Origin of the sequence: Ornithinibacillus massiliensis, assembly GCF_018310345.1 — a bacterium.
GTDB lineage: Bacteria > Bacillota > Bacilli > Bacillales > Amphibacillaceae > Ornithinibacillus > Ornithinibacillus massiliensis.
This window is the reverse complement of record NZ_JAGXBY010000003.1, coordinates 173,015-403,700: the sequence shown is the minus strand read 5'-3', so window position 1 is coordinate 403,700 and position 230,686 is coordinate 173,015. Positions and strand designations below refer to the sequence as shown.

Here is a 230,686-nt window from a genome sequence, read left to right as displayed (position 1 = left end):
GCTTTGTCTGCTTAGACCCGAACGAAGAAAAAATTCTGGCCTATTCCTTTCTACATGAAGCAGAGAGGGATGACATGGTGGAATTAGGTTGGTGTGGTGCATTCGATGAGCCAAGTGCTGCTATCATCCCATCGCTAGTTGTGAAGCAACTTGAGTATGCTATGAGAATCGGCTACCAGTATGTTGAGGGGGAATTCGACACAACTAGTATCTATGCAATGGAAGTACTTCACACACTTTCTTTACCAAAACACCCTGTATCAATTACCTATCAGAAAAGAGGAATATAGACGATGATTTTACATGCCGTTTCAACTGGAACAGGTGACGAGATTCTATTCATTTAACAAGGATTGGAAAAATATACAACAGCCTAAACTATATAATCTAATTGTAGAACAATTTTTAGAGAAGACAAGCCGATAAAGGAGTGGTTATATGGGATCTAGAATCATGCACTTCATCATTGCCAAAAGAATCGCAGAGGAAATTGGTATTAACAATCAGATGGCTTTTCTACTCGGAGGAGTTGCACCTGATGCGGTATATCCTAAAAATAAGTCGCATTTTTTTAAGGGCTCGGAGAAGGATTATTCTACTACGATTGAAATCGATACATTCTTGCAAAAATATCCCGAGCGAACAGACTATGTATTAGGATACTACACCCATTTAATAGCTGATGATGTCTGGATGAATGGTTTTTACTTTAGTTGGCTGAAAAATCGCATGGATCAAGATCAGACACTCCTTGAACAATATCATGGCGATTTTCGTCTGTTAAATGCAAAATTACTTCAACAATACAGTATAAGTGCTAGTATGTTAGATAACCTGACCCTTGAACATATTCATGATTTGGAGGAAGTAAAAGTAAGCGATGTCGAAAACTTCATCCCTTATTTGAAAGGCGATATGGATTATCCGCAAGAACATGTAGATGCCGAATTAAACGTCTTTACGTTTTTGCAGATGGTTGGATATGTTGAGACGTGTATCGAACGAGGGGTGATAAAACTACAGGAGTTGGAAAAATGTTAATAGAGATTCGGAATATCCTGTTTAATGAGCCGGAGATAAATAATATTGCCCGCCTTTATAGTAAAATTTGGGGAACAAGTGCGGAGGAGTTTCTAATCCGCTTTAAACGACATGCCACCTACCCAGGGTTTCGAGGAATTGTAGCAAGTGATGGTGAAGAAATTATCAGCTTAGCTTATGGATACACCTCCATGGAGGGGCAATATTATCATGACCTCCTAAAAAAATCTCTTTCTACTACAGAACAGAAACGATGGTTAGCGGATTGCTTTGAATTAGTTGAATTAGCAGTAGACCCGGCATTTAGAGGAAATAAAATTGGAGAAGCAATATTGTCAGAGATAACAGGGCAGGTCATGAATGAAACAGCTATCTTAACTACCCAAATGGATAACCTTCCTGCTCGAACACTGTATGAAAAATTAGGATGGATTAGCATTCGCGATAATTTTGTTCCAAATGAAAATGGCAAGTCGTATGTTATCATGGGAAAAGAACTTAAAGATTAAGGTAAGGAGAAGATAGCAATGCTTCATTATACTATCGGATTTATCCGGCGTGGTGACGAAATTCTATTATTAAACCGCGAGAAATCTTCCTGGATGGGTAGCTGGAATGGTGTTGGGGGAAAGCTAGATAAGGGCGAATCTCCAGAAGCATGTATTCTAAGGGAAACCTATGAAGAAACGGGAATCGTATTAGAGGAGATCCAGTTTAAAGGATTGGTAACATGGAATGTGGATAACTCCTATACCGGTGGAATGTATGCATTTGTAGGAGAGGTACCAGAGTCTTATCCATACCCTACACCAATAAAAACTGCTGAAGGAATCTTAGATTGGAAGAAAGTCGACTGGATTTTTCACCCAGAGAATACCGGTGTTGCTAATTTATCCTATTTCTTATCTGAAATGTTACAGAATGAGAACGTATATGAGCACCACTTTACCTATCAAAATAGTGACGTAATAAATTTTGAACGTAAAAAACTTTCATTACTAGAAGGAGTAAATTAAGGTACTTTTCACTTCTTATTTCATAAGCCCGAAAGTTAATAAATAATGAACCTATTGCTAAAGCTGAAGAAAAATATGATTTTTTAAATCGTTTTCCAAAAATTTGAAACCTTTTTGCCTGCTAATACGTCTATATATAAGAGCATTATTTGGAATTTTATTATGACATACTAATTTCCCCATATTTCGTATGGAATTGTGCTGGTTATATAGAAAAGTCTTGTATCAGGGAGGAGAAAATGAGAAAGTTATTAGCAATCTTGGTGTTCATCGTTGTGGTTTTAGTTGGGTGTTCATCTCAGACTCTTTATGATGCGATTAGTAAAAGTGAGTTTGGAAAATATGATAAACCGGAGATCTTATATCAGAATGATGATGTCGGGGTCGTTATATTTCTTTCCAAAGATAGTAATGGTGATTTTTATATTTACAGAACGACATATGAATTAACGAAATTTAATCGGTATGAGCTAGATAAGACAGAAATGTTTACCGTGGCTGTTGATATCGGTCGGAAATCGGAATTTGTCCATTTGGATACGATAGGTGAGAATACGGATGAACCAATAAATTTTGTTTGGGGCGGTATTTTTCATTATCCGAAGGCAGAGCATGTCACGTATAAAATCACAGATGGTGATGGTACATTACATGAAAATCAGGTAGAAATTAATAATAAGCATATTTTTGTTGATTTGTTACCAGAGGAGTTTGAAGATACATATTCGATTACATTTGATGTGATCGATCGAGATGGAAATGTCCTGTTTAGCTATAATTAAATACCCCTCCTTGCATATGCAAGTGAGGGGTCGCTTTATTCTTCTATTGGGTCCGGATTTGTTATTGGTACTCGTTTAATAAAGAAGGCTAATACTAGTGCAACGACTACAATTAGTGCAGATATAAAGAATGAGAAATTAATGCCATTTAACATGGCATGATTGGCTATTTGTGCGGCAGGGTCGATGGTTGATTCTGGATCCACTACCTCCATTGGGTCTTGGGTGAGTTCTGCTAGCCTTGCCTCACTTCGGTTATTCATGACAGTAACTAACAGTGCCGATCCAATTGCGCCTGCTACTTGGGATAATGTGTTATTTAACGCCGTACCATGTGGATAGTCCTTGGCCGGTAATTGGTTTAACCCGTTTGTAATGACTGGCATATTAACTAATGACATGGCAAATGCCCGAATACAGAAGATGATTAAAACAAAAAAGTACGATGTGGTCAGCGATAAGTTACTAAATACAAATGTCGTAATTAATAATAAGCTTAACCCAATAATCGACATTACTTTCGCACCATGTTTATCAAAAATTCTTCCTGATATAGGTGACATGATTCCCATTACTAAGGCTCCAGGGAGCATAAGTAATCCAGCCTCGGTAGGTGAAAAATCACGGACGGTTTGAATATACAGTGGAATCAGTATCATGCCGGAGAATAGTGCAAGGGACACCGTTACCGAAATAGCGTTAGATAATGCAAACATAGGGTACTTAAAGATACGGAACTCGAGTAAAGGCTCATCAAGTCTGAACTGACGTAGAACTAGTAACACAAGGGAGATACTACCGGCAGTGATAGTGCTGTATACCCATGGATTTCCCCATCCTATATCACCGGCTGAGCTAAATCCATATAATAGCCCACCAAATCCTATACTAGAAAGTAGAAGCGAAAGGACATCTAGTTTAATTTTATGCTGTGGTGTGAAATTCTTCAGACGGAATAGCGCATATAATAGCGAAATGATGGAGAACGGTAATACAATGTGGAATAACATTCTCCAGCTAAAGTGTTCTACAATATATCCAGATAAGGTTGGGCCTATTGCTGGTGCTACAATCATGACCAGGCCAAAGAAACCCATTACTTGTCCACGCTTTTCAATTGGAAATGCGACTAACATGACATTCATTAAAAGCGGCATCATGATGGCAGAACCCGATGCTTGAATCATTCTAGCAGCTAATAGAATTCCGAATGATGGTGACAGGCCTGCGAGTAGGGTACCTAATGTAAAGAGTCCCATTGCCACAAGGAATATATGTCTATTCGTAAACCGCTGGATGAAAAATGCACTGGCAGGAATTAGAATGCCATTAATTAACATATAACCAGTGGCTAACCACTGTACTGTAGCAGGGCTTACGCTAAATTCATCCATGATAGATGGTAATGCTACATTTAAAAAGGTTTCATTTAATATTGCTACAAAGGCACCAAGAAATAGAATGGCAATAATTCCATAAGGCGCTTTCTGCTCCTGGTTAATCGAATTTGTCATGAACTTTACCTACTTTCTATGCAGAATAAAAATACTTAAGTTTTTTATCCTGTTAGTAAATGGAGTGTAAAGAAAAGATTTCCACTTTTGCCGTTTATTGAAAAAAAGATAATCTTATAGTTAAATGAAACTATACTAACGTTTTAATTAGGTGATTAAATTGAATATAACGAAACGAAAGAAGAAGGTATTAGACACCGCGCATCGACTATTTATCGAAAAGGGGTATCAGGCAACTAGCATACAGGACATCATTGATGAAGCTGAAATCTCCAAAGGAACCTTCTACAATTATTTTGCCTCTAAAAAGGATTGCTTATTAGCAATTATCGAATTAATAGAGACGGAAGGGAATCAAAAGCGTATTGAACTTGCCATAGGAAAAGACAAACAGGATGAAGAGGTGTTCATCAAACAGGTTGCTGTTCGAATCCATATGACAAGAAAGTATCATATACATGCTTTAATCGATAGTGTGATGGAGGGAGATAATCTAGAGATTAGGAAATACTTGAACCAGCAATTTCGTTCAGAATTGCAGTGGTTGGCCACGCGCCTTCGTGAAGTGTATACCCCGGGCATTCCGGATTATGCTTTAGATCAGTCTGTCATGCTATCAGGGATGATCCATCATTTTCTTTATGTGTGGAACATGGGAGCGAACAAAGAACTGGAGGCGGAAAGGGTTATCCGGTTTATTATAAAACGCTTGAAGCCTGTTATTCTAGAACAAGTCGAATCAGGAGAGACATTCTTTGATTACAATTGGCTCTCAGTAGAACCAGATGACATTCCTCCGCATGATAGACTTGACATCCTACTACATGATATCGATCAACTTATCGTTAACGTAAATGGAGAAACCCTAGCCTATTTAACGTTTCTCAAGGAAGAGATAACCTCAAATAGCCCAAGGGAATTTTTAATTGAAAGTGTTCTGTTATCCTTAAAGCAAACATTTATAAAAACAGAGCGAAAACATGAAATTAACCGAATCGTGCAACTAGTGCATCGCTATTTACATGATATGGAGAAGGTGGAGGTATAAAGAGAATGGGATATGAGCAAGCATTAGAAGCATATATTGCTGCAACCAATACACACGATTTTCATCAAGTAAGCATACTGTTAGCAGATGACGCAGTATATTGGTTTTCTGATAAAACATGTCGGTCCAATGCAGAGATTCAAGCATATTTTGAACATGCGTGGGAGACGATTAAAGATGAAGTGTACCGTGCGACAGACATAGAATGGATTGTAGCTGAGGAAAACACAGCAACTTGCATTTATACATATCAATATGAGGGATATGCAAATGGGAAGTTTGTACAAGGTAGTGGGCGAGCTACAAATGTATTTATCAAAGATTCCAATGGGAACTGGAAGCTAGTGCATGAGCATTTGAGTAGCTTAGGTTAAGCTACTAAGAACGTCTTGCTTAAAATCCTGAAGTGCCGTAGGGAAATCCTGAAGCAAGCTCTTAAATCCTGAAAGATACCTTTCAAATACTGAAGCGCCCCTGCAAACCCTGAAGAATATATCTACAGTGGCGTCTTTATATTTCCAATACTAATTAATATCTATTAAAGGATTTTTGATATAAAACTAGAATTATAGAGTAGGAACATTATTTGGAGGGTTGTTCGTCATGATTCGATTACTAGAGCCTGCTGATGCTAAGTTATATGCCGAATTGCGCCTAGAGGCATTGCAAGAAAATCCAGAAGCTTTTTCAGCAAGTTTCGAGGAAGAGAAGGACAGACCAATTCAGCATTATGAGGAAAGATTTCAGCAGAAACACTATAATTTTGGTGCATTTGATGAAGGGAAATTAGTCGGAGTAGTGTCACTAGTTCCAGAAACCAAGCTCAAATTGAAGCATAAAGCAAATATTTTTGCGGTATATGTGACCCCTTCCCACCGAGGAAAGGGAGTTGGAAAAGCACTGCTGGAAGCGGCGATTAATCAAGCCAAGCAAATTGAGGGAATAACAAGGATAAACATTGCGGTGGTATCAGTTAACCATGAGGCAAAGGCACTTTATAAACGCTTAGGGTTTGAAACATTTGGAATAGAAGAGAAAGCATTAAAAGTAAAAAATGTTTATCTGGATGAAGAATATATGGTGCTAACCTTATAGAAGTGAGGGGACAACGTGGAGCTGACGACAAGTAAAATGACAGATCATTATGCAATTAAGATTTTGGAATGGAAATATGAGAAGCCGTATGATTTTTATAATAATGTGCTTTCAGGTGATGCGATCATCGAATTAACTAGTAGCTCCTATAAAGCGATCCTATCTAAGGATAGGGTGGTGGGCTTTTATTGTATGGGAAAAGATGCACAAGTATCTGCCGGGAATGAGGTAGGTGCGTATGAACGTGAATGTGAGGATATAGGGTTAGGAATGCATCCAGAATTAACGGGAAAGGGATTCGGGACACCGTTTTTCGCTTATATTTTGGAAGACATTTCTATGACTTCCCCATGCTTGCGACTTACCGTGGCAGATTTTAATAAGCGGGCGATACGACTTTATGAGAAATTTGGTTTTGTAAAAGATAGAGCGTTCCATCGTGATGAGATGAAATTCATTGTGATGATAAAGGAGACATAAGATGAAACTGGCTGGAATCAATCATGTGTTATTTTCTGTTTCTGATTTAGATCGGTCGATTACATTTTATGAACAAGTTTTTGGTGCCAAGCTGCTCGTTAAAGGCAGAACTACGGCTTATTTTGACCTAAATGGTTTATGGCTAGCATTAAACGAAGAAAAGGATATACCCCGTAACGAGATTTATCAGTCCTATACCCATATTGCCTTTTCCATTGATGAAAAGGACTTTGAGACCTATTATAAAAAGCTTTCAGATCTACATGTAACGATATTGCCAGGAAGAAAACGAGATATTCATGATAAGAAGTCGATTTATTTTACCGATCCTGACGGCCATAAATTTGAGTTTCATACGGGTACACTATCGGATAGGATTGCTTATTACAAGGAATCTAAGCCACATATGGAATTTTTTAAGTAACAATGTGATTCGACTATTATTAGCTGCTTTTATTGATTCGAAAAGTTTGCTTGTTGTAACTACTATCGCTACCGTAGAGGAGAAATATAATATGGATCACATGTATGAACAAAGAAATCCAAGTGATGCGATACACCATCATTTACGTGCCGATTGCGCGAATTGTTTCGGTTTATGCTGTGTAGCGTTACCTTATGCAAAATCAGCGGATTTTCCGTTTGATAAAGATGGAGGATCGCCTTGTCGACACTTACAGAATGATTTTCGTTGTCGTATTCATGCAAGCCTTCGAAATAAAGGCTTTCGAGGTTGTACGGTGTACGAATGCTTCGGCGCAGGTCAGAAGGTTTCTCAGATTACCTATAAGGGGGAGGACTGGAAGCATAATCGAGAGATTGCTGAGCAAATGTTTGTGGTTCTTCCGATCATGCAGCAACTCCATGAGATGCTCTATTACATACAGGAAGCACGTCAAAGAGATGCAGCCCAACACCTCAATCAAGCATTACAGCAGGCATTTGACAAAACGATGGAGTTAACCTATCTTAGCCCTACGAAACTATTAGAGCTTGATGTGCCACTGCATCGAGCAATAGTAAATGAATTACTAATACAAGTAAGTGATTTAGTACGAGACCCATTCCAATCGAACAGGCAACCTATTAAAAAAAGAGGAAGTAGCCTAATTGGTGCTAAATTAAAGGGGGTTGATTGGAGGGGAGTAAGTCTACGAGGCGAAGTGCTGATTGCAGCAGATCTTCGAGGAGCAGATTTACGAGCGGTTGACTTTATTGGTGCAGACTTACGGGATGCAGATTTAAGTGGTGCTAATTTAGTGGGGAGTATTTTTCTCACCCAAGCACAGATTAATTCTGCTAAAGGTGATACAAGAACGAAACTACCAGCTACACTACAGATACCTAAACATTGGTTATATCACTAAAGAAAGGAAACTTGGCTTATGGAGCAAGTTTCATTTTATAATATCCTCCAATCTTTAGGGCGCTATTCTGTCATATATTGAATCCATCGTTTCTCTATATTATTTATCAATGTGGTTGACGCTTTCAATTCTTTTCTGATACACTACATATAACTATTAGGTTATATGTTGGAGGTGAGGGATACGATGCCAGATGTTTATCGAGCTTTAAGTGATTCAACGAGACGGGAGATAATGAAGCTACTGAAAGATAAGAGCCTGACACAAAAGGAGATAGTCGAGGCATTTGATATCTCTCAGCCAGCTATTAAGAAGCATTTAACAATCCTGTTGGAGGAAGAAATCATTACCGTAACAGTACAAGGGAAATACCGACTGTATACGTTAAACCGTGACATGTTACAACAGGCATTTCGTGAAATGCTTCATTACATCGGAGATCTACTAGATGATCAGCTTGCTAGCTTGAAAAAATATGTAGAAAAGGGAGAAATGAAGGATGACTAAAGTACGAGATTCTGTAAAAAGAGAAATAATAGTAGATGCTCCGCTAGAAAAGGTTTGGGATGCTTTGACGAAGCCGGAACATCTTAACCGCTGGTATACGAAAGAAGCGAATATGGACTTCCGTGTCGGTGGGAAGGGATATATGAATCATGGATGGGGAGCAACCTCAGAAGGAATGTATACGGAAATCGAGGCAATGAATCGTTTTGTATTACAAAGCTTTGACGGAAATTTTGCTACAATTACGGAGCTAGAAAAAGTAGAAAACGGGATTAAAGTGAGTATCGAATACCGAGCACCATTTATTAACGAGATGGACGTAGCATCGAAAGAAAATATGTTATTTGGAACAGGGCAATTTTTAGCAAATTTGAAAGCGGTCTATGAATCAGGTCAGGATAATCGGCAACACTTTTGGCAAACATGGATTGGTGTTACGCATACATCTATGGTAGGTGGGGGGACTAAGATTGTTAGCGTAATAGAGGATTCTAATGCAGCCAAAGCGGGTTTGTTAGCAGGGGATATTGTAAACGAATTGGATGGGGAACCGGTTCTAGGCTATGAATCTTTTGAAAGACTCGTAAACAATAAAGCGATCAACCAAACTGTGCAGTTAAAGATTGTTAGAGACAAGGAAGAATTTGCTCTTACTTGTGAGGTAGCGGCTTATCCAGTAGCATACTAGTTAATACATTTAAAAGGGGGAGAAGAGGATGAAGAAAACATTTCAGCAATTTGAAGAAACGATAACGGAGGTACTAGCTTTAAAAGATCAGAAGGATTCTTTCTTAACCAATCCAATTAGTGAGGGCAAATGGTCAATAAGGGAAATTATCGGGCATTTATATTATTGGGATAAGTTTAATCTAGAAGAAATGGTCCCACACATGGCTCAAGCTGCAAAGCTACGGGAGTTTCCAGACCATGATACACATAATGAAGAAGCCATTTCCTATTTAACAGGCCAATCAGTAGAATCCATCATCGACCTCTTCGTTGCCACTCGCAAACAACTCACCAAAAGCATGTTAGACATTGGAGAAGAAGTGAAATTTACGATTGGAAAAGGAAAAAGACAATTTACTACAGAAAGTTTTACCAAGATATTTTTAAAGCATGATGTCCATCATTTGAAACAAATTAATGAGAAGCTACAAGAGATAGGGGCTTCCTGAATCATTCGGTAATAAAGTAGAAAGATTCAGTAGACCACGTTGGGAAAGTAGTCACCTTTGAAAAACTTAGTGCGTGTATCGCTGAAGTTATGTTCCTTTCCTTTGGTAGATAAGTGGTTGAACTGAAGAAGTTTACTTGCAAACTTCTTCGGTTCAAGAGGGAAGGTCTATGTTACGCTTGGATGTTTTATTGCTAGATTGTTATGACTCCAAACTTGACCCTATACCAACTTTCGAAATGGATGAAAATACAATCGAACAAATAGAGTCAAGATAATTGTTCCAGAAATAGCAAATAAAATCGGTATCGGTAGCCATTCTGCCCACAAACCAGAAATCGTTAAACCGAGCGGTAAGGTTAGCTTCATTAGCATGGACGATGTTCCAGCAACTCGACCTAATAAATGATTCGGAGTGAATTCCTGGCGTATCGTAAAGTATACAATATTAGAAATCGTTGTGGAAAACGTACGTATACCTAACGCAATACCGATGGTCCACCAGGAGGGTGCTATAATTAAGCTGAACATGCTGACAATATCAAATACTAAACAAAACGTGTAAATATTACCCCGTCCCCATTTTTTTCGAACCCAGCTAACAACGGATGCACCAAGTAACCCACCGATGGCAGAAATAGAGAACATAAGTCCGATCTGATCTTCAGTTGCACCTAACTGATCGGTTACATAAAAGACTAGCACCCCAATTACAAGGCTTGAGGCAAAATTGATAAACAAAACGGTAATCGTCGGTGTTAACAATATTTTATTCCGTATCAACTCATCAATGCCTTCCTTCATCTCCTTCCCAAAGCTTTTACTTTGTTCCGTTTTTTGCGGGTTAATCGGTATCTGCATGAAGCACATGCAAGCAAAAAGAATCAATAAACAGCAAGTATAGATGGCTAATGTGGAAGTAAAGGAAAATAAAACGAGTAATGCTCCTGCGATACCTGGACCAATAATACTTATTAAGGTACTAACAAACGTGAGCTTTGCATTCGCAGAAGTTAGCTGCTCCCTAGAGACGATTTGCGGGATCGTGGAATGATTCGCATTCCCAAATGTATACCCAGCACACGAAAGGACAAAACCAAATACATATAAATGCCATACCATAATCGTGTTTGTAAAAAGTAAGATAACAATAAAGGCCATTGCAATAACTTGAATGAGACTTGTCCACTGAAGCATTCTTTTTCGATTAAATCGGTCCACTAACACCCCAGCGATCATGCCGATAATAATATTAGGAAAGAACTCGATTGCTCGCATTGTACTCATAGCTAGTGCAGATTGTGTAAGCTGATAGATTAATAGTGGAATGGCTACCGAATACATTTGTGAACCGAAGTGAGAAATCGCATTGCCCCCCCAGATCAGTAAGAAATTTCTATTACGCCAAAGTGATGCTTGTTCTTTTGGTTGTTTTATTGCTTGTGCTTCCATTTACATACCCCTTTCATAAAAACAATCGTAACTTCTTAAAAGGTGAATAAAAAGTGAGAAAAAGAATAATGATAGTTCACCTTTTTCGGTTAGAATGCTATAGTTGTAGAAAAGTAAAGGATTTCTAGGAGGTACGGATGAAATATCGGGACCATTTAAAAGTGTTAATGAACTATTTTAGCCCAGCTACACCAGTGGAAACGACAATAGCGGATCTAAGCAACTTGTTAAATTGTAGCGAAAGACATACAAAAACGGTTATGAAGTCACTTCAGGAGCAAGGAGATATCAAGTGGGATGTCCATAAGGGGAGAGGTAAGAAGCCTCAGCTCACCATTCTCCTGTCCGAAGAGCAGTTATTATTTCAGGAGGCTAAAAAGCTCGCTGGTGATGGAAAGTATCGTGCAGCCTTTGAACTTGCGAGGTCATTACATACATATCAAGATTTATTTAGTCAATGGTTTGAAGCGGGTTTAGGAATCATCAAGAAAACAGAGGAAAAAGAAGAACTAGATGTATTACGCTATCCTTTTTACGAAACAAATCTATCATTAGATCCATTGAAAATTTTTTCCAGGCATGATAGCCATATGGTCCAACAAATATTTGAGAGATTGGTAGAATATGATGCACAATCAGAAACATTATTACCAAGAATTGCAAGGAATTGGGAGTCAGATGATGGGAAAAGGTGGACATTTTATCTAAATAAAGGTGTCCGTTTTCACCATGGTCGGGAGCTGACTAGCAAAGATGTAATGGATACGATTGGAAGATTGCCTCAGAAACATGTCATTATGAGGTTAATCAAGGAGATTCATACACCTAATCCGTATGTCGTTATTTTCCATTTAGATCAAGTAGACTATTTATTCCCTCGTTATTTATCGGGGATGAAGCTATCGATAGTTCCAATGGAATTGATTTTAGATGATGAATCCCATTTTCGTACGAACCCAATAGGCTCTGGTCCATACCGATTGACCGTTCACGACGAGAATTTGGTACGCCTCGATATATTTCCAGACTATTACCGTGAACGACCTTGGCTTGATCGAATTGAAATGATTAAAACAAATGATTTCCAACCTAAAGCACCTCATCCACTTCTTTTACGAGCACCGGATGAATCATGGCAGGGACACACTGAATTGGAAGAAGGAGCAGATTTTATTACGTTAAACTGTAACCGTGCATTGATGAAGGATATTCATGTTAGAAAACAGATTTGTCAGTTAATCAATCCAACTGAGTTTTGTCTCGGGAATGAAATGGTAGCACATAGCTTTCTATCTTATCGGAGCATGGCAAAAGACGAGGATGAAAGCCTACCTTGCTCCACTAATTTTAACGGGGAAATGACCCTTACCATTGCAGCCCAAGAAATCCGGGATGGGGTAAATCATGAAAGGGAAGCACTGATTTTTCAGGAACAATTGAAACGTGTAGGGATTGCTTCAACCATTGATATTCTGAATGTGACAGACCTATGCAAACCGGATGTTTTAATGAAATATGATGTTGTGGTAGGTGGCATTGCGCTATCTGAAGATAAATTGCTATCCTTAATCATTTTGATGCAATCGAATGAATTAGCGGTTTTCCCTTCTTTGGATGAGGAAACAAAGAGAATCGTACATTCGTATATTGAGAGGATTAGGATGCTTCCTGATGATCTCTCTCGCTGGGAAGTATATGTTGAGCTTGAAGAATATTTAAAAGAAGCCCACATTCTCTTTTTTCTAACACATCGCTCGCACACGATCTACCAGCCAAAGAATAGTGAATATGTCCATTTGGAGTTGGATCATCATGGTCGGGTAGATTATCGAAAAGTGTGGAAAAGGTATGGATGATAGACGGATGTTTAAATAAACTACCACATTCACTAGAGTGTTAGCGAATGTGGTAGTTTTTTCTTATGCCGGTGGAAAGATTTTATATTTTCCTATCTGTTAAGAAAGTGTTCCCAAGTCCCGCTCGAGATAATCACATGAATTCCAATCCCGATAAACACAAAGGGGATAACGATGCCACCGTATTTTTCAACGGCTTTTTTAATTATAGGTAGTGTTGCTAATCTGAAGCCAATATAACACCAAACCGCAATAAGGATACTGAAGATAACGACAATGACGAGTATTTGGGATAGAGAATACAGCGCAAAGAAAGGGATATATATACCAATATTGTCCCCACCATTTGCAATGGTAATGCTCGCTACTAGAAACGTATTATTTAAAAAAGAGTTCCTTGGGTGAAGCTTTAATACTGGTTTTTCTCCTTCAACTAGGCTTGATTTAGCATTTCGAAAGTTATTCAAGAACATATGAACTCCGATGAATATGGGAATAAGTCCTAATAGACCAATCCAGTGTTCGGGAAACAGTAAGAGACCAAAAGCAACGATGATACTAAAGCATGTTAACAGACCAATCCCTAAATATTGTCCGATAACGATATGATGTGTTTTAAAGCTACTATTTCTCATGGAATACAAAGACATCAAGACGATCATATCATCTAAGTTGGTTGATGCAAATGCGATGATTCCTGAGATGATCACGTCAACACTAGCCATATTACGATCTCCCCTTTTCTTATCAATAGTTAATGATGAATAAAGAAAAAGTGTGATAGTATAGGCTTTGCTAGCCATGTAAGCATTATTAGTGAAGTCATTTGTTAAAATCTGAATCTTTTTATTTTAAATTTACTATTGATTTTGTCGAAAATTGTTCGTATACTAATAAACAATTTCATATTATTTTCATATAATCGCGGGGATATGGCTCGCAAGTTTCTACCAGCTTACCGTAAATGAGCTGACTATGAAAAGTAGCCGAATGATATGCACTCAGGACATGAGTGGATATTTATTCTATTTTTCGACAAGCTTTTAGCTCGAAAACATTACTTTTTTCATAGTAATGTTTTCGAGCTTTTTTGATAGGAAAATACTTTTCATTAGCTTTAAACAGAAAGGAAAGAAGTCTATGAATCTACTGAAACAAGCCATTATAGAAAAAGGGGAGGCATTGTCCGATGAGGTATTAAAAGTAGATGCGTTCTTAAATCATCAAATTGACCCTGTCTTAATGGAGCAAATTGGTAAAGAATTTGCGGAGCGATTTCAACGAGAAGGGATTACGAAAATCCTAACCATTGAGTCATCAGGGATTGCACCTGCTGTAATGGCAGGCCTTCAGTTACATGTTCCTGTTGTGTTTGCACGAAAGCGAAAGTCATTAACATTAGTAGATAATTTACTAATCGCCAAAGTACATTCTTTCACCAAAGGGGAAACGAATGAAATTTCAGTTTCCAAGGATTATTTACTCGATGAGGATGTGGTATTGGTATTGGATGACTTTCTTGCGAATGGACAAGCAGCGCTAGGGTTAGTGGACATTGTAAAGCAAGCAGGAAGTACACTAGCAGGGGTTGGTAGTGTGATTGAAAAAGGGTTTCAGCCTGGTGGTGATATGCTAAGAGAACAGGGTATTCGTGTTGAATCGTTAGCTATCATTGATTCATTAGCAAATAAGCAAATTAGCTTTCGGGAGGAATAGTGGATGAAGACAGCAACACTAGGTATTCAACATGTATTAGCAATGTATGCGGGGGCAATTTTAGTTCCACTTATTGTCGGTTCATCACTTGGTCTAACACCAGAGCAGCTAACCTATTTAGTTGCGATTGATATTTTAATGTGCGGGGTAGCAACCTTATTTCAGGTCGTCTCTAACCGGTTCTTCGGGATTGGCTTACCGGTTGTACTGGGGTGTACGTTTACTGCAGTGGGACCAATGATTGCGATTGGGAGTCAGTATGGGATTAATGCGATGTATGGTGCTATTATCGCCTCAGGTTTGATTGTTGTATTAGTTAGTGGAATTTTTGGGAAGCTTGTCCGTTTATTCCCACCAATTGTAACAGGAACCGTTGTAACGATTATTGGGGTCACTTTAATTCCAGTTGCGATAAACAACCTTGGTGGTGGGCAGGATGCAGGAGATTTTGGCTCAATGCTTAACATTTCATTAGGATTTGGAACATTAGTTTTTATTATCCTCATGTATCGTTTTACAAAAGGCTATCTGCGCTCTATTTCTATTTTAATCGGCTTAGTCGGTGGAACGATAATCGCAGCTATGTTGGGGAAAGTAGATTTTACAGTGGTGAAAGAAGCGTCCTTTTATCATTTACCAGAGCTATTCTATTTCGGTACACCATCATTCGAATGGGCACCAATTCTAACCCTTACATTAGTGGCGTTAGTTTCGCTAGTGGAATCTACAGGAGTCTATTTTGCATTAAGTGATATTACAGAGAAAAAAATTACAGAAAAAGATCTATCTAAAGGGTATCGTGCGGAAGGATTAGCTATTTTCCTCGGTGGTTTATTTAATGCGCTACAGTATACGACATTTTCACAAAACGTAGGGCTTGTGCAAATTACTGGGGTTAAAACAAGAAAAGTTATTGTTGTAGCTGGCGTTATTTTGATTGCTTTAGGACTAGTACCGAAGATTGCAGCATTGGCTACTATTATTCCAAATGCTGTATTAGGTGGGGCAAGTATTGCGATGTTTGGAATGGTTATTTCTCAAGGAATTAAAATGATAAGTAAAGAAATCTCGAAATCAACTGGTAATTCTATGATCGTGGCTTGTTCCATAGGAATGGGGCTTGGTGTTACGGTAGTACCAGAATTATTTGCAAAATTACCAGAAAGTATCCAAATTATTACTAGTAATGGGATTGTAGCAGGAAGTATTACCGCAATCGTATTAAACATTCTTTTTAACATGCTACCATCAAAGAAACCAGTACCAGTCATGATGGAGAAAGAAGCTTAGAAGCGCTGGTAATTATAGAGGGATTAGTGAAGTAAAAGAATAAGAGATTGGGATAAGCGATATTGTCCCAATCTCTTTCGTTTTAGCCAAATAGAATGTGGCTTATTAATTATTCGCCTCAAACTTATGATACGCACCATGCATTACAGGGCCAACATACTCATTTAGTCTCCAGCCATGTTTAATTGCAGCAGAAACAAATTTCTTCGCATTTGTAACCGCATCTTTTACCGATTGACCATTTGCTAAATTAGCTGTAATCGCAGCTGCAAATGTACAACCCGCACCATGGTTATACGTCGTATCAATTTTTTCACTTTCAAGTAGTGTGAAATCTTTTCCGTCAAAGAATAGATCCACTGCATTTTCGTGTTGAATTGCACGTCCACCTTTAATGACAACATTCTTCGCACCAAGCTCATAAATCTTAGTCGCAGCTTCCTTCATATCATCGATTGTTTTAATCGGACCAGAAGTTTGTGCTAACTGCCAAGCTTCAAATAGGTTAGGTGTTGTCACTAAAGATACTGGAAGTAATACTTCACGCATTGCATCGGTATTTTCCGGAAGAAGAAGCTCATCTTCACCTTTACATACCATAACTGGGTCAAGTACATATTTATCAATTTGGTGCTCAGTAATTTTCTTCGCACCAAGCTCTATAATATCAACCGTACCGAGCATACCCGACTTCATGGCATCGATTCCGACTGATAGTACGGTTTCTAATTGTTTTTCCACCACATCTACATCAATTGTGGTTACATTATGATTCCATCCATTTGGTTCCATCGTTACGATCGATGTTAAAGCATTCATTCCATACACACCATGTTCTTGGAATGTTTTAAGATCTGCTTGAATTCCTGCTCCACCACTTGTATCAGAACCTGCTAGGGTTAATGCTTTATTTAATGTCATGATAAATCCCCCTTGAAATTAAACCTACACAACTACTAGGATATAATATTTTTAAAGTAAAATAAAGAATACATGCTTAGGATTCCCTTAATTAGTATAAATTACTTTAACAAAAGTATAAGCTCTTGTAAAATAGTCATAATAGATGATACTGCAACCAGAGAAAAGCCTCCATGTACACGTGTAATGACATGGGGGATTATTATTTTATGGGGGTTTGGATATGGCTACAATAGAAGATTTTATGAAGCTTGATTTACGAGTAGGAACTATTTTAAAGGCAGAGGACTTCCCAGAAGCAAGGAAACCAGCGATTAAGCTTGAAATTGATTTCGGTGAATTGGGAATTAAACAATCCTCCGCACAAATTACAAAGCGCTACAGTCCTGAAAAGCTTGTCGGGCGTCAGGTTGTTGCGGTAGTTAATTTTCCCCCGAGAAGGATTGCGGGATTTAAATCAGAAGTATTAGTGCTTGGTGGCGTCCCTACGGAGGATGATGTTATTCTACTTGCTCCTGATGAAACCGTCGCAAATGGAACGAAAATATCCTAAACTGCATTGCTTATTTTCTTTGCTATAAAGGAGATTGTATTATGCCAAGAAACTCAGATCGATTTATTACCTCATTTAATAGAATAGATAAGGCATTAGATAGTGAGCTAGATAGTCATAAAGGGATTGGATTTTCCAAGGCTGTCCGAATATTGACAAAGTATAATGCTGTCATCAGGCGATATAAAGATGATTTATTAGAGTTTGCGGAGCTAAGAAATGCGATTGTTCATAATCGAGTGGACACGGTCCAAGTGATAGCAGAGCCACATGATTCCATAGTGGAACAGATTGAGAAGATAGAAGGAGAGATTACGAAGCCAAAGCTTGTCATTCCTCAGTTTAAAAAAGAGGTACATACGTTTGATAAAGAAGATTCCTTATCCAGCTTATTACAGGCAGTTAAGGAGAAGGGGTATTCGAAATTTCCAATCTACGATGGGATAAATTTTATAGGCCTAGTTACAGAAAATGGTATAACGAAATGGTTAGCGGAGAATAACGAGACACCGATTACAGAAGTGGCAATCGAACAAATTATGCCTTATCAGAAGGATAATAATCATGAGTTTATTGCAAAGCATGCTACTATATATGAAGCCATTGAGTTATTTAAGGATAATATGGAAGAAGGAAATCGAGTGGATGCCCTGCTCATTACAGAGAATGGGGAGAGAAGTGAGGCGTTAATTGGTATTATAACGGCATGGGATATTATGGGAGTGCAGTAGGAATAGTAAAAGCTCGGGGTGAAGTCCTGGGCTTTTTAATTACTTTCCCTCTCTATCAAATTCAAATTGATTTTTACTAACGACTAAAGCCTGAAGAACTGCTCCACTAGCTTGTATCCAACCGCCAAGTGAATCAATCTTTTCACCATCTTTAGCATGAAGGGCTTGAAATCCGGCCCAGGCTTGCATGATGCTACCGATTGCTTGGAGAATAGAACCCAAATTTAGAAGCATTTCATCCTTATCGAATGCCTTGTCATCCCCTGTCAGATAAAAAGGTGGTAAAAGGCTTCCTAAAGCTTGAAGTAAATGCCCCTTAATCGTTAATTCTATCTCTGCCTTATCATCTAATTCGAATAAAATCGCGGCAACAACTGTTATGTTTCCCAGGGATTCAATAGCCCCGCCAATCTGTTCTATACTAAAGGCTTCCCCAGTATCAACAATCAAGCCATTTCCGGTTGCTTGCATGACATTTCCAATGATAATTAAATCGGATTGGGACCTTTCATTTAATTCATAGTAGGGAGTACTACTACTTGCATCAATTAATGTTCCAATCGCCTGTATCCACGAACCAAATAATTCCTGAGTGTTGTCATTCATTGGCTATACCTACCCGTTTTAAAGCCTTTAATGCATCTTATTCCGGAAATGAGCGTGATGTAACGAGAAAATGAAATTCTCTAGCTATTTATTTGAAATTGAACATGAACCTCATCTATAAATTCTCCTGCTTGAAATGTTCTTTCTGAAAAGGAAACCCGATTATCGTAATCAATTGTAAGTACAGTCGAACAACGCGTACCGTATCCTGGAATGTTAATAAACATAGGTGAAAGCTTCTTCTCTAATTCCAGCCCAATACCAGTATTAGGAAGCATAGATTCCTCTGCTTCTTCGGCATTAGCAAGAATCTGAAATAAGTCATTCGTCTGCACGACTTCAGTTTGTTTCAGATAATGATGTAATCGCTTCTTACCATTTTCTACTTTCGGCCAAGGCGTATTGAGAAAATGATTGCTTAAACCATGTACACCAGGTGAAAGTGACGTGATTTGATCTTCAATATTGTTATAATATGCTAGATGATCCCCATCTCCGACAAGCACATTAAAGCCAACAAAATCATCCTTTTTATGACGTAGTTTGTTGACATAGTCATGGGAGGATTCATCGCCTGTTAAATAATTGGATACGATATGTCCTCGGGATGTTTTTCCCGGATTCATATGCGCTGGGTCGCGATAATTAGTAAGGGCTGCAATTCGACCATTCCGAGAAATGCCGAGCCATGTTCCCATCTGTACTAAATCTCTACCGGCTAAAACATTTGGCTGGTCTTCCCAATAATGTGCGGGTAGCGTAGGACGCTCATAGGACTCATCCCGGTTTGCTGCTAGAACTAGCTTATAGGTTGGGTGTTCATGTAATTGGAAAAGGATTAGACACATCGTAAAATAAAGTCCCCTCGTTTTTTCTTTTATTATAATTGGAATCATCTCTGAATAAAATTAATTCGTAACCAGAAGTATTATTTGTTATAATGATGGCTACTAACATGTAGAAGGATATGGAAATAAATCTAACAAGAGAAGTGGACATAAAAATCCGTTCTTGTGGTATCAATAATAAGAGATTAGTGAGAAAGAAGGCTGCCAAATGGTTCATCATCACCATGAAGTGGATTCGGTAGAGAATATACGAAAGGGTCCACTACTAATTGTTTTATTAACAGGGGCATTTGTTGCTATTTTGAATCAGACCCTGTTAGTTACAGCGTTGCCTGTCATCAAAGAGGATTTAAATATTGATGATAATACTGTTCAGTGGTTACAATCCATTTTTTTATTGGTGAATGGAATTATGATTCCCATTACGGCGTTTTTAATTGCTCGGTTTTCAACGAGAACCTTATTTCTTTTAGCAATGGGTTCATTTGCTTTAGGTACGTTAATTTGTACGATTGCTCCAGAGTTCCTCACATTACTGGTCGGAAGGGTGCTTCAAGCAGCAGGGGCAGGTATTATGATGCCACTCATGCAAACCATCATGTTTCTCATTTTTCCTATTGAAAAAAGAGGTTCAGCAATGGGGCTGTTCGGGTTAATCATTTCCTTTGCTCCAGCAATTGGACCAACCTTGTCTGGATATTTAATAGAGCATTACCCTTGGCGAAGTTTATTTTATGTTGTACTTCCTATTGTGATTATCGATATTGTGTTAGCGTATTTTGTACTAGTGAATGTGACGAAGCAAACATTTCCTAAGGTCGACATATTATCAATCGTATTATCAACTTTAGGGTTTGGTGGTTTATTATACGGATTTAGTACTGCCGGTTCGAGTGGTTGGCATAGTGCTGAAGTATTGTTATCGATAGTTCTTGGCGCGGCTATACTGACTTGGTTTATTTTACGACAGCTTAAGCTAGACACGCCAATTTTAGAATTTCGGATTTTTAAAGAAAAAATCTTTACACTAACAACCGTGCTTGGGATGACCGTATTTCTAGCCATGATCGGTGGAGCCGTTATTCTACCATTATTAATGCAGGATATGTTAGGATTCTCCCCAATGCAATCTGGGTTGGCTATTTTACCAGGTGCCCTCATTATGGGGGTGATGAACCCTGTTACAGGACGGTTGTTTGACCGTTTTGGTGCAAAGTGGTTATCCTTAATCGGTCTCTTGTTCATTACGGTGACCACATTTATGCTAGCCGTATTAAATTCAGAAACAACTTTCACGTATATCGCATCCGTTCAAGCGATCCGTATGCTTGGTATAGCGATGGTGATGATGCCAGTTACGACAGCAGGATTAAACCAGCTTACTAGTGAAATGCTACCACATGGTACCGCAATGAATAATACACTTCGTCAAATGGCAGGTGCTATTGGTACCGCATTACTTGTTACGATTATGACAAGTAGCGCCATCCCAGAAGAGGGGATAAATGGCGTGATTCACGGGGTTAATGTGGCGTTTTCTGTAGCTGGAATTATAGCGGCAGTAGGATTAGTTCTAACTTTCTTTATCAAGTATCATCACCCAGGAAGAGCTAAAGCAGGTGAATAAGTCTACCCCAGGGGAATTCAATCCTCTGAGGTTTTTGTTTGTTTAGAAAGGAATATGGCTACTTCACGGCGAATAGTAGAGGGGAGGGAGGTGGAAGTATGGTCATAAAACCTAAAAAGCTACATAAAGGGGATAAAATTGCAACTGTGAGCTTATCCTGGGGTGGAGCCGGGGACCAAGATATAGCCTGGCGGTACGAGCAAGGTGCGAAAAGATTAGAGGAGATATTTGGTCTTGAGGTGGTACCGATGCCAAATAGTTTAAAGGGAAGTCAATATATTTATGAGAACCCAGAAGCACGGGCAGAAGATTTGATGACTGCATTTCAGGATAAAGAGATTAAAGGAATTATTTCGAATATTGGTGGAGATGATAGTATTCGGTTATTACCTTATATTGATTTTGAGCTAATCAACCAGAACCCGAAGATTTTCATGGGATTTTCTGATTCAACGGTTACTCATTTATTCTGTTATAAAGCGGGAATTTCCTCATTCTACGGACCAGCTATTTTAACAGATTTTGCAGAAAATGTAGAAATGCATCCTTATACGATAGAGATGGTGCAACGTACATTATTTTCTAGTGCGCCTATTGGTGAGATTTTACCTCCACCGGAATGGACGAGTGAGTTTGTTGCTTGGGAGGAAGGGAATAAGGAGAGGAAACGGAAGATGCATCCGAATTCCGGCTATGAGGTTATACAAGGAGAAGGGGTCGTTCAAGGCCGCTTAATAGGTGGATGTGTAGAAGTATTGGAATTTGCGAAAGGTACGAGCATTTGGCCAGGCTTAGATAATTTTGACAATAGTATTCTATTCTTAGAAACCTCAGAAGAAAAACCCCATCCGAACCTGTTACGTTACTGGCTTCGAAATTATGGAGCGCAAGGAATTTTAGCGAGTATAAATGGTATGATCATAGCGAAACCCAAGGATGAAAAATTCTATAAGGAATATCAGGAAGTAATCCAGACGGTCTTGAAGGAATATAATCGTGAGGATTTACCTGTGCTATATAATCTTAGCTTCGGTCACACAGAACCAAGGTTTATTTTACCATATGGTGCAATGGCAGAAATAGACTGTGAGCGTGCTAGATTTTCCATAGTTGAAAATGTAGTGGAATAGTTTACAAACTGTCCATCATAGTAATAAGTATGGAGATTTTAAAGTCCAAAAAGGAGATATGCCGATGAGGATTATAGTAGTTGGTGCCAGTGGAACAATTGGGAGTGAGATTTGTAAGGCGTTAGAGCATCATGATCTAATTCGTGCTGGACGAAATGGGTTAGATGTATCAGTGGATAATACATCGCCAGACAGTATTAAAGCTATGTATGAAAAAATCGGAAAAGTCGATGCAGTCGTGAATGCCGCTGGAGGCGCCAATTTCGCTTCTGTATCGGAGCTAACTCCTGAGCAGAATGAACGCGGGATAGAAAGTAAATTAAAAGGGCAAATTAATTTAGTTCTACTAGGTTTAGATTACGTAAATGATGGTGGAAGCTTCACATTAACAACAGGTGTGATGATGGATGACCCGATTCGCATGGGAGCATCCGCTGCCATGGCTAATGGCGGAGTAAAAGCCTTCGTAAAAGCAGCAGCGATTGAAATGCCAAGAGGAATTCGCATCAACAGTGTCAGTCCGACCATTGTAGAAGAATCATTTTCGAGACTAGAGAAATACTTTGTAGGCTTTACACCAGTACCAGCTAGTAAAGTTGCAACTTTTTACCGGAAAAGTGTAGAAGGCGCACAAACCGGGCAAAATTACGAGATTTATCATTAATAGATAACGTCAAGACAAGAAAGCCTGTCTTGGCGTTTTTTAGTAGGTGTAGCAGTACACGCTAGTATATGAAAAACTCATATTCGTTTAAAGACGGGCCAATTTTCTAAAGAGGAAAGTTGCGGAAGAAGGTGATGCCACGCCTCAATACCCAAAGAATGAGGGGAAAAGGTAACAGAGGAACTTGAATCAGTTCCCTAAATGCGGAAGAAGCAGCCAAAAAGGTAACAGAGAGCGCCTCTCAGTGCCCTAAATGCGGAAGAAGCAGCCAAAAAGGTAACAGAGAGCGCCTCTCAGTGCCCTAAATGCGGAAGAAGCAGCCAAAAAGGTAACAGAGAGCGCCTCTCAGTTCCCTAAATGCGGAAGAAGCAGCCAAAAAGGTAACAGAAGGAGCCCCTCAGTGACCTAAATGTGGAAGAAACAGTTAAAAAGGTAACAGAGAGCGCCTCTCAGTTCCCTAAATGCGGAAGAAGCAGCCAAAAAGGTAACAGAAGGAGCCCCTCAGTGACCTAAATGTGGAAGAAACAGTTAAAAAGGTAACAGAGAAGGCGAATCAGTTCCCTTAATTGAGAGAAACAGCGTAAGAAGGTAACCGACGCCACGCCTCAATGCCCTTATTAACAAAGGATGAGGAAAAAAGGTAACAGATCCCATAAACTCTCTTTATTCCCATTGTGTTAAACTTAAAAGAAAAGGAGTAGGTGTGCCAGTGGTAAAAGCGATTATTTTCGATTTGGATGATACGTTATTAGATGACAAAAGAAGTATTCAGGAAGCAATGCGCGCAACATGTGAACAAGCTGCTAAGAAATACGACATCGATCCGAAAGCATTGGAAGAGAAAGTACGTGACATTGCACGTGAGCGTTACATGGCATATGAGACATATGCCTTCGCGAAAAAAATAGGAATTAATCCGTTTGAGGGGCTCTGGGGAACATTTGATGATCCCGGTGAAGGGTTTCGAGTTTTACGTAATATTGCACCCGAATACCAGTTACGAGTGTGGAAAGAGGCTTTAGAGGGTCTTGGAATAAAGGATGCTGATTTAGCACAGGAATTAGCAAAGGCCTTCCCAGAGCACCGGAAGAATGTACCCTATGTTTATGCGGATACGTATACGGTCTTGGACGAGTTGAAGGATCACTATGCGTTGTACATGCTAACAAACGGCGCACCTTCCCTACAACGAACCAAGCTTGCGTTATCACCACGATTAGAGAAATACTTTACTCGTGTGTTTATCTCAGGAGACTTCGGTATTGGCAAGCCAGATCCGTCCATCTTTAAATATGTACTAGATAGTATTGGAATAACAAGTGATGATGCCATCATGGTTGGGGATAATTTGAACACGGATATACTAGGGGCAAATCGAGTAGGGATGAGGAATGTATGGATTAACCGGAACGGACTTGAGGAGGCCGATGTTCTACCAACCTATGAGATTAAGAATCTTACAGAGCTTATTCCACTTATGGACAGCATATCCAAAGGGCAAGCTTGTGCTGATGTATGATGAGAGGCAAGCATGCTGCCAGCTCTAAAAAAATTGCTCGGTATCTAGCAGAAATTAAACATGGGTGAGCCTCTGTAGAGGAAAAAGGAGGCTCACCCAGTTATCTATACACTATTTTAGCTTTTTACATCATTTAGTCTAAACCAAGCTTATATATCGCTATAAATCGATTATCCTAACTTGATGAATCTCCCGAAACAGTAGGAGCTCTTGCAATACCTGGTCATGGACATGTTTATCCACTGTTAGCATCATGATCGCATCGCCACCTATATTAGACCGATCCACCTGCATGGTAGCGATATTGACCTCATGCTTGGCTAATAGGCTACCCATTTTTCCAATGACACCAGGCTGGTCAGTATGGTGGATAACAATGATATGCCCTAAAGGGGTGACATCGACATGGTAATGATCGACTTTAACAATACGCGGCCCTAATCCACTAAGTACAGTTCCAGCGACACTGCGAGTTCCGTTTTTAGTTTTCATCTTTACCGTAATCAAGTTGGAAAATCCTTTTTTCGTATAGGTTTTACTTTCGTGAATTTCAATGCCTCTTTTCTTCGCGAGATAAAGGGCGTTAACTTCATTAACATGGGTTCCAAGATGGCGCTTCAGCATACCTTTTACGACTTTCCTGCTTAGTGGGGAGAGGTCATTCTTTATAAGGTCTCCGGTATAGGTAATAGTTATTTCCTCGACTACTTCATCGGTCAAATAAATAAGAAATTCCCCAAGCTTTTCACTGATTGGAAAGTATGGTTCCACCTTTTGCAGTAGCTCATTGTCAAGGGATGGCATGTTGACAGGATTTCTGACAGGGTCGCCATTAAAGAACCGTAAGATATCTTGACTAACATCGATGGCAACATTTTCTTGTGCTTCGATTGTACTTGCTCCAAGATGTGGTGTAGCAATAACCTCATTTAGCTTCAGTAATTTATGGTTCAAGAAGGGCTCTTCCTCCAGCACGTCTAAGGCAGCACCTGCTACTTTTTTGGAAACTATCGCATCATATAAGGCATCCTCATCAATAATCCCACCACGGGCACAATTAATAATTTGCACGCCAGGTTTCATTTTGTGAAAGGCTTCCTTATTTAGTAGATGCCTAGTCTCTTTTAATAATGGGGTATGAACAGTAATGAAATCCGCAATTCGTAGGACATCATCGAGGCTGCCATACTCAATCCCCATTTTCTCTGCTTTTTCTTTCGTTAGAAAAGGGTCATATGCGATAACATTCATTCGTTGTCCCCTTGCACGGTAAGCAACTTCTGCTCCAATGCGTCCTAGTCCAATAATGCCAAGTGTTTTATCTTTTAGCTCGACGCCAATATAGGATTTACGGTCCCACTTTTGTTGTTTTAAAGCAAGGTAGGCTTGGGGGATCTTTCGTGCTAGTGCCATTAACATAGCCATCGTATGCTCAGCGGCCGAATTCGTATTTCCATTTGGTGCATTGACAACTATAATGCCTTGTTCTGTGGCAGCTTCAATCGCAATATTATCTACACCGACACCTGCGCGACCGATAATTTTTAGATTGCTAGCACGCTCAATTAACTCCCTCGTTACTTGGGTTTGGCTTCGAACGATAAGGGCATCAAATGAGCCGATGTTTTCTAGCAATTGTTCTGTATTCCAGTTTAGATTCATCACCATATGGATATGGGAAGCTTCTTGGAGTGGTCTCATGCCATCTTCACTTAAAGGATCAGAGATTAATAGATTATATTTCTTCATGGGCTTCCTCCTCTAAGGTATGCATGTTGAGCAGCATTGACTCCAATTCCGACATTGTATAGGATACCAAGCTTAGCCAAGCCTAATTCGAAACAACTAATCGTCTGTAAAATATCTGCTGGTGTACAGTAGCCCATATGGCCAATGCGAAAAATCTTCCCTTTCAGCTGCTGTTGTCCGCCTGCTAGCACAAGTCCGAACTCCTTTTTGACCAATTGTCTTACGTTATCAGGATGAAAGTTAAATGGCTGAATTGCTGTTACGGTTGGGGAAGCATCTGTATCATTAGTCAACAATGGAATTCCGTGAGCTTCAAAAGCAGCTCGAGTCATCTGTTTCATGAGCTGGTGTCTTTTCCATACGTTAGCAAGTCCTTCTGAATCAAGTAATTGAAGTGATTGTTCTAGACCATATAATAAGGAAATCGCGGGTGTGAATGGTGTGGAGTCAAATTGCTGGTTATCTCGGTATTTTCTAAGGTCTAGATAAAAGCGTGGGTGTTGATTATGTTCGATCGTGTTCCAAGCATTCTTACTGGCAGCTATGAATACGAGTCCTGGTGGTAGCATCAGTGCTTTTTGTGAGCCTGTTACACATATATCGATTTGCCAATCGTCCATGTTAACTTCTACTCCGCCAACACTGGATACACCGTCTACAATGAATAGGGCATCTGTGACTTCCTTTATAGAAGCAGCGAGTTCTTGGATAGGATTTAAAACACCTGTAGACGTTTCACAGTGAGTGGCAAAAACAGCTTTAATAAACGGGTGGTGCAATAGATATTCTTGAATCTCTTCTGGGCGAAGCGCCACTCCCCAAGGGTAATCCAACCTATGTACGTGCAGGTTATAAGCTTCACAAATTTTGACAAATCGATCACCGAAAGCCCCAGTAACCAGGACAAGGACTTCATCACCAGGAGTTACTGTATTAACGACAGCAGCTTCCATACCTGCTGTACCAGAACCAGCAACGATAGCTACGTCTTCCTTAGTACCAAATAACTTCCTTAATTTCGGCTTGATTTGCTTCAGTAAATCTTTTGTCTCTTGGTCCCGATGGCCGATCATCGGTTTTGTCATAGCTCGTTGAACACTTGGTGGGATTGGGGTTGGACCGGGGATACGCAATAGTTGATAATCGTTTAACATAAACTACTCCTTTCTTATGCTTTCCTATTTGCTAAAAAAACATCAGGATTAACCTAATGCTTTCTTCTAAAACGTCGGCGGATTCTTGCTGTTACGTTCTCTTCTGGGTTATCATTTAATTGTTCCTTTGGTTGTTTAGTAAAGGCAAGGCGATTAGACAGAAAATATAAGCCCTCTTCAAGTACAATTAATAGAGCGATAATCAAAATAATCCAAAACCACATAGGGAGGCGCCTCCTGAAAAAATATACTAATTCATTTTCTTACATTTTACCAAAGTTATAGAAAATATTTTATAGTTTTTTATTTATTTCAACAAATCAAGGGGGATTACCATGAATAAATCAACAATCGTTACAGTAGTGGGAAGCATTAATATGGATCTAACGGTTACCACTGATCGAGTACCAGAAAAGGGAGAAACCGTAATGGGGAAAAACTTTGCCACCTACCCTGGTGGTAAGGGAGCCAATCAGGCAGTCGCAGCTGCAAGACTAGGTGCTACAGTGCAATTAATTGGAGCAGTGGGGGATGACACCTTTGGAAAAAGCTTACGAGAGAATCTGCAGAGAGAAGGAATTGATACAACAGGTGTTGAGATAAAAGAAGGGATTGCCACCGGTACAGCAACAATTATGTTAGCTGAACAAGATAATCGGATTATCGTGGCACCAGGAGCAAATTCACATGTAACAATAGATATGGTAGCGAAATATGAGAAACAAATTAAGAATAGTGATGTGGTACTGCTACAGTTAGAAATTCCAATGGAAACCATTTCCTATGTTACAAGCTTAGCACACCAATTCCAAGTTCCGATTATTGTCAATCCAGCTCCTTATCAACAGCTGCCAGAGGAAGTATATCAAGCGGCTACTTTTATTACACCAAATGAAGGGGAAGCAAAGGAGATGTTCTCCGAGGTTTCACCTAAAGGACTTCAGGACAAGCTCATCATAACGAAAGGTTCAGAGGGAACGCTATATTTTGATCATAAGAAAGAAAAACTAGTGCCGGCATATTCGGTCTCCGTACAGGATACAACAGGAGCAGGGGATACCTTTAATGGTGCACTTGCCGTCCAAATCGGCGGGGGAGCAACCCGAGAAGCAGCTATCCAATTTGCCAATGCGGCTGCCGGATTATCCGTTACGAAAATAGGAGCACAAGCTGGTATGCCGTCAAGTGAGCAAGTATTGGAGTTTATGCAGAAGAATAAATAGGGGGGGAGAGTCCCCCTATTTTATCCCCATACCTCTTTCGTAATATCCACAATAAATTTCAATTTCGCCCATTGCTGTTCTTCGGTTAACTTATTCCCATGATGTGTAGAAGAAAATCCACACTGTGGACTTAGTGCAAGCTGCTCTAGTGGAACATAACGACTGGCTTCTTGAATACGACGTTTTATCTCTTCTCTATCTTCTAATTCACCAAACTTTGAAGTAACAAGACCTAATACAACACATGCGCCACCTTCAGGGATGTAATCTAATGGCTTGAAATCACCAGAACGTTCATCATCATACTCTAGGAAAAATCCATTCACCTTTTCTTTTGCGAATAATGTTGGGGCAATCTGTGCATAGCTACCTTCAAATGCCCACCTAGATTCATAGTTTCCCCGACAGAGATGGGTGGTGACATATAAATCATCTGGTTTATCCTCTAATACACTGTTGACGACATGAAGGGATAGCTCAATTAATTCTTCGCGCGAGAGTTCAGGCTCATATGCTACTAGACTATCTGCATTCAGACCAGCAATGTAAACATCATCTAATTGTATATACCGGACACCGATATCGTAAAAGGCCTTTAACGCATCCCGGTAGGCTTGGATAACATCCTTCGTATATTCCTCGACAGTAGGATAAACCGCCGTGTTTCGTATACCACGATGGAATAATTGGTTAGGACTTGGAATCGTTTGCTTTGCAACGGCACGACCAGCTACTAGTTCATTAAATAATTTAAAGTCTTCAAGGAATGGATGATCCTCATTAAAGGAGATTTTGCCGATATTGCGAACATCATATGGTTCTGTTTCCACGCCTTGAAACGGAATTCCTCTTTCCGGCACATAGCCTTCAAATCCATTTAGATTTTCAAGAAAATCAATATGCCACCATGAGCGACGAAATTCTCCATCGGTTACTAGCTCAAGCCCGACTTCAATTTGTTTATCCACGATACGCTGTAGCTCCTTGTTTTCTACTTCTCTTAATTCTGCTTTGGAAATATTACCATTCTTATAGTTCTCTCTTGCTTTTAATAGATTTTCCGGGCGTAGTAAGCTCCCTACATGGTCAGCTCGAAATGGCGCTTGAAATGTTTTAGTAGTCATATTAATTCCTTCTTTCTTTTCGTTTATAGTGGGATTTACATCTAGTTTTATTTCTTTTAACAAAGCTGTTAGTTACTTTCTATGGTAATAACGCAAAAGACCGTACGGGGAATCCGGATGCTCCTTTTGCTTTTGGAACGATATTAAAGATTACGGCGCCCTTAGCAGGTACCTTATCTAGGTTAGTAAGCAGCTCTATTTGGTAAGTATCCTGGTCCAGCACGTAATATTCGCCTACTAGTGCTCCATTTTTTCGGTAATCTACCGCAGAATCTGTATCAAAAGTTTCATGGCCGATAGCCTTGATTTGACGTTCTTCAAATAGGAACTTCAGGGCATCTAGTCCCCAACCAGGTGCATGGGCGTTGCCATCTTCATCTTTATTTTCGAATAAGCCGTGATCAGGCCAACGTTTACTCCAATCGGTTCTTAGCGCGACAAAGCTTCCTGCCTCAATTAGACCATGCTCAGCTTCAAATGCTAGAATGTCACTTGTAGATAGCGTAAAGTCGTTATCCGTAGCAACTTCCTTTGATTTATCAATGACGACAAGAGGTAACACAAGTTCTTTTAAGTCTAAATCCTCTAGGTATCTTCTGTCCCGTACAAAATGGATTGGTGCATCCAGGTGTGTACCATATTGCCCTGGGAAGGTAAAGCTTTGCGCGAAGAAACCATCATCATGGGTAAATAAGGGTTTAAATTCAGCTGCTTCAAATGCAGAGAAATGTGGTGAATCGGGACCAAAGGCATGAGTTAGGTCCACCCACTCTTTTTCTTTTAATTGTTCAATAGCTCTTAAAACTTCATTTGTGTTGTTCCGGATTTCGTTTGTCATTTCCTCACCTCATTTATTTAGTAAACAATCAAAAAACCTCTTCTTATAAATAAGAAGAGGCTAAACAAATTTAGGTTAGGTGCTCTTCTTATCTTCTAGCAAATGCTACTGGAATTGGCACAGTACTCAAAATGAGTCCGCTGCCGAGGCTTCAAAGGGCCAGTCCCTCCACCTCTCTGGATAAGAATCGGTCATTTAATTGTTACTATTCACTCTACATCGCTCCAAAGAGCATGTCAAGCTATAATTTTCTATATATTAAAAAATTATAATGATTCCATTTGTTGTTATTGGTATGATGAGTATATCGAAATCAAAAGGTGGGTGTTCTATGACACAACTTAGTCCGGATGAAAAGAGAGAAATCGTTCGCGAGGAACTTCATCAATTAGTGAAGGCGCGATACATCAATATGAATGTCGCAGCCAAAATTGTTCATGCACATTCTAAATATTATCAAAATATATCACGAGTGAACCAAATCAGGCAGGAAACGGTAAAGCAGGAACAGTCAAAGAAAGAACCAGCAGTCACCATCACACCTCAACCTACAAGCTTAGCGCCGAAAAAAGAAGCTGTTCAAACGAAGCCGATTAGGAAGGAGAAGAAGACGTTATCAGATAAACAGGTGAGGGATCGCAATATTACCTGGGGCTTGAATCTCGGTGTGATCCTATTACTTTTAGGGGGATTAGTTCTTGCAACGAGTACATGGGATACACTTGGTGCTTGGGCTAAAACAGGACTAATCTCAACGGTTGCTATTTTGTTTTATGGATTGGCAGGCTTAACTAGTCGTATTCTCCGTATAACGAAAACAGCATTTGCATTTCTTGTGTTAGGTAGCTTGTTTTTACCAATTATCGTTGTATCCGTAGGCTACTTTGAGCTATTTGGAAGTTATTTCTCCTTTTATGGAGAGGGGAAATTTTTATTTGGGGCAATCGGCACCTTATTCATTTTCCCCATATATGCTTACTTTGCTTTGAAGCGATCATCCCGTCTTTTTGTCTGGTTTTCGTATATAGCAATCAGTGTGTTCACCGGTCTTTTGCTGGCAGCGCTAAACGTACCGGTAGATGTTTTTTATCTAGGAATCATGTTATACAATGCTGCTTTAATCATCGGTTATCGGTTGCTAAAGGAGAAGAAGCGATTAAAGCCTTTTATCATGGAATTCATTCCATTTATACAAGCAAATCTCATCCTATCTACCTTACTCATGCTCATGTTCTATGATCAAGCATGGATGTATAGCTTTAATTTATTATTAACTGCAGTCATCTACTTTTCGATGATATTTGTTACGAAGCATCAATCCTATCATTTCGTGTTTACTGCTATGGTCATTTATGGTGCCTACCAGCTAGTGGAAAACTCAATATTGGCAGGTGTTGGCGAAATAGCTTATGCATTGTTAGGGGTATTTTTCATCGTTTTACCAAAGCTGATGAAGGATGCAGGATCTTTACAGAAAGTATTTCAAGTTACTAGTGTGGTTGTTTCAGCTCTAGCATTTATATATATTACCTTTGAAGGGCTTATGATAAGTGCGGGCGAGGGCTCACTGGTTTTATTCATTGCCTATGTCATTATTGCGCTACATTTTGCTTACCTAGCTTCACTTATTACGAATAAGCTATTTCATTATTTAAGTCCTATTTTCTTAGTAAGTGCCTTGTATCAGCTTACTTTACTAGGTCAAGAGTGGATTGGTTATGAATCTATTATTCTTCCTGGATTTATATTAGCCTATCTTTTATATATGATGGGTGGTTGTCTCGTAAACGTATCACTTTGGCAGCCAATGAAGAATAGTACGCGTGATGTGAGTAGTATTGCGATGATTTTCTGTTTATTCGCTAGCTATGTTATGTTCGAGAGCCTCGAGCTAAGTATTATGCTATTCTTCATTGCTGTGTTGGCGGTTGTCATGAACAAGTATGAAAAACGTACGCATTTGGTACAGATGGCACCATGGTTGCATGGGGTAGCATTAGGATTAGCTGTTACCGTTTTGTATAGTTATGTTGCACAACAAGATGCACCGTACTTTGAGGATGCCTTTCTAACCATGGGAATCGTACTCGGTAGTATAGTCGTTTTAGCCGGTAGCTATAGTTGGAAAACGATAAATCAGAAGAAGTTCGCAGAGAGTAGTTTTTATCTTGCCCAAATCTTCTATGGAATTGGTATGCTAGGGAGCTTAACGCTGGAGCCTGTGACTAGTGCGTTGATTACATTGGGTGGAATAGCAATGGCTTATTTGTTATACCGGAAAACAAGCTGGACTGCTATCCCATATGTCCTTGCCAGCATTTCTCTATTGTTCTATTTCTATCTTCTTAATGTTATTCATGAGAGGATAGCCACGACACCGGAATTGTTCGAATGGTTTGAATTTTTATTAGGAACCTTATTGCTACTAGGTGTTGGGTTTATTATTGGCAAAAAGGATTCACTTTTGCAACGAGCTTTTCACTGGGTGGGGCAAATTTACTTGCCATTAGCGTTAATTCTTACGAGCATTTTTAATGGAGTGGATGCATTATGGGCATTTCTACTAGCAACGGCTATCTATGGGATTACCGTTAAATTGGTTAAGAAGGAATGGCAACGGAAAACATTTTTCTATGCAGGCTGGACGACGTTCTGGATTTCCCTTCAATTAGCCTTTTCCAAATGGGATTGGAATCTCGAATATGTTTACACATATTTCATCGTTAGTCTGTTGTTGTTTGTAGGTTGGATGATTGGGGATAGCGAATGGAAAAAACGAATCGCCTATTATTTTATCCCGTTCTCTAGTATTGGTATCTTCGGTTTTGTGATGAGCTATTCACATGATGCTATCTCGTTTGGAATTACCCTATTATATGGAGCGCTTGTCATGTACGTGTTACACGGTATGAGATGGGATATATTAACCATTCTCCCATTATTATTGCTATACGTAGGGACGATTAATTTCGGAAATACACCCGAGATGCTAGCATATAAGCCATACATCTATGCTTCATTTGCAGTGGTGGGATTGATAGTCGGCCGGATAATCTATCAAACCCTTTATCAATTAGAGACAAAACAATTTAAACTAGATTGGTATACGCTCATAGGATTCCTTGCATGCCTTAATGTATATCAATTTAGCATTTTCACTGATCAGTTAGCTTTCAAGCTTCTTCCAGGTGTCTTAATCGTCACTGGATTATTACTTAATCGAAACCGTGTGGCAGACATTTCTGCTACATGGATCACATTTGCTGCTTTTGTCTTTGCATTACAACCATATTATGCACTGTTAGGTCACATAGAAATCGCGCCATTATTCGAAAGAGAATTCTATGTACTACCTTGGATCTTAGTTGTTATTGTTCTAAGAAAATACGTCCTGAAGGAAAAGAAAGAATTAGCGAGCTATATTCAGTGGGCCGTACTAGTCATCGTAGCACTTTTACTAGTGCAGGATGGCTTAGCGAGCAACACAATATATGATGCATTAATCATCGGGGCACTATCCTTGGCATCACTTATTGCAGGCATGATCTATCAAATAAAGTCCTTCTTCTTTGTAGGTGCAGGTGTACTCTTATTCAACGTGCTAATGCAAACGAGACCATATTGGGGTAACCTACCATGGTGGGGTTATCTATTAATCGCTGGATCTATTTTAATTGCCATTGCTAGCTATAATGAATGGCAAAAGCAGAAGTCATCAGAAGGAAAAAAGACACTCGTAACAAAATTTAAGAAGCATGTGATAGAGCGGATGAAGAAGTGGGATTAATATTTTTAAAGTTTAGTGAGGGAGTGTTGGTTAGCTGTTAGGTAGGGTGCGGGATTTTACGAGGTGTTGGGTGTGGGAATCTCCGTAGTTCGCGCGGGAATGCCCGGAAGTCGCGCGAGAATGCCAAGGAATCGCGCGAGAATGCCAAGAAGCCGCGCGAGAACCCAGAGTCCGCGCGAAAATCTCAAAAAGTCGCGCGAAGATCCCGAGAGATCGCGCGAAAATCTCGAGAAGCCGCGCGGAAATCCCCGGAAGTCGCGCGAAAATCCCGAGAGGTCGCGTGGGAATCCCAGAAGTCGCGCGAGAATCTCAAGAAGTCGCGCGAGAATCCCAAGAAGTCGCGCGAAGATCCCGAGAAGTCGCTCGAAAACCCCAAGAAGTCGCGCGAGAACCCAGAGTCCGCGCGAAAATCCCAAGAAATCGCGCGGGAATCCCGGGAAGTCGCGCGAGAATGCCAAGAAGCCGCGCGAGAACCCAGAGTCCGCGCGAAAATCCTGAGAGGTCGCGCGAAAACCCCAAAAAGCCGCGCGAGAATCCCAAGAAGTCGAGCGAGAATGCCAAGAAGCCGCGCGAGAACCCAGAGTCCGCGCGGAAATCCCCGGAAGCTGCCCGAAAACCCCTGAAGTCACACGAAAACTCCCATCCCCCACACAAGATTACCAAACCCAAGCTAGGCTAACCCCTAGCTTCTTTATATTTGTTGACTTGTAAAGCCTTTCAATGGTTAGAATGAAGGTAGAATAAAAATTCACTTAAAAGGAGATCTATCACCATGTCCCAACAGAGTATTGTATTTTTTGATATAGACGGTACATTATTAGATCACGATAAGAAATTACCACGTTCGACGAAGGAAGCAATTCAGGAGTTACAAAGAAAAGGGCATATTGTCGCCATTGCAACGGGGCGTGGACCATTTATGTTTAAAAATCTACTGAACGAATTAGGGATCAACACGTATGTTAGCTATAACGGGCAATTTGTCGTGGTCGAAGGAGAGGAAGTCTACACCAACTCTTTACAGATGCCCACATTAAAGAACCTGACCGACCAAGCTTTAGCTAATGGGCATCCAGTTCTCTTTATGGATCCTGACGGTATGAATGCTAATGTTCCAGAACATCCACATATAGCGGAAAGTATTAGTGAATTAAAAATAGGCTTACCTAGTTATAATCCACATTACTATGAGGATAATGCTATTTTTCAATCACTTTTATTCTGTGTGGAAGAGGAAGAGCAGCAGTATATAGATGCTTTCCCAGAGTTTGACTTTGTCCGCTGGCATCGCCTCAGTACCGATGTATTGCCAAAAGGTGGATCGAAAGCATATGGAATTGAAAAAGTAATGGAGAAATTACATATTCCTGAGGAAAATAGATATGCATTTGGTGATGGGTTAAATGACGTAGAAATGCTTACCAAAATTCCTAATAGTGTAGCAATGGGAAATGGAGTGGAAGAAGCCAAGAACGCTGCAAAATATGTGACCAAGTCTGTTGATGAAGATGGAATTCTACATGGGTTGAAAATGGTGGGATTGTTATAAGTGAGAGTACTGTATTATTTTATATTACAGTAAGATGCTTACCATGTTATGATAGGTGTAACGTTATAAATAAAGGAATGTCTAAAATGAATTTTGTATCGATCGATTTTGAGACAGCGAATGAAAAGCGTCATAGTCCTTGTGCCGTCGGGATTGTGATTGCCGATGAGAAGGAAATACTAGATGAATATTATAGTTTAATCAATCCGGAAACTTATTTTAATCCATTTAATATACGTGTACACGGTATTGTAGAAGAAGATGTATTGGGTGCTAGGACGTTCTCTGAGATTTGGCCAACATTAGAAACCTACTTATCAGGTAATCTGGTTGTCGCACATAATGCAAGCTTTGATATGAGTGTTATTCGCCAATCATTGGATAGAGACAGCATGACATATCCGGAATTGGATTATCTTTGTACAGCAAACATTGCCAAGTACGTCTGGCCAGAGCTAGAAAATCATAAGTTAAACACACTGGCAGCTCATCATGGCTTCGCTTTAAATCACCATAATGCATTAGAGGATGCACGTGTAGCGGCAAAGGTGATGCAAAAAGCAATGGAATCCGTAGAATCCAATTCAATTGAAGCCTTTTTGAAGCAATGTCAGATTACAAAGGGTAGAATTTTTGAGAGAGGATATTACCCGCCGAAAGTGAAACGGACACAAAAGAAAAAACCTACAACCTTATATTTTTAGATAAACTACTAGGGGAGATACAGCTAAACAGTCGCTGTATCTTCTTTTTTATTATGCAAAATTTATGAAGTTTATTTTAACAGTATTCATTGCGCAATAATTAGATATCCAAACTCAAATAGTGTATTCTTTTGTTAAACATAATTTGGTAATAACAGGAGGTTTTTTCATGAATAAGAAACGCTGGTTTGCGCTACTTGTGGCAGTTGTATTATTTATCCTTTCCACAGGATTTCAGCTCGTAACAAGTGTTGCAAGTACAAATTTTGAACAGTTGTTTGCTTTTCCGGAGAGTAAATTTAAAGAAGAGGTAGTGGAAACAGGAACAAATGGAAAAATTGTAGTATTACAGCTAGATGGTGTGATTCAAGATACAACCCCAAGTACGCTTTTAAATACTACATCCTATAACCATCGTAAATTTTTAGAAATGATTGAAGAGGCTGGCAGTGACCCTAGTGTCGATGGTATCATTCTTCGTGTAAATACACCTGGTGGTGGAGTCGTAGAGAGCGCGGAAATACATGATAAAATCGTAGAGATCCAAGAAGAAACAGAAAAGCCTGTTTATGTATCAATGGGTAATACGGCTGCATCTGGTGGCTATTACATTTCAGCACCTGCAGATAAAATCTTTGCTCATCCAGCGACCTTGACTGGTTCAATTGGTGTCATCATGCAAGGGTATGATCTGTCTGGTTTAACAGATAAACTTGGCATTGAATTTAATACTATTAAAAGTGGTGAGTACAAGGATATCATGTCTACTTTCCGTGAAATGACGGATGATGAAAGAGAACTATTGCAGGCAATGATTGATGATATGTATGCCGACTTTGTTCAGGTGATTGTGGACGGTAGGGATATGTCAGAAAATCAAGTTCGGGAGCTTGGTGATGGTCGCGTGTACACTGGTAGCCAAGCAAAAGAAAATGGATTAGTTGATGAGCTTGGAACGCTAGAGGATACAATTGAAATTATGAAGGAAGATCTAGGGCTAACGAATGCAAAAGTGGTTCGATATAATAATGCTGTTGGTTTTGAGCAATTTTTAGGAATGTCTGTTCAAAGCTTATTTGGTAAAGATCAGGAATTGGTTAACATGCTACAGATAGTCCAGGAATCAAATACACCAAGAGCAATGTACCTATACTCAAATTAAGGAGGGCCAACGATGAGCGAAGCAAGTTTAAGTTATCAACATGCTGCATCAAGTTCGGAGCCACGTTTTGCCGGCTTTTGGATGCGGTTTTGGGCATATGTCTTAGATATAGTGGTTATCTCCAGTTTGAATGGTATTCTGCTGTCTCCTTTTAAATTTGTGAATGATGGAATTGCCATTAGTATTGGATTATGGACTGTAACAGGGTTAATAGCTTCGATTGTCTACTTTGCCTATTTTCTATTCATGACGAAATTTTTTGGGCAAACAATAGGAAAGATGATCTTAGGAATTAGAGTAATTCGTGAGGATGAACAATCTCTCAAATGGAGCGACGTCTTTTTCAGAGAGGTCATTGGACGATTTATATATCGTGTGTTTTCCATCCTAATGGTTCTCTATATTATTGTTGGTTTCACCGAAGAAAAACAAGGATTACATGATATGATTGCAAGTACGAGAGTGGTTTTCGATAGGTAATGAGAGACACGGGGTATAATCCCGTGTCTCTTTCCATTTTTAATAATCCATTTCTATTGCTTTTGTGGCGTTCACCATATCATTTTCTAAAAGCCTTTCGATGTCATATGAAGGGTAAAAACTATTTTCATACATGAAATAAAATACATCGGCGTGAGTTTTTATCGCGTTTTGTAGGTGTCTCGCTAATGTTTCTCGTACTGCTGGTGTTGCGGTTTCTGTAATGGCAATGGCATAGTTGCGAACTGAGGTTTTCGCGAATGCTAGAAGATCCCCAGCATAGAATCCCGTATCTAATTCGTGATGACTGCTTTGATCAGCTCGCGGTGCCAGAGCATAAAATTGCAGAAGTTCTCGAAGATTTCTTTCTAAGCCTTGAATCGTGTTCTGGTATAGCGTCCGAAGTCGTGGGTCTTCAACACTCCCAATTGCCTTTTTTAATTTCATTAATCCTACTGATTGAAAAGCTACTAATTCATGTATTTCCAGTGTTTCATGCCAAGCTAAGTGCTGAGGCTGTCTGTCCATAGGTGTTTCCATCGTATTTCCTCCTAGTAAGTAGTCATTTTAACTATATTCAGGTATAGAGGAGTAGGAAGCTTGTTAGGCCTAATATAGGCGAATATCATGATTAGTAATGGAAGGCTTCTCTATCAATTAGATCAGTCGGTAAGGCACTAATTTCTTCCATTGATTTCTCATATGTTTGAATTCGATTAAGCCAATAGGAATATCTAGGACATAGGAAACTAGTTGATCGGAAAGAGATGAGCCCAAACAAAAGGAACATGCGCCCGCCCGAAAGGAAGATGCGCCCTATAAATAGGAACATGCACCCAAAAAGGAGTAACATGCGCCCTTTAGCATACACTCAACCTAAATACATAACTCTATTTCACTATCCTGGAGTTTTTAAGATGCTGTCCCTTCATTCAACCACCTAAAATTATTGAACTACACAGTAACATAAATTGATACAACTCGTGAGTTTAATCGTAAAGTCGAATTAAGACGATTAGGGTAAAGTTTTGTAAAGTATATTGCTTCTAATAATTATCTGAATTAAAATAATTAATAGAATTTTATATACAGAAAAGTCATCAAACTATTTGGAGGAGTTGTCGGGATGAGCACTGATTCAAATGTACTTGATGGACTGAAACAATTATTAGAACGTGTACGGAGAAATACATTAGGAGATTTATTAGCGAGGACAAGGGAAAGGATGCCGGAAAAATTTGCACTTGCTTATCGGGATAAACGACTGAATTATCAAGAATTAGATAATATCGTAAATCAAACAGCACATGCTTTCCGGGAAAATGGTATGAAAAAGGGCGATATGATAACCGTTATGTCTAAGAATAGTTTAGACTTTGTGATTGTTAATTTTGCCCTTGCAAGAATTGGAGCCGTTATGATTCCAATTAATTATATGCTGACAAAGGATGATGTGGCGTTTATCATCAATCACGCTAATGTAACGGGATTAATTGCATCCGAAGAGTATGCCGCAATTTTGGATTATGCTTCGGTTGGTAAGGAGATCTCTTTTCGATACATTATGGATTTGGACGAAGGGGAAATAGTAGACGAAAGGTTTGAAGATTGGACATCGTTACGTGATATTCGTGAAGGAAAACCAACAGATTTTGTTGATGCGGATTTGTCTGATGATGATTTGGCGCATGTTTTATATACGAGTGGCACGGAGTCAAAGCCAAAAGGAGTTATGCTTACACATAAAAGTATCATTAGTGAATATGTGAGTTGCATTATAGATGGGAATATGGATGAGGGGGATGTATTGGTTCATGCTCTGCCAATGTATCATAGTGCCCAGTTACATGTTTTTTTAGGTCCAAGTATATACTTAGGTTCAAGCGGGATTATTTTAGATGGAGCAAGTCCAGAAATAATTTTACGAACAATTGAAAAGGAAGGAGCAACACAGCTTTTTTGCCCGCCTACAGTATGGATAGCCCTTTTAAGGCATCCGGAATTTGATACACGGGATTTGTCTACCTTGGAGAAGTGTTATTATGGCGCAGCGATTATGCCAAAGGAAGTGTTAAAGGAACTGTCAGAACGACTACCCAATGCCCGCTTCTGGAATTTCTATGGACAGACAGAAGTTGCCCCGCTGGCCACTGCATTACAACCGGAAGATCAATTACGTAAGCTTGGATCAGCTGGAAAACCTTCACTAAATATCCAAACAAGAATCGTGGATGACCATGATCAAGAGGTTCCGCGTGGTGAAATTGGTGAAATTGTTCATCGTACACCTCATGCGATGAAAGGCTACTTACATGATCCGGAAAAAACTGCAGAAGCATTCCGTGGTGGGTGGTTTCATAGTGGCGACCTTGGTGTGATGGATGAGGAAGGTTATATAACGATTATTGACCGAAAAAAAGATATGATTAATACAGGCGGTGTCAATGTTTCTAGCCGGGAAGTTGAAGAGATGATCTATCAACTTGAAGGTGTTTCCGAAGTTGCTGTTATTGGTATATCAGATAAATATTGGATAGAAGCAGTAACAGCCATTATTGTTCCAAAAGAAGGGGCAAGACTTACCGAGGAATCGGTTATTGAATTTTGCCGTTCTAAGCTATCCAAATTTAAAGTACCAAAATATGTTGCTTTTACAGAAGGATTACCAAAAAATCCAAGTGGAAAAGTATTGAAACGCGAATTACGGAAAGAGTATGAGGGACTAGGAGCAGAGTAATGGTTATTTCAAAGCATAGCTATAGTTAATGGCTGTGCTTTTTTTGTGGTGTCCATTAGTAAAATTGATTTGAAAGCAGATGCGCCCGGTTGGGAAGCAGATGAGCCCAAACCAGAGAAAGATGCACCCACCTCGGAAGCAGATGAGCCCAAACCAGAGAAGATGCGCCCGCCCGAGAAGCAGATGAACTCAAACTAAAGAGAGAAGCACCCACCCCTCCAAGCAGATACCCCACCCTAAAGCAACCTGCATCTCCCTACTTAATATCTCCACCCTCAAGTAGGATAAAACCCAACAATTTAGAAATACTACCTAGTGGAGGTGTCCTTTATGCCAGAAAAAAGTGATAGCTGGAGTAAAAAGCGTGTTACATCAAGTGTTAACCCACAAGGATTGACTGAGGAAACTGCCAATCACCGTCCTAAATCTGTATTGGAAGATCGGACAAAGAAGAAGAATACGAAGATTTAATAAAGCAGGTGATGACAATCGACCATACATTAAAGTACTTACTTGAATCAGTATCTAACTATGAAGAAAGCGAGCTAAGTCAGTCTATTTATCAAAAACTAAAGCATAATCAGTATCAAAACGAAAGAGCATTTGTTGATGATTTAGATGATAAGGAGATCCAGTATTTAGATCAAATACTGGAACGTGAAATTAATTATGCTGAAAATGTTCAAGATGATATTCGTGTGCAACAACTTCGCGAAGTATATGAATTAATCTTTTAAAATATGCTAGGAGTTTAAGCCTATTTTTGTTCAATTGGATGATATTGACATTGATTATTCATCGTGAACGTAGTAATATAATTACACAAGCTACGATGTACGTATTTTACTAAGTTTTAACCTCTAAATAGATAATAGGGAGTTTTACATTGAAGCTCTAATGTCGAGCCGCCATAGTGTAGCGGAAGACAGGAAGGTTTCTGCAAACACCCACTTAGTGAAGTGGTGGTTTAAAACTTTTTATTACAAATACGGCATTTGTGGCTGCTGAATATGCCAATTAACTGACCAGTTTCCGAGAGGAGGCTGGTCATTTTGCTTTTAAATAATGGTGACACGGGTTGGGTAAAATCTGCTTTGTAATCCAATCGTCAATTAAATGATTAAAGAATGTCGGGTCTGCTAAAGAGATGCCGTGGCCAATTTTAGGAATTACAATTCCGGTAGCATTTGGATTGGCATGGGTTAATTCACTTGCAGATTTGCGCATGATTTTCTTTTCCTTTTCACCAACCGTAACTAATATTTTTCCGCCAGCCTTATAAAAATCATTAGGGATACTAAAGGACATATTTTCTTGCATCACTTGAATAAAGGTATGAAGACTAGTTTCTGAACTATCTTGATAGTATAAATCCAATTGATTTTCTTTTATGTATAATACTTTTGCTTGGAGCTTAGCGAATGATTTCCACTTTACTAGAGGAAAGGATAGCTTAAAGAGAGGCATTGTTAGCTTAGCGCTATAGGGCATTGGCTTCGTTAAAGCACTGTTTATTATGGCATAGTTAATTAAGTGGGGTTGTATGCTAAGCATTCTGACAAGAACTTGTGCACCTAGTGAAAAGCCAATTACAATGATTGGTTTATCGTTCTTTTTTTCATTAATTAATTGTATGAGCCTCTGCGCACTATCATCTATAGAAAACGAATCGTGTTTGCTCTTGCCATGCCCTGGTAAGTCTGGAACTAAGCAATGGTACTTTGTAGTAAAATATTTCACTTGCTCGTCCCACATCCATCCACTTACTCCTCCACCATGAAGAAACATCATTAGTGGGGAATTCTCTACATAATATTCTTTATAATTCAAATGACTTCATCTCCTCACTGCGATACTAAGTAAATTTTAACATAATTCAAAAATAAGGGTATAAGTAAATGTTTTCAAAAAGTATTTGCTTTATGTATTTTTAATTATTCTTCATATTATTTATGATGAAAGTATGGAGGGGAGGGATTGGTATGGATTTTCACTATGAGCAGCTTGATCATGTGCAGTTAGCAGCTCCTAAAGGTGGAGAAGAGAAGGCTCGATTGTTTTATCGAGATTTACTAGGATTTTCAGAGGTAGAAAAGCCTGATAACTTAAAGGGCCGGGGTGGTGTTTGGTTCACCAATGGTATGATTCATCTTCATATTGGGATAGAAGAGCCGTTTTTGCCTGCACGAAAGGCACATCCCGCCATTCGTGTAAAGAATATTGAAGCGATGAAGCATTATCTCGATCAGAAAAATAGAGCATATATCGTGGATGACCATTTGCCAGGTGCAAACAGATTCTATTTAGATGACCCTTTTGGGAACCGATTAGAATTTCTTGAATGGATTTAAAAGTAAGGGGTTTCTCCTTTTAATAGGGAGAAACCCCTTCTTCATGGTAAAATTGTAAGAAAAATATCATTTCAGGGGGATTTCAATTGAAGAGAAAAATAAGTATTGCGTTGGGCAGTATTGTTGGGATTGTAGTGATTGGTTTACTAGTAGGTGGGAATTATTTCTATAGTGAAGGGATTAAACGAGGTACCGATATCGAATTACATAGTGAGCCTGAAAGTGTGAATGCAAGTGCAAGTGAAACAGCGTTGGCTATTTTAGAAGAAGCGGAGAAGTGGTATGCAGAGCAGGAACAAGAAGTCTTGCAAATCACATCCTATGATGAGTTGGTATTAAAAGCCGGTTACCTAGAAAACGATAGGAAAACTGGAAAAGCGGTCATTCTTGCTCATGGTTATCGTGGGAATCGAGATCATATGGATGATTTGGTCAAGTTTTATTATGATCAAGGCTTTGATGTATTATTGCCAGATGCGAGAGGTCACGGGGAAAGTGAAGGCGATTATGTGGGATATGGCTGGCATGACCGGTTAGATTATGTGCAGTGGATTAACTTATTAGTAGAACAGTATGGAGCAGAGCAAATCGTTTTACATGGTAATTCCATGGGGGCGTCCCTAGTTCTCATGACTAGTGGAGAAGAGCTTCCTGATGAAGTAAAAGGAATTGTTGCTGATAGTGGATATACGACAGTAAAAGAGGAGCTAAAGCATCAATTAAAGCACTTATATCATCTTCCAGCGTTTCCAATTTTAGATATTACAAGTATGATTACTAAGGTGAGAGCTGGTTATTTCTTTGGGGAAGCATCTGCGATTGACCAGGTGAAGAATAATACGAGAGACCTATTCATTATACATGGGGATGCTGATGAGCTAGTTCCGACCGAGATGGCATATGAATTGTTTGAAGCTGCTGGTGGGGATAAAGAGCTGTGGATTGTGCCTAATGCTGGACATACAAAGGCTTATAATGTTGCAACCGAGGAATTTCAAGATCGTTTACAACAATTTCTAGACAAGGCATTAGAAGAAAATACAAATCATGAGAACCATGAGTGATCGATGGGAGATTCCAAGTATGAAAAAAACTGCGGTACTCTTATATCCACAATTTAGTGAATATGAACTAAGTGTAGCATTATCGGTACTTATGCAAGGAAGTAAGCCAGTGCTAACCGTAGGGATGACGAATCAGCCAATAAGTGGAGAAGCAGGGTTAACTTGTATTCCCGATACAACTATTTATGATGTAACAATCGATGAAGTGGACAGCTTATTATTACCTGGCTGTCTGGATATTGGGGCATTAGCAGAGGAGCAAAGAGTAGTAGATTTTATTATGCGAATCGCGAAAGCTGATACAATAATCGCAAGTATATCTAGCTCACCATATTTATTAGCAAAAGCAGGTATTCTAAAAGGAAAGAAATATACGGTAGGACTACCCAAGGATAAATTAGGAGAGCTGGGTGTCTTTGAAACGGAAAATTACTCAGATAATGTAGTGGTTCAAGATGGAAATACGATTACGGCAAGAGGAAGGGGCTTTATAGAGTTTGGGATTTGTTTAGGAAAAGCTCTACATCTTGATTTCAATGAAAATTGGTATCGAAATACCTAGTACGTCCAGACAATTGAGAGATTTCAAGGAGCGATACGATGCTGAATAAACAAGTTAGATTAGCCACAGTAAAGGATGCGATAGCGCTTTCCCGGTTGAATCATAAGTTTAATGGTGGGGAAAAGATAGATCCTGAAATAATCAAGGAATGCCTGCATGCTGGTAATGAATTAGTCGTAGTCGCAGTAGTAAATGAGCAAGTAGTGGGCTTTGCATGTGCTCAGAGCTTTCAAACCTTTTGTTATCCAAGCAGTGTTGGAGAAATTACCGAAATGTATGTAGAAGAAACAGCACGGGGAATGGGATTAGCGAGTTCTATGATTTCATTATTGGAAAAAGAGCTTCTACACCGTGGTATCCAATCGATTAAAATAATTACGGGTAAAGATAATGACCGGGCTATTAAAACATATCAAAAAAGTCAATACCTCCTAGAGGATGTTGTTGTATTGGAAAAGGAATTATAATATAAAAAGAGAAGCAGTTATGATTAAGTAGTTCTGATAATGTGGAACTACTTAGGTTTTAATAGCTTCTCTTTTCCATTTTACATTAATTAATTCCATTACCGTATCCATCATTTCTTCTGATACAGTATAAATTGTATGTGTATCATCTGTATTCATCAAGCTGCTTTGTTGGCCTTCTTTGCCGATCCATAAATGAAAATGTTGCTTGTTATTACTTGTATCAATGACTTCTATATAATAGTTAGGGTTAGCCATATTTACGATAGCTTTTTCCTTTTTAGCACCTGAAATTATTTGCTTTAATTTCTCCAGCTTTTCAGCTTCTTCCAAAACAATTGGACTGGCATTTTTTGCTTTTGAAAAACTAATCGTTGCAATGTCAGAATTTAAAATTAAAGGACTAACATCCTTGTGTTGTATTACTGTATTAATTATTTCTGCTTGATTTGCGCTGTTATTTTCTGTTTGGCAACCAGATAGAATACTCGACAATACAGGAAAACCTAAGAGTAAAATTATTTTTTTCATCTACGCTCCATTCCTCTCAGTCAATGTTACTGATAAGACGGAGAAAACTTCTTTCATGTTTCATAAATATAGCATCCTTGTCCTCTTCGTTGTTACAACGATAGAGAACTAAACACCGTTTGGATGCTTAGCAAATGTATTAATCTTTACTACTCTTCTTGCACAGCGTTAATGTTAAATTTCCTCAATTCCCGTACGACTCTCGAAATGGGTAATCCTACCACGTTATAATAGTCGCCGTTTATTTTCTTCACTAAAGCAGCACCTTGACTTTGGATACCGTAAGCTCCTGCTTTATCATAGACATCCTTAGTTGCGATATAAGCATGGATCTCACCTTCTGTTAACGGCCAAAATTCTACCATTGTTTTTTCCACAAACGAAACTACTTTTTCCTGTGAGCGGATGGTTACGCCAGTATATACGTCATGTACATTCCCGCTTAAACGTGAAAGCATCTCATATGCTTCTTCGTGATGATTCGGTTTCCCATAAATGTTCCCTTCGAAGGCTACTACTGTGTCTGCTGTTAAAATTACCTCACTCGAATCAATAAATGGCACATGCTTCGCTTTATGTAAGGAAAGCTGTTCCGCTCTTAATGCCGGATTGTCCGTTTGAATGACAGATTCATCCACATCCTGTTTCCTTATAACAAATGGAATGTTTACTAGTTCTAGTAGCTCTTTTCTCCGAGGCGAAGTAGATGCTAATACTAATGAATGGTTCATTGACTTCCTCCGTATACATCTGACATAATTTATTATATAGAAAAGTATACTAGATTGGATGCTTATTGTGAAAGGAACGAGAATTTATACCTATACATATAGTAAGAACTTTGTTAATTTAAATTAGTAAACGGTTAAAATAAATTAGGAATAGGAGGGTCTAAATGGAGACACAACAAACAAACGGGAAAGCTGTTGCAGCATTAGTGCTAGGTATACTATCGATTGTAATCCCATATGTAGGACTAATACTTGGTATAATTGGAATTATTTTAGCTAATAGTAGTTATAAAGAAATTGCTGTTACCCATGAAGGTGGGCGTGGACTAGCAACTGCAGGATTAGTAACTAGCATTATCGGAGTTGCATTATACGGTCTTCTTTTTATTTTTATTATCTTTGGTATTGCTTTATTTTCTGTATCCTATTACTAAAAGCGAGAGATCACGTTATCGTAACGATGATCTCTTTTTTAGTTTATCGTGATATAGCCATCTAAGATAGGGGAACTAATTGTTTCGTAAATATGCTATAATTGCTATTTAAAATCCAGAATATTTACTTTATACTGGATTACATATAATAGGGGGAATGGGAATGACTCGAGTCTTGTTTTTTGCTTACCCGATGTATGCTGATTTTGAAATTGCTCATACGTTATTCTTTTTAAGAAAGCTTGGGAAAGCTTGCGTGGTCACAGCAACAATTGATGGGGAAACGGTTGAAAGTCTAGGAGGAATTGTAACCAATCCAGGGCTAGCCATTGCGGATGCAAACCCTAATGATTATGATTTAATCTTAATTTCTGGTGGGGATGGTGTATCCCAAGTGTTGGAAGACAATCGGATCCAGAACTTTCTCCGGGAAGCAAATAGTATTCAAAAACCGATAGCCGCCATTTGTGCGTCGGCAACCCTGCTCGGTAAAGCCGGTTTATTAAAAGGGAATATTTTCACTTGTACCCCGAATACATATGAAGTGTTTAAGGACGTATTTGCAGATGCGGAATATACGGGTGAAAGACTAGAAGTACGGGATAATCTTATTACTGCAAAGGGGACTGCATTTCCAGAGTTTACCTTAGCGGTGATGGATCAGCTACAATTATGGAGAAATGATGAACAACGGGAAAGTGCACGGTTATTTTGTAAGGGAGAAGTATAACAGTATGGCACAAAAAATTGTTGGATTACCACCGGTTATCAATCAAACATCTAGGGTGTTAATTGTAGGCTCCATGCCAAGTGTTTTATCACTGGAGAGCAAGGAATATTATGGGAACCCTCGTAATCATTTTTGGAAGATAATCTACGGTTTGTTTGATGAAAATCCAGATTCTAGCTATGCGGATAAACTGACCTTTCTTAGGGAGAAGCATATTGCGCTTTGGGATGCAATTGGTGCTTGTTATCGAGAAGGGAGCTTAGATTCATCGATTCATGGTGAGGAGCCTAATGATCTTCCAGGTCTCATTCAAGCATATCCTTCCTTACAGTTAATGGCATGTAATGGTACCAAGTCATTTAACACGTTAAAGAAGTACTTTTCTCCAGAGTCTTTATCGAATATCCCAGTAATCAAACTACCTTCTACTAGCCCGGTTCCTGGTCGTTATAATAAACAATTGCATGAAAAGATGGAAGAATGGAAGCAAATCATTGCCTATCTTGAGGAAAAAACGTAATTTTCAAAAAAGTGTTGTGCGTAGCATATCTCATTCTGTATAATTGACTTTGGGAGTGTCGTAGCTAAAGAGGGGAGAGTCGTAAGCGGCAACTTACGACTCAGACAATTGCGTAGGCTGCGGCGACTTCCTATCTTGGTGAAAAAGGTAATTATCCTGGTTCCTTACAAAGTGACAGGGTGATTACTTTTTTTCACGACTGTTCACAACTAACAATACTAGTGTTGAGAACATTAACATTAACTCAAGAGTTTTTTCAATTGGAATCACAAGCTTCAGCCCCTTTCCTGGGGAATTTTTTATGAAGCCGCCGTTAGTAACTCCAATATTCTGATCGTCTCACGCCTAGCGTATTGTCCCCCTCATTATACTACATCGGAAGGGCTCTCGTATCGCGATAATTACGAAATGGTAAAATATTCTTAGAATTTAGTTTGTTGTGGCAAAATACCTATGAATTGTCGATTATTTAGATAATGTTGTGAAAGGGACGAAGGAACGAGATATGATTGTTACTATAGGGAGGAGCTTGCTCGACACGAATATACTTGCAAGGCGTAGTGAATTGTAGAACCACGCCTTTTTTTGTTGTATTTGGGGAACAAATACTAAATTCACATTTACACGCATCAAATGAGTAGCCAGGTATTATCTCTCTAAATGCGAAATTTAGCAAAATATAGAACTATACTATGATAGAATATAATCAAAATTATATGCTAGGAAAGTAGGGTGTTATGAAATACTTCTGGGGTAGGTTTATTGTATTTGTCTTACTTTGGACCTATTTGATCATTCAATATAGTACCAATAGTTGGGTTAGCATTTTGTGTTTTGCTGGAGCGATGGCCAGTTTCTTCTTTCTATCATTAAAAAAAGTACCGATTTATGTGTACATCCTGTTGTCATTTATTATTTTCTTACATGGGCTACTTATAGCAGAAGAGAATCTAATAACAATCATCCTATTAGTTTATATTTCTATGATCGCATCTTTTCGGTTGCGCGAGAAAAAATTAAAGCTATATATCCTGATGAATTTGCTTATATCGATTTTACTTAGTTATTTTCAAATGAGTCATGTAGTAGCGATTATGGTGATGGTTGTATTTTTATATTTCCTTATTCTATCCATTAATCAATACGTCACGATGTTACAAGAACAGCGTAATCTTTATGAAGAATTACGTAGTGAATATCGTAAGCTAAAAAGAATGAATCTACTTGCAGAAGAAGCTGCGCGTGTTGAGGAAAGGAACCGAATTGCACGTGATATCCATGATTCAGTTGGACATCGACTAACAGCTTTAATTATGAAACTGGAGACATTAGCCATCCAGACGAAAAATGAAGATTATCGTGAGTTGAAAAAGATGGCAGAGGATAGCTTAGGAGAGACAAGACAGGCTGTGAAAACACTCCAGGCAGAAGAAAGCGAAGGAATTGCAACAGTCGTACATCTTATTCGTAAGCTTGAAGCGGAAAGTCAAATCGTTGTTCAGTTCACCATTAAGCAGGGTGTACTTACTGTTCCGTTATCAAATGATCATAGTGTTGTCTTATACCGGGTGCTCCAAGAAGCCCTCACCAATGCGATGAGACATGGTTATTCTAGAGAAATCCATGTCGTATTAGGTAAATCTGCAATTGGAGATGTCACCTTTGAAATATCGAATGCCGTTTATGAGGTAAAGCCATTTACATTCGGCTTCGGTCTAACCAATATGAAAAAGAGATTAGAACAGATTGGTGGACGACTCGATGTGTATCAGAAAGAAAATCAATTTTACGTATCCGGAATTATTCCATCGGAGTAGGAGGACAATCATATGTGGCGGGTATTATTAGTGGAAGATCAAGCAATTGTAAGACAGGGATTAAAGGTTATTCTAGAACAAGACGAGCATATTAAGGTGACACATGAAGCGGAAAATGGTGCGGAGGCAATAGCTATTCTTGAAAAATATGCGATTGATTTTATTATGATGGATGTTCGCATGCCAATTATGAATGGAATTGAAGCAACTAGAGTTATTAAACGTAAGTGGCCAAATATTAAAATATTGATTCTAACTACCTTTAATGATGATGAATATGTAGTAGAAGCATTGAAAGAGGGAGCAAATGGTTTCTTATTGAAAACAGCCGATTCAACAAAGCTATTAGAAGCAGTCCATAGCTGTATGAATGGTGGGTTAATGCTACATGATGAAGTCGCAGCTAAAGTAATGCCCCGTTTACTTCAAAAACGTACCAAAGAAACGGTAAAAGTTGATTTATCACCACGGGAATTAACGATTACTAGATTAGTCGGCGAAGGAAAAACAAATAAAGAAATTGCCGATGAACTCTTTCTTTCAATTGGTACTGTGAAAAATCATATTACCCAGATTTTGCAAAAGACAGATTTGAGAGACCGTACCCAGCTTGCGATTTTTGCGGTAAAGCATGAACTGTAGCAATCATTCATAAAGTTGTACTATCTTACACTAATGTCCAGCATTCCTATCCATTATAATGAGGGAAAGAACCTAAATAAGAGGTGTTCGACATGCTTTCCATCATGTTAGAGGAATTTCCGTTTGCGTCTCTTTGGAATACAGGAATATTTCTGTTTATTGCGTTTGCCGCTGTTATCTATCTATTTTTATTGCCACAGGAGAAGAAGCATTCCTGGTGGAAGAGTGTTTGCTTTTTCCTTGGATTAATGGTCCTATTTATCGCGACAGGGAGCCCAATTAATATTATTGGACGAATTCAGTTTAGCGTTCATATAATACAAGTCGTTCTACTTTGCGTGATTGTACCGCCTTTATTGTTACTTGGTATGAAACGTACTATACTAGACCGAGCACTACGGAATAAATGGGTTACTAAAATAGTGTCTTTCCTTGTGAAACCTTATGTAAGCATTAGTGTATTTTTCTTAACCTTATACATATATCACCATCCACCGATCTTTGATAAAGCTCGTGTGGACCTATATGGGAATTACTTTTACCTGTTAGCTCTATTTGCTACCGCTTTACTATTATGGATACCAATTATTCGAGGAAGCGATTGGACAAGGACACTTATTTATCATGTCGTATGTATAGGAATGATTGTTCCGCTTGCTGGGATTCTACTATTTTCAAAGGAAATCCTACATCAAGCATACACGGATTTGACAACTTTTACACAAGCATTGGAAGTATGCTTGCCGGCAGGGGCCGAATTATCTCCACAGTTAGTATTGCAACTATTACCGTTTGAGCCAGTTGCAGAGCAACAGCTAGGTGGGAGGATATTGTTCGCTTCTGTTCTAGTTGTATTTACCGTGTCATCTATTATTAAACGACAAGTTATAAAAAAAGTGTAAGAAAGTAGCTCTCGGTTTCGGAAGCTACTTTTTTGTAAGTGCCGAAATGTCTAAGTTGGTAAGATGGGATCACAATCATGTAAAGAACTCGCAATGAAATACATGTATCCAAATGGTAGTGTGAAAGCTAAAAGGCATATCAAAATGTCTACACCCCCCCATCGACCCAAAATTTCACGTTTCTCTCTTAAAAAAGTGACTCAAGTCATACCTCAATAATTTCTTTTCATGACTCCAGGTAGTATGTAAACTGGAGCTTTTCTCGTATTCTAAATTTAGGAGGGGAATCAAATGATCGAATTGGTGAACTTAACGAAACGATTTAAACAGATTGAAGCGGTAAAGAACTTAAATTTATTTATAGAAAAAGGTGAGATTATCGGACTTCTTGGTCCCAATGGTGCTGGTAAATCAACAGCAATCTCAATGCTGTCGACATTAGTAGAGCCTACCAGCGGGGATGTCCTTTTCGAGAACAAAAGTATTGTCAAGAATCCTAGCAGCTTCCGAAAGATAGTAGGCATTGTACCACAGGAGATTGCTCTATATGAAGATCTATCAGCGGAGGAGAATCTTTATTTCTTCGGAAGGATCTATCATTTGCGTGGTAAGAAATTAAAACAAAAGGTCGATGAAGTATTGGAGCAAATTGGACTAACCGATAGACGTAAAGACATTGTAAAGAAATTTTCAGGTGGAATGAAACGACGGTTAAATATCGGTGTAGCCATGCTTCATGACCCAGAAGTGATTATTATGGATGAACCGACTGTTGGGATTGATCCGCAATCCCGTAATTATATTTTAGAGACGGTTAAACGGCTAAATCAAGAAAGAAAAATGACCGTATTGTATACGAGTCATTATATGGAGGAAGTAGAGCTGTTATGTGACCGTATTTACATTATGGATAAAGGAAATCTAATTGCATCTGGTACAAAGGATGAAATTAAGAAAATCTTATCCAACGAGAATACGATATCCATTAAGGCGGATCGATTTAGTGAGGGATTTCTTACTGCGTTACGAGAACATCCATCTGTAACGAGTGTGACAGTAGGAGAAAAAGAAGTGCTCGTTATCGTACCAAGATCGGTTCGCATGTTTTCCGAGGTCATTCAAATAGCAGAGAAACACGGAATCGAACTACACTCTGTCGATAACAAAGCCCCTACTTTAGAGGATGTATTTTTACACCTTACTGGCAGGGCATTAAGAGATTAGAGGGGGGAATAGGATGCTGTGGAATATTATTAAAAAGCAAGGTCTCATTATCTTAAGAAACCCTCAAGAATTATTATTACTTCTTGCGCTTCCGGTATTACTTATTACGATTCTATCCACTGCGTTAGGTAATTGGATAAACGGGGAGAGTCAGCCAATATCACTTCAAGTGGCGTTTTTGGAACATGAAGCGGAAGAGGTGCAAGTTGAACGGTTTTTGCAGGATATGGAGAAGGTACTTCCACCTGATGTATTGGAACAGATTCGTACGAACATCGATCATATGGCACCGATTAATCTACTAAAGGAATCGGTCTTGGAAAATGAAACAGTCCAGGAGTTTATTAAAGTAGAGTATATTAATCCCTCTGAGCGTGAGCGAGTCTTAGCAGATGATTCGTATACTTCGTTAATTGAAGTGCCTGAGAATTTTACGTATGATACGCTATCCAATTTAATTGGAAATAAGGATGAACAACCTGCATTTCTCATTATACAAAATGAAGGGCATCAATCTGGTGTTTCGATTATCCATCGTATTTTGCAACAATTTCAAGAGCAAATGACGTTAGGGAAGTTTGTTGAGGATAATCAATTGGATATGGAAACATTGCAGTTAGATGAAGAAAGTATAAAAAGTGAGATCGTAACAATCAATGAAAAAGAACCTGTCACATCCCAGGCTTATTATACGTTAGGTATGGTATTAATGAACGTTTTGTTTATAGCAAGTGCTATCGGTTCTATTGCGTATAACGAAAAGAGAATGCATGTATTAGATAGAATTATTGTAGCTAATGTATCAAGATGGGTGTATTTTCTTGGTATATGGATTTCTGGAACGATGTTTGCGTTTATCCAGGCTATTATTATCTTTACGTTTTCGCGATTTGTATTTGGTGTGACATGGCCAGGATTAACGGGATTTTTACTAGTAACGTTGGCCTTTTCTCTTGCGGTAGGTGGTGTTGCAGTTCTATTAGTTTCTTTGAGCTTCCGAGGAAATTCAGAATCGATTATCCATATCTTCTCCGGTATTATAGTCACGGTATTCGCTGTTTTAGGTGGTAGCTTTGCACCTGTTGGTGAATTTTCTAAAACGATTCAGTTTATCGGAAATCTAACCCCAAATGGTGCTAGTATGACAGCATATTTGACTATATTACGGGGGGAAGAGCTTGGTGCAATAGGGAATCAGCTAATCTATTTAGTATGCTTTGGGTTAGCGGTCGTAGTAATTGCAATTTTATGTTTTCCGAAGAGGGGGGTATCTTCATGATTGGAATCTTAAACGCGAAGCTAAAGCAGTTTATCCGTGCTCCGTTTACATTTTTGATGTTTACTGGCATGTCGATCGTCTTTGCCCTTATCTTTGGTGGATCAACGGGCCCAGGCAATATAACGGTTCCGGTCTATGCAGAACATAATGTGGACGCTTCTATAATAGAATTTTTGGAATTGGAAGAATCGATGAAATTTATCTGGGTGACAGAGGATGAACTAAAAGAGATGGTTTCCGATGGGAAGAGTGAATTAGGTGTTGTTTTAAAGGAAGAGGACTTTCAAATTGTTGTCGGGGTAGATTCCTTTAATACAGGGCTAATTGAACGCACTATTCGCTCTGCTTATTTAGATAAACGTTTGCAAGAACAGCTTATCGAGCAGAGTGGTCTAACATCAAAAACGGAGCAAGAAGCATTCGTAGAAACGATGAAGCAGGAATTAAGTGAACCGATTTTTTCTATCGAATCAACAAGTTTTCGTGGGGAAGGCGCGTTTGTTTATAATAGTAACCTACATCACATATTTGGTTTTTCCTTATTCTTTGTTATTTATACGATTGCTTATAATGTAATCTCCATCTTATTGGAAAAAAGAGAGGGGATATGGGACCGAATGATTTTATCCCCGGTGAAAAAGTGGGAGATGTATGTTGCGAATTTAATTTATAGCTTTATTACCGGCTATATCCAAGTGGCTATCACATTTTCGGTATTCCGGTATATTGTCGGAGTTGACTTTAATGGACGATTTGTTGAAACATTATTACTGTTAATTCCTTATGTATTTGCCATTGTTGCACTCTCTCTTTTAATTACAGCTATTGTAAAGAACATGCAGCAATTTAATGCTATACTACCGATTATTTCAGTTAGTATGGCAATGATTGGTGGGGCATATTGGCCAATTGAGATTGTGGAGTCGAAGTTATTATTAACCCTGGCGAAAGCTGATCCGCTTTATTATGGGATGCAGGCTCTAGAAGGCATAGTGGTGTATGGCTATCCGCTGTCAGAGGTTTTAATACCAGTTAGTGTTTTAGTATTAATGGGTGTAGGGATGATGGGAATTGGCATCCATTTAATGGAAAGAAGACATATTTAAATCAAAATAAATGGAATCGATGATACGATAAGTCACTCGCTCCGGAAATATACATTGCTCTAACAGGCAGATGGTGAGCCTAGCTGTCCTTATTTCTATAAGGCATTTACCGATGTCGCTTTTGGAGTATAGGTATAGTTCCGGAGCTAATTTTATGTAGATAACTTCAATGTATGTTCTCTCCTATAGCCTTTTTTGAAAAATAATGTGTAATCCTGGTGTTGTTACAAATATCTACCAAAAAGAATTTTAAATTTTTTGTAAAAATTTCTAGTATAATAGTATGATAGACAACAAGAGTAAACTCTAGGGGGAAATATGGTGAAGAGAAAGATTATAAAGGGCTTAGCTGGACTATTTATTATTTTATTCATTATAGATGTTATCGCTAGTTTTTATTTTTATGATTTAGCGATAAGTCGAGGACCAAAGGATTTCTTAAGTGGGAATAAGGACCTTGAAGTGTCTGCTGAAACGATGGACGTGCTACTAGAAGGTGGCTGGCGTGATTGGGTAGCTGACCAGGAGTTTGAATATATGGAGATGACGTCACGGGATGGTTTATTACTTCAAGGCTATTTCCTTGAGGCTAAAAAACCGACGAATAAGCTTGTTATCGCTGCTCATGGGTATTTAGGCCGTGGAAGTGATATGGGCTTATATGGCCAGTACTATTATGAGGAATTAGGGTATAACTTCTTTACTGCTGATTCACGAGGTCATGGCAAAAGTGAAGGTAATTACTATGGATTTGGTTGGCCGGACCGATTAGATTATGTCGATTGGATTCAGTTATTGATTAATAAGTTAGGTCCGGATACGGAAATTATCCTTCATGGATTATCAATGGGAGCTGGCACGGTTCTAATGACAGCAGGGGAGGAGCTACCGGATAATGTGAAAGTAGTGATTGCTGATAGTCCGTATACAAGTGTACATGATTTGTTCTCCTACCAGATTGATAGAATGTTTAATCTTCCTGCTTTTCCCTTTATTCATTCTACAAGTCTCCTAACGAAAGCACGAGCTGGTTATTCATTTAAGGAAGCTTCTGCACTAGAACAAGTGAAAAAAGCAAAGGTGCCTATTTTATATATAACAGGGAATGGTGATACCTTTGTTCCGACAGAAATGACACATGAGCTCTATGAACATACGAAAAGTAAGGCTGAGCTAGTGACCTTTGACGGGGCGAACCATGGCGAGTCGTTTGTCATGGATGAGGCGAGGTATAAACAGGTATTGAATACGTTTCTTAAGGATAATTTAGATAATGAATAGGTAATGAATATGATAAAGAAGCGTAAAAAGGCGAGTGTCTCTAATTTTCTACGAAGACACTCACCATATTTCATTTCAACATGCTATTTTACAAATACTTGTCAAACCAGCGTAAAATATGATTTAAACGTTCAACACGCATTTCTGGTTTTCCACTACGACTTAGTTCATGGTTAGCACCTGGGAAGCGAACGAATTCTACTTCTTTTTTCAAATGTTTTAATGCTACAAAGAACTGCTCCCCTTGCTCAATTGGGCAACGGTAATCTAACTCACCATGCAAAATTAATAGTGGAGTTTCTACCTTATCTGCATATTTTAAAGGCGAGATATCCCATAATGCTTTAGGGTCGTCTAGTAAATCATAGCCGTGCTGCCATTTGTTGAAGAAGTAACCAATGTCACTTACTCCATAGAAGCTAAGCCAGTTACTAATAGAACGCTGTGTAACTGCAGCTTTGAATCGATTAGTGTGACCTACAATCCAGTTCGTCATGAAACCACCATAGCTTCCTCCTGTTACGCCTAGTCGTTCTTGGTCGATAAAATCATAAGTCTCTAGTGCATAATCCACGGCAGACATAACGTCACCGTAATCGCCACCACCATAGTCACCACGACAAGCATCAACGAATTTCTGACCATAACCATGGCTTCCGCGAGGATTCGTATACAAGACAACATAGCCTTGAGCTGCTAGTAACTGCATTTCGTGGAAGAAGGTTTGTCCATACATAGCATGTGGGCCACCATGAACCTCTAGTACTAATGGATATTTCTTTCCTTCCTCAAATCCATAAGGACGCAACACCCAACCATGAATATCCCAGCCGTCTTTCGCTTTAAATGTAATGCTTTCAGGAACGCTCGTTGCAACGTTGTCTAAAAATTCGCGGTTTGCATCTGTTAGCTGTTCTACAGTAGCTTTTGAATCTAGTAAATAGAAATTACATGGAACAGTAGGTGTGCTCACACCGATAACAAAGCTTTCATTTGTTGGATGATAGCTGAAACCAAATACATGGCTGTCTGCTTGATATAAGCTTTTTAATTCTCCAGTTAAGCTGACTTCATAAAGATTGACAGCACCATTATCTGATCCAATGAAAAATACTTTATTCTCATCACTTGACCATACTGGACCACCTTCTGAACCGCCTAGACGAGTGTCACCTACCATTAAATCGCCAAGCTGGAAGTCCCAGTCTTCACTTAGACATACTGTTTCTTTCGTTTGAACATCATAGACATATAGCTCTGTTAAAGTAGCATTTAAATACTGTTGTTTATGTCCAAGATAAGCAATCTTATTTCCACTTGGAGAATATTTTGCTGTGTAGTAAGCACCGTCACCGTCTGTTAGTCGTGTAATAGCTTTTGTAGCTGTATCTAAGAGATAGATATCGCTTTTTAGCTCGTAATCCGATTCTTCACTTAGATTAGCAGAGAATAAAATGGTTGAGCCGTCTGGAGAAATATCTTGATAGCTGTAGTGATGGTCACCTTCTGTTAATTGGGTGAAGGTTTCTTTTTCCACGTCATAAAGAACAATATGAGCTTTCTTATCATCAAGGAATCCTTGTGCATCAGATTTATATTTTAGATTCGTAACATGAAGTGGTTGTTTACTTTTTTCTTCTTTTTCTTTTTGGAGTTCTTCCTTTGACAGTTCATTTTGATTGGCAACATCGTCATCTTTGTCTAATGAAGCAGTGAATAGGATTGATTTTCCGTCTTTGGACCATTCCGCATTGACAGCACCATTCTTAAAGTTTGTAAGCTGCTTTGCTTCACCACCGTCTAAAGGAAGTAGCCATAATTGTGGTACGCCACTTCGGTTGGATTGGAATAGCACCTTCGTTCCATCCGGAGAAAAACGGGGGTTGCTATTTTTATGGTGACCGAATGTCCATTGTCTAGCTGTTTTCTCGTTTAGGTCTTGAACAAATAGATTGGATTCGTATTCTTTTTTATCATTGATTGTAGTTGAAACATAAGCATATGTAGTTCCATCAGGAGCAAACTGTGGATCACTAAATACTTCCAAGCTCATAAAATCTTCTGTCGTGATTGCGCGTTTTGTCATTGATTAAACCTCCGATTTGTAAATTGGATTTTTTTGCAGATGGAATATTTCGAAAATTAATCATCTGCATAGGGCTAACTAGAGTATTGTCAACAGAGAAGACGAATACTTATTTCCCATTTTAAACTACTTCGGGTTACGAAGCAATTGCGAATTGCTAGTTTGGTAGTTTTTGTTGTAACCAATCCGTTAATTGTTTTCTATTTTTAAAAATATGGATATCTTTGTTCGTTAAATTTGCTAATCTTTTATACATTTTGGGTGCTTTATTTTTGTTGTAATCTTTTGTCCAGCGGATAAAGTCTAAGTTTAATCGCTCATGACAACCTTCTGCCATGTCTGGTCTTGTCCGATTCCGATATTGAATTCTTCTTTTCGTTATCCCATATAATGTACGTAGGGTTGGGTAGTTTAAGAAAATAATCGTATCCGCATCGGCAAACCGCTTTGGTAAGGTTGCGCTATAGTTGCCATCAATGATCCAGCTATCCTGCTTTAATATTTCATCATGTTTTTGGATTAGTTCGGTATCCTCACTTGGCTGCCAGTTCGGCTTCCAATATAAGGAATCCATATGATAGACAGGGATATTAAGTTTGTCGCCAAGCTGCCTTGCTAAGGTTGATTTTCCAGCTCCCGGATTTCCTATAATGGTGATTTTCTTCATTTCGACCTCCTTATGGGTAAAATGGTGTAAAAGAAAGTAGGGCTGTCTCATTAAGGGAGTTTTCCCGGATAATAAGACAGCCGTTCATTAAGCGTTTGCTATGATGTTTTCGATTATATTGGCATCTTTCTCGTATGCTGCTTGTAGCTTTCTTGTTATTTCACCAGGCTTTCCGTCTTGAACTAGCTTCCCGTCGACCTGAACAATAGGCATAACCTCGGATGTACTGCTAGATAAGAAGAGTTCATCAGCTTCTGTAATCTCCTCTAGCGTAAAAGCTTCCTCGATAAATGGAATTGATAATTCATCGACGAATCGTTCAATTGCCATCCGAACACACCCATGTAAGATGTTGTTTGTTGCAGGATGCGTATAGATCGTGCCGTTTTTAACTAAATAAATATTCGCAGCAGAACATTCCGTTACCCGACCATTTCGATGAAGGATTGCTTCATAACAGCCATGCTCTTTTGCTTCTTGCTTAGCCATGACATTAGGTAATAGATTCAAGCTCTTTATAAAACAATTCTCCCAACGGATATCACGGTGGGTAATGACCTGAACGCCGTTTCGTAAAGCTTCTAGATTACGAGCAAGAGGCTGTACATAGGCATAGACATTTGGTTCCACATCGGTCGGGAAGACATGATCACGAGGTGCTGATCCTCTGGATACTTGCATATATACCTTTCCGTCTTCTGTTACATTGTTACGCTCTAATAATTCTAATAGTAATTTTTTTAATTCCTCTTTAGATTGCGAGAGTTTAATTTTAATAGCTTCTGTAGAACGATATAATCGATCGATGTGTTCATCTAATAAGTAGTAGTTCCCTTTGTATACTCGAATAACTTCATATATACCATCGCCAAACTGAAGCGCGCGCTCTTCAATAGGAAATTTTAAACTGTCTCGATGGATAAATTTAGCTTGTGATAAGATTACTGGAAATAAAGACAACGCTATTCCCCTCCTTAGTGATATGACTATTTTATTACTTCCTTATAGTATTGTAAATGATTGTTTTTATATAATATTCGTATTATTAAAATGGGTTAGTCTTCTATGTGGTGGGCGAGGGAACAGAGGATTAGAGGTCTGTTGCATACCGTCAAAATTCGACAATTCAGCTATAAAATTTACAGAAACTATAGAGGAAATTAAAATTTCCCTTGCATCCTGTCGAAAATGTTGCTATAATAAATTCTGCATTCACAAAACATTGTCAATATGTGTGAGTAATCACAATATACTATATACACTTAATGCGGGTGTAGTTTAATGGTAAAACTCTAGCCACGAGCGAGACTTCTACCGAATAAACTACGAGTTGCCCCGAGGAATATGCTTCCTTGAAAAACTAGTAGACGCAGGGGCATGACTTTGCGTGAGTAATTATATTTAAATAAATTCACTTAATGCGGGTGTAGTTTAATGGTAAAACTCTAGCCACGAGCGAGACTTCTACCGAATAAACTACGAGTTGCCCCGAGGAATATGCTTCCTTGAAAAACTAGTAGACGCAGGGACATGACTTTGCGTGAGTAATTATATTTAAATAAATACACTTAATGCGGGTGTAGTTTAATGGTAAAACTCTAGCCTTCCAAGCTAATGTCGTGGGTTCGATTCCCATCACCCGCTCCATACATATGTCCTAACGCAGTGTCTCGTAATTACTTACGAGATGTTGCGTTTTTACTTTTCTTCTACAATAATTCCTCAGAATACTTAACAAAACAATTTCCACGTAGTATGGTAAAGATAATCAGAGAAGGGAGGAATGGCGATGAATACCGACCAGCTTAAACAGGAAATTATTGACTACAGTAAAGAAATTGGTATTGATAAGATTGGCTTCACAACGGCTGATGTGTTCACTGAACTAAAAGAGCGGTTGAAGCGACAGCAAGAGCTAGGGTATCAATCGGGTTTTGAAAAAGGTACTAATGAAGAACGAACGGAGCCAAAACGATTGTTGCCTGGAGCCCAATCCATCATTTCTATTGCCATGGCATACCCTTCCCGGATGAGAAAAGATGCACCTAAGAGTAGGAAGGAAGAACGGAGAGGTTTTTTCTGTCGTGCATCTTGGGGGATGGATTATCATGATGTTCTTCGGGATCGACTGCAGAAACTAGAACGATTTATCCATGAAAAAGTAACGGATGCTGTTACGAAGGTGATGGTTGACACGGGGGAGTTATCTGACCGTGCCGTAGCAGAGCGTGCAGGAGTTGGCTTTACAGGTAAAAACACCTTGCTGATTACCGAAGAATTTGGTTCCTTTGTATATTTAGGGGAACTCATCACCAATATTCCATTCATACCAGACAGCCCGATAGAGGATGGTTGTGGAGATTGTCGTAAATGTATTGACGCATGTCCAACTGGAGCGATTGTTCAAGGGGGGCAATTGAATGCACAGCGTTGTATTGCTTTTCTAACGCAAACTAAAGATTTTCTTCCTGAGGAGTTTCGTTCCAAACTTGGAAATCGCGTTTATGGCTGTGACACATGTCAGCTAGTTTGTCCGAAGAATCAGAAGGTCGATTTTCATCATCATCCAGAATTTGAACCTGAAGACGATATTGCTAAACCACTACTTAAACCAATGCTGACAATATCCAATCGGGAATTTAAAGAACAGTTTGGCCATATTTCAGGTTCTTGGCGCGGAAAAAAACCAATTCAACGAAATGCGATTATTGGACTTGGTCATTATAAGGATAAAACGGCAGTAGACGAATTAATTTCTATTATGAATAATGACCCCCGGCCGGTAATTCGTGGTACAGCAGCATGGTCCCTAGGTAAAATCGGAACAGAGGAAGCATTTGATGCAATAACAAAAGCAATGGAAAAAGAATCGGATCAGGATGTGCTTTTTGAAATGGAGAAGGGCTTAGCATTTCGTGAAGTACAATCATCCAAAGGATAGGTGAATGGTTTATGGTAACGATTTATTATGGTGAAATTGACATACCAATCGGAAAGTTACTTATATTGACGGACGGGGAACAACTATACCGCATTGATTACGGATCATTTTCTGAGAATGAATCGAAGGTGATGAAATGGCTGGAAAAGCATATTCCACATACTTCCCTTGTTCATGATGAAGCAAAGGTTGCTCCAATAAAGGACCAGCTTGTTGCGTATTTTCAAAAGGATAGAAAAGAATTCACATTTCGCTTTGCCTTCTATGGGACTGCATTTCAAAAGAAAGTGTGGCAAACTCTGGTTGAAGAGATTCCTTTTGGGAAGGCAAAAACGTATAAGGATATTGCAATAGCTATAGGAAATCCAAAGGCTGTCCGTGCGGTTGGAGGAGCGGTAAACAAGAATCCTTTTTCCATCGTCGTTCCGTGTCATCGTGTCCTCGGGTCTGATGGCAGACTTGTGGGTTATAATGGTGGATTGGATAAGAAAGAATATTTATTAAAACACGAAGAAATTTTATCTTAGACATGCCTTCCCTCCATATATATTTTAATGGAGGGATTTTATATGAATATACTGAAGAAATTCTGGTTGGAGCTATTTGAATCAAATGATCCAAAGTTCGACTGGATAGAAAGTCATAAATTATTACATGATAAGCGTAATGTCAAGCTTGTTCGAGTACATGGGAAAGGTCATATTTACCAAAGAATGAAGTATGATCAGGAGGAAAAGGTATATTACCATTTACACTTAACGATGCTACTGAAGCAAGGGGATCATTTTACACGAGAAGAACGGACCATCCCGTACGAGTTTATTTTAAAAAATGGCAACATTATTGACCACAAGCAAACACTAGTAAGACAAATGGAAGAACCTACTGGTAAATTAGAACCTGATTCTGGGCAAAGTGAGTATGACCGATTCAGCTATGATCGCCTTGCTGCAGTTCAGTATGCAGAACGGTGGTGGAATAGTTATAATCCACAATATCGAAAATTCGATGTCGATTGTACTAACTATGTTTCCCAATGTTTGCGTGCAGGTGGAGCGCCAATGAGAGGAGCGCCGAATCGGAATCAGGGCTGGTGGTATACAGGTGATAATTGGAGTTATAGTTGGGCTGTTGCCCATTCTTTACGATGGTTTTTAGCTGGATCGACGCACGGTTTAAAGGGGACAGAAGTTGATTCTGCCAGCGAACTGCAGCCGGGTGATGTTATTTGCTATGATTTTCAAGGAGATGGCAGGTGGGACCATACAACTATTGTCGTCGCTAAAGATAGGGACGGGATGCCTTTAGTCAACGCTCATACCCAAAACAGCCGACATCGATATTGGTCATATGAAGATTCAAGTGCTTATACACCGAATATAAAATATAAGTTTTTCCGTATTGGTGATTAGTGATATAATAGTTCAGTTACTAGTGCAAAGGAATAAAGCAAGGAGAAATGAATAGTGAGTTTACATGTCGTATTATTTGAACCAGAAATTCCAGCTAATACAGGGAACATCGGAAGAACATGCTTAGCAACAGATACAAAGCTACATTTAATTCATCCATTAGGGTTTTCTACGGATGAAAAGGCGGTTCGCCGAGCTGGATTAGATTATTGGCAACATGTCGATATGGCGGAGTATCAATCCATATTTGAGTTATATGATAAATATCCACAAGGGAAGTTTTATTATATTGAAAACTTCGGTACAAAGCATTATACCGATTATGATTATAGCAATATGGAGGAAGACATCTTCTTTGTCTTTGGCAAAGAATCAACAGGATTTCCTAAGGAGCTATTAGTAGGAAAAGAAGATCAATGCCTTAGAATTCATATGAATGACAAGGTTCGTTCTTTGAACTTATCCAATACAGCAGCAATCATCATATATGAAGCATTAAGACAACAAGGCTTTCCGAAATTAATCTAGGTTGGACGTCACTCACTAATATCGTGGGTGGCGTTTTTGTTTGCTATAGCAAAGTGAATATTGTCTGTACCCTGATTTGAGAGTTTGCCGTGGAAAAGGTAACAGAGAGAGGCTGTCAGTGCCCAAAAAGGAGAAAGCTCCGTGAAAAAGGTAACAGAGGAAGGCTGTCAGTGCCCAAAATGTAGAAAGTGCGGCGAAAAAGGTAACAGAGAGAGGTTGTCAGTGCCCAAAATGTAGAAAGTGCGGTGGAAAAGGTAACAGAGAGAGTTCGTCTGTACCCTAAATAGAAAATGTTAATAACAGAGAGAGCGCCTTTACTCTCTATATAGTGAATTTGCCAGAGTATAAAATGATATGTGTAAGAAAGAGGCAACCTGGAACTTATCCCCTATAAAAATCAGTACTATATTCGAGTAATCAAACACAAACATCTACCCACAAAACCCCAGCCAAACAAAAAACTAGCTCCATTTCGAAGCTAGTTTCTCTTATTTCAATTATTGATTTTTCTTAGGTACTCCTGGTTTTCCTTCATAGCCAGCAGTGAAGATGGATACTAGAAATGTTACTGAAACACCTATGATTAGGGCTAACTTCATGTTGGGGCCTCCTTTAAATTAAATACATATGTAAGAAAAGTTCATTATATCTGTCCTCATTATAGCGAAAAATATTCAGAATGTGAACTAAGATTGGTTACAAATGTATGAAATGATAAGTAAGAAAATTCGGCAAATTACTAATTCGATACAATTCTAGAATAATGGGCATAAGATATATTGTTTCCGCCCTGAAAATAAGGTATATTAGTTGATGTAGAATTAAGTCAGTTCTATAATAGAATTGCAATTAAAAACCGTTTTCATACGGAGAAATGTTAACTTCTAATGGGGGTATAAGACGTGGCACAAAATGATGAATCTTCACAAAGATTCTGGGGAGAGTTTCATGGTCCTAACATGGGGTATGTGGAAGAACAGTATGAGCTATATAAAGAGGACCCTCGAGCTATTGATCAGTCATTAAGACAGTTGTTTGATCAATATGGAGCTCCTAATTGGTTGGGCACTTCAACCGATAGTATTCAACAAAGTTCTACAAGCACTTCCATAAGCGATGTCAAGAAAATTACCTCAACCTATAGATTAGTTGAGGCTATTCGTCGTTTCGGACATTTGGAAGCAGATATTTACCCAGTAAATATTAACGAGGAAAGAAAATCGGAATTACTTAACCCACAGACCTATGGTTTAACAGAAGCAGATTTAAAAGAAATGCCTGCTAATTGGGTTTGGGAAAAAGCGCCTGTCGGTGTGGATACAGCGCTTGATGTCGTTCGCGAATTAAGAAAATATTATACGGGTACGATTACATTTGAATATGACCATGTAGATAGTGATGAAGAAAGAGCATGGTTATCCGATTATATTGAGTCAGGAAAAGCTCGTCTAGATTTAACCAATGAAGAGAAAAAGCAACTATTAGATCGTTTAGCTAACGTAGAAGGTTTTGAAGGATTTTTACAGAAGACTTTTGTCGGACAAAAGCGTTTCTCTATTGAGGGACTAGAATCCATGGTTCCTATGCTTGATCATATTGTTAAATATGCGACAGAAGATAACGTGGAAAATATTATGATGGGGATGGCACACCGTGGTAGATTAAGTGTGCTAGCGCATATATTAGGTAAACCAATGGATAAAATCTTCTCTGAATTCCATCATTCACCGAACAAGGAGTTAATTCCTTCAGAAGGTTCTAGAGGCATTAACTATGGATGGACTGGAGATGTTAAATACCATTTTGGTGCGGTTAAGGATGTAAAAGATGGAGAAGAAACAACGATAAAGATTACTTTAGCACATAATCCATCACATCTGGAATTTGTTAATCCGGTAGTAGAAGGATTTGCTAGAGCAGCACAGGATGATCGTACGCAAAGTGGGTATCCAAAGCAGGATGTTTCTAAAGCGATTCCAGTATTAATTCATGGTGATGCTGCATTTATCGGGGAAGGTGTCGTTGCAGAAACACTTAATCTGGCAAATTTACCTGGATATAGAACCGGTGGAACATTACACATCATTGCGAATAACTTGTTAGGGTATACAACGGACAGGGAGGATGGCCGTTCAACTCGTTATGCAAGTGATTTAGCAAAAGGATTCGAAATTCCAGTTATTCACGTAAATGCGGATGACCCAATTGCTTGTGTGTCAGCGATTAAACTCGCTTATGACTATCGTCAGAAGTTCAACAAGGATATTTTAATAGACTTAGTCGGATATCGTCGTTATGGTCACAATGAAATGGATGAGCCTAGGGTGACACAACCTAAGCTATATAGCTTGATCGATAATCATCCAACTCCTGCCAATGTTTTTGCTAATGAATTAATGGGTAAAGGAGTAGTAACAAAAGAAGAATTTGACCAAATGGTAGAGAAGGTTGAACAAAATCTAAAAGCAATTTACGATGGTATGAAAGAAACGGAAATTGCTAAAGTAGAATGTAAACCGATGCCAGATGCACTAAATACCGATTTAGAAAAATATGAAACTGCTGTATCCATGGGTGATCTAGTAGCGCTTAATGAAGAATTATTTAAGCGACCTGAAGGCTTTACAGAAAATAAAAAGCTTGCAAGAATCTTTAAGCGTCGTAAAGAAGCATTAAACGAAGGAAATACAGTTGATTGGGGTGCAGGGGAAGCGCTTGCTTATGCAAGTATTCTTAAAGACGGTATACCTATTCGTTTAACAGGTCAGGACTCTGAACGTGGTACATTTGCACACCGCCATGCTGTTTTAAATGATGCGGTTACAAACGAAAAGTATAGTATCTTTCATGGGGTAGATGCTAATGCATCGTTTGAAGTCCGAAACAGCCCACTTTCCGAAGTGGCGGTTTTAGGATTTGAATATGGCTATAGTGTTCAAGCTCCTAATACATTAGTTCTCTGGGAAGCACAGTTTGGTGACTTTGCTAACGTAGCACAAACGGTCTTTGATCAATTTATCTCTGCTGCCCGGGCTAAATGGGGAGATAAGTCTAATATGGTTATGTTGTTACCACATGGCTATGAAGGACAAGGGCCAGAACACTCAAGTGCAAGATTAGAGCGTTTCTTACAAATGGCAGCTGAGAATAACTGGATTGTAGCGTATGTAACGTCATCTGCACAATTCTTCCATCTAATTCGAAGACAGGCAGCTTTGCGTAATAAGGAAGAAGCACGTCCATTAGTACTAATGACTCCTAAGAGTAGCTTACTTCGAAATCAACGTATTGCGTCAGTTGCGAAGGATTTCACAGAAGGGAAATTCGAGCCACTACGTAATCAACCAAACTTAAAAGTAAGTAAGAAAAATGCGAAACGTTTACTTATTGGTACTGGTAAAGTCATGGTAGATATTGAAGAGGCTATTGATAATTCTAATGAAAAGTATGATTGGCTACGCGCAGTGCGATTAGAGCAAATTTATCCATTCCCGATGAAAGAGTTGGAAAAAGTAATAAAAGAACTTCCAAATCTTGAAGAAATTGTTTGGGTTCAAGAAGAACCGAAAAATATGGGAGCATGGGATTTTGTAGATGATTATCTAAGAGACCTAGTAAAAACTGGTCAAAGCTTACGATATATTGGACGCCCAGATCGTTCAGCGCCAGCTGTTGGTGATCCAAATGTGCATAAAGCAGAACAAGAGAGAATTATACAGCAAGCAATTAACCCGACATTAGGAGGAGATTCCAGTGAAAGAAATTAAAGTACCTGAACTTGCCGAATCGATTACAGAAGGAACAATTGCCGAATGGTTAGTAAAAGTGGGGGATACAGTTGAAAAAGGCGACCCTGTTGTAGAATTAGAAACAGACAAAGTTAATGTGGAAGTGAATGCTGAAGTTTCCGGTGTTATTGCTGAAATCGTACGTGAAGAAGGCGATGACGTGGTTGTTGGTGATGTTATTGCAAAAGTTAGTGCTGAAGGCGGCGTAACTTCTGAGCCTACTAAAGAAGAGAGAGTGGCACCAGCTAAAGAAGAAACTCCAGTAGCTGAAGCTCCTAAAGCTGAAGCGCCAAAAACGGAAGAAGAGTCGGATTCAAGCCGTGATATTATTGCTTCACCAGCAGCAAGAAAACGCGCTCGCGAATTAAATATCGATTTAAGTACGGTGCCAACTCGTGATCCACTAGGTCGTGTACGTCCTGAAGATGTAGAAGCTGCTGCTAATGCTCCAAAGCAGACAGAAACGCCTGTACCAGCTAAGAAAGAAGCACCTAAAGCGGAAGCAACAGAGTACAATAAGCCTGTTGAAATTGTTAAAATGTCTCGCCGACGTCAAACAATTGCCAAACGATTGGTAGAAGCACAGCAAACAGCTGCCATGCTTACTACTTTTAACGAAGTAGACTTAACCAATGTAATGAAGCTTCGTAGCGAACGGAAAGATAAATTCGTGGAAAAACACGGTGTGAAGCTTGGTTTCATGTCATTCTTTACAAAAGCAGTTGTTGGAGCATTAAAAGACTTCCCACTGTTAAATGCCGAAATTAATGGTACAGACCTTATCGTTAAAAAATACTATGATATCGGTATTGCTGTTTCAACAGATGATGGATTAGTAGTACCAGTTGTTCGTGATGCAGATCGCTTAGACTTCGCAGGTGTTGAGCGTGAGATTGCTAACCTAGGTAAAAAAGCTCGTAACAAAGAGCTTGGAATTCAAGATCTACAAGGTGGCACCTTCACGATAACAAATGGTGGAACATTCGGATCTATGCTTTCTACACCAATCTTAAACGCGCCACAGGTTGGGATTTTAGGAATGCATAATATCATTAAACGTCCAGTTGTAATGCCTGACGATTCTATCGAAGTTCGTCCAATGATGTATTTGGCACTTTCTTATGACCATAGAATTGTTGATGGTAAAGAGGCAGTTCAGTTCTTAGTTCGAGTGAAACAACTACTGGAAGATCCTTACGATTTATTATTAGAAGGATAAATAATAGTCTTTCCCTGCTATAACGGGAGTTATAGCAGGGATTTTTATTTTTGGGAGTGAGATATTATCTTTATTCCTGTTATTACAAATTAAATTGGGTATTACTAATAGAGTAATGTAGACAACTTAGGAGGAAATACATCATATGAATATTATTCTTGGGATAGTAGCAATCATTGTCGTTTTAGTTATTGCTTATTTATTATCAAATCAACGTAGTTTAATTAATTATCGAGGAATTGGAGTTATGATTCTTGCCCAACTCCTCATTACATGGTTCATGTTTTCTACAACGATCGGTCAAACGATTATTAATGGCATATCATCTGTATTTAATAAATTGATTGAATTCGGTAATGCAGGAGTCGATTTCATACTTGGTGGTGTCATGCAAGCAGAAGGTGGCGTCTTTTTCTTTGATGTCTTACTGTTAATTATCTTCTTTGCTACTATATTATCTGTTTTAACTTACTTGAAGATACTTCCAATGATCATCAAATATTTAGGTGGACTTATTTCTAAAATTACGGGGCTGCCGAAAGTAGAATCGTTTAATGCAGTGAATAGTATTTTCTTTGGACAGTCCGAGGCTTTAATCGCAATTCGTTCACAGTTCCATCACTTAACAGCGAATCGATTATACATTGTCAGTGCCTCTGCGATGGGGTCTGTCTCAGCATCTATTGTCGGAGCATATATGCAAATGTTACCGGCAGAATATGTATTAGTGGCATTACCTTTAAATATGTTTAGCGCCTTAATCATTGCATCGGTAATTGCGCCAGTGCATGTTCCAAAAGCGGAGGATAAGGTTGATATTTCAGATGTTTCCAATGATAAGAGTATATTCGAAGCGATGGGAAATGGTGCATTAGAAGGTGGTAAAATTGCGCTAATCGTAGGTACGATGTTAGTAGCATTTATTGCTGCATTGGAGCTTGTTAACTGGATTATTCAAGCTATTTTTGCTGGTGTTACCCTTCAACAAATACTCGGCTATGTACTAGCACCGATTGGTTTTCTAATGGGTATCCCAGCCAGCGAAGTAATAGAAGCTGGTGGTATCATGGGAACTAAGATTGTAACTAATGAATTTGTAGCCATGCTAGAATTCCAAACATTGTTAGGACAAGTATCAGAAAAAACAGTAGGGATTGTAACCGTATTTTTAACATCCTTTGCTAATTTTTCATCTATTGGAATTATTGCCGGAACAGTTCAGGGTATTGACCGAGAAAAGGGTGGAGAAGTATCCAAGTTTGGGTTAAAACTCTTATTAGGAGCAACATTAGCTTCCATCTTGTCGGCAACCATTGCAGGTTTGTTTATTTAACCATATAAAGACAAAATCAAAAGGCTTGAGGAATAGGACCTCAAGCCTTTTTGAATTAATCAATATTCTGATAATGTCTCAGCAACCACTTCTACATTAAATTCATACGTAATAAATTTTGATTTTTGCTCCATTCCGGGCTTATCTTTCCTGCTTCTTAGAATAAATAACAAAAAACTCATCCACCAATTAACTAGCAGATGAGTCCATCATTTCTTTCCGATATTTTTTCTGAATGAACATCAGTCTTCCTAACAAGGCAATAGCGCCTGCACTTAAGCCGACGATGATGCCTACCCAATAGCCAAATGGTTCCAAGGAAGTGAAGTTAGCAAGTCCCCATCCTGTTGGTAAACCAATCACCCAATAAGAAACAAGGGCTATAACTAAGGTCATATTCACATCTTTATAGCCTCGAAGTGCTCCTTGAATCGGAGCGGCAAAAGCATCGGCAACCTGAAACACAATTGCAAAGCCAATAAATTGAACCGTTAAATGGATTAAATCTGGATCTGAATTATACAATCCAGCTACCCCTTCTCGGAAAATATAGAGGATGGCACCATTGAATAATGCTATAAAGATTCCACCACTTATTCCTAGAAGCCCATAGATTTTTGCATCATGCATTCTTTTGGCACCGACTTCGTATCCAACTGTGATTGTTAATGCAATTCCAACACTTAACGGAATCATATAGAGAAGTGAGGCAAAATTCATAGCAGCCTGGTGAGCTGCAATCGTATTGGTATTGTATGTGCTCATCAGCAATGTTACAGCAGCAAATATACTAGTTTCAAAGAAGATGGCAAATCCGATTGGTACACCAATCTTTAATTGCTCTAACCAATCCGTAACCTTAGGCTTGACCCATTTTGTAAACAAGTTATAACCACGAAATGGATGCATCCTAGCTAAAATCAGAAAGGCTATGACACAGGTGACCCAATAGGTTAATGCTGTTGCAATACCAGCTCCAATTCCGCCATAAGCAGGCACGCCAAGCTTACCAAAGATAAACATATAATTAAATAGGATATTAATTGGTAAAGCGATTAAGATAATCACCATCGATATGCGTGTTTGTCCTAATGCGTCAATAAAACTTCTTAACGTATTAAAGATGAATAAAGGAATAATACCAGTACCTAATGTAATAAGATAATACTTGGCGATATGGTTCACATTCGCTTCTAAATTCATCATTTGGAGAACTGGATCTAGTAGAATGAACCCAATGAGTAGGATGACAACTGCTAGCCCGATGGAAAGATAGATGGCTTGTTGTACTTTTTGATTAATAGATTTGTCCTCTTTAGCACCTAATAAATGGGCAATAATGGGGGTAATCGCTAGTAAAATCCCATTAATCCCAGTAAATACAGGTACCCATAAGCTAGAACCTATAGCTACTCCTGCTAAATCTTCTGCTCCAGCCTGTCCAGACATGACCGTATCGAAGAAGGTCATTAGGTTTAAGCTTACTTGTGTAATTAAAATGGGAAAGAAAATATAGATAAATAATTTCAACTTTTGTTTTAAACTGTCAGTCTGATACATATAATGCTTCCTTTTTCCGATATTTTTTAATAGGATAGAGAGGTAATGGTTTATCATGCATAAACGTAATTATACGATGATGTGGAAAGAAAAGAAAGTGTATAGAAAGATGTCTAGCGAAAGTAAGAAATCAGGACCTCTTGAATTCTCGTTTGCGTCGCTAAGTAGGCATTTCTAAAGCTTTTTTAGTAATTGGAAAGAGGGGACTTCAAGATATTATGAAAAACAAACGAATTCTATTCACGGGCGGTGGCTCTGCAGGACATGTTATTGTCAACTTGGCACTAATTCCTGTATTCCAGCGAGAGGGATGGGAAATTGATTATATTGGTTCTAAAAATGGAATCGAACGCACATTAATTGAACAGTTGGAGGGTGTCACATATTATCCAATCTCAACTGGGAAATTACGACGGTATATGTCAATAGAGAATATGAAAGACCCATTCAAAGTAATGAAAGGTACACTTCAAGCATGGAGAATCATCGGGAAACGTAAACCTTCTGTTATTTTCTCCAAGGGTGGTTTTGTGTCTGTTCCGGTTGTTCTTGCTTCCAAAATGCGAGGTGTTTCAGCAGTTATTCATGAATCGGATTATACACCGGGTCTTGCCAATAAACTAGCCATTCCATTCTCGAAAAAAGTGCTAGCAACCTTCCCAGAAACCATGAAATATTTACCAGAGAACAAAGCGGAATATGTTGGTGCGGTTATTCGAGAAGAGTTATTTCAAGGTGATAAAGACAAGGGACTTGCGTTATGTGGATTCAATCGGACCAAGCCAGTATTGTTAATTATGGGTGGTAGTGGTGGTTCTGAAAAAATAAATGCAACCATTCGAGGTACACTCAACGAATTACTACCCCATTTCCAAGTAGTTCATATTTGTGGAACGGGTAAAATAGATGAATCCATTAAAAAAGATGGCTATATACAATTTGAATATGTAAATAAAGAGCTAAAAGATATATTTGCAGCAACAGATTTCGTCTTATCCCGTGCAGGGTCGAATGCTATATTTGAATTTTTAGCACTTCGAATTCCGATGCTACTTATTCCGCTATCAAGAGAAGCAAGTAGAGGGGATCAAATTATTAATGCGAAGTCATTTCAAGATAAGAGCTATGCTCGGGTTCTAGAGGAAGAGGATTTAACAGATGATACCCTCATAAAGGAACTAGAGAAATTAGTTCAGCAAGCACCAATTATGTTAGATAAAATGAAAGAGTTTCAAAGTGAAAAATCACGTGATCGAGTAGTTGAGATAATAAAAGATTCCGTTAAATAATTTATTAGAATGTTCTTGTCTCTTAGGTGAGGCAAGAACATTTTTAATTAGGTAAAATCTGATAAAAAAAGAAAAGGTAGGAGATAATAAACGTAATTATGATCCCTGCTAAGGAGGTAAGCTGTGAATAATAATATTAATTTAACTTCAGGAGAAATAGCTTCACTTTGGACCAATTACATGAATGACAGTATGTCAAAATGGGTACTGCTTTATATGTTGAAGGATTTAGAAGATAGCGATATTATTCCTGTTGTTCAGCATGCTAGTGAGCTATCTATATCCCATCTAAAGAAAATGAAGGATATATTTGAAAAAGAAGATTACGCCGTTCCGATGGCATTTGAGGAAAACGATGTGAACATGGAAGCGCCATGGCTATATACCGATACTTTCTGCTTGACCTATGTGAATCATATGGCAAGGGTTGGGATGGTTGCCTACAGTGGATTTCTTACGATGTGTACGAGAGAGGATATACGAGATTATTTTACACAAGCCTTACAATCTACTGCCGAACTATATAATCGGACATTAGATATTCAACTAGAAAAAGGGATTAATGCACGACATCCATATATTATGGTGCCTAAAGAAGCGGATTATGTCCGTAGCAAACAGTATTTAAGTGGTTTAAATCCTTTTAATGAAAAGCGACCACTAAATGCAATAGAAATTTCATACTTATATATGAATATTATGACCAATGCTTTAGGAATGAAGCTTTGTATTTCTTTTGCGCAAACCTCTCCTACTAAAGAAGTACAAGAATTTATGCTAAGAGGAAAGGAAATTGCGAAGAAACATCTTAAACTATTTACCGATTTGTTAATAAAGGAGGACATCGAAGCTCCTGAGGTACCTGATGTAGCAGTTAGTGATTCAACAACGTGGACCTTTTCTGATAAAATGATGATGTTCCAAATCTCCTTATTGATGCAGGCAGGGGTTGGAAACTATGCCACCGCAGCTGCTGCAAGCCAACGAAGCGACCTCATGCTTAACTATGAGCGTTTATCTTTGGAGGTGGCTGCATATTCAAAAAGTGGAGTAGACATCATGATTAAAAACAAGTGGCTAGAACAACCACCAGAGACTAAATCACGAGATAAATTGGCTAGAGAAAAGGATCGGATAGATTAGTTGTAATGAAAAAGCATGTGAAACGTATAAAAGAATCCACATGCTTTTTATTAAGATGATTAATCCTTTTTAAATGGCCACCAGTTTGCATTACCAAATAGTTTTACCATTACTGGAATGAACAGTGGTAACATCACTAGGGCATATAAGAATAATCCAAGAAGGACAACGGTAGCAATTTGTAAGATAGAAAGTACTCCTGAAGGGAGCATGGCAGCAAATGTACCACCTAGTATAACTGCTGCAGAAATAATAACTGTTCCCATCTTCTTCATTGCTGTTAACATGGCATCCTTTAGATTTCCATCGCGATATTCATTAAAGCGATCCATTAAGAAAATACTATAGTCAATACCAAGAGCGGTTAACATTACAAAGGCAAAGAATGGTACTGCCCAAGTAAGTCCATCGTACCCCATTATATTGACAAAAATAATTTCGGCTATAGCCATGGACGTAAAGTAAGTTAAGATTAAGGATCCAATAAGATAGATTGGCATAATAATGGAACGTAGTAAAATGATCAGGATAATGAAGATTCCAATAATCATAAATAACACCGTTCTAGCGTAATCTTCATCTGACACGTTCTGTAGGTCATGATTCGTACTACTGATTCCACCTAATAACGCATCACTTGCTTCGAAAATGGTATCTCTTTTTGCTTCGTCCACTTTGTCGCTAATTTTTTCAATCATGTTTAAAGCATCAGTCGAATAAGGGTTATAACCTAAGACGACTTCAAATTTTACAATCGTTTTATCATCAGACAGATACATATTAGCTGCTTCTATAAATGCATCATTATTTAATGCTTCATCCGGAATCATGACAATTGGATTGTTCGAATCTGTTTCAATGTCTTCTAGATATTCTTTAACTTGTACTAGACCATCGCCAACTTGTTGTAAGCCATCTGCACCTTCTGATAGGCCGGATGATAGTTCGCCTAATTGGTTTTGCATATCTTCAAAAGCGGTCTTCAGTTCTTCCTGCCCACCATAAATTTGTGATAATCCATCACGTAAGCTTGGCATATTATCTACTACTTGTCTCTGACCATTAGCGGCTTGGCTTAAACCAGATTCTAGTTGTTCAATACCACGTATTAATTCGCCGATACCAGCAGATAACTGCTCTTGTGCTTGAATGGATTGGTTTAGGTTGAACTGTTCATGTTGATCATTTAACTGATTTAAAGGAATAATAACATTCGTTCGCATCATATTTTGGATATCTGCTAACGGTTCTGTTTGTTTTGAAAGTTCCTCTAATGTCATATAAGCCGTCATGAAATCCGTATCCTGCTGTAATTCAGGATGATTGCTTAATACAGTACTTAGACTGTTATAAACTTGTTTGATTGTTCCAGGAAGCTGACTTATTGTGCTAAACTGTCCGTCATTAAGATCGGTTAATCCTTTCGCCACTTCTTGATAACCTTTTAGTAATTCTTTATTACCTTCGATTGTCTGATCGAGGTTATCTTTTATTCGCTCTAGACCACCTTTCGCATCTCCAGCACCAATGGAACCGGAATTGATACCTGTTTGAATGTCCTGGAGTGCGGTTTGAATTTCACCAATTCCGTCATTAGCTGACGCCGTTCCTTCTAATAATTGATCGATGCCATCTTGTGCTTCCTGCAATTGAGGTTCTGCATCTTTCAGCTCGCCTGAAGCGTCCTGTAATCCTGCTTGGATTTCAGATAAACCATCGGTACTTTGGCCAATTCCATCAGCAAGCTGGCCGGTAACATTGTCTACAAGAAAATCATCTATAATGGAGCCAGTTGGTCTAGTTGCACTACGAACCTGCTCTACTCCTTCTAATTTGGCAATTGCTTCCGAGAGGTTCTCTATTTGTTGGAATGCCTCCGCCGTATCTACAGGGTGATCGGATTCTAATACAACAGTAGTTGGCATCGTTTGACCTGGTCCAAAGCTATCTGCTATATAATTAAATCCCTTTACAGAGTCATAGGACTCTCCGATCTCTTCTAAGGAGTTATACGATTTGTCACCATGATAGCTTAATAAAGCTGGCACGGTAATCACCGCAATAATCGCTAATGCAATAATTGGTCTAGCCCATGCGAGTGTACCAATCGATCCCCATAATTTACTATCCTTATGAGAAACGGATTTATCAAAAGGCCAGAACAGTTTTTTTCCGAGAACAACTAGGAAAAATGGTACTAATGTGACTAAGGCAATTAATACGACGGCTACACCAACCGCTACAGCAACAGCAGATTGATATAATGAAAAGGTTGATAAGCCGATGGTAGAAAAGCCAATTAACACGGCAATTCCTGCAAATAGCACAGTTTTACCGCTAGACTTGTATGTGTGTAATACGGCATCTTTGATTGTATCGTGATTAGCCATTTCTTCTTTAAATCGACTAATTAATAGAATACAATAGTCTGTCCCTATCCCAAACATGACGGCTACCATGAATATTTGGGTAAAGGTGGACAGTGGGAAATCTACTTTATCTGCTAAAATGGACACGATTCCTTGAGCAGCTAAATAAGAAATACCTACTGTTAATAACGGAATAAATGGCGCGATAAAGGATCTAAAGACAACAAATAATATGATAAGAATTAATCCAACGGTAATAAGCTCCGTTTTCTTTAAACCTTCTTCAGAATTAATAATAATGTCTTTGGTAATAAATGATTCACCAGTTAAGTAATGTTCTAGATCAATAGATTCAAGTGCCGTATAGATTCCTTCACGGGCTTCTTCTATTTCTTGATTTTCTAACGATACTTGAAAGGGAACAATTATCGTCTTCCCGTCTTCAGAGACGGTTTGTTCTTCAATAGCGGGATCTGTATGAAATGCTAATACATCAGAAATCCCCAGTTTGTCCTGATCTGCTTCTAGTAGATCAATCGCCTCGATTACTTCATTTCTCTTTTCATCATCAAATCCATTATCCTCGTGAAACACTAGAACAGCACTTGCGGAATTTGAGGTACTATCATCAGACATCGATTCAATAAGCTTACTTGCTTGAGATGATGGTGAATCTTCTGGTGCAGTAATTTGTCCCTTTTCCCGCACTAGTTCTTGGAGGTTAGGGGCAAAGATAAATAAGCCGACAGCAGCTATTATCCAAGCAGCGGCTATGAACCATCGTAAACGAATGATTTGTTTCATACGACATTTCCTCTCCTTATTCTACTTTCATTTTCTCAGCTAATTTTTCTAATGAACAAATAAAGGTATAAATTTCTTTCTCATCAAAATCTCCTAAATAATTGCCTAGCTCTTGAAAGAGTTCCTTTTCCGTATTTTCAACAAAATCTATCCCTTTATCTGATACATATAAATAAATCACTCTTCTATCATCGTCATCACGATCACGTTCAATTAGACCTTTTTCATAAAGTCTATTAATTTGCGCTGTAACAGCACTTTTGCCAATTCCAAATTCAGTTGCTATTTCCGTACTGGTACATTTTTTTCGCTTATAAATAAAATGTAATGTCGTAAATAGATCAGTTGTTATATCGGATTGGATTTTTTCTTTTAAAATAATGTTTACTCGTCGATAAACGTGGGTAATTGCACTCTGATACCTTTCCACGAGATCCTTTAATTCCACGTAATAGCACCCCCTAATGATGTAATATGGTTCACGTTTTGAATAGTTCACGTATTGAACTATTATATCATAGCAAGGTATACATGGAGATGCAATGATTATCACCTTGAAAATGCAAGCAGTTGAGGGGATAACGTGATGGATGGATCGAATCTGACTTGGCATAGTATAATGACCACTATTGTCACAAGATGATGGAGAAGTAAAACAGGAGTATACGTTAGTTATAGAGAGAATCGGTGGTAATAAAGCTAATTTTATATGTTTATATAACTTTAAGCTTGGAAAATGTAACATAATTCAATAATTTCCATACTTATGCCGTTTGATAGAATAGGAATATTTCAGTAACATAATAGATGTTGTTGTATTCATGGTATATTCTTTCATTACCCCCACACCATTTCTATTATTCTCCTCTAAAGTGGATAGTGTTTTCACCTTTCATTTAAAATAGCGGTTTAGATTAGAGCGGAATAATTATACTTATAATTTTTGGATAATTAGGAATTTTATATTATCTATTTCGTGTGGGATTATCATGGATTCGAAAAAAAGTAAACGATAAAGGAGCTTATATTAATGAGAAAGATTGGCATTTTATTTTTAACTAGTATATTGATAATCCTTTCTGCTTGTGGATCTAGTTCAGATGGTGAGCTTGATAAGATTGTTCTAGCAGATGCAGGGTGGGATAGTATTCGTATTCATAATAGTATTGCACAAATAATTATGGAAGAAGGCTTTGGCTATGATACAGAAGTAACATCCGGATCTTCGACAGCAACAGTACAGGGCCTTCGTCAAGGTGATATTAATGCCTATATGGAAATATGGACAGATAATATTAAAGAATTATATGAAGAAGCAACAGAGGCTGGAGACTTTGAAACGGTATCGGTAAACTTCAATGATAATAATCAAGGATTGTATGTTCCTACCTATGTTATCGAAGGAGATGCGGAACGTGGTATTGAACCTATAGCACCGGATTTACGCACAGTAGAGGATTTAAAGAAATACCCTGATGTGTTTCAAGACCCAGAAGATCCAGGACGTGGTCGTATTATTAATGCCCCGAGTGGATGGGTAGTTGCAGAAGCTATTGATGATAAATTTACGGCTTATGGATTAGACGAAACGATGAATAACTTTATGCCAGGTTCTGACTCTGCTGCAGTTGCGGATTTAGTTAATGCTTACGAATCGGGCAAGCCATGGGTAGGGTACTACTGGGAACCTACATTAATAACGGCGAAATATGACTTAACACTACTAGAGGAAGCACCATATGAAGAAGCAATTTGGAATGAATCAAAAGCGACGGAATTCCCTCCGAATGATGTTGTGGTAGCTGTTCATAAGGATTTTAAGGAGCAAGTGCCAGAAGTGTACGACTTCTTAAGTCACTATGAGACAAGTAGTGAACTTACAGAAGAAGCGTTGGTGTATATGGATGAGAATGGTGCAGATGCTTATGACACAGCCGTTTGGTGGATGAATCAGCATGAAGATATATGGACTAGCTGGGTATCAGAAGAGGTAGCAGATAAGGTTAAGAATGCACTACAGTAAAGCCCATAGCAGCTAGCCTGTTGGTTGGCTGCTTTCTAATTTATAGTGAATAATAAGTGAGGTGAAGGGACTGCGTCATGCAGTCTACTAATGGGGAGCTTTCCAGATATACGTACGAATATAGGAGATTATGTGGATCAGTTTGTTAGTTTCTTAGCTACAAACTTAGAAGGTTTATTTGACTTAATTTATTTTATTTCTTCTAGAACGATTAATTTTATTGACAATATGCTTGTAGCCATGCCTTGGTGGAGCTTTATTATCGTTATCTTTTTACTAGGGTGGTACTTTAAATCGATTTTCTCAGGGGTGCTATTTGCAATCTTTATATTCCTAATTGGAAGCTTCGGGTTATGGGAGGATATGATGACTACGATAGCAATAATAGTCGTAGCGGTCATCATTTGCTTATTAATTGGTATACCGATAGGAATATGGATGGCCTTTAATAAAGGGTTTTCCAATATCATGCGCCCGATTCTAGACGCCATGCAAACAATGCCAAGTTTTATTTATTTGATTCCAGCTATTTTCTTCTTTGGGCTTGGTAATGTATCAGCAATATTTGCGACACTAATCTATGCACTACCACCAGTTATACGGTTAACAGAGCTTGCGATACGAGGGGTAGACAAAGAAGTCATTGAGTCCGCGCAATCCTTTGGTTCCTCAAGGGGGCAAATGCTACGCAAAGTACAGCTCCCACAAGCAATGCCTACGATTATGGCTGGAGTGAATCAAACTACGATGATGGCACTCGCAATGGTAGTAATTGCTTCCATGGTTGGTGCAAAAGGGTTAGGTGAGCAAGTGCTCGTTGCGATAAATCGTATTGATATAGCACTAGGATTTGAAGCAGGTATTAGTATCGTATTTCTAGCGATTATTATCGACCGGGTGACAAATGGTGTGGCAGCTAAGTTCCAAAGGGGGATTAGTTAATGGAGACGAAGATAAAAATAGATCATGTATCGAAAATCTTTGGATCAAAGCCGAGGTCTGTTATACCCTTAGTTGAGGAAGGGAAGACGAAAGAAGAAATTCTGGAAAAAACAGGACACACGGTAGGCGTTTATGACGCATCTTTAGACATAAAAAAGGGTGAGGTATTTGTTATTATGGGCTTGTCTGGTAGCGGAAAATCTACCCTAATCCGTTGTTTTAACCTATTAAACAAGCCAACTGCAGGCTCTATTTATATAGATGGTATCGATATCACGAAATCAAATAAGCAAGATTTAAAAAAGATTAGGCAAGAAAAAATTGCAATGGTTTTCCAGCACTTTGGTCTATTTAGCCACCGGACGATATTGGCTAATGTTGAATATGGTCTAGAAATACGTGGTGTATCCAAAGAAGAACGAAAACAGATTGCCTTAAAAAATATTGAGATAGTAGGCCTGAAGGGGTATGAAGATAAGTATCCAGATGAGCTTTCAGGTGGGATGCAACAACGTGTTGGGCTTGCACGTGCATTGGCAAATGACCCAGATATTTTACTCATGGATGAACCATTTAGTGCGCTTGATCCGCTAATTCGTAGGGAGATGCAACTGGAATTATTAGATATCCAAGAGCGACTGCAAAAGACCATTATCTTTATCACTCATGATGTAAATGAAGCATTTAAATTAGGTGATAGGGTAGCGGTTATGAAGGATGGTCATGTGGTACAGGTTGGAACGCCGGAGGAGATTATTGAAGCCCCGGCAAATAATTATATCTCAGATTTTATTAAAGATATTGACCGTTCTAAAGTCTTTCAGGCAGAACATATTATGATTAAACCGAATGCATTAGTATCCTTAAAGGATGGGCTAAATGTAGCAATTAAAGAAATGGAAGACAACGGTATCTCCAGTGTCTATGTTGTTGATAGAGGTCGTCGTGTTAAGGGAATCATTACCATTGATGATGCAATACAAGCAAAAAAAGAGAAGAAAACGTTAGTAGATATTTTACGTGCTGATTATGTCACCGTTCAACAAGATGAATATATTCATGATCTTATCCCGAAAGCCTTGGAATCGAAATATCCATTAGCTGTCGAGAATGAGGAAGCTAAACTAGTAGGATTCATTCTACGGGTTCATGTGTTATCCGGGTTAGTTTCAGAAGAAGTGACAGAAAGTGCACAGTATTATAGCTAATCGTTATGTGTAAGCAACTAACGTCATATGCAAATGAGTAGGGGTTTCTTCGTACCCCTACTTATTTATAGTTCCATGTCGAATAATATTAACATTAATATTAAAGGTTACATCAAGTTTAGGATACTTTTCGTCCCATTCTTTATCGGTTAATTTTCCATCCTTATTATTTATTCGATAAACGGTTCCATATCCGAAACTATCCGCATTGATTTCTTTTAAATATTCCAGAATATCCTCATATTGGGCTGTTAGTACTTTTTCTACTTCCTTTTCTAAGCTATTAATTGCTTTCGGATCATCTAAATTATATTTGCTGGAGATTTCTTGTAAGCTTACATCAAGCCTTATGTTCGTATCAAATGTAAGCTTTTCTTTGTCTGTAAGAACCTTTTTCGTAGTTCCATGCTCGATTAAGAACACGAGTCTTATCTCACCTATCTTCTCCGCTTCCTCAGAATTCATTAGATATTCAGAAACGGCTTCGCGAGGAATGATTAATTCAAGTAATTCTCCAGTCTGAGGACGATCCATAATGGTAAAGAGGTGTTCCAGTTCGATAGGGAGTTGCCCTTTCATTTTATCGTCTTTAAATAGCGCTATGCCAGTAATTGTCGGGATATCATCACGAACACCCATCATGGGTAATATTGGATCTACACCCTCATTATTTATAATAACGGCAAACTTATGAAGGGTTACACTAGGAAATATTTGAGATTCACCTGATGGCTCAATTAATCCATGCAAAAATTCTCCAAGGTTAGTGGAAATATTTTCAACTGGGATATGAAAAATATCCCTAGCTTTCTCCTCTGCGACAGCTAATAACAATGTATCAGGAATCGCTGCATCTCGTATTAACGTATCGATGAAAGGATTGATCCCGGATTGTGCGAGTTCCTTACCATATATTTCGAGCTGCATTTTCCCAGGTACTAAATATTGACTTACACTCTGGTTAGCATCGGCCCTTGCTCCCTTAATGGTGTCCGATACTCCTTTAACGACGGTAGTAGGATGAGTAAAATTGGTTTGAAATTGTAATATAGCCATATTCATTTCAATTTCTTGATTTTCTATACGATCAACACCACGAGCGGTAATCACGCCAAGATCTTCTAATTGCGCTGTTTCAAGACAGCTACTTAATATAGGAACGATACCGAGCAATAGTAAGATACGTAAACGTTTCATGATGAACCACTGCCTTTTTTGTTTTTCCATTTCTTCTTCAACAAGACTAAAGGTAACAAAATAAACGGATATATATATACGACCCAAAAGCTTAACTTGGCTACCCAATCGGTTAAGGCGGTAATTTGGTAATCAAATCGAAAGTAATTCACGATGATTAAAATCAAGATTGTCACGACCCAATGGGTTTTTTTCTGAGAAATAGAATACATTCTTTTCATTCCGTGTGCAATTGCCCACATTAATAAGACGAGATTTGGAATAATGACCAGTAACCATCCTACTACTACAATATAGTCTAGACGTTCGAGGAACGTATACGATGTACTTTTCACTAATAGTAGTATAGCCCAATTAATATTCTTTAGCCCTGTTGGACTAAAGTAACCGATCGATATCATGGTAACGAGAATAAGAACGATTGCAGTGTACGTAAGACCGAGAAATGTCGGTAGTTTGGCTTTGTTTTTGTTTTTGACAAAAGGATAAATAACCATTAGAATCTCAAATCCTGATAACGTATAAGCGGTAGCCTTAGCACCTTTTAATAGCTCAGGAAAAGAAGATTGGAACAATGGTAAGAAGTTATACCAATTCATTCGTATAAACGGGTCATAGAGTGTAACAATTAACCAAAAGGTTATGATAAAGAGTATAAAGGTTACCCCAACTACAACTCTAACTCCCCCAAATACAGCATAAACAACAAGAATCATAATAAGAACGGTTAGTACCCAATTGGGAAGAGCATGGTATAAAAAGATTTGAATAACTTGAATGTAGGTCATTAGGATCGAAAGAAAGCTTATGCATATATATAAAATGAATAGTGTTCCTAATATTCTTCCAAGCCATTTTCCAAACACATCTACATGTATTCCAAAATAATCGGCATTTTCATATTGATTGAGAATAGTAAACATAGCAGCAACCACTAGACAAGTAAACAGAAATGCAATCAGTATAGCTAACCATGAATCACGTTCTGCCTCCAGGTAGATAAAGCGCGGAGCACCTATTATGCCAACACCGAGCTGTAATCCGGCGATGATAAAAAATAGGTAAAATGCCCGTATTTGTAAATTGGTCTTAACATTCAGATTGATTTCCATATGTCACCTACTCATCGATATCACGTTTCTGCTTGGCATCTTTTTTGTTAAAACGAATAATAGATTTGGGGCGATAGGTTTTAGCTCTCCGACTGGAATAGTTCAAGGGTGCTCTAAAGAACACTTTGTTAAAATCTTTAATTTGTAATGGATAAAGCGGTGCTAAATATGGACGGCCAAGGGATGTTAGTCGTAGCATATGGATAATGAGCCAACATAGCCCGAATGCAATACCTAATAAGCCTAATATTCCAGCAAGTACAATTAATGGAAAACGAATGATTCGAACTGTTGTACCAAATAAATAACTAGGTGTTGTAAAGGATGATAATGCACTCATTGCCACAACGATGATGAGGATATTACTGGTTAAACCGGCTTCTACTGCTGCTTGACCTATAACGATACCACCTACAATACCCATTGTCTGACCAACCTTTGTTGGTAGTCTGGCACCGGCTTCTCGTAGTAATTCTAGTAAAAATTCCAGAAGTAAGGCCTCAAATATTGGAGGAAACGGTACGGCAGCCCTAGATTGCCCAATTGATATAAGTAATTGCGTTGGTATAATAGCATATTGGTATGTCACTGCGGCCACATAGGTTGGTGTAATCAACACAGAGAAAATCATCGCCATAAATCGCATAATCCGTAGAAAGGACCCTGCTTGCCAACGCATATACAGATCCTCTGTCGATTCCAAAAAGGAAAAAAGAGTAGCCGGTGCAATAAATGCTGTTGGGCTATTTTCAACTAAGACACCGATTTTTCCTCTTGTAATATTGTAAGTAAAACGGTCAGGTAATTCCGTCTCAACAAATTGCGGGAAAAGGTTCGTCTGTGAATCCTCCATAAATTGTTTTAATACAATTGTATCTTCAATCTCATCTACATCTAATTCATTAAGTCGTTGGCGCATTGTATTGACGTCGACTTCATTTGCAATGGATTTTAAATAAACTAATCGAACATCACGTGGAGATAAGTGCCCAATCTTCACTTCTTCAAATACTAAATCTTTTGAAATAATTCGAGACCGTACAATATTCATGTTTTTGGAAAGTGATTCCGTAAAGGAAATTTTTGGACCAAGTACTAATGATTCTGTTTCCGCTTTTTCGATATTACGACTTTCCTTTAAAATCATTGAAAAGCTGACAATCTCAGATTCAAGTTCTATATAGATAAATACCTCGCCAATGACTAATTTTTCTAAGACATCCTGTAAGGTGTGCGAGGTAGAACCAGAATTTAATGGTAGTTCATAAAGTAGCGTACTATTGGTTATTTTCTTATCCATATTAAGTAGAGGCTGAAGTAGGGATTGCTGTATTTTATCAATCTCTACTTGATAGTCAATGAAAAAGACAGCTACTTTTTTATCGTTTATATTGTATTTTGAGAACTTTAAATTGGGATTGTTGTTGAATTTATCTACTAACAATTTTTCTAGCTTATCAATTGTAACCGGGAAAATAGTATCCTTATTTTCTTTATTTCTTTTCCACATAGGAACCTCCATTAAAAACACTGGTTAGAGTTTAGTATGTAGGTTATTGAAAAAATTATGAGTTACCTGGAAAAGAAAAGGGTAAGGTGAAAAGAATGCACAAAAGTTTGTTAGTATGAGTATAGGTCAATATATTTGAAAACAATTTATCTTAAAAAAATGTTGACTATTCATTATTACCAATTTATACTAAAAAAGTATTCAAAATTAAGAAAAGGAGGTCATCAAAATGAAAAACATCATTATCGTAAACAACGTTGCTTTACAATTGAATAATTATATGACCTCTTACAAGAACGAAATTTGATTCGATTTAAGGTAGAATATATTCTGTTTTGTAAAAGGTCACCCATGTGCTGTGGCCTTTTTGTAATATAAGGGATTAGTGAGAGCTATTCTGTTCGTTTACATGCATGCGTCATTGGCGCATGCATTTTTTAATGGTTGAATATGTAAAGCAGCTAAAAGCAATTCAAAAATAACAGCGAAAGAGATAAAGAAGGTGATAAGTAATGTTTCAGGTTTTTAAAAAGTTAGATTGGTTTTTTAAGCATTATTGGAAACGGTATACGTTTGCTATTATTACATTGATTATAGCTAGTGCAATTGGACTAATCCCACCTAGACTTCTTGGATATGCGATTGATCATATCCAATTTCAGACATTAACGTCCCATTTACTTACTATTATAGTTGTTGGTTATCTGGTGTTAATTGTAATCCACTATAGTGTTTCCTTTATTTGGGATTATACGTTATTCAGTGGAGCGGTGATTTTGGAAAGGTGGACTCGTTCAAAGTTAATTAATCATTTTCTTCGAATGACACCGACATTTTACGGGAAATACAAAACAGGTGACTTGATGGCAAGAAGTACCAATGATTTAAAAGCCATTGCCCAAACTGCTGGGTTTGGAGTCTTAACTCTAGTAGACTCGACGACCTTTATGTTTATGCTCATTGCGATGATGGGGTTTTCGATTAGCTGGAAGTTAACACTTGCTGCCTTAATTCCACTTCCTATAATGGCTATTATTATGAATAAATACGGTGCAGCAATTCATGCACGTTTTACTGAGGCACAGGCCGCATTTGGAAATATGAATAATGAAGTATTAGAATCCATTCGTGGTGTTCGCGTTATCCGTGCATTTGTTCAGGAGAAGCAGGATAAGGACCGTTTTGAGGCAATGACAGAAGATGTGTATCAAAAGAATATTGCAGTTGCAAAAATTGATGCCATGTTTGAACCAACGATGAAAATTCTAGTTGGCTTGTCCTATACAATCGGTCTAGGATATGGGACGATACTTGTATTTCAAAATGTGATTTCCTTAGGGGATTTAGTTTCCTTTAATGTTTACTTAGGAATGTTGATTTGGCCAATGTTTGCTGTAGGAGAATTAATCAATGTTTTACAACGTGGTAATGCATCTTTGGACCGTGTTAATGAAACAATTGGCTATGAAGCCGACGTAAAAGAACCAGAGGAGCCAATGTCGGTAACAGAAGTAGAAACAATAGAATTTGACAATGTTTCCTTTTCATATCCGGGAACAAAGCGAAATCAATTAGAGAATATAAACCTCTCTATTACGAAGGGGCAGACTATTGGAGTAGTAGGGAAAACTGGTTCCGGTAAAACGACACTATTTAAGTTAATGCTCCGTCAATACCCAGGGGTAGTTGGTGAAATAAAAGTATCCGGGGTCAGTCTAGCTCGAATGAGCTTGGATCAAATTCGTTCTTGGATTGGATATGTTCCACAAGATCAAGTGATGTTCTCTAAAAGTGTTAGAGAAAATATTCAATTTGGTAAAAGTGATGCGTCAGATGAAGAAATCTATCGCGTTATGGAGCTAGCTCATTTTGTTGAAGATATGAAGCAGTTGCCACAAGGCTTGGATACGAAAGTAGGGGAAAGTGGTGTTACCCTTTCCGGTGGTCAGAAACAACGTGTAGCCTTGGCAAGAGCCTTTATTAAGGATCCAGAAATTTTAATACTAGATGATTCGTTATCAGCTGTAGATGGAAAAACAGAATCAAAGATTATAGCGCATTTACGAGAAGAAAGAAAAAATAAAACAACCTTTATTGCTGCCCATCGGTTATCCGCTGTTACACATGCTGACCATATTATTGTGCTAGAAGAAGGAATTATTGCCGAAGAAGGTACACATGAAGAATTAATCAAAAATGATGGATGGTATAAGGAACAGTACGAACAACAGCAGCTTGAAGATGATAAGGAGGCGATCTCCTAATGCGAAAGAAATCAACCGAAAAAAGGCTATTTCAATATGCACTACAATTTAAAAAGAAAATCATTATCGGTATACTATTTTTAATCATTGCAACTGCTCTTGAGTTAGCTGGACCTTTAATTGCAAAGACAATTATTGATGATCATATTGTCGGTGTAGAAGGTATATGGTATGAAATTAGCAGTGACAATGACCGAAATACGGTCGAGTTTAATGAACGTTATTATAAGAGAGCAGATCGTATTAATGAAGAGGATGAAATAATTAGTACTAACTCCCTGCTGCAAATTGGTAAGGAATATTATCTTGTAGAAGGAGAAGTTCCTATGCTTGGGGAGCGAACAGTAGAGGATAATATAATTTCTGTGAAGTCACAGGAAGAAGTAACAACCTTTACAGGGCAAAAAATCACTGTAAGTGACATCTATGGCTTTTTCCAACCAGAACAACGACCGATTTTATGGTTATTAGCTTTATATATTGGGTTGCTACTTATTGCAGGTATTTTTCAGTTTTATAAAACATTCTTATTACAACAAGCCTCTAACCAGATTGTTAAAAAGATGCGTAATGATATTTTTGAACATACGCAACGAATTCCGATTAATTACTATGTCAATCAACCAGCAGGTAAGATTGTGGCACGTGTGACAAATGATACAGAGGCAATCCGTGATCTCTATGAACGTGTCTTAAGTATTATTGTTACAAGTGCCATCTATATGGCTGGAATCTTTGTTGCATTATTTATTTTAAATGCGAAGCTTGCGGTGTGGTTCTTGCTCTTGATTCCATTACTACTAGTATGGATGCGATTCTATAAATTCTTTGGAACGAAATATAATAAAGTAATCCGGTCCACGATTAGTGAGATAAACGGGAAGATTAATGAAGCCATTCAAGGGATGACGATTATTCAAGCATTCCGAAGAGAGAAGCAAACGAAGGAAGAATTTGAAGAGTTAAATACAAGACATTTTAAATATCAGCGAAAGCTATTGAAGCTAAGTGCACTAACGTCCTATAACCTAGTAACGGTCTTTCGAAATATTGCTTTTGTCGCATTTATTTGGTATTTTGGCTCCAGCTCATTAAATTTGGAGACGATAATCTCGATTGGTATGCTCTATGCTATCGTGGATTTATTAACGAGATTATTTGAACCGGTAAATGATATCGTAAATCAGCTACCATTATTAGAGCAGGCAAGGGTTGCAGGTGGTCGTGTATTTGAATTATTAGACTTAGATGGAGAAGAAGTAAATCAGAAGGAAATTCCACGTTATAAGGGGAATATCCAATTCGACAAAGTCTCCTTTGCTTATGAGAAGGAAGAATATGTATTAAAAGACTTATCCCTTTCCATAAAGGATGGAGATACCGCTGCCTTTGTTGGTCATACAGGATCTGGAAAGAGTTCGATTATGAACCTATTATTCCGATTTTATGATCCACAAAAAGGAAAAATTACGATTGATGGCCATGATACAAGTAATTGGTCCAGACAACAGGTTAGAAGTCATATGGGGATAGTATTACAAGATCCATTTCTATTTTCAGGAACGATTATATCTAATGTTACGATGAACGACCCGAAGATAAGTCGAGAACGGGCAATCGAAGCATTAAAAACAGTAGGTGCAGATCGTTTTATCGAAAAACTACCGAAAAAATATGATGAGCGAGTGACAGAAGGAGGAAGCACGTATTCTTTAGGAGAGAGACAGCTTATTTCCTTTGCACGTGCACTAGCATTTGACCCAGCTATCTTAATATTGGATGAGGCAACAGCTAATATTGATACGGAGACGGAAAATGTCATTCAACATGCACTAGAAGTATTGAAAAAAGGAAGAACTACTTTAGTAATCGCTCACCGATTATCAACGATTCAACAAGCTGATAACATTTTTGTCCTAGAACATGGTAAAATTATAGAAGAAGGTAACCATGAACAGTTAATCGCTGAAAAAGGAACATACTACCAAATGTACAAAATGCAGCAAGGGATATCACAACGAGCTGTATAGTACGGAAGGACAAATGTGGGGTGAGCGTGATGGAACGTAATAATGACCAAAAGCCTGACATTATTGATGAAGATTTATATGAGGAATTTGATGAGGAAGAGCTACTTGAAATCGTTGAAGAAGCCCGTAAAGAAGCACTCATCAAATCTACTATGGAAGATAAAAAGCCAAAGCGTCCGTTTCCTAAATGGACGTTTTGGCTTATTGCTATTGCAATGCTAATTAATGTTGTAGCATTTTTTCCAAAGACCTTTTCGATTCCAGCAATTGATTTTTTAATTACTTCTGCGAAATTATCGGCTGATGATGAGATAAAAGCGTACAAAGAAGCTGTAGTCGTAGTGGAAACACAGGATAGTAAAGGGACTGGATTTGCTATCAATCAAGATGGGTATATTTTAACTAATGCCCATGTAGTGGATGATGAGAAGCGCGTATCAGTCGCTTTTCCTAATTTAGGCCTATATAAGGCAGATGTATTAGAAACCTATCCAGATGTGGATTTAGCATTACTTAAAACAGAAAGTGAAGAGGCATTACCTTACCTAGAGCTAGCAGAGCAAACCGTTTTTGAAGAAAACGAAAAAATAAACTTCATAGGAAACCCACTAGCTTTCAATGGAATAGCAAATCAAGGAACTATAATCGGTTATACCCAATTAACTAGTTGGAATCTACCAGTTCTCATGATAGACGCACCAGTATATCGTGGAAACAGCGGAAGTCCTATTATAAATGAAAGAGGCCAAGTAATTGGGGTTGTGTTTGCAACCTTAAATCATACAGAACACGGAAAGGTAGGGCTCTTCGTACCTATTGACTATTATTATTCAGAAGGAGTGAACCTTCACTTACCCTATTAGACCTAGAGGAAGTAATAATGTATTTTCCTTGTCGCGTTTAATAATATTATCTAAAACGCTTCCACAATTCAATAAAGCTACCGATAAAAAGGAAGAGATATTTAGTCTCTTCTTTTTTATAGGGAAAGTTACCTATTTTTAAACAAAATGTAATCCTCTTGTGACACTCCCTGTAATACTTGTACTGTAAGATAGTCATATTCTTGAAATGGAAAATTATTAAAGTATGGTGGGTTAAAAATGACCTGTTTAAATATAAAACAATATATAATAATAAATAAGCTATTCGACACACCCAAAAAAATTGTAGCAGAATCGAAATATATGAATGCTAGGGGTGGTCTACTTTGACACGAGAAATGTTAAAAGACATCCCAATAGAAGAACTAATTGATCAAGCACAAAAAGGTGATGAAGCCGCACATAATTTCTTATTAAAGACATACCAACCCTTTATTGCTAAAACAGTATCCGAAGTTTGTAAACGATACATTGATCCAGAGCGAGATGATGAGTTTAGTATTGGCTTGTCAGCATTTAATGAAGCAATACGTATGTATTCACCAGATCGTGGGAGCTCTTTTTTAACCTTTAGTAGCTTAATCGTCAAACGCAAAGTAATTGATTATATTCGTTATCAAAATAAATATCCTGTAACCATATCGTTTGACGAAAGTTATGATGAAGAGAAAATGGAGAATCCAACCGAAGTAGAAGCAGTTAAGAGCAAGTATCAACTAGAACAAGAAGCATGGTATCGTAGACAAGAGATTCTTGAATTTCAGAACAAACTGGCCATGTATAAGCTATCACTTCAAGATCTTGTCGAAGTTTCACCAAAGCATCGTGATGCACGAGATAGTGCAGTTCGTATTGCAAGAATGATACGAGATGATAAAATGTTAAGTGAATATGTCGAAAAAAAGAAAAAACTCCCGATAAAAGAATTGGCTAAGAAAGTTGATGTGAGTAAAAAAACGTTAGAGCGTAATCGGAAATTCATTTTAGCCATTTTTATTATTCTTGGAGGGGATTATGTGTTTCTTAATGACTATTTGAAAGGGGTGGGCCAGTGAAAAAAGGAATAGTCATGGAGCAGCATCAGAAATATACCATTGTAATGACACACGATGGTTTATTTGAAAAAGCTTATCCGGTTAAAGGAGCCGAAATTGGTTTTGAAGTTGCCTATGAGCCTTTTACGAAAAATGAAAACTTTTCTAGATTAAGGGAAAAGTTTTTCACTGTGCGTGTTATTGCTATCGCATGTATATGTTTAATTATGTTAATTCCACTGTATATGGTAGTAAATGGGGATGAAGCATATGCATATGTGGATATTGATATTAACCCAAGTATGGAACTAGAAGTGAATAGCAGCTTGGAGATCACCAATGTAAGTCCCTTCAATGAAGAGGCAGAATTAATTATCCATGAGCTTGGTGATTTAACCGGAAAAGAGATCGATGACGTTATTGCTAATATTGTGATGATAAGTGAAGAAAAAGGTTTTGTGAATTCAGCTAAAAATGTTCTGATTGGTGTTCATTACATAAAGGAAACAGAAACAGAACCGATTATTGATAGGATTGATGAGCGCTTTGAAACGACTGATTGGGAAGTGGTGACCGTTAAGATTCCCGAAGATGTTAGAGTTGTAGCAGAAGAAAATAATCAATCGATGAATGAAGCATTAGCTAAAAAGGTTACCGAAGAACCTGATGAAGAGTTACAATCTATTGTCACAGAAGAGGATAGTCAAGTATTGCAATCATTTTACCTTAATAAAAACGCTAAAGCTGACGTGACAAACGAGAAAGATTCAAATCAGGTTATACAAGATGATAATAACAATGCTAATAAAGAAGAATTAGAGCTAAACAACTCGAAAAGTAATTCATTAGAAAAGAACAGAAATAGTAATGAGCAAAAAAAGAATAAGCATAAAGAAAATCATCCTAAAAAGAGCAAAAAATCAAAGGAAATCAACGGAAATAATAAAGAAAAACATCCCGGCATGAATGGAAAAGACAAGAAAAATGAAAACAAGCAAGGCGCCAAGGGGAAGGACAAGAGAAACGATAAGCACCAAGAAAAAGACCACGGTAAAGGAAATGGTAAAGACAAGGGGAAACAGCGTGGTAATGACAAAGAGCCTAAATCAGGTAGCCATCATAACAACAGCAACCACAACAATGGGAAAAAACATGGTCATAACCACAAAGAAAATTCCAACAAGTGATGATACAGGTTGGGAATAACGGATTTATCGATATTTTTTTATGAAGGTTTCATCGAGATACATAATATGTTTTCCTGTCATCATAAGAAAAAACGCATTTGCTTAACAGAACAGCAAATGCGTTTTTTTATCTACATTTTTAAGGCGGTTTCGGGTGTGTATTTCATTGCGTGGTCTATATAGTAAAGAAGGTTGTCGTGTGAATCGATAATTTTTTGTTCATCTAAGGAATAGTGATAAGCGTGCAAGAAATTCTGTATTTTCTTAGATAGCAAATCGTCTTTTGTGCGGACCATTAGAACGAGAAGATCATCCCACTGTCCCCATAATGTGTAGTACAACGCCTTGTCGTAGTCTGGAATATCCATGAATTCCCCTCCTTAAAACTCCAAGGGTAATTATAGCTTCCCCATATTATATATATATTTCCGAGAGACTATTTGGTGTGGTTTCCAATTTAAGGTCAGGGTTATTTAGCATAAACAGTTTAGACTGATACATACTAAAAACGAAAAGGGGAGGGATAAAATGAAAAAGCAACTTATTACTGTCGCTGCAGCAGCTTTATTTATCGTTTCTGGTTGTGCAGCAGATAATGAAGAAGGCCAGCGTGGAACAGATAATAATAATATCGAACCCGTAAGATATCAAAATCATCCAGATGGCATTGGTACGCGTGATAATCGAAACTATACAATGCAACGTGACTTGGAGGAACCAAATCGATTCCGAAATATAAATAATCCAGGAAACAATAATACGCGTAATATAAATAATACCAATGAACAAACCAATGCAAATCGGTATGATGTAGCTGAAGAAGCGGCGGATTTAATCGTTCAACGAATCAATGTTATTGATAATGCCTATGTTCTGACCACAGACAATAATGCCTATGTTGCGGCTGAACTAGACACACATCAGAATGGTAATAATTTAAATCACAAGGATGGAGAATTAACCGATGAGGTTAAAGAGAAAATTTCATCCATCGTAAAATCAGTGGATAATAATATTGACAATGTATATGTGTCCACTAACCCAGATTTTATGGATTTAGCTGATAATTATGCACGTGATGTCGATGAGGGAAGACCAATTGAAGGATTCTTTGAAGAAATTGGTAATATGATTGAACGAGTTTTCCCACAAAATAGATAATGTCGAAAAAAGTGCCTACATAGGCACTTTTTTCCATTTCTGGATTATTTTATACATAATAGCCTAAGTTTTTGCACTAATCTCTTTTCTTTAAAAAAACGTTAACATGTGGTAATGTATTACATATAATTCATATTAAACATAGTGGTTTACTATGATTTCATTATATGGAGATGAGAAGATGGGACGAGAATTCTTAGAGATTTTTGAGGATTGGGCAGAGAACTATGATAATACAGTTAATGGGCATGACCGTGAATATAAAGAAGTTTTTCAACAGTACGATCAGATATTAGATGAAGTGGTAGAAAATTCGATTGGTACTGTATTAGAATTTGGAGTAGGTACTGGCAATTTAACAAAGAAGCTAGTGGAAGATGGACATACTGTGATTGGCATCGAACCTTCACCAGCTATGCGAGACATCGCGAAAATGAAGCTACCCGACGTAACGGTATTGGATGGTGATTTTTTAGATTTTCCAAAGCCTACTACTCCAATTGATACGATAGTTAGTACATTTGCATTTCACCATCTAAATGATGAAGAAAAAGAACTTGCAATTAAAAATTTTGCAACATTACTTCCTAAAGGTGGTAAAATTGTATTTGCAGATACACTTTTTGTATCGGACACTTCTAAGCAACGGAAGATAAGAGAGGCAGAGGAAGTTGGATATTCCAATCTTGCCGAGGATTTACGAAGAGAGTATTATCCTAATATTGACACAATCGAACAAATATTTACTGAGCAACAGTTTAATGTTTCTTTCAAGCAAATGAATGATTTTGCTTGGCTTATCATAGCAACATTTAAATAAGGTTTAAAGGAGAAGTGAAAGATGATGAAAAAGATGAATGTAGAAAGCTTTAATTTAGATCATACAAAAGTGAAAGCACCATATGTTCGACTAGTTGGTGTAACAGAAGGAGCTAATGGAGACAAGGTATATAAATACGATATCCGGTTCAAGCAACCAAATAAAGAACACATGGAGATGGCTGGATTACATTCTCTTGAGCATTTAATGGCAGAAAACATTCGTAATCATATGGACAACGTATTAGATATTAGCCCAATGGGGTGTCAAACAGGATTTTATTTGGCTATTTTAAACAATGATTCTTTTGACGAAGTATTAGTAACACTTGAAAAGACATTGGAAGATGTTTTAGCAGCAGATGAAGTGCCGGCATGTAATGAAGTACAATGCGGCTGGGCAGCCAACCATAGCCTTGAAGGTGCAAAGGAAATCGCAAAAGAGATGCTTGCGAAAAAAGAGGGTTGGAGAGAAGTTTTCTAACTAATGGGGTGATACTGTGGCATTATATCAATCGATTCATGATTTAATTGGCCATACTCCTCTGCTTAACATACGCCATATTGATGGTATTCCAGATGGAGTTAACATCTATGCAAAGCTAGAATTTTATAATCCTGGTGGAAGTATAAAAGACCGTCTAGGAGCAGAACTAGTTGATGATGCTCTTACAAAAGGGAAGATTAATCAAGGTGGTACGATTATAGAACCTACAGCTGGTAATACTGGAATTGGCTTAGCGCTATCAGCGAAAGAAAAAGGCTTAAAAGTAATCTTTGTTGTGCCAGAACATTTTAGTCGTGAGAAGCAACTGATTATGCAAGCTTTGGGTGCAGAGATAGTCCATACGCCTAGAGAAGCTGGAATGAAGGGAGCAATTGAAAAAACAGAACAGCTGTTAAACGAAATCCCAAATAGCTTCTCGCCGCAACAATTCGCCAACCCTGCTAATCCAAATACGTATTATAAAACCCTCGCTCCAGAAATTTGGCATGATTTAGATGGGAATGTTGATGTTTTTATTGCAGGAGCAGGTTCTGGTGGTACATTCATGGGGTGTTCGCGATTTTTTAAAGAAAAAGATCCAACTATCAAGACTGTGATTGTGGAACCAGAAGGATCAATTATTGCAGGTGGTAAGTCTGGTCCTCATCGAACAGAAGGGATTGGGATGGAATTTTTACCTGCTTTTATGGATCCAAGCTATTTTGATTCGATTCATACAATCAGTGATGTAGATGCTTTTCAAATGGTGGAAAGCCTTGCCCGTAAGGAAGGATTGTTAGTTGGTAGTTCTTCTGGTGCCGCGATGCGTGCAGCATTAGAAGAAGCGAAACAAGCAGAGAGGGGTACGAATATTGTGGTCATTTTTCCAGATGGTAGTGATCGTTATTTAAGTAAAAAGATTTACCCGGATGTTATGGGGAAGGAGATTTAATATGCGTTCAAAAACAAAAATGGTACATGGTGGTATTACACGTGATGAACAAACAGGAGCAGTCTCTGTTCCAATTTACCAGGTAAGTACGTATAAGCAGGATGGTGTAGGGAACTTTCGCGGATATGAATACTCTCGTACAGGTAACCCAACTCGTCATGCACTAGAAACTGTTATAGCAGAGCTAGAAAATGGTACTCATGGATTTGCTTTTGGCTCCGGAATGGCTGCCATTACAACTGTTATGATGCTGTTAGATGCAGGGGATCATGTTGTATTAACCGATGATGTATATGGTGGATCTTATCGGTTAATGAGCAAAGTTTTAAACCGATTTGATTTACATCATACATTTGTGGATACGAGCAATCCTGAACAAGTCGAGGCAGCAATAAAAGAGAATACCAAGGTTTTATATGTTGAAACACCTACGAACCCATTACTAAAAATTACAGATATAAAGAAAATGGCAGACATAGCGAAAAAACATAATCTGCTATTAATTGTTGATAATACCTTTGCAACACCATACTGGCAACAGCCTTTAGATATGGGGGCAGACATTGTCCTTCATAGTGCAACCAAATATATTGGTGGACATAGCGATGTCGTGGCAGGATTAGTGGTAGTAAAGTCAGAGGAACTAGCAGAAAGAATTCACTTTCTACAAAATTCTGTTGGTGCAGTATTAGGACCACAAGATTCCTGGTTATTAATGAGAGGAATTAAAACGTTAGCACTACGAATGGAAGCAATTGAATCGAATACGAAAGAACTTATTCAGTTTTTACAGGGCCATGAAAAAGTAACGACAATTTATTATCCAGGTATTGAATCCCATCGAGGTCATCATTTAGCTCAAGAACAAATGAGTGGTTTTGGTGGAATGATTTCATTTGATGTAGGTAGTGGTCATCTGGCGGAAGAAGTATTGAAAAAAGTGAAGTACTTTACGCTTGCAGAAAGTCTAGGTGCAGTTGAAAGCTTAATTTCATTACCAGCTAAAATGACCCATGCATCAATCCCAGCAGACCGAAGAGCAGAGCTTGGAATAACCGATGGGTTAATCCGAGTTTCAGTAGGAATAGAGGATGTTCGTGATTTAATAGAAGATTTATCACAGGCATTAGGTAACTAAGTAAAGGGGCAGCGGATGAGCTGTCCTTTTTTGCTTATGTACAGTAGTAGTATTTGATTGATCGTATCATAGAAGTTTAGCTGTAGCATGAAAGTCTTAAAGTTATTTTTTAAAGAAATATGCTAAAATGAACACAATATTAGTTTAAAAGGGGATGTCCATAATGAGTGAAAAAGCATTGCAATATTTAACTGATAATCGGAACCAATTATTAACTAAGCTAAATGAATTTTTATCCATTCCTAGTGTTAGTACGGATAGTGTACATAAAGAAGATGTAAGAAAAGCTGCAAGCTTTTTAGAAGAATACTTAACTGAAATTGGCTTTAAAAATACTCAACAAATCGAGACTCAAAAGCATCCTATCGTTTATGCAGAATATATGGAAGCTGAGCCTGAAGCTCCAACGGTTCTATTATATGGCCATTATGATGTTCAGCCAGTGGATCCGATTGAATTATGGGAAAGTGATCCATTTAAACCAGAAATAAGAGATGGACGACTTTATGCACGAGGTTCTAGCGATGATAAAGGACAAGTGTTTATGCATCTAGCGGTGTTTGAAGCACTGATGAAAACAACCGGTAAGCTTCCTCTTAATGTCAAGGTTTGTTTAGAAGGTGAAGAGGAGATAGGTAGTGAAAATCTCTATTCGATGCTACAAGAGAAAAAGGAATTATTCGAGGCTGATTTTGCAGTAATCTCTGATTCGGGGATGGTAGCCAAGAATCAACCAACTATTCTTTATGGATTAAAAGGGTTCACCGGTATTGAAATTACCGTTACCGGACCAGATCATGATCTACACTCAGGAATGTATGGTGGCGCAGTGCGTAATCCGATTATGGCTCTATCTCATATTCTTTCATCTATGAAAAATAAGGAAGAGGTAGTGACAGTAGAGGGTTTCTATGACGGCGTAGAAGATTTAACCGAGGAAGAGAGAGAATTAATCGAACAAGTACCAGGAGAAGATTTTGTGAAAGCTACTGGTATTCCGGAAACCGTATCAGAAAAGGGCTATTCACCTAAGGAACATACCATGGCTCGTCCAACGTTTGAGGTTAATGGAATATACGGTGGGTATCAAGGAGAAGGAACGAAAACCATTATCCCTACCTCAGCCACTGCTAAAATTACGTGTCGATTAGTTCCAGGACAAGACCCAGTGGATATTCAACAAGCTCTTGAAGCACATGTGAAGAAGGTTGCACCTAAAGGAGTAACCGTAGAAGTGAAGAAAGAAAAGCTTTCTGCAAAAGCCTATAAAGTGGAACCTAATCATCCATTAATTGAAAAAGCGGCCAAAAGCTATACGAAAGCATTCGGCAAAGAAACGGTTTATGTTCGTATGGGCGGCTCCATTCCTGTAGTGGAGTGGATTGAAGATATCTATCAAATGCCGATTGTTTTATTAGGATTCGGTACACCAGATGATAGACTACATTCACCAAATGAAAGCTTCCCACTAGACAGTTTTGATAAAGGAATGGAAACATTAGTCTATTATTGGAATGAAGTAAACAAGTTATAGAACGGTTATATATTTCCTAGGAATCTCCATAGGAACTCTTTACAGGGGGAGTTGGATGGAACAGGCAGTGGAGTTACTTTACCATAAGGATATTTTGAAGGAATTTCTTGCACGTTACCATTTAGATAGCGAGCATACATTATTAGGGGACTTTGAAAACTATGTGTACGAAGTAATGAGGGAAGATCAATCATTTATATTACGTGTTACACATAGTTCACATCGTAGTGAGGAAGAGATAATAGGGGAATTAGAGTGGGTAACTTTTCTCCAGCACAATGGGGCTAATGTGCCAACCGTTTATTTTTCCTCCAAGGGTAACTGGATAGAAAAACAAGTAGCAGAGGATAATTCTGTATTTTACGCTTGTTTATTTTCTAAAGTAAAAGGTAAATCTGTTCGTTCCAGAGACGAACTGTTCCAGGATAAATTATTCGCTAGTTGGGGTAGGGAAACGGGGAAAATACACCGAATTACAAATCGGTATCTTCCTACAAACGGTATGAGAAAACACTGGCATGAGGATGATTTATTCAGGGTAGAGCTATATGTGCCAGATGAACCTCTTGTTATCGAGCGTACAAAAGAAATAAGGACCCAATTAAAAGAACTTCCCCAAGAAGATTATGGGCTTATTCATAACGATGTTCATAATGGGAATTTCTTTTATGATGGTAAAGAAATTCATATTTTTGATTTTGATGATGCATGTTACTTTTGGCATGTATCGGATATAGCTATTCCTTTATACTACTCTTGTACGTCTTTATTTCCCAATGAGGGTGATCAAGAGGAGAAATCGCGGTTTGCGAACAAATTCATTACATCATTTATGGAAGGGTATATGGATGAGATGAGTCCTCCAAAGGATTGGATGGAACTTCTTTCTTTATTCTTAAAAGTACGAGACGTCACCTTGTATGCAGCACTAAATAAAAAAATTGCACCAGAAAATCGGAATGTAAAAATCCTACGATGGATGGACCAAATTAAACATAGGATTGAACAATGTATTTCAATTGTAACTATTAACCAATGAGAAGAGGTTGTTTAAATGAAATTAGCTCTAATTACAGGAGTTTCCAAAGGACTGGGAGAATCCATTGCGAAGCTATTTCTAGAGTCTGGCATTCATGTACTTGGTATATCAAGAAGTATAAATAAACAGCTAGAAAAAATTGCAGCAAATAATCATGTGAAATACCATCATTATACTTGTGACCTTGGAAATATGGGAGAAATAGAGGAAGCAATTGAAAAAGTTAAGGCAGATATCCAGCAGTATGACCCATCGCTACTATATTTGATCAATAATGCAGCTGTCATTGAACCGATAAATCAAGTAAGCAAACTAGATAATCAAGCACTCGCCTACCATGTTCATCTTAATACAGTCGTCCCGATGATATTAACGAAGGAGCTATTAGATTTCTCTTCGAAAATAAATACCTCTTTCATTTGTGTCAATATTACTTCGGGTGCTGCGGAAAGGCCAATATATGGTTGGGCTGCTTATTGTAGCTCGAAGGCGAGTATCAATATGTATACGAGAACAGCAGCACTCGAACAAGAAACATTAAAGACTGGTCATAAAATAATTGCCTTCAATCCTGGGATTATGGATACGGATATGCAACAAACTATTCGATCAAGCGCTAAAGAGGCTTTTAACGAGGTAGAAAAATTTAAAGCGTATAAGGAAGGTAATCAACTAAGAGATAGTGATACGGTTGGTGGCATTCTAATTGATATTTTGAATGATGAAGCGAGTATTGAAAATGGAAAAATATATCAAGTTAACGAATATGTATAGTGATGAAAAAGGATGTCATGGTGGAATTGCTACCATGACATCCTTTGTTATCGTTTAATAGTATCCACCAGCATATCCACCTGCACCAACGATGATTAGCAGGATGAAAAGAACAACGATTAACGCAAACCCGCCTTCAAATCCACGTCCCATTATTTCACCACCAGTTTTAAAAATTTTTATATTCACCGACGATTAATAGCCCCAACCGCCGCCATATCCGGACCCGTAGCCACCACCGTAGCCACTAGCACCAACAATGATTAACAAAATAAACAACACAACAATCAAAGCAAAGCCTTTTCCATATCCACTATCTTTACTCATGCATTGCCACCTCCTCTAGTACAATGTATGTATCATTTATCATGGTGACAGGGCGAATGTACTGGTAACCAAGTTGAATCCGGGAATTTTGTTTCGTCGAGGGTACATGCTTCGGTGAATATATATGGTGTAATGAAAGTGTTTAGAAATTGTGGTACACTAGGAAAATGAAAAATATGTAATGAGCAGCGTAGGCTGATAAATAGAAAGGACGATTAGATGATTACAAGAAAAAGTAAACGTGAAATTGAACAAATGCAGAAGGCTGCAGACATACTAGTTCAAGTTCACAAAGAGATTGCAAAAATGATTAGACCGGGAATTAGTACGATGGAAATTGATACGTTTGTAGACCGATTTTTAGAAGAGCATGGAGCTATTCCAGAGCAAAAGGGGTATAACGGATTCCCTTATGCAACTTGTGCTTCTATTAATGATGAAATCTGCCATGGATTTCCTAGAGAAGACAAACTTAAGGATGGCGATATTGTAACGATTGATATGGTGGTTAATCTAGACGGTGGGTTAGCAGATTCTGCATGGACTTATGCCGTAGGAGATGTTGATGAAAAAGGTCTTCGTCTTATGGAAGTAACAAAGAAATCACTTTATATTGGAATTGAGCAAGCAAAAGCTGGTAACCGAATTGGTGATATTGGTCACGCGATTCAAACATATGCTGAGGCAGAAGGCTTCTCTGTTGTAAGAGACTTTACCGGCCATGGCATCGGACCAACGATTCATGAGGATCCACATATCCCACATTTTGGATTACCTAACAAAGGTCTTCGTTTAAAACCAGGAATGGTAATTACGATTGAGCCGATGTTAAACGAAGGAGATTGGCAAAGTAAAGTAGATTCTAATAATTGGACTGCTAGAACGGTTGATGGTGGTCGCTCGGCACAATATGAGCATACGATTGTGATTACAGAGGGAGATCCAATTATTTTAACAGAGCAAGATAAATAATTCTTTAGGAGGTCTGTACGTTAGTGCAGATTTTCTTTTTTATAATGAAAAGATTAAGTTTGAACAGTTTTCACCACTAATAAAATCAGTTATAATTAGTTAAAATTTCTGAGTGGAGGAGACTAGGATGGAGACCGTTAACGTAACAAAGAATACTGTATCTACGTCTATGACCATGCTTAAACGCGGTCTAACAGTAGGTTTTCCTATCATGCTTGGTTATATACCCATTGCGATAACCTACGGAGTTCTTGCGAAACAGGCAGGACTTACATTAACAGAGCTTACGTTAATGAGTGTATTGGTATTTGCTGGAGCAAGTCAATTTATGGGAGCCAATATGATTGCTCTTGGTGCAGGGGCTGTGGAAATCATTATCGCAACCTTTGTTTTAAACTTTCGTCATTTTGTGATGAGCTTATCCTTTATGAATCGAATGCGGCCGGTTGCGTTAAAGTGGAAGCTGCCATTAGCATTAGGGCTAACGGATGAGACATTTGCTGTTTCTTCCTTACATACGAAAGAAGCAAAAGAAGAGAAGGGATTTTTCTTTTATGCTTCGCTCACCTTAATTGCATACCTATCTTGGGTTATTGGTTCATTACTTGGCGGTGTGTTAGGGGAAATTATTCCAGAAGCTTTGAGTCAAAGTATGGGAATTGCGCTATATGCCATGTTCATCGGTTTATTAGTTCCTTCCGTCAAAAAGGAGCTAAGAGTAGGCTTAATTGCGCTTATTGCGATGTTGATTAATGCTATTTGTCTTCAGTTCATGAGTAGTGGTTGGGCAATTGTTGTCGGTACAGTGCTTGGTGGATATAGTGGTGTCTTTTTGTTGAAGGGGGAACGCTCATGATATGGTTCATTATCATTGGTATGTCTTTAGTAACCATGATTCCAAGGATTATTCCAGCATTTATTGTAGACAAATTACAATTTAAGGATTGGGTAAACCGTTGGTTAAATGCAATTCCATATGCAGCATTAGGTGCTTTAATTTTTCCTGGTGTATTAAGTGTAAATCCAGATAAACCACATATTGGATTAGTTGGTGGACTAGTCGCAGTAGTTCTAGCCTATATCGGATTAAATGTTATTTTTGTCGTCATTGGAGCTATATTATCCGTGTTTTTATTAACAACCTTATAAATTATATACATGCGTAATCGCTTGAGTTCGAGAAAAAGAATTATTTAAAGGAAAAACCGAATGATTACCTAGTATCGTATATCATTCGGTTTTTCCTTTAATTTTTATAGTTATGTCCTAGACTCAACCTTTTCCTTACTGCTGTAAATCAATATACAAAGTCTCTGGCCCTGTAGGTACCCTACTACCTCCTAGTGGTTCAACACTTACTTTAATAAAACGGATTGTTTGCACATCGGGTCCCTTATAATACACATGAACCATTCCATTCTTTAGATGTAGTAGCTCATCCTGCCAGTCATTATCATTTCGGACAAGCCATACTTGATAATCCTGACTTTCCAAAGGTCTAAGCCCTTCAACCTGTAGATACAATTCATTGGTTACTTCATTTAACCATATGTTACCGGTAATATTTTGATCCATTGTCACCGGGATGATATCGAGTTGATTAGTAGCTGGGTTATTCATGAAAGGTTGTTCCGGTATTAAATCATATTGTGCAGTTAAATATTCTTGGTCACTACTATCTGCAATTGGCTGCTGTTGGGTAATTTGCAATAGACCTAAGCAGATAATGAATAAAGCTGCTGCACCTGCAATGAAATAGAAGGCTTTACGATTTCCTATCTTTGGTTTAAAGTGCCCTTTTATATGAATGGTGTTTTTAATTCGTTTATTTAAGCTTTCAGAAGGGGTTACCTTCTGATTGTTACTTAGTAGTAACTTCCACGACGTTAATTCTTCCTGACAATGTGAACACCGGTATATATGTTCATCCATTGATTGACGTTTTTCGTTTGATAAATTCCCTAATACATAATCAATCATGAATTCTTCTGGGATATGTTTCATTCGTGCGTTTCACTCCTTATCAGTTCTTGCCCAATGAAGTAAGGACTTTTGCTTGCGTAGGTTCTGTAGTCCATAACGTATCGAAGATTTAATTGTCCCAATTGGTTTCCCGTAAATTGTTGCAAGCTCCCGTTGTGTTTTACCTTCAAAATAAGCCCCGTATATAAGCTCCCGTTGTTTTGGCGGAAGTTTATTAATTGCATCTTCTAAAATCTCTTTCTCTATCTCCTTTAAAACGTACATTTCCAATTTAACTGATTGTATTGTATCAAGTTTTTCTAGTTTATTTAATAAGACAGGTTGATGCTTTCTGAGACGATCGATACATCTACTTCGTGTTTTAACCGCTAACCAAGCCTTTACACTACCTTTATCTGGCTTGTATTGCATCGGTTTTTGAAATACTTCGATAAAGACATCATGACAAATATCCTCTGCTTCTTGGCGGTCTGCTAATACAGTTATCGCAATTTGAAGGACAAAGGATACATAGGTTTCATAGAATTGATTGAAAGCAGCTTGAGAGCCTTTAGCCATTAATTTTAGTAGTTTCTCATCTTGTTTCGTATCCATTATTTTACCCCCTTCACATTCACTGACCATATCTTAGCAAAAAAATATGGAAAAATTATAAAAAATTAAATCCATCTTTTAATCTTGCACGTATCATAGATGAATTTTTGAAAATAGAGGAGGATATGTCAGATGCTTAAAAAGATGTTCTATTCACTATTAGCAGTAGTATTGGGGGGGATGTTACTTACTTCAACTGTTTATGCAGAGGTCTCTGTCTATACTCCATACACGGGATTATCTGTATCACCTGGGGAGGATATTGAGTACAATGTCTCTATTATTAATTCTGGTAGTTCCATTGAAAATGTTAGTTTTGGGATGAAAGGATTACCAAAGGATTGGGAATATCAAATCACAGCAAATGGAACGAGTATTGAGCAATTATCAATTCGTCCGAACGATGAACAAGATATACGATTAGTTGTAACTGTACCACTTCAGGTGGATAAAGGAACCTATGAATTTGATTTAGTAGCAGATGGAAGTAGTACAAGTACATTAGGGTTAGTGGTAAATGTTACAGAGAAAGGTACATTTAAAACAAATTTCACGATTGACCAACCAAATATGCAAGGACATACAGATTCAACTTTTGAATATAATACGACATTGAAAAACCAAACGGCAGAAGAGCAGCATTATTCCTTAACCTCAAAAGCTCCAAATGGATGGAATACCGAATTTAAAGTAGATGGAAAGGCTGTTACATCGGTCACACTGGAACCAAATGAGGAAAAAAAGATAGAAATTGTTGTGACACCTGCTAATAATGCAAAATCAGATACGTATAAAATTCCTGTAAGTGCACAATCTGGTGGAACCTCTAGTGAAATCGAATTAGAAGCTGTCATTACCGGCACGTATGGGTTAACATTAACCACTCCAGATGGCGTACTAAGTGATGATATTACAGCTGGAGGAGATACGGTTGTTGATTTAGTAGTTGAAAATACAGGAAGCGTGGATCTGACGGATATTAATCTAAAATCAACTACTCCACCAAAATGGGAAGTAGAGTTTGACACGGATACCATTTCTACACTAAAGGCGGGAGAAAATGCTACCGTTAAAGCTACGTTAAAAGCACCAAAAGATGCTATAGCAGGGGATTATGTGACCACGTTTAGTGCATCTAGTGCTGAAGCTTCCTCTGATGCTAATTTCCGTATATCAGTTAAAACCTCTACTGCTTGGGGATTTGCTGGATTTGGAATTATTTTAGTGGTAGTAGGTGGATTGTATTCTATTGTTAGAAAATATGGGAGGAGATAACGAGTGAATGAGGCAATTATTGAAATACAAGAGCTTAGCAAAATCTATGACGATGTACCTGCAGTTGATAAGTTATCCCTCTCCATCCAAAAAGGAGAGATTTTTGGATTATTAGGCCCGAATGGTGCTGGAAAATCAACAACCATTTTTATGTTATTAGGTTTGACAGAGCCGACAAGTGGAAATGTCCATGTCTGTGGGATTGACCCAACAAGAAATCCACTTGAAGTAAAAAAGCGAGTAGGTTATCTACCAGATGATCTGGGATTCTATCAAAATATGACAGGCTATGAGAATCTCTTATATACGGCATCCTTAAATGAAATTCCGAGGGAAGAAGCTGAAAAACGTGCCCGCTCATTGCTAGAGCAACTAGGTCTAGGGGGGGCTATGCATAAGAAAACTGGAAAGTATTCTCGTGGTATGAAGCAACGGCTTGGCCTAGCTGATGTATTAATTAAGAACCCAGAAGTTATTATTTTAGACGAACCGACCCTTGGAATTGATCCGGAAGGTGTACGGGAGCTATTAAGCTTGATTAACAAGTTGAATAAAGAGAAGAACATAACGGTACTACTCTCTTCCCATCACTTGCATCAGGTACAGCAGATATGCGATCGAGTTGGAATATTCGTTAAAGGAAAGTTACTCGCGAAAGGGAATATGGATGATTTAGCTGGACAATTATTTAAAAATGAAGCTTATATTGTCCATGTAGAAGCCGACCCAATTGATGATTACATGGTGAACGACATAAAGGGAATGAAGGAAGTGAGTCGAGTGGAGCAACTTAATCACAATACCATGGAGATTTATTGTGATAAAGATATTACACCGACCATTGCTAGAACTGTTATGTCCTATGATATAAATCTAACGAATATTAGTAAGAAAAATTACGGTTTAGACGAGATTTATCATCTGTATTTTGAAGGGCGTGAAACAAATGAAGCTTGAGCAAGTTCTATCTAAGATTACCTTCAAAAAACAAGCCAATACGGAAGAACGAGATAAGAAAGTAAAAAGAACATCTGTATTTGGTTCAATCGTACGAAAAGAGTTTACTGACTATATTAGAAGTTGGAGAATAATTATCTTACTCATCATAATTGGCTTAACCTGTCTTGGTTCGTTGTACACAGCGATTACAACGATAAAAGATGCTTTAGATCAATCCGATGAAGCAAAGCAGATTGCAAAAGATTCTTACTTATTCTTGAAACTATTTACTACTTCAGATGGTACTTTACCACCGTTTATTACGTTTGTAACGTTTCTAGGGCCCTTGCTCGGTGTTGCACTAGGATTTGATGCGATAAATTCAGAACGGAATAAGGGAACATTGACTCGTTTAATGGCACAACCGATTCCTAGAGATTATGTCATTAATGCAAAATTTGTTGCCGCCTTATTAGTTAATGTTGTATTATTCTTTGCACTTGGATTTCTCGTGATGGCATTAGGGATTATCATTATTGGGTTACCAATTACGTTTGAAGAGTTTATTCGAATCGTATGCTTTTTAGTATTGTGTATTGTCTATATCGCTTTCTGGTTAAATCTAGGAATTCTATTTTCTGTAAGGTTTAAACAAGCTGCTACGTCCGCCTTATCTGGAATCGCAGTTTGGATATTCTTTAGTATCTTTTACAATATGATCATTGATTTTATTAGTAAAAGCTATTTAGATTCACAGGCCATTTCAAGTGTGGACGAGGCTATTAGTAGACAAGAAACGATTCTAAATTTATATCGACTATCACCGAGCTATTTATTCTCTGAATCTACCACTACCTTACTTTCACCTGGGGTAAGAACTTTAGGGCCATTGACAATGGAACAGACGGTAGGGGCGATAGCAGGACCATTACCACTTGGACAGAGTCTATTACTAATATGGCCTCAATTAACCGGTCTTATTGCAGCAACGTTAATCTGCTTTATAATTGCGTATAACTGGTTCATTAAACAAGAAATCAGGACAAATTAATAAGCGAATCTATTATGAATAGTCACTAGAAAATCAAAAATCCGAATATCTATTGGACATTCTTTATCAGAGTGGGAATAGGTTCGGATTTTTCTTTATTATGACGGAAGGTCACTAGTTGATGAATGGAAAATTTTTCTGTTACAATCGACAAAAAAAGAAATTGACATGAATACTAATATGTTTTACTATTAATCCAGCATAATAAAAGTCTATCTTATTAATAGCCGCTGAGACGAGGGGTCGAAGATGCGGTGGCAAACCAGTTTGATTAATAGTCAGATATGGGGCCCAACCTGAGCGCAAAACAGCTTTGTTTTGTGAACAATAAGAGGATAGCAGCTGATATTTATCGAAGCTTTCCTTAGGTTGTAGGAGAGCTTTTTTTATGCCCTGAAATGAAAAAAATGGAAGGGATGGTAAATTTTGTCAGATAAAATATTATTTACGTCGGAGTCTGTATCAGAAGGACATCCGGATAAAATTGCCGATCAAATTTCTGATGCAATATTAGATGCTGCATTAGAACAGGACCCAAGTTCAAGGGTTGCCTGTGAAGTATTTACAACAACAAATACAGTTATTGTTGGTGGTGAAATAACTACCAAAGCGAATCTAAATGTGGAAAAAATTGTCCGAAACACGCTGATTGAGATTGGGTACACGGATAATCGTTATGGAATTGATGGAAGTTCTTGTAATGTAGAAGTTCTTCTTCACACTCAATCACCTGATATTGCTATGGGAGTAAATGTCTCCAGTGATAGTAAAGCAATAGGTGCTGGTGATCAAGGAATTATGTTTGGCTATGCAACAGATGAAACGGATTCTTACATGCCATTAGCAATTGAAATAGCTCATAAATTAGTGAAACGTGCTTCTCAACTCCGTAAACAAGGTGAATTCACTTGGGCACGCCCGGATATGAAATCACAAGTTACCATTGATTATACGAATCCTAAACAGCCCATCATTGATACGGTTTTAATGTCTATTCAGCATGATGAGGACTTTGATAAAGATAAATTTGAAACGTATGTAAAAGAAAGTATTATTAAACAAATTGCACGTGATTACGGAATGAATGAAGAATTCCGTATTTTGATTAATCCGACTGGTCGTTTTGTTATTGGTGGCCCACATGGAGATACAGGGTTAACTGGTAGAAAAATTATTGTCGACACCTACGGAGGAGCTGCTAAGCATGGTGGTGGAGCGTTCTCTGGTAAAGATAGTACTAAGGTTGATCGTTCAGCTGCATATGCAGCACGTTATGTAGCGAAGAATATCGTAGCTTCCGGATTTGCCAAACGTTGCGAGATTCAATTATCTTATGCGATTGGTGTCAGTGAACCCATTAGTATTTCTATCGATACATTCGGCACAGAGACAGTCGAACATGAACAATTGCTTAAGGCCATACGAGAAGTTTTTGATCTTACCCCTGCAGGTATTATTAACATGCTGAACTTGCGTAAGCCACAATATAAACAAGTGGCAGCATATGGACATTTTGGTCGTCATGACTTAGATGTTACATGGGAAAGAACTGATAAAGTAGAAGCGTTACAAGAAGCGTTAGCAAACTATGCATATGCTGGGGTTCTACGGTAATGAACCATTTAAAGGAGCTTGTTGCGAGTCCAATTCCGTTAATGAATCAAGATAAGATGCCTTTATTTGATGCGCTAGTAGAATATGCTAGACAAGATGTAACCCCATTTGATGTGCCAGGTCATAAAATGGGTTCTGCTATGACTCCGTTGAAGGAAGTACTTGGGGAAATGGCGCTACGAATGGATGTTAACTCCATGAAGGAATTAGATTTGTTAAGCCATCCACAGTCTGTTATTAAAGAAGCTCAGGATTTAGCTGCCGATGCCTTTGGAGCAGAGCATGCCTATTTTCTAGTAAATGGAACAACTGTTGGAATTCAAACCATGATTATGGCGACATGCAAACCAGGCGATACATTACTAGTTCCTAGAAATGGTCATAAATCTGTAATGGATGGAATTATTTTAAGTGGAGCAAGACCCGTGTTTATCCAACCAGAGGTGGACTATCATTTCGGTATATCACATGGTGTTTCGGTAGCCAGTGTAGAAAGTGCAATGAAGGAGCATCCAGAAGCTAAGGCATTATTAATTACGTATCCAACGTATTTTGGTTCGATGAGTGATTTAGAGAAGATATGCCAATTAGCACATGCTCAAGACATTGCTGTCATCGTAGATAGTGCACATGGTGCTCATTTGCCATTTCTATCAGATGAAATCATTGATCCAATCCAAGCGGGGGCAGATGGGATAACAGTCAGTATGCACAAGACTGGTGGCTCCTTAACACAAAGCTCACTCCTACTTTTACAACATAATCGAATAGCACCGGAAGCAGTCCAGAAGCTCCTAAGTATGCTTCAGTCGACAAGTGCTAATTACTTGTTGATGAGCTCTTTGGATGTAGCGAGAAGGGAGTTAGCGTTATTCGGTAATGCAAAGTATCAAAGTTTAAAGCCTATCGTGGAGAAGGCTATTTCTGAAATTGAGTTAGATTCTAGATATGAAGTGCTAAAGAAAGGTTATGTAGTCAATCAATTTAATCAATCATATGACTGGACAAAATTAGTAATCCGGGTGAACGGAATTGGATTGACCGGATTTGATGTATATACAATATTGAAACAAAAATATGGAATTCAAATGGAGCTTGCGGAAGGCTATGTCGTGATGGCTGTCATTACTCCAGCTGACACTGCAGAATCAATTGGAGAATTGGTCACAGCATTACGTGATATTGCGGAAACATATGGTGAGAGAACCGTCATCATGTCTACCAGTGTAACAGCGGACCAAGTTAATGAACTAATGCTAAGCCCAAGAGAGGCATTTTATGCTGAGCATGAGTCCATCGCCATTGATGAGGCTGTAGGAAGAATCAGTGCAGATACGTTAATGATATATCCACCAGGCATTCCACTTGTTATTCCAGGAGAGCTTATATCACATGATGTGGTAAAGCAATATCATTATTATCGTCAAACGTTAGGGGAAGTGTTAACCGAGGCGAAAGAAAAACATCATATTACAGTTGTAAAGGAGAATGCGTAAAATGGGTTTCAAATTATCGACATTAGGAAGACATGTATTAATTGAGTTTTACGGTTGTCCAAGTGATATTATTGAAAACAATAAATTAATTGAGAAGTTCATGAATGAGGCGGCAGATTACGCTGGGGCGACAATAGTTGAATCGGTGTTTCATCATTTTAATCCTTATGGGGTTTCAGGAGCGGTAATTATCGCGGAATCTCATTTAACCATCCATACTTGGCCAGAATACGGCTATGCCTCCGTAGATGTATATACTTGTGGTGATTCCGTAAGCCCTTGGAAAGCAGCAGAATATTTAGGTGAAAAGCTGCAAGCGAAGCAAACCGAATCATTTGAAGTGCCACGTGGTATGGTTGATAAAATCAAACAATTTGCAGACCGTGAAATCAACGACGTACAAGTAAAACCATTATTAGAAGGTGTTAAATAATGACATGGTATACAGAACAATGGAGTAATGAATGTAACTTTTCCATAAAGTATGAGAAGGAATTGCACAGTGAAAAGAGCCCATTTCAACAAATTGATTTTTATCAAGGAAAAGAATTTGGAACCTTTTTTACATTAGACCGATTAATGATGGTAAACGAAAAAGATGAATTTATTTACCATGATATGATTGTCCATCCTGCCTTTGCAACTAATCCTAACATCAAGAAGGTATTAATCATTGGTGGGGGAGATGGTGGAACGGCTCGTGAAGTACTACGATATCCTAGCGTTGAAGAAGTAGTGATGGTTGAAATTGATGAGCGAGTATTCCGATTATGTCAAGAATATTTACCCGTTACGGCTAAAGGAGTAGAAGAAGATAAGCGAATGGAGCTTCGTTTTGAGGATGGATTAGCGTATGTGAAGAATGCTCCAGATGCCTCCTTTGATCTCATATTAGTAGATTCAACCGATCCTATTTCCGTTGGTGAGGGATTATTTACCACTGCATTTTATCAAGAATGCTATCGTGTTTTAAATAAGGACGGTATCCTAATTAATCAGCACGAATCACCTTATTTCGCTGAGTATGCGGAAAATATGCGAAAAGCACGGAAAAAGATTAAAGCGATTTTTCCGATTACGAATGTATACCAGTATCATATGCCTACTTATCCATCAGGCCATTGGTTGTTTGGATTTGCATCGAAAACATTTGATCCAGTAAAGGACATCCGTGTAGAAGATTGGAAAAGCTTTGGGCTTAAAACGAAATATTATAATACGGATCTACATGTAGGTGCATTTCAATTACCTTCTTATGTTAAGGAGGCTCTAGAGACGGATGAATAAGCAATTAAATATAAGCACCTTTATCGGCTGTGAGAAAACTTATGAGGAAGCGGAAGTAGTACTGTTTGGGATTCCATTCGATGGAACGACTAGCTTTCGACCAGGAACTCGTTTTGCCATGCAGGCCATACGAAACGATTCTTTTGGCTTAGAAACATATTCGCCATATTTAGATAGAGATTTAGAAGATGCTTTTATCTATGATGGTGGTGATTTGGAATTGCCGTTTGGAAATACGAATAAAGCACTTGAACAGATTCATACGTACAGCCAAGAGGTATTAGAAGCTGGAAAGAAATTTCTAATGGTTGGTGGAGAACATTTAGTTAGTCTACCTACGATTAAAGCCGCATATGAAAAATATCCGAACCTACATTTGATTCACATTGATGCGCATACAGACTTACGTGACGATTATTTAGGTGAAACATTGTCACATGCTTCGGTTATCCGTCGTAGTCATGATTTTTTGGGTGATGGAAGAATTTTTCAATTTGGTATTCGCTCGGGTATGAAGGAAGAGTTTGAGTGGGCCAAGAAGCACACGTATTTAGAACGTTTTGCCTTAACAACCTTGAAGGAAAAAGTACTAGAATTAAAGGATGTACCAGTTTATGTAACGATTGATTTAGATGTACTAGATCCTGGTATTTTTCCTGGTACCGGTACACCGGAGCCTGGCGGGGTTACTTATAAAGAGCTATTAGAGGCCATTCATCATTTACAGCAATTAAACCATATAGTTGCAGCAGATATCGTAGAACTCTCTCCGCCATATGACCCATCTGGTGCTTCGACAGCGATGGCTTGTAAAACAGTTAGAGAAATGTTATTGACACTTGGAAAATAAGTAATAGATTCACTATTGATTTTATAAAGGCCGTTCCCTATACTTGAGATAATATAAGGTGAACGGAGGTATCTCTTAGGGAATGGATAACTAATCTTTTGTTTGCAGAAAATTTGATCGTAAAATCAAATGCTTCTAGAGACAAGGGATTAGTATGCCATTTCGCCGGGAAATATTGATATGCTATTTTGCTATAGCGGAAAATTGCATGACTGTTACGTATTCCCCCAGAATGCTGTACATTCTAATCCCCTCTCTATTTAGGAGGGGTTTTTTATGTTGAATATTTAGATATCTTTCTAGCTTATTATGAAATAGTAGGGGGAAATTGATTATGGATACGAAGTTAATATTGGTAGAAGGCTTACCTGGATTTGGAAAGTCAATGACAGCAAAACTTATCTATGATTCCTTAATGGAAAGGAACATAGATGCAGAGTTGTATTTGGAGGGAGACCTACATCACCCAGCCGATTATGATGGAGTTGCTTGTTTTACGAGAGAACAGTATGAGGATTTGTTATTACACAGTAGGGGACTTAAAGAAGCTATTAAAGATTTTATACAAGTAAAAGATCGTCATTATTTTTTACCTTACGAGATAATGAAACTTCGTTTGAATAGGCAATTTCCAGATCCGCTAATGAGCAAGGTATTCGAGCATGATATATATGAACTTCCATTCGAACGAAATAAAGAGCTAATTGCAAATAAATGGGAAGAATTTGTGCAGGAATACTCTTTTGGCAATAAAATCGTAATTTTTGAATGTTGTTTTATTCAAAATCCAGTAACAATTGGAATGGTAAAATACAATAAACCGAAGGAAAATGTGTTAGCGTATGTTTTAAAGTTAGCGAATATCATAGAAAAACTAAATCCTGTCTTAATTTATGTGGAACAAGACGATTTAGAATTTTCCTTTGAAAAAGCGGTTCAAGAGCGACCGAAAGCATGGTCTGACGGGTTTGTAGAATACTATACGAATCAAGGATTCGGGAAGGAACAGAAGTATATAGGGAAGGGAGGAGCTTTGGCGGTACTTAAGGAGAGACAGAAGATTGAAGCGGAGATCTATGATAGGTTAAGTATGACAAAATTCAAAGTTAATAATTCAAATTATGAGCTACAACGATATCAGAAGCTGTTAAATAAACGATTATCTAGCTTGTAGCTACATAGGAAAAATTAGGGAATAACTGATAGTAGCTCCGGAAAAATGCAGAATACTAATACGGTAAACTCTATACGCTTTCGTGCTTCGAGCTTTTGTTTCTGAAGTAACGGAACTTTTTCCGGAGCGTTTATATGCCAAGGCTATTGTTTCTTTATAGTGGTTGAACTTCTTCGTAAAGCCATATCACAAACAACGTAGCTAAAAACATTCAATTTATATATGGTTCAATGTGAATATGTGTGTACAGTATTCCATATTCATTAGCAAGCTTTTTTTCAATTCGAACGGTAATGTCATGGCTTTGGATTACGGTGAGATTGGGGTCCACTTTAATGGTTACATCTAGTACTGACTGATTACCAAGTGCTCGTCCCTTAATATCAGGTACAATTTTTACCTCTGGGAATGTTTTAATTTCTTGTTTAATTTTTTGCAAGCGTTCCTCATCAAAAGCATCTGTTAATGATAAGGTTGATTCTTTAAAAATACCCCAGGCTGTTTTACAAATAATCAATCCCACAATTAACCCAGCAAGCGGATCTAGCCAATAAATTCCGAACTGAGCACCTATAATTCCAATAAATGCCCCTATACTTACAAGTGCATCAGAGCGATTATCCTGTGATGCGGCATATAATGCACTACTATTTACTTTTCTTGATAAAGAAAGATTGTAGCGATAAACGATATACATGATAATTGCTGAAGCGATAGCTGTCCAGGCAGTTAGTAGGTCAGGTTTTGTTGCGTTGTCTCCAAACATGTTACCTACCGTAGCAAAAATCACCTGTAATCCGACTGCTACCATAATAAATGCTGCTAGCAACGATGCAATCGTTTCTGCCCGATAATGCCCATAGCGATGATTATGATCAGGTGGCTTCTGCGAGATTCGTAATCCAATTAAGATAGCGATGGAGGCAACAATATCCGTTGAGTTATTTAAACCATCTGCCCATAATGCATCGGAATCGCCTATATGTCCGATTAACAGCTTTGTTGCAGAGAGAAAAAGATATGCGAAAATACTGATCCAAGCACCTTTTTCCCCTCCTTTTATATTTGGTTGGTTCATTAAACTACCCCCATGAGCTGACATAATGTATCTATGTTTTACCGAAGCTATATTGGTCTAGTAAAAGTATCAAGTATATAGGAAGGTTATGTTATCAGTATGTTTCCTATCTCCAATAATATGAGCAAGTTTCATCTTGTACGTTTTGTAAATTTTCATTGCAATTATTCTAAAAATTTAGGATAATATTAATAAAGGAACAAAGGGGCATATCCAATGAAAAAGGAAAAGGTAGTTTACCGCTTTCATCCATATAAGGGAAAGGTCCTGATTGCTACAAGAGAAATATCCTTTGAAATTAAGCTGTCATCACGGTTAATCTTAGATGAGTTATGCTTTAACTGGAATAAGAGGATGCTTGAAGAAAGAATGAATCAATCGATTCAAAAAGGAAATAAGGACGAATTTACAAGCATTCGCAAAGAATATCTACATTATATTTGGGAATAAATCTACTGTGCATCAACAGCCTTGCCGACGTTTGGTGAGGCTGTTTTTATATCAGATAGTAATGAGTAACTATCTTTCTCAACCTATCTTAAAATATATATAAAAGGTGATTAAAGGGGACAATACGATGAATTTAAATGAGACAATCATAAAAAGGCAGAATCGAATATTACTGTACATTTTACTTATTGCATTTTTACTAGGACTTGGAGCGGAACTTGTCGTGATGGCACCTTTAGGGAATTTGTTAGCGCTTACGATTGGCGGGGGTATCGGTATCGGGTTAATCGCGTTGTTAAATTATAAAGCAATATTTACGAAGGCAGTACCATATCTCGCTATTGTTTGTCTGACTGGTGTGTCACTCGTCGTTATGCTCAGCTCAGATTATGTTACCAATATGTTATTTACCTTCTTTCTCCTGGCTGTTGCAGCTGTATCTTTATCGAAGACGGTACTTACAACTGGGGGAGTTTTAGGACTAATATTATTAGGGTTCTTTATTTCTGTAAAGGGTGAACTAGTAGGGTTTGATACAAGAGCGGTAGCAATTACAGTCGTGTTTTTCGCATTAGTATTTCTTGTGTTATTCATCCAAATTCGAGTGACGAGAGGTTTTATCCAATCGATGCAACAAACAGTAACAGAACTTAGAGCTAAATCGCTACAGGAAGAGGAGCGATCAGCAAATGTCCGAGAAGGCGTTCTTCATGTTAGAGAGCAAATGTCGATGATGGAACAAGATAGTAGCATGAACCAAAAGCAAATGAGCGAGATGCTAGCAGCGTTCCATGATATTGCGAAGGCAAGTCAGGAACAAGCGGAGTCTGCTTCCGGAATATCTGAAGCGACGAATTCGAATCATAAATTATTAGAGAAAATGATGGTATCGTTTAGTAAAAGTGTAGAAGATGGTGAAGATTTAATCCAATTATCAACAATGGGACAAGAATCCATCCAATCCTTGACGGTAACGATAAATGACTTTAAACAGTCGTTTGAAAAACTAACAGAGAACATGGAAAGTCTTGTTCATCGAATTGACGAGAATAATACATATGCAGCAAAAATACAAGGTATTGCAGAGCAAACTAATCTTTTAGCTCTCAATGCAAGTATTGAAGCTGCCCGTGCTGGGGAGTTTGGAAAAGGATTTTCGGTAGTAGCTTCAGAAATTCGTAAGCTTGCCGAAGTATCACAGCATACTGCCAAGCATATTAGGGAGAACATGACGATGATTGAGCATGCTGCAAAACATACTCAATCCGAGGTAGCTCAAAATAAAGAGAAATTAATGGTAAGTACGGAGCGTACATTAGTCGCTAAAACGAATTTTGAAAAAATAACCGAGCAATTACATAACTTCATTAAGTATTTGAACTATTTAAATGAAAGTGCTGGTGAAATTAAAGATTCTTCCGAGCATATTGATCAATCCGTGGATCATCTAGCTTCTATCATTGAGGAAACAACAGCTACAATTGAAGAACTGGAAGCAATGGTGGATGAACAGGTTAATCGAATGGCTAATTTTGTTACTGCTATTGAGTCGACAACTAAAACTGCTGCCTCATTAGAGAATGCGTAAAGAAGCTAATTTGCTCCATAGTTAGCGCATGGATTCTTAGTGTGTGGAAAAAGGAAGGAAGTTATGAAGGTAGTGGAAGAAATACGCCATATTGCAAATTTAGTTTGTTGATAATGCCTATCATAAGGAGGACAAGTGCTGTCCATGGCTTGGAAAAGGAAAAGATTTATAACGAAATTCAGATTGCATATCCGTGTTTTTTTATCAACTTATCGATTCTTTTCCTTCTCCTGGTAATTCGTTTCTAGGTACTATTCGGGAATAACTCTACCTTTGGTTTGAAAAGGTTATGAATTTGTAAGTAATCTCTCCTTCTTCAACCCTACTGAAACGGTAACAATGATACTACAAATACTAGTAGCAACGCCAAGAAGTCCTAAAACGATAATTGGAACACTAGGAAGGATTAATCCTACTAGGATTAGACCGAAAAAAGTCAAAACAATAAACCCTTGATAAATAGCGGAGATAATCTTTACTGCAAGATGATTAAATAACGATAAAATTAATGGTGGTAAAAATAACACGATTAGCATTCCAAGAGATGTCCATAGACCGACTGGATCATCGAATGAAACGGTATTAGGTCCTGTTGGTTTGGAAGCCGCTATCAATAAAGTAACAATTGCTAACACCAGGGTTAATAGCAACATTGAAATTTTTTTTAACAAGGTGAATCCCTCTTTTCATTTGGTTCATTATTCAGAGTGGCTAGTGGAAAGTAGCATTTAGCTGGGAACTATTCTCCCGCCACTAAAGCGTAACTGCTTAACATTTCTATAATAATCCTCGTAATGGTAATGGATTACTAAATTTTTCCTGTATTTATATACTACCATAAATTTCAAATAAACAAAGTAGGGAAATTATATAGAATAGTCGATAAAATAGGGGCGTTATAAGGCACAAAAATTAGTGGGATAGGTGAAAAAAGTATGACATAGATGATTTGGGAAATTAAACCGAAGAACTAGGGAATAATTTACAAACTAGTTCCAGAACTATTCGTGGATTCAAGTAAAAGGATAGGGCATACGTAGATATCCTTAGGTACACTTGTGTTTACTAGTCGGGCGCAAGCTGTCTTTGCGCGGGCTTATCTATTCTTTTTTCGGTCGCAAGCACTCCTCTCCTGGGCCCATCTAAAACCTCCTCGACAAAAGATAGCAGGAAGGTTTACTACATCTAGTACTCTTACTCATTAGCCGTCCTACTCTGAATAGTACTATTTTTCCAAAGTAGGGCGGACGATTCTTTGCTTTTCTAACTTAAAAAAACGTTGTTACATCCTAGTTACGGATTTTAAATAATCGGATCACAAAATTGATTTTGCAAATTACGATTTAAAGGTAACCCCGTATCATAAGAAATATCCCCAATTGATACCGCTAATTCCTCCAACTTTGTGCCATCGTTTTGCCAATAGCCTATTACTTTCTTCATAATCTCAACCGCTTCAATTCTACCCTGCTCATATAAATCAATAAAGCTTTTCTGACTAGGTTCATTTGTTGCAGGATGGTACCACGTGTTATGTTCTAAATTCAAATAATCTTTATGATCTAAAATTGGCTGATGAGAAAAAGAGGAGACCATAGAATGGAGTAGTTTATTTTTCCACCCATGTGGATCTGCTAAGATTTTCAGTGCTAATTTCATATCATTAAATGATTTAATAATATTCTTCCTTGTGTTCTGTTCCTGGTTTGGAAAGTGCTTTTTGATTGTTTGATAAAGCAATTCTGCTATGTCCGTTTTTAATTGCTTATTTAAATGGATTTCCTTATAAACTGGTGTTTTCCAGGTTTTTAGGTTTTTATACCGTTCCATCATCAATGTATCAATGATAATTTCCAATTTAGAATGATTATTTCCTTCATACCCAGCTTTATAATGGATATATGGATGTGCATTTCGATCTAATATATGGTGTGTCACAAATCCAAACGTATAATATTTTAGTTCATCAGATTGTCCTTTAACAGAACCGATTAAATCGATAAGGAATTCGCCACATTTTTCAGTATGCAGGAGGTTTCCAATATGATTAACGGAGCCATCTTTTTTCCATGGCCAAAAATTGAAATAAAAGAATGGGTCAGGACCTTGTGCACCTAAGTTTAAAATATAGCTATTTTTGGGAATTGACTTCGTAACACCTATTGAGTCAATTACTTCCTCACAAAAGAGCATATGGGTCCAAATATTAGGCATATAAAGTCCTCCTAATAAAAATAATGATATTTCCATTATAAGGGCAATCCAATTTAATAGGCATTACAATATTGTGAATTAATCTGGATACACATAAAAATATAACTTTTTGTTAATGGAGTATTGAATTTAATTCTCATTTTTAAAAAATTTGGTACAATAGAGTAGGAAAGACAATCATTACTGGGGAGGAAATACATATGGAATATCGTATAGAACATGATACACTGGGGGAAGTGAAAGTTCCTGCTGACAAGTACTGGGGTGCTCAAACTCAGCGCAGTAAAGAGAACTTTCCAATTGGAAATGAAACAATGCCAACTGAAATTATAAAAGCGTTTGCAATCTTAAAGAAAAGTGCTGCCAAAGCAAATAGTGATCTTGGATTAATGGAGCAAAAAAAAGCAGAAGCAATTGAATATGCTGCTGTACAAATTATTGAAGGTAAATTAGATGAGCATTTTCCACTTGTAGTATGGCAAACAGGTAGTGGTACACAATCGAACATGAACATGAATGAAGTGATTGCTCATGTTGGGAATAAATGGTTAAAAGAACAAGGTAGCGAGCTTACACTACATCCGAATGATGATGTAAATAAATCACAAAGCTCTAACGACACATATCCAACTGCCATGCATATTGCGGAAGTATTAAAGCTTGAAGATGTTTTATTACCAGCATTACGTCAGTTAAAACAAACATTTAAAACAAAAATGGAAGCTTTTGCGGATATTGTTAAGATTGGTAGAACACATCTACAGGACGCAACACCATTAACACTTGGACAAGAAATCAGTGGATGGCATCGTATGCTAGAGAAATCGGAAAGTATGATTGAATCTAGCTTACCTTACTTAAAAGAATTAGCGATTGGTGGAACAGCTGTTGGTACAGGATTAAATGCACATCCAGAGTTTTCTGAACGTGTTTGCCAAGAGGTAAGTAATTACACTGGAAAAGATTTTGTATCTGCAAAAAATAAATTTCATGCCTTAACAAGTCATGATGAAACAGTCTATGCCCATGGTGCATTAAAAGGGCTTGCTGCGGACTTAATGAAGATTGCAAATGATGTTCGCTGGTTAGCTAGTGGTCCGCGCTGTGGAATTGGTGAAATTACTATTCCGGCAAATGAACCAGGAAGCTCTATTATGCCAGGTAAAGTAAACCCAACCCAAAGCGAAGCGGTTACGATGGTCGTGGCTCAAGTAATGGGAAATGATGCGGCAATTGGTTTTGCAGCGAGCCAAGGAAACTTTGAACTAAACGTATTTAAACCAGTCATTGCCTATAACTTCTTACAATCATGTGAGCTATTAGCTGATAGTATGCTGTCATTTGATGAGCGTTGTGCACAAGGAATTGAGCCAAATTTAGAGCAAATCGATAAATATCTTAATGATTCACTTATGCTTGTGACAGCTTTAAACCCTCATATCGGGTATGAAAATGCAGCTAAAATCGCGAAAAAAGCATTTGCTGATAACGCGACGTTAAAAGATACTGCGATTGAATTAGGCTTATTAACTGCTGAAGAATTTGACCAATATGTGAATCCGAGAGAAATGACTCATCCAAAATAAAGTAAAAGGAATCCCGTCAAGTGGGATTCCTTTTTTAGTATACCTTTCCTCACCAAAATAACCATTTATTTGCCACTAAATCAATGCTCCATACCTATCTAAAACGTTATTAACCAGCGAATTATATACATATATAGTTAACCACAATTTACCAATGTTTTTTTGTGATAAGTTTTTTACTTCTGCTCACAATATAATTACAGGAGGTGATAAACATGGCTAACAACAACAGCAATAACTCAAACCAATTACTAGTACCTGGAGCTGAACAAGCTTTAGAACAAATGAAAATTGAAATCGCTTCTGAGTTTGGTGTAAACCTTGGTGCTGATACTACTTCTCGTGCTAACGGTTCTGTTGGTGGGGAGATCACTAAGCGTTTAGTACAAACTGCTCAACAACAATTATCTGGTAGAATTCAATAATGACTGGCTATAAGGGGGGGAGACCCCCTTTTAAAAACCGTTCTAATAGGGAAAGTCTTTGGCTTTCCCTTTAGCTTTCTATTTTTCATAAAAACCTATTATTGCCATTCATTTCTTGTGATAAGATAACATGTTCTGTTCACACTAACTAGTGCAGGAGGTGATAAATATGGCTAACAATAACAATTCAAACCAATTACTAGTACCAGGAGTAGAACAAGCCCTTGAGCAAATGAAATATGAGATTGCTTCTGAGTTTGGTGTTACGCTAAGTGCTGACAATACTTCTCGCTCTAACGGTTCTGTTGGTGGAGAAATTACTAAGCGTCTAGTACAAACAGCTCAACAACAAATGTCTGGAAAAACTCAATAATAATGGCTAGGAGTAGTAAAGCTCCTTAAAATAGAAGGAAAAGTCCTAGTTGGCTTTTCCTTTTGTATAATTGTTACCTGTATTATTTACAAATTTATTGAAATAATTCCCTAAAATTAACAAAATATATGTCTGGAAATAAAATAAAGCTCGTTATTATTAAAAATAACGAGCTCAATTTTTGATATATTATTTTATTCTTTCTTCTGTTTCAGCGTCGAAGAAGTGTACTTTGTTCATGTCCAGTGCTAGGTCTATCGTTTCTCCGCCATTAATATCAGTTCTTGAGTCCACACGAGCAATGAAATCTTGCTCATTTATTTTCGAGTATAAGAATGTTTCTGCACCCATTAATTCCGCTACGTCAATATAAGCTGATATTTTAGTATTAGGAGAGGATTCGATAAATATTAACTCATCGTGAATATCCTCTGGACGTACACCTAAAATGACTTCCTTGTCTACATAACCCTTTGCCTTGAGATCCTTTAGTTTTCCTTCTGGGATTCTAATCTTTACGTCATTCATTACAAATTCAGAGCCTTTTACTACTCCTGTAAAGAAGTTCATGGAAGGTGAGCCAATAAATCCACCAACAAATACGTTATTAGGATTATCATAAACCTCTTTTGGTGCACCGACTTGTTGGATAACGCCATCTTTCATTACCACTAAGCGCGTAGCCATCGTCATTGCTTCTGTTTGGTCATGGGTTACATATATCGTAGTTGTCTGCAAGCGTTTGTGAAGCTTCTGGATTTCTGCACGCATTTGTACACGTAATTTCGCATCTAAGTTTGATAATGGTTCATCCATTAAGAATACTTTTGCATCACGAACAATCGCACGACCTAATGCAACACGTTGACGTTGTCCACCAGAAAGAGCTTTTGGTTTACGATCTAAGTATGCTTCTAGACCTAAAATTTTTGCCGCGTTTTGTACACGTTTGTCAATTTCGTCTTTTTTAAACTTACGTAGTTTTAATCCAAAGGCCATGTTATCATATACATTCATATGCGGATATAGGGCATAGTTTTGGAATACCATTGCAATGTCACGGTCTTTAGGAGCGACATCATTCATTTTCTTATCATCGATGTATAGCTCCCCGTCCGTGATTTCTTCTAGACCAGCAATCATACGAAGTGTAGTGGATTTACCACATCCAGAAGGTCCAACAAAGACAATAAATTCCTTATCTTGAATGTGTAAGTTAAAGTCATTAACAGCTACTACGTCCTTATCATATTTCTTTTGAATGTGTTCTAAGCGTAATTCAGCCATGTACAAGTCCCCCTTAGAAATGAAAGCGTTTTTATGTTCTGAATTAATTATAGTAAATAGGACGAATGGACAAAATAGTAAACATGCACAAAGATATGGCTGCTCTTTGTGCATGTTTACATAAAGTTATTTATTTAACGCTAGAATGGCCAAATATACGGTAAGTGCTTGATGAAATATACGAACATCAATCCCAGTTTTTTCATAGTATTTATCAATGCGGTATTGCAGACTATTTCGGTGCATATAAAGTTTTTTGGCAGCGACAGAGACATTCAAATTACTCTTGAAGAAAACTTCCATCATTGTAATGAATTCTTTGTCATCTTGAAATTCCTGTAAGATTAAATTAGGTAAATCTTTGTTAAAGGAAGAATCAGCGTGATCAACTAATATATGCGGAATAGCCTCTAAAAAGGTTATAACTTGGAGCTGTGAACATTTAAACGATAGCTTTGCCCCAGCTTTAATTTGTTGATAATATTTTTTTATTCCTTCATTCGAATGGAAATAAGGACCTACAAAAAAGCGTATATTGATATATAAATCACTGATTAGAATATCAATAATTTCCTTATAAGAAATAGTATCTTCTAATTCACGATTAAACGATTCGATGATAATACCTTCCTGTTCGTTTTCCCATAAAATAGGAAATTCTCTTTCAAATAACTGATTAATAGCACTTTTAAATGCAGATAGTTCGATTTGTTTGGATGGCAATTGGAAGTAGACAAATCGAAAGGTAGAATTGTTATTAGGATACTCATCAGTATGAATCCAATTTTTCCATTGCTTTTCTTCTTCTGTCATAGATGGAAACAAGTTATGATATGGAGTCAGAAAAGTACTTAATAGAAGTAAATCTTTCTCCTGTAATTCATCTGGATGAATCCCGACTAATTGAGAGTCTGAAGTTAGGAACCATTTTAAGCTATTATTTAATTTTGCTGGAATGGTTGTATAGTGTTCGAGAGAAGGAAAGTACGCTTTTAAATTATCAATCAATTAAAAAACCTCATTTTCATTAGAGTTACATTAATTATACCAATTTAATCGCTATTTAAAAAAGTACCATTTATGTCAGTAAAAATATATAACCAAGTCTGCTTGTCGCCAGTTAGCCTTGCGAAATCCCCGTATAGATAGTTCACCTAGTGTCAATTAACTTTATAATCAAAAGTTAATAGCTATTAGTATACATACCCCGTTACGTTTGATATAGTGGGGGTAATCTAATCAAGGAGGAATTTGTTTTGTCTAATATGTATGATAGCGCCTATGATTTAGAAAAGGCGATTCGTGATAGTGAGGAATTTAAAGGACTAAAGGACGCATTTGAAGCGGTTATGGGAGATCCAACAGCAAAGAAAACATTTGAAGATTTCCGTGATACACAAATGGAACTACAACAAAAACAAATGCAAGGTCAAGAAATTACCGAAGAAGAGATTGACAATGCCCGTAAAGTAGTGGAATTAGTCCAACAACATGAGGCAATTTCACAATTAATGGAACATGAGCAACGTTTAAATATGGTAATTAATGAAATTAGCCAAATTATTACGAAGCCACTAGAAGAACTATACGGTTCTCAACAGGGTTAATATATGAAAGAGCGAGGAGAAATATCCTGGCTCTTTTTTTAATTCTTAAATTACGTACTACTTCAGCATAATAGCAGGAATTATCACCTTGTCTATCGAATAATGTAATAGCACGTTCTAGATAAATGAGGGGGGAATGAAATTGACGTTTGTGACATTGGAAAGTAAGCAGCACGTATCGCATATTACCTTAAATCGACCAGACCGATATAATGCACTCAATAAGGAAATGCTTGAAGAACTTCTAATGACACTTGAAAAAGTGGAACAGAATAATGACAGAATTGTTATTCTTTCTGGGAATGGGAACGCCTTCTGTGCGGGTGGCGATATTGCCATGATGAAGGACTTTGCTAATAAAGCGTTCTTTGATCGTGTTATGGACACGATTACTGAGATTGTGCGGAAACTTTACATGATGCCGAAGATCGTCATCTCCAGTGTTCAAGGCTCAGCTGCTGGATTAGGATTAAGCTTAGCACTATCTGCTGATTATGTTGTCGCACACCAAGAGGCTAAATTTGGGATGTTATTTATTGGAGTAGGTTTAGCTCCTGATGGCGGGGGGCATTTCTGGGTAGAACAGCGCCTTGGGACACAGCAAGCGAAGCAATTTATTTGGGGAAATCCAAGACAGGTTAAAGCTACTGAAGCAAAAAAAATGGGACTAGTAGATATTGTAACGGAACAGGATGTATTGGAAGAGTCTACTAATCTTGGGCAGCGGTTACTTGCTTCTCCACTTGAGGCAATGCTTAGAACGAAAATGACCTATCACAACCTGCATGTCGAAACATTAAATTATTATTTAGAAAGAGAAAAAGAGAACCAATGGCAGCTGAGAAGTACGGAGGATCATAAGGAGGGAGTACTCGCGTTTTTAGAGAAAAGGAAACCGAGCTTTGCCGGTAAATGAGAATATGAATAATTTGGAATGAACAGTAATCAGAGTAGTATGCGGAGGTAATTCCCCATCTGTCGATTTCTCAATAAAACGGATAAAGTCGCGAGAGAATTGTAGTATTTTGCGCGGCCTTCATCAAAAGTCACGCCATTATGGATGTGTCGCGCGACTTTTAATGAAGGCCGCGCTATTTTTCTTCCATATTGCGCGACTTTTGTTATTCCGGCGCGATTTCCGAAGGTTTCCGCGCTATTTTTACTTTACGCCGCGTTATTTTAAGTACTAGCTAACCTTCTGAGTGTAATTTCTATTAACGGTGGAACAATACTAGCTTTGCCTCTGGTGAAACACATCGATGTGTATGCTCCTGATAACCTTTTTGCGCAAGTCGTTCTTCTCCTAGTTTTTTTGCTTCTTGATCATTGGCAGCTTGAAATGACTCATCCAATAATTTCTCCCCGGATTTATCAAAAACAGTTAATACATATGTCTTCATCGTTTCCCTCCTGAAGTTTTTCTTATTGTTTACTATTCGACTTTTATTATAAAAATCCTTCTATATAGATGGATAGAATGTAAAATGTAAAGTGCCCTTGACTTTGATGCTTGATGTATAGTACACTTTACGTGAAGTCAACTTTACATGAAGTAGGAGATAGTATGAAAACATTAATTCGTGAAAAACGAACAGAAAGAAATATGACTCAGGAAGATTTATCACAGCTTTTAAAAGTATCGAGGCAAACCATAATCTCATTAGAAAAGGGAAAGTATAAGCCTTCTCTTGTACTTGCTCATAAATTAGCACAAATTTTTGAATGTAGCATAGAAGAATTATTTATTTTTGAGGGGGATGAGAATGTTAGGTGAATTAGAGAACCCATGGGTAATCATTATGTTATTAGGCACATTTATTTGGCTATTAATAGCTTACTTAATCCAAGGGCGAATTAGGAAGCAAGCACATTATGATGATGAACGTAATCAATATGAAACGAACCGGGCAAAGGCTAAGAGTTGGGATATTATGTTCATTATCATGATTATTTCTATCCCAATTGTATTAATTGTGGAAGGGGTCTCCTTTAGTTACTTTTTCCTCATGGGGGTGTTCTTTTTACACACTCTTTCCGTAGGGGGATCAGCACTTTATTATCATTTCAAAAACTCATAATAATTTACCTGGGGGTATACCATGTTTAGTCAAACTTTTTTAGAAGCACCATGGCTTGTATTCATTTTAGCTTTAAATTACTTATTCATGCTAATCATTTTCTTGATTCAACGAAGAATTGGAAAGAAAAAACATCGCTATGATGAGCGTTATTATCAGGTAAATAATCAAGCGAAAGGACGCACGTGGGATATTATGCTAGTCATTATGCTAATAGCTACACCGGTTGTCATCATATTTGATGGTATTGGATTTGCCTTTTTCTTGATAAATGCGTTATATGTTCTTCATTGTATCATCATGGGAATTGCTGCCGCCTATTATAGTACTAAGGAATAGAAAGGAGTGAATGAATTACGATGACATTACTAATAAAAAATGTAAGCAAGCGATTTGGCGGACATACTGCTGTTAACGACTTAAGCTTAGAAATACCAGAGAACGAAATGTTCGGGTTTCTAGGAGGTAATGGTGCAGGAAAAACGACTACATTTCGTATGATCCTTGGATTACTTGATCAGACTTCTGGGGAGATAACATGGAACGGGGAAAAGATAGATTATGATAAAAGTAGTTTGATAGGTTACCTGCCTGAAGAGAGAGGACTATATCCCAAGCTAAAAGTAAGGGAGCAAATTATTTATCTAGCTCGTTTGCGTGGGATGGGAAAACGTGATGCGTTAAAGGAGCTTGAAGCGTGGTTAGAGCGATTTAAGGTACCCGAATATATTGACAAAAAGGTTGAAGAGCTGTCTAAGGGGAATCAGCAGAAGATTCAATTCATTTCAGCCGTTATCCATAAACCGAAGCTATTAATATTAGATGAACCATTCTCGGGTTTAGATCCGATCAATGTAGAGTTGTTGAAGAAAGCCGTTCTCGATTTGAAAAATGAAGGAACTTCGATTGTCTTTTCATCCCATCGAATGGAACATGTAGAGGAATTATGTCAGCACCTATGTATATTACATAAAGGAACTCCAGTTGTGCAAGGGGCATTACGTGAGATTAAACGCTCCTTTGGTAAGAAAAACTTAATTATTCATGCTGATATGAGTTTAGATTTTTTAAAGACTATTCATGGTGTAGTCCACTACAAGCAGACGATAGAAGGCTGTTTAGTACAGATTACCGATGAGGAAGTATCACAGGTTATTTTTCGTGAACTGCAGGGGAAGGGCTTTGTGCGGAAATTTGATTTAGAAGAACCATCCCTAAACGATATCTTTATCGAGAAGGTAGGTGCTCACTATGAATAAGTTTTGGATTATGACAACTCATACGTATCTATCCAAATTAAAAACTAAAGTATTCTTCATTAGTACTGCTTTAATTCTTGCCTTTTTAGTTCTGTTAGTAAACTTTGAATCGATTATTCTAACCTTTGCTGGAGAAGATGAAGATACTATTGCTGTACTAGATGAATCAGGTGAGCTATTCGATTTGATGATCATACAGGAAAATAATGATGAACTTATCTTGGAACCTTTCACCCAGTCACTGGAAGAGGGTAAAGCATTAGTTATTGAAGGGAGCTATGATGCGCTAATTACACTTGATTTAAACGAAGAAGGATTACCAGAGGCTACCTTTTATGCGAAAAATATGTCTGATAGTCAACTTCAAACAGAGGTTCAGCAGCAGCTGCAACAACTAAAGACAACTCTAGCTACAGCGCAATTAGGAATCGATCAAGTAGCTATAAATGAAGTTTTCTCACCGATAGCGATGGATACAGTTGCATTAGATGAGAGTGGAAAATCAGCAGAGGAAATGAATCAAGCACAGGGTATTGTCTATGTGATGCTGATTTTACTCTATATTGGTGTCATCATGTACGGCTCTCTCATAGCAACCGATGTAGCAACAGAAAAGTCCTCTCGAGTAATGGAACTATTAGTTTCTAGTGTTTCGCCAATTACCCATATGTTCGCGAAGATTATAGGAATCGCTTTATTAGGTCTAACACAGATATTTATCTTTGTATTATTTGCTTATATGATGTTGCAGTCAAAAGGGGAACAGCTAAGTGAATTTCTAGGCTCGTTCGGCTTACAAGATGCCTCTTTATCCATTTTATTGTATGGTATACTATTTTACTTACTCGGATATTTATTATACGCCACATTAGCGGCTATGCTTGGATCGTTAGTTAGTCGAGTAGAGGAAGCTAATCAGATGGTTACACCAATTATCTTATTAATTGCAGTTGCCTTTTTCTTAGCGATGTTCGGAATGAACGCTCCTGAATCTTCCATTGTAACGATAACATCGTTTATTCCTTTTTTTGCACCAATGCTTATGTTTATTCGTGTTGGTATTTTGGATATTCCAATCTGGGAAGTGTTTCTGTCTGTAGGAATTTTAATTGGAACCATTATTCTATTTGCTATTGTTGGTGCGAAGGTCTATAAAGGTGGCGTGTTAATGTACGGAAAATCTAGTTCTTTTAAAGATATTAAAAAAGCTATTTTGTTGACGAGAAAAGAATAATGATTGTTTAGAGGAATACAATGATAGACTAGGAGGGCGTATGTAGTATAAAACCGCTAATTAAAGCGGTTTTTTCTATGGAGAAATTTTGTGGATCTAACTACGAACGTGCATTCGTCTTTGGGATTTGATAGAATAAAATGAAAGAGGAGGGATGATATTGGAAAAGAAGATTTCCTTTATTCATGCAGCGGACCTACATTTGGATAGCCCTTTTAAAGGATTATCGGATGTAAATGAAACAGTATTCCAAGAGATACGGCAAAGTACGTTTACAGCACTTAATAATTTAGTAGCTGTAGCCATTAAGAAAAAAGTAGATTTTGTTTTGTTAGTGGGAGATTTATTTGATAATGAAAAGCAAAGTTTAAAAGCACAGATTAGCTTACGGAACGCCTTCGAAGAATTACAGCGCCATCACATTGATGTGTATGTATCGTATGGTAATCATGATTATGTAGAAGGGAATCGGTATCCCATTACCTATCCAGAGAATGTTCATGTCTTCCCTGATGAGCAGGTACGCTCCTTTACGTATGAAAAAGATCATATTCCATTAGCTACTATCTATGGATTTAGTTATGAGCGACGAGCGGTAGTGGAGAACAAGGTGAATCAGTATAAAAAAATAGACGAGCAAATTCCTTTCCATATTGCTATGCTCCACGGAAGTATAGAAAGTATCACCGAACACGATACATATGCACCATTTAAACTAGGTGAGCTTCTAGAAAAGGATTTTGATTATTGGGCACTAGGTCATATTCATAAACGAGCGGTATTAAAGGAGAATCCTTCTGTCGTATACCCGGGGAATATTCAAGGGCGAAATAGGAAGGAATCGGATGAAAAAGGGTGTTATTACGTTGAGATGGTCAAAGGGAAGCAAACGCTCGAATTTATTGCATTAAACGCAATACAATATGGTCACGTAACAATAGATGTGTCAGAATGTGAGACGATTCATCAGGTTGAACAACGAATAACAAAGCAACTGAAAGAGTTAGATGTTGCATTACCCCTATTAGTTGACTTGGAGTTACACAGCAACAAAGATACAATACTTGAATGGAAGAATGAAAATCTATTACAAGAAATAGTAGAGATGTGGAATGAGAGCTTTAGCCAACAGAAAAACTGGATCTATATCTTTCGTTATACAAGTAAATATACCAACATAGCCTTACCAAATAACTTGAGAGGGGAGCATTTTCTCGGCGAACTAACGATGAACGTAGACCATTTCTCATCAGCTTCACACCTAACAGACTTATATCAACATAAAGAAGCGAGAAAGTATTTGGATGTTTTATCGGAGGAAATGGAAGAACAGATTAAAAAGGAAGCTTATGAGCTTGTTTTACATGAGCTTATGAAGGAGTGATGCTTTAATGAAACTACTCCAAGCAACTATTTATGGTTTCGGAAAATGGGTTGATTATCATATTGATTTTAGTAAAGATTCATTTTTAATAATATATGGAGAAAATGAGTCTGGGAAAACTACTCTGCAGCGTTTTATTTTATTTATGTTATTTGGAATGCCACCAAAACAGCGCAGATTTTATCAACCGAAAACAAGTAGTAAAATGGGTGGGAGTTTGACGGTTTTTGATCCTGAAGTGGGCATTTACACAATTGAACGATTAGCTGATACGCGAAATGGAGTAGCAATATGCCATACAGCGGATGGGGAAGAACATGATGAAAATTGGCTTCGTGATAAACTACATGGGATAGATGAGAAAACCTATCAAGCGATCTTCTCTTTCTCAGCTGCTGATTTGAGCAGGTTACAAGATGTAAAGCAAGAGAATATTAGTGAAATATTACTAGGAATTGGTCTCACAGGATCGTCGAAAATACATTCTATTGAAAAAAGGCTCGACCAACGAATAAGTGATTACTTTAAGCCCTATGGAAAAAATCCTGTAATTAATCAACAATTAGTGAAGCTTGAACAACTTCATGTACAGTTACATGAGCTAGAGAATGAAGAATCCACCTACCGGGAAAAAAAGAATGCCATTATAGAGCTGGAAACCGATATTGAACACGTTACACAACAAATGAAGGAGTATAAACAAGCTCAGTACCAGCTGGATAAACTGATGCAAGCCTTACCACAAGTTGAAGCATACAAGCAATATCAGCTAAGACTACACGAATTACCAGAAGAAATTCCTTTTCCTGAGGAAGGAATAGAACGGCTAGAGTCATTAAAAGATAAATGGTATCCTCTAAAAAGTGAAAGGAATGTTTTAGAAAGAAATAGAGAAAAGCTTATTAGAGAACTAAAAGAATTACAAAACAAAAATAATGATTTTCCATATGAAGAAGCGGTAGCTGTTTGCTCCAAATTTGCAGATCATCAAAAAGTGAAGGAAAATTTATTCAAAATTCAAGAGCAAATAAAAACACTTGATGAGGGGATTAATTCAGGAATAACGGAATTAAATGTTGGGTTAAACAAAGATGACTTAGCCGAGCTTTCTCTTCCGTTCCATTTGGAAAAGCAGTGGGCGGATTTGAAACAGACGTTCGAGAGCTTAAAGCAGCAGCTAGAGGTAAACAAGGATAGTATACAGCTTCAACAAGCAAAACAGAATAGACTAGAACAAGAATTACAAGATATTGAGTTATCCTTACTTAAGCCAGAGGAAAGAAAAGAGCTTGAGGAAGTAATGGAAGCATATAAAGAAACGAAATTACTTCATGCCTTACAAAAGGAGCATATAGAAAAACAAAAAAATTGGAGCAAGACAAGGCAACAAACGAATAAGCGGATAGGGCTTTTCTTAAGCTTAAGTGTTTTCATTGTTACTTTCTTCGGTATACTAGCATTCGTGCTTAAAGACTATGTATATGTTAGTATAACTGCTGTGAGCCTACTTTTTGGAGTCACACAATGGATCTATGGTAAAAAATCGATTCATCATATGGAAGTAATGCTCAGACAGACTATTCATCCACAATCCGACAATATCGTGATTACCGAGGATGAAAGAGCGAAGGCTGCGAAGATCCTTGAAATAAATCGAGAAAACTTACGAGATATTGAATTATTAGAGGATAAATTAAGAGATTCTGATATTACGCTGAACCAATTAAGAGAACAGAAAATCTTATTGGAACAACGAGAATTGGAATTGGAAAAGGAAATAGCTAATCAAAGACATATATTTACTTTTCTCTCTCATGTTGAGGTGGTATACTGGCAGGAGCTATTTCATTCATTAAGAGGATTATTGAAGGATGTTAAACAAGTAAATGAATTACAAATACAAGAACATGAGCATAATCTAGAACTAGAAAGCTATCAGGAGACGATTAATCGATTTTTTCAAAGAAATCACTTTGAAAATACACCTCGAACACTATTAGCAAAACTAGAGTTTTTAGAGCTAGGGATTGAACAATATCGACAGCGAGAAAAACAGCTTCACCAAACGAAACAATCGTTAAGGGAAGTAGAGAAACAATTAAATGAAATAGTAATGAAGTGTGACACGTTAGAACAAGAAATGAATTCGCTCTTTATGGTTGCCAATGTAAAGGATGAAGAAGCGTATTATTTGAAAGCGAGAGAGTTAAAAGAGCAAAAGGAACTTGTGAATCATTGTGAGCAAATAAAAGCACAGTATTCTAGCTTTTTTACGAAGGAAAGATGGGAAGAGATAGTAGCTTGTCCACCAAAGCTTAGCAATATCGAGCTAGAAGTGACGGAGATTCTTCAGGAAATCCAACAATTGGAGGAAGAAAGGGAAAAGAAACGTAATCAATTAGCCCAATTGAAGCTAGACATCAAGCGATTAGAAGCCTCCGAAACGTATTCGCAAATGATCCATAAGTTTGAGCAGGAAAAGGAAAAGTTAAGGAAGCTTGCTCGTGAATGGGCTATTCATAAAGTAGCAAAAGAGTTACTCACGGAGACGAAAGGAAACTTTCGCGATAAATATTTAGTTAAAGTAATGGAAAAGACAACACATTTTTTCCAGCTATTAACCAATCAGGTCTATATCAAAGTTTATCCACCAGTAGAGGATAAGCCTTTTGTAGTGGAGCGAGTTGACCATATTCGTTTTCAGGTACAGGAATTGTCACAAGGAACAATAAATCAATTATATGTGGCACTCCGATTAGCAATTAGTCTCGTAATGAGTGAAAGCTTGCGAATGCCATTTATAATGGATGATGCGTTTGTTCACTTTGATGTGGTAAGATATGATCGAATGATTTCGATTCTAAATGAGATATCAAAGCAGCATCAAATCCTTTTGTTTACATGCAAATTGGATATCACATCGAGAATGGATAATAAGAACTTAATCCGGTTGACAAATACTGTGCCCTTAGTAGAAAATTAGTAATAAAATAACGTATACGAGTTACTAGTTAGAAAGCTAATCGATTGGATCATACGAGATGAAATAGCTTATTTATATCATGTGTTGGGCTTCGTATATCAAGCATAAATGGAGGTACATCCGGTGACAGAGGACAAAGATAGTAAAGAATGGGAAAAACATGAAGAAACAATTGAAAAGTTCATCCAAACAATAGCGAAGAATATGAACCTGTATGGCTTAACGTCATCCATAGGTAGATTATATGGGGTTCTATATTTTTCTGATGAGCCGATGACATTAGATGATATGCGAGAAGCTCTTGAAATGAGTAAGACAAGTATGTCTACGGGAGTAAGAGCATTATCCGATATGAAAATGGTGGAAACCGCCTTTAGAAAGGGAATCCGTAAAGATTTGTATCGTTCCGAGGAGGATTGGTATAAATCGTTTACTTCTTTATTCGGCAATCGATGGAGAAAGAATACAGAATCAAATATCGAAGAGGCTGAAGAGACGTTAGAGGAATTAAGAAAGCTATATGATGCTACAGAAGACGAAGAACTAAAAGAGAGAATTGAACGCGATATGGAGCGCTTAGAATATGCGAAGAATTATTATAAATGGCTAATGAATTTCATCCATGTCGTGGAGTCTGGTAAGATATTCGAATATATACCGAAGAACAATTAAAAGATGTTAACAGCTGAGATTGACGTTTGCTTTTTGAATGCAAGTCAATCTCATTTCTATTATGGGGGAGGAACGATAACATGATAAAAGGAATGGGAAAAGGGATTGGCCATCATCAAATAGGAGATTCATTTGAAGGATTTGTCCTAATAAAGGATGCAACTAAAGGAACGGCAAGTAATGGTAAACCGTTTTTAACACTTGTATTACGAGATGCAACAGGGGAAATCGAAGCAAAGCTTTGGGACGTGACAGGGGAAGATGAAGCACTGTTTGTTCAGGAACAAATTATTCGCATTACTGGTGAAATAAATCAATTTCGCGGGAAACCTCAAATGCGAATCAATTCTATTCGACTAGCACAAGCGACAGATGGTATTCAAGTTGCTGATCTTCTAGAAAAAGCCCCCGTAGAACGGGAAGAATTGATGACTAGGCTGACAGAGATTATTTTTGAAATGCAAAATCCAACGATTCAACGAATTGTTCGAGCGATTATTAAAAAGTATCAAGAACCACTATCCCTTTATCCAGCAGCTACACGTAACCATCACGAGTATGTATCTGGTCTTGCCCATCATATTGTTAGTATGTTAAAGATTGCTAGGGAATTATGTGACCTGTATCCACAGGTAAACAAGGACCTTTTATATGCTGGCATTATATTACATGATATTGGCAAGTTAAAAGAATTATCTGGTGTTGTATCTACTACCTATACACTTCAAGGAAAATTACTTGGTCATATACCAATGATGGTAGAGGAAATTGGTCATATAGCAAGAGAGTTAGAAGTTGATGGAGAAGAAGTCCTCATCCTACAGCATTTAGTTTTATCACATCACGGGAAAGCCGAGTGGGGGAGTCCAACACCACCATTAGTAAGAGAAGCGGAATTATTGCATTTAATTGATTTAATCGATGCAAAGATGAATATGTTAAATCGTGCATTAGAAAAAGTGAAACCTGGTGAATTTACGGAGCGTTTATATGCAATGGACAATCGATCGTTCTATAAGCCTACGTTTGAATGAGCAGTTTTTTTAAGTAATATTCTACCCTCTTGTACATATAATTGGAATAAGTAGCAATGGACAAGGGGGTAGAATAATGATATTTGGAATGCCTTGGTGGGTTTTCATGGTTATTTTATTTATTTTCTTTAGTGGTTATATGGCTTTTCGGGCAATGCGTGCGGAAAGAGCACTGGAGAAGCAATATATTGAACGTGAAGGTCAAGTGTATATGAAAAGAATAGAAGAAGAACGTGAACAACGTAGACAAGAGCAAAAGGAAGTAACTAATTAGGTAAAAAAAGACTGCCACCAAATTCAGATTTGGTGGCAGTCTTAGTTTATTAACCTTGTGCTTCTGGAGTAGTGAACAGATCTTTGTATTCTTCAATTTTTATATCTACGCCAGCATCTTCAATTAGCTTGTCCAATTTAGATTGAACATCATTGTAATCAATTTGCTCTAATGCTAGTTGACGACGAATGTCTTCTTTTTTATCTTCGAAGGTAGGAACGTCTGTTACTTGGATGAAGTGTGTACCAAAGTTAGATTCAACTGGCCCGCTAATTTCACCCTCTTCTAAAGTAAAAGCAACCTCTTCGAATTCCTTAACCATTCTACCGGTTGTGAAGTAACCTAAGTCGCCACCATTAGCAGCACTGCCATCATCAGAGTATTCTTTTGCAAGTTCTGCAAAATCTTCGCCCTCATCAAGTTTCTTTTGTACTTCTGCAACAAGTGCTTCTGTTTCTTCAGCAGTTCTGTCCTCATTTTTTTCAATTAGGATGTGGCTTGCACGAATTTCGATTTCTCGATTTTCTTTCATTTCATTGAATTTATCCTCAAGTTCTTCATCGGAGAATTCGATATCCTCAAACATAAGTTTTTCTTGGAGTAGTCTTTGATATGTTTGGTCACGGAATGCTTCTTCATCTGGGTAACCTTGTTGTGTTAACCACATGTTGAACATGTCACCTTGCGCATCTTTGGCTTCTTGTACCGCATTATCTAATTCTTCATCTGATACTTCATATTTATCTTCTAATACTTTAATGACAACCATATTGTAAAGAGCACTTTCACCAATATAATTTTTCATTTCATTATAGAAGTCTTCCTTTGTGATGTCTCCTACTGTAGATTCTACAACTACCTCTGAATTTGCATCATTACTGCATCCAGATAATAATAAAACACCTGCTGTAATAGTTGCAGCGATTGTTAGTTTCTTCATTACATTACACTCCTAATCTCTTCTTTATTACTTCGTATAACTAATGATTAATATACCATAGTTTATCAATAAAATAATAGCTAAATCCAGAATTACTTATTTTTTACACACTTTATCTTGAAATTGTAATGGAAAGTAAAAATGAAGATATGGAGCTAATTACCATTAGGCAAGTGATGTTAAACCATAGCATTTAATACTTTAATGTATGAGGATACAAGTAAGATAAGTATCATAATATTAGTAAATCGAAATACAGTCGCTTGCTTGTTATCATTCATCTCCAATTTTTTACAAAATTTATCAGTTAAAGAATTAAATATAACTAAAATGATAAATCCATAAATAAGAAAAATAAGGAACATACCTTACAACCTCCTCGTGCAAAACTGCTAATTAATGCGTTATGTATAAAAAAACGTAAAAATGAAATAATAGTAGGTTAGTACATATAAAATACTGTAACAAAAAATTCAATTATTGGATAGTAAAAAAGAAGAAGCAAGATTAGATGCCTCTTCTAGTTCGCTTTCAATAGTATATCAAAGCCTTGATCGTCTTTTTCCACAAAAGATTGTCTAGGTGCTTTGATAATGTGTTTGATTGATAAAAAGTCTAAAAAGGACATGCCTACATTAATAGATGTGAATAAAAGAAAATAAACATATATACTTGGAAAAAGTAATGATGCAATAATCCCGGGAAATGTTAAGACAATAGTAGGGGTTAGTGCTGATAAAATATAAGCATACTTCTTAATTCGTGCATCCGCATAGAAGGTAAATATCGGTAGTCCTCTTTTTCGATTGATTATTAATTTCATTTTTCTATTTATCATAATTAATGGTAAAATATGCAATAAAGAATGAAGTGTTGGCAATAAGATGATTGCCAGTACAAATAGGAAAATTCCTGAATCACTAACTGAATTACCTTGATGTAACATGGAGAATGGTACATAAAGTATGATAAAGGTTATAAGACTAGTAAAACAAGATATTAAATTAATCCATCTCATACCATATTGCTTATTTAAATTAACAGATTTCCAGCAATTCATTATATGCCTTCTCCTTCACTTCGTTATGTTAGACTATGAATGATTGTCTAAAGGAATGACTATTAATTCTAAAGCCTTATTGATGATAGTATCTTATAGAGGAAATTGCAATAGGATTTACGAAAAAAAATTATATAAAAATACTAGCAATTGAAATTATATTCTGATAACTAAGTAAAGAGTGGGCGAAAGAGGGGGTTCGAGATGAGTGAGCATAACAATCTGGCAACATTTCATTTACAGTTGCTAACGAGAATTATCGATGTGAATAAATTCCCTTTCACGAAGCTTGTTATCGAAAATGAAATAACAGAAGAAGAATATAAGGAAATATTTCATACATTAGAGAATATTAATTCGGAGTATATAGAACAGAAAGAAGAGGGATTACTGCATTATTCCTCCCTTTTAGCTAGGTTTGCAGGGTTACTGAATCCAAAACTAAATCCAACAGATACAATTTATGCTTTAAGAAGAGAAGGTTATTTTCCAGACTTATTAGATGAATTTATTCAAATCCTAAAAAAAGATGGCTTATAGAGGTTATCCCCTATAGTCATCTTTTTTTATTTGAGAAGCTTCATAAAAGAATTCTTCTAATTGTTTATGAAACTGCATGATTTGAAGCAGCCTTTTCTCTAAATCTCGATTTCTTTCATCTGTAGTTATCTGTTCAATTTGACCTTGAATTTCTAGCAATGCATCTTTTCGATCAGATGTGGCATCGAGCCACTTCTTTAGATAGGAATTCATGAAGTGCTTAAAAAGTTGACTGTTGGCTTGGTATAAATCCTTACGTACTCCTTTTTTCCACACTCGCTTTACTAGATTTAGATCGACTAAACTCCTAACACTATTACTCATGGAGGTTTTACTTTTTCCTAATGCTTCACTAAGTTCATCTAACGTTAGAGGTTGCGCTTCCATATATAGTATCGTAAATACTCTAGCTTCTAAAGGGGATAGCTCAAATAATTCAATTGTTTTAGCGAATTCCAATAATATACCGTTCTTAATCGTTTCGTTGCTGCTATTCAACATGAAACCCTCCTATATGTACCTAACTTAAGGTTACAATAGTATCACTTTAATTAAAAATGGATAGTTAAGGTGGATTATGGAGTATTATGGAGTATTTATAAGGAAAGACACTGTATAATTCGTACAGAATAAACTGTACAATTTATATGTTCGAAAATTAAAGAATATCAAGTTTGTCCTGTTCGTACAATAAAGTATATAGTAATACAGTAAGCAAAACACGGCGTTTATGAAATCAATCTATTAATCAAGGATTTAATGGATAGATGTTAATTGTATAGAAAGAGGTGAAGGTTTTGCCGATTATAGAGGCAAAAAACCTATCAAAGGTTTTTGGGAAAAATCCAAAGCAGGCATTAGAACTTTTGGATAAAGGATTATCAAAGGAAGAAATTTTAAAAAAGACAGGTAGTACTGTTGGTGTTAATCGAGCATCATTTACGGTTGAGCCAGGAGAAATCTTCGTTATCATGGGGTTATCTGGAAGTGGTAAATCAACGTTAGTAAGACTGATAAATCGATTAATCGACCCGACAGAAGGAAGCATGTTAGTTGATGGACAGGATTTAGCAAAAATGGATAAGAAGGAGCTACGTCAAGTACGTCGTGAAAAACTTGGCATGGTGTTCCAGCGTTTTGCACTCTTTCCAAATCGTACGGTTCTACAAAATACGGAATTTGGATTAGAGGTTCAAAAGATTCCTAAAGAGGAAAGAACAAAAAAAGCAAAAGAAGCACTTGAACTTGTAGGATTAGGTGGTTACGCCCATCAAAAACCTGACCAGCTATCTGGTGGTATGCAACAACGTGTTGGTCTAGCTAGAGCGTTAGCTAATGATCCGGAAGTACTTCTAATGGATGAAGCATTCTCAGCACTTGACCCCTTAATACGTAAGGACATGCAAGATGAATTAATAGACTTACAATCTACTATGAAAAAGACGATTATTTTTATTACACATGATTTGGATGAGGCATTACGGATTGGGGACCGAATTGCACTAATGAAGGATGGATCGATCGTACAGATTGGAACGCCGGAGGAAATATTAGTTAATCCTGCTAATGAGTATGTTGAACGATTTGTAGAAGATGTTGACCGTTCAAAAGTATTAACGGCACAACATATCATGAAGCGACCTGAGACGATAAATATTGAAAAGCACGGTCCACGTGTAGCATTAGAACGAATGAAGGAATCTGGTATATCTAGCATTTTAGTAGTAGATAGTAAACGTAATTTAAAAGGATATGTAACAGCTGATGATGCTTCGGATGCAAGGAAACAAGATGTTCGTGACTTAAAAGAAATTATGCGGACTGATATTAAAGAGGTAGAAAAAGAAACTACTATGCAAGACATTTTTAATGTAATCAATGGTTCACCTGTTCCTGTAGCGGTTGTTCAAGATAAGAAACTGGTAGGAATAATTGTACGAGGTGCTGTCATTGCTGCTCTTGCTGGGGATAGTGAGGTGAATCTAGAACATGTTTAAAGAATGGTTTACAGAAGGAATACCGATAGCAGATTGGGCTAAGGACTTTACGAGTTGGACAAAGGATACATTTGCTATTTTCTTTGATCCGATAAAACAACATCTAGGTAATTTTATGGAATGGTTTTCTGAAGATGTATTAATGTTAATACCGCCATATATATTTATGATTATTATCGCTATTTTAGCATTTGTTTTATCTAAGAAGAAAATTGGTTTGACAATCTTTTCATTTGTTGGACTATGGTTAATTTACAACCAAGGTTACTGGGAAGAGTTAATGAGCACGGTCACGCTAGTACTAATAGCAAGTTTACTCTCTATTATAATAGGTGTCCCTATCGGCATACTAATGTCTAAAAGTAAAACAGCAGAAGCAATTCTTAAACCAGTATTAGATTTCATGCAGACGATGCCTGCATTCGTATATTTAATACCAGCGGTTGCATTCTTTGGAATTGGAATGGTTCCAGGTGTATTCGCATCGTTAATCTTTGCAACACCACCTACTGTTCGATTTACGAATTTAGGAATCCGTCAAGTCTCAAAAGAGCTAATTGAAGCTTCAGAAGCATTTGGTAGTACGGGTGCTCAGAAACTTTTTAAAGTAGAGCTACCAATGGCAAAGGCTACCATTATGGCTGGTATAAATCAGACTGTCATGCTTGCGCTATCAATGGTCGTTATTGCTTCCATGATTGGAGCACCAGGTCTTGGAAAAGAAGTATTAACAGCATTACAGCGTTCTGATGTCGGTACAGGGTTTGTTGCCGGTATAGGAATTGTAATAGTAGCGATTATAATTGATCGTTTTACACAGAGCATGAATAAGCAAAACAATGCTTAAATCAGGCATGCTTCCGCTTCAAGTGCGGGAATGCTTATGCCTCATAAGGAGTATTATTGGTAAACTTTTCATGATGAAAAGTTCCATATAAATACATTATTTTAAAAGGGGAGTTAGCTATTATGTTTAAACGTAACTGGAAACGTCTAGGATTGATTGCTGGTTTATCATTATCATTATTTGCAGCTGGTTGCTCATCAGACAATGATTCATCTAGTGATGAGGGTTCATCAGAAGCAGGGAAAGAAATTAATCTTGCTTATGTAACATGGGATACCGAAATTGCTTCTACAAATGTTGTAGGTAAAGTGTTAGAAGACTTAGGATATGATGTAAAATTAACAGCATTAGATAACTCCATAATGTGGGAAGCGGTAGCAAATGGTGAAGCTGATGCAATGGTTGCTGCATGGTTACCAGCGACACATGGTAGTCAATTTGAGCAATATGGTGACCAAATGGAGCAGCTTGGTCCTAATCTAGAAGGAGCTAAAATTGGGTTAGTCGTACCATCGTATATGGATGTTGATTCAATTGAAGATCTATCTGACGAAGCTGGTAAAAAGATTACTGGCATTGAACCAGGAGCAGGTGTAGTAGCAACTTCTGAACAAGCATTAGAAGATTATGAAAACCTCGAGGATTGGGAAGTTGTAACCTCTTCAAGTGGTGCAATGGCCACTGCTTTAGGAGAAGCGTATGAGAACGAAGAAGAAATTATTGTAACTGGTTGGTCTCCGCACTGGAAATTCGCTAAATATGATCTGAAATATTTAGAGGATCCAAAGGGGACATTCGGTGGAGCAGAAACTATTGAAACGATGGTTCGAAAAGGTTTAAAGGACGATTTACCAGAAGCTTACCAAGTGCTTGATAACTTCTTCTGGACTCCGGAAGATTTAGAATCCGTTATGCTTGATATCTCTGAAGGTATGAACGAAGAAGAAGCAGCAGCTAAATGGGTAGAAGAAAATCCAGATAAAGTTGCGGAGTGGACAAAAGGAATTGAATAATAAATAATATTGATGAAACCTGTAGGCTTATAAGGCTTGCAGGTTTTTTAGTGCTAGTGGTAGAAGGAGAAGGGAAAAAGTTTCAAGGAAGAATAGTGATCAACCATCTTTCAAGTATAATTTGTAATAAAAAAACCAACACACTTAAAGTGTTGGTTTCTATCTTCATTTTCTATTTCTTACTAGCATTTACTTTCTCTTCTAAATCCTTAAGGCTTGATTCAATTTGTTCCAAATATTGGTGAATGTTTTTCTGATGTGGTTCTACCGATTCTTTCCATTCGACTATAGAGCTTTTCATTTCATGTGTTAAATCCTTAATGAGGGAAACACCTTCTTTAGATGTTGCTGCAATTTGATTTTTAAGACGTAGTCCATCCAGTTTAAGATTTTCCAAAAGCTCCATCCATTCTTGGGATTGATCTTTTACCTTATTTCTAAATTCTTTACCTGATGATGGAGTAGTTAATAATGTTGTAACTGCTCCAACTACACCTCCTACCATTATACCTAGCATGAGAGATTTACCTTTTGCCATATGAATCCCGCTCCTTCCCATTCACTATAATTTTTCCTTGTTTCTCTATTTGTATGTATTAGGAATGTTTTCCTTAAAAAATCCCCTGACAACACAGATGCCAGGGGATTTATCCTATCATTCATTAAACAGCTATTGGCTTGGATCGCTTTAGTATTTGCTGGACTACTGGAAAAATAATAATCATCAGCACCGTATTTAAAGCAGCTGCAGGTAATACAGCAGAAGCAAAAGCGAGTACAAATACGCCATCCATTAGTCCTACGACATATAACGCTAATGTAAGAAAAATGGCTCCACTAATCATTGTACCAACAGCAGTTAAAACAGGTACGCCTATTCTTATGTTGACTCGATCTTTAATTAACAGAAAGAGTGCAAAAAAGATGATGGCTGTAATTGGTTTTTCAATAAAATTGGCTATTTGACCACCAGGTGCATTTGTCGTGAGCGCCGATAAAATCCCTGTTGCAATTGCTAATACACCAACATATTTCAATTTAGGAAATAACATGATACCGATAAACATCATAGCTAACATCATGTCTGGTGTTACACCATAAATTGGGGGCATGATAAAATGCAATACAGCACCCATCCCTACTAATAGTGATAAAATGACTAAAACCCTTGTATTCATTTGTACCTCTCCTCAGCTAAGCTATCTAAGCTCATAAATTTTTGTTCCTCAACTGTACACTCGTTGTCAGTTGCAGAAACTTATCATAAGTATATCAAACATCGACAAAAATAAAAAGAATTAATTTACAAATTGTTTGACTAATTGATTTCCTTATTTATTTGACCAGCTATCTGTTGTAAGTCACTAGGAGTATAATCGTCCGTATGAACTTTCCAGTTCGATGAAAAACCATCTCCTTCACCATACCGTGGAATTAAATGAATATGTAAATGGAAGACGGATTGGTCTGCAGGTGCTTCATTATTATTTAGTAAATTCATACCGACAGGCTGAAAAGCTACTTTAATAGCATTTGCGATACGGGGAACGCGTGCAAATAATTCTGATGCAACTTCACTCGGTGTTTCGTAGATATTTTTCACATGTTTTTTAGGAATCACTAATGTGTGTCCTTTTGTGACTTGGCTAATATCTAAAAAGGCCAGTACGTGTTCATCCTCATACACTTTAGCTGAAGGGATTTCTCCTTCAATTAATTTGCAGAATATACAATCTTCATGTGCCAATATAACCAACTCCTAACTTTTTCCTTTATTTTATCTATTCTGTCTGATTAATGTAAAGTCTTAAGCTAATACAAAACAAGAAAACAGGCTTCACCCCAAAAAGGATGAGCCTGTTTTTGTAGAGCCGCGGACAAGAAAACTAATGTGGGGACTTGTACTACCGCTAAACTGCTTAAAGCAACTTATCCGGTTTTTACAAAACCTTTTTGTTAGTATCCCTTGGCGTTGAGATATGTTCTAACAAAAGGGTTTTATTTCATTAGATTATCTTTCGCAAACACCCCATTTGTTTTTTTCATGTTGTCCTTTAGTGAAGCATCACTATTCTCCAACACTAACACCTCATTTGTGTTAACAAATTGGTTTGTTGCTATTTGGTTTCCTCGACTCTACAGTAGTATTTTGAACTTTTTTCGCGTTTCTATACACTTCTTTTATGTAAATGTCGAAAAAGGTATGAGAGTTTCCTTTGGAATTTCCCCCCATAAATGATAAAATTTTTAACAAGTGATCAAGTAGGGGGAATAATTGTGGAACCTTTATTACATATTAACAATTTAGTTGGGGGATATACCCACAAAAATGTTCTCCATGGTGTTTCGTTTGATGTAAACGCTAAAGAGATTGTAGGGCTTATTGGTTTAAATGGTGCTGGTAAAAGTACGACTATTAAACATATTATTGGCTTAATGCAGCCGAAGAAGGGTTCAGTTTCAATAAATGGGAAAACCTTTAAAGACAACCCTTCCGAATACCGAAATCAAATGGCTTATATTCCAGAAATGCCAATTCTGTACGATGAGCTGACATTGTATGAACACTTACGATTAACTGCGATGGCATATAATATTCCGGAAGATGTGTTTGAGAAAAGGTTACAAGTATTGCTTAAAGAATTTCGAATGGAAAAGAAATTAAAATGGTTTCCAGTCCATTTTTCAAAAGGAATGCGCCAGAAAGTGATGATTATGTGTGCCTTCTTAATTGAACCGCCTCTATATATTGTGGACGAGCCATTTGTCGGTCTAGATCCTTTAGGTATTCAGTCTTACTTACAATTGATGGAGGATATGAAACAAAACGGTTCAGGCATATTAATGTCAACCCATATACTAGCAACTGCGGAAAGATATTGTGACCGATTTGTTATTTTACATGAGGGACAAATAAGAGCACTTGGTACGTTAGAGGAGCTAAGAGAGCAATTTCAAATGCCCAAGGCAGCACTAGATGATTTATACGTACAGTTAACAAAGGAAGATAGCCATGTTTAATTCACATGACTTTTTTATGAAGCGTTTTAGTGCGCATTTAAAGGATATGAGTCGGTATTTACGTTATATCTTTAATGGGCATATTGCCTTTGCGATGTTATTCTTTATTGCAGCTATAGCTTATTATTATCAACAGTGGTTATCCACTTTACCAGAGAATTTTCCAACTGCTTGGATAATGGGGGGCGTATTGGGGATTGTTGTTACCTATAGTCCAGTACGCACACTCCTCAAGGAGCCGGATTTAGTATTCCTAATTCCAGCTGAGCATCAGATGGGGGCATATTTTAGAAACTCACTAATCTATAGTTTTGTTATTCAGCTTTATATTGTTGCTATCGTGATGGCAGCATTTGGCCCATTGTACGCGACAAGTTTTGAGAACCGAGGAAATTATCTCGTAATCATTGTTGTGGTGCTAATTTTTAAGCTGTGGAATTTAATAGCTAATTGGTGGATATTAAAAATCCGTGAGAAAAATATTCGTGTGATCGATCAGGTAGCTAAACTGTTACTGAATATTTCGGTGTTTTATTTCCTTATTAATGGAAATATGATTCTTGCGAGTATTACAACGATTTTGTTCACGATTGTCTTTTTATATAATTTTAGCCTGTCCAGAAAAAAAGCGGGTGTTAACTGGGAATTATTATTGGAAAAGGATATACACCGTCTGCAATCCTTCTATCGATTTGCTAATATGTTTACGGATGTACCACATCTAAAAAATAAAATAAAATCGCGGCAATGGTTAGTTTCCATGATTGAACGAAACATTCCCTTTGAACGGAAGAGTACCTATGACTACTTATATCGAATAAGCTTTATTCGTGGTGGAGACTATTTATCAATGTATATTCGGTTAATTATTATTGGTGGAGTATTTATTTACTTTTTACCGAATATATGGATTAAGATTATCTTTGCGATTCTATTCCTTTATATGACTATTTTCCAACTGATGACCTTATATCAACACCATCGCACAATTATGTGGTTAGATTTGTATCCTGTGGAAGTGGAAATGAGAAAAAAAGCTTTATTAAAGTGGATTATAGAGCTTGCGATTGTGCAAACGGTACTTTATGCCATCGTATTTTTGCTGGCCCAGGCTTATTTAGGGTTTCTCATTACATTGGTAGGGGGACTTCTGTTTACCTTTGGCTTTACCAATGGATTTGTAAAACGGAAATTAGTACAAGAAAAGCATTCTTAGGATCTCCCCTGAGAATGCTTTTTTCTAATAAGAGTTCAATTTCTGATTACTTTCTTGACCTATTGCCATAAAAAAATGCCGTTTTTCATAATTTGGTACCATAAAATATCCCCCTAATTTGTCTGTATACCGTTTATACGACTAATTTAAAAAAGGTTTCGAGATCATTGGTAACTGTTTAGGTATTGTCTTAAGGGAACAAATATATCCCAATCACGATAACCGTAATAGGGATAATAAGTAGGGCGGATCACTCTTCTTGGTACGAAAAGTAAGCACTGATTAAAGTTTTAGCTGCAATTGGCATAGCTTTTTCATTGAAGTCGAAATGTGGGTGGTGATGGGGATAGTGATTTCCATCCTTTTCTGCTCCAGTAAAGAAAAATGCACCCGGCTTTTCTTGCAGATAATAAGCAAAATCCTCTCCACCCATAACCGGAATAATTTCTTCAGCCTGTTCTACTTCCGGTAATTTACTACTAACATCAAGGATTAGTTCTGCCTCTTGCTTATGGTTGATTACCGGTGGATACCCTTTTTCGTAATGGAATGTATAGGTGCATTCATAAGAGGTACAAATCCCTTTTACAATTTTCTCCATTTCTTGTATCACTTGCTCCTGTATATCGGTATTTAAATAACGTACCGTTCCAATTAATGTAGCAGTATCCGCGATAACATTAAATGCATCACCAGCTTCAAACTTACCTACGGTGATGACAGTAGTTTCTAATGGATCGATTCTTCTACTAACAATTTGTTGTAGTTGAGATACAACTTGAGATCCGATAACAATAGCGTCTTTTGTTTCATGTGGATAGGCGCCGTGTCCACCTTGGCCTTGAATCTTAATTTCAAATCGGTCAGCACCAGCCATGAGGACATTTTTTGCTGTTTGGATAACCCCTAAAGGAGTAGTAGCCCATAGGTGAGTACCAAATATGGCATCGACATTTTCTAATACACCAGCCTCAATCATAGGTTTTGCCCCACCAGGTGCGTATTCTTCTGCATGTTGATGTAGAAATACGATGGTACCTGGTAAATCCTTCTGAAAGGATTTCATCACTTTTGCTAATACTAAGAGAGTGGCTGTATGGCCGTCATGTCCACAAGCATGCATGACTCCATCGACCTTTGATTTATAAGGAACCTCTTTTACATCTTGAATTGGAAGTGCATCAAAGTCTGCTCGAAACGCAATAGTTTTCCCAGGTTTTCCCCCTTTTAAGGTTGCGACAACTCCATTACCACCTACATCTTTCGTATAGGGGATATCGAGGTCTTTATAGAAATTTGCTATGTATGCAGCTGTTTTGTATTCCTGGAATGACAGTTCTGGATATTGATGTAAATAACGGCGTATATCCACCATTTCTGGATATAAGTTTTCAATTGCTTTATGAATCTCTTGTAGCATCTATCGTTCCCCCTCGTTAGTTTTTTTTATTATAGCATCTTTTGAAACAGTGCAAAAATTAATTTGAAATTGTTAGGAGATAGGCTATGATTAAAACAATAGGAATTTATTAATCAGGAGGTTCTATTAATTGAAGAAGCGACATATTGTACAGACTACTTTTTTAAGTGTCATGTTAGCCATTATAGGAGTTTGGATCGTGAGGATTGTTCGTGGAGAGTTACCGTTTGTTGATCAATGGACAAGGGCCCTAGTTGACACCTTTCCAGATACATTTATATATACGTTCTTTCGAGGTATAACTAACTTAGGATCAGAACCGTTTATGTATCCTTTGACCGTTATTATAGCGGCGCTACTAATTATTTTATATCGGGATTGGTTACCTGGTGTATTATTTGGATTAGGTATCTATGCTACTCATCTACTAAATAAGCTAATGAAATATCTTGTAGCAAGAGAACGGCCAACAATTATGGTGGAGGCGAATGCAATTGGGGAGAGCTTTCCATCTGGACATGCCATGATCCCAATCGTTTGTTACGGATTAATAGCTTATTTCCTTGCTAAAAAAATTAAGTCATCTACTGTTGTATTATTTGTGCAGATTTTCTTTGCTTTATTAGTATTCTCAATCGGAATTAGCCGTTACGTCATTAATGTGCACTATTTGACAGATATTGTAGCAGGCTTTGTCTTTGGATATTTATGCTTGTTAGGACTGATATATCTGTATGAATTAATACAACGGATCAGGACTCGGTCTCAAGACTGAGACAAAAGCATTCTAGAGATGGTTTTCCCTTCTTCGAAAAATGACTAAAATAAAGGTAACGAAAGTGGAGAAGGGAGCAATAGCTATGGATACTGTGGCTAAGCAAGAGGAATTAAAGATTCCAATTTTTAAAAATCGTAATTTTGTACTCCTATTAATAAGTGCATTATTTTCGTCACCAGGGTACTTTGTTTATTTAATTGGTGCAGAGTGGTTGATGTTGAACATAACTGATAATCGTTTTTATTTTGGTCTATTGTTTTTTGTAGCAGCTATCCCCAGATTAATTTTATTAGTTGTTGGTGGATTAATTGCTGATAGGGTGAATAAACGGACTATCCTTTTTTGGTCTGATTTTTCACGAGCGGTACTGATTGGCATATTAGTTATATTAATTTTAACGGATTCGGTAGCTATCTGGCATTTGCTAGTTTTGTCTGGACTGTTTGGCATTTCCGATGCATTTAGTTATCCAGCTATGAATTCGTTGATACCAACTTTATTAAAGGAGGATCAACTACAGCGTGGGAATTCCTTTATTCAAATGACTTCACAGATTAGTCCTATTCTTGGTCCAGCATTAGGTGGTACGCTTATTGCCCTTTTAGGATTTGCAGGAGTATTTTCAGTAGCCTTTGGGATGCTGTTAGTCGCGTCCATTGCTGTAATCTTTATTCGGGTGAAACTGGAAAAGCAAGAAGAGGAGAAGCATACACCTTTAGCGGATTTAAAGGAAGGCTTTCAATATGCGCGGAAAAATGAGCTGGTCATTTCCGTTGTTGTGATGGCGTTATTTTTAAACTTATTTTTCTCCGGACCGATCGCAATTGGCATGCCTGTTATCGTGAAGGATGTGTTTGCAGGTAGTGCAGTGAGTTTAGCAACGATTCAGACTTCAATGGGGATTGGGGCATTAGCTGGCGCAATCATTCTAGCAAGCTGGAAGCTTAAGAAACCTGGTAAAGCAGTAATAAGTAGCTTGATTAGTTTGGGAATCGTATTTAGTACAGTTGGACTTTCTGCAAATGTTTGGATGATGGCAGGTTTAGTTGCACTGATGGCGGTATTAACACAGATTATTAATATTCCTATCATAACCATGTTACAGCAATCAACAGATAAGAAAATGCTAGGTAGAATGATGAGTATGTTTATGACCGTATCGACAGGCCTGACCCCAGTTTCATATATTATCACATCCTCATTAATTGCTTTAGGTGTAAGTATTCAATGGATTATCGTGGTGTGTGGAATTATTATAACCCTTATAGCAGTCTATAACATAAGAAACAAAAAAATACTAGAATATCAATTAGTATAAGGGAGAGAAGGATATGAGAGTAGGATTCTTTAGATATATAATAGCTGCAGTACTAATCATTTGCGGCGTTATACTCGTGTTAGAAAATATTGGAATAACAGAATTAAGTACTAAGAATATGTGGGGGTACATTTTTCCATCATTAATTGTACTAATCGGTCTAAAATGGATGATTGATCGGATGAGACATAAAGGAGGAAGTTGGATATGGGGGTCCTTCTTCTTCATTTTTGGCTCCTTGCTCCTATTGGACAAATTTGATGTCATCCAATTTGCTTTTAAAGATGTATTTAAACTATGGCCATTATTAATTGTTTACTTCGGTTTTCTATTTATAGGAAAGTCAACTAAGCCTAAAGTGACGATCTACAATGGGGGGTCAAAGGTTGAGAAAGATGATAATTACTCTTTTTTTTCAGTAGGGAATCATGAATTTAATCAACCGAACTGGAAGGTTGAGCCAACTACGGTCAAGACTTTAGCTGGCGATTTTTATTATGACTTTTCTAAAGCTTATATTCCTGAGAAGGAAATCCCGATTACGATTAGTTCTCTCGCTGGTGATGTTCATATTTTGGTTCCTGAAAATCTTGAATTTCAAGTCTATGCTTCTGTAAAGGCAGGAGATATTGATATCGTTGGGCAAACAGTGGATGGTATTAATCGCTCCCTTAGTTATGTAACACCTAATTATGATTCTGCAACGAGAAAGATTAACTTAACATTGAAATTAAAGGCTGGCTCCATTCGAGTGGATTATGTATAAGGGGGGAAGCGAGAGATGAAAAATCGCTTTTCAAGTATTCGCTTCAGCTATATCATTTCACATTTAAATGGGTTCTTCTTGACAACAATTACGATATTAGCTGTTTTGCTCTCTATTTATGTTTGGTTTAGCCCAGAGTGGCTTACATCGAATAGTATTTTTCTCTTTATTGGCTTATATGCAGTAATTGCTTTTGTTGTTTCCATTTATGTAGGATTTCGATCTAGTGGAGACCTAAAGCAACGGATGGATTATTTATCAGTGCTAATTACACAACTGGCAAATGGGAACTATCAATCGAAAATCTATTTTAATGAGGGAGACGAGCTCAATCGAATTGGGAATGAGTTAAATGAACTTGGAGAAAAGCTGCAAAACCAAGTGATTTCCCTTCAGCGTTTAGCTGATGAAAAGGCGGAATTAGCAAAATCTGCTCATAAGTCGGCTGTTATTGAAGAAAGACAGCGAATTGCAAGGGATCTTCATGATGCCGTTAGCCAACAACTTTTTGCTTTAACGATGATGTCGGAGGCTGCTATTAAGCAGCTCGATTTAAATCCAAATGTCGCGAAGGAACAGATGACAGAGGTTGCTAATGCGGCTCACCAGGCACAGTCGGAAATGAGAGCATTATTACTTCATCTACGACCGGTGCATCTATCTGGCGATCCGTTACCACGTGGGGTAAGAAAGTTAGTAGAAGAGTTAAAGCAGAAATCGCAAATTGATTTTCATTTAACAGTAGATGATTCTTTAACCTTATCTGAGGCTACGGAAGAGCATGTATTCCGCATTATACAAGAATCGCTATCTAATATCCTTCGCCATGCAAATGCAACAGAGGTGAAAATAGAGGTTGTTAAACGGGGCAGGGAGCTTTTCTTACATATTGCTGACAATGGTATGGGATTCGACTTATCGAATGATAATGCAAAAAAGACCTCATATGGACTTAAGACAATGAAGGAAAGATGTGAAGAGTTAGGTGGGAATTTTACTATTCGTTCGAATATCGATGAAGGAACCTATATCGATATCCGCATACCATGTTAATAATAGTAGAATTGAATTTAGAAAGAGTCGGGGGGATGAGAAATGATTCGTGTTATGGTGGTGGACGATCATGAAATTGTTCGAAAGGGAATAATTGCTTACCTACAAACGGACGCAGAAATTGACGTAATTGGTCAAGCGAGTAGTGGTAATGAAGGAGCAAAGCTTATTCTTAAAGAAAAACCAGATGTCGTATTAATGGATTTAATGATGGATAATGGTACTGGAATCGATGCAACAAAGCTAGTAATGGAGGATTATCCAAGTTGTAAGATCATTATTCTGACAAGCTATTATGATGACCAACAAGTTTTTCCAGCATTAGAGGCAGGGGCGTTTAGCTATATTTTAAAAACATCTTCAGCAGATGAAATAGTCGCCGCTATTAAGAAAGCGGCAAAAGGGGAAAATGTCATTGAACCAAAGGTAGCTAGTAAAATGATGACGAGCTTTAGAGGTGCTTCTCGAAAACCGCATGATGAGTTAACAGAGAGAGAAATGGAAGTATTGCTTTGTATAGGCAATGGCATGACAAACCAAGAAATAAGTGATCATTTGTATATAGGCATAAAGACGGTCAAGACCCATGTCAGTAATATACTAGCCAAGTTGGATGTACATGACCGGACACAGGCAGCGGTGTATGTTCATAAAAACAATATTTTATCAAAAGAGGGATAAGCCCTCTTTTTTGTTTTTTGTATGAATTCCTAGTATAATACTAAGGAAATTAAAACGGTTAAGGAGAAACCTTACATGAAACTGACGAAGAAAAAGGAAAATATCCTACTTGGTATTTGGGGAATATCTGTTATTGCGACATTAGGTAGCTTGTTTTTTTCAGAAATACTTGGCTATGAACCATGTAAGCTTTGTTGGTACCAACGAATCCTCATGTATCCACTTGTCATCATTTATGGTACAGCATTATTTAAAAAAGACTTGTCCATTGCTTTACCAGGTCTTATCTTAAGTGGAATAGGTATGTGTGTATCTACATATCATTATCTCATACAGAAATTACCTACATTAGAAGCTGGTGGGGCTTGCGGATTAGTTCCATGTAATTTTGAATATGTAAACTACTTAGGGTTTATTACCATTCCATTTATGGCAGGGACAGCATTTATCTTAATATTCGTGACACACTTATCTTTATTAAAACAATCCAGGGGGAAATAATCCATGCAAAAGAAAATGATCATTATTATAGCAGCAGTTGTTGTGTTATTTTTTGCACTATATTTCGTAATAGATTATAAGAATAATAAAGCGCTTGAAGGAAATAATCCGTACGGCAAGACGAATCTTGAACAAGCAACCATTGATCAATTAAATGATCCAAACTACCAAAACCAGATTTTACCAGAAGCACTTAACGAAAAAGTAGAAAATGGTGAATCTGTTACCGTTTATTACTACAGCCCAATCTGCGTCTACTGTAAGGCAACAACACCATATTTAGTTCCTTTAGCGGAAGAAATGGGTGTGGATATGGTCAAATTAAATCTATTAGAATTCTCTACTGAAGGGAACAAGTATGGAATTCAGTCAACTCCAACCCTTGTTCATTATGAGGATGGAAAAGAAGTAGCCCGTCTGGAAGGGCAGCAAGAGAAGGAAGTGTATGCTGCATTTTTTGAGGAGTATGTGCTGAAGTAAAGCAGCGGACATATCGTTATGTAATCAAAAACACCCGAACTAATTCTTATTAGAACTAGTTCGGGTGTTTTTGGTAGATAGAATAGTGTTTCTTGCTAGCATTAGAAAAACTAGCATATTGCTACAGAGAAATGAATGGAAGCTTTTTCTAATCTCTTTCTATCATGCTATAAGTAGTTACAAACGGGCGGTCGGCAAAGTATGCGGGAGGCTTTGTTTCTGCGTGTGCTTTTTTAAAGGCTTCTGAGTTTTTCCATCGCTCATAGCTTTGCGCAGAATCCCATTGAGTAAACACTATATATGTATTACCTGACATTGGCTTTAGTAAACGAAAGGCTTGAAATCCTGGTTGGCTGTCTACCTCTTTTTGCCTTTTCTTAAAATTATCTTCAAATAATGGTCTGCCCTCATCTATTACAGGAATATTATTCAGCACAACATAACCAGTTTCCATTATATCGCCAGATTGAACAATTACGTCATACTCTCGTCCTGCTTGAAAGATTTGTTGATCTGTTCCCTCATAATAGGCAATATCATTCGATGGCCCATTCATAAAGTGAAAATGAATTGCTGGGTATTTTTTAGCGAATTTGATTAAAAAATCAATCGTTCCATTGGTTAAATAGGCTTTCATAGGAAAAAACTCCTTTTTTAAAAAAATTATCTATAATAATTATTAAAAAGTAATTCTTATTACTTTAAGTTTAGAAGAAATATCTATATAATAATGATTGTTGGAACATCAGGATTGTTCGTTATGATCTATTTTACCGTATAATGAATGGAATTATAACCGAATCTGCTTAAATATTGGTCTGTTCCGGACAACATAGATTGCTAACGACTATATTCGACAAATATTTCCCAGGTAATAATTTTCTGTACGTTGTTTTCCCTAAAAATGGGGCATTTGAATCATGTTAAAATTAGACAAATTGATGACAATAGCCCCTTCTTTCTATACTTATTATGTCGAAATAGGTATAGTAGAGAAGGAAACTAATGGATAGTTAATTATTATTATATTACTACTTAAAAAGGACTGGATAGATCCAAAAGGGTGAGAAAATGAAGCTAAATGATACGATTATTCGCGCGTATAAAGGCGAAGAAACAGATTACACACCTGCATGGTTTATGAGACAAGCAGGTAGATCACAACCTGAATATAGAAAGCTTAAAGAAAAGTATTCTCTATTCGAGATAACACATCGACCAGAAGTGTGTGCCTATGTGACAAGACTTCCTGTTGAACAATATAATGTCGATGCTGCAATACTGTATAAAGATATCATGTCCCCATTACCGGCATTAGGTGTTGATGTAGAAATTAAATCTGGTATTGGTCCGGTTATTGGGAACCCGATTAAAACGATTGAAGATGTAGAAAAACTGGGAAGAATAAATCCTGAAGCAGATGTTCCATATGTATTGGAAACGATACGACTGTTAACAGAAGAACAGTTAACCGTACCATTAATTGGATTTAGTGGTGCACCATTCACTTTGGCTAGTTATTTAATAGAAGGGGGACCTTCTAAAAATTACGGTAAAACAAAAGCATTTATGTACGCAAATCCTGATGCATGGTTTGCTTTAATGGATAAATTAGCTGACATGACGATTACGTATGTAAAAGCGCAGATTAATGCTGGTGTTAAAGCTATTCAAATTTTTGATTCTTGGGTGGGAGCTTTAAATGCTCGCGATTACCGAATCTATATTAAACCAGTTATGACGAGGATATTTGCAGAATTGCAAAACGAAGAAGTACCACTTATTATGTTCGGTGTTGGTGCAAGTCATTTACTATTGGAGTGGAACGATTTACCACTTGATGTAATTGGGTTAGACTGGAGAACTTCGATTAAAGAAGCAAGAGAATTAGGGGTAACAAAGGTATTGCAAGGTAACTTAGATCCGGCAATTCTACTTGCGGATTGGGATACTATTGAAGCTAGAACAAAAGAGATTCTAGACCAATCTATGGAAGATGGCCATCACGTGTTTAACCTAGGACATGGTGTGACACCTGATATAAATCCAGAAACACTAAGGAGATTATCTGATTTAATTCATTCGTATTCAAAGCGATAACACTTGAATCAAAACTTTCATGAAGAGGTGTAGGAAAATGGAAAGAAAGAAATTAGGACTTTTAGTAATGGCGTATGGAACTCCATATAAAGAGGAGGATATTGAACCATACTACACGCATATTCGTCATGGTAGAAAGCCTTCTGAAGAAGCGTTACAAGACTTAAAGGATCGTTACAAAGCTATCGGAGGGACCTCTCCATTAGCTAGAATTACAGAGGAACAGACAAAAGCACTAGAAGCTAAACTAAATGAAAGCCAAGACGAATATGAATTCAAAGCTTACATCGGTTTAAAACATATTACACCATTTATTGAGGATGCCGTTGCTGAAATGGCTAAAGATGGTATTAAAGAAGCAGTATCTATCGTATTAGCACCACATTACTCTACTTTTAGTGTTAAGTCATATAATACACGTGCTAGTGAAGAAGCAGAAAAACATGGTATTTCAATTAAAGCAGTTGAAAGCTGGTATGATGCTCCCGGATTTATTCAATATTGGGCAGAACAGATTAATGGAGAATACACAAAAATGTCTGCTGACGAACGTGAAAAAGCAGTACTTATTGTTTCTGCACATAGTCTTCCGGAGAAAATTTTACAAAACGGTGATCCATACCCAGAACAATTAGCGGAAACAGCAAGATTAATTTCTGAAAAAGCAGGAATCAAAAATTACGAACTTGGATGGCAAAGTGAAGGGAATACACCAGATCCTTGGCTGGGACCAGATGTTCAGGATTTAACAAGAGCACTATATGAAGAGAAAGGCTATCGTGCATTTGTATATGCACCAGTTGGATTTATCGCTGATCACTTAGAAGTTCTTTACGATAATGACTATGAATGTAAAGTAGTATGTGATGAATTAGGAGCAAGCTATTTCCGCCCAGCTATGCCTAATACACATCCTTTATTTATTGAGACGTTAGCAGGTGTTGTACAAGAACGAGTAAAGCGTGATGCGTAATGAATAAGCAAACAATCGTGATAATAGGCGGTGGGATAACAGGGTTATCCGCTGCCTATTATTTACAAAAAGCGATAAGAGAGAAGGATTTACCATATCAGGTTCGATTGGTAGAAGCAAGTAGTCGTGTGGGTGGAAAAATAAACACGTTAAAGCGTGATGGCTTTATTATTGAACGTGGTGCAGATTCTATGATTGCTAGAAAGAAACCCGGTGTTAAGTTAGTAGAAGAGCTTGGATTAAAAGACGAGATGATCCGAAACGGCACTGGGCAGTCCTATATTCTCGTGCAAGGGAAGCTACATAAAATGCCAAAGGGCGCTTTTATGGGAGTACCGAAGAAAATCGGACCATTTTTACGTTCAGGTCTTGTATCGCCTACTGGAAAGATACGTGCTTTGTTTGATTTGGTAAAGGCTAAAGGGCCAGAACAGCCAGATCAATCACTAGGTTCTTTTTTCAGACGCCGTTTTGGAAATGAGTTAGTCGATAATGAAATTGAACCTTTACTATCAGGCATTTATTCAGGTGATATTGATGAAATGAGCTTAATGGCTACCTTCCCTAACTTTTATCAATTGGAGCAAAAGTATGGTAGTTTAATAAAAGGATTAAAACAAACGGTACCAACTCCACCAAAAACAACTGGCAAAACACCGGGTGCGTTTTTCTCTTTTAAAGGTGGACTGCAAACGATAGTAGATAAACTAGTAGAAAAACTAGATGAAAACACCATTTTACTTGATTCGATTGTGGATCACATTGAGAAAAAGGATACAGGCTATCATGTATTGCTGGACAGTGGGGATGTAATCAAGGCTGTTAGTGTTATTACGACAACTCCACATCAAACATTACCGAAGATGTTTAGCCAATTTAATTTCCTCAAGCCATTTGATGATGTTCCATCTAGCTCGGTAGCTAACGTAGCAATGGGCTTTGATCAGTCAGCAATTAAGCAGGATATTGATGGTACAGGATTTGTCGTTTCAAGAAATAGTGATTTCCGTATTACCGCGTGTACATGGACACATAAGAAGTGGCCATCCAGTACACCGGAAGGAAAAGCATTGATTCGTTGTTATGTTGGTCGACCACATGATCAAGAAGTTGTAGATTTACCGGATGAGGAATTAGTTCAACTCGTTTTAAACGATTTAAATAAAACGATGAATATTACTGCTGAACCAGAATTTAGTGTGATTTCTAGATGGAAAAATATCATGCCACAATATACTGTTGGTCATATAGAGAGAATTGAAAAGGCGCGTCAAGAGGCAAGTGAACAACTTCCAGGAGTATATTTTGCAGGTAGTTCCTTTGAAGGTGTCGGGATTCCAGATTGTATTGACCAAGCGGAAAAGGCAGTTCATCAAGTAATCGATTTTCTGCAAACTAAATAAAATGGAAAGAGGCACTTGTTATTTTAGTAAGTCCCTTTTGTACGAAAAAATAGCCTACGTTTCTAGTAGGCTATTTTTTTGCTATTATTCATAACTCTTTTCAAGTTCATCTACTAAGGAACCAACAAAGGCAACCGCTTCACGGATAGCATCTGGCTTAGACATATCGACACCAGCTTTCTTGATTAAATCTAACGGTTTTAATGTTCCTCCGGCTTTAAGCACTTCTAACCAACTATCCACAGCAGGTTTCCCTTCTTCTTGAATTCGGTTTGCTACTGCAGTAGATACGGTTAATCCCGCAGAATACGTATATGGATATAGCCCCATGTAATAATGAGGTTGACGCATCCAAGTAAGTCCAGCCCCTTCATCCAATGTAACAGCATCACTCCAGAAGTTTTCAAGTGCTTCACGTTTTTGTTGTGTTAGTACACTTGCAGTTAGTGGAGTGCCTGCCTCTGCCAATGCATATACACGACGTTGATATTCTCCTTCTAATAAGTGTGTTACAAAGTTATGGTAGTACGTCCCTAATAATTGTGTAATAACCCATCGCTTCATACGTTTATCATCTGTAGAGCTCATTAAATGATTAGCTAATAGTAATTCATTAATCGTAGATGGTGCTTCTACAAAGTAAGTAGAAGGTCTAGTATTAAATAAGGATTGATTTTTACCTGCAAGGTAGAAATGTCCTGCATGTCCTAGTTCGTGTGCTAATACGAATGCTCCTCGCATCGTGTCAGTCCAAGTAATAAGGATATAAGGATGAACACCATATGGACTTGAACAAAATGCCCCTGTTGCCTTGCCAACATTATCAGCTAAGTCTACCCAACGCTCGTTAAGACCTTTTTCCATTATTTCTGTATATTCAGGTCCCATTACTTTTAAAGCCTCTAAAATAACTGATTTTGCTTCTTCATACGTTGTTTTTGGATTGAATTCTGGATCAAGTGGTGCTTTTAAATCACTGTATCTCATTTCATCAAGGCCTAGTTTTTCCTTTTTCAATTTAGCATAGCGGCGCATATGTGGCGCTAGCTCTTCTTGGATGACATTTAGCTGATTATCATACATTTCTTTTGTTACTTGTTGCGGTGCTAGTAGCATGTCTGTTACAGATTCATAATTGCGTAGACGAGACATGGTTACTTGTTTCGTTACTTCTGTAGCATAGGTTGCTGCAAAGGTATTTTTATATTGGTTTAATGTTTTAGTAAAAGAGTCATATGCATCACGACGCAGCTTAGTGCTTGCTTCTAACTCATAGCGGTCTTCATATAATGCTGCAGACATTGGTAATTCATTACCATCTTCGTCTTGGATAGAGTCAAATACCATGTCACTTGCTTTACTACGAGAGTAGATCATATAAGGAGCATCATGTACTTCACCTAGTGCAGCTAATGTTTCTTCAATTTCAGGTGCTAATGTATGTGGTTTGTCTTCTAAAATATCATCTAGCATCTTCTTATAAAGTTGAAGTGCATCTTCTTCGTTCATAAATTGTTCGATTTGTCCTTCTGGTAAAGCTAGAAGTTCAGATTGTACGAAGGATAATTTTGCTCCGATAGAGGCACCAGCAGAAGAAACTCTTGCAGAATCACGTTGGTTATCTGGATCACTCCCATCAGCACTGGACTTCAGGCTAGCATATGTAAATACGCGAACAAAACGCTCACGGTATTTTTCTAGTGTTGTAAGGCAGTTTAATAATGTTTTTGCATCATTTCCTAGCTTACCCTTATACTTGGTAACTTCCGTGATATCAGCTTGTACAGCTTGTAGTTCTTTTTCCCAATCCTCAAATGTTGGGAATAAGTCAGTCAGGTTCCATTTTTGCTCTTCAGGTACTTCAGAGCGTAGTAGTCTTTTAGTTTGTGTTGTTGTCATAATACAATCCCCTTCCTTAAAAATATTTCGGTAGTCTAAATATTATAATACAAAAATTACTAGAAGGATATGATTTAGTTGTAATTTTTTAAAAATTTATTAGGAATTTATGCTCCTAATTTAGTAGATGAGAAAACTTAAGGCGATAAGGCATGCTCCAAAGGTGAAAATTCTGGATAGTTAAATAGAAAAAGAGACGGAAGCATCTAGTTCAAACTAATGATTAGAAGTGTTCAATTAATTACGTGAGACAAGAATTTAAGTTAATTAAACGAATAAAGAGGTAATCAATGAGAAATCATATTCTCCTCCCGATGATTGAGAAAAATTCAACTGGTATACAGTCATTACGATCTGTCTAAATAAATAAAAAAAATACAGCTATCTGTTAATAGCTGTGCAAAAGTTGTATCCTATCTTTTTTAAGATTACAATTGGGAGGAAAGTAGATAATTTATCGTGCTGGGTGATCGCAATCTTCACAAATGGAGATATAACAATCTGCCTGTTCGGTTATTTCTAGACCGCATTTCTGACACTTTTTCTTTGGTAGGTTTCGGAAAAACTCAAGCACACTGATCAATGAGGTTTCCTCCTTTTCCTTTATTAAATATATTGTATTATAACAGTATTCACAAGGTCAATTCTGTGTTACAACAAAATAAGATTATGAGGTGATCAAACATGAAGTTAACGGTAATTGGTTATTGGGGTGGGTTCCCTGCTCCTGTAAGTGCAACTTCTTCTTATTTATTAGAAAAAGATGGCTTTTCTTTATTAATTGATGTAGGAAGTGGAGCGTTATCTAGATTACAACAATTTAAACACGTGTTAGATATTGATGCGGTTATACTTTCTCATTATCACCACGATCATGTAGCTGATATAGGGGTGTTACAATATGCTTGGTTAGTACAGTCTTATGTAGTAGGGAACAAGGATATTTTGCCAATATATGCACATACAGAAGATAGAGAAGGCTTTAATAAACTTACCCATGAATATACGGAAGCCATTGCATATAATCCAAGTGAAACATTAACAGTAGGTCCATTCGAAATTGATTTCTTAAAGACAAAGCATCCTGTACCATGTTATGGCATGAGAATTACCGACGGAGAAAAGGTTCTAGTCTATACTGCGGATACTAGCTTCCAGGAAGAATGGATTTCATTTAGTAGGGATGCAGATGTACTTATTACGGATTGTAATTTTTATGAGGATCAGGACGGATCACAGGCTGGTCATATGACAAGTATAGAGGGGGCAACTATCGCGAGGGAAGCTAATGTAAAAGAATTGATATTGAGTCATCTGCCTCAATATGGAAACAGACAAGAATTAGTGGAACAGGCTAGTAAGGTCTTTGCTGGAAGTATTCAACTTGCGGAAGAAGGACTTACATGGGGGAAGTAATCGCTTTTCATTGCCTAGAAAATCTTTTTTCGATAAACTAATATTTGGAAATGAACTAACTATTTAGGAGGGGTTTACGATGAAATTTATCGACAATCACGGTATAACCGATCCAATGATTAACTTAGCTATTGAAGAATATATATTGCAAAACTTTGGGGAGAAGGATACATATTTATTATTTTACATTAACAAGCCTTCTATTATTATCGGGAGAAATCAGAACACGATTGAAGAGATTAACACCGATTATGTGGAAGAAAATAATATTAAAGTAGTACGTCGCCTTTCCGGTGGAGGAGCGGTTTACCATGACGAACAGAACTTGAACTTCAGTTTTATCACCAAGGATGATGGGGAAAGCTTCCATAACTTTGCGAAGTTTTTAAAACCGGTTATTGAAGTGTTGAATGAACTTGGTGTTCCAGCTGAACTACAAGGAAGAAACGATGTAGTTGTAGACGGGCGTAAAATCTCCGGTAATGCGATGTTCTCTACCAGAGGTCGTATGTTTAGCCACGGTACATTGATGCTTGATTCTGAAATAGAAAATGTAGTAAAGGCACTTAAAGTTAAAAAAGAAAAAATTGAATCAAAAGGAATTAAGTCCATTCGTAGTCGTGTTGCAAACATCTCTGAATTCCTTGATGAGAAAATCACAATGGAAGAATTTAAAGAGCGTATTTTAAAACATGTTTTTCAAGTGGAAGATGTAAACGATGTTCCTCGTTATGAATTAACAGAGGAGGATTGGGAGAATATCCATAAGATCTCCGAAGAGCGATATCAGAAATGGGAATGGAACTATGGGAAATCGCCAGCATTCAATGTACAAGCATCTCATAAATTCCCTTCAGGTCTGCTAGATGTACGTTTTGATGTGAAAAAAGGAATTATTGAAAATTGTAAGATTTATGGAGATTTCTTTGGTTTAGGTGAAATAAAAGATCTTGAGAATAAATTAATAGGTGTTCGTCATGAAAAGCAAGCGATAGAAGAAGCGCTTGAAAATGTTGATGTTGAGCACTATCTTGGTAGAATTACAAAGGAAGATCTAATTAATTTACTGTATTAATTCAGAGACCGGCTCACCTCGTGGGCTGGTTTTTTGCGTAATTCTTAGTATTTCTCTTATGAAGTTGCTATAATTCTTATATTACTTCTTTAGAATAGGACGATGAACATATGAAGTCTACTTGGAACATTTTTTGGAATGATATAAAAAATATAGGAACAAATTGGGTAGCAGCGATTTTGATTGGTGGTTTAATATTATTACCTTCTCTATATGCATGGTTTAATATTAGTGCTTCCTTTGACCCATATGGTCATACTGATCAAATTCCTGTTGGTGTAGTGAATTTGGATGAAGGTGCTACTGTACGAGATGAAACAATCCATATTGGGGATGACTTAGTAGAATCTTTAAAAGAAAACAAGTCCCTAGATTGGCATTTTGTTGATAAAGATAAGGCTATGGAGAAGTTAGAGTATGGGGATTATTTTGCAGTAATTGTAATCCCAGAGGACTTTTCTGAAAGCCTTGGTACCGTGATTGAGCCTGAACCGAAAAAGGCTAATGTCGAATACTACGTTAATGAAAAAATTAATGCCATTGCACCAAAAATAACCGAAAAAGGTGCCAGTGTAATCGTACAAGAAATTAGTAGTAATTTTATTTCTACAGTTAATGGGATTATTTTTGAAAAGTTTAATGATCTTGGAATTGAACTGGAAGAAAATTTACCGGATATTGAACGATTTGAGGATTACATTTTTACTCTAGAAGATAACCTACCTGAAATTCATAGAATGCTTTCTGAAACAATAGATGATTCGGACGTCGCTAAACAATTAATCGATAAAGCCCAAGGTCTTATACCGAAAGTAGAAGAGACAACAACTAGTGGATTGGAAACAATTGATCAAACAACGGAATTTCTTCAAGAAGCAGAAGATCGATTAAATGAGGTAGCACCAAAAATAGATGAGGAATTAGAACATATCCAGCAAATGATTACAGATACGAATGAGTTTGTTCGTACTTTCGATTCGACTAATCTTGATCTAAACGAAGGAAATCCGTTAGATAGTGATAGGGCAATTGGACAAATTGATGATATGATTCAATCGGTGCAAGCAGTTGAAGAATCTCTACGCGAGCTTCAACAGCAGGGTGATGATAATGGTGACCAACAAGAAGATGAGCAACCAGATGGTGGAAGTAACCAAGAAATAATGGAGCAAGCATTAGATGAACTAGAAAATATGGAACAAAATTTAGTTCAACTTCAGGAGCAAATGAAGGAATATCAATCATTCCTAATTAGTAAGCAGGAAGAAATTGATAGTATTGTCGATACGCTCAAGGATCGTACGGAAACTGTTAATGAGCAGATTGATGAATTCGTGAGCTATTATAAAGAAACAATCGAGCCTACCGTACAGGAAGAAGTATCCCGAGCTAAGCAGACACTTACAGAGGCTAGAGAGATACTGGTAGAGATTCAAACAACCATCCCTGAAGTGGAACAAATGTTGTCTAGAACAGATGCTAATTTGTCGGAAGGTCAGGATATGTTACATTATGTAAGTAATGAGTTTCCTTATGTTAATGATAAAGTGAAGGAAATCGCTGAACGAATTCGTGACCTTCAAGCTGATACCGATATGGATGATTTAATACAACTACTGCAAAATGACCCAGAAGCAGAACGAGGATTCTTTGCAGAGCCTGTCGTATTAAATGAGAATAAATTATTTCCGATTCCAAATTACGGAACGGGTATGACACCATTTTATACCGTATTATCCATTTGGGTAGGTGGCTTGTTACTAATTTCACTGTTGTCGACAGATATTCATCACCATAGAGAAGCGTTTACTGGAAGACAAATTTATTTCGGTAGATTGCTCACATTTATGAGTATTGGATTTTTACAGACGATTATTGTGACGTTGGGAGATAATTTATTACTCAAAGTAACAGTAAGTGAGCCAATTTGGTTTATTCTGTTTGGGCTGTTGTGTAGTGCAGTATTTATCACGATTGTTTATACGCTAGTCTCTGTATTTGGAGATGTTGGAAAGGCTATGGCTATTGTATTACTTGTTTTACAAATTGCAGGATCAGGTGGAACATACCCAGTAGTACTTTTACCTGAATTTTTCCAAGCGATTAACCCGTTTTTACCATTTACGTATGCTATTGATTTAATGCGTGAAGCGGTGGGAGGAATTGTTTGGAGACGTGCCTTCCATGATATCTTATTCCTGTTATTATTTGGATGTATCGCTATTGTTTTAGGCGGTTTTCTTAAAGAAACGATTAATAAACATACTAATAAACTAAAGGAAAAATCTAAGAAATCCGGATTGTTTCATTAGGAGGAGTAGATTAGCTAGACCTTGAGTAATAACTATATAAATTAAGTAAAAAACCCGGACTCATTCAAATTCTAGGGATAGAATTTGAATGAGTCCGGGTTTATAGTTTCTATCGTAAAAACCATTTTAATAAACATCTGTTCTTACATCTTTGGAATACGTACATTACTAACCATTAATATGCTTAAGATCAGGGTTAATAATACAAAGAAATTGGTTGGTAAAACGCCTGCAAAAAAGGAACCTAACACCATTATGATTCCAGCAACCGTAGTAGGAACACCGTAAAATGCCCCGTCAAATTCTTTTACATTAAAGCGTGCAAGGCGAATTGCGCCAGTTAGAATATAAAGGGTTACAATTAGCATGCCTAATTCTGGCAATCTCTCCTGAAAGACCATGTAGTATATTAGGACAGCAGGCGCAATGCCAAAGGACACAAGATCACTAAGGGAATCTAATTGTTTCCCGAATTCCGATTCAATATTAAGTTTCCTAGCAACAATACCGTCAAAACGGTCAAAGAACGCTGCTAATATAATGAAAAACTGACTCAAATGAGTAAATCCTCTAAACACCAGTATCGTAGCAATTATTCCATAACTAATATTAAGTAACGTAAGGCAATTTGCCGTTTGGGATCGTAATTTTAAATTTTCAATTCTTTTGATAAGAAACATATTAACCTCCATGATGATTTTTTTCCTGTCAACTTCCTAAGTCAGCGATTCCATTCACCAATCGATTCTCCTACTTTTACTTCAGAATCCGTGTGAATCTTAGATTGAAAGGAGTCGTTTTTATCTATAAATAAAACAACGGTGGAACCGAAGGAAAAATAACCTAATTCTTCTCCTTTTAAACAGGTTTCAGAAGAATGATAGAGTTGAATACTATTAATATTTAATGCACCAACTTTTACTACGGCTACTCTACCAAATCTAGTTGAAAGTTCGGATATTATTCTGTAGTTAGTAGAGAGTGGATTATTTCCATATCTCATTCCTAAGTTATTGACTGGGAATGATTTTTCCCCCAAGGCATACCGCGAAACTAATGTTCCATCCACTGGGTAATGAATACGATGGTAGTGACTAGGTGATAGATAAAGTACGTAAAAATAGCCATCTTTATATCTATCAGCCTTTTTTACATCTCCAAAAATATCATTTACACTGTATGGTCGATTCTTGATAGAAAAAGTATAATCCGAGCTTACTCTACCGAAATCACTTATTACCGCATCTACAGGTGAGATTAATGTATTTGGGGATGGGTCTATTGGTCGTACATTCTCCTTTAAACTACGAGTAAAAAATGAATGCAAGTTTTTATAATGTGAAATAGGGTATTTCATTTCTTGCGTGTCTATTCCATAAATTTTAGAAAATGGACCGATTAATGGTCTGCTTAATGGCGATTTTGTAAATGATTTTAGTATGGTAGAACTTATAGGATTACCTGTTAGTTCTACAAGCGATTTTAAGAGCGTTTTTTTTAACATAATAGATTCCTTTACCTTTTATTAACCATATATGAATTTTTTCTGCGATTATAATAAAAAATACCAATGCCTAGAAGAATTAGAATAATAGCAATTGGAAGTATGTTCCACATGTGTTTATGAATGAAAACAAATACAACATTCCAATTACTCCCTAATTGGTTACCTAACACGATAAACGTAGTTACCCAAATAACGGCTCCACTATAAGCAAACAGAGCGAAACGTCTAAATGGAAAGTTGGAGATTCCACCGATATATGCTGCTACATGTCTTACTCCCGGAACGAAATAGCAGATTACTAGGACAAACGATCCAAACCGATTAAATAATCTATTCGTTCGATTAATCATCTTTTCATTGATAAAGAATTTCGAGCCAAATTTTCTTAGGAAGGGTTCTCCCAATTTAATACCAAGGAAATAACTGATGGTAATACCGCATACTGCCCCGGAGAGCGCTGCTATATATGTTAGTACATAGTCCATATTCCCTAATGAGATAACGTATCCAAGATAGGTTAGCAACACCTCATCTGGTACAGGTAGCCCAATAATTCCTAAGGTTAATAGAATGAATATGGCTATGTAGCCATATTGATTAATGAAATCAAGCCAATTTTCCATAAGTATCCCGCTTTCTTTTCTCTCTCTAAAGCATCAAAATTTAAGGTTTATGTATTAATTATACTATATTGGTCAAGTTTATATAAGATGAGTCGATGAATTTATAAAATTTTGTACGGCAGGAATGTCTTGTACGCAATTTAGAATGTAACTTTTAGGAACGGTTTAAAATGGAATTGTACTTAGTGTGAGGCGTATAGAAGATATCCATACTAGTAGAAAAGGAGGGCATAACAGTGAAAAAAAGAAAGAAAAGTCCAGAGCTGGAGACTTTTACATTACTAAATCCTAATTTCTTGTTATCGGTAGAGGAAAACCACGTGGAAACAAATCAAGAAAAAATATTCTCAGATGGAAATATTTCTGAAAATCTTCTAAATGAGGAATAAAAAGTGGCTAATATTTTATTTTGTTGAAACTTGTCGCTGGTATGTTTCAATTTATAAAAAAATCTGTTAAATTAAATGTAGCCTCACCCTTTCATCTAAATATGAAAGGATGATTAAATAATGAATATGGAAGAATTGTATTCCCCATTACATGAAATTACTCCATTAACCTTAGCAGTTGTTGCTAAACAGGATGAAGCTGGAAATGTTCGTACCTATGTTCTTGAGGAAGAAACGGAATATACGGTGGAACAATCTCCAAGTAAGCTTATCGATTATGCTTGCAGATTCTTTGGCTCAAGTCTCAAAGGCAGACAGGATGGAACTAGAGATATTTGTGGTATAACACATAAAGCGCCAATTTCAATCGATCCTTCTAGCGGCATGTACTTCTTTCCTACGACATCACCCACCAATGCAAAATGCTCGTGGATTGCCCATTCGCATATTGATCATGTAACACGTACAAGGGATAAAACTGATATCGTGTTTAAAAATGGAAAAAAACTGAGTCTTGATGCGTCTTATGGCTCCGTCATGAATCAAATTCATCGTACGGCACAATTTCGGTATCAATTAGACAACCGAATCAAGCATTTGCAGCTGCATAAGACTGGCCCTCGGCCAAAGCCTTCAACATAATGTCCTGTACAATTTCCTCAACTTTTTTTCGTATAGCCGGGTTAAAGTAATTTCGTTTTTCCTCTTTTCCTCTACATAAAAAGAGGTAGGAAGAAAAAGAGTCATTTTTATTAATTAGCATTACTTGGAGCTTTTTCGCTTCCATTTTTCTCCGTAATTGTCTACGTTCGTCAAGTGCATTTGCATTCATCTTTTCTAAGAGCTGTATATATGGTTCTTTTATTTTGAAGGCCCCCTTTTGGATGTGCTGAATATCCTGCTGAATTACGACAATTGCCATCGAAAGAAAAAGAAAGCGTGAAGCGATTTTTAATTCTTCATCTGTTAGATAGCGCATAAATCCCCCTCCAAACAAGAACATTTGTTCTTATTATACGCCAATGTATTTAAAAAATACACTATAAAGGTTAAAAAATTAATTGGTAAATATCGGGAAGGGTGAGGCTATACTTATAATGGCGTTAGTTAGAAAGAATATATCTTTCGTTAAGCTTTTCATAAAATGAAATTTACATTACAATAAAGTTGTACATTTAGGCTTTGGATAGGGAGTCTTACTAGATGAATTTATACAGTATCATAACAGACTGGAAAATCGCTTTACAAAATGACGAATTAGATCAATATATAATGGAACTGCTTCAAAGTTATGAAAGCTTGGGCCCATTACCGGGAATATTGCTTCCATTTATCGAAGCATTTCTTCCTTTCTTACCTCTAGTAGTTTTTGTAATGGCAAACGCTGCTGCCTATGGATTACTGGAAGGATTTCTTTTATCCTGGGCAGGATCTAGTTTAGGTTCGATTATGTTATTTTTAATCATACGGAAACTCGGTGATAAGAAAATCTTTGTCTCAGTACGTAAAAATAAACAAGTCCAAAAGGTAACAAGCTGGTTAGAGAGACACGGATTTGGACCATTGTTCCTACTAATGTGCTTCCCATTTTCACCATCGTCCGTAATCAATGTTGTTGCAGGGTTATCTAATATTAATGTGTACCAATTTATATTAGCGGTATTACTTGGTAAATCTGTCATGATATTCTCTATTTCCTATATTGGTTCAAGTATCGTGTCATTTGCCCAAAACCCAATAAAAACCATCATTGTAGGTGCTTGTATTGTTTTATTCTGGATTGTTGGGAAGCTTATTGAGAAGAAGCTACATCAAAAATCGAAGCAAAAAGAGGTACCAGATTCGGAAGAAGTTAAATAGCAATAAAAAAACAAAACTTCTGTATGGAATAATATAAACAGGAGTTTTTTTCATTAGATGTTAAAGGGGGTATTATTTGTGGGACTACGCTTTATATTAGGGAGATCAGGCACAAACAAAAGTGAGATAGCATTTGAGGAAATAAAAGAAAAATCGACCGCTAATCCACAAGGTCCGCCAATATTTTATATTGTTCCGGATCAAATGACCTTTGAGCAGGAATATGCATTATTCCGAGATGAATCGTTTCAAGGTAGTGCACGTACACAGGTTACAAGCTTTTCTCGATTAGCGTGGCTAATCCTGCAGGAAACAGGGGGAGCAACAAGACAATTTATTAGTTCTGTTGGAATACAGATGATGCTCCGTAAAATTATAGAAGAAAAAGAAGGGGAATGGAACGTATTCCAAAAAGCGGTTGAGAAACAAGGATTTTTAACCCAATTGGAAAAAATGATTACTGAATTTAAACGTTACGAAATTACACCAGATACATTATTAGCACATAAATATCAAATAAATCAGTATGCTCATAAAGAACCAGGGGAAAGAGCATTGGTAAATAAGCTAGATGATTTGCATTATATTTATAAAGAATTAGGACAGGCTTTAGCCAATAACTATATTGATAGTGAGGATCAATTAACATTACTGGCGGAAAAAATCCAAGAAGCAAAGAGTTTAGAAGGAGCGGAGATTTATTTTGAAGGGTTTCACCGTTTTACCCCGAAAGAACTAGTCGTCGTAGAGGCACTTTTAACGAAATGCGAACGGATAACCGTTACATTGACTGTTGATGATGCAGAGAATCCTAATTTATCTGATATGGATTTGTTTTATCAAACGAAAGAAACTTATCAAGTTTTAAAACAGATGGCGGAAACGAATCAAATTAAGGTTGAAAATAGTATAATTCTAAATCCGATAGATGGTATTTTTTATGACAAGCCTTATTTCGCACACTTGGAGGCAAACTTTGATGTTCGACCTGTACCAAAGTATGATGGGAAGGCACCGATTCAAATTGCTGAAGCGGTGCATCCACGTGCTGAAATAGAAGGGGTAGCACAGGAAATATTGCGATTAGTACGTGAGAAAAATTATCGATATCGTGATATAGCGGTGTTGATCCGCCAAACTGAAACATACCAGGATATTATTGGAACGATTTTTGAAGACTATAATATTCCAGTATTTATTGATGAAAAGCGAAGCATGCTAAATCATGCTTTAATTGAGTTTATTCGTTCTGCACTAGAAGTGGTCGATGCTAATTGGCGTTATGATGCTGTGTTTCGCATGCTGAAAACTGGATTTATACCAGCATCAGATGAGGAATATCCATTAACCAATGATGCGATTGATGAATTAGAGAATTATGTTATTGAATATGGTATCCGGTCGAGAAAGCAGTGGTTAAGTGAAAAGGATTGGATTTTCCAACGATTCCGTGGATTTAATCGTGTCGCTCAAACAGATGCAGAAATAGAAATGCAAACACGAATTAATCATTATCGAAATCAAGTTGTTCGGGCCCTAGGAGCATTTGATGAGCAAATTCGTAGTGCAACTACGATTCGGGAGCTTTGTTTTATTACCTTTACACTACTAGAAAAAATCGGTGCAACTCAAGCGTTAGAGGAAATGCGTCATATTTATGATGAAAATGGTCAGCTATCCAAAGGTCGTGAACAAGAACAGGTGTGGGACGCCTTGATTCATTTGTTTGATGAAATGGTAGAAATGGCCGGAGATGAGGAGATGACTTTACCGGTATTTCGGACAACTTTGGATGCAGGATTTGAAACGTTGAAATTTTCCCATGTACCACCAAGCATAGATCATGTAATAGTAGGGACCATTGACCGCTCTCGTATCAGTGGTATAAAGTGTTCATTCCTAGTAGGAGTTAATGATGGCGTTTGGCCACTCAAACCACCAGCTGATGGCATGATAAGTGAAAGTGAGCGAGAATTATTAGCCATTAATGGTATGAAATTAGCGGATACGAGTAAAAGGCAGCTTTTAGATGATTGGTTTTATATGTATCTAGCATTTACAGCTGCTTCAGATTATTTGTGGATAAGCTATCCATTAAGTGACGAACAAGGTAAAACAAAGATGCCATCCCAGCTGATTAAGCGAATAGAGAGTATGTTCCCAGCGTGTAAGGAGCATATTCTACTACAAGATCCTGATGAATTGTTGGAAGCAGATCGTTTTATTACAACCCCTGTTAAAACAAGGTCCGCACTTACGGCTCAGCTGGCAAGAAGTAGAAAAGGTTACCCAATTCAACCAGTATGGTGGCATGTCTTAAATTGGTATATGACGAATCATAAAAAATACGATACTACTTATAGAGTTTTACAAAGCTTATACTATGAAAATACGCCAACAGATATGGAAGAAGAGACAGTAAAACAGCTCTATCCGAAGCAATTAACAGCAAGTGTATCCAGGTTAGAAACGTATTTTAATTGCTCTTATAAGCATTTTGCTCAATATAGCCTCGGCTTGAATGAACGGAAAACCTATAAATTGGATGCGCCAGATATAGGGAACCTATTCCATGAAGCGCTGAAGATTATTACGGAGTGGATTACAGAAGAAGGCAGAGACTTTGCTCATCTAACTAAAAAGGAAGCTAATGCTTATGCAGAACGAGCAGTAAACAGTCTAGCACCAATATTACAGCATCAAATTTTACACAGTACGAATCGATATCAATATATCCAACGTAAACTTCAACAGACGATTGCTCGAGCAGCATACGTGCTTAGTGAACAAGCAAGATTAAGTAAGTTTTCACCTGTAGGGTTAGAACTAGGTTTTGGGTCAAAAGGAGACAAGCTTAATCCAATATCCTTACGATTACCAAATGGATATGAAATTAAATTGCGAGGACGTATTGACCGAGTAGATAAGGCGATAGATCAAGAAGATTTATATTTGAGAATTATAGATTATAAATCAAGCAGTCGTGGGCTTGATATGGTCGATGTATATTATGGAATTGCTCTGCAGATGCTAACCTATTTAGATGTTGTATTATCTCAGTCGGAACAATGGCTAGGGAAAAAAGCGACACCTGCTGGGGTATTGTATTTCCATGTTCACAATCCTATGATATCTGGTAATACAAGGATGTCTGATGAGGATTTGGAAGAGGAGATTTTTAAACGATACAAAATGAAGGGACTACTCATTAATAATGACCGTGTAGTGCAAATGATGGATACCTCCATGGAATCTGGTAGTGATATTATTCCAGCTAAACTAAAGAAAGATGGAAGCTTTACGGCAAATTCTAAAGTAGCAGGTCAGGAAACTTTTTCTACTCTGCAGGAACATATTCATCGATTAATGTATAAAGCTGGAATTGATATTACCGGAGGGGCTGTCCACTTAAACCCATATCAACGTAAGCAAAAGGTTGCTTGTACGTATTGTCCTTTCTTATCGGTTTGTCAATTTGATGCTTCATTAGAAACGAATAACTTTAGAAGATTATCTGAAATGAAAGAAGATGAGGTATTAGAAAAACTTAGAAGTGAGGAGGGGGATATCAATGGTTAGATGGACAAAGGAACAAGAGGCAGCGATCTATACAGAGGGGAATGATGTATTAGTTGCAGCAGCTGCTGGATCTGGAAAAACAGCTGTTCTTGTTGAACGGATCATTCAAAAGTTATTGAAAAAGGAAAATCCAGTTGATATTGATTCCCTTCTTGTTGTAACTTTTACGAATGCTGCTGCCCAAGAGATGCGAAATAGAGTTGGACTTGCACTAGAGAAAGCGTTGGAACAGGATCCATCTTCGAATCATTTGAAAAAGCAGTTGTCATTATTACAACGTGCATCCATTTCAACACTACACTCTTTTTGCTTAGATATTGTAAAGCAGTATGCGTATTTAATTGATATCGATCCTAGTTTCCGAATTGCTAATGATATGGAAGCTGATTTAATGCAACAAGATGTTCTGGAGGACTTATTTGAGGATTGGTATGGTAGAGAAGGTGTAGACCAAGAGAAGTTCTTCCAGGTAGTCGAACGGTTTTCTGGGGATCGTAATGATGTCGATGTAGAAAAATTAGTACTAGCACTATATAACTTTGCTATACAAAATCCTTGGCCAGAAGCTTGGTTAGATAATCTGGCGGTAGTGTATGAAGTTCCGGAAGATTGGGCTGAGGATGATCTGCCTTGGCTTGAGATTATAAAGCGAGAAATTCGTGATAAGTTTAGTGGAATGGAACAGGAAATGAATCATGCCCTGAAGCTTACGAGAAAAAGCGATGGGCCTTATCATTACGAGGAAACGATTCTTGCTGATCTTGACATGCTTCAGCATGCTGTAGCTCGGATAGACAACTGGGATGAATTGCATGCGTATATGCAAGAGAAGCGCTTCGATGGGTTAAAAGCGAATCGAAGTAAGGATTTTAATGAAGATCTTAAAAATAGTGTTCAAAAGTTACGGAATAGTTATAAAAAACAATGGGAAAAGATGAAAGCTAGTTGGTTTAGTAGAAATCTTACCTCCCATGTAGACGACATGCGTGACTTAGCACCTGTGATCCGAGCTTTGACAGATATCGTGAAGGATTTTATAAATCGATTTGCTGTAGCGAAGCGCGAGAAGGCGGTTGTGGATTTTTCTGATTTAGAACATTTATGCTTACAACTACTAATGGATGAGTCTTCTACGATGGAAGAGCCCAAGCCATCAAATGTAGCTGTGAACTTACAGAAGCAATTCAGTGAGCTTTTAGTAGATGAATATCAGGATACCAACCTAGTACAAGAGACCATTCTAACGTTAATCAGTGACCAAGTTGGTCCGGGTAATATGTTTATGGTAGGAGATGTAAAACAAAGTATCTACCGATTTAGACATGCGGAGCCATCCCTTTTCATTGAAAAATATAAACGATTCGCTAATGCAGATGACCCTGCTACAAGAATTGATTTAGCTAGTAATTTTAGAAGTCGAGAGCTTGTTTTAATTGGAGCGAATTATATTTTTAGACAAATTCTTGATGAACAGCTTGGTGAAATCAATTATGATGAGGATGCGGAATTAATCTATGCCAATAAAATGTACGATTCTCTACCGATAAGTGAGCCTAATCCGGAACTAATTATCATCGATCGTCAACAACCTGAAGACAAAAAGGTGACAGAAGATGAGGGAGAAGTAGGGGATGAAAACTATCTAGATCTTGAGTATGCACAACTAGAGGCCAGAGCGTACGCAATGAAAATTAAACAATGGATAGGAACAGAAGACAAAGCACCACTACAAGTGGTAGACAAGACGAGTGAAACACTACGAGATGTTCAATATCGGGATATCGTGATTTTACTCCGCTCCATGACTTGGGCACCAACTATTGTGGATGAATTGAAAAAGCAAGGAATTCCTGTTTATGCGGAGCTATCAACGGGATACTTTGAGGCTATAGAAGTGAAAATTATGTTGAATCTGTTAAAGGTGATTGATAATCCAAGACAGGATATTCCACTTGCGTCGGTGTTGAAATCACCAATACTGGGATTAAATGAGGATGAACTTGCTAAAGTTCGTTTAGCCGACCCACGTAATACGTATTTTGAAGCTGTAGAAAACTATCGTAAGAACCATAATGATGTGATTTCGTCTAAATTGAATCGTTTCATGGAGCTGCTGGAGCGATTCCGACTTGAAGCAAGGCAAGGAGCCTTGTCAGAATTAATATGGCAAATTTATCGGGAAACAGGCTTTTTCGATTTTGTTGGTGGAATGCCAGGTGGTCGACAACGCCAAGCTAACTTAAGAGCATTGTATGACAGGGCAAGGGGCTATGAAACTACGTCATTCCGCGGACTATTCCGATTTCTTCGTTTTATCGAAAGAATGGAAGAAAAAGGGGATGACCTAGGTGCTGCTAGAGCGTTAAGTGAGCAAGAAGATGTCGTTCGGATCATGACCATTCATAAAAGTAAAGGGCTGGAGTTCCCAGTCGTGATTGTGGGAGCAATGGATAAGCAATTTAATATGATGGATTTACGTCAGAATTATTTACTCCATAAAGATTTAGGGTTTGCAACGAAATATATTGACCCGGTGAAGCGGATTACGTACCCAACGCTGTTTTATCATGCTATTAAGGAAGAGAAAAGAAGAGAGCTGTTAGCGGAAGAAATGCGTGTGCTTTATGTGGCATTAACACGAGCAAGAGAAAAGCTTGTCATGGTTGGAAATGTTGCTTCATTGGAAAAGAAACAGGAGAAATGGGAGTCTGTTATCGAGCATTCGGAATGGATATTACCAGCGCATTTTCGGATTGGTTCTCTCTCCTACTTAGACTGGGTAGGACCAGCATTAACCCGCCACCATCAAACAGAGGCATTGCGTACAGAAGAAATCCAGGATGTTATATTGGAAGAAATTCGAGTAGATCCTTCTGCATGGGACATTACCATTATTCATGGTAGTGAATTAACTAATTTAGATGAGGAATCACTGGAGGAAGATTTACAGCTTAAAGAAAAAATAAAAACATGGCAATCAATAGATATCGTTGAACCAGACTTAGACCGTTTCGTAGTGGAGCGCCTTTCTTACCGATACCCTTATGAGGAAGCAGCCTATTCACGAGCGAAGCAAAGTGTTACAGAAATTAAGCGGCAACGTGAAATAAAAGATGAATTTAGTGCAACACAGCTAGTAAAACCGTTTAAAACGCCAATCACTAAAAAGCCAATTTTTATGCAAAAGGAAAAAAAACTTTCAGCGGCAGAGAAGGGAACGGTTATGCATACGGTCATGCAACACCTTCCTATGTATAAAAAAATGAGCAAAACGGAAATAAACGAATATGTCGAAGGATTAGTTATTCGAGAGATTTTACGAAGAGAAGAAGCGGATTCTGTTGATATTGATGCAGTAGAGAGATTCTTTGACACGGAGATTGCTCACCTCATGATGGAAGCAGATAAGATTTATCGTGAGGTTCCATTTACGATTACACTTCCAGCCAAAGAAGTTTATGCAAGCTGGGAGAGTAATACGAATGAGCAAGTCCTTGTTCAAGGTGTATTTGATGCGGTTGTTCCTACAGAAGGTGGTTGGATTATTTTAGATTATAAGACAGACCATATAACGGAAGAGGTTAATGAGGAGCTGATTTCAAGACTTATAAGTCGTTATAAAATTCAGCTCACATTATATCGAAATGCGTTAGAAACGATTTGGAGAGCACCAGTACAAGAAACCTATCTCTACTTCTTCTCTAAGCAACTATTAGTAAAAGTACCTAAATAAAGACTCATGTCGCTAAGGGAGTAACATCATCTTGGCGACACGAGCTTTTTTTACAAGTAGAAAAAGTTACCCCAGCAAGCTGACCATGACTTAGGCATTGGCTGTTAGGTTTTGGTCATTTATATCTGGATCAAAGTGATTGGTCAGATTTCCTCCAGTATTTGTGTTAATAAAGTCTCCAGTGTTGAGAGAGCCAGCACCAGTCACCGTTTTAGACGAGCTCTTTGGTGAAAGATAAAAAGAATCACCAAAATTGACAACGCCACCCCCAACACTATTAATTTTAACTGGTCCGACGATTGATGGCATGCAAAACACCTACTAAAATAAGAGTTTACTTTACAGTATGTTGCTTTCTAGGAACCTGTGTGTAAGTTTAGTACTTTTTTAATCTTTTAGTTTACGAATATGTTTAATTCTAGCCTCTGCATTAATATGCTGTAATCCTCCAATATGCACAGAAGAAGACTCACTCACCCCGGTAATTGAAACGCCACCTACATTAATCTGTCCATTCCGATGATAACGATGCATCGCAACAGGTAATTCTTCTTCTATCCAACTAGCTTCTCGTTGGAAAAGTGAAAAGTCTTCAAAGTCTAAGTCATAATCATCATTCCAAACAGTACCTTCACGTTGTACGGCAATACCATTGAAAGTTGGATTAAAGTGTACGGTATCCCCAATATTGAAGATAGAACTAAACGCAATAGAATTAACCGCTGTATTTAAAACCTGAACATATCGATGTTGCATATTCTCACCTCAAACAGGAGATAGTGGAACAATCGTACCAACGATATAAGATTCTGGCGGCGTATCATAAAAGGAAGCCAATTTAATTGTTTCATTATCACCGATTAAAAATACAGAGGAAGAAGCAACGGCTTCAATCGCAACATCTCCTACTGTTAATCCCCAATTATGCACTTCTATATTCATGTAGCCTCTCCTTCTTCACTATCAGTCGTTTCCATAAAGCGTTGTAATGAATGGTAGATTTCTTTTTTTATGTGATCCACGATAAAACTTTCCAATTCTGGTCTGTTGGTGAATTGATGTTTTTCTCTCGCTTCTTTTTCATAGAAGGCAATTCGGTTCGGAATTTGACCTAAAATATCATGAATCATGTCACCTTCTAATTTCTTATCAATCGGTTTATTATATTTTTGGGACAGGCTACGAATCATTTCTGGCCCTTGTTGATTCACAAAATTATTCAAGGTAGGAATAAGGTTTTGGTTTAGTGTTGATGGTGGATGTTGCTGAACATTGGACATTTGCATAGTTGGAATCCCTAAGTCATCTATGTTAGCTAATTCATTCGGGGAAAGCCCAATGTGCAGTGTTCCGTCTAATCGTTCTATTTTAAGCTGATCAAAATGGTACTCTATTTTATCAACAGTTGGCTTAGAATTTTCTTGAATTTGCTTTTCTAAAATAGCTATTCTTTCTTCAAGTAATCTAATTTGTTCACTTTGTTTGGATGTAGCTTGCTGTATTTCATAGATGTATTTATTCCAATCATACATATTCATAGTCATTCCCCTTACCTGACAAACTATCTAAGGCTGTTGTTTATTCTCGTTTTAGGCTAATACCTATGAATATCCTATGCGGTAAGTGGAATTATGTGATAGGATTCAGTGGGCTAAGTTGCACTAGTGGACTAATCTGATCCTGTGCTTCCGCTTCTTCAGCGAATTCAGTAAATCCCCCTGTATTATATAACTCTGATTTCGCTTGTATTGCCCCGGTACTACCTATTTGTAATACGGAGGAGTTTGTAATCGAACCGACTTTTAATAGATTAATATGAATCGATTGATGAACGGTAATGTTCATGGATATTCACTCCAGTATGTTAAGCTGTTGGCTGATCAATGAAATCTTTATCATAAACATAGGTGTTGGATTGGCTTAAATTAATTCGTAATCCATCTCCAGTATTAAAAGATCCTCCACCAGCATAAGTCTTCGCGCTACTTACCGGATTCATCGCATACACGTCCCCAATGTTAAAAATACTAGATGACGATACATTGTTTACTTTTACTGCACCTACTTTTGCTGGCATATGAATCCTCCTCTTAGATAGTTTATGTAAAGGAACGGAATTGTTGAAAGTGGGGATTGTCTTAATTTATAGGTTGTGGCAGTGTAGAGTAGAGAGTGTGAGAATGGACTGAAACCAACGGGACATCTCAATTTGTAGTGTAATAACAATTATTACACGTAAAACGAGATGGAGCTTTAGGCACAAATGGATAAGGTAAAAGAAAAACCGAATGAGTAGCACAAACTTGAAGGTCCCCGATTTTACCGGAGCTAGTATCGTGCATCATTCGGTTATATGTCTAATATTTAGTTATATCTTGGTGCACGAAATGATTATCCTTTTAATACTTCCTTAATATGTTCAAGCGCCCAATCCAAATCCTTTTTTTCAATAACAAGTGGTGGTGCAAATCGAATTACATTTTCATGTGTTTCCTTACATAGTAAACCTTTAGCTTTTAATGCTTCACAATATGGACGTGCAGATTCAGTTAGCTCAACACCAATGAACAGTCCTTTTCCGCGTACTTCTTTTATTTTTGGATTGTCGATGGAACGTAATTCCTGCATCATATATTCTCCAAGTTCTAAAGAACGCTCTGCTAACCTCTCGTCCTCTAGCACTTCAAGAGAAGCTAAAGATACGGCACAAGCTAATGGATTACCACCAAATGTGGAACCGTGTGAGCCTGGATTAAATACGCCTAAGATGTCACTATTAGCAACAACACATGAAATCGGCATGACGCCTCCACCTAATGCTTTCCCTAGGATAAGCATATCAGGTTCAACCTCTTCCCAATCACATGCGAACATTTTACCTGTACGTGCTAAGCCAGCTTGGATTTCGTCGGCAATGTATAGAACATTATTTTCTTTACATACTTCATATGCTTCCTTTAAGAATCCTTCTGGTGGGATAACAATTCCCGCTTCGCCTTGGATAGGCTCAAAGAGAAAACCAGCTGTGTTTTCATTAATGGCGGCCTTAAGAGCGTCAATGTCTCCATAAGGAATTAATTTAATACCAGGTAGCATTGGCCCAAAACCACGCTTATATTCTGCTTCAGATGATAAGGAAACAGCAAGCATGGTACGTCCATGGAAGTTACCTTCACATGCGATGATTTCAGCCTTGTTTTCTTCAACACCTTTTACTTCATATGCCCAGCGACGTGCAGCTTTCACAGCTGTTTCAACTGCTTCTGCTCCAGTATTCATCGGAAGTGCCATGTCCTTATTGGTTAGCTTGCAAATTTTTTCATACCATGGACCAAGCTGATCATTGTGGAATGCTCGAGAGGTAAGGGTTACTCTTCCAGCTTGCTCTACTAAAGCATCAATAATCTTAGGGTGGCGGTGCCCCTGGTTAACAGCAGAATATGCACTTAGCATATCCATATAACGATTTCCTTCAGGGTCCTCAACCCATACTCCTTCTGCTTTCGCAACAACCACTGGTAGTGGATGATAGTTCTTAGCGCCATATGTTTCGGTTTGGTTAATAATTAATTCACTCGTTTTCGTCATAAAAAATCGCCTCCTATATTAGCAATGTACCATAATTTAACAAGTTTATAAAATTATATCTTCAAGTATAAATATACAATAAAATGAATGATTATATCTACTATTTCTTTTAATAACTTTATAAAAAATATTTCATATAAGCTGAACTTCTTTATATGGTGTGATAAGATATAATTGCGATAGATTTGTTTAAAAATTAGGAGGATAAGAATGAATACACATTTACATGTTACGGCTTGGGTAGTGGCATTCATACTGTTAATTGTAGCAATTGTGTTACATAAAAAAGGAAATGAGAAAGCAGCTAAAATTGTACACATGATTCTTCGTTTAAACTATCTAGTCATTCTTTATTCTGGTGGTGACTTACTCATGAATTACCTTAATGGTAGTCCATTGATGGCTGAAGCAATTGTAAAAGGAATTGCTGGTATCGGGGTAATAGCAGGGATGGAGATGACATTAGGTAAGATTAAAGATGGCGACTCTGCTAAAGTTGGCTGGATTGTACTGCTAGTATCATTTCTAATAACATTAGTCCTAGGATTTTTCCGTTTACCAGGTGGATTTCATTAAAACGGAAAGAGATGTCTCAGGAGATAATGAATCTTCTAAGACATCTTTTTTTGGCAGGTAGAGGTTGAGGGGCATAACGAAAAGAATTAAATGCAAAACTGAATGATATACAATACTAGCTCCGGAAATATACGTAGACTCCTGCGGGAGGATAGGGCAAGGTTGAGACCTTGGATGCACCTGTGTCTACTAGCAAAGCTACGAAGCGGGCTTCCTCGGTGCAAGGCAGCAAGGAAGATTATCAAGTAGTAGCCTGGCTAAGGCAGCCGCCCGGCGGTAAAGAAGACACTGCGAGGTCTTTTCGAGCAGATGTCGCACTTATGCTGTGATAAAGTGCAAGGTAGACACTGCGATGGTCTTTTCGAGCAGATGTCGCCCCTGTACTGGAAGCAACCGCAAGTATATTTCCGGAGCAGGGTCTTTGCTCATCAACCAGTTTTTCCTTTCAGATAGATTCTTTTGTCCCAGGCTCCATCAGCATAAGAAAGACTAACACATTCGTTAAAGAGTGAGCGAATGTGTTAGTTTTTCTAATGTTTTTTACAACTTAATAGACTATGTTGAATATATAGTGAACTAGTTAATAATGGATTAGAGAGAAATAATGCTGGAGGAATATAATATGAAAAAAATAGCAAGTATGCTTATAGCAATACTGGTATTGTTCCATACATATCCAGCTATAAGCTTTGCGGAAGAGAATAGCATCCAGGAAGAAATCATTTATGATATTTTAGTAGACCGATTTAATAATGGGAGTCAAGCATTTAGTGACCAAGTACGAATTGACGATCCATTAGCATATCACGGTGGAGATATTAAAGGAATCATGGTGAAACTAGATGATATAAAGAAAATTGGTTTCACAGCTATCTCACTATCGCCTATTATGGCGAACGCCAAAGATGGCTATCATGGTTATTGGATTGAAGATTTCTATTCCGTAGAACCGCAATTTGGCACAATGGAAGAATTCCAGTCCTTCGTACAAGAGGCACATAATCGTGACATTAAAGTAATGCTAGAATTAGTGATAAATTATGTTGCAAATAGTCACCCAATAGTCACTGATTCAGACAAACAGGATTGGATTGTACAACAAGCGGATATAGATACGAGTAAGGAACCTTGGTTAGAAAATATTACTGTTTTAAATCAAGCTAATCCAGAAGTACAAGCTATGCTAATTGATGTAGCGAAGTTCTGGATGAATGAGGGGAATGTAGATGGGTTTATTTTACATGCTGCAGACCAAGCATCTCCAGAATTTCTTGAAACATTGACAAGGGAAATAAAAGCAGAAAGCCCTAATGTATACATTATTGCAAATGTACTTGGGGAGGAAGTTTCTGAAGAACTCATGAATATTCAAACGATAGATGCAGTAGATAATCCAGAACTATCACAAACAATTGCGGATGTGTTTTCCCATGAGGATAATCCTGTAGAACAAATTTATACGAAATGGGAAGAATTAGGAATTAAGAACAGTCTTCATTATGTAGATAATAAAACACTAAACCGCTTTACCCAGGTTGCTGCTGAAAATAAACGAAATGATATCAATACATGGAAGCTTGTACTTGTTTCATTATTGACTACTCCTGGCGTGCCTATACTATTCCAAGGTTCTGAAGTGCCGATGTATGGTGCGGGGATAGAACAAATCCATAGTTTAGTAAACTTTAATAGTGGAGAACCAGATCTTGAAGAAGTTTATACGAAGGCGTTAGCACTACGAAATACATTCCCTGCTCTACAGTATGGAGATTTTGAATTGGTTGGTTCTAATGAAGGAATGAGTGTTATGAAGCGTACGTATCAAGATGAAATCATGTATATTGCAATTAATAATGATAGTGTCTCAAGATCCGTATCCATTACAGATCTTGCTCCTGATTTACAGTTAAGGGGTATTCTCGGTGATAACCTTGTAAGAGAAATAAATGATGGAGAATATAAGCTAGGCTTAGCAAGAGAGACGGCTGATGTCTTTATTGTAGAAGAAAATACAGGTATAAATTGGGGATTTGTTGCTCCTATGATCATCATTCTATTATTATTTGTCTCTGCGGTAATTTATTTAACTAGGAAGCAAAGAAAGCGCGAAGCAGCAGAATAAGGTCCCAATGAATAGTATTAGGCAGCTAGTCTAATACTATTTTTTTGTTGTTATTATTCCGAATATTGGCTACAATGGAAGGTAACTATGGAGAAATGGTTGAATAGGTCTATTCGACATTTGGTGCGTGATGCCGTGCATCTAATAAAGGACAATTAGAAATGTAATATAGTAATGATGGGATTATACCTAGACTAAGAAGTAGGGGTAGTTCAACGAGCATAATGGGTAGAACTAGAGAGGGTGATTGGAAATGTACGAGTTAAAGACGAAACAGAATGATGATAGTGTGATAGAATTTATCGAAATGATTGACAGTCCGAGGAAAAGAGAGGATGCCTATCATTTACTCGATATCTTTACAGAGGTAACGGGACATCCAGCTAAAATGTGGGGATCTAGTATTATTGGTTTTGGATCGTATCATTATAAATATGATTCGGGTCATGAAGGCGATGCACCACTAGTTGGCTTTTCGCCACGTAAAGCGAAATTTAGTCTGTACTTTGCAACAGGAGATCCTAAACGAGAAGAACTGCTCTCCAACTTTGGAAAGCATACTTCAGGTAAAGCATGTGTTTATATTAACAAGCTTGCTGATATCGAGGTAGAGGTGCTAAAAGCACTAATTAAACGGTCCATGACATTTTTAAGAGAAACCTATCCGGACGCGAGTAACTAAAAAAAGGCCTAAGAATGTTTCTATGATTGAGAGGAGAATAATTTGATTAGATTAATCCTAATGACTATAGTATTTTTCCTACTATACGGTTGTTCTCCTGACATAGAAAAAGAGGAAATAATGCTATCTTCTGGTGTTCAATATATTGGAGATAATGAGACCATGGTACAAGCATTCGAAAAGCTTCCAATCCATGTTAAGTATTCCTTTATGATTGATAACTCATTAGAAGATTATAAGCTTGTCATCATTGAGCCTCATTATATAAATCATATAACAAAAGAAAAATTAATCGAATCTATTCAGGGTGGCTTTTTCATCTTTTTTATCAATCTAGATGAAAGGAATTGGATACAAGAAGCTTATTTCCATCACTTAGGTTATGCTGAGAAGAAAATTGATAAGGTATGGACAGAGCATTTATATCTTCATAATGGTCAACTCCAGTCTGTTACCTTAAGTACTAATCCTGATATAGAGAACCAGCTACTAAAATGGCTTCAATACTTTGATCGGTATAAAGAAGAAAGCTTATGAGTAGGGATAGTAATGGTAAAGAGGAAGAATAATGGTTTTCGATTTCTGGATTTTTTAATACTGGAAGAAAAAGATATGAGTAGCTTCGGGATGCTAGCAGGATCCTATGCTATTTTACAATGCGAAGATAAGTTTTTGCTTTGTTTTAATAAATGGCGAAATCAGTGGGAAATTCCAGCTGGAAGTCGAGAGGGTCAGGAAAGCGCTAAACAATGTGCAATCCGTGAACTTTATGAGGAGGCTGGTCAGCAAATTAGTGATATGACATTTACAGGACTTCTTAAGTCACAGAATATCGATGAAGGTACATTGAAATATAACCCAGTTTATTTTGCTTATGTAGATAGGCTCGAGGATTTTCATGAAAATGAAGAAACATCAGGCATTATACTATGGGATATGGTGAAGGAAATTGGCACTAATGATGAGGTGGATAATAGATTGCTTGATTATCTATTTAAAAATAAGGGGGAAGCTCAATTGAAAGAGAATATATTAAATAATAAAACGGTTACACGTTTAGATGAATTAAAGCTTGTTGGTTATAGGGTTTTATGCCCAGGTGATCAGTATAGTGTGGAAATTCCAAAAGCAGTAAGACAGTTGGAGCAAGAGAAAGGGAAAATAAAGCATTTAAAAAATCCGTCTAGACAAATAGGAGCGTTCGTAGTGGATAGTGATACGGATGAGGAAGACGGTTATTGGGCTTGTATGGAAGTAGAAACATTTGAAGATATACCTGAAGGGATGGTGACGTTAACCATTCCAGCTCAAAGCTATGCTGTTTGGGAACACCGGGGGCCTACCACGGGAATTATGAAGTCATATGAAGAATTACATCAGTGGATAGATGAAAATCATTATAACCGATTAACCAATCGTTGGCATCTTGAGGTTTATTATCAATGGAGGGATTCCAATAATCTGAAAGTTGCTCTGCTAGATACAGTTCAAGATAAGGAGAAAGGAGTTTAAAAGATGGAGGAGTGGAGAGGGTCAGCGGCTATTTGTATCAATGATAATGGGGAAGTGTTAATGGTTAGAGCAAAAGGGAGCAATCAATGGGCAGTCCCTTCTGGTGGCATAGAGGAAGGAGAGACACCAGAGATTTGTTGTATACGGGAGTTGAAAGAGGAAACAGGTTACACTGTTACAATTAAAGAAGAAATTCTTGTTAAAAAAGTTGTTAAGCAGGGTATTTCCGTTACGACACATTATTTTAAAGTGGATAGGATTAGTAACAGTAGTGGAATTAATGATCCTGACCAATTAATTGAGGAGATGGCATGGTTATCATTAGAGGATTTAGGGGGTATTGAGCATGCCTACCCTGAGGATAAAAAATTAATAGAAAAGAGCTTAAAAAGCCAGGTGATAGACTTGTTCTAACATCTGGCTTTTTTGGGGAAAGGAAAAGCCTTGGCAAGGAATTTAATATTAGTAGATGTATTCATGTGCGGAGGTGGCACCTTGCTGGTGTAAATAGTTGTATACATCACGATAGAATCGAATATCTATTTCTCCTGCAATATATTTCTTTTGATAGTAATCTAATATATCGTTCAATGTTTTAGGAGATTCTTTTCGTTCCATTTCATAGTCAGAAACTAATTCATTGATTAGCATATAATGCCCTCCTTGTCAAAAAGCTGCTAGTACAACTGTATAAAATGTATATGTTTCAGTGTGGGATATAATGATAAAAAGTTTCTTATTATTGGAGAGGGACTTACTTAAACGCTTTATGTGAAATTGTAAAAAATGAGAGGTTGGGACAAAACTATTTCTAACATAGGATAAACCGAATATTAAAGTTAGCGCATCAAATCCGCCCCGGAAATATACTTGCGGTTGCTTCCAGTACAAGGGCGACATCTGCTCGAAAAGACCTCGCAGTGTCTTCTTTACACTTTATCACAGTATAAGTGCGACATCTGCTCGAAAAGACCTCGCAGTGTCTTCTTTACCGTCGGGCGGCTGGTGAGCCTCCTCAGAGCTAATGCTCCTCTGGGGTCTCACCGATGCCTTTCCTCCCACAGGAGTCTCGGTATATTTCCGGGGCTAATGTGGTAATTTGTTCGTTTTTTATTACCTTTGTTTTAGTTTTGTCCCGGTCTTTACCAATCCTCAATATGCAAACGATAGCTCAGGTAATTCTATCGTTTTCAACATTTGCTTTTGCTTCAAATCATACACCTTCATTTGATCCCAAGATAAGCTGAAAATGGTATCCTCTACCGAAACAATTCTTTTAATCTCAGAAGTCCATTCTGGATAGTTGTTAAACGTTTCCTGGTGTGTAATCGTATCCAATAGACGAATCCCATCTGGAGTGATTTCATAAAGTAATGCCCCTTCGAAAATAACACTGTATTCCTCGTAGCTTATATCTCCTTTATGGACCGTCTTTGTTTCGGATAGTGTTGCAGGAAAGCCATAAATATTTTCTGTTGGATGCTTATACAGTACTTTATGATTATAAAGTAGTTCAGAATAGGAACCGCCTTGACCAATTACTTCTGAAAATTTTTCCTTCGGGTTGGTTGGATCGGTTACATCAAAGACGGAAATCTTTAATCCATCTGTAAGAACGATTGGTTCGCTCATTCCGTTTTCTTTCTCAAGTTTCGTTTCTTGCCCAAATCCTATGACATGATTCTCATCGAGCGGATGCAGGTAGTTACTAAACCCAGGAATCTTTAATTCTCCGAGAACAGTTGGTTTCGATGGATCTTGTAAATCGATGACAAACAGTGGATCTACTTCTTTAAATGTAACCATATAGGCTACCTCATCCATAAAGCGAACACTGTAAATCCGTTCGCCTTCAGCTAATCCCTCTATAGCCCCAACAGGCTTTAAATTTTCATCAAACGTATATAAATTGTTAGTAGATAACGTCTCTTCATCCCAAGTATTCCCTTTAGTCGTCGCTACTCGGAATATTCCATTTCGTTCATCCATTGCAAATTGGTTGACTAGTGTACCACTTACTATAGTTGATGCATGGTATGTCAACGTACCTTCCTCAATTTGGAACTGTGAAATTTCAGTATCTGCTTCCCTTGGGAGCCAAATCATCATGTCACTAGAGACATCTTCACTAGTGTCGGTTCCATCATTTTCGGTTATTTCATTCTCAATTTCCTTATATTTATTAACCGCTACATAAAGATTGTTATGAGACATATAGATTTGCTGAGATGCACCAAGGTAGGTCTCCATATTTGCTTCCTTTTCCATATCGTCAAGGTCTATGGAAGTAAGAATTAGAAATTGTTCCTCCGTACTATCTGGAAAGAAATATATATCATGAAAAGCAACAGGTTTGCTTTCGTCACCAACAGTAGAATCCTTTATAAATGGCCTTACATCTACATCCTCATTTGAACTTAAAATATGGTATGGAGGATATTCATTAGCAATTAAATATAAATAACCATCTAGTATTCTGGACGAACTGTAATACCCTTCTTGACTCACTTCACGTATTTGTTTTGGATTTTGAGGATCTTTGACATCATAAATTAAGGTAGAAGTCTGGCTGAAGAAAATAGGCTCTACGATACCAACTTTATTTTTCGTTGAGTTTAATTCCTTATCTCGAAGTGGTTCTGATTTTTCTCCAATGACAATTAAAAGGTCATGATGTAGGTAAATTTCTTGTGGGTAATAATTCTCCACTTTTATTTGGCTTAATAATTGGCTGTTTTCCTTATCTGTTGATGTGATGAGAATATCTCCATCACGTACGAAGAAAAGAGAATTGCCATCAGTCTTTATGATGTCTCCTTCATCTACTCCTTCTACTTGAACATTTGTCGTAGAGCTTTCACCGTCTCCCATATGACCGCTACTTGCATCAGCAGCAATATCCGCAGATTCTTCCTGCATGGTAGAGAAGCTTTGGTTCCTTTCATTTTGTTGTGTCATTCGTTCTTTCAATAACGTGAGAAGTTGTTTTTGATCTTTAATGTTAGGTAACTGTGTTACTGCAGTGAAGGCATGTTGTAATGGCTTGGCGAGTTTATCACCGTCTGCGGTTTTGACATTACTAGTAATGGTAATATCATACGATTCATCAACAGTATAACCATTCTCAGGTGCGAAAATTGTTAGTACCGTGTATGAATCATTCCACTCCATCTTGGTTGCAATTCGTTCACCTTGATTATTTGTAACGATGACGGTTTCTTCCGTAAAGCTCTTCGGATCCATCGATTCTGAAAAGTGTATGGTCCAATCTTTAAATGTTGGAACAAAACTAGAGGCAGATGGAATCTCTGCTGTAATCTTGCTAGAGAATCCATACACCACGAGTAACCAAACACCAATAATGGCAACGATACTGATTAATACTATCCTTTTATACACATTCTCCACCTCATTTGTATAGGAAAAATGAACCTTTACAAATAAGACGTAGACAATTTCAATTATGTTTCAAGATCCCAATAAAATATCGTAATCGTAGCTCAAATGAAGATTTACCTGACTTGCTGATAGAGGGAAAGTTAACTAAAGAAAAGAAGCATGTAGAAAATAGTACTATTCCACATGCTTCCTGAATTTTTATTGGAATGATTTATTTAAGAAAAATAGTGCGAGTGTTCCAGGACCAGAGTGAGCACCAATTGCAGAGCCAACAAATTCGATAACAACTTCTTTTACGCCAAATTTATCTTTAATCATTTTCGCAAGTGCCTCTGCTCGTTCTAGGTCATCACCATGACTAATACCAATTACTTGGTTTTCGAAATTACCACCACGTTCTTCCATCAATTCAACCATACGGCTAAGAAGCTTTTTCGTCCCACGCATCTTTTCGAGAGGGATTAATTTGCCGTCTTCCACATGAAGGATGGGCTTAATATTTAATAAGGTTCCAACAAAGGCTGCTGTTTTACTTACTCTTCCACCACGTTTTAAATATTCTAGGTCATCCACCGTGAAGATGTGTTCCATATGAAGTGCCCGTTTTTTCGCATCATCGATAATTTCTTCTTTTCTTTTACCCTCTTTAGCTAATCGAGCCGCATTTAGCACAACTAAACCATAACCAATCGAAGCGCATTTTGTATCGATAATGGATATGTCTGCATCAGGATAGTCTTCTTTTACTTCCTGTTCCATCATTTTTGCTGTCTGATATGTACCAGAAAGCTCTGAAGAAAAAGCCAAATAGATCAATGTTTGATTAGACTTGGCATATTCGGTGAAAATAGATTTAAAAGTCTGTGGCGAAACCTGGGAAGTCTTTGGGGATTTTCCTTCACGCATCGCATCAAAAACGTTCTTAGGTGTAATATCGATCCCATCTTTATAATCCTTATCCTCTAAATGAACCGTTAAGGAGACCATTTCCATGTCATATTCAGTGAAGTAGTCTTTGGTAAGGTCACTAGCTGAATCTGCCATAATTGTAACATTAGTCATCACTATCACCCTCAATTCTTTACAAATATTATATTATGTTTAGTTTATAGTTATAATGTGTTATAGTCAAAATTATTGTTAATAAAAGGAGACTGTTATGTTTTTAATAGAGGCGAAACGTATTTTAATTGTTATTATAGGTTCCTTACTGAATGCCTTATCTTTAAATTTATTTTTAGAAAGTGCTAATGTATATGCTAGCGGATTTACTGGAACTGCCCAGCTAATCTCCAGTGTATTTAATGATTTTATAGGAGTGAATGTATCAACAGGTATTCTGTTATTTCTACTTAACATACCTGTATTTATTCTAGGCTGGTTTAAAGTTGGAAAAGGATTTACAATCTATAGTATCGTTTCGGTAATCTTTTCTTCGATATTTCTACAATTCCTACCAATTGTTCAACTATCTAGTGATATTATTTTGAATGCAGTATTTGGTGGGCTAGTAGCAGGAATCGGTGTAGGAATTACCTTGAAAATTGGTGCATCTACAGGTGGAATGGACATTGTTGCCATGGTGTTATCTCGTATGAATGATAAACCGATTGGTGTTTATTTTATTTCCTTGAACGCTGTTATTATTGCACTTGCAGGAATTCTTTACGAACCAGAGAATGCATTATATACAATGGTTGCGCTTTATGTGACAACACGAGTAATTGATACGATACATACTCGTTATAACAAATTAACAGCAATGATTGTAACGAAAAAAGCGAAAGAATTACAAAAAGCAATTCATGACACGATGGTTCGGGGAATCACCATCTTACCTGCTGTGGGAGCTTATACGAATCAAGATAAACATATGCTATACCTAGTTATTACACGATATGAATTATATGATTTAGAAAAAATTATTAAAGAAGTAGATCCAGAAGCGTTCACGAATATTGTCCAGACCGCTGGAATTTATGGATTCTTTCGAAAAGAGTAAGGGGAAATGATGTAAATGAAAAAAGCGTTTATGATTATAAGTACTGTTTTTATCCTTTCATCATGTGGAAATCAACCTGATAAGGCTTCAGATCCAATCACAGAAACTACACATGAGGTATATGCCAATTTTCAAAATGTGGATATTCAAATTGAAAATAACCAAGCAATCATTACCGGAAACGTGAATGCATCCAATGATGAATTTTATTTTCAGGTGGAACAAGAGGATCACATTTTAAAAGAAGAAGAGAAAGTTACAGTTGATGGTGAGTGGAGCGATTTCAGCTTCCGTATAGAAATTATTGATGAAATGAAAGAGCAAGATGAGGTGGTCATCGTAAAGATGTACACGAAAGGGGAAGACGGTAAAATAGTCAACCCAAATTATATTCCATTGGATTTGAAAGAAAAACAATATAATTCCTAGCTAGCACTTAAGTTTTTGCCAACAGGATAGGGCTACTTATATAGAAAAAACTAGAATTCATCATACAATGGAATTCTAGTTTTTTCTTACATGTATTAATAACCATGCTTTTCAAAAACTTCTTTCACTTTCGGGGTAACCTCGTCCCATTCTGCATCAAAGCTTTTGTTAACAGTAATGAAATTTTGATAACCGAATACGTTATCTACACCTTCAAGTTTCAATAAATCATTCATTATTTCATGTTCACTTGTATCACCTGGCATAACGGAAATACTGTTTGTCCCTTCAAAGATGAGCTTGTCTGTCGTAAATTTAATTGCGTTTGGATTTGGTGTTGATTCAGCTCTTACTCCCATTTGTTCTACCTCCACATGAATCCTTTTAAATCTATATTAGCAGAAAAGTGGGGAAGAAAAAAGGAAAATAAGGAAAAGGTGCTCCCTTAAGAGCACCTTCAACCTACAGCTTGTTTCATCAGCAATTCCTCTTCATCCGAAGAATGAATTGGATATTACCATCACAAGCTTTTTAAGTTAGTAAATTGGGCAAATCTTTATGGAGGCTAGCTAAGTTGATCCTGTTCCAATTGCTGTTGTAATTGTTGTAATTGTTGTTTTTCTTCTGGTGTCGCATCATTCATAGCAGCTTGGATCGCATTATGAGCGGCTTGTTTATCTTGTTCTGAAGCGTTGCCACCAGTTATATTACTTGTAAATTGGGTAACGGCATCTTTGGCTTGTTGGAATAGATTTTTTTGCATTTAGAATCCTCCTACTGTATGATTATCTGCTTCATCCCGTTTTCGTTCTGCTTCGGTGAAGTTAGAACGATATGGGAATTTCTCTGCATGTCTTTTTACAGCATCTGCGCTTTGTTGGCTGAATCTTTTTGATTTACTCCCTTTGCCCAAGTAAGATTCCTCCTTAGAAAAACTAGCATTCGTTCGAATGTGTTTGTTTTTCTGATGCTGGCAGGTGAGATTTTTATACTCTCCTATCTGCCAACAAAAAAGTGAACGTTTTTTACGTTCACTATTAGTATGGAATGATGAAGTTTTTTTATAGTAGGTAAATTACGGTACACCTGTTTTTACTTTACATTCGAATTAAGGCTTAAGTATTCTTCTAAGAACAAGCCAATGCCACTTTCCTCATTGGTAATCGTTACATGGTTGGCAATGGATTTTAACGGTTCAATCGCATTACCCATCGCAACTCCGACACCTGCATAATCAATCATTTCTAAATCATTATCCTCATCGCCAAATGCAATAATGCGGCTCTTTGGGATTTGATAATAATGTGCAATTTTTTGTAAACCTACTGCTTTATTAATCCCTTTTTTGACGATTTCAATCACATTCCATGGAGCACCCCATTTTCGATGTTCGATTACTTCTGCATGATATTCATCTAAATGGTCACGTAATGATGTGATATGATCCTCTTTAGGATGGATTAACAGGGAAGTAGGATCTTCGCTTAACTTACTCTTTAAATTTCCAATAATAAAAGGGGTGTCATCTCCTGTTTCATAAAAGATATCGATTAAATCTTGACTATATTTATCAAGATAAACTTGATCTTTTACTTCTGCCAAAACATTATAGACATCTAAGTCATAACAAGCTTGGACAATACTTAGAGCAGTTCTTTTAGGCATTGGATTGTGAAGAACATCCCACTTTTTATCTTCTGGATGATGTATTAATGCACCATTAAAATTGACCATTGGGGTTTTTAATCCTAGTTCATGATAATATTGAATGCTTGCACGATGTGGTCTACCAGTAGCAATCACGACAATATGTCCATCTGCCATGGCTTTAGAAATGACTTTCTTATTTTTTTCACTAATGACCTTATTGTCAGAAAGTAATGTACCGTCTAAATCTAACGCGATTAAATGTTGTTGTTTTGTCATATACTCACCTCATATGAATTAAGTTTATTCGTGTTTACCACAGATGTAAAGGAATATAAAGTAATCTTTACGTTAAATTAGTTTAACTATTTGTAAAAAAATACTATCATATTATTAACAGGACAAATAAGGGGATTATGCAGATGATTGGAATAACTAAAAAAAGTGTTGGAGGAGTCCCAAGTTTAGTTGTAGTTGATACAGAGAAAGCTGAAGCTTCTCTACCAACAATCGTGTATTTTCACGGTATAACAAGTGCAAAGGAACATAATTTACCACTGGCTTTTTTATTGGCAGAAAAAGGGATGCGAGTTATATTGCCTGATAGTTTGTATCATGGTGAGAGAGAGACAGATGAAGTATCGGATGTTCGTTACTTTTTATTCCATATTGTGTTACAAAATCTGAAGGATCTACATAGCATTAAGGTGGAATTAGAGGAAAAACGCTTAATTTTAGATGAAAGAATTGGCATTGCTGGAACGAGTATGGGTGGAATTACAACCGCTGCAGCCTTAACCCAGTTTCCTTGGATTAAAGCAGCCGGAGTATTAATGGGATCTCCCAAAATTACTACTTTCGCAAGAGAACTGGTGGCATTCTATTCGAAGGCTGGAGGTCTCCCATTAACGGAACAGGAAGTTTCACAGTTGTATGATTCGCTTGCGGATTATGATTTATCGCTTCAAGTTGAGAAATTAAATAAAAGGCCTGTACTATTTTGGCATGGAGATCAAGATCCTACAGTTCCATTTGATCACTCCCATAGCTTTTATCAACAGGTAAGGAACGAGTATCACGATCATGATAAAATAAAGTTTATTCGTGAAGAAGGCCGAGGTCATAAGGTCAGCAGGTATGCTATTTTAGAAACGGTCAAATGGTTTGATAAGCATCTGTGATGCAAATCATTTAAAAAACAAGCAAAATGTGTTTAAATGAAGATATGAAAGAATAAGGAGGGAAGACCATGGATGAAGCATTAAAAGAAAATCTCATGGGAGCTCTTGAAAATGTTATTGACCCCGAATTAGGTATTGATATTGTCAACCTTGGGTTAATATATGATGTAGATCTTGATGATGATGGTGTATGTACAGTAACAATGACACTTACAGCAATGGGATGCCCACTTTCTGCACATATTGAAGCTGACGTACAACGCGCTCTATATGATTTACCAGAAGTAAAAGAAACAAGAGTTAATATTGTTTGGGATCCACCATGGGGCAAAGAAAGAATGTCTCGTTACGCAAAAATTGCTCTAGGAATTCCGGATTAATAATTTGGCTATACCGTAAATTAATATGCCAACACATAAAACAATCCCCTACCATTTTAATCGTGGTAGGGGATTGTTTTATGTTTATCTCAAGAAGAATAATGCGAAAGCACCTACCACGAAGCAGTAGAATGCAAAGTATTTTAGGTTTCCTTTTGCCATAATATTCATAAACCATTTAAGCGCAAAGTATGTCGCGATAATGGATGCAATAAATGCAATTAAATACGGAATCATTAATGTGTTTAATTCTGGATCAGTTACAATATCCTTAGCAGAAAGCAACCCAACCCCTAAACTAACTGGAATATATAATAGGAATGAGAAACGAAGTGCTGTTTCCTGTTTCATTCCGAGTAACATAGCGGCGGCAATGGTTGCTCCAGATCGGCTAATTCCTGGGAATAATGCTACAGACTGCGCAAGGCCAGCAATTACCGCATCTTTTACCGTAATTTGTTTATCCCCCTTTTTACCACGTAAATTACGAATTATCCAAAGGGCAATACCGGTAATGATTAATGTAATACCTACTAAAAATGGCTTACTTATATCCCCTACCACATCTTTCAATACTATTCCTAGTATACCTGTAGGTATTGTTGCTACAATTAGCATGAGAATAAACTGGAAATCACTTTTAGCATCAGGATCACGAGAAACGATGTAACGGAACCCGTTTTTTATTAATCGAACGATGTCTTTGAAATAAACCATAATAACAGCTATTAGTGAACCGAAGTTTACAAATGCTTCAAAGGATATTCCCGGTGTACCTACTCCTAATAGATCACGTGCTAATATAAGATGGCCACTTGATGAAATAGGAATTGGTTCAGTAAATCCTTGTAGTAAGCCTAAAAATAAATATCTAAGTAAATCCAATAAATTTTCCATTTTTTATACTCTCCCTAGTTATCAGTTACTAAATTGGCTAATACTGTCACCTCTAATTAGGCATATGAATAGTCTAGTTGATGAGGAGGTCGATCAAAATGACTCATAAAAAACAGGTTTATGATTTATGTAAAACACATATGCATTCTTATGTATTAGCCCAATTAGATGACGGTACCAGCTTTGATGGTATCATAACTGGTTTAGACGATGATTATGTTTACTTTGCTATACCAATTGATAGTGAAGCAACTCCGCAATTACAGCCATACATGTTAGATCAGCGTCAGTTTGGATATGGTTATCCGGGGTATGGCTTTCCAGGGTTTGGTTTCCCAGGCTATGGAGGCTTTTACGGTGGACCACGTAGAAGGTTTAATCGACTAGTGTTACCACTTGCAGCACTTACTGCCTTAACCTTATTACCTTGGTATTAAATTATTAATTGTAAAAACCGGGAAGTAGCAAACCCTTGCCATGTAGTTCAAGGCAAGGGTTTTACTTTCGAGACGAGTTACTGCTCTTTTTTCTCCTTCAATAAACCGTCTCCTAGAATGAAGATAGCAATGGAAAGAATCGCTGCCATTACTAATGTAGCTACAAGGTCTAATGATCCTCCACCCATACTGGATAGTACGTAGGATAGTACGAACGTTATTAATACAGCCCAAAGAATGGTTGCAATGTAACGCATATGTAACACCTCAATTTCTAATCTACTTTTAATTTAGCGTAATACACAATTTCTTTATTAAGTTTACCAAATGCACACATAAATGAAAAGTATTTCTTCATAGTTTACATAGAGAGGAGGCTGCCCATGTCGATTAGCATTTATAATTGTTTTTCTTGGATTGGGTATCATTATGTTCATTACTTTTTAGAAAAGGGTATAGAAGTAAACGGAATAGACAAAATTGATTCGGAGAAAAAAGAAAATCTCCATATGTTAGTCGGTAGGAATAGTTTGTTTAGCTTGATTCCAGCAAATAATATTCCGAAGGACCCTGTTGCGTTAGTCGTTGGAGGTACAGAATTAGCACTTCATGCGGAAAGAATAATTCAAATTAGAACGAGAGAAATGAAAAATAAGCTTTCCAATGCTATAGTAATTAACGCACCTATCCTTTTTGGAGAATGGATGGAAATGACGGAGGTAGAAATTAAGGTAGGAAATCGAAATGTTCGCTTTCATTCAAAGGAATTTCAATCGGATGCTATTTATATTAAAGATTTTGTTAAAGCAACAGCTCCACTATTCCATTCAAGCAATAAACCTTCTGAACTTAGTGTCCTTTCAAAGAAAGTTTTTCTAAATGAAGCGGTAAAACTTGAAAATTCGATTTATATTCGTGACAATATACCTATAGAAGAAAATATTAGGAAGGTACTAGCTCATTATCGACGCTATAAAGATTTGTATGAATACGATAGATACTGAATGGAGTGCAGAATTTGAGAAGAACGTATAGTATAGCCATACTATTAATAATTGGAATGATTGTAGTAAGTGGTTGTAGCAATAAGGTAGAATCAGGGAATCTCTATAAAGCAGCTATGATCATGGAAGGGGAAATGGAAGATAAACCATGGAATCAAAAGGGCTATAATGGCCTTTTAGAGATTGAGAAAAAACTAGGTGTTGAAATTGAAGTCATAGAAGATGTTAGTACGGAGGCTGAATTATCTGAGGCTGTAAGTGATCTTGTGGAGGAAGGGACCAATCTAATTTTTGGACACAGTAGTAATTATGGAGAAGCATTTTATAATTTATCCCAAACCTACACCGATATTCACTTCGTTTATTTCAATGGGAATTACTACAGGAATAATTTAACAAGTATGAACTTTAACTCGCATGGAATGGGATTTTTCGCTGGGATGATTGCAAGTAGTGCAACGAAGACTAAAGAAGTAGGCATTATCGCTGCTTATCAATGGCAGCCTGAAATAGAAGGTTTCTATGAAGGAGTAAAGTATCAAAATCCACAAGCTAATGTGAGAATGGAATTTATCTATGATTGGAATGATAGTGAAGCAGCTATAGAAGCATATGATCGATTAAAAAATCATGAGGTGGATGTGATTTATCCAGCAGGAGATGCCATTAGTGAGGATATCATTAAACTTGCAGGGGACGATGGTATATATGCTATTGGATTTGTTTCTGATCAAATAAATGTCGAACCGGAAACGGTACTAACTAGTACAGTACAACATGTTGATCGTTTGTATGTACTAGCAGCAGAGAAATTCAACGAAGGATCCCTTAAGGGAGAAATAATGACATTTGATTTTACGGATGATTATATTACAATGGGTGAGTTCAGTAATTCTGTCCCAAAGTATTTTCAACAAAGGTTACTTGATTATATTGAGAAGTATAAAGAAACAGGCTTGCTTCCAAATCAATATTAATTTGACGGTTTGATTTTTCTAGTAAGGATAATTAGACCTTGCAAGTCTATCTTTTTTGCATTAAAATTAGTACCAAGTCATAATATTTGATAACAACTTATAATGTTAGGGGATGTATTATATGGGTGTTGGAGTTATAGGAGTAGGGCATTACACACCTTCCAAAGTCGTAACGAATAAAGACTTAGAAAAAATAGTAGATACAAGTGATGAATGGATCCGTACTCGTACTGGTATAGAGGAGAGAAGAATTGCCGAGGATGATATGGATACTTCAGATATGGCTTACCATGCATCACTAAGTGCAATAGAGGATGCTGGTATTAAACCGGAAGATATTGATTTGATTTTAGTAGCTACCGTTACTCCAGATACACCTTTTCCATCTGTATCTTGCATGCTTCAGGAAAAGCTTGGTGCATGGAATGCAGCAGCAATGGATGTTAGTGCAGCATGTGCTGGATTTATGTATGGGATGATAACCGCGAAGCAATTTATCGAAACAAAAGTATACAAACATATATTAGTTGTTGGAGCTGAAAAGCTTTCGAAGATAACAGACTGGTCAGATCGTAATACATGTGTACTATTTGGTGATGGTGCAGGTGCAGCAGTTATGGGAGAAGTGTCAGAAGGAAAAGGAATCCTTTCCTTTGAGTTAGGTGCCAACGGTTCAGGTGGCAAACATTTATATCAAAAAGACGACGGATTTATTACGATGAATGGTCGTGAAGTCTTCAAATTTGCAGTTAGACAAATGCCTGAATCATCTTTAAATGTATTGGAGAAAGCTGGCTTACAAAAAGAAGATGTGGATTATTTAATTCCTCACCAAGCTAATATTCGTATTATGGAAGCGGCGAGGGAAAGATTAGACATTCCAGAGGAAAGAATGGCTAAGGTTATTACAAAATATGGGAATAATTCTTCTGCTTCTATACCTATGGCTTTATCAGAAAGTGTTAAAGATGGTAAAATTAGTGATAATGATGTCATTGTATTAGTTGGATTTGGTGGAGGTTTAACATGGGGAGCATTGGCATTACGCTGGGGAAGGTAATGGATAACTGCCAGTAATGCCTGCTCTTTAAATTTCTAATAATTTTAGGAGGAGTACCGAAATGTCTGATAGAAGAGTAGTAGTGACAGGGCTTGGAGCTGTTACCCCAATAGGTAATGATGTAAACACGATGTGGGAAAGTCTCCTAGCTGGTAATTCTGGAATTGATTTCGTAACACAAGTAAATAAAGAAGATTTTCCAGCAAAAGTTGCAGCAGAGGTAAAAGAGTTTGATCCAACACTATATGTCGATAAAAAAGATGCTCGTAAAATGGACCCGTTCACCCAGTTTGCTGTCGCTGCATCGATGATGGCGTTAAAGGATGCTAAACTTGAAATAACAGATGAGAATGCTCACCGTGTTGGTGTATGGATTGGGTCTGGTATTGGTGGAATGAAAACATACGAAGAACAATTCACTAAATTTATGGAAAAGGGTCCAAAGCGTGTAAGCCCGTTTTTTGTCCCGATGATGATTCCGGATATGGCTGCAGGACAGGTTTCGATCCAAACTGGTGCTAAAGGAATTAATTCCTGCTCGGTTACCGCTTGTGCTTCTGGTGCAAACTCTATTGGAGATGCGTATAAAGCTGTACAACGTGGGGATGTAGATTATATTATTGCCGGTGGTACAGAAGCTCCAATTACGAATATGGCATTTGCAGGATTTAGTTCTGCAAAAGCACTGTCCTTCAACGATGATCCGAAGACAGCTAGTCGACCATTCGATAAGAACCGTGATGGCTTTGTAATGGGTGAGGGAGCAGGGATTCTGATATTAGAAACATTAGAATCAGCTCTTGAGCGTGGAGCACATATTTATGCGGAAATAGTAGGCTATGGTGCTACTGGAGATGCATACCATATTACAGCTCCTGCTGAACACGGTGAAGGTGCTGCTCGAGCAATGCAACAAGCTCTACGCGATGCAGGATTACAGCCAGAAGAAGTGGATTATATTAATGCACATGGTACAAGCACCGATTTAAATGATAAATTTGAAACAGAAGCAATTAAAACTGTTTTTGGCGAACATGCTTATAAACTCGCCGTATCATCAACTAAATCGATGACAGGTCACTTACTAGGTGCTGCTGGTGGAGTAGAGGCAGTAATTTCCATTAAGTCTATTGAGGATGGAGTAGTTCCTGCAACAATTAATTATGAAACACAAGATCCAGATTGTGATCTAGATTATGTGCCAAATGAAGCTAGAAAACAAGATGTTAATGTAGTCTTAAGTAATTCTTTAGGCTTTGGTGGGCATAATGTATCGCTTATATTTAAGAAATATCAATCATAAAATGGTGAAGGACTGACTAAATGGGTCAGTCTTTTTTCATACTAGGAGAATGATGGGTTTCATGAGCTTGAATCCCGAAAATAAAGATATATTCTTTACAATGGAAATAGTGTGCCTTACAATTTGGGACAATCTCCTCATTAAAAATATCCCCCTCTATCTTTTCTATCATGCCATGTAAATAACTAGCATATAATAAATTATAATCTATAGGACAAGCATAGGTGGTTGTAGTATGGGATATATTCTTTTATTTTTAATCGGATTTGGACTTAGTGTTACCGGTGGTGTTACATTGATTGCCTATATGAATTTTTTACCGGCAGGTGTATCCTGGACCGAGTATTTCCTATTTGTAAGTGGTCGTTTGGAATGTTATTTTCTCCCCGTTGGCTTATTCCTTATGACATTCGTTGTATATTCATTTCCTCATCGATCTTAATCCATATTTTGCATACACTCGAATAAATTTTTAAATGATGGTCATAATGTATTTTAAAGTGAGTGTTCAAAAATTATGGTATAGATGGTAATTTTTTGAACAACCTCAGAGTGATTCATTTGGGAAGTGAGGGGTGTTGTATGTTATATTTACACGATGTTTGGGTGAACTGGTTTGAAGGAGAAGAAAACGGCTATAATGTATGTTATTTTCATGAATGGCGTAAGGATGACGGAATTGAGTTACTAGACCAAGTGCCATTATTATACATAACGGACTCACTATATCAATACATTGAAAATGATATGCATGACTTACCTCAAGGTTTACTTGATGCCATTTATAAACGGGCATATACTCGCAAGGGGCAAGAACGATCAGTGGTAGATTATGCTTGTATAGTAACCGACGGTAATGATATAGTTGCGTTCGATACGATTGGGTATCGAATTCCAATTCGAAAAAGTCGGTTAATCCCAAGACAAGAACAACTAGTCTATGAAATGATTGAAAAAGCGAAACCACAGGGCTTTGGATTTGATGATTCTAATTATGTAAAAGAGTATCATATGCTTTCCATGGCTCCGGAACTTGTATTTGGGTTAACGAGAAGAGAGAGACAATTGAAGCAATTACTAATGATGGGATTGGATCAGCTTCGTACATCGAATAATATTGAAGAATTACGTTATTGGTTAACGGAGTGGAATCCTAAGAAATATCCAGATATTCGGTATATGGACGAAAATGAGGTTTGGCAGGCATTGTATGATGGTGTCAAATCAGGTTGGGGTCTTGCCCACGAAGAACTGTGTGAGAAGTTAATTAAGGGACAACCGTTCCTGGAGAAAATGTGGGAGCTTGAAAACAATGAAGTAGAAGGTGCATCCAAACAAAAATCAAAAAATCAGTGAGGGTTCTCACTGATTTTTCTATTTCACACGGCCAAGTCCCATTGCTTTTTTAGCTTTTTGTATCGTTTTATTCGCAACTAGGGATGCTTTTTCTGCACCTTCATCTAAAATATCGTCTAATTCAGTGGACTCTAAGATTTCGTGATATCGGTCTTGGATTGGTTTTAGAACAGCGATTACGGCATCGGCTACACCTTGTTTAAAATCCCCGTAACCTTTACCCGCATATTTTTGTTCTAGCTCAGCAATAGTCTCACCGGAGAATACAGAATGAATATCTAATAGATTAGAAACTCCAGGTTTATTTTCTTTATCGTATTTTACGATTCCTTCTGAGTCTGTTACTGCACTTTTAATTTTCTTTTCAATTTGTTTCGGTTCATCCAGCATAAAGATAGATGCTTTCACATTTTCATCTGATTTACTCATTTTTTTCGTAGGATTTTGTAAAGACATAATGCGAGCACCGACTTTAGGGATGCTGATCTCTGGGATGGTAAAGACATCTAAGAAACGATTGTTAAAGCGCTGTGCTAAGTCACGCGTAAGTTCTAAATGTTGTTTTTGGTCATCACCAACAGGAACTAGGTCTGCTTGATAGAGCAAGATATCCGCAGCCATTAAGGATGGATAGGTGAATAGCGCTGCTGATACAGCTTCTTTCCCCTCTGATTTATCCTTAAATTGGGTCATTCTTTCTAATTCACCCATATAGTTAATGGATTGCATCATCCAGCCTAGCTGTGTATGTGCCGGAACCTCAGATTGAATAAAGAGGGTTGCTTTCTCCGGGTCGATTCCAGCTGCCAAATATAATGCTGCAAGAGAGCGGATGTTTTGGCGCAGTTTCAAGCGATCTTGTGGGACAGTGATAGCATGTTCGTCCACAATACAGAAGTAACATTGATGAGTATGTTGTAGCTCAACGAATTGACTTATAGCACCAACATAATTGCCGATTGTTAACGAACCACTCGGTTGGATTCCTGAAAAAATGGTTTTCATATTAAACACTCCTTTATTTTAAACAATAAAAAAAGCCCATTCTATCCCCTTATCGAAGGGACGAATGAACCGCGTTGCCACCCTAATTATCTTAAACAGTTAAGATCACTTCATTAAAAATAAGCTCTAAAGTCCAATTCCTATTTACCTTGATGCTTGTTTACACCAGCCACAAGCTCTCTGGAAATCAGTGGGTAAAAGTACTACGCCTTTTTCATTGCTAATGATATTGAGTTTTTTTTATTATATATAGCTTTATTTGGAAAATCAAGTAGAAGAGTAAATTCTTCCTAAAAAGGGTGGTATCCTAGTCTGAACTATGTATTATAAGCATCCTATACATAGCATCCTTAATAAATCATTTCATAAATGCTTAAGAACTCTTTTTGCTTTGTTTATTCATTTTGTGCAGTGTATGATTCTTTCCCCACTCATGCATGGCAGATAAGATCGGTTCTAAGCTTCTTCCATATTCCGTAATAGAATATTCAACCTTTGGTGGTACTTGAGGATATACGACTCGTTCCACAATGTCTTCTTCCTCTAGCTCACGTAGTTGCTTTGTTAACATTTTTTGAGTAATGCCGGGTACATTCCGTTTTAATTCACTGAATCGTTGGGTTCCCTTATCCAAAAGATGTAATAAAATAATGGGTTTCCATTTTCCTACTAGAATGCCCAGTGCATCTTCTACTTTGCACTGTTCTGGTTCAATCGTCATGATAAACACCTCCAATAGTATCCTTTTTGATACTATATTACATTAAAGTGCGTACTTGCGAGAGCGGGTTCTATTGTTCATAATAACATAGGAAGAAGAAAGATAAAAGATACCTTATAAATAAAAGAGGGAACACTAAACCTATACCATTAATCATAAATGTAATGCAGGTGAGAAAGGCGGAAGGGAAAATGGAAAAGTATAGAATCGATCCGGCGAAAGGGCTAGAGTTTGGTATTTATACATTAGGAGATCACTTGCCGAATCCAATAACAGGTGATCGGATATCAGCAGAAGAAAGAATTCAGGAAATTATTGAATATGCTAAGCTTGCCGATCAAGCGGGAATTGACTTTTTTAGCGTTGGGGAAAGTCACCAAGAATTTTTTGCAACACAAGCTCATTCTGTTGTTTTAGCAGCAATAGCACAAGCAACAAAAAACATTAAAATTGCGAGTTCATCTACTATAATCTCAACGTCTGATCCGGTACGAGTGTATGAGGATTTTGCCACATTGGATTTAATTTCCAAAGGCCGTACGGAAATTATTGCTGGGCGTGCTTCAAGAGTGGGACTTTTTGAACTTTTAGGTTATGATATTCGGGATTATGAAGCGTTATTTGAGGAAAAATTTAATCTTCTACTTCAGATTAATGAAGAAGAAGTTGTGAATTGGAACGGTGAGTTTCGTGCCCCACTAAAAAATGCCAAAGTGCTTCCGCGACCGAAGAATGGTAAAATGCCAATTTGGCGTGCTGTTGGCGGAACTCCAGCTAGTGCGATGAAGGCCGGATATGCTGGTATTGGAATGTTTATGGCCCATCTAGGTGGACCGGTTTCAGTGTTTAAACGAACGATTGATGCCTATCGTGAAGCAGCAAGGCTTGGTGGACATAATCCAGAAGAACTACCTGTTGCCACAGCGGGATTCTTTTATGCGGCAGAATCGTCCCAACAAGCTTTAAAGGATATGTATCCACATATAAATGAAGGAATGAAGCGAACAAATGGTCAAGGATTTGCCAAGCAGCTATTTGCACAAAGTGTTGATTCACGAAGTATTATAAATGTAGGTAGTCCTCAACAAATTATCGAAAAAATCCTATATCAACATGAACAATTTGGACACCAGCGCTATATTGCACAGATTGATTTTGGCGGGGTACCATTTGACCGATTAATGAAAAATATTGAGTTGATTGGTAATGAAATTTTACCAGCAATCAGAAAATATACAGCAAAGAAATAAGGTGGTAAACGAGATGAAAATCGTAGGATTGTCAGGATCGAAAGTTGGATCTAAAACGAGAACAGCAATGAATTATGCAGTAAAATCTCTTTCTGAAACATATCCAGATGTGGAAGTGACAGTAATTGATTTGGCTGACTATGATATTCAATTTAGTGACGGCCGAAATTACTTGGAATATGAAGGCGACACAGGGTATGTAACGAAAACCATTATGGAAGCTGACGCTATAATAATAGGAACACCTATATTTCAAGCGTCTATTCCGGCAACCTTAAAGAATATTTTTGATTTACTCCCTATCAATGCATTCCGTGACAAGATAGTTAGTATGATCGTAACAGCTGGATCGGCGAAACATTTTCTCATAGCAGAACAACAGTTAAAACCTATTTTGGCTTACATGAAGGCCCAGATAGTACAGACCTATGTATTTATTGAAGAAAAGGATTTCTATTTAAAAGAAATTAGAAATGATGATGTCCTATTCCGGATAAATCGTTTAGTAGAAGATACGATTACACTAATGGAAACCTATAAGAAAATACGTGATGAAAAAGAAGCGATGTATGATTTTTAACCTCTGTGGTTTAAGGACAAAAGAAAGAGGGCAACGTCATCATTGGATGATTTTACCCTCCTTCTTGTTTATTTTACTGTTTAAAGAATGGATAGAAACGCTCTTCTTCTTGAACACTAATCCATTTAACGGTCGTGAATTTCTCAATTGCCCATTCGCCACCGAATCGACCAACACCCGACCCTTTTTCTCCACCAAATGCTACATGTGCTTCTTCATTGACAGATTGGTCATTCACATGAATCATTCCAGTTTCAATTTGTTTGGCAACTTTGACACCATGATGAATATCACCACTAAATACGGCACCGCTTAGACCATAGGGGGAATCGTTCGCAATGCGGATGGCATCTTGTTCATCCTTAGCTTTTATAACTGATGATACCGGTCCAAACATTTCATTTTGGGCAACAGGCATATCATTTGTGACATCTTTTAGAATGGTTGGGTAAAGTACGTTACCTTCCGCTTGTCCACCAATAACTACTTTTGCACCTTTGGCCTCACTATTTTCTATCTCTTTGAGAATCCTTTTAACTTCACTTTGGTTAATTAAAGGGCCAACTGCTGTTTCTGGATCGGACGGGTCTCCAGCTTTTAATTGACTTACCTTTTCTTTAAATACTTCGACAAAATTATCATAAATACTAGCATCTACTACCACTCTGTTTAAAGACATACATATTTGTCCTTGGTGTAAGTAGGCACCAAATGCAGCTGCTTCGGCTGCCCGTTCTATATCAGCATCATTCAGTACAATTAGGACATTATTTCCACCTAATTCAAGTGCTACATCCTTCAATGTACGTCCAGCAATTTCGCCAATTCTTCTTCCTACTTCTGTAGATCCGGTAAATGATACAAGTTTTGAAATAGGATGTTCGACAATATCATCACCAATTTCTGAGCCTTTACCTACGACAACACTTAGTACACCCTTTGGTAACCCTGCTTGCTCCAAAATATCCGCTATTAAAAATCCGGATGTTATAGGTGTTGATGATGCGGGTTTTAGTACGACACTATTCCCTGTTGCTATCGCAGGAGCAACGGAGCGCATTGTTAAGACTAATGGGAAATTCCAAGGGCAAATTACGGTTACCACACCTTTAGCGGAACGATAGATGCGATTTTCTTTTCCAGGTACATTGGAAGGTAATATAGACCCTGTGACACGATAAGGGAATGAAGCAGCTTCTTTTAACGTAGCGACCGTACCACCCCATTCAATTTCCGCTTTTATTCTTGTACTACCAGATTCTTTTACTAACCAATCAATTACTTCTTCTTTCCGTTCAATAAATATTTGTGCTGCCTTCTCAAGAATCGTACGCTTTTCATCTGGGAGTTTTGCTTCCCATTCTTGCTGTGCTTCCTTAGCGGACTTAAATGCACGATCAAGGTCTTCTTTAGAGGCACCCTTTATTTCGTTTATTACTTCATTATTATATGGATTCGTGTTGGTAACCACACTATTACTTGAACCTTCAACCCATTCTCCAGCTATAAATTGTCTTGTATATTTTTCCAAGATGATTCGCTTCCTTTCGGATAAATTCGATATCTTCTTACTTCTTGATGATAGTACTGAAATCGTTTTAACATCAAATTATCTGCTTAACAGCAAATCTACTTACGACAGGTTACGATAGGTCTAAAATCATTGGTTCTTCACCTTTTTTATTCATTAATCTAATTTGATCAGGTTTAATTTCTAATACGGTATAGTTTGGGTCATGTGGTCCATCAAACCATTTCTCCATATTCGTATTCCACAGTTTCTGTTTTAATTCTAACGAATCGGAAATATGAACTTTCCCTTCATACTCCACATACTCATCTCCATATTCTTCTCCTTCATAACCTAAAAGGATGTGTGTATAAGGGTTGTTTTCTAATTCGTCTACTTTATGTGTATTCTCATCTGTTGCCGTATAAAGATTTAATTCCTCATTAGAAAATGTCATATAGCGTGCGTGTGGTTTATTGTTTTGAACTGTTGCCATAATACCTACATTGCTATCGCTTAGTATGTGCTGGATTGCTATTTTCAGTTCATCTTTTGTCATTAATCTCACTCCTTAATCAGTATCATTCTCATTATTCCGTTAGTGGAAAGAAAATAACCATAATTTTTAGCTATATATTGGTATGAACCAATACATTAAGGTGGATGATAATAATGACTGTTACTTTGATTAAGGGAGGTGAAGAATAGATGGAAGCATTAAGAAGAATTGCATTAGCTCTAGTAATCATAGGTGCGATTAACTGGGGTTTAATTGGACTTTTCCAATTTGATTTGGTAGCTGCACTTTTTGGTGGGCAAGATGCGTTGCTTTCTAGAATTGTTTATTCGTTAGTTGGTTTAAGTGGTTTATATTGTATCACCTTATTATTCGAACCGGCTGATGAGAGGGAGACTACTGGTACTGGACGACTTAATTATGGTACTGAGTTTGGTGAAGAAGACGATTTTTCTCGCGTTAGGGAAGAAGATAGAGATGTATAAGCCATAAGTCGTCATAATGAACATCCCTTGACAGAGTACGAATGATAAATTCGCTCCGGAGACGGTTTCTCCTGTATGCGTGAGGCGCACGTTTAAGAGTGCTCATGATTAGGCGGAGCTCGAGCTTGACTGTACCAAGTTGAGCAAACAATCGTTTGATCTCCGGAGCGATTATACTTTAGTTAGCCTCTACGGTTTATAAGTAGAAATCATTGCTTCATTGTCAAAGTCAATAGGAAGTATAGCATATACAGGCCAATATATGATCCTGACAGTAAGAAGAATGGATTTAAAAAAATAGCATGAATATTCGTCATTAACACTGTATTGTCGATGATTATTTGGTAGATAGATAAAGAAGCGATTATCCCAAAAACCATGGTAGAAATAATAGCAACAATGTGGAATAGGAATCGGATATTCTTCCATGTATTGGATAAATAATACATTAAAAAGGGTCCTATTACGATTCCTGTAATTAAAAGGATTCTCATGATAACCTCCCAGTAAGATATATTCACATATAGTATGTACATTAGTAAAAATATCAACCAGTGCTGTAGAAAATAGATTTACTTGTTATAACGTTGTATCGCTAATATGCTTTCATTCTGTGAAAATAGTAACCAATTTCTATGAAAATATGTATATCTAAATAAAGATTTGGAAATAATAAAACTATAAATACCTTCGTGCTTGAACGAAGAATAAATTAGAGGTGAAAGAATTTTGAAGAAGTATGGTTTAGTTAGTTTAATAGGGGTGCTAGTAGTTGCTGCAATAATCTTCCTATTTGTATTTGACAGCCCGGATAATGAGAAAGAGCAAGCTAAAAATGACCAGGACGCAATTCAGGTATTTGAGGATTCCATTGAAGTCATAGCATCGGATGATGGCAACATCAACGCAAATAAATTATTTATTCCATGGACCATTAATAAAAACGCAGGGACCTTCTATTTAAGTCAAAGGGATGGAACGATTGTTTCGATTGATAGTGATTTTGGATTAGTGGAAGTTCAAAATGTAGAAGTTTCAAAAGATATTCTTCATAAGGGAGAGTCTGGATTTCTTGGTTTTACATTAGCGCCAGATTTTGAAAATTCAAAACAAGCATTTGCATTTCATACCTATGATAAGGAAGGTGAAATGGTAAACCGTATCGTAACCCTTGCTCTCGACGGTTCCACTTGGAAAGAAGAAGATGTGATTTTGGATAATATTCCCGGTGGGGAAATGAATAATGGTGGAAGAATTAAAATTGGACCAGATGGTATGCTCTATGCAACAACTGGTGATCTTGGTCAAGGTGCTGTAGCACAAGATTTAGATAGTTTAGCTGGTAAAATCTTACGTATGGAACTGAACGGTGAGATTCCGAGCGATAATCCATTTGAAGATTCTTATGTCTATTCTTATGGTCATCGAAACTCACAAGGGTTGGTTTGGGATGAACAAGGGGTTCTTTATAGCTCTGAACATGGGGAAGATGGTCATGATGAAATTAACATAATTGAAGCAGGTAAAAACTATGGATGGCCGATTATTGAAGGGGATGAAGAGGCGGAGGGTATGGTTAGTCCGCTAGTACATTCAGGTGATGACACTTGGGCACCATCTGGTATTGCCTACCATGATGGACAATTATATATATCTTCTTTAGCTGGGAAAAGAATTTTAACGTATGATATAGCGACACAAGTGATGGAGGATTTCTATGATGAAGCAGGTCGACTTCGCGATGTGTTTATTGAAGAGGATGCATTATTTGTCATTACAAGTAATCGTGATAATCGGGGAGAACCGACTGATAAAGATGACCGTTTAATCCACCTTCCATTAGCGGAAAAAACGTCTAATTAAAACTAAAAAGATGGTTCTAGTTGATACATACTCTAGAACCATCTTTTTTAATTTATTCTTTCATTAATGTTTTTAAATACTCTTTTACTGCCTCGATTTGTTCTTCAGACAACACGCCTTCAAATGGAGGCATACCCCCACCACCGTGTTTTATTTGCTCAATTAATTCTTCATCGGTCATCTCAAGGTTTTCAAGGTTAGGCCCGTTATGTCCACCTACACCATTGGCACCGTGGCAGGATAGACAGTTGTTCTCATATATCTTAATTCCTTGTTCAGCTACTTCACCACCATCTGTACCGGTTTGTCCTTCGCTTTCCTGATTGTCTGTGTCTTGTTCCTCGGCGGTAGGTGATGTATTAATTGCGTCTTCTGGTACGTCCTCTAACGATGTGTATTCTCCTTCTAAAGAGAAGGTGTAAATTTTATCTCCGTGGGTAGTCCCGGCTAATGAATTCCCAGCAGCAAAGACGGAAATATATTGCTTTCCATCAACGGAGTAAGTCATTGCTGGAGCATTAACACCGGCATCAGTCATGAAATCCCATATCTCTTCACCTGTCGTTGCGTTATAGGCAATAAGCCTTCCGTCATTATGACCAGCAAATAGTAAATTCCCTTTTGTAGTTAATAATCCACTAAAGGCAATGGTCTCCCATTCCTCTTGCCATGCAATTGTATTGGTTTTAACATCAACTGCTGTGATTAATCCGTGCTGTGGTCCACCTTCCATTGGTTGCCAAATACTTCCAATCCATTCTTTCCCTTCATCAAAAATATTCGCTTCGTCTTCTTCGTTGTGTGCATAGGCAAAATAGTTACTGTTTACCTGTACATAATACAATTCTGTATCTGGATTGTAAGCAGATGGTGGCCAGTTACCTCCTCCTTGAGGCGAAGGAGTAATGGTTAATGGTTCATCCCAGAATGGTGTGAATAAATCCCCAACTTTTCCATCAAAATCATCTGGAAAATCTCGTTCGATATCTTCCTCTGTTATGGATTGTGGTACTAGTGCGTCTCCAATTGGATATGGTTGTGTAGGAGACGTTTTTTGTCTTTCATCTTGTGGTACCGGTCGTTCTTCTATCCCGATTAATGGTTCACCGTTTGTACGATCTAATATATATACCCAACCAGTTTTCCCTGTTTCTGCAATAGCATTTCTCAATTCACCATCAATTTCTACATCAAATAATGTAACTGGATTAGCAGGGTCTAAATCCCATATATCATGATGCACTTGCTGGAAGTGCCATTGGTATTCTCCTGTATCAGCATCTAAGGCTAGCATGGAGTTCGCGTAAAGATTATCTCCTTCGCGGTTACTTCCATCAAGGTCAGGTGAAGCATTCCCAGTTGAAAAATAAATCATATTTAGCTCTGGGTCAACAGCTGGAGTCTGCCAAATAGGCCCTCCGCCAGTTAGCCAGCTATTGTTATCATCTGGCCAAGTTTCAGATCCTGGCTCACCTGGTGCAGGAATTGTATACGTTCTCCATACCTCTCTTCCGATATTAGAATCATAAGCAGCTAAAAAGCCTCGAATGCCGTATTCTCCCCCAGCTACTCCTGTGTAAACTTTTCCATCATAATAGAGGGGGGCACTTGTGATGGTGTACCCTTTTTGCCATTCAGCAACAGGTGTCTCCCAAACAACATCACCAGTTTCTTGGTCTAGTGCTACTAGACGGGAATCTAATAGTCCGACAAAGACTTTTCCATCTCCTAATGCAACACCGCGGCTAATCCAACCACAGCAAGCGGTGTCAAGGCCATCGGCGAGTTGTGGTGTGTACTCCCAAATAATTTCTCCCGTAGTAGCATCAAGAGCTTGTACAACATTAGCTCCGGTAACATTAAACATTACCCCATCATATACAAGAGGCGTTGACTCACCGGAATATTTGAATTCTAAACCCGAACCTAAGCTAGTAACCCATTCTAGCTTTAAGTCCCCAACATTAGATGTATCGATTTGCTCTAACGGTGAGTATCTTCGGTTGTAAAGGTCACCACCATTTGTAATCCAATTGTCAGTAGGAGCGGCTGCTAGCTCTTCAGCGGAAAATTTAGGTGCAACCTCTCCTGTGTAGTCCATATGTTGAACAGACTGATGATTCTCTTTCTCTGGATTCTTGGTTTGTTCTGGAGTAGTATCTTGTTGTTCATTTTCGTTTTGTGTATCTTCGCCAGCTGGAGGTTCAGCATGTTCGTCATCATTTATCCCTTGAAAAGCGAAAAATCCTACAGCAGTGATAATAGCTACAGCAGCAATAACAAACCATACTTGTCTATCCATATTTCAAGCTCCTTTCTTCATGACGTTATACATTAGGTTCTTTTGTAATTTGCCCTTATAACGTTAAATTACCCTTCTAATGTAAAAATCATAAGAAATGATGAAATAGAGATATATGTTCCGAATAATTTGATATTTCGGTTCGTTTAACGATGGAAAGAGAGTAATTCGACAATACGACAAAAAGAATGACAAAAATCTATTATTTTCCATTCAAAATCTAGCGTTTCTGCCTTATAATAGATGGAAAGGGTTGCAAACGAAAGGTTGTCTGCATCAACTTAACGTAAGCAAGCTACACTTATGGAATAGGAGATTGATAGAATGAAGAATACACAACTGAAGAGATTTTTAATCCCAATTGTTCTCCTGCTTGTTATTTTACTTCCGTTTGCAATACCAGAAAAAAGTAGTGGGGACGAAGAATTATTTGCCCATGATCATGTAGCAAGACAAACATCTATTCAATTAATTGAACAGGGTGTTTCTATAAAGCGCTTCGTAGTTGATTCTGGATATAATTTTGAATATCCAGATGCAGTAAGAGGTATTTATGTAACTGGTCACTCAGCGGGTGGTAGTCGATTTAATTCATTAGTGGAATTGGTGAATAATTCTGATCTGAATGCAATGGTTATTGATATTAAAGAAGACCATGGATATTTAACATTTAAACCTGATGAAGATTCACCATTTGTAGCAATTGGTCAAAATTATATTAAAGATATTCAGGAAATGATGAAAACATTAGAGGAAAATCAAATTTATCCAATTGCCAGGGTTGTAGTATTTAAAGATAGTGTGTTAGCTGAAAATAGACCGGATCTTTCGTTTACAGAGAATGGTTCTGTTTGGGAAAATAACCGTGGCGAATCATTTGTAAATCCATTCCAAAAAGAGGTTTGGGAATATAATGTTGATATTGCTAAAATGGCAGCCGAAATGGGCTTCAAAGAAATTCAGTTTGACTATGTTCGATTTCCAGAAGGGTTTGAACATAGGGATGGCGACTTAACCTATTCACAAGGTGCCTATGAAGATAGTGAAGAAGATAATGTTCAACGGCGAGTTCAGGCTGTTACAGATTTTGTGGCGTATGCGAAACAAGAATTAGAGCCTTATGACATAGATGTGTCTGTGGATATTTTCGGTTATGCAGCTACTATTCCTGAAGCACCAGGAATAGGTCAAAACTTCTCCAAAATATCGGAAAATGTCGATGTCATTTCATCCATGATATATCCAAGTCACTGGTCTAATAATTATTTTGGAATCCCACTTCCTGATGCAGAGCCGTATCGTTTAACGGATGAATACGCTAAAGTGGAAAATGAGGTACTTTCTAAATTGGAAAATCGACCAGTCTCTCGACCATGGATACAGGATTTTGAAGCGCCATGGATCTATAATGGTACAGGTATACCAGTAACAAAATATGGAAAAAAAGAAGTGGAAGCACAGATAAAAGCCTTACAGGATAATGGAATAAATGAGTACTTAATTTGGAATGCTGGTAACACATATACCCAAAATGTTGATTATAAGCCATAAATTACGAAAAAAAGCGAAACAATAAATAAAAGTTTCGCTTTTTTTCGTTTAACTACACATACTGAAGATATAAGTGTATAACAGGGATTTAACATCTAATCCTATTTTCGTTATACTAGCAACAGAAAGGCTTTCAGGATTGTTTTACAAAATTGTTAAGAGTTTGTTAGCTTTCTTTTAGAAAATACGAAGGAGTAGATCCATGGATTGGTATGAAAAATTAAGTAAATATTTCCCTATTGAAGAAATGAAATCAAAGGAACATATGGAACTGTTATTGAAGGAAAAAGGGGACGTTTACCATAAAGATGATGGTCCATATCATGTTATGATGTATGCTGAATTTGATTCCTTTATTTTTATTGATTATGTATGGGTTTCAGCTAAAGCGAGAGGACAAGGTATTGGACATAAGTTAATTGAAAAATTAAAAGAACATAATAAACCGATAATATTAGAAGTAGAACCGGTTGATTATGATGATTCAGATACCGAAAAACGACTTCATTTTTATAAGCGTGAAGGGTTTAAGCATGCTCAATCAATTGGATATAATCGACGTTCATTGGCGACTAATGAGGAGACCCCAATGGAAATTTTATATTGGTCACCGAATGATGAATCGGAAGAAGTCATTTATGAGCAAATGAGAAAAATGTATGAATCGATTCATACGTATAAAGATGAACAGCTTTATGGGCAGTCTTATCAACCTGTAGATGAAGTATTAACATTTAATGAGGACAGAGATTCTGAGGATATTTTATCGAGGCTAGATAGAAATCAGATGAAATAATATTTATAATTCGGTCGTCTTAAACCTTTGGTTAAGACGACCGTTTGTGGTGTTTAAAAGTGTAGTGTTTTCAATGTGTATTGCTTATTTTATATCGTTTTTCTTTCGGTGTTTCCGACAGGGATATTGTTTAAGCGATCTGCTAATGCAAGACCTAAATTTGGCGATTCAATCTCATCGTTAGTTAACAATGTGTCCTTGAAGTCATAAGCATTAGAACCGTGTTCTGCAAAATCAAGTCCTGCAATTTCTTCCTCTTTCGATACACGAATTGGAACAAACTTGTTTAATACATACGTAAATCCACCAATGGTAAAGGCTACCCATAAGATGACTGCGAGTACCCCGATGGCTTGAATTCCAAGTTGTGCAAATCCATTACCATAAAACAGGCCAGTAGAAGTTGAAAATAAACCTACAGCCAATGTACCCCATATACCAAGTAGACCATGTACGGTAATTGCACCAACCGGATCATCAATTTGTAACTTAGCATCGAAGAATCGAATTCCTTCTACGAGAATCACTCCAGAAATTAATCCGACTATAATAGAGCCGCCGAGAGATATTTCGGCACACCCTGCAGTAATTCCTACTAATCCTGCTAATACACCGTTTAATGATAATGAGGCATCCACTTTCTTGTATCGGAATCTGGTGTATAATGCACTTGCAACTAAGGCAGCAGAGGTAGATAACAAAGTAGTGCCAATTACCATGGGGACTAATGTTGGATCAGCTGCTAGTGTGCTACCCCCATTAAATCCAAACCATCCAAGCCATAGGATAAAAACACCTAACGCGCCGAGAGGGATATTATGACCTGGTATTACGTTAACTTTTTTCCCTTCGTATTTACCTAAGCGAGGTCCTAAAATAAGAACAACTACTAATGCGCCTACAGCGCCTGTTAAGTGAACTACGGTAGATCCAGCGAAATCGCTAAATCCAAGAATCGTTAGCCAACCGTCTCCTTGCCAAATCCAATGTCCCACTACTGGATAAACAATTGCCGTCATAGCTATCACAATGAAAATATAGCTTCCAAGCTTAATCCTTTCTGCAACAGCACCAGACATAATTGTGGCACAGGTGGCTATAAACATTGCTTGGAAGACAAAGAAACCAATATCCTCTACTCCGCTAAGCAAAAAGCCATCGGAACCGACTATAGAGCCAAAAGTACTTCCGAACATTAAACCATACCCGACAACAAGGAATAAAATTGCTGAAACACTAATGGTTAAGAAGTTCTTCATTAATATGTTTAACGTGTTTTTGGATCTAGTAAACCCTGATTCGACCATCGCAAATCCTGCATGCATGAAGAATACAAGAAAAGCGCCTAACATTACCCATACTAGGTTAATGGCTAACTCTAATTCTTCTGTATTCATTCTTTCCCCTCCTAATCATAAACTCATGTTATAAAATGGCTTGTGCTCCTCGTTCCTTTGTGCGAATTCTTATGACTTCTTCAATCGGATGGATGAAGATTTTTCCGTCACCAATTGTTCCTGTGCTACAAGTGTTGATGATTATGTCGACTATTTCATCAACTTGACTATCATCCACGACTGTTTCTACTTTAAGCTTAGGTAATAACTGTAGCTGAAACGTAGTACCGCGAAATAATCCGGTTTTCCCTTTTTGTTTCCCGGTACCAGCTGCTTCTGTAATCGTTAAACCGCCTATCCCTATTTCGGATAAGCTACTACGTAAAGATTGGAATGTTTCTGGACGTATTATGGCTTCAATCTTTTTCATTTACTCCCCTCCTTATGTAAGGTTTTATAACATTATAATAAAATGATAAGCGGGTTTTTCTAAAAAATCAAGAAAATATTTATTTAAATGTAATATAACCTAACATTATAAGGGGCGTTATTAGTGAATGGATTTATGGATAATTTATTTTTAGACAGTAATTATATCGATTTTGTGAATTTGATATTTTTAGTGAAAATAATCTATCTATTACTTGACAAATGATGTATACTATACTTATAGGTTATTTAAAGTAATTTTAATTTAATAACCGATTAAAGGTTTACCAATTGTAAACAGTAATGAGGAGTGAAGTATCATGGTAACACTTTATACCTCACCTAGTTGTACATCTTGTAGAAAAGCAAAAGCTTGGTTGAAAGACAACCAAATTCCTTTTAAGGAGCGGAATATATTTTCTGAGTCGCTAACTTTAGATGAAATAAAGGAAATATTAAGGATGACAGAAGATGGTACAGATGAGATCATCTCAACACGTTCCAAAGTATTTCAAAGTTTAGACGTAAATATTGATCAGCTTCCTTTAAAAGAATTATTTACTTTGATTCAAGAGAATCCAGGCTTACTAAGAAGACCGATCATTATAGATGAAAAAAGGCTGCAAGTTGGCTATAATGAAGATGAGATTCGCAGGTTTTTACCAAGAACTGTACGAACTTTTCAATTAGAGGAAGCTAGAAGAATGGTTAATTAAGCACCATCTTTTCAAAAGTAAAAGCGCAGATTCCTAATATCAAGAATCTGCGCTTTTAGTATGTTAGAATGATGACAAATTCGGTTAAATAAGTTAAAATAATGTTTTAAATAATTATATATAGGCATATTAATTTTCATATTGCAATATGCTAACATACAATATAAATAAGATGGTATTCTTTTTTCAATAGATAAGAATAGACTAGCTCTATTGAATATAAAAAAAGGGAAGTAGCCCAGTAAGCAATAAATGGGCAGGACACTTAAGTCGAGTAAAGTAAACACGCCTCTTGGAGTATAGCCTTAAGTGAAGCTCCCAAGTCACTGGAGCTAGATTGAAAAAGAAGGGAGAGAATTGCATGGAAATCGAAAGAATTAATGAGAACACAGTAAAATTCTTTATCTCTTATGTAGATATTGAAGATCGAGGTTTTCAAAGGGAAGAAATTTGGTATAATCGTGAGCGTAGTGAACAATTGTTCTGGCAGATGATGGATGAAGTGAATTATCAAGAAGACTTTCATGTAGATGGCCCTTTATGGATTCAAGTTCATGCTCTAGAAAAAGGCTTAGAAATTGTTGTTACAAAGGCGCAGCTTTCTAAAAATGGAGATAATCTAGAATTTCCAATTGATGAAGATGGCTCTACTATAGATATTCCTGTAGATGAGAAAGTAGAATCATTCTTAGAAGAAAAGTTTGGTAAAAGCGATAGTGACGATGCAGATGAAGATTTCGTTGAGGAGAATTTATGGATTATCGCTGGTTTTAAAGACTTTGAAGATGTTATACAACTCAGTCACCACTTCCACGATGATACAGGAAGTGAGGAGGAAACATTATATTATTATAATGGGAAATACTATCTCTATATGGAATTTTCTCAAGATGTGCTAGATGAACATACACAGGAAGATATTATTTCACGTGTATTTGAATATGGAGATGATTCAAATATCACCATTCATGTACTAGAAGAGTATGGAAAAAAGATTTTCGATACTACTACTTTTGCTGATATTCGCTTACATTTCCCTGTGAATCCATAGGATACCTTTTAAAGGTATCTTATTTTTTTTGCAGGAATTTCATCACCTCTATCGAAATAGTATGATGGAGGTGATTGTTTTGCTACAAGCCAAATTAAATAATGGGAAGCTCATTACGTTATTCGAGTTTTCCAAGCAGGAGATTGAAGTGCTTAGATCGGATCATGTGTTTTTTTGTCCTGTGTGTAAAGGTAAGGTCATTATTAAATCAGGATCCAAGATAATTCCTCACTTTGCACATCAAAACAGGAAGAATTGTCAAACACATGAAGGAGGGGAAGGGGTCTATCATGAGCAAGGTAAGATCATGCTCTATCAATGGCTAATTAAGCAAGGCTTAGATGTGGCGCTTGAACAATATATTTCATCAATCAAGCAGAGATGTGACATTTTCCTTAGAGTAGGTAAAAAGAAAATTGCATTGGAATATCAGTGTGCAAGAATACCCATTAATGAGATTCAAAAGCGAACAGGGAGTTATCTAAGTGTGGGAATTCAACCAATTTGGATTTTAGGTGCGACCAACCTGAAACGAACTACTAAACACTCCTTCAAGGTAGATCAGTTTCTATTACAGTTTTTACATCAGTTCCAGGACCAGTCTTTCCCCGTATTATATTTTTTCGACCCACAAAGCAAACTCTTTACGATAATTGGAAATGTCTTTCAAATAGGAAAAAGACGGATGATTGGGAATTTCATTATAAAAAAACTTGATTCGATGATCTTTCTCGATATGTTTAAAACGTCCGTGGATTCTAGGGAACTCTTCCTTACTGAATGGAGAAAAGCAAAGTATCAGTACAGAATGTATCAACCAAAAAAATTATATGGCACCGAGTTGAGTTGGTACAATTGGCTATATTATAAAGGTACACACCGAGAGTTCTTGCCTTCTATTATATATCTTCCCATCTCCTCCCAATATAAAATGTTAACCTCGCTAGGGGATTGGCAAAGTAGAATTTGTCTAGAGTTTATTGACCCTATTCCCATTGGAGCAGTTTTTTCATTAAATTCTTGCCATTTTCAGTTTCGTAAATCAATATCAACGGATTCGTTCCCTTTAGTACAACCCTCAGCTGACCCCATTATGGAATACCTTCATCTATTGGCCGCATTAGGAATTATTGAACAGGTTTCCGAGCATGAGTTTCGTAAAAGCACAAACTTACACCATTATTCGCATATAGAAGACGCTCTTAAAGGAGATGAAGAATTATTGAAAGAACTTTTGAACATTTTCGAGACAAAATACGAGCATGATTCATAATTAATTCGTTATACTAAATAATATAGTTATTAGTAGTATTTTCTAATTTTTACTGATAACTATACTGTGGAATGATGTAAAGGAGGAAGGTAAATGGCAAAGGCAACAAAAGAACTTCAAACAAGAAGTGAAGTACCGGTTGAAAGAACGTGGAGATTAGAGGATATCTTTGAAACTGATGCCGTATGGGAAGAAGAGCTTAATAGCTTAAAGAACGAAATTCCTAAAATTTCAGAGTATAAAGGAAAGGTTGCAGAATCTGCAGACTCTTTATATAACGTTCTAAACTTGCAAGATGAATTGTCAGAAAGACTTGGTAAGCTTTTTACATATGCACATATGCGTTATGACCAGGACACGACTAACTCATTTTATCAAGCATTGAATGCAAAAGCAGAAAATGTATTAACATTTGCGCAAAGTTCTATGAGTTATTTAGTACCAGAGATTCTGAAGATGGATGAAGCAACGATAAAGGCTTACCTGGAAGAAAAAGAAGAATTAAAGCTTTATGAACATGTGTTAAATGAAATTATTAGACAACGTAAGCATGTATTAGGAGAGACAGAAGAAGCCCTTTTAGCAGAGGCGTCTGAAGCTTTATCTACTGGGTCACAAACGTTTGGAATGTTAAATAATGCAGATTTAACATTCCCTACCATTACCAATGAAAAGGGAGAAGAAGTCGATCTAACACATGGTCGCTACGTAGGGTTCTTAGAATCAAAGGATCGTCGAGTGCGAAAAGAAGCATTCCAAGCAATGTATAACACGTACGGACAATTCAAAAATACCTTTGCTTCTACATTAAGTGGTACTGTTAAGTCACATAATTTTAATGCAAAAGTTCGTCACTATGATTCAGCTAGACAGGCTGCGTTAGACAATAATAATATTCCGGAAACAGTATACGATAATCTGGTTGAAGCTGTTAATGAGAGATTACCGTTATTACACCGTTACGGAAAATTACGTAAACAAATACTAGGTGTGGATGAAGTGCATATGTATGATATGTACACACCATTAGTCCAAGATGTCGACATGGAAATCCCATATGAGAAAGCACAAGAATATGTATTAGAAAGTCTTAAGCCTCTTGGAGAAGAATACTTAGAAGTCATTAAGGAAGGCTTTGCGAATCGTTGGATTGATGTGGAAGAAAATAAAGGTAAACGAAGTGGTGCATACTCTTCAGGTGCTTATGGCACGAACCCATATATTTTATTGAACTGGCAAGATCGTGTGAGTGACCTGTTCACATTAACACATGAATTAGGGCACTCTGCACATAGTTATTTCACAAGGAAGTTCCAACCATATCGTTATGGTAACTATTCCATCTTTGTAGCGGAAGTGGCATCTACAGCGAATGAAGCATTACTTAACGACTACTTATTAAACAATCTTGACGATGAAAAACAAAAGCTATATATTTTAAACCATTTCTTAGAAGGATTCCGTGGTACTGTTTTCCGTCAAACAATGTTTGCAGAATTCGAGCATGAGATTCATAAACGCGCACAAGCAGGGGAAGCACTTACTGCAGATAACTTAACAGAAATTTATTATGAGCTAAATAAAAAATACTTCGGTGATGAAGTGGTGTCAGATGAAGAAATCGGTCTAGAGTGGGCTAGAATTCCTCACTTCTACTACAACTACTATGTTTATCAATATGCTACTGGATACTCCGCTGCAACAGCATTAGCGAATAAAATGCTATCTGGAGAAGAAGGAGCAGTTGGTCATTACCTAGATTTCCTGAAATCTGGAAGTAGTGATTATCCAATTGAAGTATTGAAAAAAGCTGGTGTCGATATGACATCGAAACAACCAATCTTAGATGCATTAGATGTATTTGAAGAAAAACTAACAGAGATGGAAAATCTTCTGTTAAATAAATAAGGAAAAGGGCGGCCCTTTAAGTCGGGGTCACCCTTTTTTACTTTAGAGGTTACTAAAAAAGTAGAATGGTGTAGTAACATAAGTGAACTAGCCACGATATTTATTTCGATGGGTGAATGAAAATAAAGTAAAATAAATACATAAAAATAGAATCGGTAATGTGACATAAATTGGGATCAGTTGCATTAACCCAAATAGATTTAGTAAAACAGCAAAAAACGTTAAGATAATAAACAGGTATGGAAGTAATTCTCGCAACGTAATTTCCTCCTTATTCCGATCAGAAAATCGTCTACTAATATATATGTAAGTCAAAGTAATAATAGAAGTGACAGATTTGTGAAAAGAAAAACAAACTAGTTGCGAAAAATGGTTGTAACTGATATATTATTAATGTGAGATGAATCACAAACAAAACCCCTTTGTTTGATCATGAAACTTTCTCCCATCCCCCTTTGTTTTGATACAAAGAAGTGAGAAAAAGAAGGATATACGCTGCCCCGTATATCCTTTATTTTTTCTTAAATGAGTAAAAAACCAAGGAATCCCCCTTGGTTTTTTGTTTAATATAATCGTTATCTTTGTTCATTAAATTGCCAAAATGTCCCATGTTTAGCAGGAATCTTTTCTACAATTTGCTTTAATTGGAGTTTTTTCATTTCGCGTTCTGCTTTTTCCAGGGTCCAGTTATATACTACAGATACTTCCTTTGTTCCAACTACACCAAAACGTTGTACGAAATCTTCTAACGAAGGATGTTGTGAAGGAATGGGCAGGTGCTCTGTCATTTCACTTAAAACCCGGACATAAATTTCGTAAGGGTAAAGGCCAGAGATTTTTATTCCTTGCTCTTCAATATTTTTATGGAAAAATACCATCGTTGGCATGTAATCAATTTCCATTTCACGGTTTAATTTATAATCACATTGTAATGCTTTCCTTGCCGAATCGGAATGTAAATCATTTCTAAATTCTTGAATGTCTAGCTTGGCAGCTTTTGCACACTCCAACAATACGGATTCTTTAGAGATATCCATCTTTTTTAAGAATAGGCATTCTTGTACTTTACGTAAGAATACTTTACCATAACGTATTCCTTGAAGCTCAGCAGCTTTGATAGCTAAATAGGCTGTGATAGGGGAGTGAATTGGGTTTTCTAGCCATAAATCACCATCACAACTCATTCCTGTTCTAGATGCGGTACGTTCCCAAATCTCTCTAAGTCTTTTTGGTTGATCAAAATTATCATGATTAAGCGGCCTAGAGGCACCTGAAATTATTGGTCTTAGCGTAAACAATCGTCCATATTCAATTGATAGCTTTTTTAAATACGGCTCAAGTGACCAGCATTCCGGACACATCGGGTCGATAAATACATATATTTCAATTGGTTTTTTTACAGTATCACAACTATATTCGGACGATGTGTTTGCTTTCTGTGAGCTAATTAGCTCAGTTCGTTCCCAGCTCACATCGATTCTCCTTTCTATTGTTCGGGTGTATTCATCATATGATTGGCGGTCATGGTCAACTTTTCAAATATAGCTGTACGGTATGGTTCTTCAATTTCCACTTCTTCTAATGCTGCTTCCATGCAATCTAACCAAGCATCTCTTCGTGAAGGTGTAATTTCAAATGGTAGGTGTCTACGTCTCATCATAGGGTGTCCTCGTTCTTCTGTATAAACAGGAGGACCGCCGAAAAATTGCGTTAAGAATAATGTCTGTTTCCTTGCGGTTTCAGTAAGATCCTCTGGAAAAATAGGAGTGAGTTTCGGATGATTTCCAACTCGTCTATAAAAAGCAGCCACAAGCCGTTCGATAGTCTCATAGCCACCAATTGCTTCAAATATTGTTCGATGATTCACGTTTATTTACTCCTTATCAATGGTGTCTATATTGTAGCAACAATAAATAAGGGTGAGCAAATAATCTGATTGTACTATATTTTAAGATAGGCTAGAAAAGAATCTTGCTATTTTGTTTGGTGTTTCTTTTTGGGTAATATGATATGTTTCTAGAATGTTCGTAAGAGCAGTTAAGCCAGCTTCTTTACTCTGCGACTCTATCTCTAGTTCATAGTCTTCCACATGATTATATTGACTATAATCTAAAACAATTATGAGTCCATTTTCCTGGTATTCGCGCCGAATTGTAGTTAGATTACCTACATAGTGTAACTCATCTGTATCGATATTCATTTGATTTAATTGAATGGTGGTCGCTTCTTTTGGGATTGGATGACGATTAATCCATGATAATGCTTCTGCCTCGGTCAGTGAGTCGTGTGTTTCTAGTAGGCCATCTTTATGAGGCTCTTTTAAAGTTAGTTGGTATTGATTATTCTTTTTACGAATTCTTAATGCTGCATGATGTTGACGTAGTTTAAAGTCTGCTGTTTCGAAGTAGTAATTTATTTGTTCTTTCCCTTCTTTTGGAAAAGGTAGATTATTCAATAGGGTTTCATATTCTTCTTTTGTTAATAGGTTTTTATATTCGATTTCGATTTCTTGTGCCATTTGGTACCTCCAGGAATTTCTTAATTACATTGATTATGGCGAAACAGAAGTAATTATGCAAAGAATATATATTTCTTTTGTGTTAAAATAAAAACGAAATAGTCATTACAGGTGGTGTTCCAAATGAATTGGGAAGCAATACTTGCACCTTATTCACAAGTAGTCGAAGAATTAAAGGTTAAATTAAAAGGCATGCGTGCACAATTTGAATATGAGACAAGACATTCTCCGATAGAATTTATTGTTGGACGTGTGAAACCGGTGCAAAGTATTTTAGAAAAGGCAGAAAAAAGAAAAATACCGCTTAATCGAATTGAGCAAGATATCCAAGATATAGCTGGGATACGAGTTGTATGTCAGTTTGTAGATGATATTTATACAGTTGTCGAAATGCTGAGGTCTCGTAAAGACTTTACCATAGTAGAAGAGAAGGATTACATAGCTAATGAAAAAGAAAGTGGATATCGCTCTTTTCATATGCTAATTGAATATCCAGTTGAAACTATTCATGGGAATAAAGTGATTATGGCAGAAATTCAAATTCGTACATTAGCGATGAATTTCTGGGCTACGAATGAGCATTCATTGAATTATAAATATAAAGGTAGAATTCCAGAGGATATTAAGTTGAGGTTACAGCTTGCTGCAGAAGCTGCATTTAAGCTAGATGAAGAAATGTCAAAAATAAAAACTGAAATTCAAGAAGCGCGACGGATTTTTCATCGGAAATAAATATTACTAATAGGAGGACATGAGATTGAAGTTTAAAATCATTTCAAAGGGAGACGATAGATCGAATAAGATTAAAGCTAAAATGAAACAGCATTTAATCGACTTTGATCTATTATATGATCGCGAAGAACCGGATTTGGTTATTTCAGTTGGGGGAGATGGCACTTTTTTAGAAGCATTCCATCGCTATAACCATCGACTTAGCCAAACAGCTTTTATTGGGATTCACACAGGCCATTTAGGGTTTTATGCGGATTACTTGCCTGAGGAATTGGAGAAACTTGTAATCGAAATTGCGAAGACACCTTATCAGATCGTGGAATATCCATTATTAGAGGTTACAATTCGATCGAAAACTGGAAATAAGACGGATAGATATTTAGCATTAAATGAAGCGACGATTAAAACACCCGAAAGCTCTGTTGTATTTGATGTTGAAATTAGAGGAGAACGGTTTGAGACATTTCGTGGAGATGGCTTATGTATATCTACACCTTCTGGTAGTACGGCTTATAATAAAGCACTAGGTGGTGGGATTATTCACCCGACTCTAGAGGCAATTCAATTAACTGAAATGGCATCAATAAATAATCGGGTATTTCGTACCATTGGCTCTCCGTTAATTTTACCAAAGCATCATACATGTCTATTAAAGCCAATTGTCGATCGTAGCTTCTTTATAACGATTGACCATATTACGCATAATTACACGAATGTGAAATCTATTCAATGTCGCGTGGCCAAGGAGAAAATTCGTTTTGCCCGGTTTAGGCCGTTCCCGTTCTGGAATCGAGTACGTGACTCCTTTATTGCAGAGAATAATTAAGGTATAGGTGATTAATTCGATGAGATGGATCATCCAGAATGAAACAGAAGGAAAACTATTACGTGAATTTTTACAAAATGATCAAGACTTTTCAAGGCGTCTATTGAAAAGTCTTATTTATGATGGAGGAAAGATACTCGTTAATGGTGAGCCGGAGAATTTGCGCTATAGGTTAAAGTCCGGAGATATTGTTTCGGTAGAGTTTGCAATGGAAGTTAAGGGGCCGCTTATGCAAGCTGAGCATATACCACTAGATATCATGTATGAAGATGATGCGATAATGGTTATTAATAAACAAACGGGTATTGCTACAATACCTTCCATTATTCACCAAACAGGCACATTAGCGAATGGGATTCTATATCACTATGAAACACATAATATCCCTTATACGGTTCATGTGGTTACAAGGCTTGATCGAGATACATCAGGCTTATTATTAATAGCCAAACACCGTTTAAGTCATTCCATTTTATCAGCCAGTCAAAAAAAGGGGAAGGTGAAACGTAAGTATTATGCTTTAGTTGAGGGGGTTCTTAAAGAAAAAAAAGGTATTATCGATGCTAATATTGCTAGAAAAGAAGGCTCTATAATTGAACGAACTGTTCGGGAGGACGGTCAAAGAGCAATCACACATTTTCAGGTTGTACAGGAAACTAATTCCCATAGTTTACTCGCTGTACAGCTTGAAACAGGAAGGACGCATCAAATTCGTGTGCATTTTTCTCATATCGGCCATCCGCTAGCAGGAGATGATTTATATGGAGGAAAGAAAACACTAATAAATCGTCAAGCGCTCCATTGCTTTGAGCTAGGCTTTGAACACCCTGGAACAAAAGAATGGATGACTTATCAAGCTCCTTTACCAGAAGATATGAAACAGATCCTTCCAGACATGTAATTAGCTGTCTGGGAAGGATCGGAATTTATCTGGATGAAAAGGTTGTTCAGATGGAACACTGACAATTCTTTCTTCTGGCAGTCGAAATGCGGTTAATTTGTTACCAAACACACACCCCGTATCAATATTGATCGTTTTGTTTACGATTCGCGGATTCCGCACAGGTGTATGACCATACACAATCCAAGCATCCCCTTGATAATGCTGTGCCCAATCTCGGCGAATTGGTCTACCTGCCTTATCAAATTCGCCCGTAATATCTCCATACAATACAAATGTTTTTACCTTATTGTCATAACGCCCAATATAAGCTTGTTTAATTCCTGCATGAGCAACGACTGCATTTACTTCTGGTAATGGTAGGTAGAGTGGTGCTTCCTCATATAGCTCTATGAACTGACTTCGGATTTGGTCCTGTACTTTTTCGTTTAAGGCCATATACTCCATTACGGTAGTCTCCAAACCATGCTGATGTTGCACTTTATTACCTAAGAAATAACGATACAATTTATTACAATGATTACCTGGTACATATTTTGCCTTTTTGTGCTTCACGACCATCTCATATACAATTTGAATCACGTGAATCGATTCTGGGCCACGGTCCGTTAGATCCCCAACAAATACTGGAATACGGTTATCGGGGTGAAGGTAGATACCATCTATGCTTTGGTAACCTAATTCCTCAAACAAACTACAAAGTTCTTGGTAGCAGCCATGAACATCACCAATAATATCAACTTTCATTCTATCACCTCATTGTAAAAGGAAAGCGAGAATAGTATCTGCTATTCTCGCTTATTCAAACATATATTTTTTTGTTCGAGAGTGAATATTTAATACAATCCCAATTGCTAATAGATATGTTAAGGTTGAACTACCACCATAGCTTAAGAACGGTAACGGTAAACCAGTGATTGGGAGTAGCTGAATGGACATGCCGATGTTTTGAAATATTTGATAAGCAAACATCCCTACAGTTCCTGTTACAATATAGCTTGCATAACTGTCATTACTTTGAATGGCGATATAAATTAGACGATATAGTAATAGGAAGAATAATGTTACAACAATACTAGAACCAATAAAACCAAATTGCTCTGCAATAGCGGTAAATATCATGTCCGTATGGCGTTCAGGGACGCTTACTTGCATGACTTCAATTCCCTTTCCGAAAAGCTGACCAGAACCAATAGCCATCATGGCACGTATTAATTGATAGCCAGATTCAGAGTACTGTTCAGGACTAAGCCACCCGTAGAAACGACTAGATACGTGTTTAAACACGGTTTCTTCTAAAAATACAGCTATAGAATCTGGGAAAAGGAAGTAGGCAGCAACAATTAATCCTATTCCACCTAATGCAATTAGTATAATACTTAAAATCAAGCTCCAGCGAATGCCGGATACTAAAATCATTGCCCCTGTAATAGCGGCTAGAACTAATAATCCACCTAAGTCAGGCTGTACTGCTATTAGTCCCATTGGTGGAAGGGAAAGTAAAAGTATTTTGCATAGTAACCATAAATCATTCTTAACAGTTGGTTTGATATATTTTTGGTTATGGAAATACATAACATGTGCCAATGTTAAAATGAGAATTACTTTCATAAATTCAGCAGGCTGTAGAGTTCCAAGTACAGGGAATTTGAACCAACTCACAGCATTATTTACTTCGTGGACAATCCCTGGTGGAAACCCAAAAAACAGCATGAGTAACATGACCATACCAATTCCATAAAGGATCCAGGTTAATTGCCTGAAACGGTCATAGTCAATTTGCATAAGTAATGCGATGATAAGTCCTCCACCAACATACCAAATGATTTGTTTTTGAAAGAAGTTTTGGTCTGCTAATGTTGCAGGTAAGGTGGGTTCGACCGTATATATCGTGAAAACACTCACGATACCTAACAGCAGTATAATTGATATTAATGTATAATCAATGTTATTTTTATTAGTATTCATGATTGTTCCTTACTTTCTATATGATACTTTTGTTATTTTTAAAACATAGTTTACGCATTATACTATTATAGCATCTTTCTGTAATTAGATGAATGATTTTTACAGGTATGTATAACGATGATAGATATATTTAAAAGGGGGTTGCATATGGACAATAAAGAGGAAGTAAAGGGGGAAGCGTTCAATAGGCTTCTAGAAATTTTGCAAAGTGAAAATATATACGGTTTTAGAGAACGTTTTCTAGACATGCACCCATATGATCAGGCGTTATTTTTTACGGAAGTAGAAAAAATGGACCGTATGTTAATTTATAGCTACCTCTCTCCAGAGGAAGTGGCGGCGATGATGGAGCATATTGGGCTTGAAGATATTCAACCATTCTTCACTGAAATGGATACGAACTATGCTTCCATGGTATTTGCTGAAATGTCGACCGATGATGCGGTGGACATCCTAAATGAGATGGAGAAAGAAAAGGTTGTAAGCTTTTTAACAATAATGAATAAAGCGGATGCTGAAGACATTAAGGATCTTCTTCATTATGAGGAAAAGACTGCGGGTAGTATTATGACAACTTAGTTCATCTCGGTAAACAAAATGCAAACCGTGAAAGATACAATGAAGCAGTTGAAAGAAGAAGCTCCAGATGCGGAAACGATTTATTATTTATATGTGGTCGATGGTGATAAAAGATTAGTCGGCGTTCTGTCATTACGGGATCTTATCATTGCTGATGATCATACAACGATTGAAAGTATTATGAATGAAAAAGTTTTCCACGTCTCTGTGGCAGAAAATCAGCAAGATGTTGCTAAATCCATGCGGGATTATGATTTTCTTGCCGTTCCAGTTGTTGATTTTCAACAACATTTATTAGGAATTATTACCGTTGATGATATTTTAGATGTATGGAAGAAGAGGCTAGTGAAGATTATTCTCGCTTAGCAGGTATTTCTGATGGGGATAGTAAGGATACTAATCCTTTAATAGCTGCAAAGAAACGTTTACCATGGTTAATTATATTATTATTCTTGGGATTATTGACTGCTAGTTTAATTGGTCAGTTTGAGGAAACCTTAAATCAAGTTACCATACTCTCTATTTTTATTCCGTTAATTGGGGGGATGGCTGGGAATACAGGAACCCAGGCGCTAGCAGTAGCTGTTCGGGGACTGGCTACTGGTGAATATGGTGATTCTGCTAAGCTAAAATTGATTCTTCGTGAAGCGGGTACCGGGCTTATCACGGGAACGGTGTGTGGTTTGATTATAACTGTCGTCATCTTTTTATGGCAGGATAACATATATTTAGGAATTCTAGTTGGCTTATCAATCATGTTAACCTTGATTGTGGCAACACTTGCTGGTTCATTTATTCCACTACTAATGGATCGTTTTCGTATTGATCCAGCTGTAGCTTCCGGCCCATTTATTACGACGATAAATGATATTATTTCGGTACTAATATATTTTGGACTAGCTACGACTTTTATGCGTTTATTGTTATAAGCAATATGTATAGATAACTGTTTAGCTAAAAAAGCATATGGTTTTCGGTTTTTTATATAAACCAAGTAAACGAATATAGATATGTCTTGAAAGGAGGCTGGGTTTAAATAAGAGAATTAAATGTAAAATCGAATGATACACGATACTAGCTCCGGAAATATACGTAGACTCCTGTAGGAGGATAGGGCAAGGTTGAGACTCCTAAAGAAGTAGCACGAGAAGGCTCACCAGCCACCGGCGGTAAAGAAGACACTGCGAGTTTCTCTCGAGAAGATGTCGCCCCTGTATTGGAAGTGAAATGAAGTATATTTCTGGAGCGGGGTCCTTGCTCATCATCCGGTTTTTCCTAGGTAAATTCTTTTGTCCCATCCTCTTCTTAGTTTTCTGCGAGGAACAAGCACTTTTATAAATAGGCATTTAACACCATTTAATTCTTTAGGTCATATAATAGGTTGACGACAAAGAATAGAAAGGGGTTTAGTAAATGAAACGCAGAAAATATGCAAGAGAACCGTTACTATACATTCATCAGCCCACAGTGGATACGCCAACCGCACCGATGCAGCATTCCTATACGTCTACAAAAAAACAAACAAACCAATCTGTCTCCTCATCGCCTACCCATTCAGAAGCTGGAGCTAAATCACAAGAGACAATAAAAAAAAGACCTAGTTTAAACGCATTTAGTACAGGGATATCGAATGCCAATGAAGTAAAAGAACCACAAGTGAAAAAGAGACGTCCATCTTTTCCTACACAAGAGCTAGAAGAGATGGAATCATCCTCATCAAGCTTGGAGGAAGTGTCGGAGGATAATAAATTAGAGCGGAAGAAGTTTAAAGAAATGACCCTTATGGAAAAAATAGACTATTTCATAAAAACACCAAGTCATTTACCAAGAATGCGGTGTGAAGTAGTTACAAACGACAATAAGTATCGAGGGATCATGTTAGACAAGGAAAATGAAGTGATAAAGATGAGGGTCGGAAGAAGAACAACAGAGGTTTCAATAGAAGATATTACAGATATTAGACTTTTAGGGTTTTAAATAGTAAAAGAAAACACCATGGAAAGCTATCCCATGGTGTTCTTATTTATCAATCAAATACACTAATAGCTGGTAAGCAAGTTACATGACAGAAGCAATCTAGGTCAACAGTGATACAGATACCAGTGTTTTCTAGATTATGAGTTGATTGATCACAAGGATCCTTTAAATGATCACATTCGCAAGGATCGTTAGGATCACGTAGTAACTCTAGAACAGCACAGCAGTC

At 37.4% G+C, this 230,686-nt stretch carries 235 protein-coding genes, 1 tRNA gene, 1 other RNA gene, 2 pseudogenes, 2 riboswitches and 1 other annotated feature (2 of these 242 cut by a window edge); of the genes and pseudogenes, 158 read left to right on the top strand and 81 right to left on the bottom strand.

Going from position 1 to position 230,686, the window contains the following annotated elements; all coding sequences use genetic code 11:
• The 5 genes from KGF86_RS10650 to KGF86_RS10630 all read left to right on the top strand — a co-directional run.
• A protein-coding gene (locus KGF86_RS10650) for a GNAT family protein (protein WP_211741818.1) crosses the window boundary here: on the top strand, positions 1 to 290 show its 3' end. 592 nt of this gene lie to the left of the window's left edge; only the last 290 of its 882 coding nucleotides appear in the window; its start codon lies beyond the left edge, outside the window; the stop codon is at positions 288 to 290.
• 148 nt (positions 291 to 438) lie between these two features.
• The gene (locus KGF86_RS10645) at positions 439 to 1,041 is read left to right on the top strand and encodes a zinc dependent phospholipase C family protein (protein ID WP_211741817.1); all 603 of its coding nucleotides are present in this window, start codon (positions 439 to 441) and stop codon (positions 1,039 to 1,041) included.
• Positions 1,035 to 1,550: a GNAT family N-acetyltransferase gene (locus tag KGF86_RS10640; protein ID WP_211741816.1), complete on the top strand. Its 516-nt coding sequence runs from the start codon at positions 1,035 to 1,037 to the stop codon at positions 1,548 to 1,550. Before KGF86_RS10645 ends, KGF86_RS10640 begins: the two co-directional genes overlap by 7 nt.
• An 18-nt stretch (positions 1,551 to 1,568) precedes the next feature.
• Positions 1,569 to 2,057, top strand: a complete 489-nt coding sequence (locus KGF86_RS10635; protein ID WP_186869202.1) for an NUDIX hydrolase — start codon at positions 1,569 to 1,571, stop codon at positions 2,055 to 2,057.
• 239 nt (positions 2,058 to 2,296) lie between these two features.
• The gene (locus KGF86_RS10630) at positions 2,297 to 2,839 is read left to right on the top strand and encodes a hypothetical protein (RefSeq protein ID WP_186869203.1); all 543 of its coding nucleotides are present in this window, start codon (positions 2,297 to 2,299) and stop codon (positions 2,837 to 2,839) included.
• 35 nt (positions 2,840 to 2,874) lie between these two features.
• On the opposite strand, the gene KGF86_RS10625 is transcribed toward KGF86_RS10630, so the two are convergent.
• On the bottom strand, positions 2,875 to 4,353 hold the full coding sequence (locus KGF86_RS10625; protein ID WP_186869204.1) for a DHA2 family efflux MFS transporter permease subunit: 1,479 nt from the start codon (positions 4,351 to 4,353) through the stop codon (positions 2,875 to 2,877).
• Positions 4,354 to 4,513: 160 nt separating this feature from the next.
• Between KGF86_RS10625 and KGF86_RS10620 the strand changes: the two genes are divergently transcribed.
• From KGF86_RS10620 to KGF86_RS10580, 9 genes are all read left to right on the top strand, one after another.
• Positions 4,514 to 5,401, top strand: a complete 888-nt coding sequence (locus tag KGF86_RS10620; RefSeq protein ID WP_186869205.1) for a TetR/AcrR family transcriptional regulator — start codon at positions 4,514 to 4,516, stop codon at positions 5,399 to 5,401.
• Between the two features lie 5 nt (positions 5,402 to 5,406).
• Positions 5,407 to 5,775 carry a YybH family protein gene (locus tag KGF86_RS10615; protein WP_186869206.1) on the top strand — a complete coding sequence of 123 codons (369 nt, stop codon included), beginning with the start codon at positions 5,407 to 5,409 and terminating at the stop codon, positions 5,773 to 5,775.
• Between the two features lie 229 nt (positions 5,776 to 6,004).
• Complete coding sequence (locus KGF86_RS10610) at positions 6,005 to 6,496, top strand: GNAT family N-acetyltransferase (protein ID WP_186869207.1); 492 nt, start codon at positions 6,005 to 6,007, stop codon at positions 6,494 to 6,496.
• 15 nt (positions 6,497 to 6,511) lie between these two features.
• Complete coding sequence (locus KGF86_RS10605) at positions 6,512 to 6,976, top strand: GNAT family N-acetyltransferase (RefSeq protein ID WP_343221447.1); 465 nt, start codon at positions 6,512 to 6,514, stop codon at positions 6,974 to 6,976.
• A gap of 1 nt (position 6,977) precedes the next feature.
• A complete protein-coding gene (fosB, locus tag KGF86_RS10600; protein WP_186869209.1) occupies positions 6,978 to 7,400 on the top strand; it encodes a metallothiol transferase FosB in 423 nt (140 codons plus the stop codon).
• Positions 7,401 to 7,500: 100 nt separating this feature from the next.
• Positions 7,501 to 8,343: a pentapeptide repeat-containing protein gene (locus KGF86_RS10595; protein ID WP_211742025.1), complete on the top strand. Its 843-nt coding sequence runs from the start codon at positions 7,501 to 7,503 to the stop codon at positions 8,341 to 8,343.
• A gap of 186 nt (positions 8,344 to 8,529) precedes the next feature.
• Positions 8,530 to 8,850 carry a metalloregulator ArsR/SmtB family transcription factor gene (locus tag KGF86_RS10590; RefSeq protein WP_246521463.1) on the top strand — a complete coding sequence of 107 codons (321 nt, stop codon included), beginning with the start codon at positions 8,530 to 8,532 and terminating at the stop codon, positions 8,848 to 8,850.
• Positions 8,843 to 9,538 carry an SRPBCC domain-containing protein gene (locus tag KGF86_RS10585; protein WP_211741815.1) on the top strand — a complete coding sequence of 232 codons (696 nt, stop codon included), beginning with the start codon at positions 8,843 to 8,845 and terminating at the stop codon, positions 9,536 to 9,538. The genes KGF86_RS10590 and KGF86_RS10585 overlap by 8 nt, the downstream gene beginning before the upstream one ends.
• Positions 9,539 to 9,566: 28 nt before the next feature.
• The gene (locus KGF86_RS10580) at positions 9,567 to 10,028 is read left to right on the top strand and encodes a DinB family protein (RefSeq protein ID WP_186869212.1); all 462 of its coding nucleotides are present in this window, start codon (positions 9,567 to 9,569) and stop codon (positions 10,026 to 10,028) included.
• A 221-nt stretch (positions 10,029 to 10,249) separates the two neighbouring features.
• Here the strand turns inward: KGF86_RS10580 and KGF86_RS10575 are convergent, their stop codons facing one another.
• The gene (locus KGF86_RS10575) at positions 10,250 to 11,479 is read right to left on the bottom strand and encodes an MFS transporter (protein ID WP_186869213.1); all 1,230 of its coding nucleotides are present in this window, start codon (positions 11,477 to 11,479) and stop codon (positions 10,250 to 10,252) included.
• A gap of 137 nt (positions 11,480 to 11,616) precedes the next feature.
• Here KGF86_RS10575 and KGF86_RS10570 point away from each other — a divergent pair, with 137 nt between their 5' ends.
• Positions 11,617 to 13,335: an ABC transporter substrate-binding protein gene (locus tag KGF86_RS10570; RefSeq protein WP_211741814.1), complete on the top strand. Its 1,719-nt coding sequence runs from the start codon at positions 11,617 to 11,619 to the stop codon at positions 13,333 to 13,335.
• Positions 13,336 to 13,427: 92 nt separating this feature from the next.
• On the opposite strand, the gene KGF86_RS10565 is transcribed toward KGF86_RS10570, so the two are convergent.
• Complete coding sequence (locus KGF86_RS10565) at positions 13,428 to 14,060, bottom strand: cadmium resistance transporter (RefSeq protein ID WP_186869215.1); 633 nt, start codon at positions 14,058 to 14,060, stop codon at positions 13,428 to 13,430.
• A 169-nt stretch (positions 14,061 to 14,229) separates the two neighbouring features.
• A riboswitch (purine riboswitch) is annotated at positions 14,230 to 14,331 on the top strand.
• Between the two features lie 144 nt (positions 14,332 to 14,475).
• Between KGF86_RS10565 and KGF86_RS10560 the strand changes: the two genes are divergently transcribed.
• Both KGF86_RS10560 and KGF86_RS10555 read left to right on the top strand, forming a co-directional pair.
• On the top strand, positions 14,476 to 15,051 hold the full coding sequence (locus tag KGF86_RS10560) for a xanthine phosphoribosyltransferase (protein WP_211741813.1): 576 nt from the start codon (positions 14,476 to 14,478) through the stop codon (positions 15,049 to 15,051).
• 3 nt (positions 15,052 to 15,054) lie between these two features.
• A complete protein-coding gene (locus tag KGF86_RS10555) occupies positions 15,055 to 16,341 on the top strand; it encodes a nucleobase:cation symporter-2 family protein (protein WP_211741812.1) in 1,287 nt (428 codons plus the stop codon).
• 105 nt (positions 16,342 to 16,446) lie between these two features.
• Here the strand turns inward: KGF86_RS10555 and pdxK are convergent, their stop codons facing one another.
• The gene (gene pdxK / locus KGF86_RS10550; protein ID WP_211741811.1) at positions 16,447 to 17,262 is read right to left on the bottom strand and encodes a pyridoxine/pyridoxal/pyridoxamine kinase; all 816 of its coding nucleotides are present in this window, start codon (positions 17,260 to 17,262) and stop codon (positions 16,447 to 16,449) included.
• Between the two features lie 223 nt (positions 17,263 to 17,485).
• On the opposite strand from pdxK, the gene csaA reads away from it, so the two are divergent.
• Together csaA and KGF86_RS10540 are read left to right on the top strand one after the other, a co-directional pair.
• Positions 17,486 to 17,815 carry a chaperone CsaA gene (gene csaA, locus KGF86_RS10545; RefSeq protein WP_211741810.1) on the top strand — a complete coding sequence of 110 codons (330 nt, stop codon included), beginning with the start codon at positions 17,486 to 17,488 and terminating at the stop codon, positions 17,813 to 17,815.
• 41 nt (positions 17,816 to 17,856) lie between these two features.
• On the top strand, positions 17,857 to 18,546 hold the full coding sequence (locus tag KGF86_RS10540; RefSeq protein ID WP_211741809.1) for a CBS domain-containing protein: 690 nt from the start codon (positions 17,857 to 17,859) through the stop codon (positions 18,544 to 18,546).
• Positions 18,547 to 18,585: 39 nt separating this feature from the next.
• On the opposite strand, the gene KGF86_RS10535 is transcribed toward KGF86_RS10540, so the two are convergent.
• Both KGF86_RS10535 and KGF86_RS10530 read right to left on the bottom strand, forming a co-directional pair.
• Positions 18,586 to 19,152, bottom strand: coding sequence for a DUF6944 family repetitive protein (locus KGF86_RS10535; protein WP_211741808.1), 567 nt, complete (start codon positions 19,150 to 19,152; stop codon positions 18,586 to 18,588).
• Between the two features lie 80 nt (positions 19,153 to 19,232).
• Complete coding sequence (locus KGF86_RS10530) at positions 19,233 to 20,000, bottom strand: NRDE family protein (protein ID WP_211741807.1); 768 nt, start codon at positions 19,998 to 20,000, stop codon at positions 19,233 to 19,235.
• A 208-nt stretch (positions 20,001 to 20,208) separates the two neighbouring features.
• On the opposite strand from KGF86_RS10530, the gene KGF86_RS10525 reads away from it, so the two are divergent.
• The 4 genes from KGF86_RS10525 (at position 20,209) to KGF86_RS10510 (ending at position 24,940) form a co-directional block, all read left to right on the top strand.
• Entirely contained in the window at positions 20,209 to 21,627 is a 1,419-nt protein-coding gene (locus KGF86_RS10525) for a DHA2 family efflux MFS transporter permease subunit (protein ID WP_211741806.1), read from the top strand.
• A gap of 98 nt (positions 21,628 to 21,725) precedes the next feature.
• The gene (locus KGF86_RS10520) at positions 21,726 to 22,757 is read left to right on the top strand and encodes a S66 family peptidase (protein WP_211741805.1); all 1,032 of its coding nucleotides are present in this window, start codon (positions 21,726 to 21,728) and stop codon (positions 22,755 to 22,757) included.
• 64 nt (positions 22,758 to 22,821) lie between these two features.
• On the top strand, positions 22,822 to 23,421 hold the full coding sequence (locus KGF86_RS10515; protein ID WP_211741804.1) for a short chain dehydrogenase: 600 nt from the start codon (positions 22,822 to 22,824) through the stop codon (positions 23,419 to 23,421).
• A 709-nt stretch (positions 23,422 to 24,130) separates the two neighbouring features.
• Positions 24,131 to 24,940 carry an HAD family hydrolase gene (locus tag KGF86_RS10510; protein ID WP_211741803.1) on the top strand — a complete coding sequence of 270 codons (810 nt, stop codon included), beginning with the start codon at positions 24,131 to 24,133 and terminating at the stop codon, positions 24,938 to 24,940.
• A gap of 159 nt (positions 24,941 to 25,099) precedes the next feature.
• Here the strand turns inward: KGF86_RS10510 and serA are convergent, their stop codons facing one another.
• Genes serA through KGF86_RS10495 form a run of 3 tightly spaced genes read right to left on the bottom strand, consistent with a single transcriptional unit; the run spans position 25,100 to position 28,067 of the window.
• On the bottom strand, positions 25,100 to 26,689 hold the full coding sequence (gene serA / locus KGF86_RS10505) for a phosphoglycerate dehydrogenase (RefSeq protein ID WP_211741802.1): 1,590 nt from the start codon (positions 26,687 to 26,689) through the stop codon (positions 25,100 to 25,102).
• Positions 26,686 to 27,843, bottom strand: a complete 1,158-nt coding sequence (locus KGF86_RS10500; protein WP_211741801.1) for a pyridoxal-phosphate-dependent aminotransferase family protein — start codon at positions 27,841 to 27,843, stop codon at positions 26,686 to 26,688. The genes serA and KGF86_RS10500 overlap by 4 nt, the downstream gene beginning before the upstream one ends.
• Before the next feature lie 53 nt (positions 27,844 to 27,896).
• Complete coding sequence (locus KGF86_RS10495) at positions 27,897 to 28,067, bottom strand: hypothetical protein (protein WP_211741800.1); 171 nt, start codon at positions 28,065 to 28,067, stop codon at positions 27,897 to 27,899.
• 111 nt (positions 28,068 to 28,178) lie between these two features.
• Here KGF86_RS10495 and rbsK point away from each other — a divergent pair, with 111 nt between their 5' ends.
• Positions 28,179 to 29,066 carry a ribokinase gene (rbsK, locus tag KGF86_RS10490; RefSeq protein WP_211741799.1) on the top strand — a complete coding sequence of 296 codons (888 nt, stop codon included), beginning with the start codon at positions 28,179 to 28,181 and terminating at the stop codon, positions 29,064 to 29,066.
• A gap of 20 nt (positions 29,067 to 29,086) precedes the next feature.
• Here the strand turns inward: rbsK and KGF86_RS10485 are convergent, their stop codons facing one another.
• The gene (locus tag KGF86_RS10485) at positions 29,087 to 30,190 is read right to left on the bottom strand and encodes a 5-methyltetrahydropteroyltriglutamate--homocysteine S-methyltransferase (protein ID WP_186869230.1); all 1,104 of its coding nucleotides are present in this window, start codon (positions 30,188 to 30,190) and stop codon (positions 29,087 to 29,089) included.
• Positions 30,191 to 30,269: 79 nt separating this feature from the next.
• A complete protein-coding gene (locus KGF86_RS10480; protein WP_211741798.1) occupies positions 30,270 to 31,028 on the bottom strand; it encodes a cyclase family protein in 759 nt (252 codons plus the stop codon).
• Between the two features lie 85 nt (positions 31,029 to 31,113).
• Positions 31,114 to 31,215: riboswitch (SAM riboswitch) on the bottom strand.
• Between the two features lie 144 nt (positions 31,216 to 31,359).
• Here KGF86_RS10480 and KGF86_RS10475 point away from each other — a divergent pair.
• The 5 genes from KGF86_RS10475 (at position 31,360) to KGF86_RS10455 (ending at position 38,710) form a co-directional block, all read left to right on the top strand.
• Positions 31,360 to 34,815 (top strand): hypothetical protein, encoded by a 3,456-nt coding sequence (locus KGF86_RS10475; protein ID WP_211741797.1) that lies wholly within the window; start codon positions 31,360 to 31,362, stop codon positions 34,813 to 34,815.
• Positions 34,816 to 35,587: 772 nt separating this feature from the next.
• Positions 35,588 to 36,364, top strand: a complete 777-nt coding sequence (locus tag KGF86_RS10470; RefSeq protein WP_211741796.1) for a Cof-type HAD-IIB family hydrolase — start codon at positions 35,588 to 35,590, stop codon at positions 36,362 to 36,364.
• A gap of 86 nt (positions 36,365 to 36,450) precedes the next feature.
• Positions 36,451 to 37,068, top strand: a complete 618-nt coding sequence (locus tag KGF86_RS10465; RefSeq protein ID WP_211741795.1) for a 3'-5' exonuclease — start codon at positions 36,451 to 36,453, stop codon at positions 37,066 to 37,068.
• Positions 37,069 to 37,237: 169 nt separating this feature from the next.
• Positions 37,238 to 38,230, top strand: coding sequence for a signal peptide peptidase SppA (sppA, locus tag KGF86_RS10460; RefSeq protein ID WP_211741794.1), 993 nt, complete (start codon positions 37,238 to 37,240; stop codon positions 38,228 to 38,230).
• A 12-nt stretch (positions 38,231 to 38,242) separates the two neighbouring features.
• Positions 38,243 to 38,710, top strand: a complete 468-nt coding sequence (locus tag KGF86_RS10455; protein ID WP_211741793.1) for an RDD family protein — start codon at positions 38,243 to 38,245, stop codon at positions 38,708 to 38,710.
• Between the two features lie 39 nt (positions 38,711 to 38,749).
• On the opposite strand, the gene KGF86_RS10450 is transcribed toward KGF86_RS10455, so the two are convergent.
• The gene (locus KGF86_RS10450) at positions 38,750 to 39,250 is read right to left on the bottom strand and encodes a spore coat protein (protein WP_281413781.1); all 501 of its coding nucleotides are present in this window, start codon (positions 39,248 to 39,250) and stop codon (positions 38,750 to 38,752) included.
• A 586-nt stretch (positions 39,251 to 39,836) separates the two neighbouring features.
• Here KGF86_RS10450 and KGF86_RS10445 point away from each other — a divergent pair.
• From KGF86_RS10445 to ssrS, 4 genes are all read left to right on the top strand, one after another.
• On the top strand, positions 39,837 to 41,447 hold the full coding sequence (locus KGF86_RS10445; protein ID WP_211741792.1) for an acyl-CoA synthetase: 1,611 nt from the start codon (positions 39,837 to 39,839) through the stop codon (positions 41,445 to 41,447).
• Between the two features lie 330 nt (positions 41,448 to 41,777).
• Positions 41,778 to 41,918 carry a small, acid-soluble spore protein L gene (locus KGF86_RS10440; RefSeq protein ID WP_211741791.1) on the top strand — a complete coding sequence of 47 codons (141 nt, stop codon included), beginning with the start codon at positions 41,778 to 41,780 and terminating at the stop codon, positions 41,916 to 41,918.
• A gap of 11 nt (positions 41,919 to 41,929) precedes the next feature.
• Positions 41,930 to 42,184 carry a sigma-G-dependent sporulation-specific acid-soluble spore protein CsgA gene (locus KGF86_RS10435; protein ID WP_222618997.1) on the top strand — a complete coding sequence of 85 codons (255 nt, stop codon included), beginning with the start codon at positions 41,930 to 41,932 and terminating at the stop codon, positions 42,182 to 42,184.
• An 84-nt stretch (positions 42,185 to 42,268) separates the two neighbouring features.
• Positions 42,269 to 42,455, top strand: a non-coding RNA gene (gene ssrS, locus KGF86_RS10430) — 6S RNA.
• Positions 42,456 to 42,494: 39 nt separating this feature from the next.
• On the opposite strand, the gene KGF86_RS10425 is transcribed toward ssrS, so the two are convergent.
• Positions 42,495 to 43,238, bottom strand: a complete 744-nt coding sequence (locus KGF86_RS10425; protein WP_211742024.1) for an alpha/beta fold hydrolase — start codon at positions 43,236 to 43,238, stop codon at positions 42,495 to 42,497.
• Positions 43,239 to 43,429: 191 nt separating this feature from the next.
• Between KGF86_RS10425 and KGF86_RS10420 the strand changes: the two genes are divergently transcribed.
• The 4 genes from KGF86_RS10420 (at position 43,430) to KGF86_RS10405 (ending at position 45,891) form a co-directional block, all read left to right on the top strand.
• Positions 43,430 to 43,798: a VOC family protein gene (locus KGF86_RS10420; protein WP_186869239.1), complete on the top strand. Its 369-nt coding sequence runs from the start codon at positions 43,430 to 43,432 to the stop codon at positions 43,796 to 43,798.
• Between the two features lie 86 nt (positions 43,799 to 43,884).
• On the top strand, positions 43,885 to 44,862 hold the full coding sequence (locus KGF86_RS10415; RefSeq protein WP_186869240.1) for an alpha/beta hydrolase: 978 nt from the start codon (positions 43,885 to 43,887) through the stop codon (positions 44,860 to 44,862).
• A 19-nt stretch (positions 44,863 to 44,881) separates the two neighbouring features.
• A complete protein-coding gene (locus tag KGF86_RS10410) occupies positions 44,882 to 45,424 on the top strand; it encodes a DJ-1/PfpI family protein (RefSeq protein ID WP_186869406.1) in 543 nt (180 codons plus the stop codon).
• 38 nt (positions 45,425 to 45,462) lie between these two features.
• A complete protein-coding gene (locus KGF86_RS10405) occupies positions 45,463 to 45,891 on the top strand; it encodes a GNAT family N-acetyltransferase (RefSeq protein WP_246521459.1) in 429 nt (142 codons plus the stop codon).
• Between the two features lie 51 nt (positions 45,892 to 45,942).
• Here KGF86_RS10405 and KGF86_RS10400 read toward each other — a convergent pair whose 3' ends face one another.
• Together KGF86_RS10400 and KGF86_RS10395 are read right to left on the bottom strand one after the other, a co-directional pair.
• Complete coding sequence (locus KGF86_RS10400) at positions 45,943 to 46,422, bottom strand: YhfM domain-containing protein (protein WP_211741790.1); 480 nt, start codon at positions 46,420 to 46,422, stop codon at positions 45,943 to 45,945.
• Positions 46,423 to 46,571: 149 nt separating this feature from the next.
• Positions 46,572 to 47,153, bottom strand: a complete 582-nt coding sequence (locus tag KGF86_RS10395; RefSeq protein ID WP_186869242.1) for a Maf family protein — start codon at positions 47,151 to 47,153, stop codon at positions 46,572 to 46,574.
• A gap of 164 nt (positions 47,154 to 47,317) precedes the next feature.
• On the opposite strand from KGF86_RS10395, the gene KGF86_RS10390 reads away from it, so the two are divergent.
• The 10 genes from KGF86_RS10390 (at position 47,318) to KGF86_RS10345 (ending at position 57,088) form a co-directional block, all read left to right on the top strand.
• On the top strand, positions 47,318 to 47,587 hold the full coding sequence (locus tag KGF86_RS10390; RefSeq protein ID WP_186869243.1) for a DUF4190 domain-containing protein: 270 nt from the start codon (positions 47,318 to 47,320) through the stop codon (positions 47,585 to 47,587).
• 163 nt (positions 47,588 to 47,750) lie between these two features.
• Complete coding sequence (locus KGF86_RS10385; protein ID WP_211741789.1) at positions 47,751 to 48,317, top strand: DJ-1/PfpI family protein; 567 nt, start codon at positions 47,751 to 47,753, stop codon at positions 48,315 to 48,317.
• Between the two features lie 4 nt (positions 48,318 to 48,321).
• A complete protein-coding gene (locus KGF86_RS10380; RefSeq protein WP_211741788.1) occupies positions 48,322 to 48,837 on the top strand; it encodes a DNA-deoxyinosine glycosylase in 516 nt (171 codons plus the stop codon).
• A gap of 737 nt (positions 48,838 to 49,574) precedes the next feature.
• The gene (locus tag KGF86_RS10375; protein WP_211741787.1) at positions 49,575 to 50,654 is read left to right on the top strand and encodes a sensor histidine kinase; all 1,080 of its coding nucleotides are present in this window, start codon (positions 49,575 to 49,577) and stop codon (positions 50,652 to 50,654) included.
• A gap of 12 nt (positions 50,655 to 50,666) precedes the next feature.
• Positions 50,667 to 51,296 (top strand): response regulator transcription factor, encoded by a 630-nt coding sequence (locus KGF86_RS10370; protein WP_186869247.1) that lies wholly within the window; start codon positions 50,667 to 50,669, stop codon positions 51,294 to 51,296.
• 92 nt (positions 51,297 to 51,388) lie between these two features.
• Positions 51,389 to 52,198, top strand: a complete 810-nt coding sequence (locus KGF86_RS10365; RefSeq protein ID WP_211741786.1) for a cytochrome c oxidase assembly protein — start codon at positions 51,389 to 51,391, stop codon at positions 52,196 to 52,198.
• Between the two features lie 291 nt (positions 52,199 to 52,489).
• On the top strand, positions 52,490 to 53,422 hold the full coding sequence (locus KGF86_RS10360) for an ABC transporter ATP-binding protein (RefSeq protein WP_211741785.1): 933 nt from the start codon (positions 52,490 to 52,492) through the stop codon (positions 53,420 to 53,422).
• Positions 53,423 to 53,435: 13 nt separating this feature from the next.
• Entirely contained in the window at positions 53,436 to 54,701 is a 1,266-nt protein-coding gene (locus KGF86_RS10355; protein ID WP_211741784.1) for an ABC transporter permease, read from the top strand.
• The gene (locus KGF86_RS10350) at positions 54,698 to 55,807 is read left to right on the top strand and encodes an ABC transporter permease (RefSeq protein WP_211741783.1); all 1,110 of its coding nucleotides are present in this window, start codon (positions 54,698 to 54,700) and stop codon (positions 55,805 to 55,807) included. Before KGF86_RS10355 ends, KGF86_RS10350 begins: the two co-directional genes overlap by 4 nt.
• A 318-nt stretch (positions 55,808 to 56,125) precedes the next feature.
• Positions 56,126 to 57,088, top strand: coding sequence for an alpha/beta hydrolase (locus KGF86_RS10345; RefSeq protein WP_186869252.1), 963 nt, complete (start codon positions 56,126 to 56,128; stop codon positions 57,086 to 57,088).
• An 88-nt stretch (positions 57,089 to 57,176) separates the two neighbouring features.
• Here the strand turns inward: KGF86_RS10345 and KGF86_RS10340 are convergent, their stop codons facing one another.
• The 3 genes from KGF86_RS10340 to dat form a co-directional block, all read right to left on the bottom strand.
• Positions 57,177 to 59,174, bottom strand: a complete 1,998-nt coding sequence (locus KGF86_RS10340; RefSeq protein ID WP_211741782.1) for a S9 family peptidase — start codon at positions 59,172 to 59,174, stop codon at positions 57,177 to 57,179.
• Between the two features lie 157 nt (positions 59,175 to 59,331).
• Entirely contained in the window at positions 59,332 to 59,841 is a 510-nt protein-coding gene (locus KGF86_RS10335) for a DNA topology modulation protein (protein ID WP_211741781.1), read from the bottom strand.
• An 87-nt stretch (positions 59,842 to 59,928) separates the two neighbouring features.
• A complete protein-coding gene (dat, locus tag KGF86_RS10330; protein ID WP_186869255.1) occupies positions 59,929 to 60,801 on the bottom strand; it encodes a D-amino-acid transaminase in 873 nt (290 codons plus the stop codon).
• Positions 60,802 to 61,414: 613 nt separating this feature from the next.
• Between dat and KGF86_RS10325 the strand changes: the two genes are divergently transcribed.
• The 8 genes from KGF86_RS10325 to KGF86_RS10290 all read left to right on the top strand — a co-directional run bounded on the left by KGF86_RS10325 (position 61,415) and on the right by KGF86_RS10290 (position 71,062).
• Positions 61,415 to 61,488, top strand: a tRNA-Gly gene (locus tag KGF86_RS10325).
• A 142-nt stretch (positions 61,489 to 61,630) separates the two neighbouring features.
• Positions 61,631 to 62,782, top strand: coding sequence for a tRNA epoxyqueuosine(34) reductase QueG (gene queG / locus KGF86_RS10320; protein ID WP_186869256.1), 1,152 nt, complete (start codon positions 61,631 to 61,633; stop codon positions 62,780 to 62,782).
• Between the two features lie 11 nt (positions 62,783 to 62,793).
• Entirely contained in the window at positions 62,794 to 63,309 is a 516-nt protein-coding gene (locus tag KGF86_RS10315; protein ID WP_186869257.1) for a methylated-DNA--[protein]-cysteine S-methyltransferase, read from the top strand.
• A gap of 42 nt (positions 63,310 to 63,351) precedes the next feature.
• Positions 63,352 to 64,194 carry an amidase domain-containing protein gene (locus KGF86_RS10310; protein ID WP_211741780.1) on the top strand — a complete coding sequence of 281 codons (843 nt, stop codon included), beginning with the start codon at positions 63,352 to 63,354 and terminating at the stop codon, positions 64,192 to 64,194.
• A gap of 54 nt (positions 64,195 to 64,248) precedes the next feature.
• A complete protein-coding gene (locus tag KGF86_RS10305; protein WP_186869259.1) occupies positions 64,249 to 64,722 on the top strand; it encodes a TrmH family RNA methyltransferase in 474 nt (157 codons plus the stop codon).
• 902 nt (positions 64,723 to 65,624) lie between these two features.
• Entirely contained in the window at positions 65,625 to 68,489 is a 2,865-nt protein-coding gene (locus KGF86_RS10300) for a 2-oxoglutarate dehydrogenase E1 component (protein ID WP_211741779.1), read from the top strand.
• Positions 68,476 to 69,729, top strand: a complete 1,254-nt coding sequence (gene odhB, locus KGF86_RS10295) for a 2-oxoglutarate dehydrogenase complex dihydrolipoyllysine-residue succinyltransferase (protein WP_211741778.1) — start codon at positions 68,476 to 68,478, stop codon at positions 69,727 to 69,729. Before KGF86_RS10300 ends, odhB begins: the two co-directional genes overlap by 14 nt.
• A gap of 145 nt (positions 69,730 to 69,874) precedes the next feature.
• A complete protein-coding gene (locus KGF86_RS10290) occupies positions 69,875 to 71,062 on the top strand; it encodes a NupC/NupG family nucleoside CNT transporter (protein WP_186869262.1) in 1,188 nt (395 codons plus the stop codon).
• Between the two features lie 59 nt (positions 71,063 to 71,121).
• Here the strand turns inward: KGF86_RS10290 and KGF86_RS19505 are convergent, their stop codons facing one another.
• Positions 71,122 to 71,244 (bottom strand): hypothetical protein, encoded by a 123-nt coding sequence (locus KGF86_RS19505; RefSeq protein ID WP_281413780.1) that lies wholly within the window; start codon positions 71,242 to 71,244, stop codon positions 71,122 to 71,124.
• A 7-nt stretch (positions 71,245 to 71,251) separates the two neighbouring features.
• Positions 71,252 to 72,622 (bottom strand): MATE family efflux transporter, encoded by a 1,371-nt coding sequence (locus KGF86_RS10285; protein ID WP_211741777.1) that lies wholly within the window; start codon positions 72,620 to 72,622, stop codon positions 71,252 to 71,254.
• Between the two features lie 218 nt (positions 72,623 to 72,840).
• On the opposite strand from KGF86_RS10285, the gene KGF86_RS10280 reads away from it, so the two are divergent.
• Both KGF86_RS10280 and KGF86_RS10275 read left to right on the top strand, forming a co-directional pair.
• A complete protein-coding gene (locus tag KGF86_RS10280) occupies positions 72,841 to 73,911 on the top strand; it encodes an undecaprenyldiphospho-muramoylpentapeptide beta-N-acetylglucosaminyltransferase (RefSeq protein ID WP_211741776.1) in 1,071 nt (356 codons plus the stop codon).
• 123 nt (positions 73,912 to 74,034) lie between these two features.
• Complete coding sequence (locus tag KGF86_RS10275; protein ID WP_211741775.1) at positions 74,035 to 75,054, top strand: DUF3231 family protein; 1,020 nt, start codon at positions 74,035 to 74,037, stop codon at positions 75,052 to 75,054.
• A gap of 59 nt (positions 75,055 to 75,113) precedes the next feature.
• Here KGF86_RS10275 and KGF86_RS10270 read toward each other — a convergent pair whose 3' ends face one another.
• Positions 75,114 to 78,227 (bottom strand): MMPL family transporter, encoded by a 3,114-nt coding sequence (locus tag KGF86_RS10270; RefSeq protein WP_211741774.1) that lies wholly within the window; start codon positions 78,225 to 78,227, stop codon positions 75,114 to 75,116.
• 16 nt (positions 78,228 to 78,243) lie between these two features.
• Entirely contained in the window at positions 78,244 to 78,675 is a 432-nt protein-coding gene (locus KGF86_RS10265) for a MarR family transcriptional regulator (protein ID WP_186869267.1), read from the bottom strand.
• Positions 78,676 to 79,257: 582 nt separating this feature from the next.
• Here KGF86_RS10265 and KGF86_RS10260 point away from each other — a divergent pair.
• The 3 genes from KGF86_RS10260 (at position 79,258) to KGF86_RS10250 (ending at position 82,400) form a co-directional block, all read left to right on the top strand.
• Entirely contained in the window at positions 79,258 to 80,250 is a 993-nt protein-coding gene (locus tag KGF86_RS10260) for an ABC transporter substrate-binding protein (protein ID WP_211741773.1), read from the top strand.
• Positions 80,251 to 80,340: 90 nt separating this feature from the next.
• Complete coding sequence (locus KGF86_RS10255; protein WP_186869269.1) at positions 80,341 to 81,192, top strand: ABC transporter permease; 852 nt, start codon at positions 80,341 to 80,343, stop codon at positions 81,190 to 81,192.
• Positions 81,192 to 82,400 (top strand): quaternary amine ABC transporter ATP-binding protein, encoded by a 1,209-nt coding sequence (locus tag KGF86_RS10250; protein WP_211741772.1) that lies wholly within the window; start codon positions 81,192 to 81,194, stop codon positions 82,398 to 82,400. The genes KGF86_RS10255 and KGF86_RS10250 overlap by 1 nt, the downstream gene beginning before the upstream one ends.
• Before the next feature lie 57 nt (positions 82,401 to 82,457).
• Here the strand turns inward: KGF86_RS10250 and KGF86_RS10245 are convergent, their stop codons facing one another.
• From KGF86_RS10245 to KGF86_RS10235, 3 genes are read right to left on the bottom strand one after another with little or no spacing between them, the layout of a single operon-like run.
• Positions 82,458 to 83,627: a Ger(x)C family spore germination protein gene (locus tag KGF86_RS10245; protein ID WP_211741771.1), complete on the bottom strand. Its 1,170-nt coding sequence runs from the start codon at positions 83,625 to 83,627 to the stop codon at positions 82,458 to 82,460.
• Complete coding sequence (locus KGF86_RS10240; protein WP_186869272.1) at positions 83,594 to 84,709, bottom strand: GerAB/ArcD/ProY family transporter; 1,116 nt, start codon at positions 84,707 to 84,709, stop codon at positions 83,594 to 83,596. Before KGF86_RS10240 ends, KGF86_RS10245 begins: the two co-directional genes overlap by 34 nt.
• Before the next feature lie 7 nt (positions 84,710 to 84,716).
• Entirely contained in the window at positions 84,717 to 86,219 is a 1,503-nt protein-coding gene (locus KGF86_RS10235; RefSeq protein ID WP_211741770.1) for a spore germination protein, read from the bottom strand.
• 512 nt (positions 86,220 to 86,731) lie between these two features.
• On the opposite strand from KGF86_RS10235, the gene KGF86_RS10230 reads away from it, so the two are divergent.
• The 5 genes from KGF86_RS10230 to KGF86_RS10210 all read left to right on the top strand — a co-directional run bounded on the left by KGF86_RS10230 (position 86,732) and on the right by KGF86_RS10210 (position 93,618).
• Positions 86,732 to 88,483 carry an ABC transporter ATP-binding protein gene (locus KGF86_RS10230; protein WP_211741769.1) on the top strand — a complete coding sequence of 584 codons (1,752 nt, stop codon included), beginning with the start codon at positions 86,732 to 86,734 and terminating at the stop codon, positions 88,481 to 88,483.
• Entirely contained in the window at positions 88,483 to 90,513 is a 2,031-nt protein-coding gene (locus tag KGF86_RS10225) for an ABC transporter ATP-binding protein (RefSeq protein WP_211741768.1), read from the top strand. The genes KGF86_RS10230 and KGF86_RS10225 overlap by 1 nt, the downstream gene beginning before the upstream one ends.
• A 29-nt stretch (positions 90,514 to 90,542) precedes the next feature.
• Positions 90,543 to 91,376 carry a S1C family serine protease gene (locus KGF86_RS10220; RefSeq protein WP_211741767.1) on the top strand — a complete coding sequence of 278 codons (834 nt, stop codon included), beginning with the start codon at positions 90,543 to 90,545 and terminating at the stop codon, positions 91,374 to 91,376.
• A gap of 347 nt (positions 91,377 to 91,723) precedes the next feature.
• Positions 91,724 to 92,452: an RNA polymerase sigma-I factor gene (sigI, locus tag KGF86_RS10215; RefSeq protein ID WP_211741766.1), complete on the top strand. Its 729-nt coding sequence runs from the start codon at positions 91,724 to 91,726 to the stop codon at positions 92,450 to 92,452.
• Positions 92,449 to 93,618, top strand: a complete 1,170-nt coding sequence (locus tag KGF86_RS10210) for an anti-sigma-I factor RsgI family protein (protein WP_211741765.1) — start codon at positions 92,449 to 92,451, stop codon at positions 93,616 to 93,618. The genes sigI and KGF86_RS10210 overlap by 4 nt, the downstream gene beginning before the upstream one ends.
• Positions 93,619 to 93,749: 131 nt before the next feature.
• On the opposite strand, the gene KGF86_RS10205 is transcribed toward KGF86_RS10210, so the two are convergent.
• Positions 93,750 to 93,986 (bottom strand): YhdB family protein, encoded by a 237-nt coding sequence (locus KGF86_RS10205; RefSeq protein ID WP_186869278.1) that lies wholly within the window; start codon positions 93,984 to 93,986, stop codon positions 93,750 to 93,752.
• Between the two features lie 160 nt (positions 93,987 to 94,146).
• On the opposite strand from KGF86_RS10205, the gene KGF86_RS10200 reads away from it, so the two are divergent.
• The 8 genes from KGF86_RS10200 to KGF86_RS10165 all read left to right on the top strand — a co-directional run bounded on the left by KGF86_RS10200 (position 94,147) and on the right by KGF86_RS10165 (position 101,522).
• Positions 94,147 to 94,779, top strand: a complete 633-nt coding sequence (locus KGF86_RS10200; protein ID WP_186869279.1) for a YhcN/YlaJ family sporulation lipoprotein — start codon at positions 94,147 to 94,149, stop codon at positions 94,777 to 94,779.
• 181 nt (positions 94,780 to 94,960) lie between these two features.
• A complete protein-coding gene (locus KGF86_RS10195; protein WP_211741764.1) occupies positions 94,961 to 95,599 on the top strand; it encodes a class I SAM-dependent DNA methyltransferase in 639 nt (212 codons plus the stop codon).
• 21 nt (positions 95,600 to 95,620) lie between these two features.
• Positions 95,621 to 96,082, top strand: coding sequence for an S-ribosylhomocysteine lyase (locus KGF86_RS10190; protein ID WP_186869281.1), 462 nt, complete (start codon positions 95,621 to 95,623; stop codon positions 96,080 to 96,082).
• Positions 96,083 to 96,098: 16 nt separating this feature from the next.
• Complete coding sequence (locus KGF86_RS10185; protein ID WP_211741763.1) at positions 96,099 to 97,037, top strand: PLP-dependent cysteine synthase family protein; 939 nt, start codon at positions 96,099 to 96,101, stop codon at positions 97,035 to 97,037.
• A gap of 1 nt (position 97,038) precedes the next feature.
• A complete protein-coding gene (locus KGF86_RS10180; protein ID WP_211741762.1) occupies positions 97,039 to 98,175 on the top strand; it encodes a bifunctional cystathionine gamma-lyase/homocysteine desulfhydrase in 1,137 nt (378 codons plus the stop codon).
• Between the two features lie 163 nt (positions 98,176 to 98,338).
• On the top strand, positions 98,339 to 99,709 hold the full coding sequence (locus KGF86_RS10175) for a dipeptidase (RefSeq protein WP_211741761.1): 1,371 nt from the start codon (positions 98,339 to 98,341) through the stop codon (positions 99,707 to 99,709).
• A gap of 55 nt (positions 99,710 to 99,764) precedes the next feature.
• On the top strand, positions 99,765 to 100,748 hold the full coding sequence (locus KGF86_RS10170; protein ID WP_186869285.1) for a phosphotransferase enzyme family protein: 984 nt from the start codon (positions 99,765 to 99,767) through the stop codon (positions 100,746 to 100,748).
• A 15-nt stretch (positions 100,749 to 100,763) separates the two neighbouring features.
• Positions 100,764 to 101,522: a (S)-benzoin forming benzil reductase gene (locus KGF86_RS10165; protein WP_186869286.1), complete on the top strand. Its 759-nt coding sequence runs from the start codon at positions 100,764 to 100,766 to the stop codon at positions 101,520 to 101,522.
• A 54-nt stretch (positions 101,523 to 101,576) separates the two neighbouring features.
• Here the strand turns inward: KGF86_RS10165 and KGF86_RS10160 are convergent, their stop codons facing one another.
• Together KGF86_RS10160 and KGF86_RS10155 are read right to left on the bottom strand one after the other, a co-directional pair.
• Complete coding sequence (locus tag KGF86_RS10160; RefSeq protein ID WP_186869287.1) at positions 101,577 to 101,675, bottom strand: YjcZ family sporulation protein; 99 nt, start codon at positions 101,673 to 101,675, stop codon at positions 101,577 to 101,579.
• A gap of 81 nt (positions 101,676 to 101,756) precedes the next feature.
• Positions 101,757 to 101,849 (bottom strand): annotated as a pseudogene (locus KGF86_RS10155) (YjcZ family sporulation protein); the annotation flags it as partial.
• Positions 101,850 to 102,068: 219 nt separating this feature from the next.
• On the opposite strand from KGF86_RS10155, the gene map reads away from it, so the two are divergent.
• From map to KGF86_RS10140, 3 genes are all read left to right on the top strand, one after another.
• Positions 102,069 to 102,821, top strand: coding sequence for a type I methionyl aminopeptidase (map, locus tag KGF86_RS10150; RefSeq protein ID WP_211741760.1), 753 nt, complete (start codon positions 102,069 to 102,071; stop codon positions 102,819 to 102,821).
• Positions 102,822 to 102,948: 127 nt separating this feature from the next.
• A complete protein-coding gene (locus KGF86_RS10145; protein ID WP_186869290.1) occupies positions 102,949 to 103,677 on the top strand; it encodes an AzlC family ABC transporter permease in 729 nt (242 codons plus the stop codon).
• Positions 103,674 to 103,970: an AzlD domain-containing protein gene (locus KGF86_RS10140; protein ID WP_211741759.1), complete on the top strand. Its 297-nt coding sequence runs from the start codon at positions 103,674 to 103,676 to the stop codon at positions 103,968 to 103,970. The genes KGF86_RS10145 and KGF86_RS10140 overlap by 4 nt, the downstream gene beginning before the upstream one ends.
• 135 nt (positions 103,971 to 104,105) lie before the next feature.
• Here the strand turns inward: KGF86_RS10140 and KGF86_RS10135 are convergent, their stop codons facing one another.
• Both KGF86_RS10135 and KGF86_RS10130 read right to left on the bottom strand, forming a co-directional pair.
• On the bottom strand, positions 104,106 to 104,825 hold the full coding sequence (locus tag KGF86_RS10135) for an anti-sigma factor (protein ID WP_186869292.1): 720 nt from the start codon (positions 104,823 to 104,825) through the stop codon (positions 104,106 to 104,108).
• 9 nt (positions 104,826 to 104,834) lie between these two features.
• Entirely contained in the window at positions 104,835 to 105,398 is a 564-nt protein-coding gene (locus KGF86_RS10130; protein ID WP_186869293.1) for an RNA polymerase sigma factor, read from the bottom strand.
• 132 nt (positions 105,399 to 105,530) lie between these two features.
• On the opposite strand from KGF86_RS10130, the gene KGF86_RS10125 reads away from it, so the two are divergent.
• The 9 genes from KGF86_RS10125 (at position 105,531) to KGF86_RS10085 (ending at position 115,084) form a co-directional block, all read left to right on the top strand.
• The gene (locus KGF86_RS10125) at positions 105,531 to 106,673 is read left to right on the top strand and encodes a COG1470 family protein (protein ID WP_211741758.1); all 1,143 of its coding nucleotides are present in this window, start codon (positions 105,531 to 105,533) and stop codon (positions 106,671 to 106,673) included.
• A 3-nt stretch (positions 106,674 to 106,676) separates the two neighbouring features.
• On the top strand, positions 106,677 to 107,630 hold the full coding sequence (locus tag KGF86_RS10120; protein ID WP_211741757.1) for an ABC transporter ATP-binding protein: 954 nt from the start codon (positions 106,677 to 106,679) through the stop codon (positions 107,628 to 107,630).
• The gene (locus KGF86_RS10115; RefSeq protein WP_211741756.1) at positions 107,620 to 108,663 is read left to right on the top strand and encodes an ABC transporter permease; all 1,044 of its coding nucleotides are present in this window, start codon (positions 107,620 to 107,622) and stop codon (positions 108,661 to 108,663) included. Before KGF86_RS10120 ends, KGF86_RS10115 begins: the two co-directional genes overlap by 11 nt.
• A gap of 423 nt (positions 108,664 to 109,086) precedes the next feature.
• Entirely contained in the window at positions 109,087 to 110,277 is a 1,191-nt protein-coding gene (metK, locus tag KGF86_RS10110; RefSeq protein WP_211742022.1) for a methionine adenosyltransferase, read from the top strand.
• A complete protein-coding gene (locus KGF86_RS10105; RefSeq protein WP_211741755.1) occupies positions 110,277 to 111,773 on the top strand; it encodes an aminotransferase class I/II-fold pyridoxal phosphate-dependent enzyme in 1,497 nt (498 codons plus the stop codon). The genes metK and KGF86_RS10105 overlap by 1 nt, the downstream gene beginning before the upstream one ends.
• 1 nt (position 111,774) lies before the next feature.
• On the top strand, positions 111,775 to 112,206 hold the full coding sequence (gene speD, locus KGF86_RS10100; RefSeq protein WP_186869298.1) for an adenosylmethionine decarboxylase: 432 nt from the start codon (positions 111,775 to 111,777) through the stop codon (positions 112,204 to 112,206).
• Positions 112,206 to 113,060, top strand: coding sequence for a polyamine aminopropyltransferase (speE, locus tag KGF86_RS10095; protein ID WP_186869299.1), 855 nt, complete (start codon positions 112,206 to 112,208; stop codon positions 113,058 to 113,060). The genes speD and speE overlap by 1 nt, the downstream gene beginning before the upstream one ends.
• Positions 113,053 to 113,910 carry an agmatinase gene (speB, locus tag KGF86_RS10090; protein ID WP_211741754.1) on the top strand — a complete coding sequence of 286 codons (858 nt, stop codon included), beginning with the start codon at positions 113,053 to 113,055 and terminating at the stop codon, positions 113,908 to 113,910. Before speE ends, speB begins: the two co-directional genes overlap by 8 nt.
• Positions 113,911 to 114,244: 334 nt before the next feature.
• Positions 114,245 to 115,084 (top strand): P-loop NTPase family protein, encoded by an 840-nt coding sequence (locus KGF86_RS10085; protein ID WP_211741753.1) that lies wholly within the window; start codon positions 114,245 to 114,247, stop codon positions 115,082 to 115,084.
• Positions 115,085 to 115,295: 211 nt separating this feature from the next.
• Here KGF86_RS10085 and KGF86_RS10080 read toward each other — a convergent pair whose 3' ends face one another.
• Positions 115,296 to 116,162, bottom strand: a complete 867-nt coding sequence (locus KGF86_RS10080) for a cation diffusion facilitator family transporter (RefSeq protein WP_186869302.1) — start codon at positions 116,160 to 116,162, stop codon at positions 115,296 to 115,298.
• A 216-nt stretch (positions 116,163 to 116,378) separates the two neighbouring features.
• Between KGF86_RS10080 and KGF86_RS10075 the strand changes: the two genes are divergently transcribed.
• Complete coding sequence (locus KGF86_RS10075) at positions 116,379 to 116,612, top strand: hypothetical protein (protein ID WP_186869303.1); 234 nt, start codon at positions 116,379 to 116,381, stop codon at positions 116,610 to 116,612.
• A 127-nt stretch (positions 116,613 to 116,739) separates the two neighbouring features.
• A complete protein-coding gene (locus KGF86_RS10070) occupies positions 116,740 to 118,200 on the top strand; it encodes a methyl-accepting chemotaxis protein (RefSeq protein ID WP_211741752.1) in 1,461 nt (486 codons plus the stop codon).
• Between the two features lie 287 nt (positions 118,201 to 118,487).
• Here KGF86_RS10070 and KGF86_RS10065 read toward each other — a convergent pair whose 3' ends face one another.
• Both KGF86_RS10065 and KGF86_RS10060 read right to left on the bottom strand, forming a co-directional pair.
• Entirely contained in the window at positions 118,488 to 118,871 is a 384-nt protein-coding gene (locus KGF86_RS10065; protein WP_186869305.1) for a hypothetical protein, read from the bottom strand.
• A gap of 631 nt (positions 118,872 to 119,502) precedes the next feature.
• Positions 119,503 to 120,414 (bottom strand): zinc dependent phospholipase C family protein, encoded by a 912-nt coding sequence (locus KGF86_RS10060; RefSeq protein ID WP_211741751.1) that lies wholly within the window; start codon positions 120,412 to 120,414, stop codon positions 119,503 to 119,505.
• 200 nt (positions 120,415 to 120,614) lie between these two features.
• Between KGF86_RS10060 and fumC the strand changes: the two genes are divergently transcribed.
• From fumC to KGF86_RS10045, 3 genes are all read left to right on the top strand, one after another.
• Positions 120,615 to 122,000, top strand: coding sequence for a class II fumarate hydratase (fumC, locus tag KGF86_RS10055; protein WP_186869307.1), 1,386 nt, complete (start codon positions 120,615 to 120,617; stop codon positions 121,998 to 122,000).
• 215 nt (positions 122,001 to 122,215) lie between these two features.
• Positions 122,216 to 122,425 carry an alpha/beta-type small acid-soluble spore protein gene (locus KGF86_RS10050; protein ID WP_186869308.1) on the top strand — a complete coding sequence of 70 codons (210 nt, stop codon included), beginning with the start codon at positions 122,216 to 122,218 and terminating at the stop codon, positions 122,423 to 122,425.
• Between the two features lie 169 nt (positions 122,426 to 122,594).
• Positions 122,595 to 122,798, top strand: coding sequence for an alpha/beta-type small acid-soluble spore protein (locus KGF86_RS10045; protein ID WP_186869309.1), 204 nt, complete (start codon positions 122,595 to 122,597; stop codon positions 122,796 to 122,798).
• 189 nt (positions 122,799 to 122,987) lie between these two features.
• Here KGF86_RS10045 and KGF86_RS10040 read toward each other — a convergent pair whose 3' ends face one another.
• Both KGF86_RS10040 and KGF86_RS10035 read right to left on the bottom strand, forming a co-directional pair.
• Positions 122,988 to 124,085, bottom strand: coding sequence for an ABC transporter ATP-binding protein (locus KGF86_RS10040; protein ID WP_186869310.1), 1,098 nt, complete (start codon positions 124,083 to 124,085; stop codon positions 122,988 to 122,990).
• A gap of 126 nt (positions 124,086 to 124,211) precedes the next feature.
• Positions 124,212 to 125,093, bottom strand: coding sequence for a PucR family transcriptional regulator (locus KGF86_RS10035; RefSeq protein ID WP_211741750.1), 882 nt, complete (start codon positions 125,091 to 125,093; stop codon positions 124,212 to 124,214).
• Positions 125,094 to 125,341: 248 nt separating this feature from the next.
• Here KGF86_RS10035 and KGF86_RS10030 point away from each other — a divergent pair, with 248 nt between their 5' ends.
• Together KGF86_RS10030 and KGF86_RS10025 are read left to right on the top strand one after the other, a co-directional pair.
• Entirely contained in the window at positions 125,342 to 125,692 is a 351-nt protein-coding gene (locus KGF86_RS10030) for a YlbF/YmcA family competence regulator (protein ID WP_186869312.1), read from the top strand.
• A gap of 142 nt (positions 125,693 to 125,834) precedes the next feature.
• Positions 125,835 to 126,608: an enoyl-CoA hydratase gene (locus KGF86_RS10025; protein ID WP_211741749.1), complete on the top strand. Its 774-nt coding sequence runs from the start codon at positions 125,835 to 125,837 to the stop codon at positions 126,606 to 126,608.
• Positions 126,609 to 126,906: 298 nt separating this feature from the next.
• On the opposite strand, the gene KGF86_RS10020 is transcribed toward KGF86_RS10025, so the two are convergent.
• Positions 126,907 to 127,092 carry a YhzD family protein gene (locus KGF86_RS10020; protein ID WP_186869314.1) on the bottom strand — a complete coding sequence of 62 codons (186 nt, stop codon included), beginning with the start codon at positions 127,090 to 127,092 and terminating at the stop codon, positions 126,907 to 126,909.
• Positions 127,093 to 127,256: 164 nt separating this feature from the next.
• Here KGF86_RS10020 and KGF86_RS10015 point away from each other — a divergent pair, with 164 nt between their 5' ends.
• From KGF86_RS10015 to KGF86_RS09970, 10 genes are all read left to right on the top strand, one after another.
• The gene (locus KGF86_RS10015; protein WP_186869315.1) at positions 127,257 to 127,466 is read left to right on the top strand and encodes a helix-turn-helix transcriptional regulator; all 210 of its coding nucleotides are present in this window, start codon (positions 127,257 to 127,259) and stop codon (positions 127,464 to 127,466) included.
• Positions 127,456 to 127,770, top strand: a complete 315-nt coding sequence (locus tag KGF86_RS10010; RefSeq protein WP_211741748.1) for a DUF2178 domain-containing protein — start codon at positions 127,456 to 127,458, stop codon at positions 127,768 to 127,770. Before KGF86_RS10015 ends, KGF86_RS10010 begins: the two co-directional genes overlap by 11 nt.
• Positions 127,771 to 127,791: 21 nt before the next feature.
• Positions 127,792 to 128,109, top strand: coding sequence for a DUF2178 domain-containing protein (locus KGF86_RS10005; protein ID WP_211741747.1), 318 nt, complete (start codon positions 127,792 to 127,794; stop codon positions 128,107 to 128,109).
• A gap of 20 nt (positions 128,110 to 128,129) precedes the next feature.
• Positions 128,130 to 129,029, top strand: coding sequence for an ABC transporter ATP-binding protein (locus tag KGF86_RS10000; protein WP_211741746.1), 900 nt, complete (start codon positions 128,130 to 128,132; stop codon positions 129,027 to 129,029).
• Positions 129,022 to 130,263, top strand: coding sequence for an ABC transporter permease (locus KGF86_RS09995; RefSeq protein WP_211741745.1), 1,242 nt, complete (start codon positions 129,022 to 129,024; stop codon positions 130,261 to 130,263). The genes KGF86_RS10000 and KGF86_RS09995 overlap by 8 nt, the downstream gene beginning before the upstream one ends.
• A 160-nt stretch (positions 130,264 to 130,423) precedes the next feature.
• On the top strand, positions 130,424 to 131,647 hold the full coding sequence (locus KGF86_RS09990) for a metallophosphoesterase family protein (protein ID WP_211741744.1): 1,224 nt from the start codon (positions 130,424 to 130,426) through the stop codon (positions 131,645 to 131,647).
• 7 nt (positions 131,648 to 131,654) lie between these two features.
• Positions 131,655 to 134,630 (top strand): ATP-binding protein, encoded by a 2,976-nt coding sequence (locus tag KGF86_RS09985; protein WP_211741743.1) that lies wholly within the window; start codon positions 131,655 to 131,657, stop codon positions 134,628 to 134,630.
• Positions 134,631 to 134,753: 123 nt separating this feature from the next.
• The gene (locus KGF86_RS09980; RefSeq protein WP_343221445.1) at positions 134,754 to 135,302 is read left to right on the top strand and encodes a GbsR/MarR family transcriptional regulator; all 549 of its coding nucleotides are present in this window, start codon (positions 134,754 to 134,756) and stop codon (positions 135,300 to 135,302) included.
• Between the two features lie 92 nt (positions 135,303 to 135,394).
• Positions 135,395 to 136,336, top strand: a complete 942-nt coding sequence (gene yhaM / locus KGF86_RS09975) for a 3'-5' exoribonuclease YhaM (RefSeq protein ID WP_186869410.1) — start codon at positions 135,395 to 135,397, stop codon at positions 136,334 to 136,336.
• 76 nt (positions 136,337 to 136,412) lie between these two features.
• Positions 136,413 to 136,610, top strand: a complete 198-nt coding sequence (locus KGF86_RS09970) for a sporulation YhaL family protein (protein ID WP_186869323.1) — start codon at positions 136,413 to 136,415, stop codon at positions 136,608 to 136,610.
• 49 nt (positions 136,611 to 136,659) lie between these two features.
• Here the strand turns inward: KGF86_RS09970 and KGF86_RS09965 are convergent, their stop codons facing one another.
• Together KGF86_RS09965 and KGF86_RS09960 are read right to left on the bottom strand one after the other, a co-directional pair.
• The gene (locus KGF86_RS09965) at positions 136,660 to 137,550 is read right to left on the bottom strand and encodes a peptidylprolyl isomerase (RefSeq protein WP_186869324.1); all 891 of its coding nucleotides are present in this window, start codon (positions 137,548 to 137,550) and stop codon (positions 136,660 to 136,662) included.
• A 520-nt stretch (positions 137,551 to 138,070) separates the two neighbouring features.
• The gene (locus KGF86_RS09960) at positions 138,071 to 138,610 is read right to left on the bottom strand and encodes a DUF3267 domain-containing protein (protein ID WP_186869325.1); all 540 of its coding nucleotides are present in this window, start codon (positions 138,608 to 138,610) and stop codon (positions 138,071 to 138,073) included.
• Between the two features lie 204 nt (positions 138,611 to 138,814).
• Here KGF86_RS09960 and KGF86_RS09955 point away from each other — a divergent pair, with 204 nt between their 5' ends.
• Positions 138,815 to 139,150, top strand: coding sequence for a DUF1878 family protein (locus KGF86_RS09955; protein WP_211741742.1), 336 nt, complete (start codon positions 138,815 to 138,817; stop codon positions 139,148 to 139,150).
• Positions 139,151 to 139,153: 3 nt separating this feature from the next.
• On the opposite strand, the gene KGF86_RS09950 is transcribed toward KGF86_RS09955, so the two are convergent.
• On the bottom strand, positions 139,154 to 139,651 hold the full coding sequence (locus tag KGF86_RS09950) for a GbsR/MarR family transcriptional regulator (RefSeq protein WP_211741741.1): 498 nt from the start codon (positions 139,649 to 139,651) through the stop codon (positions 139,154 to 139,156).
• A 296-nt stretch (positions 139,652 to 139,947) separates the two neighbouring features.
• Between KGF86_RS09950 and KGF86_RS09945 the strand changes: the two genes are divergently transcribed.
• The 3 genes from KGF86_RS09945 (at position 139,948) to KGF86_RS09935 (ending at position 143,007) form a co-directional block, all read left to right on the top strand.
• Entirely contained in the window at positions 139,948 to 141,147 is a 1,200-nt protein-coding gene (locus KGF86_RS09945; protein WP_186869328.1) for a quaternary amine ABC transporter ATP-binding protein, read from the top strand.
• The gene (locus KGF86_RS09940; protein ID WP_186869329.1) at positions 141,140 to 141,994 is read left to right on the top strand and encodes an ABC transporter permease; all 855 of its coding nucleotides are present in this window, start codon (positions 141,140 to 141,142) and stop codon (positions 141,992 to 141,994) included. The genes KGF86_RS09945 and KGF86_RS09940 overlap by 8 nt, the downstream gene beginning before the upstream one ends.
• A 122-nt stretch (positions 141,995 to 142,116) precedes the next feature.
• Positions 142,117 to 143,007, top strand: a complete 891-nt coding sequence (locus KGF86_RS09935; RefSeq protein ID WP_186869330.1) for a glycine betaine ABC transporter substrate-binding protein — start codon at positions 142,117 to 142,119, stop codon at positions 143,005 to 143,007.
• A 172-nt stretch (positions 143,008 to 143,179) separates the two neighbouring features.
• Here KGF86_RS09935 and KGF86_RS09930 read toward each other — a convergent pair whose 3' ends face one another.
• From KGF86_RS09930 to KGF86_RS09920, 3 genes are all read right to left on the bottom strand, one after another.
• The gene (locus KGF86_RS09930) at positions 143,180 to 143,545 is read right to left on the bottom strand and encodes a YtxH domain-containing protein (RefSeq protein WP_211741740.1); all 366 of its coding nucleotides are present in this window, start codon (positions 143,543 to 143,545) and stop codon (positions 143,180 to 143,182) included.
• Between the two features lie 124 nt (positions 143,546 to 143,669).
• Complete coding sequence (locus tag KGF86_RS09925) at positions 143,670 to 144,185, bottom strand: tryptophan transporter (protein ID WP_186869332.1); 516 nt, start codon at positions 144,183 to 144,185, stop codon at positions 143,670 to 143,672.
• A 140-nt stretch (positions 144,186 to 144,325) separates the two neighbouring features.
• The gene (locus KGF86_RS09920) at positions 144,326 to 144,754 is read right to left on the bottom strand and encodes an HIT family protein (protein WP_186869333.1); all 429 of its coding nucleotides are present in this window, start codon (positions 144,752 to 144,754) and stop codon (positions 144,326 to 144,328) included.
• 530 nt (positions 144,755 to 145,284) lie between these two features.
• Here KGF86_RS09920 and KGF86_RS09915 point away from each other — a divergent pair.
• Together KGF86_RS09915 and KGF86_RS09910 are read left to right on the top strand one after the other, a co-directional pair.
• Positions 145,285 to 146,028, top strand: coding sequence for an ABC transporter ATP-binding protein (locus tag KGF86_RS09915; protein ID WP_211742021.1), 744 nt, complete (start codon positions 145,285 to 145,287; stop codon positions 146,026 to 146,028).
• A complete protein-coding gene (locus KGF86_RS09910) occupies positions 146,021 to 147,244 on the top strand; it encodes an ABC transporter permease (RefSeq protein WP_211741739.1) in 1,224 nt (407 codons plus the stop codon). Before KGF86_RS09915 ends, KGF86_RS09910 begins: the two co-directional genes overlap by 8 nt.
• Positions 147,245 to 147,494: 250 nt before the next feature.
• On the opposite strand, the gene KGF86_RS09905 is transcribed toward KGF86_RS09910, so the two are convergent.
• Positions 147,495 to 148,664, bottom strand: coding sequence for a M20 metallopeptidase family protein (locus tag KGF86_RS09905; protein WP_186869336.1), 1,170 nt, complete (start codon positions 148,662 to 148,664; stop codon positions 147,495 to 147,497).
• A 130-nt stretch (positions 148,665 to 148,794) separates the two neighbouring features.
• On the opposite strand from KGF86_RS09905, the gene KGF86_RS09900 reads away from it, so the two are divergent.
• The 7 genes from KGF86_RS09900 to KGF86_RS09870 all read left to right on the top strand — a co-directional run bounded on the left by KGF86_RS09900 (position 148,795) and on the right by KGF86_RS09870 (position 154,241).
• Positions 148,795 to 149,439 carry a phosphatase PAP2 family protein gene (locus KGF86_RS09900; protein ID WP_246521452.1) on the top strand — a complete coding sequence of 215 codons (645 nt, stop codon included), beginning with the start codon at positions 148,795 to 148,797 and terminating at the stop codon, positions 149,437 to 149,439.
• Positions 149,440 to 149,479: 40 nt separating this feature from the next.
• Positions 149,480 to 150,760, top strand: a complete 1,281-nt coding sequence (locus KGF86_RS09895) for an MFS transporter (protein ID WP_246521450.1) — start codon at positions 149,480 to 149,482, stop codon at positions 150,758 to 150,760.
• Positions 150,761 to 150,773: 13 nt separating this feature from the next.
• The gene (gene liaF / locus KGF86_RS09890; protein ID WP_211741738.1) at positions 150,774 to 151,526 is read left to right on the top strand and encodes a cell wall-active antibiotics response protein LiaF; all 753 of its coding nucleotides are present in this window, start codon (positions 150,774 to 150,776) and stop codon (positions 151,524 to 151,526) included.
• Positions 151,527 to 151,541: 15 nt separating this feature from the next.
• Positions 151,542 to 152,579, top strand: coding sequence for a sensor histidine kinase (locus KGF86_RS09885; RefSeq protein WP_211741737.1), 1,038 nt, complete (start codon positions 151,542 to 151,544; stop codon positions 152,577 to 152,579).
• Between the two features lie 42 nt (positions 152,580 to 152,621).
• Positions 152,622 to 153,260, top strand: a complete 639-nt coding sequence (locus KGF86_RS09880; protein ID WP_211741736.1) for a response regulator — start codon at positions 152,622 to 152,624, stop codon at positions 153,258 to 153,260.
• Between the two features lie 75 nt (positions 153,261 to 153,335).
• Complete coding sequence (locus tag KGF86_RS09875) at positions 153,336 to 153,761, top strand: disulfide oxidoreductase (protein ID WP_211741735.1); 426 nt, start codon at positions 153,336 to 153,338, stop codon at positions 153,759 to 153,761.
• Positions 153,762 to 153,764: 3 nt separating this feature from the next.
• Positions 153,765 to 154,241 (top strand): thioredoxin family protein, encoded by a 477-nt coding sequence (locus KGF86_RS09870; protein ID WP_211741734.1) that lies wholly within the window; start codon positions 153,765 to 153,767, stop codon positions 154,239 to 154,241.
• A 148-nt stretch (positions 154,242 to 154,389) separates the two neighbouring features.
• Here KGF86_RS09870 and KGF86_RS09865 read toward each other — a convergent pair whose 3' ends face one another.
• Complete coding sequence (locus KGF86_RS09865) at positions 154,390 to 154,878, bottom strand: antibiotic biosynthesis monooxygenase family protein (protein WP_211741733.1); 489 nt, start codon at positions 154,876 to 154,878, stop codon at positions 154,390 to 154,392.
• Positions 154,879 to 155,312: 434 nt separating this feature from the next.
• Here KGF86_RS09865 and hemE point away from each other — a divergent pair, with 434 nt between their 5' ends.
• The 3 genes from hemE to hemY are packed head-to-tail and all read left to right on the top strand — an operon-like array spanning position 155,313 to position 158,717.
• A complete protein-coding gene (hemE, locus tag KGF86_RS09860) occupies positions 155,313 to 156,341 on the top strand; it encodes a uroporphyrinogen decarboxylase (RefSeq protein WP_211741732.1) in 1,029 nt (342 codons plus the stop codon).
• Positions 156,342 to 156,378: 37 nt separating this feature from the next.
• On the top strand, positions 156,379 to 157,314 hold the full coding sequence (gene hemH / locus KGF86_RS09855) for a ferrochelatase (protein ID WP_211741731.1): 936 nt from the start codon (positions 156,379 to 156,381) through the stop codon (positions 157,312 to 157,314).
• Positions 157,314 to 158,717 (top strand): protoporphyrinogen oxidase, encoded by a 1,404-nt coding sequence (gene hemY, locus KGF86_RS09850; protein ID WP_211741730.1) that lies wholly within the window; start codon positions 157,314 to 157,316, stop codon positions 158,715 to 158,717. Before hemH ends, hemY begins: the two co-directional genes overlap by 1 nt.
• An 84-nt stretch (positions 158,718 to 158,801) precedes the next feature.
• Here hemY and pepF (KGF86_RS09845) read toward each other — a convergent pair whose 3' ends face one another.
• Positions 158,802 to 160,616, bottom strand: a complete 1,815-nt coding sequence (gene pepF / locus KGF86_RS09845; protein WP_211741729.1) for an oligoendopeptidase F — start codon at positions 160,614 to 160,616, stop codon at positions 158,802 to 158,804.
• Positions 160,617 to 161,070: 454 nt separating this feature from the next.
• Positions 161,071 to 161,199: a protein YhfH gene (gene yhfH / locus KGF86_RS09840; protein ID WP_186869347.1), complete on the bottom strand. Its 129-nt coding sequence runs from the start codon at positions 161,197 to 161,199 to the stop codon at positions 161,071 to 161,073.
• A gap of 101 nt (positions 161,200 to 161,300) precedes the next feature.
• On the opposite strand from yhfH, the gene KGF86_RS09835 reads away from it, so the two are divergent.
• The 3 genes from KGF86_RS09835 to KGF86_RS09825 all read left to right on the top strand — a co-directional run bounded on the left by KGF86_RS09835 (position 161,301) and on the right by KGF86_RS09825 (position 165,419).
• A complete protein-coding gene (locus KGF86_RS09835) occupies positions 161,301 to 162,032 on the top strand; it encodes an MBL fold metallo-hydrolase (protein ID WP_211741728.1) in 732 nt (243 codons plus the stop codon).
• Between the two features lie 79 nt (positions 162,033 to 162,111).
• Complete coding sequence (gene lplA, locus KGF86_RS09830) at positions 162,112 to 163,107, top strand: lipoate--protein ligase (RefSeq protein WP_186869349.1); 996 nt, start codon at positions 162,112 to 162,114, stop codon at positions 163,105 to 163,107.
• Positions 163,108 to 163,217: 110 nt separating this feature from the next.
• Positions 163,218 to 165,419 carry a YhgE/Pip domain-containing protein gene (locus KGF86_RS09825; protein ID WP_186869350.1) on the top strand — a complete coding sequence of 734 codons (2,202 nt, stop codon included), beginning with the start codon at positions 163,218 to 163,220 and terminating at the stop codon, positions 165,417 to 165,419.
• A 143-nt stretch (positions 165,420 to 165,562) separates the two neighbouring features.
• Here the strand turns inward: KGF86_RS09825 and pssA are convergent, their stop codons facing one another.
• From pssA to KGF86_RS09810, 3 genes are read right to left on the bottom strand one after another with little or no spacing between them, the layout of a single operon-like run.
• The gene (gene pssA / locus KGF86_RS09820) at positions 165,563 to 166,099 is read right to left on the bottom strand and encodes a CDP-diacylglycerol--serine O-phosphatidyltransferase (RefSeq protein WP_186869413.1); all 537 of its coding nucleotides are present in this window, start codon (positions 166,097 to 166,099) and stop codon (positions 165,563 to 165,565) included.
• Between the two features lie 41 nt (positions 166,100 to 166,140).
• Positions 166,141 to 166,923, bottom strand: coding sequence for a phosphatidylserine decarboxylase (locus tag KGF86_RS09815; protein WP_211741727.1), 783 nt, complete (start codon positions 166,921 to 166,923; stop codon positions 166,141 to 166,143).
• Positions 166,924 to 166,934: 11 nt separating this feature from the next.
• Complete coding sequence (locus KGF86_RS09810) at positions 166,935 to 167,549, bottom strand: DedA family protein (protein ID WP_186869352.1); 615 nt, start codon at positions 167,547 to 167,549, stop codon at positions 166,935 to 166,937.
• 236 nt (positions 167,550 to 167,785) lie between these two features.
• On the opposite strand from KGF86_RS09810, the gene KGF86_RS09805 reads away from it, so the two are divergent.
• Together KGF86_RS09805 and KGF86_RS09800 are read left to right on the top strand one after the other, a co-directional pair.
• Positions 167,786 to 167,938 carry a hypothetical protein gene (locus tag KGF86_RS09805; RefSeq protein WP_186869353.1) on the top strand — a complete coding sequence of 51 codons (153 nt, stop codon included), beginning with the start codon at positions 167,786 to 167,788 and terminating at the stop codon, positions 167,936 to 167,938.
• Between the two features lie 120 nt (positions 167,939 to 168,058).
• Positions 168,059 to 168,580 carry a competence protein ComK gene (locus KGF86_RS09800; RefSeq protein ID WP_246521448.1) on the top strand — a complete coding sequence of 174 codons (522 nt, stop codon included), beginning with the start codon at positions 168,059 to 168,061 and terminating at the stop codon, positions 168,578 to 168,580.
• Here KGF86_RS09800 and KGF86_RS09795 read toward each other — a convergent pair.
• Positions 168,528 to 168,917, bottom strand: a complete 390-nt coding sequence (locus KGF86_RS09795) for a YhjD family protein (protein WP_186869354.1) — start codon at positions 168,915 to 168,917, stop codon at positions 168,528 to 168,530. The two genes, KGF86_RS09800 and KGF86_RS09795, sit on opposite strands and share 53 nt — an antisense overlap.
• 224 nt (positions 168,918 to 169,141) lie before the next feature.
• Here KGF86_RS09795 and KGF86_RS09790 point away from each other — a divergent pair, with 224 nt between their 5' ends.
• The 3 genes from KGF86_RS09790 (at position 169,142) to addA (ending at position 177,110) form a co-directional block, all read left to right on the top strand.
• Positions 169,142 to 169,798, top strand: coding sequence for a TVP38/TMEM64 family protein (locus tag KGF86_RS09790; RefSeq protein ID WP_211741726.1), 657 nt, complete (start codon positions 169,142 to 169,144; stop codon positions 169,796 to 169,798).
• 78 nt (positions 169,799 to 169,876) lie between these two features.
• Positions 169,877 to 173,377, top strand: a complete 3,501-nt coding sequence (addB, locus tag KGF86_RS09785) for a helicase-exonuclease AddAB subunit AddB (RefSeq protein WP_211741725.1) — start codon at positions 169,877 to 169,879, stop codon at positions 173,375 to 173,377.
• A complete protein-coding gene (gene addA, locus KGF86_RS09780; protein ID WP_211741724.1) occupies positions 173,370 to 177,110 on the top strand; it encodes a helicase-exonuclease AddAB subunit AddA in 3,741 nt (1,246 codons plus the stop codon). The genes addB and addA overlap by 8 nt, the downstream gene beginning before the upstream one ends.
• Before the next feature lie 90 nt (positions 177,111 to 177,200).
• Here the strand turns inward: addA and KGF86_RS09775 are convergent, their stop codons facing one another.
• The 7 genes from KGF86_RS09775 to KGF86_RS09745 form a co-directional block, all read right to left on the bottom strand.
• Entirely contained in the window at positions 177,201 to 177,419 is a 219-nt protein-coding gene (locus KGF86_RS09775) for a spore germination protein (protein ID WP_186869358.1), read from the bottom strand.
• Positions 177,420 to 177,497: 78 nt separating this feature from the next.
• Positions 177,498 to 177,866 (bottom strand): spore germination protein GerPE, encoded by a 369-nt coding sequence (locus KGF86_RS09770; protein WP_186869359.1) that lies wholly within the window; start codon positions 177,864 to 177,866, stop codon positions 177,498 to 177,500.
• Between the two features lie 9 nt (positions 177,867 to 177,875).
• A complete protein-coding gene (locus KGF86_RS09765; RefSeq protein WP_186869360.1) occupies positions 177,876 to 178,052 on the bottom strand; it encodes a spore gernimation protein GerPD in 177 nt (58 codons plus the stop codon).
• Positions 178,049 to 178,648 (bottom strand): spore germination protein GerPC, encoded by a 600-nt coding sequence (gerPC, locus tag KGF86_RS09760; RefSeq protein ID WP_211741723.1) that lies wholly within the window; start codon positions 178,646 to 178,648, stop codon positions 178,049 to 178,051. The genes KGF86_RS09765 and gerPC overlap by 4 nt, the downstream gene beginning before the upstream one ends.
• 91 nt (positions 178,649 to 178,739) lie before the next feature.
• The gene (locus tag KGF86_RS09755; RefSeq protein ID WP_186869362.1) at positions 178,740 to 178,955 is read right to left on the bottom strand and encodes a spore germination protein GerPB; all 216 of its coding nucleotides are present in this window, start codon (positions 178,953 to 178,955) and stop codon (positions 178,740 to 178,742) included.
• Positions 178,956 to 178,974: 19 nt separating this feature from the next.
• The gene (locus KGF86_RS09750) at positions 178,975 to 179,187 is read right to left on the bottom strand and encodes a spore germination protein (RefSeq protein WP_186869363.1); all 213 of its coding nucleotides are present in this window, start codon (positions 179,185 to 179,187) and stop codon (positions 178,975 to 178,977) included.
• Between the two features lie 314 nt (positions 179,188 to 179,501).
• Positions 179,502 to 180,698, bottom strand: coding sequence for an ornithine--oxo-acid transaminase (locus tag KGF86_RS09745; RefSeq protein WP_186869364.1), 1,197 nt, complete (start codon positions 180,696 to 180,698; stop codon positions 179,502 to 179,504).
• A gap of 210 nt (positions 180,699 to 180,908) precedes the next feature.
• Here KGF86_RS09745 and KGF86_RS09740 point away from each other — a divergent pair, with 210 nt between their 5' ends.
• The 6 genes from KGF86_RS09740 to KGF86_RS09715 all read left to right on the top strand — a co-directional run bounded on the left by KGF86_RS09740 (position 180,909) and on the right by KGF86_RS09715 (position 186,004).
• A complete protein-coding gene (locus KGF86_RS09740) occupies positions 180,909 to 181,274 on the top strand; it encodes a YisL family protein (RefSeq protein WP_211741722.1) in 366 nt (121 codons plus the stop codon).
• A gap of 622 nt (positions 181,275 to 181,896) precedes the next feature.
• Positions 181,897 to 183,396, top strand: a complete 1,500-nt coding sequence (locus KGF86_RS09735; protein ID WP_211741721.1) for an alpha-amylase family glycosyl hydrolase — start codon at positions 181,897 to 181,899, stop codon at positions 183,394 to 183,396.
• A 253-nt stretch (positions 183,397 to 183,649) separates the two neighbouring features.
• Positions 183,650 to 184,078 (top strand): DUF1801 domain-containing protein, encoded by a 429-nt coding sequence (locus KGF86_RS09730; RefSeq protein WP_211741720.1) that lies wholly within the window; start codon positions 183,650 to 183,652, stop codon positions 184,076 to 184,078.
• A 42-nt stretch (positions 184,079 to 184,120) separates the two neighbouring features.
• Positions 184,121 to 184,615 carry a hypothetical protein gene (locus KGF86_RS09725; protein WP_211741719.1) on the top strand — a complete coding sequence of 165 codons (495 nt, stop codon included), beginning with the start codon at positions 184,121 to 184,123 and terminating at the stop codon, positions 184,613 to 184,615.
• Between the two features lie 12 nt (positions 184,616 to 184,627).
• Positions 184,628 to 185,590, top strand: a complete 963-nt coding sequence (locus KGF86_RS19580; RefSeq protein WP_343221444.1) for an effector binding domain-containing protein — start codon at positions 184,628 to 184,630, stop codon at positions 185,588 to 185,590.
• A gap of 3 nt (positions 185,591 to 185,593) precedes the next feature.
• Positions 185,594 to 186,004 (top strand): NUDIX hydrolase, encoded by a 411-nt coding sequence (locus KGF86_RS09715; RefSeq protein WP_211741718.1) that lies wholly within the window; start codon positions 185,594 to 185,596, stop codon positions 186,002 to 186,004.
• Between the two features lie 48 nt (positions 186,005 to 186,052).
• Here the strand turns inward: KGF86_RS09715 and yppF are convergent, their stop codons facing one another.
• The 3 genes from yppF to KGF86_RS09700 form a co-directional block, all read right to left on the bottom strand.
• Complete coding sequence (gene yppF, locus KGF86_RS09710; RefSeq protein WP_211741717.1) at positions 186,053 to 186,241, bottom strand: YppF family protein; 189 nt, start codon at positions 186,239 to 186,241, stop codon at positions 186,053 to 186,055.
• A 501-nt stretch (positions 186,242 to 186,742) separates the two neighbouring features.
• On the bottom strand, positions 186,743 to 188,989 hold the full coding sequence (locus KGF86_RS09705) for a beta-propeller domain-containing protein (RefSeq protein WP_211741716.1): 2,247 nt from the start codon (positions 188,987 to 188,989) through the stop codon (positions 186,743 to 186,745).
• 198 nt (positions 188,990 to 189,187) lie between these two features.
• Entirely contained in the window at positions 189,188 to 190,051 is an 864-nt protein-coding gene (locus tag KGF86_RS09700; RefSeq protein ID WP_211741715.1) for a DegV family protein, read from the bottom strand.
• A gap of 97 nt (positions 190,052 to 190,148) precedes the next feature.
• Here KGF86_RS09700 and KGF86_RS09695 point away from each other — a divergent pair, with 97 nt between their 5' ends.
• Positions 190,149 to 190,991: a YitT family protein gene (locus KGF86_RS09695; protein ID WP_211741714.1), complete on the top strand. Its 843-nt coding sequence runs from the start codon at positions 190,149 to 190,151 to the stop codon at positions 190,989 to 190,991.
• Between the two features lie 15 nt (positions 190,992 to 191,006).
• Positions 191,007 to 191,420: a hypothetical protein gene (locus KGF86_RS09690; RefSeq protein ID WP_211741713.1), complete on the top strand. Its 414-nt coding sequence runs from the start codon at positions 191,007 to 191,009 to the stop codon at positions 191,418 to 191,420.
• 95 nt (positions 191,421 to 191,515) lie between these two features.
• Here KGF86_RS09690 and KGF86_RS09685 read toward each other — a convergent pair whose 3' ends face one another.
• From KGF86_RS09685 to KGF86_RS09670, 4 genes are all read right to left on the bottom strand, one after another.
• Positions 191,516 to 191,779 carry a NifU N-terminal domain-containing protein gene (locus tag KGF86_RS09685; protein ID WP_186869376.1) on the bottom strand — a complete coding sequence of 88 codons (264 nt, stop codon included), beginning with the start codon at positions 191,777 to 191,779 and terminating at the stop codon, positions 191,516 to 191,518.
• 206 nt (positions 191,780 to 191,985) lie between these two features.
• Positions 191,986 to 192,183, bottom strand: a complete 198-nt coding sequence (locus KGF86_RS09680; RefSeq protein ID WP_211741712.1) for a DUF3813 domain-containing protein — start codon at positions 192,181 to 192,183, stop codon at positions 191,986 to 191,988.
• Positions 192,184 to 192,333, bottom strand: a complete 150-nt coding sequence (locus KGF86_RS09675) for a hypothetical protein (RefSeq protein ID WP_211741711.1) — start codon at positions 192,331 to 192,333, stop codon at positions 192,184 to 192,186.
• 179 nt (positions 192,334 to 192,512) lie between these two features.
• On the bottom strand, positions 192,513 to 193,346 hold the full coding sequence (locus KGF86_RS09670) for a Cof-type HAD-IIB family hydrolase (protein ID WP_211741710.1): 834 nt from the start codon (positions 193,344 to 193,346) through the stop codon (positions 192,513 to 192,515).
• A 143-nt stretch (positions 193,347 to 193,489) separates the two neighbouring features.
• Between KGF86_RS09670 and KGF86_RS09665 the strand changes: the two genes are divergently transcribed.
• Positions 193,490 to 194,248, top strand: a complete 759-nt coding sequence (locus KGF86_RS09665; protein ID WP_211741709.1) for a prolyl oligopeptidase family serine peptidase — start codon at positions 193,490 to 193,492, stop codon at positions 194,246 to 194,248.
• A 68-nt stretch (positions 194,249 to 194,316) separates the two neighbouring features.
• Positions 194,317 to 194,628 carry a metal-sulfur cluster assembly factor gene (locus tag KGF86_RS09660; protein WP_186869381.1) on the top strand — a complete coding sequence of 104 codons (312 nt, stop codon included), beginning with the start codon at positions 194,317 to 194,319 and terminating at the stop codon, positions 194,626 to 194,628.
• An 84-nt stretch (positions 194,629 to 194,712) separates the two neighbouring features.
• Here the strand turns inward: KGF86_RS09660 and KGF86_RS09655 are convergent, their stop codons facing one another.
• Positions 194,713 to 195,525 (bottom strand): undecaprenyl-diphosphate phosphatase, encoded by an 813-nt coding sequence (locus tag KGF86_RS09655; protein ID WP_211741708.1) that lies wholly within the window; start codon positions 195,523 to 195,525, stop codon positions 194,713 to 194,715.
• Between the two features lie 98 nt (positions 195,526 to 195,623).
• Between KGF86_RS09655 and KGF86_RS09650 the strand changes: the two genes are divergently transcribed.
• Positions 195,624 to 195,962: a hypothetical protein gene (locus KGF86_RS09650; RefSeq protein ID WP_211741707.1), complete on the top strand. Its 339-nt coding sequence runs from the start codon at positions 195,624 to 195,626 to the stop codon at positions 195,960 to 195,962.
• 77 nt (positions 195,963 to 196,039) lie between these two features.
• Here KGF86_RS09650 and KGF86_RS09645 read toward each other — a convergent pair whose 3' ends face one another.
• Positions 196,040 to 196,219: a YjzD family protein gene (locus KGF86_RS09645; protein ID WP_186869384.1), complete on the bottom strand. Its 180-nt coding sequence runs from the start codon at positions 196,217 to 196,219 to the stop codon at positions 196,040 to 196,042.
• Positions 196,220 to 196,345: 126 nt separating this feature from the next.
• Here KGF86_RS09645 and KGF86_RS09640 point away from each other — a divergent pair, with 126 nt between their 5' ends.
• From KGF86_RS09640 to KGF86_RS09615, 6 genes are all read left to right on the top strand, one after another.
• Positions 196,346 to 196,966, top strand: coding sequence for a hypothetical protein (locus KGF86_RS09640; protein ID WP_211741706.1), 621 nt, complete (start codon positions 196,346 to 196,348; stop codon positions 196,964 to 196,966).
• Between the two features lie 14 nt (positions 196,967 to 196,980).
• Positions 196,981 to 197,943 carry a BMP family ABC transporter substrate-binding protein gene (locus KGF86_RS09635; protein WP_211741705.1) on the top strand — a complete coding sequence of 321 codons (963 nt, stop codon included), beginning with the start codon at positions 196,981 to 196,983 and terminating at the stop codon, positions 197,941 to 197,943.
• Between the two features lie 121 nt (positions 197,944 to 198,064).
• On the top strand, positions 198,065 to 199,003 hold the full coding sequence (locus KGF86_RS09630) for a beta-ketoacyl-ACP synthase III (protein ID WP_186869387.1): 939 nt from the start codon (positions 198,065 to 198,067) through the stop codon (positions 199,001 to 199,003).
• 61 nt (positions 199,004 to 199,064) lie between these two features.
• The gene (gene fabF / locus KGF86_RS09625; protein ID WP_211741704.1) at positions 199,065 to 200,306 is read left to right on the top strand and encodes a beta-ketoacyl-ACP synthase II; all 1,242 of its coding nucleotides are present in this window, start codon (positions 199,065 to 199,067) and stop codon (positions 200,304 to 200,306) included.
• A gap of 235 nt (positions 200,307 to 200,541) precedes the next feature.
• Positions 200,542 to 200,748, top strand: a complete 207-nt coding sequence (locus KGF86_RS09620) for a YuzI family membrane protein (protein WP_186869389.1) — start codon at positions 200,542 to 200,544, stop codon at positions 200,746 to 200,748.
• 140 nt (positions 200,749 to 200,888) lie between these two features.
• A complete protein-coding gene (locus KGF86_RS09615) occupies positions 200,889 to 201,662 on the top strand; it encodes a YjbA family protein (protein WP_211741703.1) in 774 nt (257 codons plus the stop codon).
• 18 nt (positions 201,663 to 201,680) lie between these two features.
• On the opposite strand, the gene trpS is transcribed toward KGF86_RS09615, so the two are convergent.
• Entirely contained in the window at positions 201,681 to 202,667 is a 987-nt protein-coding gene (gene trpS, locus KGF86_RS09610) for a tryptophan--tRNA ligase (protein ID WP_211741702.1), read from the bottom strand.
• A 53-nt stretch (positions 202,668 to 202,720) separates the two neighbouring features.
• Positions 202,721 to 202,894: a binding site (T-box leader), on the bottom strand.
• A gap of 146 nt (positions 202,895 to 203,040) precedes the next feature.
• The gene (locus KGF86_RS09605) at positions 203,041 to 203,388 is read right to left on the bottom strand and encodes a winged helix-turn-helix transcriptional regulator (RefSeq protein WP_186871379.1); all 348 of its coding nucleotides are present in this window, start codon (positions 203,386 to 203,388) and stop codon (positions 203,041 to 203,043) included.
• A 191-nt stretch (positions 203,389 to 203,579) separates the two neighbouring features.
• Here KGF86_RS09605 and KGF86_RS09600 point away from each other — a divergent pair, with 191 nt between their 5' ends.
• A complete protein-coding gene (locus KGF86_RS09600) occupies positions 203,580 to 204,638 on the top strand; it encodes an LLM class flavin-dependent oxidoreductase (RefSeq protein WP_186871378.1) in 1,059 nt (352 codons plus the stop codon).
• Positions 204,639 to 204,651: 13 nt separating this feature from the next.
• A complete protein-coding gene (locus KGF86_RS09595) occupies positions 204,652 to 205,218 on the top strand; it encodes an NADPH-dependent FMN reductase (RefSeq protein WP_186871377.1) in 567 nt (188 codons plus the stop codon).
• Positions 205,219 to 205,291: 73 nt separating this feature from the next.
• Here KGF86_RS09595 and KGF86_RS09590 read toward each other — a convergent pair whose 3' ends face one another.
• Both KGF86_RS09590 and KGF86_RS09585 read right to left on the bottom strand, forming a co-directional pair.
• Entirely contained in the window at positions 205,292 to 206,749 is a 1,458-nt protein-coding gene (locus tag KGF86_RS09590; protein ID WP_246521446.1) for an aldehyde dehydrogenase family protein, read from the bottom strand.
• 112 nt (positions 206,750 to 206,861) lie between these two features.
• On the bottom strand, positions 206,862 to 207,287 hold the full coding sequence (locus KGF86_RS09585) for a pyridoxamine 5'-phosphate oxidase family protein (RefSeq protein ID WP_211741701.1): 426 nt from the start codon (positions 207,285 to 207,287) through the stop codon (positions 206,862 to 206,864).
• 149 nt (positions 207,288 to 207,436) lie between these two features.
• Between KGF86_RS09585 and KGF86_RS09580 the strand changes: the two genes are divergently transcribed.
• Positions 207,437 to 207,730 carry a DUF378 domain-containing protein gene (locus KGF86_RS09580; protein ID WP_186871375.1) on the top strand — a complete coding sequence of 98 codons (294 nt, stop codon included), beginning with the start codon at positions 207,437 to 207,439 and terminating at the stop codon, positions 207,728 to 207,730.
• Between the two features lie 209 nt (positions 207,731 to 207,939).
• On the opposite strand, the gene KGF86_RS09575 is transcribed toward KGF86_RS09580, so the two are convergent.
• Positions 207,940 to 208,224 carry a transposase gene (locus tag KGF86_RS09575; protein ID WP_186871374.1) on the bottom strand — a complete coding sequence of 95 codons (285 nt, stop codon included), beginning with the start codon at positions 208,222 to 208,224 and terminating at the stop codon, positions 207,940 to 207,942.
• 235 nt (positions 208,225 to 208,459) lie between these two features.
• Between KGF86_RS09575 and KGF86_RS09570 the strand changes: the two genes are divergently transcribed.
• Positions 208,460 to 209,593 carry a PQQ-dependent sugar dehydrogenase gene (locus KGF86_RS09570; RefSeq protein WP_186871373.1) on the top strand — a complete coding sequence of 378 codons (1,134 nt, stop codon included), beginning with the start codon at positions 208,460 to 208,462 and terminating at the stop codon, positions 209,591 to 209,593.
• 52 nt (positions 209,594 to 209,645) lie between these two features.
• Here the strand turns inward: KGF86_RS09570 and KGF86_RS09565 are convergent, their stop codons facing one another.
• Positions 209,646 to 211,895, bottom strand: coding sequence for an outer membrane protein assembly factor BamB family protein (locus KGF86_RS09565; protein WP_211741700.1), 2,250 nt, complete (start codon positions 211,893 to 211,895; stop codon positions 209,646 to 209,648).
• Between the two features lie 324 nt (positions 211,896 to 212,219).
• Between KGF86_RS09565 and KGF86_RS09560 the strand changes: the two genes are divergently transcribed.
• Both KGF86_RS09560 and KGF86_RS09555 read left to right on the top strand, forming a co-directional pair.
• Positions 212,220 to 213,446 carry a putative glycoside hydrolase gene (locus KGF86_RS09560; RefSeq protein ID WP_211741699.1) on the top strand — a complete coding sequence of 409 codons (1,227 nt, stop codon included), beginning with the start codon at positions 212,220 to 212,222 and terminating at the stop codon, positions 213,444 to 213,446.
• A 202-nt stretch (positions 213,447 to 213,648) separates the two neighbouring features.
• Entirely contained in the window at positions 213,649 to 214,242 is a 594-nt protein-coding gene (locus KGF86_RS09555; protein ID WP_211741698.1) for a GNAT family N-acetyltransferase, read from the top strand.
• A gap of 89 nt (positions 214,243 to 214,331) precedes the next feature.
• Here the strand turns inward: KGF86_RS09555 and KGF86_RS09550 are convergent, their stop codons facing one another.
• Positions 214,332 to 215,639 (bottom strand): ammonium transporter, encoded by a 1,308-nt coding sequence (locus tag KGF86_RS09550; RefSeq protein WP_211741697.1) that lies wholly within the window; start codon positions 215,637 to 215,639, stop codon positions 214,332 to 214,334.
• A gap of 28 nt (positions 215,640 to 215,667) precedes the next feature.
• Complete coding sequence (locus KGF86_RS09545) at positions 215,668 to 216,009, bottom strand: P-II family nitrogen regulator (RefSeq protein ID WP_186871368.1); 342 nt, start codon at positions 216,007 to 216,009, stop codon at positions 215,668 to 215,670.
• Between the two features lie 319 nt (positions 216,010 to 216,328).
• On the opposite strand from KGF86_RS09545, the gene spxA reads away from it, so the two are divergent.
• The 4 genes from spxA (at position 216,329) to pepF (KGF86_RS09525) (ending at position 220,956) form a co-directional block, all read left to right on the top strand.
• Positions 216,329 to 216,724, top strand: coding sequence for a transcriptional regulator SpxA (gene spxA, locus KGF86_RS09540; protein ID WP_186871367.1), 396 nt, complete (start codon positions 216,329 to 216,331; stop codon positions 216,722 to 216,724).
• Between the two features lie 361 nt (positions 216,725 to 217,085).
• The gene (gene mecA / locus KGF86_RS09535; protein WP_186871366.1) at positions 217,086 to 217,775 is read left to right on the top strand and encodes an adaptor protein MecA; all 690 of its coding nucleotides are present in this window, start codon (positions 217,086 to 217,088) and stop codon (positions 217,773 to 217,775) included.
• Positions 217,776 to 217,854: 79 nt separating this feature from the next.
• Entirely contained in the window at positions 217,855 to 219,048 is a 1,194-nt protein-coding gene (locus KGF86_RS09530) for a competence protein CoiA (protein WP_211741696.1), read from the top strand.
• Between the two features lie 93 nt (positions 219,049 to 219,141).
• A complete protein-coding gene (pepF, locus tag KGF86_RS09525; protein WP_186871364.1) occupies positions 219,142 to 220,956 on the top strand; it encodes an oligoendopeptidase F in 1,815 nt (604 codons plus the stop codon).
• 87 nt (positions 220,957 to 221,043) lie between these two features.
• Here the strand turns inward: pepF (KGF86_RS09525) and KGF86_RS09520 are convergent, their stop codons facing one another.
• The 4 genes from KGF86_RS09520 to KGF86_RS09505 form a co-directional block, all read right to left on the bottom strand.
• Positions 221,044 to 221,214 (bottom strand): hypothetical protein, encoded by a 171-nt coding sequence (locus tag KGF86_RS09520; protein ID WP_186871363.1) that lies wholly within the window; start codon positions 221,212 to 221,214, stop codon positions 221,044 to 221,046.
• A gap of 317 nt (positions 221,215 to 221,531) precedes the next feature.
• Positions 221,532 to 222,428: a DsbA family protein gene (locus tag KGF86_RS09515; RefSeq protein WP_186871362.1), complete on the bottom strand. Its 897-nt coding sequence runs from the start codon at positions 222,426 to 222,428 to the stop codon at positions 221,532 to 221,534.
• Between the two features lie 14 nt (positions 222,429 to 222,442).
• Positions 222,443 to 222,823, bottom strand: coding sequence for a globin domain-containing protein (locus KGF86_RS09510; RefSeq protein ID WP_186871361.1), 381 nt, complete (start codon positions 222,821 to 222,823; stop codon positions 222,443 to 222,445).
• An 81-nt stretch (positions 222,824 to 222,904) separates the two neighbouring features.
• A complete protein-coding gene (locus tag KGF86_RS09505) occupies positions 222,905 to 223,474 on the bottom strand; it encodes a CYTH domain-containing protein (protein ID WP_186871360.1) in 570 nt (189 codons plus the stop codon).
• A gap of 123 nt (positions 223,475 to 223,597) precedes the next feature.
• On the opposite strand from KGF86_RS09505, the gene yjbM reads away from it, so the two are divergent.
• The 3 genes from yjbM to KGF86_RS09490 are packed head-to-tail and all read left to right on the top strand — an operon-like array spanning position 223,598 to position 225,933.
• Positions 223,598 to 224,206, top strand: coding sequence for a GTP diphosphokinase (gene yjbM, locus KGF86_RS09500; RefSeq protein ID WP_186871359.1), 609 nt, complete (start codon positions 223,598 to 223,600; stop codon positions 224,204 to 224,206).
• A gap of 25 nt (positions 224,207 to 224,231) precedes the next feature.
• On the top strand, positions 224,232 to 225,032 hold the full coding sequence (locus tag KGF86_RS09495; RefSeq protein ID WP_186871358.1) for an NAD kinase: 801 nt from the start codon (positions 224,232 to 224,234) through the stop codon (positions 225,030 to 225,032).
• 19 nt (positions 225,033 to 225,051) lie between these two features.
• A complete protein-coding gene (locus KGF86_RS09490) occupies positions 225,052 to 225,933 on the top strand; it encodes an RluA family pseudouridine synthase (RefSeq protein ID WP_186871357.1) in 882 nt (293 codons plus the stop codon).
• On the opposite strand, the gene prpE is transcribed toward KGF86_RS09490, so the two are convergent.
• Positions 225,934 to 226,680: a bis(5'-nucleosyl)-tetraphosphatase PrpE gene (gene prpE, locus KGF86_RS09485; protein ID WP_186871356.1), complete on the bottom strand. Its 747-nt coding sequence runs from the start codon at positions 226,678 to 226,680 to the stop codon at positions 225,934 to 225,936.
• Positions 226,681 to 226,731: 51 nt separating this feature from the next.
• Positions 226,732 to 227,901: an FtsW/RodA/SpoVE family cell cycle protein gene (locus KGF86_RS09480; RefSeq protein ID WP_211741695.1), complete on the bottom strand. Its 1,170-nt coding sequence runs from the start codon at positions 227,899 to 227,901 to the stop codon at positions 226,732 to 226,734.
• A 147-nt stretch (positions 227,902 to 228,048) separates the two neighbouring features.
• Here KGF86_RS09480 and mgtE point away from each other — a divergent pair.
• Positions 228,049 to 229,409 (top strand): annotated as a pseudogene (gene mgtE / locus KGF86_RS09475) (magnesium transporter).
• 484 nt (positions 229,410 to 229,893) lie between these two features.
• A complete protein-coding gene (locus KGF86_RS09470) occupies positions 229,894 to 230,457 on the top strand; it encodes a CotO family spore coat protein (protein ID WP_211741694.1) in 564 nt (187 codons plus the stop codon).
• Positions 230,458 to 230,506: 49 nt separating this feature from the next.
• Here KGF86_RS09470 and KGF86_RS09465 read toward each other — a convergent pair whose 3' ends face one another.
• Positions 230,507 to 230,686, bottom strand: partial view of a CotY/CotZ family spore coat protein gene (locus KGF86_RS09465; protein WP_211741693.1) — the end only. The gene runs 312 nt beyond the window's last position; the window shows 180 of its 492 coding nt (coding positions 313–492); its start codon lies off the right edge, out of view; the stop codon is at positions 230,507 to 230,509.

Excerpts from the sequence above, each read along its gene's own strand:
- KGF86_RS10645 (WP_211741817.1), top strand. The coding sequence starts at position 439 with ATGGGATCTAGAATCATGCACTTCATCATTGCCAAAAGAATCGCAGAG.
- KGF86_RS10640 (WP_211741816.1), top strand. The coding sequence starts at position 1,035 with ATGTTAATAGAGATTCGGAATATCCTGTTTAATGAGCCGGAGATAAAT.
- KGF86_RS10635 (WP_186869202.1), top strand. The coding sequence starts at position 1,569 with ATGCTTCATTATACTATCGGATTTATCCGGCGTGGTGACGAAATTCTA.
- KGF86_RS10630 (WP_186869203.1), top strand. The coding sequence starts at position 2,297 with ATGAGAAAGTTATTAGCAATCTTGGTGTTCATCGTTGTGGTTTTAGTT.
- KGF86_RS10625 (WP_186869204.1), bottom strand. The coding sequence starts at position 4,353 with ATGACAAATTCGATTAACCAGGAGCAGAAAGCGCCTTATGGAATTATT.
- KGF86_RS10615 (WP_186869206.1), top strand. The coding sequence starts at position 5,407 with ATGGGATATGAGCAAGCATTAGAAGCATATATTGCTGCAACCAATACA.
- KGF86_RS10610 (WP_186869207.1), top strand. The coding sequence starts at position 6,005 with ATGATTCGATTACTAGAGCCTGCTGATGCTAAGTTATATGCCGAATTG.
- fosB (WP_186869209.1), top strand. The coding sequence starts at position 6,978 with ATGAAACTGGCTGGAATCAATCATGTGTTATTTTCTGTTTCTGATTTA.
- KGF86_RS10595 (WP_211742025.1), top strand. The coding sequence starts at position 7,501 with ATGTATGAACAAAGAAATCCAAGTGATGCGATACACCATCATTTACGT.
- KGF86_RS10590 (WP_246521463.1), top strand. The coding sequence starts at position 8,530 with ATGCCAGATGTTTATCGAGCTTTAAGTGATTCAACGAGACGGGAGATA.
- KGF86_RS10585 (WP_211741815.1), top strand. The coding sequence starts at position 8,843 with ATGACTAAAGTACGAGATTCTGTAAAAAGAGAAATAATAGTAGATGCT.
- KGF86_RS10580 (WP_186869212.1), top strand. The coding sequence starts at position 9,567 with ATGAAGAAAACATTTCAGCAATTTGAAGAAACGATAACGGAGGTACTA.
- KGF86_RS10575 (WP_186869213.1), bottom strand. The coding sequence starts at position 11,479 with ATGGAAGCACAAGCAATAAAACAACCAAAAGAACAAGCATCACTTTGG.
- KGF86_RS10570 (WP_211741814.1), top strand. The coding sequence starts at position 11,617 with ATGAAATATCGGGACCATTTAAAAGTGTTAATGAACTATTTTAGCCCA.
- KGF86_RS10565 (WP_186869215.1), bottom strand. The coding sequence starts at position 14,060 with ATGGCTAGTGTTGACGTGATCATCTCAGGAATCATCGCATTTGCATCA.
- KGF86_RS10560 (WP_211741813.1), top strand. The coding sequence starts at position 14,476 with ATGAATCTACTGAAACAAGCCATTATAGAAAAAGGGGAGGCATTGTCC.
- KGF86_RS10555 (WP_211741812.1), top strand. The coding sequence starts at position 15,055 with ATGAAGACAGCAACACTAGGTATTCAACATGTATTAGCAATGTATGCG.
- pdxK (WP_211741811.1), bottom strand. The coding sequence starts at position 17,262 with ATGACATTAAATAAAGCATTAACCCTAGCAGGTTCTGATACAAGTGGT.
- csaA (WP_211741810.1), top strand. The coding sequence starts at position 17,486 with ATGGCTACAATAGAAGATTTTATGAAGCTTGATTTACGAGTAGGAACT.
- KGF86_RS10540 (WP_211741809.1), top strand. The coding sequence starts at position 17,857 with ATGCCAAGAAACTCAGATCGATTTATTACCTCATTTAATAGAATAGAT.
- KGF86_RS10535 (WP_211741808.1), bottom strand. The coding sequence starts at position 19,152 with ATGAATGACAACACTCAGGAATTATTTGGTTCGTGGATACAGGCGATT.
- KGF86_RS10530 (WP_211741807.1), bottom strand. The coding sequence starts at position 20,000 with ATGTGTCTAATCCTTTTCCAATTACATGAACACCCAACCTATAAGCTA.
- KGF86_RS10525 (WP_211741806.1), top strand. The coding sequence starts at position 20,209 with ATGGTTCATCATCACCATGAAGTGGATTCGGTAGAGAATATACGAAAG.
- KGF86_RS10520 (WP_211741805.1), top strand. The coding sequence starts at position 21,726 with ATGGTCATAAAACCTAAAAAGCTACATAAAGGGGATAAAATTGCAACT.
- KGF86_RS10515 (WP_211741804.1), top strand. The coding sequence starts at position 22,822 with ATGAGGATTATAGTAGTTGGTGCCAGTGGAACAATTGGGAGTGAGATT.
- serA (WP_211741802.1), bottom strand. The coding sequence starts at position 26,689 with ATGAAGAAATATAATCTATTAATCTCTGATCCTTTAAGTGAAGATGGC.
- KGF86_RS10500 (WP_211741801.1), bottom strand. The coding sequence starts at position 27,843 with ATGTTAAACGATTATCAACTATTGCGTATCCCCGGTCCAACCCCAATC.
- KGF86_RS10495 (WP_211741800.1), bottom strand. The coding sequence starts at position 28,067 with ATGTGGTTTTGGATTATTTTGATTATCGCTCTATTAATTGTACTTGAA.
- rbsK (WP_211741799.1), top strand. The coding sequence starts at position 28,179 with ATGAATAAATCAACAATCGTTACAGTAGTGGGAAGCATTAATATGGAT.
- KGF86_RS10485 (WP_186869230.1), bottom strand. The coding sequence starts at position 30,190 with ATGACTACTAAAACATTTCAAGCGCCATTTCGAGCTGACCATGTAGGG.
- KGF86_RS10480 (WP_211741798.1), bottom strand. The coding sequence starts at position 31,028 with ATGACAAACGAAATCCGGAACAACACAAATGAAGTTTTAAGAGCTATT.
- KGF86_RS10475 (WP_211741797.1), top strand. The coding sequence starts at position 31,360 with ATGACACAACTTAGTCCGGATGAAAAGAGAGAAATCGTTCGCGAGGAA.
- KGF86_RS10470 (WP_211741796.1), top strand. The coding sequence starts at position 35,588 with ATGTCCCAACAGAGTATTGTATTTTTTGATATAGACGGTACATTATTA.
- KGF86_RS10465 (WP_211741795.1), top strand. The coding sequence starts at position 36,451 with ATGAATTTTGTATCGATCGATTTTGAGACAGCGAATGAAAAGCGTCAT.
- sppA (WP_211741794.1), top strand. The coding sequence starts at position 37,238 with ATGAATAAGAAACGCTGGTTTGCGCTACTTGTGGCAGTTGTATTATTT.
- KGF86_RS10455 (WP_211741793.1), top strand. The coding sequence starts at position 38,243 with ATGAGCGAAGCAAGTTTAAGTTATCAACATGCTGCATCAAGTTCGGAG.
- KGF86_RS10450 (WP_281413781.1), bottom strand. The coding sequence starts at position 39,250 with ATGGAAACACCTATGGACAGACAGCCTCAGCACTTAGCTTGGCATGAA.
- KGF86_RS10445 (WP_211741792.1), top strand. The coding sequence starts at position 39,837 with ATGAGCACTGATTCAAATGTACTTGATGGACTGAAACAATTATTAGAA.
- KGF86_RS10440 (WP_211741791.1), top strand. The coding sequence starts at position 41,778 with ATGCCAGAAAAAAGTGATAGCTGGAGTAAAAAGCGTGTTACATCAAGT.
- KGF86_RS10435 (WP_222618997.1), top strand. The coding sequence starts at position 41,930 with ATGACAATCGACCATACATTAAAGTACTTACTTGAATCAGTATCTAAC.
- KGF86_RS10425 (WP_211742024.1), bottom strand. The coding sequence starts at position 43,238 with ATGATGTTTCTTCATGGTGGAGGAGTAAGTGGATGGATGTGGGACGAG.
- KGF86_RS10420 (WP_186869239.1), top strand. The coding sequence starts at position 43,430 with ATGGATTTTCACTATGAGCAGCTTGATCATGTGCAGTTAGCAGCTCCT.
- KGF86_RS10410 (WP_186869406.1), top strand. The coding sequence starts at position 44,882 with ATGAAAAAAACTGCGGTACTCTTATATCCACAATTTAGTGAATATGAA.
- KGF86_RS10405 (WP_246521459.1), top strand. The coding sequence starts at position 45,463 with ATGCTGAATAAACAAGTTAGATTAGCCACAGTAAAGGATGCGATAGCG.
- KGF86_RS10400 (WP_211741790.1), bottom strand. The coding sequence starts at position 46,422 with ATGAAAAAAATAATTTTACTCTTAGGTTTTCCTGTATTGTCGAGTATT.
- KGF86_RS10395 (WP_186869242.1), bottom strand. The coding sequence starts at position 47,153 with ATGAACCATTCATTAGTATTAGCATCTACTTCGCCTCGGAGAAAAGAG.
- KGF86_RS10390 (WP_186869243.1), top strand. The coding sequence starts at position 47,318 with ATGGAGACACAACAAACAAACGGGAAAGCTGTTGCAGCATTAGTGCTA.
- KGF86_RS10385 (WP_211741789.1), top strand. The coding sequence starts at position 47,751 with ATGACTCGAGTCTTGTTTTTTGCTTACCCGATGTATGCTGATTTTGAA.
- KGF86_RS10380 (WP_211741788.1), top strand. The coding sequence starts at position 48,322 with ATGGCACAAAAAATTGTTGGATTACCACCGGTTATCAATCAAACATCT.
- KGF86_RS10375 (WP_211741787.1), top strand. The coding sequence starts at position 49,575 with ATGAAATACTTCTGGGGTAGGTTTATTGTATTTGTCTTACTTTGGACC.
- KGF86_RS10370 (WP_186869247.1), top strand. The coding sequence starts at position 50,667 with ATGTGGCGGGTATTATTAGTGGAAGATCAAGCAATTGTAAGACAGGGA.
- KGF86_RS10365 (WP_211741786.1), top strand. The coding sequence starts at position 51,389 with ATGCTTTCCATCATGTTAGAGGAATTTCCGTTTGCGTCTCTTTGGAAT.
- KGF86_RS10360 (WP_211741785.1), top strand. The coding sequence starts at position 52,490 with ATGATCGAATTGGTGAACTTAACGAAACGATTTAAACAGATTGAAGCG.
- KGF86_RS10355 (WP_211741784.1), top strand. The coding sequence starts at position 53,436 with ATGCTGTGGAATATTATTAAAAAGCAAGGTCTCATTATCTTAAGAAAC.
- KGF86_RS10350 (WP_211741783.1), top strand. The coding sequence starts at position 54,698 with ATGATTGGAATCTTAAACGCGAAGCTAAAGCAGTTTATCCGTGCTCCG.
- KGF86_RS10345 (WP_186869252.1), top strand. The coding sequence starts at position 56,126 with ATGGTGAAGAGAAAGATTATAAAGGGCTTAGCTGGACTATTTATTATT.
- KGF86_RS10340 (WP_211741782.1), bottom strand. The coding sequence starts at position 59,174 with ATGACAAAACGCGCAATCACGACAGAAGATTTTATGAGCTTGGAAGTA.
- KGF86_RS10335 (WP_211741781.1), bottom strand. The coding sequence starts at position 59,841 with ATGAAGAAAATCACCATTATAGGAAATCCGGGAGCTGGAAAATCAACC.
- queG (WP_186869256.1), top strand. The coding sequence starts at position 61,631 with ATGAATACCGACCAGCTTAAACAGGAAATTATTGACTACAGTAAAGAA.
- KGF86_RS10315 (WP_186869257.1), top strand. The coding sequence starts at position 62,794 with ATGGTAACGATTTATTATGGTGAAATTGACATACCAATCGGAAAGTTA.
- KGF86_RS10310 (WP_211741780.1), top strand. The coding sequence starts at position 63,352 with ATGAATATACTGAAGAAATTCTGGTTGGAGCTATTTGAATCAAATGAT.
- KGF86_RS10290 (WP_186869262.1), top strand. The coding sequence starts at position 69,875 with ATGAATATTATTCTTGGGATAGTAGCAATCATTGTCGTTTTAGTTATT.
- KGF86_RS19505 (WP_281413780.1), bottom strand. The coding sequence starts at position 71,244 with ATGAGTTTTTTGTTATTTATTCTAAGAAGCAGGAAAGATAAGCCCGGA.
- KGF86_RS10285 (WP_211741777.1), bottom strand. The coding sequence starts at position 72,622 with ATGTATCAGACTGACAGTTTAAAACAAAAGTTGAAATTATTTATCTAT.
- KGF86_RS10280 (WP_211741776.1), top strand. The coding sequence starts at position 72,841 with ATGAAAAACAAACGAATTCTATTCACGGGCGGTGGCTCTGCAGGACAT.
- KGF86_RS10270 (WP_211741774.1), bottom strand. The coding sequence starts at position 78,227 with ATGAAACAAATCATTCGTTTACGATGGTTCATAGCCGCTGCTTGGATA.
- KGF86_RS10260 (WP_211741773.1), top strand. The coding sequence starts at position 79,258 with ATGAGAAAGATTGGCATTTTATTTTTAACTAGTATATTGATAATCCTT.
- KGF86_RS10255 (WP_186869269.1), top strand. The coding sequence starts at position 80,341 with ATGGGGAGCTTTCCAGATATACGTACGAATATAGGAGATTATGTGGAT.
- KGF86_RS10250 (WP_211741772.1), top strand. The coding sequence starts at position 81,192 with ATGGAGACGAAGATAAAAATAGATCATGTATCGAAAATCTTTGGATCA.
- KGF86_RS10245 (WP_211741771.1), bottom strand. The coding sequence starts at position 83,627 with ATGGAAAAACAAAAAAGGCAGTGGTTCATCATGAAACGTTTACGTATC.
- KGF86_RS10240 (WP_186869272.1), bottom strand. The coding sequence starts at position 84,709 with ATGGAAATCAATCTGAATGTTAAGACCAATTTACAAATACGGGCATTT.
- KGF86_RS10235 (WP_211741770.1), bottom strand. The coding sequence starts at position 86,219 with ATGTGGAAAAGAAATAAAGAAAATAAGGATACTATTTTCCCGGTTACA.
- KGF86_RS10230 (WP_211741769.1), top strand. The coding sequence starts at position 86,732 with ATGTTTCAGGTTTTTAAAAAGTTAGATTGGTTTTTTAAGCATTATTGG.
- KGF86_RS10225 (WP_211741768.1), top strand. The coding sequence starts at position 88,483 with ATGCGAAAGAAATCAACCGAAAAAAGGCTATTTCAATATGCACTACAA.
- KGF86_RS10220 (WP_211741767.1), top strand. The coding sequence starts at position 90,543 with ATGGAACGTAATAATGACCAAAAGCCTGACATTATTGATGAAGATTTA.
- KGF86_RS10205 (WP_186869278.1), bottom strand. The coding sequence starts at position 93,986 with ATGGATATTCCAGACTACGACAAGGCGTTGTACTACACATTATGGGGA.
- KGF86_RS10200 (WP_186869279.1), top strand. The coding sequence starts at position 94,147 with ATGAAAAAGCAACTTATTACTGTCGCTGCAGCAGCTTTATTTATCGTT.
- KGF86_RS10195 (WP_211741764.1), top strand. The coding sequence starts at position 94,961 with ATGGGACGAGAATTCTTAGAGATTTTTGAGGATTGGGCAGAGAACTAT.
- KGF86_RS10190 (WP_186869281.1), top strand. The coding sequence starts at position 95,621 with ATGATGAAAAAGATGAATGTAGAAAGCTTTAATTTAGATCATACAAAA.
- KGF86_RS10180 (WP_211741762.1), top strand. The coding sequence starts at position 97,039 with ATGCGTTCAAAAACAAAAATGGTACATGGTGGTATTACACGTGATGAA.
- KGF86_RS10175 (WP_211741761.1), top strand. The coding sequence starts at position 98,339 with ATGAGTGAAAAAGCATTGCAATATTTAACTGATAATCGGAACCAATTA.
- KGF86_RS10170 (WP_186869285.1), top strand. The coding sequence starts at position 99,765 with ATGGAACAGGCAGTGGAGTTACTTTACCATAAGGATATTTTGAAGGAA.
- KGF86_RS10165 (WP_186869286.1), top strand. The coding sequence starts at position 100,764 with ATGAAATTAGCTCTAATTACAGGAGTTTCCAAAGGACTGGGAGAATCC.
- KGF86_RS10160 (WP_186869287.1), bottom strand. The coding sequence starts at position 101,675 with ATGGGACGTGGATTTGAAGGCGGGTTTGCGTTAATCGTTGTTCTTTTC.
- map (WP_211741760.1), top strand. The coding sequence starts at position 102,069 with ATGATTACAAGAAAAAGTAAACGTGAAATTGAACAAATGCAGAAGGCT.
- KGF86_RS10145 (WP_186869290.1), top strand. The coding sequence starts at position 102,949 with ATGGAGACCGTTAACGTAACAAAGAATACTGTATCTACGTCTATGACC.
- KGF86_RS10140 (WP_211741759.1), top strand. The coding sequence starts at position 103,674 with ATGATATGGTTCATTATCATTGGTATGTCTTTAGTAACCATGATTCCA.
- KGF86_RS10135 (WP_186869292.1), bottom strand. The coding sequence starts at position 104,825 with ATGAAACATATCCCAGAAGAATTCATGATTGATTATGTATTAGGGAAT.
- KGF86_RS10130 (WP_186869293.1), bottom strand. The coding sequence starts at position 105,398 with ATGGATACGAAACAAGATGAGAAACTACTAAAATTAATGGCTAAAGGC.
- KGF86_RS10125 (WP_211741758.1), top strand. The coding sequence starts at position 105,531 with ATGCTTAAAAAGATGTTCTATTCACTATTAGCAGTAGTATTGGGGGGG.
- KGF86_RS10115 (WP_211741756.1), top strand. The coding sequence starts at position 107,620 with ATGAAGCTTGAGCAAGTTCTATCTAAGATTACCTTCAAAAAACAAGCC.
- KGF86_RS10105 (WP_211741755.1), top strand. The coding sequence starts at position 110,277 with ATGAACCATTTAAAGGAGCTTGTTGCGAGTCCAATTCCGTTAATGAAT.
- speD (WP_186869298.1), top strand. The coding sequence starts at position 111,775 with ATGGGTTTCAAATTATCGACATTAGGAAGACATGTATTAATTGAGTTT.
- speE (WP_186869299.1), top strand. The coding sequence starts at position 112,206 with ATGACATGGTATACAGAACAATGGAGTAATGAATGTAACTTTTCCATA.
- speB (WP_211741754.1), top strand. The coding sequence starts at position 113,053 with ATGAATAAGCAATTAAATATAAGCACCTTTATCGGCTGTGAGAAAACT.
- KGF86_RS10085 (WP_211741753.1), top strand. The coding sequence starts at position 114,245 with ATGGATACGAAGTTAATATTGGTAGAAGGCTTACCTGGATTTGGAAAG.
- KGF86_RS10080 (WP_186869302.1), bottom strand. The coding sequence starts at position 116,162 with ATGAACCAACCAAATATAAAAGGAGGGGAAAAAGGTGCTTGGATCAGT.
- KGF86_RS10075 (WP_186869303.1), top strand. The coding sequence starts at position 116,379 with ATGAAAAAGGAAAAGGTAGTTTACCGCTTTCATCCATATAAGGGAAAG.
- KGF86_RS10070 (WP_211741752.1), top strand. The coding sequence starts at position 116,740 with ATGAATTTAAATGAGACAATCATAAAAAGGCAGAATCGAATATTACTG.
- KGF86_RS10060 (WP_211741751.1), bottom strand. The coding sequence starts at position 120,414 with ATGCCTAATATTTGGACCCATATGCTCTTTTGTGAGGAAGTAATTGAC.
- fumC (WP_186869307.1), top strand. The coding sequence starts at position 120,615 with ATGGAATATCGTATAGAACATGATACACTGGGGGAAGTGAAAGTTCCT.
- KGF86_RS10050 (WP_186869308.1), top strand. The coding sequence starts at position 122,216 with ATGGCTAACAACAACAGCAATAACTCAAACCAATTACTAGTACCTGGA.
- KGF86_RS10045 (WP_186869309.1), top strand. The coding sequence starts at position 122,595 with ATGGCTAACAATAACAATTCAAACCAATTACTAGTACCAGGAGTAGAA.
- KGF86_RS10040 (WP_186869310.1), bottom strand. The coding sequence starts at position 124,085 with ATGGCTGAATTACGCTTAGAACACATTCAAAAGAAATATGATAAGGAC.
- KGF86_RS10020 (WP_186869314.1), bottom strand. The coding sequence starts at position 127,092 with ATGAAGACATATGTATTAACTGTTTTTGATAAATCCGGGGAGAAATTA.
- KGF86_RS10015 (WP_186869315.1), top strand. The coding sequence starts at position 127,257 with ATGAAAACATTAATTCGTGAAAAACGAACAGAAAGAAATATGACTCAG.
- KGF86_RS10010 (WP_211741748.1), top strand. The coding sequence starts at position 127,456 with ATGTTAGGTGAATTAGAGAACCCATGGGTAATCATTATGTTATTAGGC.
- KGF86_RS10005 (WP_211741747.1), top strand. The coding sequence starts at position 127,792 with ATGTTTAGTCAAACTTTTTTAGAAGCACCATGGCTTGTATTCATTTTA.
- KGF86_RS10000 (WP_211741746.1), top strand. The coding sequence starts at position 128,130 with ATGACATTACTAATAAAAAATGTAAGCAAGCGATTTGGCGGACATACT.
- KGF86_RS09995 (WP_211741745.1), top strand. The coding sequence starts at position 129,022 with ATGAATAAGTTTTGGATTATGACAACTCATACGTATCTATCCAAATTA.
- KGF86_RS09985 (WP_211741743.1), top strand. The coding sequence starts at position 131,655 with ATGAAACTACTCCAAGCAACTATTTATGGTTTCGGAAAATGGGTTGAT.
- yhaM (WP_186869410.1), top strand. The coding sequence starts at position 135,395 with ATGGGAAAAGGGATTGGCCATCATCAAATAGGAGATTCATTTGAAGGA.
- KGF86_RS09970 (WP_186869323.1), top strand. The coding sequence starts at position 136,413 with ATGATATTTGGAATGCCTTGGTGGGTTTTCATGGTTATTTTATTTATT.
- KGF86_RS09965 (WP_186869324.1), bottom strand. The coding sequence starts at position 137,550 with ATGAAGAAACTAACAATCGCTGCAACTATTACAGCAGGTGTTTTATTA.
- KGF86_RS09960 (WP_186869325.1), bottom strand. The coding sequence starts at position 138,610 with ATGAATTGCTGGAAATCTGTTAATTTAAATAAGCAATATGGTATGAGA.
- KGF86_RS09955 (WP_211741742.1), top strand. The coding sequence starts at position 138,815 with ATGAGTGAGCATAACAATCTGGCAACATTTCATTTACAGTTGCTAACG.
- KGF86_RS09950 (WP_211741741.1), bottom strand. The coding sequence starts at position 139,651 with ATGTTGAATAGCAGCAACGAAACGATTAAGAACGGTATATTATTGGAA.
- KGF86_RS09940 (WP_186869329.1), top strand. The coding sequence starts at position 141,140 with ATGTTTAAAGAATGGTTTACAGAAGGAATACCGATAGCAGATTGGGCT.
- KGF86_RS09935 (WP_186869330.1), top strand. The coding sequence starts at position 142,117 with ATGTTTAAACGTAACTGGAAACGTCTAGGATTGATTGCTGGTTTATCA.
- KGF86_RS09930 (WP_211741740.1), bottom strand. The coding sequence starts at position 143,545 with ATGGCAAAAGGTAAATCTCTCATGCTAGGTATAATGGTAGGAGGTGTA.
- KGF86_RS09925 (WP_186869332.1), bottom strand. The coding sequence starts at position 144,185 with ATGAATACAAGGGTTTTAGTCATTTTATCACTATTAGTAGGGATGGGT.
- KGF86_RS09910 (WP_211741739.1), top strand. The coding sequence starts at position 146,021 with ATGTTTAATTCACATGACTTTTTTATGAAGCGTTTTAGTGCGCATTTA.
- KGF86_RS09905 (WP_186869336.1), bottom strand. The coding sequence starts at position 148,664 with ATGCTACAAGAGATTCATAAAGCAATTGAAAACTTATATCCAGAAATG.
- KGF86_RS09895 (WP_246521450.1), top strand. The coding sequence starts at position 149,480 with ATGACTAAAATAAAGGTAACGAAAGTGGAGAAGGGAGCAATAGCTATG.
- liaF (WP_211741738.1), top strand. The coding sequence starts at position 150,774 with ATGAGAGTAGGATTCTTTAGATATATAATAGCTGCAGTACTAATCATT.
- KGF86_RS09885 (WP_211741737.1), top strand. The coding sequence starts at position 151,542 with ATGAAAAATCGCTTTTCAAGTATTCGCTTCAGCTATATCATTTCACAT.
- KGF86_RS09880 (WP_211741736.1), top strand. The coding sequence starts at position 152,622 with ATGATTCGTGTTATGGTGGTGGACGATCATGAAATTGTTCGAAAGGGA.
- KGF86_RS09875 (WP_211741735.1), top strand. The coding sequence starts at position 153,336 with ATGAAACTGACGAAGAAAAAGGAAAATATCCTACTTGGTATTTGGGGA.
- KGF86_RS09870 (WP_211741734.1), top strand. The coding sequence starts at position 153,765 with ATGCAAAAGAAAATGATCATTATTATAGCAGCAGTTGTTGTGTTATTT.
- KGF86_RS09865 (WP_211741733.1), bottom strand. The coding sequence starts at position 154,878 with ATGAAAGCCTATTTAACCAATGGAACGATTGATTTTTTAATCAAATTC.
- hemE (WP_211741732.1), top strand. The coding sequence starts at position 155,313 with ATGAAGCTAAATGATACGATTATTCGCGCGTATAAAGGCGAAGAAACA.
- hemH (WP_211741731.1), top strand. The coding sequence starts at position 156,379 with ATGGAAAGAAAGAAATTAGGACTTTTAGTAATGGCGTATGGAACTCCA.
- hemY (WP_211741730.1), top strand. The coding sequence starts at position 157,314 with ATGAATAAGCAAACAATCGTGATAATAGGCGGTGGGATAACAGGGTTA.
- pepF (WP_211741729.1), bottom strand. The coding sequence starts at position 160,616 with ATGACAACAACACAAACTAAAAGACTACTACGCTCTGAAGTACCTGAA.
- KGF86_RS09835 (WP_211741728.1), top strand. The coding sequence starts at position 161,301 with ATGAAGTTAACGGTAATTGGTTATTGGGGTGGGTTCCCTGCTCCTGTA.
- lplA (WP_186869349.1), top strand. The coding sequence starts at position 162,112 with ATGAAATTTATCGACAATCACGGTATAACCGATCCAATGATTAACTTA.
- KGF86_RS09825 (WP_186869350.1), top strand. The coding sequence starts at position 163,218 with ATGAAGTCTACTTGGAACATTTTTTGGAATGATATAAAAAATATAGGA.
- pssA (WP_186869413.1), bottom strand. The coding sequence starts at position 166,099 with ATGTTTCTTATCAAAAGAATTGAAAATTTAAAATTACGATCCCAAACG.
- KGF86_RS09815 (WP_211741727.1), bottom strand. The coding sequence starts at position 166,923 with ATGTTAAAAAAAACGCTCTTAAAATCGCTTGTAGAACTAACAGGTAAT.
- KGF86_RS09810 (WP_186869352.1), bottom strand. The coding sequence starts at position 167,549 with ATGGAAAATTGGCTTGATTTCATTAATCAATATGGCTACATAGCCATA.
- KGF86_RS09800 (WP_246521448.1), top strand. The coding sequence starts at position 168,059 with ATGAATATGGAAGAATTGTATTCCCCATTACATGAAATTACTCCATTA.
- KGF86_RS09795 (WP_186869354.1), bottom strand. The coding sequence starts at position 168,917 with ATGCGCTATCTAACAGATGAAGAATTAAAAATCGCTTCACGCTTTCTT.
- KGF86_RS09790 (WP_211741726.1), top strand. The coding sequence starts at position 169,142 with ATGAATTTATACAGTATCATAACAGACTGGAAAATCGCTTTACAAAAT.
- addA (WP_211741724.1), top strand. The coding sequence starts at position 173,370 with ATGGTTAGATGGACAAAGGAACAAGAGGCAGCGATCTATACAGAGGGG.
- KGF86_RS09775 (WP_186869358.1), bottom strand. The coding sequence starts at position 177,419 with ATGCCATCAATCGTCGGACCAGTTAAAATTAATAGTGTTGGGGGTGGC.
- KGF86_RS09770 (WP_186869359.1), bottom strand. The coding sequence starts at position 177,866 with ATGCAACATCGATATGTTCAGGTTTTAAATACAGCGGTTAATTCTATT.
- KGF86_RS09765 (WP_186869360.1), bottom strand. The coding sequence starts at position 178,052 with ATGAATATAGAAGTGCATAATTGGGGATTAACAGTAGGAGATGTTGCG.
- gerPC (WP_211741723.1), bottom strand. The coding sequence starts at position 178,648 with ATGAATATGTATGATTGGAATAAATACATCTATGAAATACAGCAAGCT.
- KGF86_RS09755 (WP_186869362.1), bottom strand. The coding sequence starts at position 178,955 with ATGAACATTACCGTTCATCAATCGATTCATATTAATCTATTAAAAGTC.
- KGF86_RS09750 (WP_186869363.1), bottom strand. The coding sequence starts at position 179,187 with ATGCCAGCAAAAGTAGGTGCAGTAAAAGTAAACAATGTATCGTCATCT.
- KGF86_RS09745 (WP_186869364.1), bottom strand. The coding sequence starts at position 180,698 with ATGACGAAAACGAGTGAATTAATTATTAACCAAACCGAAACATATGGC.
- KGF86_RS09740 (WP_211741722.1), top strand. The coding sequence starts at position 180,909 with ATGAATACACATTTACATGTTACGGCTTGGGTAGTGGCATTCATACTG.
- KGF86_RS09735 (WP_211741721.1), top strand. The coding sequence starts at position 181,897 with ATGAAAAAAATAGCAAGTATGCTTATAGCAATACTGGTATTGTTCCAT.
- KGF86_RS09730 (WP_211741720.1), top strand. The coding sequence starts at position 183,650 with ATGTACGAGTTAAAGACGAAACAGAATGATGATAGTGTGATAGAATTT.
- KGF86_RS19580 (WP_343221444.1), top strand. The coding sequence starts at position 184,628 with ATGGTAAAGAGGAAGAATAATGGTTTTCGATTTCTGGATTTTTTAATA.
- KGF86_RS09715 (WP_211741718.1), top strand. The coding sequence starts at position 185,594 with ATGGAGGAGTGGAGAGGGTCAGCGGCTATTTGTATCAATGATAATGGG.
- yppF (WP_211741717.1), bottom strand. The coding sequence starts at position 186,241 with ATGCTAATCAATGAATTAGTTTCTGACTATGAAATGGAACGAAAAGAA.
- KGF86_RS09700 (WP_211741715.1), bottom strand. The coding sequence starts at position 190,051 with ATGACTAATGTTACAATTATGGCAGATTCAGCTAGTGACCTTACCAAA.
- KGF86_RS09695 (WP_211741714.1), top strand. The coding sequence starts at position 190,149 with ATGTTTTTAATAGAGGCGAAACGTATTTTAATTGTTATTATAGGTTCC.
- KGF86_RS09690 (WP_211741713.1), top strand. The coding sequence starts at position 191,007 with ATGAAAAAAGCGTTTATGATTATAAGTACTGTTTTTATCCTTTCATCA.
- KGF86_RS09685 (WP_186869376.1), bottom strand. The coding sequence starts at position 191,779 with ATGGGAGTAAGAGCTGAATCAACACCAAATCCAAACGCAATTAAATTT.
- KGF86_RS09680 (WP_211741712.1), bottom strand. The coding sequence starts at position 192,183 with ATGCAAAAAAATCTATTCCAACAAGCCAAAGATGCCGTTACCCAATTT.
- KGF86_RS09670 (WP_211741710.1), bottom strand. The coding sequence starts at position 193,346 with ATGACAAAACAACAACATTTAATCGCGTTAGATTTAGACGGTACATTA.
- KGF86_RS09665 (WP_211741709.1), top strand. The coding sequence starts at position 193,490 with ATGATTGGAATAACTAAAAAAAGTGTTGGAGGAGTCCCAAGTTTAGTT.
- KGF86_RS09660 (WP_186869381.1), top strand. The coding sequence starts at position 194,317 with ATGGATGAAGCATTAAAAGAAAATCTCATGGGAGCTCTTGAAAATGTT.
- KGF86_RS09655 (WP_211741708.1), bottom strand. The coding sequence starts at position 195,525 with ATGGAAAATTTATTGGATTTACTTAGATATTTATTTTTAGGCTTACTA.
- KGF86_RS09650 (WP_211741707.1), top strand. The coding sequence starts at position 195,624 with ATGACTCATAAAAAACAGGTTTATGATTTATGTAAAACACATATGCAT.
- KGF86_RS09645 (WP_186869384.1), bottom strand. The coding sequence starts at position 196,219 with ATGCGTTACATTGCAACCATTCTTTGGGCTGTATTAATAACGTTCGTA.
- KGF86_RS09640 (WP_211741706.1), top strand. The coding sequence starts at position 196,346 with ATGTCGATTAGCATTTATAATTGTTTTTCTTGGATTGGGTATCATTAT.
- KGF86_RS09630 (WP_186869387.1), top strand. The coding sequence starts at position 198,065 with ATGGGTGTTGGAGTTATAGGAGTAGGGCATTACACACCTTCCAAAGTC.
- fabF (WP_211741704.1), top strand. The coding sequence starts at position 199,065 with ATGTCTGATAGAAGAGTAGTAGTGACAGGGCTTGGAGCTGTTACCCCA.
- KGF86_RS09620 (WP_186869389.1), top strand. The coding sequence starts at position 200,542 with ATGGGATATATTCTTTTATTTTTAATCGGATTTGGACTTAGTGTTACC.
- KGF86_RS09615 (WP_211741703.1), top strand. The coding sequence starts at position 200,889 with ATGTTATATTTACACGATGTTTGGGTGAACTGGTTTGAAGGAGAAGAA.
- trpS (WP_211741702.1), bottom strand. The coding sequence starts at position 202,667 with ATGAAAACCATTTTTTCAGGAATCCAACCGAGTGGTTCGTTAACAATC.
- KGF86_RS09605 (WP_186871379.1), bottom strand. The coding sequence starts at position 203,388 with ATGACGATTGAACCAGAACAGTGCAAAGTAGAAGATGCACTGGGCATT.
- KGF86_RS09600 (WP_186871378.1), top strand. The coding sequence starts at position 203,580 with ATGGAAAAGTATAGAATCGATCCGGCGAAAGGGCTAGAGTTTGGTATT.
- KGF86_RS09595 (WP_186871377.1), top strand. The coding sequence starts at position 204,652 with ATGAAAATCGTAGGATTGTCAGGATCGAAAGTTGGATCTAAAACGAGA.
- KGF86_RS09585 (WP_211741701.1), bottom strand. The coding sequence starts at position 207,287 with ATGACAAAAGATGAACTGAAAATAGCAATCCAGCACATACTAAGCGAT.
- KGF86_RS09580 (WP_186871375.1), top strand. The coding sequence starts at position 207,437 with ATGGAAGCATTAAGAAGAATTGCATTAGCTCTAGTAATCATAGGTGCG.
- KGF86_RS09575 (WP_186871374.1), bottom strand. The coding sequence starts at position 208,224 with ATGAGAATCCTTTTAATTACAGGAATCGTAATAGGACCCTTTTTAATG.
- KGF86_RS09565 (WP_211741700.1), bottom strand. The coding sequence starts at position 211,895 with ATGGATAGACAAGTATGGTTTGTTATTGCTGCTGTAGCTATTATCACT.
- KGF86_RS09560 (WP_211741699.1), top strand. The coding sequence starts at position 212,220 with ATGAAGAATACACAACTGAAGAGATTTTTAATCCCAATTGTTCTCCTG.
- KGF86_RS09555 (WP_211741698.1), top strand. The coding sequence starts at position 213,649 with ATGGATTGGTATGAAAAATTAAGTAAATATTTCCCTATTGAAGAAATG.
- KGF86_RS09550 (WP_211741697.1), bottom strand. The coding sequence starts at position 215,639 with ATGAATACAGAAGAATTAGAGTTAGCCATTAACCTAGTATGGGTAATG.
- KGF86_RS09545 (WP_186871368.1), bottom strand. The coding sequence starts at position 216,009 with ATGAAAAAGATTGAAGCCATAATACGTCCAGAAACATTCCAATCTTTA.
- spxA (WP_186871367.1), top strand. The coding sequence starts at position 216,329 with ATGGTAACACTTTATACCTCACCTAGTTGTACATCTTGTAGAAAAGCA.
- mecA (WP_186871366.1), top strand. The coding sequence starts at position 217,086 with ATGGAAATCGAAAGAATTAATGAGAACACAGTAAAATTCTTTATCTCT.
- pepF (WP_186871364.1), top strand. The coding sequence starts at position 219,142 with ATGGCAAAGGCAACAAAAGAACTTCAAACAAGAAGTGAAGTACCGGTT.
- KGF86_RS09505 (WP_186871360.1), bottom strand. The coding sequence starts at position 223,474 with ATGGCACAAGAAATCGAAATCGAATATAAAAACCTATTAACAAAAGAA.
- yjbM (WP_186871359.1), top strand. The coding sequence starts at position 223,598 with ATGAATTGGGAAGCAATACTTGCACCTTATTCACAAGTAGTCGAAGAA.
- KGF86_RS09490 (WP_186871357.1), top strand. The coding sequence starts at position 225,052 with ATGAGATGGATCATCCAGAATGAAACAGAAGGAAAACTATTACGTGAA.
- prpE (WP_186871356.1), bottom strand. The coding sequence starts at position 226,680 with ATGAAAGTTGATATTATTGGTGATGTTCATGGCTGCTACCAAGAACTT.
- KGF86_RS09480 (WP_211741695.1), bottom strand. The coding sequence starts at position 227,901 with ATGAATACTAATAAAAATAACATTGATTATACATTAATATCAATTATA.
- KGF86_RS09470 (WP_211741694.1), top strand. The coding sequence starts at position 229,894 with ATGAAACGCAGAAAATATGCAAGAGAACCGTTACTATACATTCATCAG.